Origin of the sequence: Streptomyces formicae (genome assembly GCF_002556545.1) — a bacterium.
In the GTDB taxonomy this organism is placed as follows: domain Bacteria; phylum Actinomycetota; class Actinomycetes; order Streptomycetales; family Streptomycetaceae; genus Streptomyces; species Streptomyces formicae_A.
The window spans coordinates 6,896,670-7,127,355 of record NZ_CP022685.1 but is presented as its reverse complement, the minus strand read 5'-3'; the positions used below and the strand labels follow the sequence as shown (position 1 = coordinate 7,127,355).

Genomic DNA, 230,686 nt, shown 5'->3' with positions numbered 1-230,686 from the left:
CGGAACCCCCTCCGTCGTCCCCGTCTCCGCAGCTCGTCAGCAGGGCCGCGGAGAGCCCCACCATCCCGACCACGACCGAAAGCCTGCTCGCACGCACGTCTTCACCCTTCTGTGGAACGCCGGAACTTGCCGTTCCCACGACCCCGGTGGCCGCGGCCGTCATCAGGTACCCCCAAATCAGCCGAGTACTGCCACCCCGTCCAGTTCCACCAGGGCCTGCTCGTCCCAGAGCCGGACCGCGCCGATCACCGCCATCGCCGGATAGTCACGTCCCGCCAACCGCCGCCAGACGCGGCCCAGTTCGGCCGCGCAGGCGCGGTAGTCGGCGACGTCCGTGGCGTAGACGGTGACGCGGGCCAGGTCGGCGGGGGTCCCGCCGGAGTGCCGCAGCGCGGCCAGCAGGTTGGCCAGCGCCACCTCGAACTGCTCGGGCAGGGTCGCCCCGGTGACCTTGCCCTCACCGTCGAGGGCGGTCTGCCCCGCGAGGAAGACAAGCCGCGACCCGGTGGCGACGACGGCGTGCGAGAAGCCGGTGGGCGGGGAGAGCTCGGAAGGATTGACGCGATGCAGGGACATTCACTGAACTCCTGGGTAGGAACGGCACGGACAGGGGCGCGGGGAACTGCGCGCTCAGCCGAAGCGAACCCGCAGACTGCCACGACGCTCAGCCAAGAAGTTCCTTGGCGATGATGGACCGCTGCACCTCACTGGCCCCCTCATAGATCCGAGGCGCCCGCACTTCCCGGTACAGATGCTCGAGAAGATGCCCACGCCGAAGTGCCCGCGCCCCATGCAATTGGACGGAGGCGTCGACCACATACTGCGCCGTCTCCGTGGCAAGCAACTTCGCCATGGCCGCACGCCGAGCGATACCAGGGCCCCCCGGCCCCTCCGCGTCGTACGCGGAAGCCGCCGCGTACACCATCAACCGGGCCGCCTCCGTCCGCACGGCCATCTCGGCGATCTGATGACCCACGGCCTGCAAGTCCTTCAACTTGCCCCCGAACGCGTCCCGTTCGGCGGTGTGGGCCAGCGCCGCGTCCAGCGCCGCCTGCGCCATCCCGACCGCGAAGGCGCCCACGCTCGGCCGGAACCGGTTCAGGGTCGTCATGGCCACCCGGAAGCCCCGGTCGACCTCGCCGAGCACGTCGTCGGGGCCCACCCGCACCGCGTCGAAGGCGAGCGCGCCGATCGGGTGCGGGGAGAGCATGTCGAGGGGCGTGCCGGTCAGGCCCGCGCGGTCGGCGGGGACCAGGAACGCGGTGACGCCCTGGGCTCCCGCGTCCGGTGACGTACGGGCGAAGACGGTGTAGAAGTCGGCCTCGGGGGCGTTCGAGATCCAGCACTTCTCGCCCGTCAGGCGCCAGTCACCCGAGGTGCCGTCCGGTTCGGCGGCCAGCGCGAGGGCGGCCGCGTCCGAGCCCGCGCCCGGCTCGGAGAGCGCGAAGGCGGCGACGGCGTGCCCCGTGCGGACCTGCGGCAGCCACCGCTCTCGCTGGGCGGGAGTGCCGTGGGCGTGCACCGGATGGGCGCCGAGTCCTTGCAGGGCGAGGGCGGTCTCGGCCTCCGTACAGACGTAGGCGAGGGATTCGCGCATCAGGCAGAGGTCGAGCGCGCCGGAGGTGAAGAGGCCGTCCAGCAGGCCGAGTTCGCCGAGCGCGGCCACCAGCGGGCGGTTCACATGGCCGGGATCGCCCTTCTCCGCCAACGGGCGCAGCCGCTCGGCGGCGAGCGTGCGCAGTTCCGCACATCGGGCGGTTTGGTCAGGATTGAGCGAGAATGCCGTCACCCCAGGCCCCTCCTTTATCGCGCACCGTTGACTGTCGTCACCATCACGATACGCTCGTGGAGCGAGCCCACCACAGCGCCCGACCGGCAGGCAAGGGGGCACCCCCGCCATGGCATCCATCGGCATTCCAGGGCTGACACCATCCGGACACGTCGACACGTTCGCCCGGGACCACCTCCCGCCGCGCGAGCAGTGGCCCGCCCTCGTCCACGACCGTCCTGAGCTGCACTACCCCGACCGCCTGAACTGCGGCGCCGAGCTCCTCGACCGCACCGTGGAGCGGCACGGCGCCGACCGCCCCGCCTTCCACGCGCCGTCCGGCGAGACCTGGACGTACGGACAGCTCCAGGACCACGTCGACCGCCTCGCGCACGTGCTCACCTCCGAGCTCGGCGTCCTGCCGGGACAGCGCGTGCTGCTGCGCGGGGCCACCACGCCCTGGCTCGCCGCCTGCTGGCTCGCGGTGATGAAGGCGGGCGCCGTCGCCGTCACCGTCCTGGCCCAGCAGCGCGCGCAGGAGCTGGCCACGATGTGCGAGATCGCCGAGGTGCGGCACGCGCTGTGCGACATCAGGGCGGTCGACGACCTGATCAAGGCGGGGATACCGGGGCTCAGCATCACGACGTACGCCGGTGAGGGCCCCGACGACCTCCTCGCGCGCGCCGCCCGGCAGCCCGCCTACTACGAACCGGTGGACACGGCGGCCGACGACGTCGCGCTGATCGCGTTCACCTCGGGCACCACGGGACGCCCCAAAGGGTGCATGCACTTCCACCGCGACGTGCTCGCCATCGCCGACTCCTTCGCGCGCCACATCCTGCGTCCCGGCCCCGACGACGTCTTCACGGGCAGTCCGCCGCTCGGCTTCACCTTCGGGCTCGGCGGGCTCGTGATCTTCCCGCTGCGCTTCGGCGCCTCCTCGCTACTGCTCGAACAGGCGGGCCCCAAGCAGCTGTTGCCCGCGATCGCCGAGCACGGCGTGACGGTGCTCTTCACCGCGCCGACCGCGTACCGCACGATGCTCGACCACATCGACGCCTACGACGTCTCCTCGCTGCGCCGCTGCGTCTCCGCGGGCGAGAACCTGCCCGTGGGCACCTGGCAGGCCTGGAACCAGCGCACCGGGCACCGCATCATCAACGGCATCGGCGCCACCGAGCTGCTCCACATCTTCATCTCCGCCGCCGACGAGGCGATCAGGCCCGGCACGACCGGGCTCCCCGTGCCGGGGTGGCACGCGCGCGTGGTGGACGAGTCAGGGGCACCGGTGCCCGACGGCGAACCGGGACTGCTCGCCGTGCGCGGACCGGTCGGCTGCCGCTATCTCGCCGACGCCCGCCAGCAGGTCTACGTACGGCACGGCTGGAACGTCACGGGGGACACCTACGTCCGCGACACCGACGGCTACTTCCGCTATGTCGCACGCGCCGACGACATGATCATCTCGGCCGGGTACAACATCGCGGGCCCCGAGGTGGAAGAGGCCCTGATGCGCCATCCGGACGTCGCGGAGACGGCCGTGGTGGGGCGCGCCGACGAACTGCGCGGGCAGATCGTGGTGGCGTACGTCGTGCTGCGCGCGGGGGCGGACAGGGATCCGGACCGGCTCCGTGACTTCGTGAAGGCGGAACTCGTCCCCTACAAGTGCCCGCGCGCGTTCGTCTTCCTCGACGCACTGCCGCGTACGCCCACGGGGAAGCTGCAACGGTTCCGGCTGCGGGCGGAGCCGCCGAAGGACAGTGGTGCCGCCGAAGGTCAGCGGTCGCCCGTAGAGTGATCACGTGTCCGAGCAGCACACTCCACGGTCCCTGATCGTCACCTTCTACGGCGCCTACGGCCGGGCGGCACCGGGCCCGGTGCCGGTCGCCGAGCTGGTGCGCCTCCTCGCACCGGTCGGCGTCGACGCGCCCTCGGTGCGCTCGTCGGTGTCCCGCCTCAAGCGCCGGGGGCTCCTGGTGCCCGCGCGCACGGACTCGGGCGCGGCGGGCTACGCCCTCTCGCCCGACGCCCGCCAGCTCCTGGAGGACGGCGACCGCCGCATCTACGGCACGTCCACGGACGCGCGGCGCGAGGGCGGCTGGGTCCTCGCCGTGTTCTCCGTCCCCGAGTCCGAACGGCACAAGCGGCACGTCCTGCGCTCCCGCCTCGCGGGCCTCGGCTTCGGCACGGCGGCCCCCGGCGTCTGGATCGCCCCCGCCCACCTCTACGAGGAGACCAGGCACACCCTGGAGCGTCTCCAACTCGCCGCGTACGTCGACCTGTTCCGCGGCGAGCACCTGGGCTACGCGCCGACCACGGAGGCGGTCGGCCGCTGGTGGGACCTCTCCTCCATCGCGAAGCAGCACGAGGCGTTCCTCGACCGCCACGAGCCGGTGCTCCGCTCCTGGGAACAGCGCCGCGACACTCCCCCGTCACCGCAGGAGGCGTACCGCGACTATCTGCTCGCGCTCGACTCCTGGCGCCAACTGCCGTACGCGGACCCGGGGTTGCCGCCGGAACTGCTGCCGGATGACTGGCCGGGGACCCGCTCCGCGGCGGTGTTCGCCGAGCTCGACGGGTGGCTGCGGGAGGCGGGCGCGGCCTTCGTGACGGCCGCGCCCTGAATCGTCAGCTCCCGAGCTTCAGGCGCTGTTTCGGCGCGTCCGTGCGGCCGGTCTGCGGGCGGCGGCTGCCCGCTCCGTACGGGGTGGGCCAGGGGGCGCCGGGGCCCGCGTAGCCCTGTTCGGCCGCCGCGTGCAGGGTCCAGTGGGGGTCGTAGAGGTGGGGGCGGGCCAGGGCGCACAGGTCGGCGCGGCCCGCCAGGATCAGGGAGTTGACGTCGTCCCAGGAGGAGATCGCGCCGACGGTGATCACCGGGATGCCGGCCTCGTTGCGGATCCGGTCGGCGTACGGGGTCTGGTAGGAGCGGCCGTACGCGGGGCGTTCGTCGGAGACGACCTGGCCCGTGGAGACGTCGATGGCGTCGGCGCCGTGGGCCGCGAAGGCGCGGGCGGTCGCCACCGCGTCCGCCGCCGTGGTGCCGCCTTCGGCCCAGTCGGTGGCGGAGATCCTGACCGTCATGGGCCTGTCGTGCGGCCACACCTCTCGTACCGCGTCGAAGACTTCGAGGGGGAAGCGGAGCCGGTTCTCCAGCGGGCCGCCGTAGGGGTCCGTGCGGTGGTTGGTCAGCGGGGAGAGGAAGCCGGAGAGCAAGTAGCCGTGGGCGCAGTGGAGTTCGAGGAGGTCGAAGTCCGCGTGCGCGGCGCGGCGGGCCGCCGCGACGAACTGTTCGCGGATCTCCGTCAGGCCCGCGCGGGACAGCTCGTGCGGAATCTGGCTGTCGGCGCGGTACGGGAGCGGGGACGCGGCCGACAGGGGCCAGTTGCCGTCGGGCAGCGGCTCGTCGATGCCCTCCCACATCAGTTTCGTGGAGCCCTTGCGGCCCGAGTGGCCCAGCTGCACGCCGATCGCGGTGCCGGGCGCCCGGGCGTGCGCGAAGGCGGTGATCCGCCGCCACGCCTCGGCCTGTCCGTCGGTGTAGAGCCCGGCGCAGCCCGGGGTGATCCTGCCGTGCTCGCTGACGCAGACCATCTCGGTCATCACCAGGCCCGCGCCGCCCAGCGCCCGCGCGCCCAGGTGGACGAGGTGGAAGTCGCCGGGGACGCCGTCCACCGCGGAGTACATGTCCATGGGCGAGACGACGACGCGGTTGCGCAGGGTGAGGCCGCGCAGGGTGAAGGGCGTGAACATGGGCGGCGTGCCCTCGGGACAGCCGAAGTCCCGTTCGACGGATCGGGTGAAGTCGGCGTCGCGCAGGCGGAGGTTGTCGTGCGTGACGCGGCGGCTGCGGGTCAGCAGGTTGAACGCGAACTGGCGCGGCGGCTGGTCGAGGTAGTCCGGCAGCCGCTCGAACCACTCCAGACTGGCGCGGGCCGCGCGCTGCGTGGAGGCGACGACGGGGCGGCGCTCCGCCTCGTACGCGGCGAGGGCGCTCGGGATGTCGGGCTGCTCCTGGAGGCAGGCGGCGAGGGCGAGGGCGTCCTCGACGGCGAGCTTGGTGCCGGAGCCGATGGAGAAGTGGGCGGTGTGCGCGGCGTCGCCGATGAGGACCGTATTGCCGTACGACCAGTGGGAGTTGACCACCGTACGGAAGTTGATCCAGGCGGACTTGTTGCCGCGCAGGGGTCGGCCGCCGAGCGCGTCGGCGAAGATCTTCGCGCAGCGCTCCGTCGACTCCTGCTCGTCGAGCCCGTCGAAGCCCGCCGCGTGCCAGACCTCCTCGCGCATCTCGACGATGACGGTGGACTCGTGCGGCGAGAACGGATAGCCGTGCAACTGCATGACGCCGTGCTCGGTCTCGGCGATCTCGAAGCGGAACGCGTCGAAGGCGAAGTCGGCGGCCAGCCAGATGTAGCGGCAACGGTGCGTCGTGAGGTCGGGACCGAAGGCGTCGGCGTGGGCGTCGCGGGTGGCGCTGTGCACGCCGTCGGCCGCGACCACCAGGTCGTACTGAGTGGCGAGCGTGGCCGCGGGCGGCGCCTCGGTACGGAAGCGGAGCTCGACCCCGAGGTCACGGCAGCGCGCGTGCAGGATCTCCAGGAGCCTGCGCCTGCCGAGCGCCGCGAAGCCGTGGCCGCCCGAGGTGTGCCGGGTGTCGCGGTGCACGATGTCGATGTCGTCCCAGCGCACGAACTCGTCCTGGAGCGCGGCGTGGACGACGGGGTCGGCGTGCTCGATGCCGCCGAGCGTCTCGTCGGAGAGGACGACGCCGAAGCCGAAGGTGTCGTCGGGCGCGTTGCGCTCCCAGACGGTGACCTCGCGGTCCGGGTCGAGCCGCTTGAGCAGCACGGCGGCGTAGAGGCCGCCGGGGCCGCCGCCGATCACGGCTATGCGGTGCGCCTCGGGCGGCGTGAGCGGTGTGTCTGGTCGCGCAGTTCCCCGCGCCCCTTGCGGGGCGCTCATCGGCCCTGCCACTTCGGGGGGCGCTTCTCCGTGAAAGCCGCGTGGAATTCCGCGTAGTCCTCGCCGTTCATGAGGAGGGCCTGGGTCGCCGCGTCCAGTTCGACGGCGGCGGCCAGCGGCATGTCGAGTTCGGCGGTGAGCAGCGCTTTGGTCTGGGCGTACGCGAGGGCGGGCCCGTCGGCGAGCCTGCGGGCGAGGGCGGCGGCGGCCTCCGCGGCCTTGCCCTCCTCGGTCAACTCGCTGATCAGGCCGATCCGTTCGGCCTCGGGGGCGCGGACGGGCTCGCCGAGCATCAGGAGGCGCGTCGCGTGGCCGAGGCCGACGACGCGGGGCAGCAGGTAGGCGGCGCCCATGTCGCCGCCGGAGAGGCCGACGCGGGTGAAGAGGAAGGCGAACTTCGCGGACGGGTCGGCGATCCGGAAGTCGGCGGCGAGCGCGAGGACGGCGCCCGCGCCCGCGGCGACGCCGTGCACGGCGGCGATCACCGGGAAGGGGCACTCGCGGACGGCACGGACGACCTGGCCCGTCATGCGGTTGAAGTCGAGCAGCTGGGCGGTGTCCATGGCGAGCGTCGCGCCGATGATCTCGTCGACGTCGCCGCCCGAGCAGAAGCCGCGCCCCTCGCCGCCGAGCACCAGGGCCCGCACGGACTTGTCGCGGGACAGCTCGGCGAGCAGGTCGCGCAGGTCGGCGTAGGCGCCGAAGGTGAGCGCGTTGAGCTTGTCGGGGCGGGCGAGGGTGACCGTGGCGACGCCGTCGTCGACGGCCAGGCGCAGATGCCGCCAGTCGGGGGTGCGGGTCGCGGAGCCGGTGAAGGGACTCATGAGGGTGCGGCCTCCTCGGCCTGAGGGCTGGGGGCTGGAGCTCGCTACCTTTCGAAGTTATCACTTGTTCGTGACCGCCGTCACGAGTGCGCGATACAACGGCCGCCCGCACCGCGCGAGGGAACGAATTTCCCGATATACGCGTCTTGTCACACAGAGCACGGCAGGGCCGGACGTCCCGGAAATGCCCGACCGTCGCCCCTGTCGACATAGCGCTTAAGATTCGTACGGTTGAAAGCAGGACCAGGACCGCCTGCTGCCCTGAACGGACCCGCCTTGCACGAACCTCCTTCGCCCGCCTCCTGGCGCATCGCACTGCCCCACACCACGGCAGCCGTGCCCGTCGCGCGCGCCCTGGTCCGTACGGCGCTCACCGACATCGAGTCGTCCGCCGACACCGACACCGCCGAGCTCCTCACCGCCGAGCTCGTCGCGAACGCCGTCGAGCACACCGCGGGACAGGACCCCATAGAGCTGGTGATCGAGCTGCTTCCGACCGGCTGCCAGGTCGAGGTCCACGACTCCAATCCGCTGCCGCCGGGCGATCTGACCGACCCCACGGCCGGCGAGCCGGACCCCTGGCAGGAGCACGGGCGCGGGCTGCTGCTCATCCGCACCCTGAGCTCGTCCTGCGGGCACCGGGCCACCGAGTCCGGCAAGGCCGTCTGGTTCACGCTCCCCGGGACGCACCGGCACTGACCGGCGCCTCTCCCCTGCCGAGCCGCGAGTGGCCGCGGCCGTAGAGCGCGTAGACGACGGCGCCCACCGCGACGAACACCGCGAACTGGAGCCACGTCGACCAGCCGGTGCCCCAGATCAGGTAGAGGCAGAAGGCGACGCCGAGGACCGGGCTCAGCGGGTAGAGCGGCACCCGGAAGGTGCGCCTGAGACCCGGGTTCGTCCGCCGCAGCGCTATCACCGCGATGTTCACCACGACCATGATCGCGAGCGTGCCGATGGTGGTCAGGTTGACGACCACGTCGAGCGAGGAGAAGGCGGCGGGCACGGCGACGACGGCCGCGACGATCCAGGTGTTGGCCACCGGCGTGGACGTCCTCGGCGAGACGCGTTCGAAGACGCGCGGCATCAGGCCGTCGCGGGACATCGACATCAGGATGCGGGTCTGGCCGTACATCACGGCGAGCACGACCGAGGCGATGGCGACGACCGCGCCGAAGGCGATGACGCCGCCGCCGACCGTCGACTCGGTGACCTGGTTGACGATCAGGGAGAGCGCGGCGGGCTTGTCGGCGACCGCGTCAGAGCCGATCGCGCCGATGGCGGCGAGCGCCACCGCGACGTAGAGCAGGGTCACGACCCCGATGCAGATCATGATCGCGAGCGGGATGTTGCGCCGCGGGTTCCTGACCTCCTCGCCCGCCGTGGTGACCGCGTCGAAGCCGATGAAGGAGAAGAACGCGAGCGAGGCGCCCGCGGTGACGCCGGAGACCCCCGCGCCCATGAAGGGCGCCAGGTTGCCGTCCTCGAACGCCGAGAAGGCGATCGCGAGGAAGAGCAGCAGGATGCCGATCTTCAGTACGGCCATGGCGGCCGTCGCCCCCGCGCTCTCCCTGATGCCGCGCACCAGGAGGGTGGCGGCGAGCAGGATGACGACCACGGCGGGCAGGTTCACGACGCCGCCCTCGCCGGGTCCGGCGGACAGGGCGGTGGGCAGCTCCCAGCCGGTGAGGCTGTTGAGGAGTTCGTTGAGGTACTGGCTCCAGCCCACCGCGACGGCGGAGACCGAGACGCCGTACTCCAGGAGCAGGCACCAGCCCACCAGGAACGCGGTGCGCTCACCGAGGGAGGCGTACGCGAAGGAGTACGAGCTGCCGGAGACCGGGATGGCACCGCCCAGCTCGGCGAACGAGAACGCGGTGAAGATGCAGGTCACGGCCGCGAGCACATAGGAGACCGCGACGGCGGGACCCGCCTCGGCGACCGAGTCGGAAAGCCCCACGAAGATCCCGGTGCCGACGATGGCGCCGACGCCGAAACACACGAGCTGGAAGAGCCCCATGGTGCGCTTGAGGCCGTGGCCTTCGAGGTCGGCGCCCGACTCGGCGACGAGCTGCTCGGGAGACTTGATGCGAAGCCCGGTGGGACTCGTGGGGCTCATGGGGTGGTTCTCGTTTCTGGTGGTGCTGGGGTGGTGCGGTGGGAACGGTCAGGCCAGGGTCGCGACGAGGATCGCCTTGATGGTGTGCAGCCGGTTCTCGGCCTCGTCGAAGACGACGGAGTGCGCCGACTCGAAGACCTCGTCGGTGACCTCAAGGGACTCCAGGCCGTAGGTCTCGTGGATCTCGCGCGCGACCGTGGTGCCGAGGTCGTGGAAGGCGGGCAGGCAGTGCAGGAACTTCACGTCCGCGTTCCCCGTGGCGCGCAGGACGTCCATCGTCACCGCGTACGGCGCGAGGGCGGCTATGCGCTCGGCCCACACCTGCTTGGGCTCGCCGATGGACACCCAGACGTCGGTGACGACGAAGTCGGCGCCGCGCACGCCCTCGGGGACGTCCTCGGTGAGCGTGATGCGGGCACCGCTGTCCTCGGCCAGCTCGCGGGCCTTCGCGACGATCTCGTCGGCGGGCCAGTAGGCCCGGGGCGCGACCAGGCGGACGTCCATGCCGAGCAGGGCGCCGGTGATCAGGTACGAGCTGCCCGTGTTGAAGCGGGCGTCGCCGAGGTAGGCGAAGGCGATCTCGGCGAGGGGCTTGGCGCTGTGCTCGGTCATCGTGAGGACGTCGGCGAGCATCTGGGTGGGGTGCCACTCGTCCGTCAGGCCGTTGTAGACCGGCACGCCCGCGTGGGCGGCGAGCGTCTCGACGGTCTCCTGCGCGTCCCCGCGGAACTGGATCGCGTCGAACATCCGGCCGAGCACCCGGGCGGTGTCCTTGGCGGACTCCTTGGTGCCGATGTGCGAGCCCGCCGGGTCGATGTACGTCGTCGACGCGCCCTGGTCGGCGGCGGCCACCTCGAAGGCGCAGCGCGTCCTCGTGGAGCTCTTCTCGAAGATCAGGGCGACGTTCCTGCCGCGCAGGAGCTGCGTCTCGGTCCCGGCCTTCTTCGCCGCCTTCAGCTCGGCGGCCAGGTCGAGCAGGCCGCGGAACTCGTCGGCGGTGAAGTCCAGCTCCTTGAGGAAGTGGCGGCCGGTGAGGTCTGTGGCCATGGGGCGCTCCTGGGATGCGGATACGGGGACATTGAAACTATATACGATGCTCCACATTTCTATACACGCGGGAACGGGCGCGGACCGGCGAGGGTACTGGCTACGCCCCCGGCACCGCGTCCCGCTCCACCGGACAGCTCATGCAGCGGGGACCGCCCCTGCCGCGCCCCAGCTCGCTCCCCCTGATCTCGATCACCTCGATGCCCTGCTTGCGCAGATGCGTGTTCGTCGTCGAGTTCCGCTCGTAGGCGACGACGACGCCCGGCTCCACCGCGAGGACGTTGCACCCGTCGTCCCACTGCTCGCGCTCGGCCGCGTGCACGTCCTGGGTGGCGGTCAGGACCCGGACCTCGCTCAGGCCGAGCGCTGCGGCGATCGCCCGGTGCATGTGCTCGGGCGGATGGTCGGTCACCTTCAACTCCCGCTCGCCGACGCCCGGTTCGATGGTGTACGAGCGGAGCATGCCGAGCCCCGCGTACTGCGTGAAGGTGTCGCCGTCGACCATCGTCATGACGGTGTCCAGGTGCATGAACGCGCGCCGCTTCGGCATGTCGAGCGCCACGATCGTCTTCGCCGAGCCCGCCGCGAACAGCTTGTGCGCGAGCATCTCGACGGCCTGCGGCGTGGTGCGCTCGCTCATGCCGATGAGGACCGCGCCCTTGCCGATCACCAGGACGTCGCCGCCCTCGATGGTGGAGGGGTAGTCCGCCTGCCCCTGCGACCAGATGTTGAAGCCGGCCCCCCGGAACAGCGGGTGGTGCTGGTAGATCGCCTCGAAGTGCACGGTCTCGCGCTGCCGCGCGGGCCAGCGCATCGCGTTGATCGAGACGCCGTCGTATATCCAGGCCGAGGTGTCGCGCGTGAAGAGGTGGTTGGGCAGCGGACCGAGCAGGAAGTCGTCCAGGTCCATGCAGTGGAAGCGCACGGACGTCGGCTCGGCGTTGCCCGCGAGGAACTCCCGCTTGGTCATCCCGCCGATCAGCGCCTCGGCCAGTTGGGCGGACGGCAGCGTCTCGAAGGCCATCCGCAGGTGGTCGGTGGCCAGCGGCCCGTACTCCTTCTCGTCGAAGACCCGGTCGAGGACGAGGAGCCGGGCCTCCGGCACGTCCAGGGTCTCGGTCAGCAGATCGCCGAAGAGGTGGACCTCGACGCCCCGGTCGCGCAGCACGTCCGCGAACCCGTCGTGCTCCTGGCGGGCCCTGCGCACCCACAGGACGTCGTCGAAGAGCAGGGCGTCCTTGTTGCTCGGAGTCAGACGCTTGAGCTCCAGATCGGGGCGGTGCAGGATGACGCGGCGCAGCCGCCCGGCCTCGGAGTCGACATGGAATCCCATGGAGTCCATCTTTCCCCGGCCGGACGGCCTACGCGCGGGCAATGACACACCCAAAGGCGTGCTCAGAGCCTCGGGTCCACCGGCTCCGACTCCAGGGCGAGGACCGCGAACACCGACTCGTGCACCCGCCACAGCGGCTCACCCTCCGCGAGCCGGTCCAGGGCCTCCAGGCCGAGGGCGTACTCCCGAATGGCGAGCGAGCGCTTGTGGCCGAGGAAACGGCCGCGCAGCTTCGCCAGGTTCTCCGGGCGCGTGTACTCGGGACCGTAGATGATCCGCAGGTACTCGCGGCCCCGGCACTTGATGCCGGGCTGGACGAGGCGGCCCTTGCCGTCGCGGACCAGGGCCCCGACCGGCTTGACGACCATGCCCTCGCCGCCCCTGCTGGTCATCTCCAGCCACCAGTCGACGCCCGCGCGGACGGACTCCTCGTCGCCCGTGTCGACGTACAGCCTGCGCGTGGTCCGCAACAGGCCCGTGCCGTCGTGCTCCACCATGCGGTCGATCAGCGCGAGCTGCTCGTCGTGCGGGAGACCGGCGAGGCTCCTGCCCTGGACGGCGAGGAGCTGGAACGGCGCGAGCCGCACCCCTTCGAGGCCGTCCGTCGGCCAGCAGTAGCGCCGGTAGGCGTCGGTGAACGCGGCCGCGTCGGCAGCCCGTTCGCGCTGCCCGGCGAGCAGCGCGCCGGTGTCCACACCGCGCGCCTTCGCCGCTTCCAGGGCGGCGAGCGCATCGGGGAAGACGGCTCCGGACGCGGCGCCCACCGCCGCGTACTGCGTGCGGAGCAGCCCGGACGCCTTGAGCGACCAGGGCATCAACTCGGCGTCGAGCAGCAGCCAGTCGGTGGCCAGCTCCTCCCACAGGCCCGCCTCGGTGACGGCGGCGCGCAGGCGGTCGAGTATCTCCTCGGTGACGGACCCGTCGGAGAAGAAGGGCCGTCCCGTGCGGGTGTAGAGCGAGCCGGTGGGGCCGTCCGTACCGAACCGCTCGCGGGCCGCGTCCGCGTCACGGCAGACCAGGGCCACCGCGCGCGAGCCCATGTGCTTCTCCTCGCACACGACGCGGGCGACGCCGTCAGCGGCATACGAGGCGAACGCCTCGGCCGGGTGCTCCAAGTAGCCTTCGCACTGCGACGTGGCCGTCGGCGCCATCGTCGGCGGCAGGTACGGAAGCAGCCGCGGATCGACGGCGAAGCGGCTCATGACCTCCAGAGCCGCGGCCGCGTTCTCCTCGCGCACGGCGACGCGGCCCGCGTGCCGGCTCTCCACCACCCGGCGGCCCCGCACGTCGTTCAGGTCGAGCGGGCGTCCCTCGTGCCCGCCCGGCGCCTCGGTGCCCAGCGGCCTCGACGGCTCGTACCAGACCTGTTCGGCCGGTACGTCGACGAGCTCGCGCTCCGGCCAGCGCAACGCGGTGAGCCGCCCGCCGAACACCGCGCCGGTGTCCAGGCAGATGGTGTTGTTCAGCCAGGTCGCGGTGGGCACGGGGGTGTGGCCGTAGACGACCGCGGCCTTGCCCCGGTACTCCTCCGCCCACGGGTAGCGCACCGGCAGGCCGAACTCGTCGGTCTCGCCGGTCGTGTCGCCGTACAGCGCGTGCGAGCGCACCCGGCCCGACGTACGGCCGTGGTACTTCTCGGGCAGCCCGGCGTGGCAGACGACCAGCCTTCCGCCGTCCAGGACGTAGTGCGAGACGAGCCCGTCCACGAACTCCCGCACCTGGGCCCGGAATTCGTCGCTCTCCTCCGCCAACTGCGCGGCGGTCTCGGCGAGTCCGTGGGTGTGCTGGACGCCCCGGCCCTTGAGGTACCGGCCGAGCTTGTTCTCGTGGTTGCCCGGCACGCAGAGCGCGGTGCCGTCCGCGACCATCGACATCACGCGGCGCAGCACGCCGGGGGTGTCCGGGCCCCGGTCGACGAGGTCGCCGACGAACACGGCGGTACGGCCCTCGGGGTGCGCCCCCTCCACGTAGCCGAGCTTGCCGAGCAGGGTGTCCAGTTCGGAGGCGCAGCCGTGGATGTCGCCGATGATGTCGAAGGGCCCGACGAGGTGGGTGAGGTCGTTGTACCGCTTCTCGGTGACGATCTCGGCGGCCTCGACCTCCGCCACGCCCCGCAGGACGTGCACCTTCCTGAAGCCCTCGCGCTCCAGGTTCCGCAGGGAGCGGCGCAGTTCGCGCTGGTGGCGCTGGATGACGCGGCGCGGGATGCCCGCCCGGTCCGCGCGCGCGGCGTTGCGCTCGGCGCAGACCTCCTCGGGCACGTCGAGCACGATGGCGATGGGCAGCACGTCGTGCGCCCTGGCCAGCTCGATCAGCTGCTTGCGGCTGTCGCTCTGCACGCTGGTCGCGTCGACGACGGTGCGGCGTCCCGCGGCCAGGCGCTTGCCCGCGATGTAGTGCAGCACGTCGAAGGCGTCACGGCTCGCGCCCTGGTCGTTCTCGTCGTCGGCGACGAGCCCCCGGCAGAAGTCGCTGGAGAGGACCTCGGTGGGCGCGAAGTGCCTGCGCGCGAAGGTGGACTTGCCCGATCCCGTGGCGCCGATCAGGACCACGAGGGAGAGGTCGGTGACGGGCAGCACGCGGGCCGCGCGGGCTGCTTCGGTGCCGGTACTGATGTCGTTCGTCATGCGGCCCGCACCTCCTTCTTCTTGTCGTTGCCGGGTGTCGCGTTCTTGTCCTGCCGCGTGAAGGCCGCCAGCTGGGTCGGCGGTCCCACCTCGGGGTCCTCGTCCCCGACGGGCTCGAACCGCACGTCGTACCCGTGCCGTTCGGCGACCCGGTGGGCCCAGGCGCGGAACTCCTCGCGGGTCCACTCGAAGCGGTGGTCGCCGTGCCGCGCGTGTCCGGCGGGCAGGGTCTCCCAGCGCACGTTGTACTCGACGTTCGGCGTGGTCACGAGGACGGTGCGGGGCCGCGCGGAGCCGAACACCGCGTACTCCAGGGCGGGCAGCCGCTCGATGTCGAGGTGCTCGACGACCTCGCTGAGCACGGCGGCGTCGTACCCCTTGAGCCGCTTGTCGGTGTACGCGAGCGAGCCCTGCGTCAGCGTGACGCGCTCGGCCCTGCGCTCGCCCATGCGGTCCAGCTTCAGCCGCCGCGCGGCGACGGTCAGCGCGCGCACGGACACGTCCACGCCGACGATCTCGGTGTAGCGGACGTCCTTGAGCAGTTCCTGCACCAACTGGCCCTGCCCGCAGCCCAGGTCGAGCACGCGCGAGGCGCCCGAAGCGGCCAGCTCGGCGAGGATCGCCGTGCGGCGGCGCACGGCGAGCGGCACCGGCTGTTCGTCGGTGTCGGTCTCCTCGTCGACCGCGTTGTCGATCTCCTCGACGTCCGTGTCGTCGGCCTCGGCGAGCCGCACCAGTTCGAGCCGCTCCCTCGCCTCGCGGGTCAGGGACCAACGGCGCGCCAGATAGCGGTCGGTGATGACCTTCTGCTCCGGGTGGGCCGCGAGCCAGCCCTCACCCGCGCGAAGCAGCTTGTCGACCTCGTCGGGCGAGACCCAGTAGTGCTTGGCGTCGTCGAGCACCGGGAGCAGCACGTAGAGGTGCCGCAGCGCCTCGCCCAGGGTCAGCCTGCCCTCGGGCACGTCGAGCACGAGCCGCACGTACCGCGATTCGCCCCACTCGGGGAACCGCTCGTCCAGCGGCACGGGCGTCGCCTCCACCGTCCAGCCCAGCGGCTCGAAGAGCCCCCGCACCAGCTCGGCGCCGCCGCGCGCGGGCAGCGCGGGCACCTGGATCCGCAGCGGCAGCGGCTGCGCGGCCCGCTCGGGACGCGCGGCGCACACGCCGCGCATCGCGCTGGAGAACACCGCGCTCAGCGCCACCGCGAGCAGCGAGGACGCGGCGTAGGGCCGGTCGTTCACGTACTGCGCGAGCGCCGCGTCGGGCGCACCGCCCCGGCCCTTGCCCTTGCCTTTGCCGCGCCGCACGAGCGCGACGGGATCGACCTCCAGGAGCAGCGCGGCCGTGCAGCGCTCGTCGCTCGCCTCGGGGTAGACGACGTGCGCGGTGCCGTACGACGTGGAGAACGCCTGCGCCTTCTCGGGGTGCTTGTGGAGCAGGAACCCGAGGTCGGTCGCCGGGCGTTCGGGGGTGCCGGTTGTGCTGATCGTCAGGAACACGGGGTGGGCCTCGAAAGGGAGTCTGAGCTGTGCGTACGCACCGGTCCCGCCGGTGTGGCGCACGCGCCGGTGTCACGCCGCGGTGGTCCGCGCGCGTTCCTGTGAAACGTACAGCGAAACACCGGAGGCACACTCGGGATTATTCGGGCTCGGGCCCGCGTCGGGGCGCGGCAGCGGCTCCGGGGCCGGGGCGCCGGGCAGGAGCCGCCAGCAGCGGCGCCGGGCGAGCGCGCGCAGCGCGGGATCGCCGCCGACGACCGCGGCGGATCCGGTGGCCTCCAGCATGGGCAGGTCCGAGGCGTGGTCGCCGTAGGCGACGCAGTCCTCGGGCGCGGCCCGGTGCGCGGCGGCGGCGAGACGCACGGCGTCGGCCTTCGCGCGGCCGATCATGGGCGGGCGGTTGAGCCCTCCGGTGTAGCGGCCGTGCGCGATCTCCGGCGAGGTCGACCAGACCTCGTCGGCGCCGATGTGCTCGGCGAGCGGCGCGAGGCAGGCGGCGAACGAACCGGAGACGAGCACGATCCGGTCCCCCGCGTCCCGGTGCCCGCGCAGGGCGTCGAGCGCGCAGGCGTTGAAGAGGCCGCCCTGCCGGAGCTCGGCGGCGAACCAGTCGCGCGCCAGCGCCGACACGCGCGCGGCGCCGGCCCCCGCGAAGTTCTCGAAGTACGCGAGGTTCGTGCGCTCCCTCGGTACGCCGATCTCCGTCATGGCCTTGAGCCGCTGGCGCCGCCGGTCGTACTCGTGCGGCTCGTGCCCCTCGGCGGCCAGGTAGTGGCGCAGGAAACGGAAGAGGGTGGTCGCCGTGGTCAGGGTGCCGTCGACGTCGAAGAACGCCAGCCTGGTGCGGTTCATCGGTGCTCCTCGGGGTGGTCGGGGCGAAGTGCGGGCGGGCGGCGGCCCGGTGGGGACCGGCCGCCGCCCCGCTCGGTCCGTGCGGCGCCGGACTAGGCGGGCACGCCCTTGGCGCGCAGGAGCTCGATGGTCCCCGCGATGTTCCCGGCCTCCTGGAGCTCGTCGTCGGTGACCTGCACGCCGAACTGCTTGGTCAGCGCGACGGCCAGCTCGACGAGCACGAGGGAGTCGAAGCCGAGCATGTCGTACGCGGTGTCGGCGGTGGTGCCCTCCGGCGCCTCGTACTCGGTGGTGAGGATCTCCATCAACTCGGCGGAGAGGGTGGAGGAGTGGGCAATGGTTTGCATGGTCATGACAGATAACTCGCTGTTCTGGAGTAGAGAGGAGTCGTGGTGCGTGAGGGTCAGGCGGGCGTCACGTCGGGCCAGGTCAGGGCGACCGACCCCCAGGTGAGCCCGCCGCCGAACGCGGTGAGCAGGACGCGTGAGCCCGGCGTGAGCGTGCCCTGCGACGCCGCGTGCGCCAGCGCCAGCGGGATCGAGGCGGCCGAGGTGTTGCCGACCCGGTCGAGATGGACGACGGCCCGCTCCTCGGGGATGCCGAGCTGCTTGGCGAGCGCCTTGAGGATGCGCGCGTTGGCCTGGTGGCCCACCAGGTGGTCGACCGATCCGGTGGTCCAGCCGATGCTGTCGAGCACCGAGGTGGACGACTCCGCCATCCTGGCGACCGCCGCGGCGAACACCTTCTTGCCCTGCATCGTGAAGTACCGGTCGTCGGGGTCGGGTTCACCCGGGGTGGAGCGCTGCCGGGAGCCACCGGCCGGAATGCTGATGAGGTCGCGGTGCAGGCCGTCGGAGCCCAGGTCGACGCCGAGCAGGACGCCGGGCCGACCGGAGTCCTCGGCCGCGGCGAGGACGACGGCGCCCGCCCCGTCGCCGAAGATCACCGAGGTGGTCCGGTCGGCGGGATTGATGATGGTCGAGTACGTCTCGGCCCCGATCACCAGGATGCGCTCGGCCTGTCCGGCGGTGATCTGCGCGGAGGCGGTGGCCAGGGCGTAGAGGAATCCGGAGCACACGGCCGAGATGTCGTACGCCCCGATGGGACCGAGCCCCAGGCGGGCGGCGACGTCGGGCGCGGTGGCCGGGCAGGGGTGGTCCGGCGTGGTGGTGGCGAGGACGACGGCGTCCACGGCGCCCGGTTCCGCGTCGAGTCCCGCCGACTTCAGCGCCCGGTGCCCCGCCTCGACGGCGAGGTCCCCCGTCGAGGTGCCGGGCGAGACCCGGTGGCGGGCGCGGATGCCGGTCCGCGTGGTGATCCACTCATCGGTGGTGTCGAGTTCGGCCGCGAGGTCCTCGTTGCTGATCACCCAGGGCGGGAGGTAGCTGCCGAGTCCCATGAGCGCGGCAGGTCGGTACGCCATGCGTGGCCTTCCTTTCCGGTTGCGGAGTGCGGTGGTCGGTCAGGGCAGGAGGTGGGCGACGTTGCAGGCGAGCCGCAGACCGCCGTACGTCGCCTGGATCCGCGCGGCGCGCCAGGTGCCCTGGGCGGTGGGCAGTTCGTTCGGGCGGGCCAGGGCCACGCGCAGGCGCCGGTCGTGCACGGGCGGCGCGGGGTCCTCGTCGGCCGGGGTGATGGTGGTGCCGCGCATCCAGAGGGTGTTGGACGTGGCGCGGTCGAGTCCGTCGAGCCGGTAGAGCAGGACCTGACCCAGTTGCAGGGCCGACACGAAGAGGTCGACCATCGTCGGCGCGAGCGGCGCGTCGGGGGTGGCGGGCGCGTCGGGGGTGGCGAGCGCCTCGGTGATCCGCAGTTCGGCGTCGGCCGACAGGGAGTCGGCGTCGACCGCCACGTCGAGGAGGTACTGGTGGCGTCCGTGGTGGGACGCCCCGTACGGCGCGTCGTTCCACCCGCCCGGCAGGTACTCGGGGTGGGCGTAGAAGCCCTCGGTGTAGACGGGCGCGGCGGACGCGGAGTGCTCGGCCTCGACCCGGACGGTCATCGAGCCGATGCGGCACTCCATCGTGGTCGACACGCGGTCCGTGCCCGGCAGTTCGCGGGTCGACTCGTGCAGCGCGGAGACCGGGAACCGGTCGAGGAACTCCTCGTCGGGCGTGCAGCCCGCCTTGATGCACAGCGACCGTACGACGAAGTGGCCCGACGGGGGCAGATCGTGGACGTGGGCCACGTACAGGCCGGTGAGCTGGGCCGCGAACTGCATGGCGTCGATGGTCGACAGGTGCGGGCGCTGGTGCGACTCGCCCTTGCGGGACCAGACGCCGGGGATGCGGATCCCCGCCGTGGCGTCGACGCCGCCCGGCGCCGAGGCGTCGGAGGGGCGGATGGAGATGGCGCCCAGGCTGTGCGTGACGCGCTTGAAGCCCTCGCCGAAGAAGCGTCCTTGTCGGTCGCCCAGGGCGTCGTCGACGGAGCCGAGACGGAATCTCTCCCGGGTGATGGTGGTGCCCTGCATGGTTGGTCCCCCTTTGTGTTGCCCTGATTCGGGCCCTCCCCGCCCGCGCGGGCGGGGAGGGACGTGCGTGCGTCAGTGCTCGCTGTCGCCGAGCTGCGCGGTGAAGACGCCGTGGTGGAAGTAGGCCCAGAGCTCGGCGATCAGACCGTCCTCGTCGAGGCGGAAGACCGAGATGCCCGACCAGTTGACCGGCTTGCCGTCGGTGGTGACGACGGCACCGCGCCAGTGCACGGCGGTCTGGCCGCCCGTGGTGTAGGCGTCGACGGGCGTGATGCCGAGGAACGGGTCGAACTGGGGGATCACCTTGCGCAGCCGGGCGAGGATCGCCTCACGGCCACGGATCGGCTCGCTGCCGACCGGGTCGTGGAAAAGGCCGTTCTCGGCGAAGGCTCCGGCCCAGAGGTCGGCGTCGGCGGCCTGCGAACCGGCGTAGAACTGGTGAACTGCCTTGGGCATAGCGGGAAACGTCATCGTATTTCTCTCTTTCTCAGGTGAATTCATGGATAGGCGGTGGGTAAAGGAAGGAGTCGTTCAGGAACCGATGACCTCGGCGACCAACCGGTCCGGCCGTACGAGGAGTCCCCTCGCGCCGTCCGGCACGGTGACGCGGCCGTCGGCGGCGGGCCGGGCGACCCGGCGCACCTCCCGTACCGGGGGAACCGGCAGATCGCTCTCCACCGACACGGGCTCCGTGTCGTCGAACCACAGCAGCGTGGAAGCGTCGACGCGGTCGCTCGGTGCGAGGAACGGCGTAAGCCGGCCGTCGGCGGCCCTGGTCCAGGTGGGCACGCGCGCCCCGGCGCTCAGCTCGTAGCGTGCGCCGTGCCGCTTCACGGGGTTCCCGTGGTCCGGGTAGAGCTGGCTCCAGCTCAGCGCGAGCTCGGCCAACTCCGCTCGTACGGACGGGTCGTCGACGTCCCGCGCGGCCCGCATCCGGTCGATGAGCGGGGCGAGGAACGTGGTCTGTCCGACCCGCGTCGCATAGGGCCGCCGTTCCGCCTCGTACCCCGCGAGCAGTTCCGCTTCGTCGTGCCGCAGCGCCGCGAGCAGCCTCCAGGACAGGGCGAGGGCGTCGCCGATGCCGAGGTTCAACCCCTGCCCCCCGGCAGGGGTGTTCAGGTGTGCGGCGTCCCCGGCCAGGACGACCTTGCCGCTCACCCACCGTTCGGCGACCCTCAGGTCCACGGAGTAGTGGCTCGTGCGCAGGGCCTCTGCCAGCTCCAGACGGCTGCCGAAGCCCAGCGTGTCGATCGCGTCCGCGATCCGGCGCCACGGCACCGACGCACCCCGGTCCAGGGTGAGTCCGTTGACCACGGGGCCCGCCATGAGGACCTGGTCACCGGGGATCGGCATCATCGTGACCATGCCGTTCGCCCCGACGTGCACGCCGACCTCGTCGCGGCAGACCAGTTCCCGGGGGACCCCTTCGATCAGCAGGTAGCTCGTGGAGAGGCTGCGCCCCGCCATCGTGACGCCCAGGGACTCGCGCACGGCGCTGCGCGGCCCGTCGCTGCCGACCAGGTAGGAGCAGCGGACGTCGTCGCGGCCCTCGAAGCGGACCAGGACGCCCGAGTCGCCCGAGTTCCCCGTGCCGCCCGCCTCGTGGGACAGGTAGCCGACGCCGTACTCGATCCGTGCGCCGTATCCGAGCGCGTACTTCTCGAGGAGCCCCTCCAGGATCGGCTGCGGCATGTTGCGGTAGCCGTCCAGATGGGTGTCCGTCCCCGTCATCCCGGCGGTGAAGGACCCGGTGCCCTTGAGGTGGAAGGCGAACCGTTCGAGCGGGATGCTGCGGTCGGTCACCTCGTCCAACAGGCCGAAGGAGTCGAGGAGTTCGAGCGTTGGCGCGTGCAGCACGACGGCCTTGGGGCGGTCGCCCCTGTCGATCCTGCGCTCCACGACCAGGACCTTCGCTCCGGCCCGTGAGAGCAGTCCCGCGAGGACGAGGCCGGTGGGCCCGGCGCCGACCACGACGACATCGAAGTCCTTCATGCCACCGACACCGGCTTCGGCTGCTCCTCGGCCACCGGCTCCGGCGCGGGCTCGGCCTTGGGCTCGGGTTCGGCCTTGGGTTCGGCCTTGGTGAAGAACCGGCCCAGGATGTCCGGGTTCGCGACCAGGATGATCGCGGCGCAGACGAGAACGCCGCCGAGGAGTTGCAGCGGGGTGAACCGTTCGCCGACCGCCACCCAGCCGAGCAGGGCCGCGGTGACCGGGTTCATCAGGGTGAGCGGCGCGGTCAGGGACACCGGGAGGCGCTGGACGCCGGAGAGGTAGAGGGCGAAGCCGAGCGCGCCGACCACGAACGCGGCCCAGACGAGGCCCAGGAGCTGCTTGCCGGTGAAGCTCGGCGGCGCGCCCTCGAAGACGAACGCGAGCGGCAGCAGGAAGACGGCCGCGCCGAGCAGGGTCCAGCCCGCCGTGGTGAGGCTGTGCACGCCCTCGGGACGGCCCCACTTGCGGGCGAGTACCGTGCCGATGCCCATGCTGGACGCGGAGCCGATGCCGGCGAGGACGCCGATCGCGTCGAGCGTGGCCGAACTGCGCAGCACGAGCAGCGCGACACCGACGACGCCGACGAGGCAGGCGACGTAGTGGTGCGGCCTGATCTTCTCCTTGAGGACCACCGAGGCGACCGCGATGGCCACCAGGCTCGACATGGCGTTCAGGGTGGCCGCCACACCGCCGGGCAGCCGCTGTGCCGAGATCAGCAACAGGACGGTGAACAGGCCCATGTTGAGCGTGCCGAGCACGAGCGACTTCCACCACCACGCGCCGCGCGGCAGGCCGAAGCGGATCGCGAGGAGCAGCAGCCCGGCGGGCAGCACCCGGAAGAAGCCGTCCCAGTAGGGCGTCGGCGGCAGGTAGTGGGCGGCGACGAAGAAGAGGGTGCCGCCGATGGCCGGACCGAGTCCGGTGCGGATGAGGAGGGCTGAGTTTTTCATCTGGTGAGCTCCGTGGAAGGTACGGCCAGGGGCGCGGGTCAGGCGGCGAAGGCCTCGGCGATGGCGTGGCTGTCCTCGTACATGTGGTAGCGGCTCACGCGGCCTTCGGAGACCGTGAAGTGCAGCGCGTAGTGGTTGGTGAACTTGCGTCCCGTGGCCAGCACCCCGAAGACGCACCTGGCCGTCACGACGGCGTGCTCGCCCTCGGTCACCCGCCCGGTGAGCTCGAACGACTCCGGCAGGGTGAGGACCTGTCCGAACGTGCCGAAGAACTCGGCGAGTTCACCCTTGGCGGAGCGCGCGCCGGTCCACGGGACGTTCGGCGCGCCGCTGACGCGGAAGTCCACCTCGTCGGCGAAGAGCGCGACGGTCCCTTCGACGTCTCCGGAGCCGAAGGCGGCGAAGAACGCGTCGACGACGGTGTCGGTGGCGGCGGTCGAGGCGGCCGCGCGCCCGGCGAGGACGATCGCGGTCTGCTCGGCGACCCGGGCGCCGAGGTACTCGGCGGTGGCGACGTCCGCCTTGGAGACGTCCTGGGGCGGCAGGTCGGCGGGGGTGCTGGCCGCGGCGCCGTTGAAGTACCCGAGCCGGTTGAGGTCGTTCTCCGACTCGGTGCTCGTGTGCCAGCCCGGGTGCAGGCCCAGGTTCACCCAGTTCATCTGGTGCTGGGCGCCCAGCGTCGCGAAGTAGGCGAGCGTGGAGTGCTTGTCACCGGCCTTGCACGCCGCGTTGGTGAAGCCCGCGCCCAGCTTGTCGCGCCAGGCCGCGCCCGCCCACCGCTTGCTCGTGGACTCCGCGAACACGTGGAACTTCCCGGCGGCCGAGCCCATGTACGTCGGCGAGCCGAAGATGATCGCGTCCGCGTCGTCGAGCACCTGCCACTGCTCGTCGGTGATCGTGTCGACGCGGACCAGGGTGACCTCCGCCCCGGCGTCGGTCGCACCGTCCTTGACGGCCTGCGCCAGCACGTCGGTGTGGCCGTAACCCGAGTAGTAGGCGATCGCGACGGTGGGCTTTGTGGACATGTAGACATTCCTCCGGTGAGGTTCTTGGGTTGCTGAGGCTCGTGGGGTTCGTGCGGTCGGCTCAGGCCGCGGCGGCGCGCTCGGTCTCCATGCGGAAGTCCTGGCGGCCGTAGTCGTTCCACGCCAGGTCGATCGCTTCCGCGGGGCTCATGACGGGTTCGAGACCGAAGATCCCCGCGATGGTCTCCAGGCGCTCGGGCATCGAGCCGCTGACGACGTGGTACGGAATCTCCAGCTCGTCGAGCGTCCGGAGCAGCATCGTGTCGATGGTCGCGCGGAACGCCTCGTTCATCGGGCGGTGCCCGTCGGCGGCGATGGGCAGCTCGTGCTGGAGGTGCACGTACGCGTCGTAGGTGTCCTTGACGTGCTGCTTCAGCGCGTGACCGTACTGGTCGACGACCTTGGCGAAGAACCGCATCTCCGGGGAGAGTTCGGCCACCTTGCCGCCCTCGTTGCCCGCGGTGGCGTTGGGGTTCATCCCGTGGATGACGCGGCCCGCGCCGTACAGCCACTCCTGCAACGAGGAGCCGTCGGAGATGAAGTGCTCGCCGAGCGCGGCCTCCTGGGCGACGCGGCCCGAGTGCCTGCGCAGCATCAGCTGCAGGAACTCGTGCGGCGCCACGTCCGAGAGCGCCTTGCCGGGAAAGGTCTCCGGCAGGATCTCCCGAATGGTGCGTGCCAGAGTGCGCGGTACGCCGGTGTAGTGGGCCAGCGCCATCACCGTCGATGTCTTGCCCGCGGAGTAGGTGCCGGAAATAGCGATCTTCATGCGTAGGGGCCTTTCGGCTCGGAGAATTCGGCCCGCTCGACGCGCACCCGGCGCGGCACGGGCCGAGATGCGGTGCGCTGCGGCGTACTGCGCGCACACGGTCTTCTGTCGTCCGTCGGCCGGGCGTTTCGGCGACGGCCTCGGTGGCGCAGACAGGAACTTAGGAAAGTGCGCCCGCTGGCGCGAACGATTCGACAGGCCCCCGAAACCATGGGGCATGACAGCGCATCATTTCGAGGGCGGCCGAAAAGCATCGGTGACGGCGCGGGCCCGCCCGTGGCTCGGCGCCCCGAAAACGCCGAAGGGAGGACCGTGTCTCACGGTCCTCCCCGCACCCCGCTCACCGAGCGGGTGTCCTCGATCTGTCGGCGATCCGCCTGCTCCGCCGCCTCAGGGCCGCAGCGCCCGGAGGAAGAGATCGCGCGTCTCCGCCCAGCGGTCGGTGATGTCGGCGCGGCCGTGCAGGACGTCGGAGACGTGCTGCACGCCGAAGAACGCGGACACCAGGGACCGGGCCGCGGCCCCCGGATCGACGTCCGACGCGAGCTGCCCCTTGCCGTACGCGTCGGACAGCAGGGAGCGCAGCAGCTCCGTCCAGTCCACGTACGGCGTGGGGAGTTCGGCGTCGATGTGCGGGCGCTCGATCTGCAGCCGGGCGCCGCCGCGCACCACCACGTTGTCCCGGAAGGCGAGGGCCGCGCCGTCGAGCATGGCGAGGGCCGTCTCCAGCGGCGGCAGCTCCCGCCGCTGCACCTCTTCGAGCAGCCGGGGCCAGTACGCGTAGTGGCCCTCGACGACGGCGACGGCGAGCGCCTCCTTCGTCGGGTAGTGGAAGTACACCGCCCCCTTGGTCATCTCGACCGCCTCGGCGATGTCCTTGACGGACGTGTGCCGGAAGCCCCGCGTGGCGAACAGCTCCGACGCCACGTCGAGGATGACGGCCTTGGTGCGCGCCGACCGGTCCTGCCGTGGCTCGGGGCCGCGCGCGGTGGTGATTTTCCTGGCGTTGAAGGCCACCGAGGCGGTCCCGGCGGCGTCGGCGGTGGGTCGTGGCATGAGGCGTCAGTTCTCCGGGTGCGGTCCGTATCGGCCATGGGGTCGACTCTGAGGCTTGAAAGATACCTTCCTGTAGGTATATTTTCGACCCCGCTGATCAACGGATCAAGAGACGCGCTGTTCAGAGCATTCCTGCAGCCGTCTCACGGGGTTGCTTGATCGGTGTCCGGAGGGGGGGTCTGAACCTCCGGGCGCCGACGGGGAGGGATTCGAGATGACTGTGCATGCCTTTTCCGCTGGGGAGCGGACGCATACGCATGAGGAAGCGCCGGACGGAAGACGCCCGGCGTCAGGGGGTGAACGACAGGGCGCGCACGTGCCGCGCGGGAGCACCCACGTACCGAGGAAGTGGGTGCACAAGGCCGCGGACGGCGAGGTCCTGCTCCAGGACGCGGTGCGCACCGGCGAGAACCGGTTCACCGTGGCGGCCCGGATGCCGAGGGACCACTTCCTCGGCCACCGCGGCACGGCGTCCGAGGGTGATCCCCTGCTGCTCGCCGAGGCGGTCCGCCAGACGGTGATCTACCTCTCGCACCGCTTCTACGGCATTCCCGAGGGCCACGCCTTCATCCTGTCGGCGCTGGACTTCGCGCTGGACGAGCCGCTGCCGCCCGGCGGCCCCGACGCGCCGCCGCTGGTCCTGGAGGCCGCCTGCGTCGCGGCCCCGCGCGGTCCGCGCCGCCTCGGCGCGACCATGGAGGCGGAGGTCCACTGCGAAGGCCGCCGCATCGGGCGCGCCGGAGCGCGGTGGCAGGCGGTGGACCGTCGGCAGTACGCGACGCTGCGGCTGCGGGGCGGGGGCACGACGCTCCTCCCGGAGGTGGCGAGCAGTGAGTTGACGGCTCCTCACATCCCCTACAACGACGCGGTGTTGGCGGACGTGCCGGGCGCGGAAGGCCAGTGGCAGGTGTGCCTCGACTTCGGCCACCCCGTGCTCTTCGACCACCTCAGCGACCACATACCGGGGATGGTCCTTCTGGAGGGCTTCCGGCAGGCGGCTCTGCTGACGGGGGCGGGTTCGGCGTCGGCTTCGGGTTCGGGTGCGGGTTCGGCTTCGGGTGGCATCGTCGGCGGGCCGCTCGCGGCGGCGGTCTCCTTCCACGCCTTCGGCGAACTCACGGACCCGCCCGCGCTGATCGTCCGGCAGAACGGCGAGGAGTACGCGGGCAACTCCGCCACGGAGAGCCCCGGTTCACGGGCCACGGGGCGGGAGCACCACCACTTCACCGCGGTCCAGTCCGGCCGCACCATCGCTTCTTGCACGGTGTCGGTGGCGACCCCTCTCCCCCACGGCGGCCCGGCATGCTGATCGCCGACCTCACTCCCGAAACCGCCGGGACCTCCGGGGTCTCCGGGACCTCCGCGTCCCCGGGTGACCTCGACCACGCCACCGTCGCCGCCCTCGCGGACGGCGAGCGCGGCGCGATGGACGGACGGCGCTCGCTCTCCGTGCCGCTCGCCGACGCGCTCACCCGGGCCGGGTTCCCGCGCCACTTCGTCCCCGTGGAACACGGCGGCACCGCAGGTACCTTCGGCGCCCTGCTCGACTCGGTGGCGGGCGTCGGCGAGACCTGCGCCTCGACCGCCTGGGTCGCCGCCCTCTACGCGGCGCACGGCCGCCTCGCCTCCTACCTCCCGCGCGCGGGCCGCGACGACCTGTGGCGCGATACGCCGGACACGCGCATCGCCGCGTCCGTCATCCCGCCGCGCGGCGAGGCCGTCCCCGAGCCGGACGGCTGGCGCCTGACGGGCGACTGGACGCTGGCCAGCGGCGTGGACCACGCGGAGTGGGTGCTGCTCGCCAGCCGCACGCCCGGCGAGGGCGAAGCGGGACACCGCGTCTTCGCCGTACCCCGCGAGCGGGTCTCGGTCAGCGACACCTGGAACTCCGTCGGCCTGCGCGGCACCGGCAGCAACTCGGTCTCCGTGACGGGCGAGTTCGTGCCCGCGCACCGCACGTTCACGCTCGCCGACCTGGGCCAGGTACGCCCGGGCGCGGCGCGCTGCCACCGGGTTCCGTACGCGATGGTGGCCTCTCTGATGTTCGCGGCCCCTGCCCTGGGCTCCGCGCGGGGCGCGCTGCGCGACTGGCGGGCCCGGATGATGACGAAGGTGCGGGCCGACGGACGTCCTGCCCTCACCGGTGGCGCGGCACAGCAGTTGATGGCGCGCGCCTCGGCCCAGATCCACTCCGCCCGGCTGCTGCTTCACCAGGCCGCCTGGCAGGCGGACCACGCCGAGGTGACGCCTCTCGCCGTCGCCTCGAACCGCAGGGACGCGGCGCTCGCCGTCGAGCTGTGCTCGGGCGCGGTGGACAGCCTGTGGCGGGCCATGGGCGCGAGCGGCCTCGCCGAAGGAGACCCGGTGCAGCGGCGTTGGCACGACATCGCGGCGGTGGCCTCGCACGCGGCGGTCAGCTTCGAACCGGCCGCCGAGGCGTACACGCGGGCCGCGCTAGAGGCGGAGGGCCTGGCATGACGTCGACAGCGACGCCGAGGGCGGCGGAGCCGCGCCGGGCGGCGTTCTTCGACGTGGACGAGACGCTGATCGCGACCAAGAGCATGTTCGCCTTCTGGGACCACTGGTCGGCGCGGGGCGGCGGGGGCGGGAGGCGTACGGGGGATGGCGAAGGTGCCGGGGACGGCAAGGCCGCCGGAGACGGCGAGGGCGGCAGCCGCGGGGCGTCGCCGACCGGCGACGCCCCGGTCCCTGCCGACCGCGCCGCCCTCAACCGGGCCCACTTCCGGCGCTACCGGGGCGCGCGCCCCGACGAACTGAGCGCGGCGGGACAGGAGTGGTACGCCACGTACCGCACCACCCCTTCGGCCTTCGTCACCGCGTCGCTCTCGGCCCTGCGACGACACCGGGCCGCGGGGCACGCCGTGGTCCTGGTCTCCGGTTCGGCGGACCCGATGCTCCGCCCGCTCGCCGAAGACCTAGGCGCCGAAGCGGTGCTCTGCACCGAACTGCTCGTCGGCGCCGACGGGTTGCTCACCGGCGACGTCAGGACCCCGATGATCGGCGGCGCCAAGGCCACCGCGGTCACCGCCTACCTGGCCCGGCACGGACTGTCCGCCGACGACAGCCACGCGTACGGCGACCACGCGAGCGACCTGGACATGCTGCGCGCCGTCGGCAACCCCGTCGTGGTCGGCGACGACCCGGAACTGGCCCACTGGGCGGCCCGCGAGGGCTGGCACCGGCTGCCGCGATGACCACTCCCCCGCTCGCCCGCGCCGACGGCGCGGGCGAGCTACGGGAAGAGACCCGAGAAAGAAGCCCCAGGGAGAGAAGGGAATTGACGAGTATCCAAAAAACATACCTTCAGGAAGGAATTTTACGTGAGGATGACAAGGCGGCCGGAGACACGACGACGGCGTCGCACCGGCGGAAGGAGTCACACATGGTCCAGCAGGAGAGGGCCCGGCGCACCAGAGAACGCATCCTGAACCTCACGGCCGAGAGCTTCGCGGCCCAGGGATTCACCCGCACCAACCTCAAGGACGTGGCCAAGGCGCTGGGCATGACCACCGGCGCGCTCTACGGCCACTTCACCAACAAGGAAGCGATCGCCGACGCGCTGGAGCGCGAGGCCGCCGAACACTGGGCCCTGCTGCGCGGCGCCGCCGACTCTCCCGGCCTGGCCCCCGAACAGGCCCTGGACAGCGCGGTCTTCGGCCTCGTCAGGGCCATGGCCGACCCGCGCATGCGCGCGGTCGTCAGACTGGCCGCCGAGGGCCCGCCGCGCGGGACCTCCGTGCCGAACCTGCTGGACGCCGTGGCCGAGTTCCTGCTCGCCCAGTTGCGCCGCGCCTGGCAGGACGACGCGGGCCCCGCCCGCACGTGGCGCCCCGAGCCCGTCACCCAGATCCTGCTCGGCCTCATCTGCGGCGCGGTCTTCGCCCGGCGCGGCGCCACGGAGGAGGAGTCGCAGTCGGACTGGGAGGAGGCGGCGCGCGTCCTGCTCGGCGCGCTGCGGGAAGACGGCGCCGACAGCGACCGCTCGGGCGCGGTCCCCTGCCCCCCGGACACGATCACCTATCCCTCGGGAGCAGCCAACTCCCCCTCGGACACGGTGGCCTACCCGCCGGGAGCGGCCGACTCCCTCTCGGACACGACCACCTACCCGCCGGGAGCAGCCGACTCCCTCTCGGACACGATGACCTACCCGCCGGGAACAGCCGACTCACCCTCGGACACGGCGACCTACCCGCCAGACCCGGCCAACACCTCCTCGGACACGACCACCTACCCGCCGAGCCCGGCCAACGCCCCCTCGGGAACGCTCGCCTGACCCTCGGGCACGGTCATCGTCGACCGCGCCCATCCGACCAAAAAACATACCTTTGCAAAGGTTTTTTTCTGCACCTCACGACACCTCACCACGCCCCAACACACCGCTCCACCACCCCGACTCACCACGCCTGAAAGGCCCGTCATGACCATCGCCGACTTCCGCACCACCGTCCCCAGCCACCGCCTCCGCACCCCGATGGCCCCCCGAGCCACCCCGCCCGCCTCCCGCGTCCCCGCCGTCCTCCTGGACGGCCCCGCCCTGTCCCGCACCCGGTTCATGATCTCGCCGCTCAACGAAACCCTTGCCGAGGCGGCCCGTTACGCGGGGTCCACCGCCCCGCACCTCACCCGCCACTACCGGCACCGCGCGGGCGTGCGCACCGCCCAGGCCGACGCCGTCCTCCAGGCCCTGTCGGAAGCGCTGCGCGCGACCCGGTGGCCGAAGGCCGGACTCCTCTCCCCCGCCAGACTCACCGGCATCACCTGCCCCGGCCTGGATCAGGAGCTCGGCGCCCTGCGCGGCAGGCTGCTCGACGCGGACACCGACGACGAGGACGTCACCGTCCTGCTCGACGCCCTGCGCGCGGCCTACGCGTTGTGGCTCGCCGACGACTGGCCCGGCAGACTCAGATCGCTGGAGGACGATCTCGCCTACCGCGCCCACCTGTTGATCCGGTACGGCGCCGAGCAGGTCATCGACACCCTCCACGAACAGGTCAGCTACGCCGACCAGTTGCTGTACGTCACCCCGGCCCCGGCCGTCGCGACCGGCACGGGACACGGCACGGCCGAGTTCCCGTACGCCCCGCAGCGCGCGGCCGAGGGGCTGCTCATCGTGCCCAGCTGGACGGCCGAGACCCCGGCCCTGCTCTGCGGCGGCGAACTGCCCGTACTGCGCTACCCCGCCCGCAACGGCTTCGACCTGCGCGCCGAGAGCGAGCGCTCCGCCCCACGGCCACGGGCGATCACCGCGCTGATCGGCCGGGCCCGCTCCCACGCGCTGGCCTCCATCGGCACCGGATGCAGCACCACGGAACTCGCCGACCGGCTCGGCGTGGGAGCCGCGACCGCCTCCAGCCACGCCACGGCGCTGCGCCGCGCGGGGCTGATCGTCACGGTCCGGCGCGGCAAGCGCGTGGAGCACCTGCTCACCGACTTGGGCTCCCGCCTCCTGAACGCGGGCAGCGACGCGGTCGGCTGAGCACCGGGTGGCCGCAGGCCCTGGTCAGGAGGGCTCGGTGAGAACCCACAACTCCCAGACCCCGGCGGGCCGGCACTCGTAGGCGCGGACGCCGTTCTCCATGTACCAGCGGCCGCGCTCGTGACATTGGCTCTCCTCGCCCGGAGGAAAGTCCGCCACGTGGTGCCAGCCCGGCCCGGCCGCCGGCGTGGACCGTACAGGCGCGGGCTGTACGGGCGCGGGGGCGGGCGCCGAGGCCGCGGCAGTCGCGCCGTGGCTCGCCACCAGCAACGACGCGGCCGCAGCCGCGAGGAGTACGCGTTTCATGGTTCGCATGGAAGGCATCCTTCCGCAGCTGGCGGGCCCACATGGACGGAGACCGCTCCGCCTTCCCCCGATTGGCCCAAAGGGTGAAGTGACCACCGGGCACCGGAGGGGTGAGCCCGGCGGTCACGTCCTTGGCCCGGGCCGACGAAGGCCCGGGGCCGGCGTCGCCCGCCTACGACAGCTGCGACTGGACCTGGGAGGAGATCAGCTCCAGGTGGTCCAGGTCGGCCAGGTCCAGGCACTGGAGGTAGATACGGCTCGCACCGATCTCCGCGTACTTGCCGATCTTGTCCACGACCTCGGCCGGGGAGCCCGCGAGGCCGTTGGCCTTGAGCTCGTCCACCTCGCGTCCGATGACGGCCGCGCGCCGGGCGACCTCCGCGTCGTCCTTGCCGACGCAGGCCACCAGCGCGCTGGAGTACACCAGGTCGTCCCCCTTGCGCCCGGCCTGCTCGGCGGCCGCGCGGACCCGGCCGAACTGCCGCTCACTGTCCTCCAGGGAGGCGAAGGGGATGTTGAACTCGTCGGCGAACTGGGCGGCCAGGCGCGGGGTGCGCGTCGCTCCGTGGCCGCCGATGAGGACCGGCACCTTGGTCTGCGCGGGCTTGGGCAGGGCCGGGGAATCGGTGAGCTGGTAGTGCTTGCCGTCGTGCGAGAAGGTCTTGCCGGTCTCCGTCGCCCACAGTCCGGTGACGATCTGGAGCTGCTCCTCCAGGCGGGCGAACTTCTCCTTGGGGAACGGAATGCCGTACGCCGTGTGCTCCTCCTCGAACCAGCCCGCGCCAAGACCCAGCTCGACGCGGCCGCCCGACATCTGGTCGACCTGCGCCACCTGGATGGCGAGCACGCCGGGCAGCCGGAAGGTGCCGGCCGTCATGAGCGTGCCGAGGCGGATCCGCTTGGTCTCACGGGCGAGCCCCGCCAGGGTGATCCACGCGTCCGTGGGACCCGGCAGGCCGTCGGCCGATCCCATGCGGAGGTAGTGGTCGGAGCGGAAGAAGGCGTCGAATCCGAGGTCCTCCGTTGCCTTGGCGACGGTGAGCAGGGTGTCGTAGGTGGCCCCTTGCTGGGGCTCCGTGAAAATTCGAAGATCCATGGCTCCATCCTGCACGCTCGGGCGCCCGTCAACCCCGCCGGTCCCGCCGATCCCGCGTCGCCCCGGTCGGGTGAAAATGCGTCAACACGGCGCTCGGCGACTGCCCGCCCCAGTGACCCCGCCCGACGGGAGATCGTTGGCTCGGGCGGAGCCGGACCGCCCGGCACCCGCGTCGGCGGTCGCTGCCGGGGCGTCGCTTGTGTCAACTGCCCTTCCCCCGTGGGAGGGCGAGGGCCGAGGAGGCCGTCATGTCCCAGGAAGCCGTGCCCGAGCAGGAGGCCGCGCACGATCCGTCCGTGCCTGCCCAGCAGGGCGCACCCAAGGGCCTGCTGCAGCAGATGGAGGAGTTGATGGCAGCGCTCAACGCGGATCTGACCCAGCTCGACGCCGATCTGCAGCAGTCCGCGCCGCCCGGTGCGGCGTCCCCCGACTCTCCGGACACCACGTCCACCGGCGCCGCCTCCACCGGCACCGCGCCCTCCGGCGCCCGCCCGTGGGACGCGGTGCCGGTGGAGGGGCGCGACCGCTCCTGACGGCACCGGCGCACCCCCCACGCCTCCGCGGCCCTGCCCTTCGGCGGGGTCCGCACGGAGCCGCCTCATGACGGCCCCGCCGCCGAGTCGGGCTCGGGCAGGCCCTGTTCGCGCACCGCGAGCCTGCGCAGCATCTCGATGACCCGGTCCCTCGACTCGTCGGCGGCGTCGATCGCTTCCATGCACTGCCAGTACACCCCCTCCTCGGCGGCGCCCATGGCCACCCCGACGAGCGCGATCCCCACCTCGCCCAGGAGCCTGCCGAGTCCGAGCAGGACCTCATGGGCGTCGCCCGTGTCCGTGAGGCGCGCGGCCCGTATGCCCTCCGTGCCGAGGCGCGGGGAGTCGAGCACCCCGCAGGCTCTGCCCCCTACTTCGCTCAGGCCCAGCGCCTCGCCCCGTAACTCGGGAGGGCCCGCGACCGCGAGACGGCTGCCGATCGCCTGCGCCAGCGCCTGCGACTGCCACACCTCCGCGACGATGTCGGCGGGGTCCTGACTCCGCGCCAGAGCACGCCTGTTCGCCTCGATGAGCCGCATCGCGTTCATGCGCAGCCCCCTTCCCTCGCGTACGCATCCGCCGCACGTCGCCCGAACCCCGCTGTCCACTACCCAGAGTGATACTCATCCGGGCGAAAAGCCAGGGGAAGCCGGAATTCTGTGGACAACTCATCGAGTTTGGACAAGCCATCCACTCCGGAGAGTGACGAAGATGTGGTCCGCGGGGGTCTCAGGGCTTCTCTCGGGGGCTTTCGGCCGCCGGAAAGCGCCGTTCGTTCCGGTCGATCTTGGCCGCCAGCGCGGCCAGCGCGTCGATCCCCAGGACCTCGCAGAACTGCAGCAGATACGCGAGGACATCGGCGACCTCGTCCCTCACCCGGTGCGCGGAATCGGGGTCCGCCATCACCCGCGCCGACTCCTCGGGGGTCAACCACTGGAAGATCTCGACCAGTTCGGACGCCTCCACGCTGAGCGCGGCGGCCAGGTTCTTCGGGGTGTGGTACTGCTCCCAGTCGCGGGCCGCCGCGAACTCGGCCAGCCTGCGCTGCAGCCCTGCCACGTCGTGTTCTGCCACGTCATGCTCTGGGACGTCATGTTCTGGCACGTCATGTTCTGTCACGGCTCAAGGTCTACCACCACCGCGTCACCCGCCGCGGCGGCCGCCCACACGCCGTCCCGCACCGCCCCCACCAGGCGGATGTGCCCCCGCGCACAGCAGCGGGCGGCCAGCTCGGCGAGGGCCCGCGACTGCCGCGGATCGAGGCGGCGGTCGAGGCTGTCCGCGAGGAGCGTGAGCGTCTGGTACGCCTCGGGGACCTCGGCCACCGGGTCGCCCGCGAGGACGCCGGGCCCGGTCAGGAGCACCAGCGCGAGGGCGAGGTACCTCAACTCGCCGTCGCCGAGCCGGGCGAGCGGCGTGCGCACCCCGTCGCCCCGGTCGATGAAGGCGTGCAGCGCGCCGTCCTCCGCCTCCTCGGCGAGCACGTCGGCGACGGGGCCCGCGCAGCCGGTGCGCACCGCGGAGACGAACAGTGCGTGGCGCGCCGCGCACTCCGCCCGCGTACGCCACAGGACTTCGGCGAGGTTCTCGCAGCCGCCCAGGAGACGGCCGGGGCCGACGAGTCCCGCGGGGACCGGGGCGCGCATGCGGCTGGGCCGCGGGTCGCAGGCGAACGCCGAGCGCAGCGCGACCACCACCTGTTCCGCCGCGGCGAGCACCAGGCGCTGCCCCGCGGTCTTGCCCGCGACGCGCAGCGGGACGAGCGCGGTGCCCAGCCGGTCGTCGGGCATCGGGGCGCGGGTCACGGGTGCCGGGCCCGCCGTGTGCCAGGCCGCCTGCACCATGCGGCGGCCAGGGTCGCGCAGCGCCGTCTCCAGGAGGGTGAGGCCGCCGAGGCTCAGGCGCTCGCCCACGACGCGGAGTTCGGGCTCGGCCTGGACGGCGAGTTCGAGGCGGACGGGGCCGACCGCCCCGTCGACCGTGCAGCCGATGCGGAATCCGCGGCGCTGCTGGTCGTCGGCGCGGGCCCGTTCGGGCACGCACGACACCGGGTCCGCGAAGACGTCGACGAGCTCGGCCCCCGCGCTGAGCCGCGCCAACGCCTCGTACGCACGCAGGGCGCTGGTCTTCCCGCTGCCGCTCGGCCCCGTGACGAAGGTCAGCGGGCCGAACGGGAGCACCGCGCTCCGGTGCCCGGCGAAGGCGGACAGCCGCAGCTCGGTGACCTGCGGCCGCCCGTGTCCTGCCAGTGGCTCCGCGACCGACACGGGGGAATGGACCGTCATGTCCGGAAGGTAAGCGGCGCCGGATCAGGTGAACCGTTCCGCCCAACCGACCTTCCTACGATCGAGGGATTCCCCCGCAAGAGGGCCCGGTCCGGGCGGGAAGCCGCTAAGTCGCGCCGCGTCCCGGACCTCCGCTCGGGTCTGGACCGAGGCCGGGTGTCAGTGGTGTGCGGGATCGTGCACGTCGTGGACGAACTCGTGGAACGTGTCGGTGCCCAGGACCGGGTGCTGGGAGTGGTCGGCCGCGGGGAGGCCGTCCGGGAGGGCTGGCCGCACCGGGTCGGCGTGGTGGTGTGCCGCGATGGGCGAGGGCGCTTCCTCGTCCATCGGCGTGCCGAGCAGCTGTCCCGTTTCCCCGGGCACTACGAACTCGGTGTCGGGGGCGCCGCGGGAGTCGGTGAGTCCTACGAGCAGGCGGCTGCCCGTGAGCTCCGTGAGGAGTTGGGGGTGCGGGCGGCCGTGCGCCTGCGGTTCACGTTCCTCAACCGGGGCGGGCTCAGCCCTTACTGGCTCGGGGCGTGCGATGCCGTGCTCCAGGAGATCGTCGCCTGCGACCCGGAAGAGGTGGCCTGGCACGGGTGGCTGACCGAGGCCGAGCTGCGGCGGGCTCTGCGGCAGTGGACCTTCACTCCTGACAGCCAGGAGGTCTTCGATCGGTATCTCGCCTGCCTCGCCGACCCGGATCACCGGCGTCCTCGCGGAGAGGGGCCCTGAACCCTTGTGAGGTGGGGGCGCCTGACCGCCCCACCCCACAAGGAATCGCTCAAGGACTCGCTCAAGGACTCGCTCAGGGCTGGGCAACCGCCTCCACCAGCCCCTGCACCTCCGTGCCGGGCGGCGCGAGGAGGAAGACGTTCTTGTCGACCCGGTGCATGGCGCAGCCCAGGCCGAGGACCACGCCGCTGCTGAAGTCCAGGACGCGCTTGGCCACTTCGGTCTCCGCGCCCGTCAGGTCGAGCAGGACCGGGATCTGGGCCATCACGGTCTCCGCGACCTCGCGGGCGTCCGCGAAGACGTTCACCCGCATCACCACGAACCGCCTGCGCGTCTCGGTCTCCGCGTCGGGCAGCGCGCGGTGTCCCGGCCAGGAAGGCCACTCGTTGCGGCTGCGCAGCGGTACGACCTGGGCGAGCCCTTCCCACTGTTCATCGGTGACGTCGTGGCGCTGACTACTACTCACTGACCCACTCCGTCCTGGCTCGCACTCGTTGTCTGCACCGGGCAATTCTTACGCCAAGTCACCCGTTCAGCCCAACAGCGACACGGACGGCGCCCTCGTCGGGGGTCTCCGCGAGGGTGGCTCCGGTCACTTCGCGAGCGCGTCCCGCACGTCGTCGAGGACCGTGCGCGCCGCTATGGGCCCGCCCGAACTGTTCCACGCCGAGCCGTCGACGACGACCACATGCCCCTGCTTCTCGGCCCTCGACTTCGTGAAGTTCGCCACCTTTTTCGCCTCGCCGTACGCCTTCTCGCCCGCCGCCGGTCGCCGAGGGCGGCGAGCGTCGAACCCACGTGTCCCTTGCCCTTGCCGACGACCGATGGTGCACCGTCGTCGCCGCCGCACCCCGCGAGGGTGAGGGCAAGCGCGGGTGGTCAAAGGACCGCGGTCAGGCCGTCCGCGAGGCAGCCGCGCCAACAGGCGTAGTCGTGGCCGCCGTTGTACGTGCCGAACGTCACCGGGTCGCCACGCGCGGCCAGTTGCTCGTACAGGGCGCGGCTGTAGTCGACCATCGCTCCTTCGTGGAGGCCCGCGTCGAGGTGGATCCTGAGGCGCGGGCGCGGTAGCTCGACGAAGCGCGAGACGAGCCAGGGGAGTTCGTCGGACGGCTCCAAATCCGGTACGCCGTATGGCAGTCCAGGCCGCCACCACAGTGAGGCGGACTGGGCGAGGACGGTGCCGAACCGGTCGGGCCGCAGCAGCCCCGCGTACAGCGCGGTGAGACCGCCGAGGCTCTGGCCCGCGACGACAGTGCGGGCCGGGTCGGTGGTGAGGGGCCAGCGCCCGGCCGCCCAGGGGAGCAACTCGTCGGCGAGGAAGTGGACGTAGGTGTCGCACGCGGTGAGGTCGCGCCAGCGGGTGGGGAGGTCGACGGCGTCCGGGGCGAGCACGGCCAGGGGCGGTACGGCGCCGTCGGCGATCAGGGCGTCCAGCGTGTCCTGGAAGGCGAGTTGACCGAACCAGACGTCGCCGTCGCACAGGACCACGGTGGGCGTGCCGGGGCGCGGGCCGCCCGGAGGGAGGTACGCCCACACGTCGCGTTCGGCGCCGAGCGCGCCCGCGGGCAGCCGGTGCCGTTCGACCCGGCCGCGCGCGACCGTGGCGCGGCGCTCCGCCCACGGCTGCGCGGGCGCCTCGGGCAGCGCGAAGACGGAGCTGTCGGTCTGGCCCCAACGGCTGGGCAGGCGCTCCTTGTTGAGGGGGTCATGGGCGGCGTACGACGAGAGGGAGCGGAGCCTGCTTTGCAGGAGTGCGGGGTCGGCGGGGAGTTCGCCCGGGGAGATGTCGGCCGCCATGCGGTACGCGGCACGGTGGTCGGCGCGCAGCCGGTAGGTGAGGTGCCAGACGTCCGTGCCGGGCACCCGGTCCAGCAGGGCGTCGGCGAGGTGGTCGCGGTCCACCGCGCGGTTGACGAGCAGCAGGACTTGTCGCGTGGCGCGGTGACCCCGCCACAGGAACGTGACGGCGCGGTGGGTTCCGCCCTCGGCGCCCGCACCGGCGCCGGACGCCTCATCGACACCGGCGCCCCCGTCGACGTACTCGACCAGCGGCGTCCCCCGCAGCGCGACCTCCGCCCAGAACTCCTCGACGAGGACGGCCCGTTCACGCTCGTCCGCGCCCGCGACACCGCGGGCCAGGCGTTCGACGCGTGGGCTTGCAACGCGGGTGGCCTCGACAGCGCCCGTGCCCGCGGACCGCGCCGCGGCGGCGCTCACCACCCCCGTGACGTCCGGTCCGGCGTGCATGACCACCGCCTTCTCCGATCCGAGAGGTGACAACATCAACTTAGCTTAGCCTAAGCTAACCCACGCTCTCGTCTGCCTCGCCCTGCTGCTCATGGGCATCGGCGCGTCGGCGGTCCTCGGCTCCGTGACGAGCTTCCTCTCCGTACGCACGGGGCGGGTGTGAGGAGCGAGCCCCGGAAGAGGCAGCCCCGTAAGGGGCGCGGGGAACTGCGCGAGCGGCCACGACGCACCCGCGGCGGATCACCCGGCAGCACGCCCCCTCGGCTGAAGCGCAGCGAACTCCAACGGCGCCGAGGGATCAATCGAAACGTCCAGCGGCGCAGCCTCCGCACCCGCCCGGACCAACAGGTCCCCGACCGCGGCGATCATCGCCCCGTTGTCCGTGCACAACCGCAGCGGCGGCACCCGCAACTCGATGCCCGCCGCCCCGCAGCGCTCCTCCGCGAGCGCCCGCACGCGCGAGTTCGCCGCGACGCCGCCGACCACGACCAGCGTGCCCACGCCGTGCGCGCGACAGGCCGTGACCGCCTTGCGGGTGAGCACGTCGGCGACGGCCTCCTGGAGCGCCGCCGCGCCGTCGGCGACCGGCAGCTCGCGCCCCGCCCTCGCATGGCCCTCGGCCCAGCGCGCTGCGGCCGTCTTCAGGCCCGAGAAGGAGAAGTCGTACGGGGCGTCGCGCGGCCCGGTGAGCGGGCGCGGGAAGGCCACCGCGGCCGGGTCGCCGTCCCGGGCGGCCCGGTCGACGGCAGGCCCGCCCGGATAGGGCAGCCCGAACACCCGGGCGACCTTGTCGAAGCACTCCCCCGCCGCGTCGTCCAGGGTGTCGCCGAGGTGGACGATCGGGTCGCGCGCGAGGTCGCGTACGAGAAGGAGCGAGGTGTGGCCGCCGGAGACGATCAGGACCACGCAGGGGTCGGGCAGCGGACCGTGCTCCAGGGTGTCGGCGGCGACGTGGCCCGCGAGGTGGTGCACGCCGTGCAGCGGCACGTCCAGGGCGTACGCGAGGCTCTTGGCGCCCGCGAGGCCGACCTGGAGGGCGCCGGAGAGCCCGGGTCCCGTGGTCACCGCGACCGCGCCGATGTCGGACATCCGCAGGCCCGCCTCGTCCAGGGCGCGGCGCACCACGGGGGTGAGCGCGTGGACGTGGGCGCGGGCGGCGATCTCCGGGACGACGCCGCCGTAGCGGGCGTGTTCGTCCATGCTCGACGCGACGGCGTGGCCGAGGAGCCGCCCGTCGCGGACGAGTCCCGCGCCCGTCTCGTCGCAGGACGACTCGATGCCGAGCACCACCACAGAGCCCATCGCGGATTGGCCTTTCTGCCCAGGGGCCCGCGCGGGACGGCCCGCACGGCTTATTGCAAGTAATGTGCAATAAGGGTACGCCGCCTGGTCACCAGTAGAGTGCGGCTGCGCAGTCGCCCCTCCAAAGACCGATTCCGAGGTACCCGCACGTGACCCCCGCACCACCGGCCTCCCCCGCAGACATACCCGTCACCGTCGTCGGGATCGGGGCCGACGGCTGGGCAGGGCTCCCCGCCGCCTCGCGCGCGGCGCTCGCCGACGCCGAGGTCCTGATCGGCGGCCCGCGCCAACTCGATCTGCTCCCGCCGGAGCACTGCGCGGGCGAACGCGTCGCCTGGCCCACGCCGCTGCGGCCCGCCGTGCCCGGTCTGCTCGCCGCCCACGCGGGACGCCGCGTCGCGGTCCTCGCCAGCGGCGACCCGATGTTCTACGGCATCGGGCGCGCCCTGACCGAGGTGCTCGGCCCCGACGCGCTGCGCGTCCTGCCGCACCCCTCCGCCGTCTCCCTCGCCTGCGCGCGCCTGGGCTGGCCCGTCGAGGACACCGAGGTCATCACGCTCGTCGGCCGCCCGGCCGCCAGGATCGCCGCCGCGCTGCACGACGGGCGCCGCCTCCTCGTCCTGAGCGCGAACGCGGCGACCCCCGGCGAGATCGCCGCCCTGCTGCGCGAGCGCGGCTTCGGTCCGAGCAGCCTCCGCGTACTCGAACAGCTCGGCTCCGAGCGGGAGTTGACGTACGAAGGGGTCGCCGACGCCTGGCAGCACGCGCCCGGCGACGCGCTGAACGTCGTCGCGGTCGAGTGCCGCCGCTCCCCCGACGCCCTGCGGCTCGGCGCCGTGCCGGGACTGCCCGACGCGGCGTACGAGAGCGACGGCCAGCTCACCAAGCGGTACGTGCGCGCCGCCACCCTCGCGGCCCTCGCGCCCGCGCCCGGCGAACTCCTGTGGGACGTGGGCGGCGGCTCCGGTTCGATCGCCGTGGAGTGGATGCGCGCGCACCCCTCGTGCCGCGCCCACACCGTCGAGAAGAACCCCGTACGAGCCGAGCGGATCACCCGCAACGCCGAACGGCTCGGCGTGCCGGGACTGCGCGTCGTCACCGGCGCCGCGCCCGCCGCGCTCGCCGAACTCCCCACGCCCGACGCCGTGTTCATCGGCGGCGGCCTGACCGCGCCCGGCCTGCTCGACGCGTGCTGGGCCGCGCTCCCCGTGGGCGGACGGCTCGTCGCCAACACCGTCACGCTGGAGTCCGAGGCCCTGCTCGCCGATTGGTACCGGCGGCACGGCGGCGACCTCGTGCGCCTCGCGGTCGCCCAGGCCGTCCCCGTCGGCGGCTTCACCGGATGGCGCCAGGCCATGCCGGTCACCCAGTGGTCCGTCACCAAGTCTGGAGATCAAGAACGATGACCGTGTACTTCATCGGCGCGGGACCCGGCGCCGCCGACCTGATCACGGTGCGCGGCGCCCGCACGCTCGCCGCCTGCCAGGTCTGCCTGTACGCGGGCAGCCTGGTGCCGGTCGAGCTGCTCGACGAATGCCCGGACGGGGCACGCCTGGTGGACACCGCGCAGCTCAACCTCGACGAGATCACCGGGGAGTTGGTGCGGGCCCACGAGCAGGGGCTCGACGTGGCACGGCTGCACTCCGGCGACCCTTCCGTGTTCAGCGCGGTCGCCGAGCAGATGCGGCGCCTCGACGCGGCGGGCGTGCCGTACGAAGTGGTGCCGGGGGTCCCCGCGTTCGCCGCGGCTGCCGCCGCGCTCAAGCGGGAGCTCACCGTTCCCACCGTGGGGCAGACCGTGATCCTCACGCGGATCGCGCAGCGGGCCACGGCGATGCCGGCCGGCGAGGATCTCGCCACGCTCGGGCGCAGTGGGGCGCTGCTCGTGCTGCACCTCGCCGCGGGCTACGTGGACCGGGTCGTGGAGGAGCTGCTTCCTCATTACGGTGCGGAGTGCCCTGTCGCGGTGGTGGCGCTGGCCAGTCGGCCCGATGAGGTGATCCTGCGGGGGGCTCTCGGCGACATCGCGGAGCAGGTGAAGGCTGCCGGGATCGTACGGACTGCTGTGATCATGGTGGGGCGGACGTTGGGGGCGGAGCAGTTCCGGGACAGTCATCTGTACTCGGCCGACAGGGATCGGCACGTCTGCTGAGCGGTTCCTTCGGCTGTGCTTCGGCTGCGGAGCGTGGGGGCTGGGCGCGCAGTTCCCCGCGCCCCTAAAGGGGCGCCCCCCTCTTTACGGAGTGCTGCGGCCCACGATCGTTCCTGCTCTGTCGATGCAGATCACGTCCACCGCCACCGGGGCGCCCCGCAGGACCGCCAGTGCCTCGGCGCGGGCCGTCGTCGCCACCAGGTCACCCAGGGGGACCCCCGCCGCCTCGCACAGGCGCAGGGCCTCCAGGCCCGTGTTGGCGGCGGCGATCCGCTCGGCGAGCGCCGCGGACGCGCCGCCGGTGCGGGCCAGCTCCGCGAGGAAGCCCTTGTCGACCTGGGAGCGGGCCGAGTGCAGGTCCAGGTGGCCCGCCGCCAGCTTGGAGAGTTTGGCGAAGCCGCCGCAGATGGTGAGGCGGTCCACGGGGTGACGGCGTACGTACTTCAGGACCGCGCCCGCGAAGTCGCCCATGTCCAGGAGCGCCTGCTCCGGCAGGCCGTACTCGGCGACGACCGTCTTCTCCGACGTCGAGCCCGTGCACCCGGCGACATGGGTGTACCCGGCCGCCCGCGCCACGTCCACGCCCCTGCGGATCGAGTCGATCCACGCCGAGCAGGAGTAGGGCACGACGATGCCGGTGGTGCCGAGGATCGACAGGCCGCCCAGGATGCCGAGGCGGGGGTTCCAGGTGGAGCGGGCGATCTCCTCGCCGTGGTCGACGGAGACCGTGATCTCCACGTCCCCCGTACCGCCGTGGCGGCCCGCGACCAGCGCGACGTGGTCGCGCATCAGCTGGCGCGGGACCGGGTTGACGGCCGGTTCCCCCACGTCCAGGGGAAGCCCTGGCCGGGTGACCGTGCCCACGCCGGGGCCCGCCGCGAAGACCACTCCGGAGCCCGGCGGCAGCCGCCGCACCGTGGCACGCACCAGCGCGCCGTGCGTGACGTCCGGGTCGTCGCCCGCGTCCTTGACGATGCCCGCCATGGCGTACGACGTGGTCAGCTCCTCGGCGGCCAGCGCGAAGGCGGGTGTCTGGCCCTTGGGCAGCGTGATGGTCACCGGGTCGGGGAAATCGCCGGTGAGCAGCGCCGTGTACGCGGCCGTGGTGGCCGCGGTCGCGCAGGCCCCCGTCGTCCAGCCGGGGCGCAGACCGGTGTGCTTGAGTTGGGCGCCGCGCCCACCCTTTGCCTCACTCATGAAGGAAACCGAACTCCGTGCACGTATTGATTCTGGGGGGAACGACCGAGGCCCGCCGCCTGGCGGAGCTGCTCGCGGGCGAGGCGGGGGTCCGGGTGACCAGTTCCCTCGCGGGACGGGTCGCCGCGCCCCGGCTGCCGCCCGGCGAGGTCCGCGTCGGTGGCTTCGGCGGGGTCGAGGGGCTCGCCGACTGGCTGCGCGAGCACCGCGTGGACGCGCTCATCGACGCCACCCATCCTTTCGCAGGGACGATCTCGTTCAACGCGGCGGCGGCCGCCGCACTCGCCCATGTTCCCCTGCTCGCGCTGCGCAGGCCCGGGTGGGTCGCGGGTGAGGGGGACGACTGGCGCGTGGTCGGTTCCCTGGAGGAGGCGGCGCGGGCCCTGCCCGGGCTGGGTGAGCGGGTGTTCCTCACCACGGGGCGGATGGGGCTCGCGGCGTTCTCCGGGTCCGAGCTGGCCGATCTTTGGTTCCTCGTACGTTCCGTCGACGCGCCCGAGCCGCCGTTCCCCGCGCGCATGGAGGTGCTGCTCGATCGGGGGCCGTTCTCGCTCGACGGGGAGCGGGAGCTGTTGCGTCGGCAGGGGATCGATGTCGTGGTGACGAAGGACAGTGGGGGGTCGGCCACGTCGCCGAAGCTTGTCGCTGCGCGCGAGGCGGGGGTTCCTGTGGTGGTGGTTCGGCGACCTCCTGGCCCGGAGGGGGTCGCTGTGGTCGCCTCGCCGCGGGGCGCCGTTGACTGGGTGCGTCTGGTGCGTGGTTAGGTGCGGGTCGTTGTGGGCCGGGCGCGCAGTTCCCCGCGCCCCTAGAAACACGTCCCCACGCCCCCGTGAGGGGGGTGCCCCATCAGGGGCGCGAGGAACTGCGCGATCAACCACGACGCACCCGCAGCAAAAAGGCGGCAGCGGACGCGTGGTTAGGTGCGGGTCGTTGTGAGCTGGGCGCGCAGTTCCCCGCGCCCCCAAGAACACGTCCCCACGCCTCCGTAAGGGGGGTGCCCCATCAGGGGCGCGAGGAACTGCGCGATCAACCACGACGCACCCGCAGCAAAAAGGCGGCAGCGGACGCGTGGTTAGGTGCGGGTCGTTGTGAGCTGGGCGCGCAGTTCCCCGCGCCCCCAAGAACACGTCCCCACGCCTCCGTGAGGAGGGTGCCCCTTCAGGGGCGCGGGGAACTGCGCGATCAACCACGACGCGCCCGCAGCAAAAAGGCGGCAGCGGGACTCAGGCTTCCGGATAGCGCCTCGGCGTCCACACGACCTGCTCCCCGTCCCCGCGTCGCACGACCTCCGTCTGCGAGGAGCCGACGATCAGCAGCGTCCGCATGTCGACCTCCGACGGATCCAGGTCGGCGAGGCGGACGATGCGGATGCTCTCCTCGGGACCGCCCACGTCACGGGCGAGGACCACAGGAGTGTCGGGGGCGCGATGCTCAAGGAGCAGCTCCCTCGCCTTGCCCACCTGCCAGGTCCTGCTGCGCGAGCCGGGGTTGTACAGCGCGAGCACCAGATCCGCCGAAGCCGCCGCCGCGAGCCGTTCCGCGATGACCTCCCACGGCTTGAGCCGGTCGGAGAGGGAGAGCGTGGCGTAGTCGTGGCCGAGCGGCGCACCCGCGCGGGCCGCCGCCGCGTTGGCCGCGGTGACACCGGGCAGCACCCGCACCGGGACGTCCGCGTACGCGTCCTGCGAGGCGACTTCGAGTACGGCCGTGGCCATCGCGAAGACACCGGGGTCGCCGCCGGAGACGACCGCGACGCGACGGCCCCGCTGCGCCAACTGCAGGGCGAACTCGGCGCGTTCGGACTCGACGCGGTTGTCGGAGCCGTGCCTGAGCTGTCCGGGGCGGCGCGGCACGCGGTCCAGGTAGGTGGTGTAGCCGACCAGATCGTCCGCGGCGGCGAGCGCGCCGCGCGTCTCGGGGGTCAGCCACAGGGGCCCCGCGGGTCCCGTGCCGACGACGACGACCTCGCCGCGCGCCGGGTCCGCCGAGGGCTCGGGCGCGGGTCCGCCGGTCAGCGGGGCCACCCTGCTCGGCAGCACCGCCACCGAGAAGTACGGCACCGACTCCGGGTCCACGTCGGCCAGTCGGCCGGTGCGCTCGCCCTCCATCGTGGCGCGCTCGACGTAGCGGGCCTCGTCGAGACGGCCCGCGCGGTCCAGGGCGCCGCGCACCTTGCCGAAGGTGCGGCCGAGCTTCATCACGACCGCCGAGTCCGTCGCCGCGAGGCGCGCGGCGAGCTCCTCCTCGGGGAGCGTGCCCGGCAGGATCGTGAGGACCTCCTCGGCCTCCACCAGCGGCTCCCCGAGCCGGGCCGCCGCCGCGCTGACCGAGGTCACGCCGGGGATCACCTCGGTCGGGTAGCGGTCGGCGAGGCGCTTGTGCATGTGCTGGTAGGAGCCGTAGAAGAGCGGGTCGCCCTCGGCGAGGACGGCGACCGTGCGGCCCGCGTCGAGGTGCGCGGCGAGCCGGGCCGCCGCCTCCTCGTAGAAGTCGTCGAGTGCGCCCCGGTAGCCACCGGGGTGGTCCGTGGTCTCCGTGGTGACGGGGTAGACCAGCGGCTCCTCGATGTGGTCGGCGCGGAGGTGCGCGGCCGCGATCGAGCGGGCGATGGAGCGGCCGTGCCGTGCGGAGTGGTAGGCGATCACGTCGGCGGCAGCGATGACCTCGACGGCGCGGACGGTCATCAGCGACGGGTCGCCGGGACCGAGCCCGACCCCGAAGAGCCTTCCCTGCTGGGCTTGTTGGAGCTGCTGAGGCTGCTGGCCCTGCTGCTCCTGCTGGTCCTGTGGGACCTGTTCGGTGTTCACTCCGTCTCGCTCGCAATCGCGTTGATCGCCGCCGCGGCCATCGCACTGCCGCCGCGACGACCTCGTACGACCAAGTACTCGATCCCCGAGGCGTGTTCGGCCAGCGCGTCCTTGGACTCGGCGGCGCCGACGAAGCCGACCGGTATGCCGAGCACGGCGGCCGGGCGCGGGGCGCCTTCCTCGATCATCTCCAGGAGGCGGAAGAGCGCGGTGGGCGCGTTGCCGATGGCGACGACGGAGCCCTCCAGGCGGTCGCGCCACAGTTCCAGGGCGGCGGCGCTGCGGGTGGTGCCGAGGCGCGCGGCGAGGTCGGGCACGGACGGGTCGGCGAGCGTGCAGATCACCTCGTTGTCCGCGGGGAGCCGCTTGCGGGTGACGCCGCTCGCGACCATGTTCGCGTCGCAGAGGATCGGCGCCCCGTCGTGCAGCGCCTTGCGGGCGTCGGCCACCACCTGGGGGCTGAAGGCGAGGTCGCGCACGAGGTCGACCATCCCGCAGGCGTGGATCATCCGCACCGCGACCTGGCTGACGTCGGCGGGCAGCCCCGCGAGGTCCGCCTCCGCGCGGATGGTGGCAAAGGACTCGCGGTAGATCGCCGCGCCGTCCTTCTCGTAGTCGAACACTGTGCTCTCGCTCATCTCGTGGTGGTCGTAGGGGTCGTCGTGGTGATGGGGATCGTCGTACGCCTGGTCGCGCGTGCCGTGGTGACCGCGTCGGCCACCGTGGGTCCTGTGACGGGCACGGCCGAGCCGCCGGTGCGCACGGTCACCTCGTAGCGGCCGTCCCCCGTGGCGAGGACGTCCACCCAGTCGCCGTGCGGATGTCCGCAGCGCCGCTCGCAGCCGGACCAGTGGACGGGGAGTCCGCCGTTGCCGGGCACGGCGTCGGCGCGGACGTCGGCGAGCGACTTGGCGCAGCCGGGCCGCCCGGTGCAGGCGCCGACGCCCAGCCAGGGCGATCCGGGCTCCGTGACGAACCCGGCGTCGGCCAGCACCCGCAGCCGCTCCCGCGCGGCCTCGTCGGTGAACCCGGGAACGACGAAACCGCGCCAGGGAGTGACCCGCACCTCGCCCCCCGGCGCGGGCAGCAGCGCCCTCAACTGGGCCACGCTGACCCGCCCGAGGGGCGCCTGCACCAGCACGGCGCCGTGGCGGGCGCCCGGGGGCGGGGGGCCGGAGGGCGTAGCGGCGGCCGAGCCCAGAACACCGGAAGCAGGACCGGCCCCCGAAAGGCCGGAAGCCGCAGGACCGCCCCGAGCACCGACAGCCGAGGCATCGGAGGCCGCAGGGCCGTCCGGAGCGCCCGCGGCACCCTCGGCCGGGGGCCCGGTCGGGGCGCCGAGGGCCGGAGCGACAGCCTGCGCGGCGGAAGCCGGAGCAGCAGCCGAAGCCGAAGCAGCGGGAGCCAGGCCAGCGGCCGGGCCGCCCTGCGCCGGGTCGGCGAGCCCCAGAGGGCCAGCCGCAGCGGCGGCCGGAGTAACAGCCGAGGCGGCAGAAGCCGGAGCGGCAGCCGAAGCGGCAGCAGCCGGGCCGACGAGCCTCGGGGAGCCGTCACGCGCCGCACGTTCAGCCGGCGTCACCGGGATCCCCGCCTCCTCCAGCGCCTTCGCCACCCCCACGCCCTGCCCCCCGGGCAGCTCCCGCACCCGCCAAGCCCCGTTGCCCGCCGCCCGCGCCGCCGCGAGGAACGCGGCCGCCGCGGCCAGCGCGGCGCGGGGCGCGGCGGAGGCGGGGACCCGGTGTGCCGCGTCGCCGAGCAGCAACAGTGCCGTCCCGGTCGATTCTGCGATCAAGGTCACATCCGCGCCGAGTCCCGCCACGTCACCGCGCCCGTCGTCCAGGGCGAACAGGAAGCGGCCGGAGAGTTCCGGCGTCCACTCCTGCGCGCAGAGGAGTCCGTCCAGCTCACGGGCCCACAACCGCACGTCGGCGTGGCCCAGTCCGTCGATTCCGGCCAGGGGGGACGCCACCACGTTGCGGACGCGTTCGTGCTGCTCGGAGGGGAGCAGGCCCGCGTCCGCGAGGAGCGTGGCGAGCTCGCCGCCGCAGGCATCGCCGAGGCCGCGCAGCTCGACGTTGCCGCGCGAGGTGACGCTGAGGTGACCGTCCGCGAGACGCTCGGCCGCGGTGGCCAGAGCCTCGACCTGACGGGACGTCAAGAGGCCACCGGGCAACCGGAGTCGGGCCAGCGAGCCGTCGTCGGCGCGGTGCAGTCGGAGGGCTCCGGGACAGGCGTCGCCCCGGTCACGTATGAGGGATTCGCCCTGTTGTGTGGAGGTTGCTCGGGTGGGCGGCATGGCGGCGAGCATACCCACGCGGATCCGGCGGGGTGCCTCCCGATACCGGCCGTCCGGGCAGGTGGCCGCCCGCCGCGACCTGGGCAGGACTTACTATGCAGGCGGCGGACCGCCAGGTCCGCCGACGCCAGCGACGGCGTGGGTCCACCAGGACCCGAAGGAGGAAGCCCGGTGCGAATCCGGCGCGGTCCCGCCACTGTGAGCCCCACCCGTGTGGGGTGAGCCAGGAACTCCTGCCGTCCAACACGACCACCCGGGGCGCGGACACCCCGAGGAAGGCCTGCGCCCGCATGCTTCTGCTGCTGTCGACCTCCGACACCGACCTGCTCAGCGCCCGCGCTGCGGAGGGTCCCGTCGACTACAGGTTCGCCAACCCCTCCCGCCTCGACCTGGCCGAGCTCCCCGCGCTGCTCGACGGCGCCGAGCTCGTCGTCGTACGCCTCCTCGGCGGTGTCCGCGCCTGGCAGGACGGCCTCGACCAGCTGACCGCGAGCGGCCTGCCGGTCGTCGTGCTCACCGGTGAACAGGCCCCCGACGCCCAGCTGATGGCCTCCTCCACCGTGCCGGTCGGCATCGCCGCGGAGGCCCACGCCTACCTGGCGCACGGCGGCCCCGCCAACCTGGAGCAGCTGGCCCGCTTCCTCTCCGACACCGTGCTGCTCACCGGGCACGGCTTCGAGCCGCCCGCGCCCGCCCCCTCCTGGGGCCCCCTCGAACGCACCGCCCGCGACGTGGCGGGCCCGACCGTCGCGGTGCTCTACTACCGCGCCCACCACATGAGCGGCAACACCGCGTTCGTGGACGCCCTGTGCGGCGCCATCGAGGACGCGGGCGCCCGCCCGCTGCCGCTGTACGTCGCCTCGCTGCGCGCCCCCGAACCGGAGCTCATCGAGGAGCTGCGCGCCGCCGACACCATCGTGACCACCGTCCTCGCGGCCGGCGGCACCAAGCCCGCCGAGGCGTCGGCGGGCGGCGACGACGAGTCGTGGGACGCGGGCGCCCTGACCGGCCTCGACGTGCCGATCCTCCAGGCGCTCTGCCTGACCGGGTCCCGCGCGGCCTGGGAGGAGAACGACGAGGGCGTCTCGCCGCTCGACGCCGCGAGCCAGATCGCGGTGCCGGAGTTCGACGGCCGCCTGATCACCGTGCCGTTCTCGTTCAAGGAGATCGACGAGGACGGGCTCCCGGCCTACGTGGCCGACGCCGAGCGCGCGGCGCGGGTCGCCGGTATCGCCGTACGGCACGCCCGTCTGAAGCACATTCCGGCCGCCGACAAGCGCCTGGCCCTCGTGCTCTCCGCCTACCCGACCAAGCACTCCCGCATCGGCAACGCGGTGGGCCTCGACACCCCCGCGTCCGCTGTGGCGCTCCTTCGCAGGCTCATCGGCGAGGGTTACGACTTCGGTGCCTCCGAGGAGATCCCCGGCCTCGTCTCCGGCGACGGCGACGAGCTGATCCGCGCGCTGATCGACGCGGGCGGGCACGACCAGGAGTGGCTCACCGACGAGCAGCTCGCCGCCAACCCGGTGCGCATCCCGGCCGCCGACTACAAGCGCTGGTACGCGACGCTCCCGCAGGAGCTGCGCGAGTCCGTCGAGCAGCACTGGGGTCCGCCGCCCGGCGAGATGTTCCTCGACAGGTCCCGGGTGGGCAACGGCGGCGACCCCGAGGGCGACATCGTGCTCGCCGCCCTGCGCCGCGGCAACCTGCTGATCCTCATCCAGCCGCCGCGCGGCTTCGGCGAGAACCCCATCGCGATCTACCACGACCCCGATCTGCCGCCCTCGCACCACTACTTGGCGGCGTACCGCTGGATCGCCGCGTCCTCGGCGGACGGCGGTTTCGGTGCCGACGCGATGATCCACCTCGGCAAGCACGGCAACCTGGAGTGGCTGCCGGGCAAGAACGCGGGCCTCTCCGCGGCCTGCGGCCCCGACGCCGCCCTCGGTGACCTTCCCCTCATCTACCCCTTCCTGGTCAACGACCCGGGCGAGGGCACCCAGGCCAAGCGCCGCGTGCACGCCACGCTCATCGACCACCTGGTGCCGCCGATGGCCCGCGCCGACTCCTACGGCGACATCGCGCGCCTGGAGCAGCTCCTGGACGAGTACGCCCAGATCAGCTCCATGGACCCGGCGAAGCTGCCCGCGATCCGCGCGCAGATCTGGACGCTCATCCAGGCCGCGAAGCTGGACCACGACCTCGGCCTGGAGGAGCGCCCCGGGGACGACGGCTTCGACGACTTCCTGCTGCACGTCGACGGCTGGCTCTGCGAGATCAAGGACATGCAGATCCGCGACGGCCTGCACGTCCTCGGCGCCGCCCCGGCGGGCGCCGACCGCGTCAACCTCGTCCTGGCGATCCTGCGCGCCCGCCAGATCTGGGGCGGCACGACGGCCCTGCCGGGCCTGCGGGAGGCGTTGGGCCTCGACGAGTCGGCGGCGACGCGCGTCAGCGCCGACGAGGCCGAGGACAAGGCCCGCGCCCTGGTCCAGGCGATGGACGACGCGGACTGGGACCTGTCGGCCGTCCCCGCCGACCAGGGTGAACAGGTCGCCGCCATCCTGGAGTTCGCGGCCCGCGAGGTGGTGCCCCGCCTCGCCGCCACGACAGCCGAACTGGACAACGCCGTAAGGGCGTTGGACGGCCGCTTCGTCCCCGCGGGCCCCAGCGGCTCCCCGCTGCGCGGCCTCGTCAACGTCCTGCCGACCGGGCGCAACTTCTACTCGGTCGACCCCAAGGCCGTCCCCTCGCGCCTCGCCTGGGAGACGGGCCAGGCCCTGGCCGACTCGCTGCTCGAGCGGTACAAGTCCGACAACGGCGCGTACCCCACCTCCGTGGGCCTCTCCCTGTGGGGCACCAGCGCCATGCGCACCGCGGGCGACGACGTCGCCGAGGCCCTCGCGCTGCTCGGCGTCCGTCCCGTCTGGGACGACGCGTCGCGCCGCGTGACCGGTCTGGAGGCCATTCCGTACGAGGAGTTGGGCCGCCCCCGCATCGACGTGACGCTGCGCATCTCGGGCTTCTTCCGCGACGCGTTCCCGCACACCATCGGCCTTCTCGACGACGCGGTGCGCCTCGCCGCCTCGCTCGACGAGCCCGCCGAGCGGAACCACGTGCGCGCCCACACCCAGGCCGACCTGGCCGAGCACGGAGACGAGCGGCGCGCCACCACCCGCATCTTCGGCTCGCGCCCCGGGACGTACGGCGCGGGTCTGCTCCAGCTCATCGACTCGCGCGACTGGCGCACCGACGCCGACCTCGCCGAGGTGTACACGGTGTGGGGCGGCTACGCGTACGGCCGCGGCCTCGAAGGCCGCCCGGCGCGCGACGAGATGGAGACGGCCTACAAGCGCATCGCGGTCGCGGCGAAGAACACGGACACCCGCGAGCACGACATCGCGGACTCCGATGACTACTTCCAGTACCACGGCGGCATGGTCGCCACGGTCCGCGCGCTCAAGGGCACCGCGCCCGAGGCGTACATCGGCGACTCGACGCGCCCCGAGACGGTCCGCACCCGCACCCTGGTCGAGGAGACGTCCCGCGTTTTCCGCGCCCGCGTGGTGAACCCCAAGTGGATCGAGGCGATGCGCCGCCACGGCTACAAGGGCGCCTTCGAACTCGCCGCCACCGTGGACTACTTGTTCGGGTACGACGCGACGACCGGCGTGGTCGCCGACTGGATGTACGACAAGCTCACCGAGACGTACGTCCTGGATCCGACGAACCGTCAGTTCCTCCAGGAGAACAACCCCTGGGCCCTGCACGGCATCGCCGAGCGCCTCCTGGAGGCGGAGTCGCGCGGCATGTGGGCCAAGCCCGACCCGGCGGTGCTCGAAGCGCTCCGCCAGGCCTACCTGGAGACCGAGGGCGACCTGGAGGACAAGGGCTGAGCCCGGCTCCGCCGTCGGCGGCCGCCCCTCACCGTGCCGGGCGGCCGCCGAGCCAGGCGAGGGCGGCCGCCGTCAGGGCCGTGACCCCGGTGGTCAGGGTCGGCTCGACGAGCGGCGCGAAGAAGGGCGAGTGGTTGGAGGGGATGTCCTTCTCGAAGGTGCCCGCCCGCTGCGCGGCGATCACCTCGGCGGGGTCGGCGCCGCCGAACAGCCAGTAGCAGAGCGGGATTTCGGGGTCCGTGGCGGTCGCGAAGTACCCGACGTCCTCGCTGCCGGTGACCGGGCCCGGGTCCATGATCAGGTCAGGACCGATGACGGCGCCGATCGCCGCCATGGTCTGCTCGACGGCGTCGGCGTCGTTGTTCAGGACGGGGAAGGCGTCGATCTCCGTGATCTCGGGCTCGCGCTCCGCGCCCGCGGTGGCCGCCTCGCCCTTGACGATCCGCTCGACGGCGGCGACGACCCTGGCGCGCACCTCCGGCGTATAGGTGCGGATGTTGATCTGCAGCTCGGCCTCGTCCGGGATGATGTTGTCCTTCGTGCCCGCCCGGATCGAACCGACGGTCACCACGGCCGTCTCGCCGCCCGCGATCTCCCGGGACACGATCGTCTGGAGCCGCAGCACGGTCGACGCGGCCATCACCACCGGGTCGATCGTCGTCTCGGGGCGCGAGGCGTGCCCGCCCTTGCCGAACATGCGCACGCGCAGCGCGTCCGTCGCCGCGAACGCCGGGCCCGCGTGCGCGCCGATCATCCCCGCGGGCAGCGGCGCGACGTGCTGGCCGAGGACGACGTCGGGAGTGCCGAACCGCTCGTAGAGACCGTCGTCGAGCATCCCCCGCGCGCCCTCCGCGGCCTCCTCCGCGGGCTGGAAGACGCCGAGGATCCGCCCCGACCAGTCGCCGCGCGCGTCGGCGAGCAGCCGCAACGCGCCGAGCAGGCACGTGACGTGCATGTCGTGGCCGCAGGCGTGCATCACGCCCTCGGTGCGGGAGGCGTAGGGCAGGCCGGTGCGCTCGGTCACCGGGAGCGCGTCGAAGTCGGCCCTGAGCAGGACGGTGGGGCCCTCGCCGTTGTCCAGGACGGCCACCACGCCGGTGCGGCCGACGCCGGGGGTGACCTCGTAGCCGTACGACTTCGCGCGGCGGGCGATCTCGGCGGCGGTGCGGTGCTCCTCGAAGGCCAGCTCGGGGTGCGCGTGCAGATCGCGGTAGAAATCGGCGAGGTCGTCCTTGACGGCGTCGAGGCCGCCGAGGGCGGCGGAGGTCGGGTCGGCTGCGGTCATGTGGCGCTCCTCTGCTCGTGCTGCTCCGCCACTGTACGTACGGGTCGCGCGGCGGAACCGGTGGGCGGCCCGGGACGTCCCTCCCCGTACCGCACGAAGATCACCCGGGACCGTACGGAGATCACCCGAGGGAGCGCCACCCCGACATGACCGATTTCGCCACCCGCCACCTCTACCTCGTCCGGCACGGCGAGGCCACGCCGGACGAGAGCGGCCTGACCGCGAACGGGCGGCGCCAGGCCGTGCTGCTCGGCGAGCGGCTGCGCGAGGTCCCCCTCACCGCGATCCACCACGGCCCGCTCCCCCGCGCCGAGCAGACCGCCCGCCTGATCGGCGAGCAGCTCGACCACGTCCCCCTCCACCGCGGCGAACCGGCCGGTGACTACCTGCCGTATCTGCCGACGCGCGACGAACTGCCGCCGGAGACGGCCGACGAGACACTGGAGCGGCTCGCCGGGTTCCCCGCCCGCGAGCGCGATGAGGGGCCCGGGCTCGCCCGCGCGGCCGTGGACCTGTTCACCGGACCCGTGCCCGGCGCCGAGCCGCGCCACGAACTGGTCGTCACCCACAACTTCCTGATCGCCTGGCTCGTCAGGGCCGCGCTCGACGCCCCGGCCTGGCGCTGGCTCGGCCTCAACCACGCCAACACGGCCCTGACCGCGATCCGTTACACCCCCGGCAAGCCCGCCGCGCTCCTCTTCCAGAACGACATGCGGCACCTGCCCGCGGAGCTGCGCTGGACCGGTTTCCCGCCCGAACTGCGCCCCCACGACTGACCGGCAGGCCCGGACCGTCCCGGTCAGCGGCGGACCACCCGCGCCCGCTCGCGCAGGTCGCGCAGCAGCCGCGCCTGCTCGACGACGACCGGGTCCGGCGCGGCCCCCGACCGGACGGCGGCCGCGAACGCCCGCACCGTGGCGGCCACTTGGTCGTCCGCGGGCAGCACGATCTCCTCGCTGCCGGTGCGCCGCTCGATCCGGACGCGCGGAGGGTGGTCGGCGGGCGGCGTGAAGGCGCGCTCCACGACGACGCGGCCGAGGCTGCCCCAGATCTCGTACGCGGACCGGTAGGCGTGCTCAAGTCCGAAGGTGAGCTGGGCACTCACCCCGCCCGGTGTGCTCAGCAGGGCCGCGCCCGCGGTGTCGACCGCCCGCCCCTTGCCTTCGGTGAGCGTGGCACCGAGTACGTCGAGGCCGTCGCCGAGGAAGTGCAGCGCCGCGCGCACCGGATAGACGCCGACGTCCCACAGGGCGCCGCCGCCGAGGTCGCGGCGGTGGCGGATGTCGTCGTGCGGCAGCCGGGGAACGGCGAACGCGGCGTGGAAGGCGTGCGGTTCGCCGATGGCCCCTTCCGCGACCAGCTTCGCCACGGCGGCGTGCTGGGAGTGATGGACGAACATGACGTTCTCCATCAGGGCGAGCCCTGACTCCCGGGCGAGCGCGATGAGCCGCCCGGTCTCCTCCCACGACGTGGTGAGCGGCTTCTCGGCGAGCACGTGCTTGCCCGCGCGCAGCGCCGCCTCGGTCCACCGGGCGTGCAGGGCCGCGGGCAGCGGGACGTACACCGCGTCGACGTCGTCCCGCTCCAGGAGTTCCGCGTAGCCGGTCACGGGCCGGGCGTCGTACTCCCCCGCGAGCGCCCGCGCCCGCGCGGCGTCGCGGCTGGCGACCGCCGCGACCACCGTCCCGTCCTGCGCCGCCATCGCGGGCAGCATGCGGCGGCGCGCGATGTCCGCGCAGCCGAGGATTCCTATGCGGATCTTCTTCATGAGCATCAGTCCGTGGCGGGCCGCAGCAGCACGGGCAGCTCGCGGTAGCCGTTGACGATGAAGGACGGCAGGGGCGCGAGTTCGGCGACCGGCACGGCGAGGTCCACGTGCGGGAAGCGCGCGAAGAACCCGGCGAGCGCGACCGCCGCCTCGATGCGGGCCAGCGGGGCGCCCATGCAGAAGTGCGCGCCGTGCCCGAAGCCGATGTTGTCGCGGCGGTCCGCCGTCAGGACGTCGAACACGGCGGCGTCCTCGCCGTGTTCCGCCGGGTCGAGCACGGCACCCGTGAAGGAGACGATGATCGGGTCCCCCCGCTCGATCAGGATGCCGTCGAGCTCGATGTCCTCGACGGCGAAGCGCATCGGCGAGTAGCCGCCGGGGCCGCGCGTCCCCATGGTCTCGGCGATCACATCGCCCCAGTCGGCGCGGCCCTCGCGCACGTGCGCGAGTTGGCGGCGGTCGGTGAGCAGGGCGCCGACGGCATTGGTGATCAGGGTGTTCGTCGTCTCCACGCCCGCCGCGATCAAGAGGTTCAGGGAGCCGAGGAGCTCCTGCTCGGTGAGCCCGTCGCCGTGGTCGCGCGCCGATATCAGCGCGGACGTCAGATCGTCGCCGGGCGCGGCCCGCTTGGCGGCCACGAGCTCGGCGAGCAGACCGTGGATGGCGAGCTGCGCCGTGTGCATCTCCGCGGCCGGCACCGAGGTGCTGAACAGCGTGTCCATCAGGGTGCACAGCGGCCCCTTGGTCTCCTCAGGCACTCCGAACAGCTCGCAGATCACCCGCATCGGCACCTGCTTGGCGAACGTCGAGCGCACGTCGACCGGCTGCCCCGGGGGCAGGGCCGCGAGGCCGTCGAGGAGGTCGGCGACGATCTCCTCGACGCGGGGTCTGAGTGCCTCGGCGCGCCGCGCGGTGAACGCCCCCGCGACGAGCCTGCGCAGGCGCGCGTGGTCCTCACCGTACGAGAAGAGCATGTTCTCGTTGGCCACCCACGGGTAGAGCGGCCACTCCTGGGTGATCCGCCCGTCGATGAACGCGGGCCAGTGCAGCCGGGCGTCCTTGGACACCCGCGGGTCCGTGAGCAGCCGCCTGACGTACTCGTGGCGGACGACCGCCCAGGCGATCACTCCGCCGGGCAGCTCCACCCGGACCGCCGGTTCCGCCGTCCGCAGCCGCGCGGCCTCACCGGGGAGATCGCTCCCCGAGACGTCCAGCGCGTACGGGCATACGGCCTCGACCATCGTGCACTCCGATCAGTTGGCCGTGAGGTGCCCGTCGGCACGTCACGGAAAGGGCAGGGGGCCATCGCTCACGGCTCAGCCCGGCTCGGGGACTTCGTCCTCCTCCTCGCGCCGCGCGCGGGAGAGTTCCATGGCGGCCTCGTACACCCGCGCCCCGCGCGCCGGAGCGAAGTCCAGCCTGGCGAGCACCGCCGGGGTCGCGACGGCCGACAGCAGGTACATGTAGAGGTCCGCGACCCTTTCAACCAGGTCCTCGCGGTCGTTCATGATGTTCGAGAGCAGTTGCACCCCGGTGAACGCGCCCACGGACAGCTCCGCGATGCGCACCACGTCGACGTGGTCCGGGAGCTCTCCCGCCTGCTTCGCCTGCTCGAAGATCTCCAGGGTGTGCTCGGTCCACTGCTTCATCGGCACCCGCCGGTCCAGGCCGTCCTTCGCGGAGCCCTGTTCCACGGTGAGCCGGACGCTGCCCTGCACGATCGGGTCGCCGGTGTCCTTCTTGAGCAGGTGTGCGAGCAGCAGCGCCTGGTCCACGGCGTCCTGGAGCTTCAGCTCCTGCGGCGGGGCGACCGGCAGCGCGTCGACCTGCTGGGCGAGCACGCCCTGGGCGAGCTCCTCCTTGGACGCGAAGTGGAAATAGAGGGCGCCCTTGGTCACTCCTGACTTGTGCAGGATCTGCGAGATGGTCGCGGCCTCGTACCCCACCTCGTCGAAGACCTGGGCCGCCGCGACCAGGATCGCCTGTCGCGTCCTGATCGCCCGTTCCTGCCGTGCCATCGAGCACCTCCGCGCCACGTCGTGCGGGCCGGACGGCCCGCGAACCTCTCACCGAGCCCTTCCCCGTGCCCCGGTGACGCTTGGCGGCTCCCCGAGAGAATAAAACCTACTGCCTGGTTTCCTCAATGCTCGGAGAGGTACCGTGCGGGCCTCGCGGCCGTTTCGGACCGCGAACCACTGCGGACCGACAGGACACAGGAACAGCCAGTCACCACGGGCCACTTCAGTCACGCGATGGGTGACCTCCGCGACCGCCGAAGGGCCTTTACAAAGAAACCGGCTGGTCCCTTAACTTTAGTCAGGCACCGCACAGAGCACCTCTTCATCCACCACGTTCGACACCATGTGGAGAGAACCGTGACCTTGTTGACGCGCCCTCAGGAATCCGCCGCCCCCGCTCCCGCCCCTGCCACCGCCGCGGCCGACCTGACCCGCCTGCTCTTCGAGGGCGCCGACCGGGCCACCGTCCATGAACCCTGGCAACGTCTCATATCGAGAAAGGAGTTCCGCCACCGCCCCGACCTCACGCCCGCCGAGCGGACCGCCCTGTCGTACGCCAGGCTGCGGATGCTCGACGACGCGGTCGACTCCGCCGCGGAGCTGGCCCGCGAGCCCCGGCGCCTCGCCGCCATGCACGAGTGGACCGGTGTCGTGGACGGCGGGCTCGGCACCCTCGCGGGCATCCACTACAACCTCTTCCTCGGCAGCCTCATCGACCACGACCCCGGCGCGGACCGCGACCTCGCCGACTTCACGTCGATGCGGCGCACAGGAACGTTCCTCTGCACCGAGCTGGCCCACGGGAACGACGTGGCCGCCCTGCGGACCACCGCCGAACTCGACCCCGCGACCGGCGGTTTCCTGCTGCACACCCCCACCCCGGGGGCGCGGAAGTTCATGCCCAACACCAGCGCCACCGGCGGCCCCAAGAGCGCCGTGGTGGCGGCGCGGCTCCTGGTGCGCGGCGAGGACCATGGCGTCTTCCTCTTCCTTGTCCCACTGAGCGACGAGACGGGACCGCTGCCCGGGGTCCGGGTCCGCAGGCTGCCCGAGCGCACGGGCAGCCCCGTCGACCACTGCCTGACCTCCTTCGACCGGGTCAGGCTGCCGCGCGAGGCACTGCTCGAAGGGGCCCACGGCAGGCTCGGTGCCGACGGCACGGTCACCGGCGCACTCGGCAACCCCCGCAAGCGGTTCCTGCACTCCATCAGCCGCGTCACGGTCGGCAAGCTCTGCATGAGCGGCGCCGCCGTCGGCGTCACGCGCGCCGCGCTCGCCATCGCCGTACGGTATGCCGAGCAGCGCCACATCAGCGGCCCGAGGGCCGGTGAGCGGGTGCCCCTGAACGCACACCGCAGCCATCACGGCAGGCTGGCCGAGGCGCTCGCCACGTCGTACGCGATGACCTTCCTGCACCGGGAGGTGACCGCCGCGTGGACCGGGCACGCCGAGGAGGACCGGGCGTCGGCGGAACGTCTGGTGGCCGTCGCCAAGGGCTGGATCACCTGGCAGGCGCGGGACATCACGGTGGAGTGCCGGGAGCGGTGCGGCGCCCAGGGCCTCTTCCCCGTCAACGGCCTCGCCGACTTCCCGCTCAACCTGGAGGGCGCGATCACCGCCGAGGGCGACAACCTCGTCATCTGGGTGAAGGCGGCGGCGGAGATGGTCTTCCACCACCAGTCGGAGCCGATCGCTCCTCCTGAATCCCCCCTCCCGGAACAGGAGTTGACGAGCCTGCCCTTCCTGCGCGGACTGCTCGCGCGGACCGAGGCGCTGTGGCAGGAGCGGACCCGCGCCGCGCTGCGCCGGGCCCCCAAGGGCGACCCGGTGGGCCGCTGGAACGCCGCGTCCTCCGCCGCCCTGCGGATGGTCGCGGTGCACGCGGAGCTCCGGGCCGCGGAGGCGTTCCTGTCGGCGATCGCGACCGCCGAGTCCCCCGAGGCGCGCGCCCTCCTCACGGACTTGTGCCGCCTGTTCCTCCTCAAGCGCCTCGGCGAACACACCGGCGACCTGCTGGCCGACGGCCACATCACCGCGCACCACGTCCGCGCGCTCCCCCTGACCATCGACGAGACGACCGCCGCGCTCGCGCCCCACCTGCCGACCCTGGTAGAGGCGTTCGACCTGCCCGCGGAGTACCTGGCGGACATCCCGATAGCCAACGGCGAATACGTCGAACACACCCTCCCCGACGCCCCGTGGCCCTCCCCCGCCCCCCTCCGCCCGAGCCACTCGGTGCCGCGACCGCGCAGGCCGCATACGGTGAACTTCTGAGGCGGCCCGGGCGTCAGCTCCAGGTGCCGTAGACGCCGGTCATGGCGAGGATCGTGAGGACGGGCATCGGGACGAAGAGGAGGTCGGCCCAGGTCCAGTCGGGGGCACGGAGAACGGCGGGCGTCTCGCCCGGGCGGCCCGGCCGGGGCGGTTTCGCGCGGCGCATCTGCTGGGCGCCGGCGGCGGCTTGACCCCGATCGAGGAGAGAGCGCGAGAACGCGAACACCGGGATGTCCTCACCGTGCACGGTGGTGACCGCCATGCCGTCCTCATTGTCGATACGCCGGATAGCGGCCCCAGGAATCCAGTGACGGCCCCAGAATCCGACGACCCACAGCCCGTCCACGTACACATCGACCCTGGGCCTGACCACCGCGCGCCACATGAAGCGCGTGACTGCGAGCAGGAAGGCCCCGAGGAAGGGCATCTCTCCGGGATCATTCTTGTCCCACCCTTCGGACACGCCCCAGGCACCGAACACCCCAACAGCCAGGATCACGGCAATGCCCCCGATCGGGCCGCTCTTACGCCGAGCGACCACCACCGGCTTCCCCGGACGCCGCGGAATCGCCTTCCACGTACTGATCATCCCTCGGCGCGCCCACGCAGACGCCTGCCCGTGGTGAGACCGGCCGCGAATCGAATCTCCTCCACCACCCGGTCCGCACGCGTCCGCCGCCCCAGCCATTGCGCGTAGTTGGGCTTCTCCACGGCACGGGCACGCAGCACGCGCCCGTCGTGCGCCGTGATCGTCAGCCCGCCGTAACCGGCCTCGACGGACTTGATCTCCTGAAGCGGCATCCAGTCGAGGAGGCCCAGATTGCGGACGATCAGCCTGTCTTCCGTTATCGCGAGCGATGTCGCGAAGGAATACAAGAAGCCGACGATCGCACCACCGAGGAAAAATGGGCAGGCGAGCATGTATTCAGCTGCGGGGGCACCTGTCAACCATGGCCATATGACACCTCCACTGAAGAACAGGAAAGCCAATGAAACACAGGTGGCCATGAACCTCATAGGCATGGCCACGCGCCATTTCCTGTGCGGCCCGGCTTCGGCGGACATGGTCAACACCACCTCGGTGCGTTTATCGTCGTTCCGCATCCGGCCTGTCCAAGGCCTGTGTTCACACCGTATGTGGCCCCCTGGTACAAGCGGTCCACACGCAGAGCGTGTTGTGGGATGCCGGCAGCGTGCCGCCCAGCGGGAAGGTAGCGGCCGACGCCGTTCATTTTACCGAAGTGCGTCAGCGCCTTGCCCCCGGCAGCGCCAAGCCCCAGACCAATCAGATAGCCGCGAGTGTTTCCCTTGCCCCGCTCCCAGGCATAGCCACGGTCGTGCGTGTACCAGTCGGCACCGAATTTAGCTGCGACAACGACACCTCCCGCCACCGCACAAGCTCCGATACTGCCCACCACGCACACCACGAATCCGGCACCCTCGGCGTACCCCCGCCAATGATCGCCGACATGGCTGACCACCTTGCCCCCGCTCTTGTTCCACGCCTCCCCGAACTCCCCCTTCTTGATGTTCCCCCAAAGGCTGTCCTTGCGGCGCCGTTCGGCGTCCTGACGCTTCTGCGCCTCTCGTGCGGCCGCGTCCGCCTTCGCCTTCGCTCTGGCCTTGTCGATTCCGTCGTAGAACTTGTTGCTGATGCCGCGCGACGCGTTCGCGATGCGCACCTGCTGCTTCTGGTAGGGCTTGAGGCGGCCGTACCACCGTGTGTAGCGCTTGACCGCCCTGACCACCGTCTTGACGATCTTCTTGATCGCCTTCTTGATCCGCTTGACGAAGCTCGCGAAGAACTTGCCGTCGGGGTCCGCGTGGATGACCGGGTTGTTGTTCCCGTACGTGTAGCCGTGCATCTGCTGCGGGTCGGCCGTGTCCATGATCGGGTCGACGGAGACGAAGCGGCCGAGGGACGGGTCGTATTCGCGGGCGCCCAGGTGGGTGAGGCCCGTGTTGTCCGTGGTGCCGCCGACGAAGCCCCTGGTGCCCGGCCAGTTGACGGATTGCGCGGTGCGTTGGCCGCCGAAGATGTGGCTCTTGCGGCGGGTGATGGCCTGGCCCGCGCCGAGGACGACCGCGACGGTGGCCGTGCCCAGGTGGTCGGAGAGCAGGACGCTGACCTCGCCGCCGGTCTTCACCGCGACCGTCTCGTCGCCCGCGGTGTAGTAGCGGGCGCTGGACTTGGTGCCGTCCTTGTTGAGGGTGACCTCGTTGCCGCCCGGCAGGGAGAGGGTGATGGCGTCGGCGGTCTTGGAGAGGATGCGGTTGCCGTCCGCGCTGTAGACGTACTCCGTGGTCCTGCCCGCCTCGACCACCTTGGCCAGGTGGCCCTCCGCGTCCCAGGACAGGTCCTGCGCGCGACCGCCCGCGGCACGGCTCGTGGTGTTGCCCGCCTTGTCGTAGCCGTAGGTGTCCTGGTGCTTCTCGCCGCCCGTCTCATTGCTCACGGACGTCAACTGGCGCTTGCCCGCGCCCTTCTCACCGTAGGAGTAGGTGCGCTTGAGGTCGTGCGTGGCCAGCGGGTCGCCGTCGACCTTGTGCTGGGTCTCCGTCCTGCGGTTGCCGATGGCGTCGTAGGTGAAGGAGTGCCAGTACGCGTCGGGCCCGCCGACCTTCGGCTTCTTGCCGCCCTCGCCGCCGTCTGCGTCGGGCTTGGCCGTGCAACTGTCCGTGGCCGTCCAGGCGTTGGTGATCCGGCGCAGCGCGTCGGTCGTGAAGCACTGGGTGTCCACCGAGCGCTGCTCGTCCTGGCCGGACGCGGTGACGAGCTTGTCGATGTTGCCCGCCACGTCGAAGCCGTAACGGACGTCGTCGATGCGGGCGGGTCCGGTCTCGCGGTCGGTGGTGGTGCGGATCAGGTTGCCCGTGTGCTCGTCGTACTCCTTGGTGTCCCACACGTGGCGTCCCTTGGAACCGTACTCGGTACGCAGGGCACGGCCGAAGGGGTCGTAGGTGATGTTGTTGACGAGGAGAGGCGCGGTCGGCCCCGTCTTGACCAGCTGGTCGTAGGGGAGGCCGCTGCCGTAGCGGTTGGTGACGCGTTCGGCCGCCTGGCCCGGCAGGGCGGGCTGACGGGTCCAGTCCAGGAGGCCGGTGCGGGCGTTGTAGCCGTAGGTCCACTGGTGGCTGCCCGCCAGGGCGCCCTCCCTCTCGGGGATGGTCACCTTGGTGGCGGTGGGCTGGTAGCGGTCGTCGAGAGCGGTGGTCTCGGACGTGTACTCCTGACCGCCCTCGATCCGGGTGGACTTGGCGAGCTGCCCCTTGGCGACGGTGTCCCACGTCCAGGAGGACAGCACCGTCTTGCCCTTCTTCATCGCGGTCTTGCGTCCGAGCACGTCATAGGTGGTGGACAGCGTGGTGCCGCGGGCGTCGGTCGAGGTGAGCGGGCGGTCCGCGTCGTCGTAGGTCGCGCTGGTGACGCCCCTGTCGGGGTCGTCGGTCCTGGTGACGCGGTCGCGGTGGTCGTAGGTGTACGTCCACTTCGCGCCGGTCGGGTCGGTGACCGTCCGCTGCTTGCCGGACGGCGTGTAGGTGTACCTCGTCGACTGGGTGGCGGTGCGGTCGGCGTCGGTGTACTGGATCAGTTCGGTGGTGCGGTCCTGGACGTCGGTGACCGTGGTGGTCGCGGTGTCGCCCTTGGGCGGCACGACGGTGGTGCGGTCGCCGCCGTACGAGGTGGTGGTGCGGGTGACCTCGTCCCCGTACTTCTCGCTGATCTGCGCGGTCGGGCGCCCCACGCCGTCGTACAGGGTGCGGGTGGCGTCCGGCGCCTTGGTGTCGTCGCCGGTCACCAGCTGGTCGGAGGCGTCGCCGGTGGCGTAGTACGCGTCGTACGTCTTCCACTCCAGGCCGCGCGAGTCGTACCGCTTCTCGCCGATGACCCTGCCGACCCCGTTGGCGGAGGGCGCCTGCGTCTCGCGCTCGCGCAGCAGGCCGTCGAAGAAGGCGTACTCGGTCCGGTAGGCGCCGCCGTGCCGCAGCGTCTTGGTGGTGACGACGGTCGGCTTCGTCTTCGCGACCGTATAGGCGAACTGCTTGCTCGGGGTCTCGGGGTTGGCGGCCTTCGGCCAGCCCGGCTCCCACGCCCGCGTGACCCGGCCCATGCCGTCGTAGGTGGAGTCGGTGCGCTTGCCGTTGGCGTCCACCTTCACGGTGGGCAGGCCGCGGCCGGGGTCGGACTCGGTGGTCTCGGTGTGGCCGAGGGCGTTGGTGACGACCGTCTTGGTCGGGGCGTACCCGGTGAGCGGGGTGAACGTGGTGGTGGTCTTGGCTCCCGTGGCGTCCGTGGACTCCGTGGTGCGGCCGTGCTGGTCGGTCTTGTTCCGCTCGACGGTCAGGAAGCCGGTGCCCGCCGCGTTCTGCTCGTCGGCGCGCGTGACGTCGCCCTTGGTGGGGGCGGCGCCGAGGGTGGTGGAGTCGTCGAAGTAGGTGCGCTTCTCGGAGACCAGGTCCCCCGGCAGGTTCGGCGCGGTGCCGCACGCCGTGGCGACGGTCTTCACCGAGGCCGCGAGCTCCACCAGGTTGGCCTTGGTGTTGCGGGCGTACGTCGTGGTGGAACAGGTCTCGTCACCGGCCTTGGCGGTGTCGCCGTGGTCGGACTCGGTGGCGAGCATGCCGTAGGAGTCGTAAGTCCGCTCGACCTTGGTGCGGCGCCAGGAGTCGCCCACCGCGGTGCGGGTCGTCTCCGTTCCGTTGTCGTCGGCCAGGAAGGACTGGAGCGCGGGCAGGCCCTCGCGCTTGCGGGTCGCCGTGGCCGCCGACTTCCAGGGCAGGGAGGCGGACGCCTCGATGAGCTTGCCGCCCTCGTAGGTGGCCTCGTCGCGGGTCATGCCCGCGAACACCGGGTGGTCGGTGGCCTCCACGCCCTCGGAGTCCTTGACCTTGGCGCCGGGGATCCCCCGGAAGTAGCGGGTCTCGGTGCGCAGCTTCGCGCCGTCCGTGCCCGTCCCCGTCTCCGTCCTCACGTGGCCGTAGCCGCGGAAGTCGGCGTGGGTGCGGTACTTGGCCTCGGTGAACTCGTCCTCGGTCTTCGCCCAGGCCGCGCCGCCGAGGTAGGTGTAGTCGGTCTGCTTGGCGGGGGCGCCGCCGACGTTGTCCTCCTCGCGGACCTGGGTGACCACATAGGTGTGGAACCAGTCCTTGGTGGGCTTGTAGTCGGCTCCCGGCGAGTCGGGCGAGGTCCAGTAGACGGGGTAGCAGCGCTTGGTGTTGCCCTCCTCGGCGGGCAGGCTCTTGGCCGAGCACTCGGGCGCGGAGTAGGTGACGCCGATGGTGCCGCCGGACTCGGTGTCGACGGCGTGGACGCGGTAGCGGATCAGCGGCGGGATGCCGTCGCCGGTCTTGTCGACGCGGTTGGCCAGCTGGGTGCCGCGGAAGGTGACGGCGGGCATCGTCTCGGCGGTGCCGCCGGTGTGCCCGGTGCGCTGAACGCTCTTGAGCCACAGGGCGGGTGACGAGCCGTCACCCGTGGAGGGGAAGGAGTGGGTCAGCTTCCAGGAGTCGACCTTCTGGTAGCCGGATCCGGCCCGCACCTCGGTGGTGATGCCGGTGACGCGCTTGCGGGACCAGAAGGACGGACTGTAGCGGTTCTTGCACTCGTCGCCGGACTTGCAGTGCTGGTCGAAGGGGACGTCGGGCCAGTGCTTGGCGTTGGCGGCGGTGAACTTGGTGGCCGCGCAGTCGAAGGAGGAGGTGGCCAGGCAGCGTTCGGCGGTGGTGAGGGTGACCTTTGCCGCGGGAGTGCCGGTGTACAGGTCGGTGCTGCGCAGCCCGTACTCGATCTTCTTCAGGTAGCCGCCGCGCGTGTAGGGCGTGGCCGTCGACTTGCCGGTGCTCAGGCTGACGTCGCGGCCGTAGCGGTTCTGCTCCTTGCCCCAGTAGTAGGCCATCGCGTCGCCGTGCGGGGTGACGACGTAGTCGAGGTTCCAGCGCCAGCCCTGCTGGCACCAGGAATCGGCGAAGGCGTCCTTGCGGCAGGGTTCGCCCGCGTGGTTGCCGTACACGGGCACGGTCCAGGTGGAGTCGGTTGTGGCCTTGCCCGTGCTCCAGCCGGGCAGCTTGTGGTAGCCGAAGAAGTACTGGACGCCCGCGGTGTCGGTGACCTTCCAGTACTCGCCGTCGTTGTCGCCGTTCCCCCGGGCCGCGTCCTTGACGAGTTCGACCTTGCTGCCGTCGTCGTGCTGCGGCTTCCAGGCGCCCGTGGTGTCGTCGCGTACGAGCTCGGTGGTGGAACCGCCCAGCGAAAGCACGGCGTTGTCGCCGCCCCAGCACAGGTCGCCGTTCTTGGCCTTGTTGTTGCCGCCCTTCATGTCCGCGTTGCAGGACGTGTAGCGGCGCTCGACGAAGCCGGGCTCCAGGCTCCAGCCGTCACCGACGTTGTTCGCCTGGTTGTTGGTCGCCGCCGTGCGCCCGTCGACCGAGGAGGACGAGTAGCCGAGGGAGAGCTCGGGGCCCATGTCCCCCGGCACGTCCGGGGTCTGCAGGTCGTACGACCAGGAGAACCCGCCGGAGGAGTCGCCCGCCTCCCACGAACCGGACGGCGACAGGGGCGTGGCCCGGAAGTCACCGCCACCGCCGCTCGCGCCGGACGGGGCGGCTTGCACGGCGAACAGCGAACGCGCCTTGCGGGCGGGCGCCTTGGGCGAGTCCTTCTTGGGGGACTCGCTCTCCCCCAAGTCCACCCGCGCGCTGACCATCCGCTGGTCCGCGTCATTACGGACCGACTCGACAGGAACGGCCGCGCAGTCGCCCTTTCCGGAACCGGTCAGCGCGCACTCGGGAACCCGCGCCAGCGTCAGCCGCGAGCCCCAGTCGGCTCCCAGGGCGTTGCGGAACGACGAGTAGTCGACGCCGAGTTCCGCGTCACCGCCGCCGGATTCCACGGACAGCAGCACCCCGGAGACGCCCGCCTTTTCGGTGCTCTTGCGGTCGAGCACCTCGACGGTGACCTCACCGGAGACGGAATTCTTGACCGAAGCGATGTCGACCGGCAGCGAACCGGCCGTCAATTCCTTCTTCTTCCCCGGCTTCTCCCCCGGGGCCGAGAGCTCGACCGAGCCCGATCCCGGCTCGGGCCAGGCGGCGTCGGGAACGCTCCGCCACGCCTTCTTGCCCGCCTCGTCCCCCGAGGTGGCCTTGCCGCCCTCGACCGGCGTGACGGGCACGGGCTTCGTGCTCTGCAACTCGCGCAGGGACAGCCTCGTCATCGCCAGCGTCTCGGCGGTGAGCAGTCCGCTCAGCAACGCCGTCGCCGTCAACGTGGTGACCACGCGCCGGGTGCGGCGCCTTCTCCGGTCCGAACGCGCGGGCCTGGACCCGGAGTTTATGAGGGAAGACGCACGCATTCTTCAAGAGCTCCCGCATCAAGGGCTGATGGACGCCGGAGAACCTAGCACGGCCTTTACTCATTCATGACATGGACATCGATGAAAGCAATTGCCATGACCTTTGACGGGGTCGGTTACCGACAGAAGGCCCTTGACCTGGCCGGATCTCATGAAGTAGCCGATCACGAGAATCACCGAAATCGACCCGGACACACAGCTCCTCTTGACGCGTGCTTTACTTGCCCGGATTTCCGAGGATTGAATGAAGAGGAAGACGCATGCCTTGTCGTCCGCATTCCAGATGGCGAACAGGGCTTGCGGCCCTGGTCGTTGGCGCCCTGTCGGCGGGTGTGGGGGTGACCGCCGTTTCCCCGGCCGTTGCCGACGCCCGGCCCGCGGGCAGCGAGGGAACCTCCGCCGGACCTGCCGAGGAGACCGCCGCGTCCCGGCAGGCCGCACGGAGCGGGGACCGGGTGGAGGTCGTCTCCGGGCGCACCGAGTACGCCACGGTGTACGCGAACCCCGACGGCACCTTCACCCAGGACACCGCGACCGTCCCCGTCCGAACGAAGCGCGACGGCAAGCTCGTTGACGTCGACGAGACCCTGGAGGAGCAGGCCGACGGCACGCTCGCGCCCCGCGCGGCCTCGGTAGGCGTACGGTTCTCCGGCGGCGGGAAGAAGACCCCGCTGGCCACGGTCACCCGCGACGGGCGCTCCATGAGCGTGGGCTGGCCGGGCGAGCTACCCGCGCCGAAGGTCGAAGGGGACACCGCCACGTACCCCGACGTACTCCCCGGCGTGGACGTGAAGTTGCGGGCCTCGGTCAACGGCTTCCAGCAGGTGCTCGTCGTCAAGGACGCCGAAGCGGCGCACGATCCGGCGCTCAAGTCCCTCCGCTTCGCCCTGGCGAGCGACGGCGTCGACGTGCGCGCCGACGGCGAGGGGAACCTCACCGCGCGCAACCCCGCGGGCAAGGTCGTCTTCACCGCGCCGACCCCGACCATGTGGGACTCCGCGGGGCGCCCCACCGGCGACGGCGCCAAGGTGCTGGCCCGGTCCGTCGGCGGGACGTCGCCGCGCGCCGACGAGAACCCCTTCGAGCCCCGCGAGGGCGCGGGCGAGTCCCGCATGCCGATCCGCGTGGACGGCGACGAGATGGTCCTCACCCCCGACCGGGACCTCCTGACGCACCCGGAGACGGTCTATCCCGTCTACATCGACCCCTCGGTCTCCAGCCCGCGCCTCGGCTGGACGTCCGTCTCCAAGAAGCACCCGGGCACCTCGTACTGGAACCACTCCTCGCACGTGGCCCGGGTCGGTCACGAGTCGGAGACCGGAGGCACCTGGCGGTCCTTCGTCCAGTTCAACCCTCGCTCGCTGCACGGCAAGCAGATCACCAGGTCCACGATGCGGATCAAGAACACGCACTCGTGGTCGTGCACGAAGAAGCCGGTCGAGCTGTGGCTGACCGCGGCGATCTCCTCGGCGACGACGTGGAACAAGCAGCCCGCCTGGTACGAGAAGTACGCGACCGTCAACGGGGCCAAGGGCTGGTCGAGTTCCTGCCCCGCGGGCAACCTGGAGTTCGACACCACCAAGGTCACCGCCAAGGCCGCCGCGGGCAAGTGGAACAAGCTGGCGCTCGGGCTGCGCGCCGACGAGTCGAACGTCAACGCGTGGAAGAAGTTCGACGCGCGGACCGCGGTGCTCTCCACCACGTACAACAGCACCCCGAACCTGCCGACCGCCGTCGACACCGTGCCCTCGACGATCGTCGGCGGCCGCTGCGGCGACAACGGCACCCACGTCACGCTCGGCAACACCGACGTCCAGCTGACCGCGAAGGTCTCCGACCCGGACGGCGGCACCGTCACCGCCCGGTTCCACCTGTGGCCCACCGGCAAGCACGACGCGAACCCCGGACTGATCGTCAACCGCGACGTCAAGGTCTCCAACAAGGGCGTCGCGCGCACCACCGTCTCCAAGAGCCTGCTCAAGAAGCACATCGGCGCGGCCAAGGGCAGCTACTCGTGGAAGGTGCAGGCCCGCGACGGCAAGGCGGCCTCCGACTGGCGTCCCACCCTCGGCGCCCCCGGCTGCCGCTTCGCGTTCGACCCCGACCGGCCCTCGAACCCGCCGTCGGCGACCTCCGCGCAGTTCCCCGACGGCGCGAACGGCAAGCCCGAGAAGACCGGAGACGCCCGTACGCAGGGGTCGTTCACCTTCTCCGCGGGCGGCGTCGGTGACGTGGTGAAGTACGAGTACTGGAGTGACTGGGACCCCACCGTCCGCAGCGCGTCCCCCGCCAAGGCGGGCGGCAGCGCCACCGTGAAGCTCACCCCGCCGTCGGCGGGGCCGCACCGCCTGATCGTCCGCTCCCTGGACAAGGCGAACAACCGCTCCGACACGGCCGTCTACTCCTTCTACGCCGACTCCCCCGGGCAGCCGGACGAGCCCGGCGACCTCAACGGCGACGGCAACCCCGACCTCCTCGCCCTGCGCGCGAACGGAGAGCTGGCGCTGTACCCGGGCATCGGCGACGGTCGCCCGGCCACCCCGTCGCCCGCGAGCAAGCACTCCTTCGACGGCTCCCTGATCACCCACCGGGGCGACTGGAGCGGCGACGGCTACGAGGATGTCATCGCCACCACGGGCGCCAAGGGCTCCCGGCAACTGCACATGTATCCCAACAACGGCTTCGGGTACGCCTGCACCGGTCAGGGCGAGAGCGCGCAGGACGCCGCCTGCGAGGACCAGCGCCTGGACCTCACCGTCGCCGACGAGGCCGACGACCACTTCAGGAACGCCGACCAGATCCTCGCCGTCGGCGACGTCGACGGGCCGACCGACCTGGACGGCGACGGCGAGATCGGCGAAGCGGACCTGCCCTCCTTCCCCGACCTGCTGGTCAAGGAGGGCAAGCACCTCTGGCTCTACTACGGCCACCCGTACGGCTACTTGGACGAGTACGCCGAGCCCGTCCTCATCGGCGACGGCGACTGGACGGACTACGACCTCGCCGCCCCCGGTGACGTCACGGGGAACGGCCACGTCGACCTGCTGGTCCGCAAGAGGTCCAGCGGCGAGCTCTTCCTGTCCCAGGGCACGGGGCCCGGCGGCGAAGGGTTCGGCGACGCCTCGGCGCGCACCCGCGTGGCCTCGGGCTTCGGTCCGGCCGCCGTACCGCTGCTGGCCTCCGGAGGCGACGCCGACAACGACGGCCGACCCGACCTGTGGGCCACCGCCCCCGGCACGAGCGCGGGCCTGAGGTTCCACCCCCGGCTCACCCCGACGGGCCTGGGCGCCCCGGTCACGGTCGGCGCGAGCGGCTGGAGCGGCCTGCGGTCACTGAGCTGACCGGCCGCACCGCGAGCACCACGAAGGCGCCGGTCCCCTCCGCAGGATGACTCTGCGTAACAAGGGCCCGGCGCCTTCGTTGGGCACGCCATGACCAACCTTCGCAAGATCGTCGCCGGTATCGGCGCGACCGCCGCCGCCGTCGGACTCGTCCTCGCCGCGGGGCCCACCGCCTCGGCCGACGGCAAGTGGTGCAACAACTCCGTCTGCATCGAGACGTACGACTCGGGCACCTACCTCGGCCGGGTCGAGGTGTCCGTCATCAACACCAACCAGCCCCACCGGATCTCCGCGCGCGTGTGGACCACCGACGGGTGGAGCGCCAACACCAAGGTCGAGGACGTCGACGCGTTCCGGACCTACCGCGACCAGGCGTACCCCCAGCGGCACTTCCCCGCGGGCACCCGGCTCTGCGCCGAGGGCTTCCGCGGTGGCGACAGCGTCGGGCTGCCCTGTGTGACGATCACCGACTGAGAACCCGGCCGGCCTCCTCCGACAACTCCCGCTTCAGAAGCGGGAGTTGTCGGACCAGCGCGCCAGCAGTGCCTCGTCCCCCGACACCTCGAACGCCGCGTCGGCCCGGTCCGTCCTGCCGTACAGGAGCAGGAGCAGGTCCGCGGCGGGCCCCGCGACCGTGGCGGCCGCAGGGTGTTCCCGATCGCCCGCCGCCTCCCGTACGACGCCGAACTCGTCGGGCCCCAGCCGGACGAGCCACTCCCCTGCCGAGACCACCGGGTCCATCGAGTCCGCCGAATCCGCCACGTCCGTGCGGCGGAAGCGGATCGTCTCCCCCGCGCCCCGCAAGCGGGCCACCCCGGGCGCGAAGGGCGTGGCGAAGGGCAGGTTGACCAAGAACTCGTCCACGCCGTCGGCCGCGAGGGCGGGATCGATCGTGGACGGCAGTCCGAGCGCGGCCTCCGCGTCGACGCGGTGCACCAGCGTCTCGAACAGCATGCGCCGCACCCAGAACCTGGCGTGCCTGTCCGCGCCCCACGTCCACATCGGGGCATCCAGGTCGGTGGACCCGAAGACGTCGGCCGCCTCCGCCGCGCCCGCGCGGAGCCAGCCGGGCCAGCCCTCGTCCCCCGCCGGAAGACGCAGGTCCACCTCGCGGGCGCGCGGCGGTTCCTGGACGGACTGCCGCAGCAGTACGGCGAACCAGCGCTGCACGCTTCCGGCGTGCCTGACCAGGTCGAGCAGCGTCCAGCCGGGGCAGCCGGGGACGGGTGTCGCCAGGTCCGCACCCTCGATGACCTCGGCGAACCTCGCGCTCTCCGCGGCGATCGCCGCCCGATGTGCGTCGGTGGAGATCATTCGGCCACCCCGCAGGCGCCCGCAGGAGTGTCCAGGTCCGGCTGCGCCCCGTCCAGCGCCTCCGTCAGGGCGATGAGCCGGGCGCGCAGGTCCCTGACCTCGTCGAGGTCCAGGCCCGTGGCGCCCGCGATCGCGCGGGGCACGGCGACGGCGCGCTCGCGCAGCGCGACACCCTCCCCGGTCGGGCGGACGGTGACGGAACGCTCGTCGTCGGCGCTGCGCCGACGCTCCACGTACCCCGTCGCCTCAAGGCGCTTGAGCAGCGGCGACAGCGTGCCGGAGTCGAGCCGCAGGCGTTCCCCGATCCGCTTGACGGGCAGCTCGCCGTCCTCCCAGAGCACGAGCATCACCAGGTACTGGGGGTAGGTCAGGCCGAGGTCCTTCAGCGCCGTCCGGTAGACGGCGTTGAAGGCGCGCGTGGCGGCGTGCAGGGAGAAGCAGATCTGGTGGTCGAGACGGAGGAAGTCCTCGTCCCGGACGTCGGCGTTCGGCATACGAGCAGAGTACCGTGCGCCATTGAGTTGTGCACAACTGAGTTGTGTGCTCTACTTCCCTTCGGGGCGACACGGCCCCGTACGACTGGACGAGACGAAGAGAAAAGGTGGACCCCATGGACGCGCTCTACACCGCAGTAGCGACCGCCAACGGCCGCGAGGGCCGCGCGGTCAGCTCCGACGGCCAGCTCGACCTGCCCCTCGGCTTCCCCGTCTCGATGGGCGGCAACGGCCAGGGCACCAACCCCGAGCAGCTCTTCGCCGCCGGTTACGCCGCCTGCTTCGCCAGCGCGATGGGCGCCATCGCGCGCCAGGAGAAGATCGACGTCAGCGACGTCTCGGTGACCGCCGAGGTCAGCATCGGCAAGGACACCGACGGCGGCTTCGGCCTCTCCGTGGTGATGCGGGCCGAGCTCCCCGCGCACCTGGAGGGCGAGGCGGGCCGCGAGCTCCTGGAGAAGACCCACGCGTACTGCCCCTACTCCAAGGCCACGCGCGGCAACATCCCGGTCGAGCTCGTCATCGAGTAGCCGGGACGGGGGGCAGGTCCGGATCCGGGACCGGTCCGGGGCCGGTGGGGCTTTGGGTGCGATCGGTGACCTGTCGGTGCAGGTCGCGGCCTATCGGTGGCCTGTAGGTGTGTTGTAGGCGGGCGCTGACACCTTGCAGGAACGGCGGCCGACCGGACTTCACCGGTCGGCTCTCTCCTCTCTCCTCAAGGAGCCACCACCATGAACAGCCCCGTCAGCCCCGTCAGCCCCGTCAGCCCCGTCACGATCATCGGCGCTGGACTCGGCGGGCTGACGCTCGCCCGCGTCCTGCACGTCCACGGCATCGAGGCCACGGTCTACGAGGCGGAGTCGTCCCCGTCGGCCCGCACACAGGGCGGGCTGCTCGACATCCACGACTACAACGGCCAACTCGCCTTGCAGGACGCCGACTTGATGGACGAGTTCCACGCCATCATCCTGGCGGGCCGACAGGCCCTGCGTGTTCTCGACCCGGACGGGACCGTCACTCTGGACAAGCCCGACGACGGCACGGGCGGCCGCCCCGAGGTGCCGCGCGGCGACCTGCGCCAGGTCCTGCTCGACTCGCTCCCCGCCGAGACCGTGCGCTGGGGCCACAAGGTCAGCGGCGTCCGCGCCCTCGGCGAGGGGCGCCACGAGGTGACCTTCGCCGACGGCGGCACCATCACCACGAACCTGCTGGTCGGCGCGGACGGCGCCTGGTCCAGGGTCCGGCCGCTGCTCACCGACGCCATACCCGAATACGTCGGCAAGTCGGTGGTGGAGACGTACCTCTTCGAGGCCGACACCCGTCACCCGGCCGCGGCGAAGGCGGTCGGCGGCGGCATGATGGTCGCGCCGTCCCCCGGCAAGGAGATCTTCGCCCACCGGGAGAAGGGCGACACGCTGCACGCGTACGTGGGGCTGCCCGTGCCGCAGGACTGGTTCGACGCCAACGCCATCGACTTCACCGACGCCGCCGCGCCCGCGACCCTCGCACGGATCGCTCAGGAGTTTGACGGCTGGGCGCCCGAGCTCACCGCGCTGATCGGCGAGAGCGACACCACGCCGGTCCTGCGCTCCTTGCACGCCCTGCCGTCCGGGCTCCGCTGGGAGCGGAAGCCGGGAGTCACCCTCCTCGGCGACGCCGCGCACCTCGCGGCCCCGAACGGCGAGGGCGCCAACCTGGCCATGCTCGACGGCGCCGAACTCGCCAAGGCCATCGCCGCGCACCCCGACGACATCGAGACGGCGCTCGCCGCGTACGAGCGGGACATGTTCCCGCGCGGCGCGGAGGTCGTCACGTTCGACGGCGAGGAAGCGCACGGGACCGGTTCCTCCTCGGGGCCGGGCTCCCCCGACGATCCGGCGCAGGCGCTGCTCGACCTGTTCACCGCCCCCGACCGGACTCCGTGAGCCGCGCCGACGAAGCGGGGCGCGGCGCGGCGACTAAGAGGCAAGCAAGGGCGGCGAGGGCCGCCACACCCGTCGCGAGCGCCAGGGCACCCGGCAGGGACCGGGCCGCGACCGGCCCTGCGACCGCCGCCCCCAGGGCGAACCCGGTGACCTTCAAACTGGCTCCGGTGGTGAAGATCTGGCCGCGCAGCCGCTCGGGGGCCTCCCGGTGACGGACCGCGAACAGGGCGGTGAGCTGCGGCCCTTCACCGATCCCCAGGACGCATGCGGCCACGACGAGTACGAGGGAGTGCCCCCGGCCGACCAGGGTCACGGCAAGCACCAGGGACAGCGCGGCCGCCTGGACGAGGGCGCTGGCCCAGATGACCGTGTCGGGGGCGACGGCGCGCGGGTAGCGCGCGAGTACGGCGTTGGCAGCCAGGGCGGAGACGGCGACGCAGGTGAGAAGCAGCGCGCCACGACCCGGCTCGCCGAGCGCCCGCTCCCCCAGCAGGGGGACGCACGCCACGAACACGCCCTGGGCTACGCAGGAGACGACCGAGGAGACCGTCGCCCTGGCGAGGGCGGGGCGCCCGACGATGACCCGCGCCCCGGCGACGAGCTCACCGGCCACCGAGGCGACGTGCGCGGTCCGCGTGTGACGGGGGCGCGTGTGAGGGGTTCGCTTGTGACGGGGGCGCGCGGCACGAGGGCGCACCGCACGAGCCCGCACCGCACGAAGCCGCACCGCACGAGCCCGCACCACACGAAGCCCCACCGCACGAGCCCGCACCACACGAAGCCCCACCACACGAGCCCGCACCACACGAGAGCGCGCGGCACGGGAACGCCCCGGCCGCGCGGCGGGCAGCAGCCACGCCGCCGGTGCGGCCAGGGCGATGAGCGCCACGGACACGACCACGGCCGCGGGCGCCCCCAGCGCCTCCGCCACGCCACCGGCCAACGCCGGACCGGCCAGGCTCGCCACGCCGAACGTCATCGCGTCCAGCGCGTTGGCCCGCTCCGAGCAGCCCTCGCCCGGCACGATCACGCGCGGCAACTGCGCCGTCCACCCACCGGAGAGGGCGGGCCCCAACAACCCCACCGGCACGGCGATCAGCAGAACGCCCGCGAACGGCAGCCGCCCGAGCCCCGCGAGAATCGCCCCGAGCCCGGCCGCGTACAGGACGAGGGCCCCGGCGAGCAGCCGACCCGGCCGCGAGGACCGGTCGAGGAGCACCCCGAGCGCGGGGCCGCCCACCGCGGCGGCGACCGTCACGCCCGCGAGCAGCGACGACGCCTCGACGGCCGACCCGGTCAGCGCGAACCCCGCCAGCATCAGCGCGGGCCCCGACATCTCGTCCCCGGCGCGGGCGGCGACGGCCCCGGCGAGGTACCGCCCGAGCGAGTAACGCTTCTCCATCAGCGAGACGCTACGTACGTAACTCAAAACCCCACAAGATGCGTTACATTCGCCTCGTGCCCTCCCACCCCACCGACGACTGGTCGACCCGGCACTCCGTGCTGACCACGGCCAGGCGCACCGCGGCCCTGATCAACGCCCTCACCGACGAAGGGGCCCGCCCTTCCGACGTCGCCGACGTACTCCGCGCCTACGGCGAGGCGGACCCCATCGAACTCACGCCCCACGACGTCGCCACGATGCGCACGGCCGCCGCCCACCTGCGCGAGGTCTTCACCGCGGAACACACCGACGAGGCGGCGGCCACGCTCAACGGCCTCCTGCGGGAGCACACCGGCCCCCTCCGCCTCACCTCGCACGGCGGCACCGCTCCCTGGCACCCCCACCTCGACCACGCCGACGACGCTCCCTGGGCGGAGTGGCTCCTCGCCTCCTCCTGCATGGCCCTGACGGTCCTGACCTGGGACCAGCAGCGACCGCCCGGCCGCACCTGCGCGTCCCCCACCTGCCGGAACGTCTTCATCACCCAGGGCAGCGGCCAGGAACGCCGCTACTGCTCCCGGCGCTGCGCCACCCGGGAGCGAGTGGCGGCCCACCGCCGCGCCCGCGCCGCCGAAAGACCCGACTCGCCGCACGCGTGAACGGCCCGCCGCGACGGGGCCAGCGCCTTCGAACCAGGTCACCCGCATGAATCGAGGTGCGGCGCTGCCGGATGCCCCTGTGACCGCGCCCCCTGCCGACGTCCGCGGGAACGTCCGCCTCGGCTACGGAGTTACCTGCTGTTGCGGGGAACGACGACAACGGAGCGGGCGGGGGCCCGCCGCAGAGAGAGGGTGGGAGCCGATGAGCCTTCGTCAGTTCGAGTACGCCTTGGCCGTCGCCGAGGAGGGCTCGGTGACGGCGGCGGCGGAAGTGCTGCACGTCGCCCAGCCGTCGGTGTCCCAGCAGATCCGCGGTCTTGAGCGGGAACTCGGCGTGGAGCTGTTCGCCCGCACGCCGTCCGGCCTGGTGCCCACCGCGGTGGGCCGCGCGTTCCTGCGGGAGGCGGAGGTCGCGGTGAGCGCGTCGCGGAAGGCGCGGGAGACGGCGCGGGCCGGTGCCGACGACCTGGTGGGCGAGCTGGCGGTCGCGGCGCAGGTCGGCTTCGGCGCGCGGCAGTTGCCGCGCGCGCTGGGCGCGCTGCGTCGCCGGTTCCCGCGCCTGGAGGTCACCGTCTTCGAGGAGCCGAGCTCCGCCGAACTGGATCGGCTGTGCCGCAGGGGCGCCATCGACCTCGCCCTCATGGCGGCCTGCGAACGGACCCCCATCGACGCCCACCACCTCGGCGACGAGGAGTTCGTCGTGGTCCTCTCCCCCGGGCACCGGCAGCTCGCCGCGGACCGGGTCGACCTGCGCGACCTCGAAGGGGAGCCGTGGGTGAGGTTCGACCGCGACAGCGCGCTGGACGCCGTACTCCTGGAGGTGCTGGGGGAGAACGACCTGGCCCCGACCACCGCCGCCCGCGTGTCCCAGACGGCGACGGCCGTGCGCTGGGCCACCCAGTGCCTCGGGGTGACGCTCGTCCCGGCCTCCGCCGTGCCGCACGGCCACGAGCACCTCGTACGCCCGGTGTCCCCTGCCGTGCACCGGCCCGTCATCGCCGTGGTCCGGCCGAGGCCCGGCCCGGCACAGCGGGCCCTGCTCGACCTCCTGCGCGCGGAGACCTGGTCCGAATCCGAATCCGCCCTCTTGTCGGCCACCCCGGCCACCCCGGCGTCCCTGGACTCCCCGGCCTCCCCCGCTCTCCCGCCTCAGAGTTGGGTGGCGCCTCCGTCCACGGCGAATTCGGCGCCGGTGGTGTAAGTGGCGTCGAAGGCGAGGAACGCGGCCGCCGTGGCGACCTCGTCACTGGTGCCGAAGCGCCGCATGGGATTGTCCGCGACCCGCTCGGCCTTGAACTGCTCGGCGGCCTCCGCGGTCATCGTGCTCTCCAGGACCCCCGTGTCGATGGGGCCGGGGCTGACCGCGTTGACACGAATTCCGCGCGGCAGCAGTTCGCGCGAGAGGCTGCGGGCCATCGAGCGCAGCGCCGCCTTGCCGGCCGCGTAGACGCTGGTGTCCAGCAGGCCGATGACGTTGGCGACCGAGGTGGTGAGGACGACGCCCGCGCCCGTGTTCAGCAGCGGGGCGAGCTTCTGCACGGTGAAGAAGGCGCCCTTGACGTTGACCGCGAACAGTTCGTCGTACGCCTCCTCGGTCGTCGACTCGAAGGGGGTGAGAGCGGCGATGCCCGCGTTCACGAACAGCGCGTCGACCGTGCCGAGTTCGCCCTTCACCCGCTCGGCCAACGCGTCCAGGTCGGACAGGGAGGCCACATCGCCCCGTACGGCCACCGCGTTCTCCCCGAGCCGCTCCCGCGCGGCGTCGAGCGTGGCCTGAGAACGACCGGTGATCACCACCCGGGCTCCGCCGTCCACCAGCAGCTTCGCCATGGCGAACCCCATTCCGCTGCCGCCACCCGTGATCACCGCGTTCTTACCGCTGTACTTGCCCACGTTCTCACCCATGCCAAAAACCCTCAATTCTCTTTCATAAATCGGCGATAAGCCCGAAGAAACAACTCCCCGTGTCACCTTCTGGGGAATTCACCGCCGTCCACGACGAGATTGCTCTCCGTGAGCCAGCCGGCCCGGTCGGACACGAGGAAGAGCACCGCGTTGGCGATGTCGTCGGGCCTGCCGTCGCGCCCCAGCGGCGCGGTGGGGGCATCGTCCCCGACCGCTGCCGGGGCCAGGCGCGCCCACTGCTCCCGGGTCGCTTCGCCGCCGGGTGTGGCGACCTTGCCGGGGGACACGGTGTTGACGCGGATCCCGAACGGAGCCTGTTCGAGGGCCAGTCCCTTGCTGTAGGACTCCAGCGCCGCCTTCGCCGCCACGTAGTGCAGGAACGGTGCCACCGGGGTGAGGACCGCGGCCGTCGAGACGTGCACGATCGCCCCCGAACGCCGCTCCCGCATCCCCGGCACCAGCAGCGAGTCCAGCCGCACCGACGCCAGGAAGTTGAGGTCGAGCGCGTCCTGCCACTCCTCGTCGGAAATGGCCGAAGTGCCCGCGTGGGGCGCCGCGCCACCGGCGTTGTGGACCAGGATGTCGACCCCGCCGAACCGCTCGCGCACGGCCGCGGCGACCGCCTCGGCCCCGGCCCGGGTCCGCACGTCGGCCGCTACGAAGTCAGCGCCTTCGGGAGCCGCGCTCGTCGCCGACCTGGCGGTGGTGAGCACGTCGGCGCCCGCGTCGAGGAGTTGACGTACGACGGCCGCGCCGATTCCGCGGGTACCGCCGGTGACGAGGGCGCGCTTCCCGGCAAGCTCGCGCACACCCTTTCCGACGCTCTCGCCTTTTCCACTTCTGTTTCCGAATTCAGTCATGCCACTGGCCCTCTCGATCGTGCAATGGTTAGGTCGACGGAATGAACGTCGACGTGCATCACGGTAGATCCGGCAAAGAACGAGGGGCAAAGACGAAATATCAGCAGGCGCCATAGGGAACGCCTATGGCGTGGGCGGGGCCGTGTTCTCGGCCCTCACGCCTCCAACGTCGGCAGGACCGAGAGGAGCGACAGGTTCACGTGGCGCGGACGGCTCGCCGCGAACGCGATGACCTCGGCGACGTCGGTCCCGGTGGGCAGGTCCCCGAGGGCGCCCACCGCCTCCTCGACGGCGGCGCTGATCGCCGGGTCGCCGAGGTGCTCGCGCAGTTCGGTGTCGATGGTCCCCGGCTCGATCGTGGTGACCCGTACGTGGTGCGGGCCGAGCTCGGCGCGCAGGTTCCGGGAGAAGTGGCTGACGGCGGCCTTGGTCGCGGCGTATCCGGCGAAGCCGGGCAGGACCACCTGCGCGGCCGCGGACGACACGGTGACCAGGTCCGCGAGGCCGCCGTCGGCCGCGGCCTCGATCAGGTCGGGCGTGAAGGTGGTGACGACGGAGAGGGCACCGGAGACGTTCACCTCGATCATGCGCTGCCAGTTGCCCGCGGAGCCGCGGCCGAGCAGATCGGGGAGGGCGAGGCCCGCGTTGTTGACCACCAGGTCGACGCGGCCGAAGCGCTCCCGAACGCGGTCGGCGGCCGCCGTGAGCGAGGCGGGGTCCCCGACGTCCGCCGGTACCGCGAGGGCGCGCCCGCCCGCGGCGTCGATCCGCGCCACGTGGCCGCTCAGCCGCTCGGCCCGCCGCGCCAACAGCGCGACGCGGGCGCCCTGTTCGGCCAGCAGGCGCGCGGTGGCCTCGCCGATGCCGCTGGAGGCTCCCGTCACGACGGCCACCCGACCGGCGAGGGGACGGACGGAAGAAGGGGACTGCGTCGCTGCGGTGGTCACTGTGATCTCCAAGGTCTCCGAGAGCGCGTGGTGCGGTCTCTCGCGCTCTCGACTCTGGTCGAACGTGCCGAGGCGACCCAGGGCTCCGGCTGACCCTGGGTCTGGCAGTACCAGGCTTGGCGGACACTTGAGGGATGGACTTCCGCACCGAACTGGCCTCCTTCCTCCAGTCACGCCGCGCCCGCGTTCAACCGGAGGACCTCGGCGTACGCCCCCTCAGCGGGCGGCGCCGCGTTCCCGGCCTGCGCCGCGAGGAGTTGGCAGAACGGGCCGGAGTCAGCGTCGACTACTACGTGCGGCTGGAACAGGGCCGCTCCCCCAACGTCTCCGAACAAGTACTCGACTCCATAGCCCGTACGCTGCGGCTCGACGCGTCCGAGCGGGCGCACCTGGGCCACCTGACGCGGGCGCTGCGCGGCGACTCCGGCGCGCACCCGGACCCCGTCACTCCGCAACCGGTGCGCGGCGGCGTACGCATCCTCCTGGACGCGGTCGGTGACGTACCTGCCTACGTCCTTGGCCGCAGGCTCGACGTCCTGGCCTCCAACCGCGCGGCCCGCGCCCTGTTCGTCGACTTCGACGCCCTGCCGCCCGCCCAGCGCAACCTGGCCTGGCTCCACTTCCGCCACCCCGCGATGCGCGAGCTGTACACCGACTGGGAGGAGGCCGCCCGTGACACCGTCGCGGCACTCCGCATGGACCTGGGCCGCTACCCCTGCGACGACCGCCTGTGCGCGTTGCTCGCCGAACTATCGGTCGGCAGCGCCGAGTTCCGCCACCTCTGGTCCGAACACCAGGTGCGCGAGCACGCCCATGACGTACAGCGGTTGCACCACCCCGTCGCGGGCGAACTGACCCTGAACCGCGAGACGCTCTCCCTCCCCACGGAGCCCGACCAGTCCCTGGTCACGTTCGCGGCGGAACCGGGAACGGCGTCGCAGGAGGCGCTGCGCACGCTCGTCGGGGACCTGGCCACGGCAGCAGTCCGCATGCCCTGACGGGGTTCGGAAGAACCGAACCCCCTGTCAGGGGGCGCTCCCCATGGTGGCTCTGACCTGCGATTCGTACCGTCGACGACATGAGCAACGTACTTGAGCTTGAGCGAGTCAGCCGGTCCTACGGCCGTGGTGGGCGGGCGGTGCACGCCCTGCGCGAGGTGGGGGTCGAGGTGCCGGAGCACACGCTCACGGCGGTGACGGGGCCGTCCGGCTCGGGCAAGTCGACGTTCCTGCAGTGCGCCGCGGGGCTCGACCGGCCCACGGCCGGGGTGGTGCGCCTCGGTGGCCGGGTGATCAGCGGGATGAAGGAGCGCGGGCTTTCCCGACTGCGGCGTACGCACATCGGGTTCGTCTTCCAGTCCTTCAACCTGCTGCCCGCGCTCACCGTGCAGCAGAACGTGCTGCTGCCGCTCCGACTGGACGGACGGCCCCGCGATCCGGCCCGCGCGCGGGAGTTGCTGGCGCGGGTCGGTCTGGAGGGGCGGGAGGGCGCGCGGCCCGGCCGGCTCTCGGGCGGGCAGCAGCAGCGCGTTGCCATCGCCAGGGCCCTGATCACCGAGCCCGACGTGGTCTTCGCCGACGAGCCGACCGGGTCCCTCGACCAGGAGACCGGCGCCGGGATCATGGACCTCCTCCGCGAGGCGGTGGACCGGCAGGGGGCGACCGTCGTCCTCGTCACCCACGACCCGTCGGTGACCGCTCGGGCGGACCGGGTGCTGCGGCTCGCCCACGGGCGGCTCGTCCAGGACAGCTGGGCCGGGACCGGAACCGTCGCTGCGGGCGGCGTCCCGCGCGACGCCGCCGCGGTGGCGGGCGGGGGTCCGGTCCGATGAGCGTCCTGCGTCCCACCGGGCTTGCCACCGCGGCCGTCCGCTCCCGCCCGTCCGCTCTGGCGGGCGCCTTCGCCGCGTTCGTCCTGGTCGCGACGGTGGTCACCGGGAGCGTCTCGATGACGGTCTCCGCGTCGACCGCGTCGACCGCGCTGCCGGGGGCCGATCCGGCCGTCCGCGACCAGCTCGCCGAGCTCTCCGACCTGGGCATCGGCTTCTGTGTGATGACGGTCTACCTGGCCGTCTTCGTGATCAGCCAGGTGATGGCACTGGCGGTGGCCCAGCGTCGGCGCGAGAGCGCGCTGCTGCGCGCGATCGGCGCCGAACCCGGACAGATCCGCCGCATGGTCGCGGTCGAGGCGCTCGGCACCGCGCTCGCCGCCCTGCCCGTCGGATACGGCCTCGGGGCGCTGCTCGGCCGCTTCTGGCTGCGCGGCCTGGCCACGCGCGGCATGGCCCCGGCCGACATCTCCTTCCGCGTCGGGTGGCAGCCGCTGGTCGCCGCGGGTGCGGTGCTGGTGGTCTGTTCGCAGCTCGGCGGGCTGATCGCGGGCTGGCGGGCCTCCCGTACCCGGCCGTCGGCGGCGCTCGCCGAGTCCTCCGTCCAGGGCGGTGAACGCGTGGGTGCGGTACGGGGAGTGGCGTCGCTTGTCGCCCTGGCAGGTGCGGTCGTGCTGACCGTGGTCGCGGTCGCGGGGTCGGTCGAGAACGCGTCCCAGATGATCCCGTTGGTGCTCCTCTGCCACCTGGCCGCGATCGGCCTCGCGGGGCCGTGGATCGGGCGGTGCGTGATCGCGCTGTGCGCCCGCTCGCGGCGGGCGTTCGGCGGAGTGGCCGGGGAGCTCGCGGTGGCGGGAACCCGGGCGAGGGCGCGTCGGCTGTCCGCTGCGATCACGCCGGTCGCGCTGGTCACGGCCTTCGCGGTGGCGGAGTTGACGACCATCACCGGATCCCGGACCGACTCCCCGGGAGAGAAGTGGGGCACGGCCTTCCTCACGCTCGTGGTCGTCGGTTTCGGCGGCCTCGTCGCCGCCAACACCCTGGTGATGCTGGCCCTGGAGCGGCTGCGCGAGTTCTCGCTGCTGCGCGCGGTCGGCGCGGAACGGTGGCAGGTCGTCAGGACGGTCGCGGCCGAATGCGCGATCGTCACGCTGGCCGGGGTCGGCACCGGGCTGGCCGCGGGCTGTGCGGTGATGCTCCCGATCGGTACCCGTACCGGCACGCCGCTGAGCGGGGTACCGGTGTGGGCCTGGCTCGCCGTCGCGCTGGGCGGGGCGGTGCTGGTCGGCGTCTTCTCCGGTACGCCCCTGCTGCGGATGCTGCGGGTACGGCCGATGGACGGCCTGACGCGCCGCGGCAATTGACCGCTCGCGCGCAGGACGGCCGGTGATGATGGAACCGCTCCGAAGCGGCATGCCACGCGGAGAGAGATGACCATGAACCCCTCACCCCACGGGCGACTCCCCGACCGCCCTCGCCCCCGCCTCCGCCCCCGCCCCCGCCACGTCGCGCCCACTTCCGGCGCCTTCCGCCCCGAAACGCCCGACGGCTCGGGGCAGCGGCGCCAACGCGGGCGGCGGCTGTGGTGGCTGACGCGGGCCCTGTTCCGCACGGTCCTCGGCACACCGGGAGAGGCCGCGTACGCGCTGCTCGCCCCGCTGCCCGGGCTCCTCTGCGGGGTCGTGCTGCTCGCGATCCTCGCCGCGGGTCTGCTCGGGTCGGTCGTCCTGGTCGGCCTGGTGCTGCTGATCGGCGTACCCTTCGCGGCGCGCGGCGCCGGGGCCGTACACCGCGCGCTGCTCCGCGGACTCCTGGGCGAGCGGATCCAGCCACCGCCCCCACGGCCTCGGCCGCGGCCGGGCGGCAGGCTGCTCGCGCGCGCCCGCGCCGCGCTGACCGACGCCGACGGCTGGCGCTCCGCCGCCTTCACCCTCGCCTTCCTGCCGGTCGGAGCGCTGCTCGTCCTGCTGTTCGCGACGGTCCGCCTGTACGGGCTCATCGCGCTGACCTACCCGATCTGGTGGTGGCTTGTCCCGGCGGACGACGGCCGCCGCGGTCTCGGACTCGGCTTCGGCGGCGTCCAACTGGACACCTGGCCCGCCGCGTTGCTGACCTGCCTGGCCGGTTTCCTGCCGATGGCGCTCTCCACCAGGTGCACCCGTTGGCTGCTCGACCTGGCCGTACGGCCGATGGCCCGTGCCCTGCTCGGCCCCGGCAAGCTGGACGCCCGCGTCCACGTCCTGGAGGACACCCGCGCGCTCGCGGTGCAGGACTCGGCCGCCGCCCTCCGCCGGATCGAGCGCGACCTGCACGACGGCGCCCAGTCGCGGATGATCGCGGTGGCGATGACGCTCGCGCGGGCCCGCGAGCAGCTGGCCCGGCTCCCCGGTACGGAGCCCGAGCTCGCCTCCGGACGCGAGCTGGTGGACACCGCACTCGCCGAGTCCAGGACCGTGATCGGCGAACTGCGGGAGCTCATCAGCGGCATCCACCCACCGGCGCTCAACGACGGCCTGGACGTGGCCCTGGAGACCCTGGCCGCGCGGGCGGGCATCCCGGCCACGGCGCGGACCGAGCTGCCCCTGCGCCCGCCGGAGGCGATCGAGTCGATCGCGTACTTCTGCGCGGCCGAACTGCTCGCGAACGCCACCCGCCACTCCGGAGCCACCGCGGTCCGGATCGACGCGCGCGTCGCCGCCGCGCCCGAAGGCAACGTACTCCGCCTCACCGTCCGGGACGACGGCCACGGCGGCGCGCACCAGCGCCGCCGTGGCGCGACACGGGGCGCGGGCGGAACCGGGCTCTCCGGCCTGGCCGAGCGGGTCAGTACGGTGGACGGACGACTGCTGATCGACAGCCCCGACGGCGGCCCCACCACCATCACCGTCGAACTACCCTTGCCACCACGGAACCTGACTACCCATCGGACAGGATGACGGGGCCGGGGGGACTGATGACGGGCCCGGGGGAGACTGGAGACTCCATGCCATCCGCCGCACCCCTGCGGATCGTCGTCGCCGAGGACGCGGCCGTCGTCCGCGAGGGCCTCGTGCAGCTCCTGCGCGACCGGGGCCTGGACGTGGTCGCCGCGGTCGGCGACGCCGACGCACTCGTCACCGCCGTCGAGGAACAACGCCCGGACGCCGTGGTCGCCGACATCCGGATGCCACCGACCCACCGCGACGACGGCCTGCGCGCGGCACTGGCACTCCGCGAGCGCCACCCGGACCTCGGCGTACTGCTCTTCTCCCAGTACGTCGAGACCCGCTATGCCGACCGGCTCGCGGCGGGCGGGCTCGCCGGACTCGGCTATCTCCTCAAGGAACGCGTCGTGGACATCGCCGAGTTCGTCGACGCGCTGCAGCGGGTGGCGACCGGCGGCACGGCACTGGACCCGGAAGTGGTCGCCCAACTCCTGTCCGCACGCCGCTCGGCCGCGTCCCTCTCCCCCCTCACCGAACGGGAACACGAGGTCCTGTCCGCGATGGCGGAGGGCCGCACGAACGCGGCCATCGCGGACGCGCTCGGCATCTCCCGCCGGGCGGTGGAGAAACACACGGCAGCCATCTTCGACAAGCTGGCCCTGCCCCGGACGGAGTCGCAGCACCGGCGCGTCCTGGCGGTCCTGCACTACCTCGACCGCATCGACTGAGGGCCTTCGGAGTCAGTCTCCGGGAACGGCGTGACAACCGTGACAACCCCCGCGCGCCTCAGGGGACATGGCCCGCCCCGACCTGTACGTCCGCGCACGCACCGGCCAAGATCCGTCGCGCAGCCGCCCACTAGGGTCGCAGGCATGACGACATCCCTTGCCAGCAGCGCCTTCGACTCGCTCCGCCTCGACGCCGTCTCCGACCAGGAGACGCTGCGCCGAACCTACGAATTCCCCAAGGAAGCGGCCTTCCGCAAGCAGATGACCGAACTCACCGATCAGACCCGGCGGTTGATCGGCTGTTCATCGCTGGTCCTGGTGGCCAGCGCGGACGCCGAGGGCAACTGTGACGTCTCCCCGCGCGGTGGCCCCGCCGGGTTCGTCGCCGTCCTGGACGCACGGACGGTGGCGATACCGGACGCGACCGGCAACAAGCGTCTGGACACCTTGCAGAACGTCATCGCCACCGGACGGGCGGGGCTGCTGTTCGTCGTTCCGGGGCGCACCACGACGCTCAGGGTGAACGGCCGGGCCTGCGTCTCCACCCGCCCGGATCTCCTTTCGCAGCTGACCGCCGTGGGCAAGCCGCCGGCCAGTGCGCTGGTGGTGGGGATCGAGGAGGTCTACCCGCACTGCCCCAAGTCACTGCTGCGCAGCGGGGCCTGGAAGCCGGAACAGTGGCTGCCCGCGGACGCCCAGCCCGCCTCGGCCGAGGTGACACTGGCCCAGATGCGGATGCCGGAGCTGACGATCGCCGACATCGAGCAGGCGGAAGCGGATTCGCTGAAGTACCGGTACGAGTAGAAGCACCGGTACGAGGAGAAGTACCGGTACGAGTTGGCGGCGGCCACCGGCGACAGCCCCCGTCAGGGGGTTGGCGTTGCCGGTCCGCGTCCCTATGGTGTGAGCCAAACATGAGCGCCCCTCACATTTAAGGATCACGGCGATGAACATCGCTCACCCCCCACGCCGAAGGCGTAGATCCCTCACGGTGGTTCTCCTGCTCTTCACCGCGATGACCCTGATGCTCGGCACCATGCCGAGCTCCGCGGCGCAACCCGACCCCGACTGGTGGAACCCGACCGCGCGGCCCACACCCGACGCGCAGGTCGGCGTCACGGGTGAGCCCTTCAAAGGCACCGATTCCCAGGGGAACGTACGGGGCTTCGTCGACGCCCACGACCACATCATGTCCAACGAGGGCTTCGGCGGCCGACTGCTCTGCGGCAAACCGTTCTCGGAGCAGGGCGTCGCCGACGCGCTCAAGGACTGCCCCGAGCACTACCCCGACGGCACGGGCGCCGTCTTCGACATGATCACCAAGGGGGGCGACGGCAAGCACGACCCCGACGGGTGGCCCACGTTCAAGGACTGGCCCGCCCACGACTCGCTGACCCACCAGCAGAACTACTACGCCGGAATCGAGCGGGCCTGGCGCGGCGGTCAGCGGATCCTCGTCAACGACCTGGTCACCAACGGCGTGATCTGCTCGGTCTACTTCTTCAAGGACCGCGGCTGCGACGAGATGGACGCCATCCGCCTCGAGGCGAAGAAGTCGTACGACATGCAGGCGTTCATCGACAAGATGTACGGCGGCCCGGGCAAGGGCTGGTTCCGGATCGTCACCAGCAGCGCGCAGGCCCGCGAGGTCGTCGAGCAGGGCAAGCTGGCCGTCGTCCTGGGGGTCGAGACCTCCGAGCCGTTCGGCTGCAAGCAGATCCTGGACAAGGCGCAGTGCGGCGAGGAGGACATCGACCGCGGCCTGGACGAGCTGAAGAAGCTGGGCGTGAGCAGTATGTTCCTGTGCCACAAGTTCGACAACGCGCTGTGCGGGGTGCGCTTCGACTCCGGCACGCTCGGCACGGCCATCAACGTCGGCCAGTTCCTGTCGACCGGCACCTTCTGGAAGACGGAGACCTGTCGCGGGCCGCAGCACGACAACCCCATCGGGAACGCGGTGGCGGCGGAGGCCGAGAAGCGGTTGCCGAAGGGCGTCTCCGTCCCCTCGTACGCGTCGGGCGCGCAGTGCAACGTCCGCGGCCTCACGAGCCTCGGCGAGTACGCGGTACGCGGCATGATGAAGCGTCACATGATGCTGGAACTGGACCACATGAGCGTCAAGGCCGCGGACCAGGCCTTCGAGGTCCTGGAATCCGAGGCGTATCCGGGCGTCATCTCCTCGCACAGCTGGATGGACTCGGGGTGGACCGAGCGGCTCTACAAGCTCGGCGGTTTCGCCGCCCAGTACATGAGCGTCGCGGGGCCGTTCAGCGATGAGGCCAGGAGCAAGGCCGCGCTGCGGGCGAAGTACAAGGTCGGCTACGGCTACGGCACCGACATGAACGGTCTCGGCGGCTGGCCCGCCCCGCGGGGCGGTGACGCCCCCGACCCGGTGAAGTACCCCTTCCGCAGCACGGACGGCGGCTCGGTGATCGACAAGCAGACCACCGGCGAGCGCACCTGGGACTTCAACACCGATGGCGCGGCGCACTACGGCATGGTCCCTGACTGGATCGAGGACATCCGCAACGTCGGCGGCAAGGACGTCGTGGACGACCTCTTCTCGGGTGCCGAGTCCTACCTGAACACCTGGGGCAACTCCGAGAAGCACGAGCTCGGAAAGAACCTTGCCTCGGGCGCGGCCGCCACCGCGTCCTCTTCGGAGTGGTGGAACCCGTTCGAAGGCTTCGCGCCCGGCAAGGCCGTGGACGGGGACAAGGACACGCGCTGGGCCAGCGAGTGGAAGGACGACCAGTGGCTCCAGGTCGACCTCGGCTCCGCGAAACCGGTCGAGCGCGTCACCCTCGACTGGGAGGCGGCGTACGCGAAGTCGTACCGCGTCGAGCTGTCCGAGGACGGCACGAACTGGAAGTCGGCGTGGTCCACGACTGCCGGTGACGGCGGCCTGGACACGGCACGTTTCACCCGCACGCAGGCGCGCTACGTGCGCGTCAAGGGGCTGGAGCGCGGCACCAAGTGGGGCCTCTCGCTGCGCGAGGTCGGCGTCTACGCCGACTGAGCCGCCCATGAGGTGGCGCCCGGCCCCGGCCCGTTCCCGGTCGGCGCGGCCTTGGCCTGGAAGGTCGGGAGCGTCCGCCGAGCCGGGGCGGCGGGTGTCACCGGAGCCGGTCGGTCAGATAGCTGTTGAGGACGCGCTTGCACTCGGCAATCAGCCGGGCGTCGCCCTGCGGATCAGTGCGGAAGGCCAGTTGCAGCACGCTGTCCGCGCATTCCAGCGCCACTCGGAGGGTGATTTCCAGCTCGGCGTCGTCCTGGGCTCCGGTCAGGGAGGCGGTCAGTGAACGCAGCCGGCCGGCGACCGCGGTGTTGTTGTCCAGGGACGGATCGAGGACGTGGTCCTGGCCCACCGCACCGAAGTCGACCACGCCGAACCCGGTGATCGTCCGGCGCATCGTGACGAACTCGTCGATGGTGACGTCCACGATGCCCGGGACGTCCTCGGGCTTCTCGCGTTCGAGGCGACCCTCGACCCGCGCCAGGAACGACTCCAGGTTGCGGACGGCGAGCGCGCCGATCAGCCCCTCCCGGTCGGAGAAGAACTGGTAAAGGGTGCCGATGGGCACGTCGGCCCTGCGGGCCACTTCCTTCGTGGTCACCGCGGCATAGCCGACCTCGTCCAGGAGTTGGGCGCAGGCATCGAGCAGTCGTTCGAAGCGTTCGGCGCTGCGCTTCTGGACCGGCATCCTGCGCAGCGCCCCCGCGTTGCGGTCTTGATTCACGCTTCCATCCTCCCACCCGGGAAGCTGACGCGAGCAGTGCTCATGTTTCAGGAGGGCGCCTTCGGGGGCCGGGACCGGATGGACGAGCGCTACGCCATGGCCCGCACCACCCGTGACGACCGATACCGCTACCTGCGCGACTACACACCCCACCGTCCGTGGGGCGCAGGGGCTGCTCATCCTCGGGCGCGATGCCGCTCCGGCAGCCGGGCGGCTGACCCAAGGCACCAAGGGGGACGCACCCGGACGGAATCGGGCCTCGTTCGGCCGGGCCCTCAGAAAGCTCTCAGGTCTTCTCCGAGAAGTGTCAGCCGCGAATGCCAGGCTCCGGCCGTCGACCCGTCATCGGATTGAAGGAGACGCATGCTCACGACGATGTTCCGCCGCGCCGCCGCGCCAACAGCGCTGGCCCTGTCGGCAGTCCTGGCACCCGCCGCCACCGCAGGGGCCGATGAAACCCCCGCCGACTCCCTTCGGACCGTGCCGATCCCCGACTCCGTACGCGGGCCGAAGTTCCCCTCCTTCACGCCCGACGGCGAACGGCTCGTCTTCACCGGCACCCCGCAGGGCAGCACGCGGTCCGAGATCATGACGATCCGTGAGAACGGCACCGGGCTCACCTGCCTGACCTGCGGCCTGGACACCGGCAGCGACGACGACCTGTCGCAGCCCCTGGTCTTCCCCGACGGCCGCCGCATGGTGGTCAACAGCGGCATCCCCGGCGGCGGCACCCTCGTTCTCGAATGCGAGAAGAAGATCAGCAAGTGCCGGGACCCCGAGGTGGTGCCGCTCAACTTCCCCGAACCGGGCGAGGGCCACGTGCTCCAGAAGGGCCGAGAGGTACGGATCGCCCCCGACGGCAAGCACGTCGCCTTCACCCAGATCCGCACCACCTCCACCGGAGAGCCGGGCTACCTCGCCAACGTCGGCACGCTCCGGCGGGCCGAGAACAGCTACGAGATCGATGACGCCCGAGTCGTCTCCGCGAAGGGCGAGGCCAAGTCGTTCACCCACGACGGGCGGAGCCTGGTGGTGAGCGAGTACGTCGACACCCCGGAAGCGGCCAACCCCGACGTCTTCCTGTTCGACCTGGCGACCGGTCACAAGACCCGGCTCACCTACGCCAACGACTACGACGAGGACTTGCAGTTCGCACCCGACGGCGAACGTTATGTCGTCGGCAGCGGCCGCGACTCCGACATCTTCGCCACTCTGTCGCAGCTCACCCGGCCGAACTTCATCGGCCCGGGGCTCCAGCCGGTCTTCACCACCCTGTTCAACCAGCGCCGCGAGCGGCCCGATCTGCTCGAACCGTGGCTGGTCCGCTCCGGAAGCGAGGAGAAGGGCGACCTCGGCGAGCCCTTGGCACCCGGAGCGACCGACGGCGGCTGGGACAGCCGGATGAAGAACCACTGGTCGCCCGACAGCACCAAGGTCGCCTTCTGGCAGCAGAACATGACGGACGCCGCGGAGTCGCGCATGGTCATCGCCGACGTCAGCGACCGGCCGAGTGAGCCGCTCCCGGCCCGGACCACCCCGGACCCGGACTGGGCGGCTCCCCTGAAGGACTACGTCCCGGAGACCTTCAGCCCCGCCGAGTCCCGCCCAGGACACGCGAGCGGCTCCGTCACCATCGAGGAGCACCCGCATCCGGACGACCCCGAACTGACGACCCTGAAGGTCACGTACGACGACTTCTCCGACGACGGCAAGTCCGTCATCAACGGCACCGAACAGGCCGACCACACCGCGGGCGGCGTCGTCGGCACCGTGCACTACACCGCCGGTCTGACCATGAGCGGCGCGCACGAGGGCACGCTCACCGCCGACCTCCACGCCGACCCCGGCGCGGGCGACGGCCACGAGCCCGAGCCCGGCGCCGCCAAGCTCGAGGGAAGCGTGGTCTCCGAGGTCGACGGACACCGTCTGCGGCTCCCCTGACAGCACCCCTGACCGCGTACGCGAACCGTGACGGCCGGGCGTCACAGGAGGGAATTCCCGATGCCGCCGGGATCAGAGCCGAACGTGACCGGCCTCCGTCTCGCCTACACCGCCGCCGGGCTGCTGATCGGCGGAGCATGGGCGTACGGCAGGGACGTGCCGCTGTGGGAGCACGCGCTGCGCTTGGGCGTGCTCGTGGTGGTCGTACCGCCCGTCCTGCACCTCGTGCGCCGTCGCCTCCGGCGGCGCACGACGGCTCAGCTCCTGCCCTTGCGGCCGTTGGTCGTCGCCAAGGTCACGCTCGTCGCGGCCGCGATGGTGGTGCAGCTGTTGCTCACCCCGCTGACCGCACGGGCCCCGTTCGTCACCGCGGCGGCGCTCGCGGCCGTGGTCGCCGTCGGAGGACCGAGGTGGCACCGGAACGTCCGCGACGCCGCCGGTGCCCCCTGAGCGTGACAGCGGCGCGCCCCCGCACGCCGTGAGCTCCCCGCGATCCCGCGAACATCCCACCAACACCCCACGAGCAGAGGAACCCTCGCATGGATGAGAACCCCGCAAGCCAGTGGATGTCGGCCTCGCCACAGGACCCGCTGGAAGCCAAGTTCTTCTGGACGGGCGGACCGGTCGAGGTCGCGGCGGACACCTGGTTCGCCTCGCTGGGGTCCGGTGTCACGGCCTTCGACACCCGTGACGGTCTGGTGCTCGTCGACACGGGCACCCGGCTGTTCGCCGGGGAGATGGCCGACGGGCTCCGGGCCCGGACCGACCTCCCGGTGCACACCGCGATCTACACGCACGGCCACATCGACCACGCCTTCGGTCTCGACGCCTTCCTCGTCGAAGGCCAGGCCGCACCGCACGTCGTCGCGCAGGAACGCATGGCCGAGAGGTTCGCGCGGTACGCGCGCAGCCCGCGGCACAACGCGACGGTCAACAGCCGCCAGTTCGGGGGCCGCGACGACGATCCCGCCTTCCAGGGCGAGGAGCTGCGGTTCGGCTACCCCACGCACGAACCGACGCGCTACTACCAGCACTCCCTCGAACTCGACGTCGGCGGAACGGCCTTCGAGCTGCACGCCTGCCGGGGAGAGACCGACGACCACACGTGGGTCTACTGCCCCGAGCGCCGCGTGCTCTGCACCGGCGACCTGATCATCTGGGGCGTCCCCAACGCCGGGAACCCGCAGAAGGCGCAGCGCTACCCGTGGGACTGGGCCAAGGGTCTGCGGGCCATGGCGGAGACGGGTGCGGCAACGCTCTGCCCAGGACACGGCGGGCCGGTCGTGAACGACCCCAGGCTGGTCCGGCGCATCCTCCAGGACACGGCCGCCTTCCTGGAGGAGATCGTGAACCGGACCCTGGCCGTGCTCGAAGACGGCTCGCCCCCGCACGTCGACGTCGTACGTCGGGTGAAGCTGCCGGAGTCCGCGGCGCCGTGGCTTCAACCCGTGTACGACGAGGCCGAGTTCATCGTCCGCAACGTCATCCGCTACTACGGCGGATGGTGGAGCGGACGGCCGAGCGAACTCAAGCCGTCCCCCCGCGCGGATGTCGCCGCCGAGCTGGCGGCCCTGAGCGGTGGCCCCGGCGCACTCCTCGTCCGGGCCGTCGAACTCGCGCCCCACGACATGCCCTTGGCCTGCCACCTCGCGGACTACGCCCTGGAAGCGGCCCCCGACGACCCGGCGATCGCCGAGGGGGTGGCCGCCCTCTACACCGACCGCGGCGCCCGGGAGACCAGCCTGATGGCGACGAACCTGTACAGGTCCGCGGCCGCCGGTGCGCTGAAACGCCTTTCTTCCTCATAGGCTTCGGAATTGTCTCTTTCCGTCAGCGGTACGGGTGCGGAAAGAGCCTCTCAGGAATCTCCCAGAATTCACTCCGGAACCGGTCAATCGGAGATGCCACTGTTGCCCCCGTTCTATTGATCGGCAACATATCCGGGGGCCGCTTGTGGCTGCTTTCCTCTTCAAGACCGGCACGTTCTCCTTTCGATGGCGGTGGTTGGTCACCGCCCTGTGGGCGGTGCTGCTCGTGGCGGCGGGGGTTCTCGCCTCCCGGGCGGCCGCCGCGCCGCCCAACGACTTCTCCATTCCGGGAACCGAGGCCCAGCAGGCTTATGACCTCCTGGAAGAGCGCTTCCCCGAGATAAAGGCCGACGGCGCCACGGCACGCGTCGTCTTCAAGGCCGACGACGGCAAGGTGACCGCCCCGGACCAGAAGCAGGCCGTCGACGACGCCGTGCGGGCCCTCGGCGATGCGCCGCAGGTCGAACGGGTCACCGACCCCTTCGCGACGGGCTCCGTCAGCAAGGACGGCACCACCGCCTACGCGCAGGTGTCCTACGGAGCGACGGTCGACGAGCTCACGGACACCTCGCGCGAGGCACTGACGGACGCCGTGGAGGAGGCGCGCTCCCCGGGCCTCACGGTCGAGGCCGGAGGCAACGCGGTCTCCGAGGCGGCCGCGGGCGGCCACTCCACGGAGGCCATCGGACTCGCGGTCGCCGCCGTCGTGCTCGTCATCACCTTCGGCGCGTTGATCTCGGCGGGACTGCCGCTGCTCACCGCGCTGCTCGGCGTCGGCGTCGCCACCTTCCTGATCAAGGTCCTCGCGGCGCCGCTCGAACTGAGCGGGACCACGTCCGTCCTGGCCTCCATGCTGGGCCTGGCCGTCGGCATCGACTACGCCCTGTTCGTCGTCTCCCGCTACCGCGACGAGCTGGCCCGCGGCAGGAGCCGTGAGGACGCCGCCGCGCACGCCGTGGGCACCGCCGGCTCCGCGGTCGTCTTCGCCGGTCTCACCGTGGTGATCGCCCTCGCGGCACTGCCCGTCGTCGGCATCCCCGTGCTCTCCCAGATGGGGCTCGCCGCGGCCGGAACCGTCGCGCTCGCCGTACTGATCGCCGTCACCCTGATCCCGGCCCTGCTCGGCATCGCGGGAGGCCGCATCAAGCCGTCCCGCCCCCGCCGCCGCAAGGGCCGCAAGGACGTCAAGGACGTCAAGGACGGTACGGACGGCAAGGACTGCGAGGTGTCCGAGACGACGCCGCGCCCCGGCCTGGGCGCCCGCTGGGTCCGCTTCATCACCCGGCGGCCGCTCGCCGTCCTCCTTGTCGGCGCCACCGCCCTGATCGCCGTCGCGGTACCGGCCGCCTCGCTCGAACTCGGCCTGAGCGGCGACGAGTCCAAGCCCACGTCCACGACCCAGCGCCGCGCCTACGACCTGCTCGCCGAGAGTTTCGGCCCCGGCTTCAACGGACCGCTGACCGCTGTCGTACGCGCCGACGACGGCGGTGACGTTCAGGCCGCCGCACGCGAGGCAGCCGCCCGGATGAAGGACACGGACGGGGTGGCCACGGTGACGCCACCGCGGTTCAACGACAGCAAGGACACCGCCGTACTCACCGTCGTGCCCACCACGGCGCCCGGCAGCGAGGAGACCACCGACCTCGTCCACACACTGCGCGCGCCGGAGACCGAAAGCGACGACGCCGAGGTGCTGATCGCGGGCTCGACCGCGATGAACATCGACGTCTCCCAGAAGCTCGCCGAGGCGCTGCTGCCCTACATCGCGCTCGTCGTGGGCCTCGCGTTCCTGCTCCTGATCGCCGTGTTCCGCTCGGTCCTGGTGCCGCTCAAGGCGGCGCTCGGCTTCCTGCTCTCCATCGCCGCCGGGCTCGGCGCGGTGGTCGCGGTCTTCCAATGGGGCTGGCTCGGCGCCCTGTTCGGGGTCTCCGTGCCCGGCCCGGTGATGTCCATCATGCCGATCTTCATGGTCGGCGTCGTCTTCGGTCTGGCCATGGACTACGAGGTCTTCCTGGTGACCCGGATGCGTGAGGCCTACGTCGCCGACCCCCGGCCCGTACGCGCCGTGGTGAGCGGCTTCGAGCACAGCGCGCGGGTCGTGACGGCCGCCGCGGTGATCATGATCTCGGTGTTCGCCGGATTCATGGGGTCGAGCGAACAGATGGTGAAGACCATCGGCTTCGGCCTGGCGATCGCCGTCCTCTTCGACGCGTTCGTCGTGCGGATGACCCTCGTCCCCGCGGTGCTCGTGCTGCTCGGACATCGCGCCTGGCGGCTGCCGCGCTGGCTGGACCGCTGGGTGCCGCACGTCGACGTGGAGGGCGAGAGCCTCCGGGAGAACGCACCGGCCCCGACCGACCCCGCGCCCACCGCCCCGCCCATGTCGGACGCCACCACCGTCCCTGCCGAGCCCTACGAGGTGCGCCGATGAGTCGTACGACCACGACGCGTCCGGCCGTGCGGAGCGATCCCGCGCCCCCATCGCCTACGGACGAACGGGGTTCGGGGAACGCGGACACCACGCTCAAGCCTGGCGGGAGCGCCGCGCGCCACGCGATCGAGGGCGGGCTTGCCGTCCTCGCCGCCCTCACGGCCATGTCGGGCGCGGGATACGCGGCGCTGCGCGCTCTCGGCGCCGACGGCAGCGCGCCGCTGACCCAGCTCGTCCCTGCCGTCACCAGCCTCGCCTTCGGCGGGCCGGTCGACCTGAGCGCCGACCTGACCCCGAAGGCCGGTGCCGGTGGAGGCATGCTCGACATGCTCGGCGGGGGCGGTGGTCTCAGCCTCGGGATCACCGGTCGGGTGTGGGCCGTGCCGCTGATGCTCACCTTCCTCGGCGCGGCCGTCCTCGGCTGGTGCTTCTTCCGGCCGCTGCGCCGCCGCGCGCGCCCCGCTCCCGCCCTGCTGATCGCCCGCTCCGTGGGGGCGCTCGGCGTCACCACCGTGCTCGTACCCGTCCTGGCGTCCATGGCCCACGGCTCGCTCGCCCTTCCCGAGAGCGTGTCGAAGCGGCTCGGCAGCGGCGGGGGCTCGGGCGGCGGGCTCGGCAAGCTCACCGGCGGCGAGGGAATCCCTTCCCTCGACTTCACCACGGACATCGTGCTGACCGGGTTCCTCGCGGTGCTCGAAGTGGCGCTCGTCATCGGCATCGGGTGCCTGGCCGCGCGCCGCACGTCGTTGCCGAGGCCCGTCGCTCTCAGCCGGGCGCGCCTGAAGTGGAACCCGGTCACCTCGACCCTGACGGGGATCTTCACCGCCCTGTGCACGCTCGGCCTGTTCCTCGCGCTCCTCGCGGGAGCGGCCGCGGCGACCGGCCGGGATCAGGCGGCGAAGGCGGCCGGGGCGCTGCTCCTGGCGGCACCGAATCTGCTGTCCGCCGTCCTCACCTCCGGCCTCGGCGCGTCCTGGCAGGCCGGGATGGAGCGCCGTCGGCCCGAAGGCGGCGGGATGATGGGCGGCCTCGGCGGAGCGACGGGCTCCGGGGCCGAGGGAGGGGCCAGGCAGCTCGACGTGAGCGGCAAGACCGTGGCCGGGCTCCCCCTGTGGCTGATCGGCCTGACGCTCCTGGTGTGTCTGCTCGTGTACGCGGGCTACCGCACCGCCGCGCGCACCCCGGTCCGAAGGGCACGCGAAGAAGCCAAGGCCCTGTTGGGCCGCCACGTGGAGATCGCGCTGCGCGCCGGTGTGGCCGTCGGCCTCAGCGTCCTGGTCATCGGCCTGGTCTCGCAGGCTTCGGCGGGGATCGGCTTCTCCCTCATGGGCAACGAGATGGGCGGGATGGACGCCGGGCTCGACGGCTCCGTACGACTCCCGGCGCTCGCGGCCTTCGTCCTCGCTTCCCTGGCCTGCTACGCGGGGAGCCGACTCCGCTCGGTACGGGACGGGGGGCGGCGGCTCCGGCCGCGTCCGCGGGACCGCACACAGGTTCGTGAGGTTTCCTCGAAGCCGAGCTCCGGCCGTCGGGGCTCACCCAAGGACACGACACGCCCAAGGACATGACACAGGCCGGGGATCTGTCCGGCCGAGCAGCCTGCCGGACCGGCCGGACAGATCCCCGGACACGGAACCCACGGACACGGAACCCACGGACACGGAATCCACGGACGCGGAACCCACGGACAACGGAGCGGAACGAACCAGCCATGACGCAAGCCCGCACGGCACGCTGCGGCACCTCGGCCAAGGGCCACCTGCTGGTCGTCGACGACGAGCCGACCGTGCGCGAACTCCTCCCGGCCGCCCTGTGCTACGCCGGGTTCGACGTCGACGTCGCGGCGGACGGAGAAGAGGCCCTGCGGGTGGCGGCCCACCGCCCGCCGGACCTGGTGCTCCTCGACGTGATGCTCCCGGGCATCGACGGTTTCGAGGTGATCCGACGACTGCGCGCCCTCCCCCGCGCGGCCGGCCACGGCGTCGGCGGCGACGTCCCCGTCCTGTTCGTCACCGCCCGTGAGGACCGCCAGGACCGGATCGCCGGCCTCACCCTGGGCGGCGACGACTACATCACCAAGCCCTTCGACCTGGAGGAGCTGATCGCCCGCATCCACGCGGTGCTGCGCCGCACCAAGGGCGAGCCGTCCGGGATCCTGACCGTCGGCGACCTCGAACTGGAGCCCGAGGGACACCTGGTGACCCGGGCCGGACAACCGGTGCGCCTGTCGCCCACCGAGTTCCGCCTGCTCCACTTCCTGATGGTCAACGCCGGGCTGACCATGTCCAAGCCCCAGATCCTGGAGAACGTCTGGCGCTACGACTTCGACGGCGACCCCAGCATCGTCGACACGTACATCAGCTATCTGCGCCGCAAGGTGGACCGGGCCGACCCCAAGCTCATCCACACCGTGCACGGCATCGGCTACGTACTGCGCGGGCCCCGGGCATGAGGATGCCGAGCCCTCTTCCGAGCCCTCTTCCGAACCGGCCCCGTCCGGTGCGGACCGCGCGGCGCGCCCTCGCGCGCATGTCGCTGCGCACGCGCCTTCTGTGCCTGGTGAGCACGCTGGTCGCCATCGGCCTCCTCGCAGCGGGCGCCGCCGTCAACACCGCTCTGAGCGGCTACCTGGAGGGGCGCGTCGACGCGCGCCTGCGGACCACGGCGCAGATCGCCGCCCGCATCACACCACCACCGGGCATGGACTCCCCGCAGAACGTTCGCGTGCTGAGCTCCTTCGAGGACACCACGGTGTCGTACGTGGACGACGCCGGCGTCCCCCGCAACACCTTCGACTCCACCACCGCCGCTCCCGGAGGCGGGCCGCGGCTGCCGGAACTCGACCGGGACGCCGTGCTCGACCGTGCGGGGCGGCCCTTCACCGTTCCGGCGCGCGACGACGATCACCGCTGGCGGGTCGTGGCGCTGACCAGGCCCGACCAGTCGATCGAGTCGACGGACGAACCGGTGGGCAACGGGAGCGTCCTCGTCGCGACGTCGCTGGACGAGGTGGACCGCACCGTCGAGAAGACCCGGACCGTCTCCCTGACCACCGGCGGGGTGCTGCTCGCCCTCCTGGCCGTCGTCGGCTGGTTCGCCGTCCGTTCCGGGCTGCGGCCGCTGACCCGCATCGAGGAGACCGCCGACGCCATCACGTCGGGCGACTTCTCACACCGCATCGCGGAGACGGCCGGAGCGCAGACCGAAGTGGGCCGCCTGACCACCTGCCTGAACCGGATGCTCGACCAGATCGACACCGCCTTCCGCGGCCGGGCGGAAGCCGAGTCACGGATGCGGCGCTTCTTCGCGGACGCCAGCCACGAACTGCGCACCCCGCTCGTCGGCATCAAGGGCTACACCGACCTCTACCGCATGGGAGCCTCGCGGACCCGGCCGGAGACCGACCACCTCATGACGCGCATCGGCGAGGAGTCCGAGCGCCTGACCCGCCTCGTCGGGGACATGCTCCTGCTGGCCCGCCTCGACGAGGCAGCGCGGGGCCCCGCCGTCGGGACCGGCCCGGCCCCCGCCTTCCCGCTGGAGCGCGCCCCGATGGACCTGCGCACGCTGGCCGCCGACGCACTGCACGACGTACGGGCCCTGGACGCCACCCGCCCCGTCACGCTCACCGGCCCGGACGGCGGCAGACCCGCCACCGCCCAGACCCTCGCGGACGAGGAACGCCTGCGGCAGGTCGTCACCAACCTCGTCGGCAACGCGGTCGCACACTCGCCCGCCGGTACGCCGATCCGGATCGGCGTGGGGGTGCGGGACGGACTCGCGGTCCTGGAGGTCGCCGACCGGGGACCGGGCCTCTCGCCGGAGGAACGACAACGGGTCTTCGAACGGTTCTACCGCGCCGACGCATCCCGAAGCCGCGCCTCGGGCGCCGGCGCGGGCCTCGGCCTCTCGATCGTGCACTCCCTCGTCACGGCCCACGGCGGCGACATCGAGATCGACACCGCTCCCGGCCAGGGCTGCACCTTCCGAGTCCGGCTGTCCCTCTTCGAGTAGCACCGTCCCGTCGTCGGGTCATCGCCCGCGAGGCATCCGACGTCTGTCGCGCACGCTCGACGGAACGGGGGGGGCAGCGGCCCTTGTCGGCGGGTTCGAGGATCGCGACGCATTCCACGTGGTGGGTCATCGAAATCACGTCAGCCGGGACGGGAACAAGAGCAGCGCAGGTCAAGCGATGTTTGCCCGCCCCCTGGGCGAGCCCGTGGACGCCCTGAGCGTCAAACGAGCGTTACAGCCAGCGGGGGGCGAGACCGCAGTGGCGCGTACCGCCGCCATCAGAACGGAAGGCCATCGGGCTATACCCGCAACGCCTTGTGTCAGCCTTTGGAGGGTCGGCGAAGGCGTCTTCAGGCGGCAATTGGCGAGGGGGCTTCCATGCCAGTCAATATCCGGTCCGCTACTTCCTCGGACCGGTCAGTAGAACCGCTGCAGAGTGCCCTCACGCTGGAGTTCCCGTACGTGCTCGACCGTACGGGAAGGCGTCGTCCCGCCTCTGATCAGAGCTCCGGCCTCAATATTGCGGTCCACGCCGGACTGGGTGAAGTTGGCGCTGGTGACCAGCAGGATCCGACTGTCCGCGACGGCCAGTTTTGCGTGGGTTTTGGCTCCATGTTCCACCCGCTTGTCCACGGGCCAATGCCAGATACGGATACCTGGGATCCCTCCGAACGCCGAGGCGGGCTCCGCTCCCGCGAGTGCGCTTCCCGCACCCTGCAAGGTCTCGACCACCACATCGATGGTCACGGCCCGCTCTGCAGCAGCAATCAACGCCTTGATGAGCGGCGGGTAGGGCTTCGCCGAGTACGTCATGAGCAGGAGTTCCCGTCGGGACTCCTCGATCAGTTCCACCAGGGTCAGGCTGGTCGAACGGACCGGGACCCGGTGGGAAGAGGGGCCGCTCCAGACGAGGGAGACCCGTTGCTCGGCGGTGCGCAGGGCGTGTCCCTCCGCCAGGCCCTCCAGGTAGGCAGCCGCCTCACCGGCAGGTATCCGGTCCGCGCCGGCGGCATCCACGACGGTGGCCGCCGCCTCGGCGAAGCCCGGAACGGACCGCAGGGACAAAAGTGCGGCTCGAGGCCGCCCATCGGCGATCCCCTCGGCGAGAGCTCTGAGTGCCTGCGTCCCGACGACCGCACGGGCCTGAGCCGCTGCCTGCCGGAACGTCGTATGTCTCATTTGATGTCCAGCGTGAGGACCAGGCTGGGGTCACCGATGGGCACGATGAACCGGCGGTCCAGGAAGCGGTTGCCGCGTTCGCAGGTCGTCTCCGAGACGAAGAGACACACATGGCAGGCCGCGCCGTGCAGGAAGTCCTCGTGCGGCGGGTGGGGCAGCCGTTCGGCGCACAGCGGGTCGGAGGAGCACCGCCGGGCGTCGGCGAGGGCACGGCGCACGATGCGGGTGAATGCCTCGGGTTCGGCGAGCGAGGCGAGGCCGCCGAGGGTCCCTTCCGCGTCCGGAACCGCCGTGTAGATCAGGATGCCGGTCCGCGGGTCGTCCTCCCGCCCTGCGTAGATCCGTTCGGAGAGGCTGGCGGAGGAGTAGCCGCAGTTCAGGGAGATGGCTCGGATGAGGAGGTGAGACAGAGTGTGCAGGGCGATGTACCGGGCACCGGGCCAGCTGCGCAGCGGATCGTCGTTTCCCTGGATCCGGCCGGAGTGGCGATTGCGGCGGAACTCGACGTAGGCGTCACGGTGCGCGGCAAGCTCCTCCGTTCCGGCGACGCGCTGCTCCCAGTCAGCGACCAGAGGCTCAGGCAGGCGCAGGAAGATTCCCTCGCCGCGCACCTCGCTGGCCGGTACCCAGGCTGGGGTCCGGTTCCGGGAGAGCGGTGCACGGGTGACCAGGGTCGGGTCCTCGGGGTCTGGCGCGTCGAGTCGGGTGAAGCCGACCAGGGCACGGACCTCACGGAGCCGCTCGGCCTGGACGATATGGGAGAACAGGCCGCCGAGGGCAGGGGGAACCTCGATGTCCCGCAGCGCGAAATCCTCGGTCGGGTCAGGGGTGTCGGGGGTGGTGAAGATCTCCCATTCCGGGGTGAGGAGATCGGGATACGTGGAGGTCTGGGCAGCAGCCGGCCCTGCCTCCACGGCTGCGCGGCGCTCCTGCACCGCTGCAAGGACGTCTTCTTGCGCCCACTGGTGGAGCACCTTGAACTGCGGGAGATTCCAGACCATCTGCAGCATGGGCAGCCCGGTAGCGTTCTGGAGGGTGTCCCAGAGCTTCTCCACCTCTCCCTGTAGTGCGCTGCCCTGAGTCGGCGGCACGGCAAGGACGCTGAGGGTCTGCGCGAACCACTGGTTGGAGGCGCCGATCACCAGGGGTTTCGGCCGGTGTTCGCAGCCTGCCGGGTCGAAGGTTGACAGGTGCGGGTGACGGCCACGGCAGGACGGCAGGTTGGCTTCACCTCGCGGCCCCATCGCGTCCCGGATGTTGCGTTCCTTATTGCAGTTCACACATTTGAGCTTGACGTTGGCGGCCTGGTTGCCGCCGTGGTCGAGCATCTGAAGGCGTGGATGGCTCACCGCTGCGCAACTGCCGCCGCGGTGCACGAAGGTGGCGTACGGGAAGTCGTCGAGGTGGCCGGCCTGACAGGCGAGGACGAAGCGGGCGGCCACGGCGAGCGGGGGCTTGCCCTTGCGCTTGGCGGTGCAGCCCGCGTGAAAGAAGCGGGCCTTGTCGGGGCGGCGGGGTTTGTCGTTCTCGAAGCGGAAGTTACTGGAGTCCAGAGCCCCGAGTTCGTTGCAGGCGGTGCAGCGCAACCACTGGGGGAACGGTAGGACGGGCACACCGACCTTGGCAGCGGGGCCATTGGGGTCCCGGTCCGCGCCGTCCAGCCATGGCGCCGGGCGCAACTGCGTCACCTGGTAGGGGCTGTTGGGAGCGGCGAGGAGGCTGTTGACGGCTCGCAGAAGTCGGGGTTCCTTGAGGTCAGCCCACCCCGGGACGGCGTCGTAGTTCCAGTCGTCGATGCCTCGGACCAGGACGGCAAAGTTGGGCAGGTCGACGAGGGAGCCCACGCCTCCGGTGAACATCAGATGGCTGGGGCGTACAGAACCGACCCGACGGCGGTACTGGGGCGTGTCGGTCATGCGCGCGCCTTCTTTCCGTTCGGTCCGGTCGGTCCCTGCTGCTTGTTGTCCAGGACGGTTCCGGTCTCGTCTCCGTCCGGGGTCTCCTCGGCGGAGCCGGCGTCGTCCGGGCCCTGGCCACCGGAATAACTCCATGGTGGGGCTCCGCCCACGACGTCGAAGAGTCCGCTGCCGGGGACCAGGAGGTTGATTTCGTTCTCCGTCTCGCGCATTGACTGGGAGACGGTGAGCTCGCCCCACTTCGCCCCGGTCGCCTTGTCGAGCAGACCCGTGAGCTGCTGCCGCTGCCATTTCCCTTCCTCGTAGCCGAGGCGCGAATTGCCCTGCTTGCGAGTGGTCCAGGCCTCCTTGAGGGTGTCGATGCGCTCCGCGAGGTAGTCGCGAGCTCGCTCGCCGCCCACGGTTTCGGCACGCGCGAGGAACTGCTCGGTGACCTGGCGCGCGACGGGGCCGTCGAGGTCCACGTCGTAGGCGTCCGCGTTACGTGAGTGGCCGGCGTCCGCGTTCCGGATGGCGGCGATCCAGGCGGCTGCTGTCGTGCGGTCCAGGGAGCGGCGGGCGAAGGGTGTGACCGAGAGTGCTTCGACCTCGCGGTAGAAGGTGGCGTGGTAGTGGCTGAAGGTCTCGAAGTGAGCAAGGTCGCGCGGGCGCGTCCAGTTGTAGAGGGTGACGACGAGGCCGGGCCGTTTGGCGTCGCGCCCGACGCGGGAGGACGCCTGGATGTATTCGGCGGTGTTCTTCGGCTGGCCGACCACCAGCATCAGGCCGAACCGGGAGACGTCGACGCCGACCTGGAGCATGGAGGTGGCGATGACCGCGTCCACTGCGCCGTTGCTCTCGTTGCGCAGGCCCAGCTTCGCGGGGTCGAGACGCTGCTTGTGCTGTGCGGCAGCCTTCAGTTCGTCAACGAGGGCCTGCCTGCGGACCGTGGTGTCCAGTTCCTCGTCGAAGCCGATCTCCAGGCGGGCGAGCACCTCGGTGATGTCACCCGAGGAGATTCGGGAGGTCAGTTCCTGGACGGAGAGCATGTCGGTGCGGCGCAGCAGCCGGTTGGACAGGCCCTTGCGGGTTCCGTGGACACGCACCCGGGTGGCGATGTCGTCGTCCAGGAAGCGGCGCATCCCGGCGAGTTCACGGGTGGCGTTGAAGTAACCGACCAGTGTCATATACGGGTCGGCGGGGGCACCGTGCCGGTCGAAGAGAGTCTGGCCGGCCAGGGCCAGAATCTCGGCGACGCGAATCTCGGCCTGCTTCATCCGGACACCATGTGCGCAGATGCCCAGATAACGGCGGCCGGGGGCAGCGGGGGTGACGGCGACCTGCTGGGAGAAGAAGGTGTCCTCGACGTCGACCACCCGGGGCGGGAAGATCGCCGCCCGGCGGGCGAAGACGCCGCGGATCTGGTCGGCGGCACGTTTGGTCGTCGCGGTGGAGGCCACGATCTTGGGGCCGACTGGGCGGCTGCCCCCATGGCCGTCGGGAGCGGGCCAGGTGCAGAGCTGGTCGACGGCGGCTTCGAAGAGGCCGACGGTGGTGCCCAGTGCGCCGGAGATCAGGTGCAACTCGTCCTGGATGATGAGGTCCGGCGGGCGCAGCCGGGTGACAGGGCGGCTGGCGACCGCCTCGTACTTGCCCTTCGAGTTGTGAGTCTGGCCGCAGGAGGTGCGCGCGTCGAGGTCGGCGTGGCGGTAGCCGTGGCGGGGGCAGAGCTCGGAGACTCGGCCGAAGAGCATGCCTGCGTAGCCGCGCCAGGGCAGCTGGGCGAGTTTGTCCACGGTGGCGATCAGCAGGCTCGGGGCGAGGCGGTAGATCTCCTCGTCCACGGTGAGGATGGGCAGCCCTTCGCCGGGTGAGCGCCGCTGGGAGAACGGGCAGGCGTTCTTGCCTTCCCCGTTGGCGCAGTAGAGCAGGACTCGGCGCAGGGTGTCGTCGGGGTGAAGGTCGTGCTGGGCGCTCAGTGCGGTGCCGCACCAGGGACAGGCGAGGGTCTGGAGGACCTTGGCGCCCCGGCCCGCTCCTGCTTCCTTGGCCTCGGCGATCTGCTGGGCGGCCTCTTCGTAGCGGTTGGGCGAGACGGCCCCACCGACCCAGAGCCCGATGCGGAAGGGGGTGTCGCCCCACCGTGTGTCGCCTGCCTCGTACGCCTCGCGGCGGAGCACCTCGGCGGCGCAGACCAGGGCCGCGGCACGCTGGAACTGCTGAGCTGTGAGCAGCCGCAGCGTGTACCGCATGAGAACGGCCACTCCGGCCTCGCCGCTTCTGGCGTCAGCGCCTTCGCCGAGCGTCCCTTGAAGTCTGCGGATGGCGAAGGTGAAGGCGGCCAGGCCCAGGTATGCCTCGGTCTTGCCGCCACCGGTGGGAAAGAACAGCAGGTCGACGATGGCGTCCGGTCCTGCTTCCCTCTCCGTGAGGGTGGGGACGGCGAGTGCACGAAGGTTGAGCAGCACGAAGGCCAGCTGGAACGGGCGCCAGGAGGCGGCCGCGGCGCCCTGTTCGTCGATCCGTGCCTTCGCCTGCGCGAAGCCGATGCCTTCGCGCTCGCGCAGTGCGGCGATGGCGGTGTGTCGACGCTGGAGGGCCATGGCCCGGTTGGCGAACCGGAACGCCTCGAGCGCCTCGGGGCGTTCGGGGTCGGAGAGCATATCCACGCCGAGCGTGATCCGCGCGGCCACGTCGCCGGCCTGTTCCACGGCGTCCAGCGCGGTAGCTCGCAGGCCGGGCGGCAACGTCCCGGCGTGGGCCCGCTGCTCCTCGAGCCATGCGGTGTACCCCTCGGCGAGGGGCGCCAGGGCGGCGGTCAGCCGGTCGGCGGGGAGCTCGGCGAGGGCGTCCATCGACAGTTCGAGGCCGGCCAGGTAGGTGGCGTCCTCGCCGGTGGGGGCGACGGTGGCCGGTACGTCGTGGACGGGGAGCCAGTTGGTGGTGAGCCGGTGGGCCCGTCGCTCTCCCTGGTCCACCAGCGCGTCGACGGCGACGTTACGGCCTGCGGCGTGCTTGAGCTGGTTGCGGTAGAGCAGGGTGAGGCGCTGTTCCTCGAGGTCGGCCGTGCCCTCGCCTACTGCTTCGGCACCGTCGCGCAGCGGGTCGGAGATGGGCTCGAAGACGGCCGCGGCTCCGTCGAGGGCGGTGACCTGCAGCTCGGTCTGGAACAGCCAGGCGCTGTCCTTGGACTGGGCGGGCTCGTCCTGGCCGTTGACCAGGGCGAGTTCGACCACCCGGCTCGCACCGGACCGCTCCCGCACATCGACTTCCAGGCGTACGCCTGGAGCCTCAGGGTCACTCGCGAGGAGTGGCAGTCTCTGCCGCGCGGCCCCGTCGAGCCGGACTTCCGCCTGCTCCTCGACCTGCTGACGAGCCCAGGTCGTGCGAGCTGCACCGTCCTCCGCCAGCACCTGCGTCTTGTGGTAGCGGCCCCAGCGGACACGCACGCTGACCGCGTCGGCCCCGGCCGGAACGGCGAACATCATGCCCATCGAGGAGGCCCACATCCGGCCCGCGTTCTGCGTGGTGAGCTTTTCCGGGAGGCTGTGGTCGGTGCCGTCGCCTTCACCGTCGGAATCGTCGTCGAGCTGTTCGGACGCGGCAGCGAGCGAGTTCGTCAACGTCCGCTTGGGGCCCAGCATGCCGACCAGATATCGGTCGCGCGGGCCTGCCGCCCGCGGGTCGAACTCCTCGCCGGGGCCGTCCCACGGACCGAGCAGGTCCCGGCTGATGATCTCGCCGAGCTCGTCCCGGACCTCGTAGGACGTGGCCGCCGCGAAGCGCTGCGGGACCTCGCGGACCCGTTGGAGGAGATCCTCCTCCAACGACTGCGACGACGCTCCCGTCGGCACTCCGGGTGACATGCTCGGCATCCGCGATTCCTCTCTCGGTTCCGGCCCTGCTGCGCTGCCATGGCACGTGCACACGCCCTGCAGACGTGATTCCCTCAGCACAGGCGTCTGCATGATGATCCGTCAACATCACGATGCTAATGGGCGCCACCGACATTCAGGCTGTGTCCTGCTTCGCTCCGTACTGCGCCCGGGCGAGCAGCTCGGCGATGTCGCGGTCGCCCGGTTCCCGATCCATCCCACCCCGCCCCGCCCGCCGTCCGGCCGGGGCCGAATGCCATAGCCCGTAGGGCCTCTGTCCATCACGCGCCTACCCAGCTACCGTCGGTCGTGGTGGCTTCGTCATGCACCTGCCCGGATCACCGTTGTGCCACGGGGGTGTCCATGGCTCGCAGTGCGCCGACTGTACGAACCAGAACCAGGCCGTACAACTCCCGAGGAACGCCACCGGATGGCCGACAGCAGCACAAAGAGTGGCTGGCGCTCGTCTCCATTGACGGCCCTTTCCTCCCGCTGTCGACGCTCACCTGCGTATGGCCCCGCCTCGACGCCTTGGACGAGGCGGCGCGGCGCCTGCTCCGCCAGGCCCACCGGGCCTGGCAGTCGGACCCGCAGCGAATACACGGCGACTGGATCCGACATCTCCTGGGTTCCCTACTCGGCTGGGCAGACGCGTTACACGAAGAACCGGACCTGCTTGCGCGTCTCGCCTTCCACGAATCAGGGCATCAGGAGCCACTCACCCCGTCGTTCGCTCTCACCTCCCCGGACACCCACGATCCGACCGCCCCGGAGCCGTCGGAAATCGCACTGCTCGGACTGGTCTGCGCACCGGGCACGGTCCCGACAGCCCGGCAGCCCGGCACGGCTTGGGCTGAGTCGCCGGCGGACCAGCTGGCACGCATGTGCCGTCACCACGGCACCGGCCTCGGACTGGTCGCGGCCGGCCGCTGGTGGACCCTCGTGTGGGCACCCCGCGACGCGCCCACCAGCTACGTCACCTTCGACACTGCGGACTGGGCGTCGGCCGCCGACCGCCCGGTGGTGCGGGCCTTCCTCTCGCTGCTCTGCCGACGCCGCTTCTTTTCGGTCCCGAACGACGAAACCCTCTCCCACCTGCTCTCCCACGCGGAGGACGAGACCGAGGACCTCACCGAATCCCTCGGACGGCAGGTCAAGGAAGCCGTCGACCTCCTTGTCGCCGCCATCGGCCGTACGGACCAGGAGGCGCGCGGCAGCAATCGGCCGGGCCTCGGACGCGAGCCCGCCGCCGAGGTGTACAAGGCGGCGCTCTCCACTCAGATGCGGATCCTGTTCGTGTTCTTCGCGGAGGAGCGCGGACTGCTCCCGGCGGACAACCCTCTTTACGTATCGGCCTATTCGGCAGGCGCGCTCTGTGTCGACCTCGAAGCTCAGGCCAGGGCCACGAGCGAGGAGGACCTGGAGCAGAGCCACGCGGCATGGCACCGCCTGGTCGCTCTCTTCCGCGCCGTGTACCAGGGCGTGGACCACCCGCGTCTCCAAGTGTGCGGATACGACGGCAGCCTCTTCGACCCCCGTCGCCACCCCTGGCTGGAGCCCGGTGACGGCAGCTCACCATGGCCCGTCGACGACCGGACGGTGCTGCACATGCTGCGTGCGGTGCAGTTCGTCACGGTCGGCCGCGGTCGTACGCGCGAGCGCCGCAGGACGGCCTTCGGGCAGTTGTCGATCTCTCAGATCGGGCACGTCTACGAAGGGCTCCTGGAGTACGAAGGGCGACGCGCGGCGGACCCGGTCGTCGGCCTGATCGGCAAGCCCGGCCGGGAGATCCAGGTGGAGCTGGCCGAGTTGGAGCGCCTCGCCGCGGAAGCTGCGCAGCACCCGGATGCGCCGGGCCGACTGGCCGCGGCGCTCGCGGACCGGTACAAGAAGTCGGGTCTGGGTACCCCGAAGGCGGTCGAGCGCGCACTCCGCCCTCCGGAGACCTCCGAACGCGAGGAGGCCCGGCGGAAGTTACTGGCTGGGACCAACGGAGATCTCGGTCTCGCCGAGCGCCTCCTCCCCTTCAACGGCATCATCCGCCGCGACCTGCGAGGGCTCCCCGTCGTCGTCTCGCCCGGCGGCCTGTACGTCGGCCGCTCGTCGACACGCCGGACGACCGGCGCCCATTACACCCCTGAGGAACTCGCCGCGGAGGTGGCCCGGGGCGCGCTCGAACCCTTGGTCCACTCTTACGGCCCGCTGCAGACCGCGGACCGGAACACCTGGGTCCTCAAGCCCAGCAGCGAAATCCTCCGACTCAAGATCGCGGACCTGGCCTGCGGGTCCGGGGCGTTCCTCGTCGCCGCGTGCCGGTACCTGGCGGAGATGCTGCTGAAGTCCCGCGCGCGCGGGCAGCAGGGCAAGTTCCTCCGCGAGACGACCGACGCCAACGCCGACCGGACGATACTCCGGGCACGCCGCGAGATCGCCGAGCGCTGCCTGTACGGAGTGGACATCAACCCGCTCGCCGTCGAACTCGCCAAGTTCGCTCTGTGGCTGGAGACCGTCGAACCTGGCATGCCGTTCACGTTCCTCGACGATCGACTGCTCGACGGCGACTCCCTGGTGGGACTCGCGTCGTACGCACAGCTTGAGGCCATGCACCTGCTGCCAGGGCGCCGCCGTGTGCACGACCGCTCCCCGGTCGACTTCACTGCGACGGTTCCCCAGCTCACCGGGTTCGGTGGCAATGTGGAGCGTGCCGCCCGGCTCCGCTCAAGCATTGTGGATATCCCGGGTACGTCCCTCGTCGCGCTGGAGGAGAAACGGCGGGTCCTCCGCGAAGCCAAGGAAGCGGTGGCACTGCAGGAGCGCGTCGCCAATCTCCTGGTCACCGCCTCTCTGGACCGCGCCGCGCGCGGCGGGTCCGGGTTCGACGACGCTTCCGTCTTGGCCGCCGACCACGTACGCCGATGGGGCAAGTCCGATCCGGCAGGACGCGCCGAGGTCGAACGGCAGATGGACGAGGCCACCCGCCGCGGCACACGCGGCGCGCTCGGCGCCGACGGTGACGCCTGGAAGCCCTTCCACTGGCCCTACCGTTTCCCGGAGGTGTTCCGGCAGGGCGGCTTTGACGCCGTGATCGGCAACCCTCCCTTCCTCGGCGGACAGAGGCTCACCGGATCACTGGGCAAGTCGTTCCGCGACTACTACGTCACCGGGATCGGGCGATCCGCGCGTGGGAGTGCGGATCTGGTGGCCTACTTCCTGCTGCGGGCCCACGATCTGCTGAACGAGCGTGGCCAGACGGGGCTGATCGCGACGAACACGCTGGCCCAGGGGGACACCCGGGAGGTCGGTCTGGACTGCTTGGTGGCAGATGGGGTGGAGTTGCGGCAGGCGGTGAAGAGCGCGCCGTGGCCGTCGCGGAGCGCGGTTCTCGAATACTGCGCGGTGTGGACGAGCCGGGCGGCGGTCAGTCCGGGAGGGCTACGTGTCGCGGACGGGGTCGAGGTTGCGGGGCTCACGTCGTCGCTGGATGCGGTGTCGCGGGTGACGGGAGCGGCGCATCGATTAGCGGAAAACCAGGGAATTGCCTTCATCGGTTCGTACGTGCTGGGACTGGGATTCACCATGCAGCCTCAGGCGGCCGAAGTGTTGATTGCGCAGGATGAGCGGTACCGGAAGGTGCTGTTCCCCTACCTGAACGGGCAGGACCTAAACTCGCGCCCGGACGGGTCGGCCAGTCGATGGGTCATCAATTTCCATGACTGGCGCGAGGAACGGGCCAAAGAATTCCCTGCGGCGTACGAGCAGGTCCGGCGGCTGGTAAAGCCGGAGCGGGAGAAGAGCAACCGGCCAGTCAGGAGGGAGAAGTGGTGGTGGTTCGCCGAACGCGCCAAGGGGCTCTACGCGGCAACTGAGAGGACGGACCGCACTCTCGTGATCACGCTTGTGAGTAAGGTCGTGATGCCGGTGATGGTGCCGACCGGACAGGTCTTCGCGCACAAGCTCTGCGTCTTCGCCAGCGACGACTCCGCGATGCTGGCCCTGCTGAGCAGCGCCCCGCATTACTGGTGGGCCATCAGCCGGAGTTCGACGATGAAGGCCGACCTCAACTACTCACCCTCGGACGTTTTCGAAACCCTGCCTCGCCCCGAACTCACCCCGCCCCTCCGTGAAGCGGGCCACCGCCTCGACACCCACCGTCGCGCGATCATGCCCGCCCGCGGCGGCCTCACCGCCACATACAACCTCGTCCACGACGAGAAGTGCACCGACCCCGACATCACCGAACTCCGCACCATCCACCGCACCATCGACGAGGAAGTCGCCCGCGCCTACGGCTGGCACGACCTCCTCGACCAGCCCGGCGGCCTCGACCACGGCTTCCAGGACACCCGCCAAGGCCCCCGCTACACCGTCGGCCCCGTCGCCCGCCAGGAAATCCTCGACCGCCTCCTCGAAGAGAACCAACGACGCTATGCGGTGGAGACCAACTCTCGAGACGCCGCGCCGGGCCAACTGTCCTTCGAGGAAGAGCGACAGCCAACAGCGGTTACGCGTGCGGCTCCGAAAAGGCGTCCAGCATCTGTACCGTCGCAGTCATCCCCGACCAGCTCACCAGACGGAGCCGTTCGGTGAGCCCGGCACATCAGGTGAAGGGATCGTACGGTTCGGGCCAGCCGAAGATCTCCCCGAATGCCGTGCAGACCGTGTCCATGCACTCCTGCGCGGTGGGCAGGTACCCCGTCTGGTGGGCGAGCTGGTCCTCCCAGTCCGTGACGGGTGGGGTCCGGAAGTGGTGGCGTCCGGGAGTGATGCCGGTGATGTCCCGCACCAACCTCGGGACGTCGTCCGTCACCTTGTCCAGCCGGGCGAGGGCGGCCAGATCGTAGAGGTCACGGGGTGCACGACGGTCGGCATAAGCCGCGATCTTCATGCCTGCGAAGGCATCAAGAGTGGGGACACGAAGCCGAACAGGGCCTGGGACATCGCCATAACGCAGGTCGATCTCGCGGACTTCGGTCGGCCAACGGTTCCAGTCCCCGTGGGCGGTGCCGGTGTCGATCAGCTGGATACGGAGGCGGAGTCCGTCCTCGGTGACCAGTTGGGCGGGATCGACGGATCCGACGTCCGCGAACGCGGGCTCCCAGCGGCTGCGCGGGAACTCGCGACGGAGGTGGCGCGGCAGAACGTTGTCCAGAATCCCGGCGACCACCTTCCGATCGCCGGTCAGGAGGTCGATGTCCTCGGAGGGGCAGCCGCCGGCCTCAGCCGTGGTGAGGTGGGTGCGGGCAAGTGCCGTGCCGCCGAAGAAGACGATGGGAACGTCCAGTTCGGCCAGTGCGCGCAGGACGTGGCTGATGAGGTGGTCACGGCGGATCTGGTTCTCTGCCGCGCCGTATTCGGCGGCTACACGGGTCAGGTCGTGCCGGGAAAGCATGCTCGGTCAGTCTCCTTGGACGTCGACGAGGTGGCGGGCACGATGCAGGGCGGCCGCCTTGCGCTGCGTCCGGGCCAGCTCCTCAAGTAGTTCGGCGTCGGTGCGGGGCCACAGGGCGCGAAGGGCTTCGGTGACGGCGTCCGGCGGCAAGCCGCCGAGGGTGGGCCGGGCCGCCAGGTCGAGCAGCGTCTGCTCGGGGGTGGTGATCCAGCCCTGGGTGAGTTCGGTGTCGGCGCGTTCGAGGTCGAGGGTGTCCAGGGTGCGGCGCACGAAGAGGATGCGACCGTAATCAGTTTCGAGCGGCGGCCGCTGCTTGGGTACGGCGACGACCGTCACAGCGATGGCCCGAGGAACGGCGCCGAGCACACGGGCCGCACCCACACCCATCAGCGCCGCACCACTCTCCCCGTAGTCGCACTGGGCGATGCCGAGCGCGAGCGAATGGAGATCAGGCCGCCAGGTCGGGGACCCGAGATGACGGCCGGGCACCAGCGCGTAGTAACCATGGGTGAGCTTGCGGACGGCCCCGTTGCGGACCAGACGGGCGAGCTCCGGCCGGGGCTGGACATAGATCCCGGCGGCGTCCTGGGGCCGGACCACGCGGTTGTTCCGCCGTGCAAGCTCGGCGGGAACGGCCACTGCACTGCGAGCCATAAGTAACACCTCCATTGGGTTAGAGCCAACTTTCATAATACTCACGCCGGTGATGGGTCGGCGCGCTCAGCAATCCTTCGAAGGGTGCACACCAGGCCTGTCGCCCCGCACGAGGATGTCCAGCTCCACCCATACCGTCTTGCCGATCGGGTCGCGGTCGGCGACGCCCCAGCAGGTGGCGACATTCTCGACGAGGAGGAGGCCGCGGCCGGAGGTGGACTCGGGTGCAGGGGGCGCGGGAGTCGCTTCTCGACGCGGGCGTCGGAGAGCTCGATGCGGAGGATTACGGGAGCGGGGTCGCCGGCGAGAGAGGGCGAGGTGGAAGTTGTGGCCGGGGAGTGCGGCGTGCCGTACGGCGTTGGCGGCCCAGCTCGGCGACGAGGAGGGCGGCGGCGTCCGAGGTGTCACTGCGTACGGATGCCCCCATGCGTCGAGCTGCTGCGTCTCGAGAAGCCGGGCGAGGCGGGCGCCACGGCGGGTGGAGGTGAGGGTGGCTGCGAAGTGGCGGGCCGGGGGGGCGGGTTGGGACGGGGGTGCCGGGTCGGCAATCTGCTGATTCATGTCACGCAGCGTGGCCGGACGCATGCACCGTGAACAGTAACCGGGTTGACACAGCGTGTAGCTGTCAGCTGGTCCGAGCGTTTTGCGCGGGCCGTCAGCCGTGACCCGGCGGCGAGGCAAGGGCAGGGGACGCCCCGGGGTGGCGGTCACATGACGGTTTCGGGCATGGAGTCGGAGCCGGGCAGGGAGTCGGCGGGGTTAGGACTGGGACGAGGGGATGTCCGGGGTTCTAGAGCTGGTGGGGTGGCAGGTGCGGCGCTGGCGCGAACGGACCGGCCTGTCTCAGGCAGAGCTGGGGACAGCCATCGGGTACACCGAACACCAGGTCTCGGCGGTCGAACGGGGGCAGCGCACCCCGAAGGCGGTCTTCCTAGAGAAGGCGGACGAGGCGGTGGGCGGGCGGACTCCTGCCCGGTCTCGTGGAGGAGCTCGTGGAGGTCCGGTCCCCGAAGAAGGTGCGGGACTTGAAGCGGCTGGAGCTGGATGCCCCGAGATGTGCGCGTACGCGAACCAGGTCATCCACGGCCTGCTCCAGACCGAGGAATATGCCCGCGCACTGCACCGGATGCGACGCCCGTCACTGGACGAGGAGATCATCGAGCAGTACGTGACTGCCCGGCTGTCCCGGCAGGACGTCTTCGAGCGTTGGCCCGCGCCAATCCTGAGTTTCGTCCACTAGGAGGTGACGCTGCTGCGCCCACTCAGTGGCAGGATGGCGATGCGGGCACAGCTCGAACAACTGTTGGAGGTTGGGCAGTTGAGGAACGTCGAGATCCAGGTGATACCGACGGGACGCGAGGAGTATCCCGTACTGGGCGGCAGCATCATGCTCATCGACCCGCATCACGGAGCCAAGGTGGGTCATATCGAGGCGCAGACGTTCAGCCGAGTGATCCCCGAACGAAAGAGGTACGCCGCTTGGAGGCGCAGTATGGCAGCATCCGGACACAGGCCCTGACGCCTTGGGAGTCGATGGCGTTCATCGAGAAGGTTCTGGGAGAGACATGACCATCAAGCCCTCTGCCAACGAAGGCGCCGCCGGTCTTGAGTGGTTCAAGATCAGCTACAGCACCAACGAAGGCCCCGAGTGCGTGGAGGTCGCGGACGGCACCGGCTTGGTCCATGTCCGTGACTCGAAGCGGAAGTCGGGGGCGCGGCTGGCGTCCGGGACGGCCGGGTGGACGGCGTTCGTGACGCGCGTCGGAGCCGGGACGGACTGACGTAAGCGGGACACACAGGTGGGCATGGCCTCTCCCGAGGCCATGCCCACGTTGCTGCCGCTACCCGGCCCGTCAGAACAGACTCGGCGGCTCCTCGTCAGGCACAACCGCCTGCTTCTTCGCCGCCCCGCCCTTCCCCTTCTTGTCGTGCAGGCCAGCCTCGACCTCGGCCTTGTACCGTCGTTGGTTCTCTTCGAGGAGGCGGTCGAGGATCTCTTGGCGGACGGCGGGGCCGACGGTGTAGCGGGGGCCTTGGCGGGTGGCGTGGAAGCCGTGGTCGAGGCCGCCGGGCTGGTCGAGGAGGTCGTGCCAGCCGTAGGCGCGGGCGACTTCCTCGTCGATGACACGGTGGATGGTGCGGAGTTCGGTGATGTCGGAGTCGGTGCACTTCTCGTCGTGGACGAGATTGTAGGTAGCGGTGAGGCCGCCGCGGGCGGGCATGATCGCGCTGCGGTGAGTATCGAGGCGGTTGCCTGCTTCGCGGAGGGCCGGGGTGAGTTCGGGGCGAGGCAACGTTTCGAACACATCGGTCGGCGTGTATCGCAGGTCGCCCTTCATGGTTGAGGAACGACTGATGGCCCACCAGTAGTGCGGGGCGCTACTCAGCAGAGCCAGCATCCCTGGATCAGTCGATACGAACACCACCGTGGCTTCGCTCATGACCTGCCCGGTCGGCACCGTCACCGGCATGACGACCTTGCTGACACGGGTGATCGCCAGCACCCTGTCCAAGCCCTCGACCGCCTTCTCGCGGGCACTGCCCCTGCGCGCGTAACGCCACCACAATTCACGGTAATCCCTGGCCTTGCACAGCTCCCGTTCGGGCTTTACCAGCCGCCGCACCTGCTCGTACGCCGCAGGGAATTCTTTGGCCCGTTCCTCGGACCAGTCGTGAAAGTTGATGATCCATCGGCTGGCGGAGCTGTCCGGACGCGAGTTCAGGTCCTGACCGTTCAGGTACGGGAACACCACCTGCCGGTATCGCCCGTCCCGGGCGATCAGCTCCTCTGCGGCATTCGGCTCCATCGTGAACCCGAGCCCCAGCACGTATGCGCCGATGAAGGCGATGCTCTGGTTCTCGACCAGGCGGCGTGCCGCCCCAGTGACCCGTGACGCCGCATCCAGCGACGGCGTGATCCCCGCAACCTCCACCCCGTCCGCGATACGCACCCCGCTCGCGCCGACCGCCGCCCGACTCATCCACACCGCGCAGTACTCAAGCACTGCGCTCCGTGAGGGCCACGGCGCGCTCTTCACCGCCTGCCGCAGCTCCACCTCATCCGCCACAAGCTGATCGAGCCCGACCTCTCGGGTATCCCCTTGCGCCAGAGTGTTCGTCGCGATCAGCCCCGCCTGACCGCGCTCATTCAGCAGCTCGTGCGCCCTCAGCAGGAAGTACGCCACCAGGTCGGCATTCCCACGCACGCTGCGCCCAAGCTCACCGACCAGGTATTCCCGGTAGGGCTCTCCGAATGACCCGGTTAGCTTCTTTCCACCCAAGAACGGCGGATTCCCCACCACTGCATCAAACCCACCCTGCTCCTCCCAAACCTCCGGGAAAACCAACGGCAAATGCACCGGCTCCCGGTCGAACGCCCCCTCCGGCTGCCCCGTCGCCAGCCACTCCCCCGCCAGCCGCCCCGCCTTCCGCAGCTCGGCCGCCGCCACTTCCCCCTCGCCCCCCGCATCAACCACCGCATGGGCAGCCGTAACCGCCGCGAACGACAGCTGGTTCTGCTCCTTCTCACCCCTCCCGGCCCCAGCCAGGGCCGCCCCCACCACCAGGTCCGCGAACACTCCCGCCTGCCGCGTCTTCTCCCGCACAGACTCCAGGATGGCCCGCTTCTCTTCCAACTCCTTGAGCCCTACCCCCGGGATCCCCGCCAACTTCCGCCGCTCGTCCGCGACTTCGCGCACAACCCTCCGCACCCCGCCCGTGAAGTCGATCCCATCGTGGATTCGCCGCCCCCGCGCCGGGTCCAGATGCATGGCCTCCAGCTGCTCCACCGACGTGATCCCGAGCAGCGAATCCCCCGCCACCAACCTGTCGTCCAGGAACGTGAACGGCCGCTGTGGGTCCATCGAGACCAGCCACAGCGACAGCTTGGCCATCTCGACGGCCATCGGGTTGATGTCGACGCCGTACAGGCAGTGTTCGATGACCTGCCGCCGCGCCTCGACCATCACCGGGTCGGCCTCTGCCTCGACCGCCGAGGCGGACAGCGAGCCGGCCGACTCCAGGTACGTCTTCGCCCGCACATCCCCCTCCCGGCTCCACGCCTCGACGAGCGCGCCCGCGAGATACCGGCAGGCGGCGACCAGGAATGCCGCCGAGCCCATCGCGATGTCCGCGACCTTCAGCTTCAGCAGCTCCGACGAATGCTTGGGCCGCCACTGCGTCTTGTCGGACGTCGTCAGCGGGCCATGCGCCTGCTCGTACACCAGCGGTTCAAGCGCCCCATCAGCAACCTTCTGCGCCAAAGACTTCGGCGTGTAGTGCGTACCCGTGTTCTTCCGCAGCGCGGACTCGGTGACGTACAGCGCGCCCGCGCGGATGACGACCGGCAGGTCGCGCAGGTCGCGGCGGATGATGCCGTAGAGGGGCAGCAGCCGCTCGGCGAGATCGAGGTCGCCGCCGGTCGCGGCGAGCAGCTTGCGGCGGGCGTCGCCGCGTACCGAATCACCCATCGGAGCAAGGGACTTGGCGAGCTTGCCCGCCGTGCCGATGCCGGTGGTCTTGTTGAACTCCTCCGCCAGCATCCCGGCAAGACCGGCCACGTCCGCGCTGCGAGCCGCCTTCGCCTCCAGGTCGGTGAGGAGGACCTCGGCCTCCAGGCCCGGCTTGCCGATCAGGCCGACGACCGTGTCTTCGGCCCGCCGGCCCTGGTACGAGAGCAGGCCCTCGTAGACGTAGCCGATCTGTTCGACGTCCAGGGTGCGGAAGGTCAGGCGTCGGCGTTCCCGCTTCTTCCCCGTGCCGATCCAGACGTGCTGCACGGATTGGAGCATGTGGAGCACCGTGCGGTCGTCGATCGGGAGCGGGTCGGTGGGGTCGCCCTCCCGCGTTCCGCGGCCCTCCAGCCACGGGTACGTGTCGGGGTCGAAGATCGAGCCGTCGTAGGCGTGGAGAGGGAGGGACGGGTGGTCGACTCCCCCGTAGACGGCGTTGAAGAGCGCGATCAGGCGGTGCCAGCCGGACCGGGTCTGCTCCAGGTCCTCCTCGGTGGTCTCGCGGGCGCGCTCCTCCAGGTCCGCGCAGAGACGGCTGGCCGAATAGGCCTGTACATACAACTCGTTGTCGCTGGGAAGCAGGCCCCGTTCCTCGGCGAAGAGGAGGAAGACGACGCGCATCATGATGGCGACCGCGCCCCGGTAGACCTCCTGGGCGGGCACATCGGCAAGGCCCCGGCCGCCCTTGGCGCGCTCCGCGATGTCGGCCCGGCCGATGGCCTCGACGAGGAGCTCGACGGCCTGGCGGACCTGGACGCCGAGGGCGTCGGTGACGTCCTCCTGATTGTCCAGGGACTCGCGCAGGAGCGGCAGCAGCATCTCGTCGTCAGCGACGGCGAAGAAGCGGCGGCGGCTGAGGAGCGAGAGGAAGGCGCGGACGACGACGCGTTCGGCCTGCTCGGTCCAGGCGACCGTGTCGAAGATGGCGGAAGTGGTGACGCCGCCGCGCGGCGCCCAGACCAGGGCCCACCACCGGCCGTCGGTGACCAGGCCCAGTTCGGTGCCGTGGTGACGGCAGAGGTGTGCCATGCGGTCGATGGGGGTGGCCGACCACGGTGAGTCGGGCACGCGGCGGGCGGGGTGCTGTCCGGCCGGGACGGTGAGGCCGAGGATCGCGCAGTCGGCGGCCAGGGACGCACCACCCACAGGGCCGTCACCTGCTGCATCCAGGGCCGTGGAATCCGGGTCGAGCAGCGCGAACGTGGGCGCGACGCGTTCGTCGTGCGCGGGGACGTCCACGGCGAGAGCGTCGGCCAGCGCCGATCCCTCCGTCAACGCGTCGCCCCAGCCGAGGAGTTCACCGAGGACGAAGCGGATCCACGACTGCTGGCCGACCACCGGATCGGACTGCCAAACGCCGTGCTCGTACCGCAACCGGACACGTGCTGGCTTGTCGACGGAGTCCAACTGCGGCCAGGTCTTCAGGAGGACCGGCAGGGTCAGGAAGGGGCCGGAGACGTCGACCAGACTGAGCCAGTCGAGGTGCTGCTGCCTGCCGTCGGGCGTCGGCGCCCCGGTGCGGGGACGGCCCCGGAACGTACGGGCAGAGGACGGGGTGGTGCTCACTGCACGGCCTCCCGGCGGGGAACGACGAAGACGACGGCGACGGGGAAGAGAAGGGGCTGCGGGGTGGCGTAGCGGGCGGCGATCGCCTCAGTCTCGCGCTGCTTCTCGCTCTCCAGGGCTTCCAGACGCTGCTCCCAGTTCTCGCGGTCGCGGCGCTGCTGCTCGGCCTCGTCGAAGGCCAGCTCCAACTGGCCATCCTCCTGCGGGGCTTGTCCGAGGGCGGCGCGCAGGGATGCGCGGAACCGGTCGATGTTGGCGGCGATCCGGTCGGATTCGGCGCGGCGGCGGTTCTCCAGACGGCTCTCAAGGGCGGTCTGACGGTTTCGGGCCCGCCATTCCAGGGCGGAGACCAGACCTTCGCCGAGCTGCGGCCAGGCTTCGGCGAGACGTTCCTGGACGAGTGGGGAGGCCTGGGCCGAGTCGGCGAGGGCGCTGTCGAGGAGTTCGCGGACGGTGGTGGTGCGCTCCAGGCGGGCGAAGCGGGCCGGCCCGTCGTTCGCTTCGCGTCGGATCCAGCCGCCGGCCTGGAGGACCTCCTCGTGCAGGCGTACGCCGTCCGCGCCGACCAGGACGAAGCGGCCGAAGGCGCCGACGAAGGCGGTCTCCAGCTCGGGGTGGTCGCTGACCACGGCGGTGACGCGGGCCAGGCCGGTCTGGTCCTGGTTCCAGACGGCGGCGCGCAGAAGCCGGGTGGACATGGATACCAGGGGGTGGCCGAGGTGGGCGAGGACGACGTCGTCGCGGCCCTTCACGTTCTTCGCGTCGAAGGTGACGGGCCGCTGGATCTCGGGGCGCAGCTTGTCGGCAAGACCCTGTGCGGCGCGTTCCCAGGAACCCGTGAGGGTGGGCACGCGGTAGAAGCCCTGGGCGAATTCACGTTCGTCGACAGTCGGGGTGATGGCCTGCTGGCGGGCGAGCGGGAGAGCGGTGGAGACGACGCGGGCAACCTTGGGCGGGGTGATACCGAGGGTGGCAACGGTCGCGTCGACCTGCTCCTTCAGCTTCATGGCCTGGGCCTGGACGTCACGTTCGGCGGCGACGTTGCCGCCACGGCGGGCCTTGCGGTCCGCGTACAGCTCGGCGCGTTCCACGTCGAAGTCGGCGGAGAGGTCGCCGGTCATACGGCGCTGGACCGCCTCGGCGAGGACGGCGTTGACCTTGCCGAGGTCCTCCTCCATACGAGCGACCTTCTTGGCGACGCGGGCGAGGAACTCCAAGTCAGCGTCGTAGGTGTCGGCGGTCTTCTCGTAACCGCTGCCGATGAAGTGGACGACCTCGGGGGCGGTGGTCTGGCCGTAGCGGTCGATGCGGCCGATGCGCTGTTCCAGCTTGTTGGGGTTGAAGGGGATGTCGTAGTTGACCAGGCGGTGACAGTGCCGCTGGAGGTCGATGCCCTCGCTGGCCGCGTCGGTGGCGAGCAGAATGCGCACCGGGTTCTCGGCGGGTTCGGCTTGGAAGGCGAGGCGAAGGTGCTCGCGCTCGTCAGCCTTCATGCCGCCGTGCAGGAGAGCGACCCGGTCTCCACCGAGACCGTGGTCGCGCAGGAGATTCTGGAGCCAGATCTGGGTGTCGCGGTACTCGGTGAAGATCACTACGCGTTCGTTCAGCCAGTGCTTGCCGTCTGGGAGGCAGACGGCCTTGACGTAGGAGATCAGTTCGTTCGCCTTGGAGTCGGCCTGGGCCTGGTGCCGCAGGGCCCATTCCTGCATCTGCTCCAGGAGAGCCGCCTCGTCGTTGTCCGTGCCGGGCTGGAGGGTGGTGGCGCGGGCGATCGCGTCGTCCTCCGCCTCCGCGAGGGGCTCGTCGTCGAAGTCCGCATAGTCGTCGAAGAAGGTTTCCTGCCAGTCCTCGATCTCCTCGGCGGCTTGCTGCTTCTTCGTCCGCAGGGTGTCGAGGTAGACGGCGATGGTGCGGGCGAAGGCGTCCGGGGAGGAGAACAGGCGCTTCTTGAGGAGCAGAGTGACCAGGTCGGCCGCCTTCCGGCCGCCCTTGTGACGGGTGGCGAGCTTGGCGCGGCGCAGTTGCGCGTATTCCTTGAGCAGGCCATGGATGCGGCGCTCGTCCTCGGTGTACTCGACTGGAAGGGCGAGGGTGCTGCGTTCCAGGAAGCGGCGGGTGCCGTCCGGTTCACGGATGTCGGTCTTCAGACGGCGGACGACGGTGTCCTTGACGGCGTCGGGATCCGGTTCGACACCGCGGGCGAACCGCTGGCTGTCGATGATTTCCAACAGGGCGGTGTACGACTCCTGGTAGCCATTGTGCGGGGTGGCGGAGAGGAAGAGCCGGTGTTCGAAGTGCGGGGCCAGACGGCGGATTAGCTTGGTCTGCTGGGAGTCGACAGGATAGAGCTGCTTGGGCGCGGAGGGCGCCACGTGGTGAGCCTCGTCGAGGATGAGCAGGTCGAAAGGACGCTTGGCCGGGGTCGCGGCGGGCTCGGACTCGTCCTGCGGCAGTACCTCGGCGAGCAGTCGCTGCGCCTTGGGGCCGCGCAGCCAGGGAAGACTGACGATGGCCCGCGGATAGATGTTGAAGGGGTTGGCAGCGCTGCCGTGGCTGCGGCGGACCTCAGCGCAGCGCTCAGAATCGATCACGGTGAAGTCGAGACCGAACTTCTCCTCCATCTCGTCCCGCCACTTCACGGTGAGACCGGCCGGACACACGATCATGATCTTGTGGGCGCGGTTGCGGAGGATCAGCTCCAAGGCGACCAGACCGGCCTCGATGGTCTTACCGAGGCCGACGTCGTCGGCGAGCAGCAGGTTCACTCGCGGTGCGGCGACGGCCCGTGAGACCGGCTCCAGTTGGTACGGCTCAACGGCAACGCCAGAGCGGAATGGGGCCTGGAGGGTGCGGACGTCCGCCGAGGTCACAGCGGACCAGCGAACCGCGTCCAGGAACGCGGCGAGGCGCTCGGGCGGGTCGAAACCGGTACGGGTGACATCGGGGAGCGATCCTGCGGGCAGCCTGCGGCGACCCGGTTCGACCTCCCAGATGACGGAGAGGGTGTCGTTGTAACGGCCGTCCTCGACGCTGTTGAGGGTGACGAGAGTGGCTGGTGCACCCGAGCCCGGCTGTCGCGCATCGCCATGGTCGACGTCGGCGACCACCCAGCGCTGGCCGCGCACCTCCACCAGATCGCTGATCCGTGGTACGGCCGTGGGGTCCTGAGCATCCCCACGGCGCCGTGCGGACCGCTGGGCCACTCCCGCCAGCTCGGCACTCGGCGTTGTCGGCGTCGTCATCGGTATGTCGCACTCCCTCGTAACCGCTGTGCCGTTCCGGCCCGGGCGAATCCCATGAAACAGATCAATTCAAACACGCACCGGATACGTGCCGAATATGGCGCACACACCTCCGGCCGTCGCCTCTGCGCCCCGCCAGGAGAACCAGTTGGAGCACTGGTCAGAGCACGTCGAAGGAGGTCACTCCGCTCAACTCGTGGTACGTGCCGCGCAGGGTCAGATCACCCTCGATCCTGAGGTCACGGACGTCCCGATGGGCGTCGGTGGCCCGGTTGTACTGGTGCTCCTCAAGGCGCACGTGGATCTGGCGCTGCTGACCTACCAGGTCCCCGTTCTCCTTCATCAGTCGGCCCACCACGGTGACGTCGCCGGGGCCGAAATCGGCTTCCCGCTTCAGCCTGGTCGGTCTGCCGACGATGACCACGCCACGCTCCGGCTCATTGCGGCGCAGATCCTGCGCCCCGGCGAGCAGAACAGGGGCCAGATGCCGAGGAAAGTCCGTGCGGGCGCTGTCGAAAGGCACCGGCCACCGTGGTGACCAGGCGAAACCAATGGAGAAGCCATGGCCATACGCCTGGGCGTCCCGGCCATCGTGTCCGCCCAGACCGGCCAGTGCCTCGCACAGGTCGGCGGAAATGCCCCGTCCGACGCCTTCCGTGAAAGAAACCGAGTCGTCCGCCAGGTCTGCTTCCTCGGCCGCATCGCGAGCAGCGGCGACCGCTTCGAACAGGGTTCGGGAGACCTTGCGGGCGAAAGGCTCCGGCGCGACATCGAGATCGGGACGATCCTCGAAGAGCGAGCCGTCCGAGCCGGGCTCGGGCAGCGGAACCTGCACGCTGAGGATGTAGCTGCCGGGTGAGGTCGGTCCGAACCGCGCGCCCGCCACGAACTCCTTGGCCCGCTGCGGCTTACGTCTCGGGTGCACGAGGCGGCGTTCGTCCGCGACCGTGGTACAGGCAGCAGCCATCAGCAGATCCCTGGCGCTGGTCACTGCCAGGACGCCATCCTGGACCGGGATGGTGCCCGAAGGCGTCACAGGCTTTGTCCGGATGTACTGCACGTCGAGCCCGGTCAGAGCCAGGTCCTGGTGCACGGCAGTCTCCGGCCGTCCCTCCAGATCGGCCAACGCCCGGATCAGATCAGCCATCCGGTCGGTGTAATCGGCCAGCTCGCGATCCATCGGAAGCAGCACCCGGCGGCGCTGTCCGGACCACTCCAGCTCGTAACGGCGGCTGTAGCGGACCCGGCTGCCAGGGCTCCAGCCCCTGCTGCGCAGATAACCCGCCACGTCTCGCGGGCGCAGCCGTGCCAGCTCCTGCTCTGACACTCCCCCAGCGGTCATGACGCAGGCACCTCCTCGCACGCCCGGTCGAAGAACTCGTGCAGAACTTCGGTGGTGAGGAGATTGTCGCGCGGCACAGTGACAGTCACGCTCTTCTGGCCCTGCTGGACCGGCAGTAGGTGGTTCTCGAGAGACAACCAGTACGCGGAGTGGTGCAGAGTGAGCGCCTGCTGGGCGACCTTGATGTATTCGTGCGGATGCTCCGGCACCACGACCATCACGAGATAGCAGGGAACCTGCCGACGGCCGCGCAGCCGCTTGAACTGGTCGATCGGGAGAGCAATCGAGAAGCCGGTGCCGCAGGTGGTGAACTCGCCGACCCGTCGCGACTTCACCTGCAACGCGATCTGCACATCCAGCTCCGGGTCCTCGTGGTCCCGGCCGAGGATGAGGTCCTTGCCGATGTCCGGATACGGAACGGCCACCTGAAAGCCGGCGGCCGCGGCGATCGCGGACACAAACGTCTCCCCGTACCAGCCCTGGTGGTTGTTGAGCTCCATGCGCCCCCGCGCTCCGGTCGCAGGCCACTCTCCACGCGCCTATGCCCGGGGTGACGTACCGATCACTGTCCGCGCAGATTACCCACGCCCAGATCGATCCAAAAGACGGATTCCAGCCAGCGGATTCCCGCTTCCGTCAGAGCATCGCGTTTCCGCCCTCACCCCCGTCGCTGTCGTCCACCGGGCGCCGCGCCTCGGCCAGCGCGACGACGTGGACGAACCACTCCAGTACGGCGCAAATCTCCTCCCCGCGGTCCGCAAAGACCTCCAGCGGGAAGGAGGGACGCAGATCCAGCTTCGCCTCGGCCAGATCAATGCCGTCGATCTTGTTGAGACGGGTCATCAGTTCGCGGCGCAGCGGCTCGTCGTCGAAGGGCGGACGGCGCTTCAGGTGTTGGAAGACCACCTCGACCACGCCAGTCACGGGGTAGAGCGTGACCGGCCACAGGACGCGCGGGCGCGGATCGTCGTCCACCTGGATCGCGGGATAGCAGCTGGTCTCGCTCGCCTTGCCGTAGTCACGGTAGCCACCCAGTTCCTCCCAGGCAGAAAGCGCGGCCCGTACCCCGTGGGCGGTCGCCGTCGTCTGGTTGTCGCGCAGCTGAGCCTCGAATCGGGCATCAGCCGACAGCTGTACGTGATCCGGCGAGGGTGTGGGAACGGCTAGGTCCTCGGGGTCCTTTCCGAGGAGGGTCGCCAGCTCCGTGGCTGTCAGCCGCTGGGAGCGGCGGGCCCGGCCGGCGTCGTCGAAGGAGATACCTTCGGCCTCCAGGAGATCGCGCGGATCGCCCTGGTCGTGTCCGTCGGGCCAGCGGAATCCTTCCGCGACCCGGCCGTCGGCAGTCAGCACTCGGTGGGCCCCGTACACCCCGGGCTGCGACACCAGGTAGCTGCCGACGGGCATGGCGTGCGTGCCGACGAGAGCAGCGAGTTCTCCGTATGTCGTCCAGGTGCCGGTGGGCATGGCACGCAGAGCCGCGCGCAGCTCCGTCCAGACCGGCGACTGGGCGCCGGCAGATACCAAGCCCTCGATCGGCCCGGGCCACAACTCCAGGGCGCGATCGGTCAGCTCTTCGGCGCGGGCGAGGATCTCGGCCCGGCCCCAGCGAGCCTGGGCGGCGATCTGCTGGTTCATCCGCAGGGCGCTGGCGTCGAGGATCTCCTGCTTGCGGCGGAAGGGGTGGTTGGACAGGCGGGCGTTGTCGGCCGAGAGAGTGAGGTTGCCGAGAGTGTGCACGAGTCCGTCGTGCAGCTCGCTGGGGCTCTGAGCGTCCTCGGTCTCCTCGGCGAGGAGGTCGAACCACTCCTGGGCTGGATTCTGCGGCAGGACGTGCTCCACGGTGAGCCGCGCCCTGGCGTAGTCGACCGGCTCGCTGGCCTCGTAACTCTCCTCCAGCCTGCGCAGCACCTGGAAACGCTGACCGCCGCGGCCCGTCTTGTAGAAGGCGCGGGTGCGGATCGCCTCACGGACGGTCTCGTCCCGGGGCCAGAGGCGAGGCCCGACCGTATGGCGTGACAGGTGCCGCCGTACGGCTTCGGCCAGCGGCAGGCTCTTGTCCAGCTCCTTGGGGAGCTCCATGAAGACCCGGTTGTTGCCCGTTGTGGACAGGCCGGCGAACAGGCGGCGGACCAGATAACTCTCCGCGTATGCGAGGGCCTGAGCCGCGTCGTCAGCAGATGCCTGCCCGGCATCCACGCGGTCCAGGAGGTGAAGGGCCAGCGGATAGTGGGTCAAGCCGCCCCATCGGTCGAGCCGCTCCAGCGCCAGCCGGAGGCCAGGGTCCTGCTCCCGTGCGGGTTCCAGGATGCGCATCAGCCGCTCCGCACGCTCCGCCAGCGCGGCCACTTCCTGCTCCAGAGCGGCCTCACCTCCGCGCAGGGCCTCCAGACGCTTCTTCTGGTCGCGGTAAGTCTCGCTCTGCTTGGCCCGGCTGTTGCCGCTCACCACCAGGTCCAGCCAGACGAGGAGTTCGAGATTCTCCGGGCCGAGCAGCTCCTGCATGGGCAGCCAGCGGCTGCGGTAGACGGCCTCACCGCGGGTCGGCAGGCACATGAAGACGTAGTTGCGCAGCAGGTCGCTCTGGCTAAGGCCGACACCGGTGTTGTTGATCGACTCGAAGATCCGGTAGACGTTGTCGCCCTCCGCCGCGGTGATCGCGACGATGGAGAGCTGCCCGCCCAGTACGGTCTCCACCGCCTCGGTCCACTGCTCTCCACCGCTCTCGGCGCCCTCGGCCAGCGCTCCGAGGAAGAAGCGGTAGGCGGCCCCGATGTTGCCCGGGCCGCCCGCGCGCGGAGTGCTCTCGACGCAGGCAGTGAAGGCGTCCCGGTCGGCCTGGGTCGGCAACAGCCGGTAGTGGTCGTCGCCCTCGCGGTAAGTGTTGACCAGCAAGAGGTCGTTGATACGGGCGGCCTTCTTGTCCGCGCCCTGCTCCCGGTAGTGGTCGCGTAGGGCGGTGAAGGCGAGCATCAGGGTGGTGAGCCGTTGCTGCCCGTCGACGACCAGCCAGCGCTGCATCGTCCCAGCGGCGACGCCGGTCGGGGCTAGCACCACCGAACCCAGGAAGTGCCCGGTTACCGAACGCTCCGTCAGCCGCTCCTCGACCAACTCCAGGACGTCATCCCAGAGTTGCCTCAGCTCTGCTTGCTGCCAGCTGTAAGTGCGCTGGTACAGCGGCACCTGGAACTGCATCTCGCCCTGGACGAGCTTGCTGAACGTGGTCTCCTGAGCGTGCACACGCGAACCTCTCCGACAAGGTGTGGCAAGACTGCCTCGTCATTCTCCGCCATCCGGGTACGGTGATCAGGAAAACCGACAGGCCGCACGTGCGGAGGCACTCATGGCGACGCTGGGCATCCACAAGGACTTCCTGATGGAGTTCGCCCGGCTGGAGAAACCCGTACAGAAGCGGGTCCAGGAGACCTTCGACAAGTTTGAGGAACACCGGCACGCGGGCCTTCACCTGGAGAAACTGGAGAATCCGCGCGACCCTCGGATCCGGACCATCCGCATCAACAAGTTCATGCGCGGCGTCGTCCTCGCCCCCGAGTCCGGCGACAGTTTCCTCCTGCTCAAGGTCATGCCGCACGACGACGCGATCGCCTGGGCCCTCAAGCACCGGGCGACGGTCAACTCGGCAACCCAGGGCATCGAGCTGCGCAACGACGTGGCCCTGGAGCGCGCGACCGCGGGTGTACGACAGCTCGCTGCGGAAGGCGACCGGCGCCTGTTCAAGAAGGTCGGCGACAAGGACCTCGTCCGGCTCGGCATCGACGCCGATCTGCTGCCGCTGGTCCGGCACCTCACCGACGAGGCTCATCTCGACGCCCTGCAGAAGATCCTTCCGGAGCAGCAGTACGACGTACTAGCCGGGCTCGCCGCCGGGATGACTCCGGAGGACGTCTGGCGCGAGGTGGTGGCGGTCCAGCTGGAGCACGCATCACCTTCGGCGTCCCAGGAGGTCAACGTCGTACCGGGCGGCGACCTGTCCCCGTCGCCTGCCGCCCCGGACGACCTGTCGGCCGCGATGGCCCGCTCCCAGGGACGGATCGCCCTGGTCACCGGCCCCGACGAGTTGATGGAAATCCTGGAGCGGCCGTTCGACGCCTGGCGGATTTTCCTGCACCCCAGCCAGCAGCGGGTCGCCTACCGGCCGTCGTACAAGGGGCCTGCGCGCGTTGTGGGCGGACCCGGTACGGGTAAGACCGTCGTCGCGTTGCACCGTGCTCTGCACCTGGCGCGACAGCTGCCCGCTGGCGCCACGGACGAGTCCATCCTACTGACGACGTACACACGGGACCTCGCCGCCGACCTCCGGCGCAGCCTCGAACTCCTCATCCCTGACCCAGCGTTGCGTGCGAAGATCCGAGTGGTGAACGTGGACGCACTGGCACACCAGCTCGTACGCGAGGACCGCGGCGCCCCTCTCGCCCTGGTCACCGACCACAAGGAGATCATTGCGCGCTGGGCCCGGATCGCCCGCCGGACCGGTATCGACTTCACCGATGTCTTCCTCGACCAAGAATGGCGGCAAGTCGTACTGGCCCAGGACCTGCGGACGCCCGAGGCTTACCTGAAGGCGTCACGTACCGGCCGTGGAACCGCGCTCGGGCCACTCAAGCGGGCCCAGATCTGGCGTGCGGTCGAGGCCTTCACCAAGGAACTCGTGCTGGCACAGGAATGGACGTTCCTCCAGGTCTGCGCGGAGGCGGCCCGGCTGCTCGACACGAAGGGCGGCGAGCGCCCGTATCGCCATGTGGTGATCGACGAGGCGCAGGATCTCCACCCGGCCCAGTGGAGGCTACTGCGGGCGCTGGTCGCCCCCGGACCGGACGACCTGTTCATCGCCGGCGACCCGTACCAGCGGATCTACGGCAACAAGGTCTCGCTGCGCAGTCTCGGCATCCCGGTGACCGGCCGATCCACCCGACTTCGCATCAACTACCGCACCACGCAGGAGATCCTGGCCTGGTCCACGGCGTTGCTCACCGGTGAAACGGTCGACGACATGGACGAGGGCACCGAGTCGCTGAACGGCTACCGGTCCGCCTTCCATGGCGCAGCACCCCGGACTTCGGGGGCCGAGGACAAACTTGCGGAGCTCGCCGGTCTGGTGGACCAGGTCCGCGACTGGACGCGCGCCGGTATCGCCCCGCAGGAGATCGGCATCGCGGTGCGCTACACCCAGCTCGGCAAGGAGATCAGGCAGGCGCTCGAACAATCGGGCATGCCGGCCGTGGTGCTGGGCGGCGGGTCAGCGGCCGGCGACGGAATCCGGATCGGGACGATGCACCGCATGAAAGGGCTGGAGTTCCGCTGTGTCGCGGTGGCCGGGGTCAAAGACGGCACGGTGCCGCTACGCAACGCCGTGACGGCGGAGGAGACCGACGCGCAACAGCACAGTGAGGACCTGCTCGGCGAACTGAGCCTGTTGTTCGTGGCCTGCACTCGGGCCCGAGAGGCGCTGCGGGTGTCGTGGCACGGGAAGCCGAGCCCGTTCCTTGCCGCGGTGCCGACGGAGTAATCGACTCCCGAGGGCACCAGTCGATGTCCGGCGTGGCCGCCTCTGCCATCGCCGGTCCACGCCCGCGACCACCTCGGCCACTCCGTACGATCCGAGGAGCTTGAGCTCGGCAAAGAGGTCAAGGATCTCCGAACGGCGCACACTCGCCTCACGCTCAGCTTCGGTGAGGCCAAGCTATACCGCTCGCCTGTCGCATGCCCCGTGCTGAAACCGGGCCCGCCCCGCTCGAACGTGTCCCGCCAGGACCGGGACGACAGCACGGTCGGTGCACCATGGGCTCCAAGTCGTACACCAGCATGCTGGCGGCCCGGTGCGGCACGAGCACCACGCGCATTGCGAGCGGGACGACGCCGGACAGCTCCCGGGCCGCCTTGCCCGCGACGCAGGACACCTGACAGCCCATCAAGACGAGCGTCAAATGAGCATCTCGGGCGTCGCTTCGGCGGCGGGACATCGCCACTAACGCCCTCACCACGCGTACCTGAACTCGCAAAACCGCAGGTCAGTCGTCCTTCTTCACCGGCTCAAGGATCGCGACGCACTCCACGTGGTGAGTCATAGGGAACAAATCAAACGCCCTCAAAGTCCGCACCTTGTACCCCCCTTCCCGGAAATACCCCAGATCCCGAGCCAACGCCGCCGGATCACAAGCCACATAAGCGATCCGCCGCGCGCCCAACCCCACCAGGTGACGCACCGTCTGCTTGCCCGCGCCCGCGCGGGGCGGGTCCAGGACGATCAGGTCCGCTTCCGTGATGCCCGTGCGCGGGAGGATCGATTTGACCTTGCCCTGTTCGATGCGGACGCGGTCGAACGCGGCCAGGTTGTGGCGGGCGTCCTCCACCGCGCGCTTGCCCGATTCGATGCCGAGGACCGCGCCCTTGTCGCCCACGCGGTCGGCCAGCGCGCCCGCGAAGAGGCCCACGCCGCAGTAGAGGTCGAGGGCCGTGTCGCCCTTGCGGGGGGTGAGGCCCTGCATGACGGCGAGCATCAGGGTCTCGGCCGCCTTCGGGTGGACCTGCCAGAAGCCGCCGCTGCCCACCCGGTAGGTGCGGCCGTCCGCGCGTTCGCGGACGAAGGGGCGGCCGTGCACGCGGTGGATTCCGCCGTCGTGCTCCTCCACGCGCATCACCGAGACCGGCTTGTCCAGTTCGACGATGGGCAGGCGCGCGCCCGGCTTCGGGGCGAGGATCACCTGGCGGTCCTGGGAGCCCGTCGCGGCGATCGCCTCGATCGAGGCCATGCCGGACCAGTCGCGCTCCTCGATGCCGAGTTCGGAGACGCCGGGCGCCGCGATCATGCAGTGTTCGATCGGCTCGACCTCGTGCGAGCGGTGGCGGCGCAGGCCCGCGTTGCCGTCGACGTCCACGGCGTACTGGACGCGGGTGCGCCAGGCCGGGACCTCGCCCGGAGGGAGCTTGTCGCCATCGGCCGGCATGACCGTGCCGTCCCAGCCCGCCTCCTCGGGGGTGAGGCCCGCGAGCCGCTGGAGCTGCTCGGCGATGACCTCGCCCTTGAGGCGGCGCTGGGCGCCCGGCCTGGCGTGCTGCCAGTCGCAGCCGCCGCAGCGGCCGGGGCCCGCGTAGGGGCAGGGGGCCTCGACGCGGTCCTTGGAGGGGTCGAGGATCGTGACCGCGTCGGCCCTGAGGAAGCGTGCGCCCTCCTCGCCCTCGGTCACGCGTGCGATGACCTTCTCGCCGGGCAGCGTGTGCCGTACGAAGAGGACCTGGCCCTCGGCCGTACGGGCGATGCAGTGGCCGCCGTGCGCGACGGGGCCGACCTCGACCTCGTACTCCGTGCCGACCAGCGAGACGCTCGCCTCGGATGCGGCCGCCGACGAGTTCCCCGCCTGCGATTTCTTCGGTTCTGCCTGCATGGCGGGGTGACTCCACAACGTCAAAGGGGAACGGCCGGACAACAGCCCACCAGTCTACGTGGGTGTCGTCCGGCCGCCCGACCAGAGGGAGAAGCCCGGAGGGGATAAGCCCGGAGAGGGCAAGCCCGGCGGGGATCAGCCCTTTCTGCTGGTCTCCTTCTTGTTCTGCTCCTTCGCGCGCCTCGGCTTCTCCACCGGTCCCCGCCGCACCGCACCCGGCGCGTTCCACTCCGACCGCCTGCGGGCCCGCTTCTTCGCGGCCTCGGAGGAGTCCAGCTGGTAGGGGACGGACGTCACCATCACGCCCGGCGTGAAGAGCAGGCGGCCCTTGAGGCGCAGCGCGCTCTGGTTGTGCAGCAGGTGCTCGTACCAGTGGCCGACCACGTACTCGGGGATGATCACGCTGACCACGTCGCGCGGGCTCTCGCGGCGCAGGTTCTTCACGTACTCGATGATCGGGCGCGTGATCTCGCGGTAGGGCGAGTCGAGGACCTTCAGCGGGACCGTGATACCGCGCCGCTCCCACTCCTCCTTGAGGGCCTTGGTCTCCGCCGGGTCGACGTTGATGCTGAGGGCTTCCAGCGTGTGGGAGCGCATCAGCTTGGCGTACGCGAGGGCGCGCAGCGTCGGGCGGTGGATCTTGGAGACCAGGACGATCGAGTGGACCCGCGAGGGGCGCACGCTGTCGTCGTTCGGGGTCTCCGGGGCGGCGATCTCCTCGGCCACGCGGTCGTAGTGGCGGCGGATGGCCGTCATCGTCGCGTAGAAGATGCACATGCCGAGCAGCGCGACCCAGGCACCGTGGGTGAACTTGGTGACCAGGACGACGACCAGGACGAGGCCGGTGAAGAAGGCGCCGAAGGTGTTGATCGCGCGCGAGCGGATCATGTGGCGGCGCTTGTTCGGGTCCTTCTCCTTGGCCAGGTGGCGGTTCCAGTGCCGGACCATGCCGATCTGGCTGAGGGTGAAGGAGACGAAGACGCCGACGATGTAGAGCTGGATGAGGCGGGTCGAGTCGGCGCCGTAGATGACGACGAGCAGGGCCGCGGCGCCCGCGAGAAGCACGATGCCGTTGGAGAACGCCAGGCGGTCACCGCGGGTGTGCAGCTGGCGCGGCAGGTAGCGGTCCTGGGCGAGGATCGAGCCGAGCAGCGGGAAGCCGTTGTACGCCGTGTTGGCCGCGAGGAAGAGGACCAGCGCCGTGGCGGCGGCGAGGATCATGAAGAGGAAGCTGCCGTGGCCGAAGACCGCCTCGGCGACCTGGGAGATCACCGGGTTCTGGACGTAGTCGGAGCCGAGGGGGACGCCGTTGTGGAACAGGTCCTTCCCCGGGACCTCCGCCATCCGCACCTTGGTGATCATGGCGAGCGCGATGATGCCGCAGAACATCGTGACGGCGAGGCCGCCCATGAGCGCGAGCGTCGTCGCGGCGTTCTTGGACTTCGGCTTGCGGAAGGCGGGCACGCCGTTGCTGATCGCCTCGACGCCGGTGAGGGCCGCGCAGCCGGAGGAGAAGGCCCGCAGGAGCAGGAAGACGAGGGCGAACCCCGCCAGGCCCTGGTGCTCGGGCTTGATCTCGTAGTCGGCGGTCGGCGCCCGCATGGTGTCGTCGAGGACCAGGCCGCGGAAGGCGCCCCACGCGATCATGATGAAGACGCCGGCCACGAAGACGTACGTCGGGATGGCGAAGAGCTTTCCCGACTCCTTCACGCCGCGCAGGTTCATCAGCGTGAGCAGGACGATGACCGCCACCGCGCAGAGCACCTTGTGCTCCACGACGAAGGGGACCGCGGAGCCGAGGTTCTCGATGCCCGAGGAGATCGACACGGCCACGGTCAGGACGTAGTCGACGAGCAGGGCGCTGGCGACGGTGAGTCCGGCCTTGGGGCCGAGGTTGGTGGTGGCGACCTCGTAGTCGCCACCACCGCTCGGGTACTCGCGCACGTTCTGTCGGTACGACGCCACGACGGTGAACATCAGCACCACGACCGCGACGGCGATCCACGGGCTGAAGTGGTAGGCCGACACACCCGCGATGGAGAGGACGAGAAGGACCTCTCCCGGCGCGTACGCCACGGAGGAGAGCGGGTCGGACGCGAAGACGGGGAGTGCGATGCGCTTCGGCAGGAGCGTTTCTCCGAGCCGATCACTGCGCAGTGCGCGCCCGATGAGGATCCGTTTGGGCACGTCGGTCAGTTTGGACACGCAGAGGATCGTAAGCGTTCGAATGGGCGCTCGCCCACCCACCACCCCCCAACTGCTCCGGTTATCCGTTCTGTGCGACCCTGCGCCCCTCCGACTGACCGGAAAGCGGACGTTCCGCGTACCTTTCAGGCCCCGTGTGCCGTGCCGCGGCACGGGCCTCCGCGCGGCGGATCGCGCCGGACGGCCACCAGGTGGCACGGCCCAGGAGGAGCAGCGCGGCGGGCAGGATCATGACGCGGATCACGAAGGCGTCGAGCAGGACGGCCGCCGCGAGGACGAAGCCCATCTGCTTCATCTCCAGGATGTGCAGCATCACGAAGCTCGCGAAGACGGTGACCATGACGATCGCCGCGCTGGTGACGACCTTGGCGGAGGACGCGATGCCGTCGAGGACCGCACGCCGCGTGGGCACGCCGTTCAGGGCCGCCTCGCGGATCCTGCTGACCACGAAGACCTGGTAGTCCATCGAGAGCCCGAAGAGGATCACGAAGAGGAAGAGCGGGACGCGCGAGGAGATCCCGTCGAGCGAGTCGAAGTTGAGCACGCCCTCGGCCCAGTGGCCCTGGAAGACGAGGACGAGCAGGCCCAGCGCGGAGCCGACGGAGAGCAGGTTGAGGACGGCGCTGAGCAGTCCGAGGACGACCGAGCGGAAGGCGTAGACCGTCATGGCGAAGGTCATCAGGAGCAGGAAGCCGAGCACGAGCGGCAGCTTCTCGTTCTGGTGCTCGACGTAGTCCATGCCGCGCGGCACCTCGCCGGTGACGGCCGTCTCGACGCCGGGCAGCTTGCCGACGGTGGCGGGGAGGTAGTCGTCGCGCAGGTGGGCGAGCGAGGTTTCGGCCTTCTCCGAGTACGTCGGGTGGGGGGTGTTCAGCTCCAGTGTGGTGGTCCTCCGGTCCTCTGAGGAGCGGAGGACCGGAGCAGCGGAGGAGTGCGCGAAGAGCGGGTCGGCCTCCGCGTCGCGGTCCAGCGCCGTCAGGGCCTTGCGCACGTCGGCGGCCTGCGACGCGTCGGCCCGCACCACGACCAGGTGCCGCACGCGCTGCTCCGGGAAGGCGTCGAGCAGCCTGTCGTACCCCTTCATCGCCTCGATGTCGCGCGAGAAGCTGTCCCGCGCCGGGTTCTTGAGGTTCATGTCGAGGGCGGGCAGCGCGAGCCCCACCATGGCGAGGGCCGCCAGGCACAGGGTGAGCGCGGGGCGCTTGCGGGCGGGGGCGAGCAGCGCGTTCCAGACGCGGCCCGGCTCCTTCTCGGCGTACGGCCGCACGGACTTGCCCCGCGCGAGGCGCTTGGCCCTGCGGCGCTCGGCGCGGTGGCCGAGCTTGACCAGGAGCGCGGGAAGGACCGTCACCGAGCTGACCACGGCCACGGCGACGACCAGGATGGTGCCGGTGGCGAGGGAGTCGAAGATGACGTCGCGGGCCAGGAAGAGCGCGGTGGTGGAGACGATCACGGCGAGTCCGGAGACGACGATCGCGCGGCCCGCCGTCGCGGCGGCGGCCTCCACGAGCACCTCGGAGGTGAGGCGGCCGCCCGCGCGGGCCCGCTCCTCGCGTTCGCGCTTGAGGTAGAAGAGCGTGTAGTCGACGCCGACGGCCATGCCGATGAGCAGGATCATGCTCATCCCGACGCCGGTGTCGGGCAGCAGGTGCGAGGCGAGCATCGCCAGGCCCATGGTCGCCACGATCGAGGTGATGGCGAGCAGCAGCGGTACGCCGACCATGACGACCGAGCCGAAGACCACGGCCAGCGTGATCAGCGTGATGGGCAGCGTGATCGCCTCGGAGAACTGCAGGTCCTCGTTGCGCTGGTCGTCGACGCCCTTGCTCACCGAGGCGTCGCCGGTCTCCTCGATCACCAGGTCCGGGTGGGCCTTGGCGGCCTCCTCGGTCTGGGCCTGGAGGGGCGGGACGTTCTTCTGGTCGTCCTGCTCGGAGCCGTTCAGCTCCACCTGGACCCGCAGGACGCGGCCGTCGGCGGAGGGCACGGGGGCCGCGACGGAGGCGACCTCGGGCAGCGCCTTCATCCGGGCGGTGACGTCCTTGACGGCGGCGTCGGCGGCCGCCTTGTCCAGAGGGCCCGACTCGGCGCGGATCAGCACCTGTTCGGTGGACCGCAGCTGGACGCCGCCCTCGGTCGCGAGGGCCTCGGCCCTGCCCGCCTCGCCGACGCGGAAGTCCTCCGACGTCGCGCTGTTCATCCCCGCGGCGATGCCGCCCCCGAGGCACAGCACCACGAAGACCAGCCAGCCGATGATCGCCCGCCACGGGTGCAGCGCGCTCCATCGGGCCACGCGCACCGTGACCGATCGCTTCCTCATGTTCGTCCCGCCCCTTCGTACGTCACGTACGTCCACGTACATCTCTGCCTTCATGTGTAAGTGGAGACTGACAGGTGAAGGAACAGGCCGTCAACTGTCATTCGGAGCTGCGGCGAGCCGGACGAGCGGCGGATTGACAGTGGATCCCGTCATGCGTAAGCCTTGACTGACAGGTTTCGGGACCAGCACGAAGGCGGGCCATGGGCGCCAAGAACAGCGAGGAGCTCCTCGCCTTCCTCGCGGCGGTCGGCCATGCGCAGCGCATCCGGATCATCGGCGAGCTCGCCGCGGGCCAGCTGTACGTCAGCGAACTGGCCCGGCGGCTCGGCGTGTCCCGCCCCCTGCTCTACATGCACCTCGAACGCATGGAGAAGGCCGGACTCGTCGTGGGCCGCCTGGAGCTCTCCGAGGACGGCAAGGCGCTCAAGTACTTCGAACTGGCGCCGTTCGACGTGCAGTTGAATGTGGATACGATCATCGCCGCCCTCCGGCAGGACCAGGCGGGCGACGACGAACAGCACTCTTCAAGGGGGACTTCCTAGTGGAAGACGTGATCATCCCGGTCGCCTTTTTCCTGATACTCGCCGGCGCGGTCGTCGCGGTCGCCTACTTCCAGTCGCAGCGCAACCGCGAGCGCGACCGCCAGTACGCCGAGGCCATGCACGGCTACCGCGAGGCCGTGGAACGCGCCAGGTCCGAGCAGGAAGCGAACCGTCTGCAACTCGTCGAGCTGGGCCACCGCCTCGAAAAGGTCGAGGGCCTGCTCCGCAGCGTGGACTGATCAGGGAGAGACAGATGGCAGTGCCGCAGTCCGTACTGACCTGGCAGAACGAGGAGAGCGGCGGGTTCGAGACCGCCTGGGTCGAGCTCGCGCCGAGCGGGCTGCGGGCCCGGGGGCGCGCGGTCGGCGTCGTCCCGCACCCCTACTGGCTCAGCTACGAACTCGACACCGACGAGGAGTTCGTCACCCGGCGGCTCCAGGTCACCGCCGAGGACGCCACCGGGACCAGGAGCCTGGACCTGCGCAGGGCGGACGGCGACCAGGGCGGGACCTGGACCGCGAACGGCGCGCCGCTGCCGCTCGTCGACGGCGCGCTCGACTGCGACCTCGGGCTCTGCCCGCTGACCAACACCATGCCGGTGCTCCGCCACCGGCTCCACCGGGGCGAGGGGCAGCGGGACTTCCTGATGGCCTGGGTCTCCGTCCCCGACCTCACGGTCCGCCCGTCCCGGCAGACGTACACGCACCTCGGCCGCGCCGGGGACGGCGGTGCCACGGTGCGCTACGCCTCCGGGACGTACGTGTCCGACCTGGAGTTCGACGAAACGGGTCTGGTCGTCTCCTATCCGGGGATAGCGCGCCGACTCCCCGCCCTGGACTAGGGCTCCTCAGGCCGTGTACGCGTCCGCCACGGACAGCGCCTCGTCGAGCGCGGCCAGCCCCTCGCGCGCCTCCGCCTCGCTCAGATTGCACGGCGGAACCACGTGGATGCGGTTGGCCGTGGCGAACGGCCACACGCCGCGCTTGCGGCAGGCGGCCATGACCTGGTTCACCGGCTCGGCGTCCGCGGGCGCCGCGGCGTAGGGCACGAGCATCTCGCGGCTGCCCCGGTCGCGGACCAGTTCGAGGGCCCACATGACGCCGAGGCCGCGGACCTCGCCCACCGAGGGGTGGCGTTCGGCCAGTTCGCGGAGACCGGGGCCGAGGACGTGCTCGCCGAGCCACGCCGCGTGTTCGACCATGCCCTCCGCCGCCATGGCCTCCATGGTCGCGACGGCGGCCGCGCAGGCGAGCGGATGGCCCGAGTACGTCAGGCCGCCCGGATAGGGCTTGTCGTCGAAGGTGACGGCCACGCGCTCGGAGATGAGCACGCCGCCCAGCGGCACGTACCCGGAGTTGACGCCCTTGGCGAAGGTCAACAGGTCGGGTTTCACGCCCCAGTTGTCGACCGCGAACCAGCTGCCCGTGCGCCCGAACCCCGTCATCACCTCGTCCGCGATCAGGAGGATGCCGTGCTCGTCGCAGAGCTCGCGGACGCCCGCGAGATAGCCCTCGGGCGGCACGATCACTCCCCCGGTGCCCACCACCGGCTCGATGATCAGCGCGGCGATCGTCGAGGGCCCCTCCATCACGATCGTCGACTCCAGGTGGTCAAGGGCCCGTTGGCACTCCTCCCGCTCGGTGGTGGCGTGGAAGGGCGAGCGGTAGAGGAAGGGCCCGAAGAAGTGCACGACGCCCGCGCTGCCGTTGTCGCTGGGCCAGCGGCGGGGATCACCGGTGAGGTTGATCGTGGTGGCGGTCGCGCCGTGGTACGAGCGGTAGGCGGCGAGGATCTTGGGCCGTCCCGTGGCCAACCGGGCCATGCGGACGGCGTGTTCGTTGGACTCCGCGCCGCCGTTGGTGAAGAAGACCCGGTTCAGGTCGCCGGGCGCGAGGTCGACGATCATCCGCGCCGCCGTGCCGCGCGGCTCGCTGGCGAAGCTCGGCGCGACGGTGCACAGCTGCCGGGCCTGCCGCTCGACGGCGGCGATCACGGCGGGGTGGCCGTGCCCGATGTTGAGGTTGACGAACTGCGAGGCCAGATCGAGGTAACTGCGGCCCTCGTGGTCCCAGAAGTACGACCCCTTGCCGCCCGCGACGGGCAGCGGATCGATGTGCCGCTGTGCCGACCAGGAGTGGAAGACGTGCGCGCGGTCCGCCGCCCTGATCTCCTCGGCCCGCTGCGGCGACTCGGCGGCACGCGCCGCGTCGCGGACGTGCGAAGGGTGTGTGGTCACGGTGTCCTCACTCCTGTGGCTCCGGTGGCACGAAGGGACGTGGTGCTCGCGCGGCCTTCCTCGGTGAGGAAGTAGTTGATGTCGGCGGTGATGCCTTCGAGCAGGTTCCGCGCGTCCCGGTGGCCGCGCAGCCGTCCGGCGTGGAACCTGCGGGTCCCCGGGGAGAAGGGCAGCGCGCCCGGGTCCAGGTAGCGGATCGCCCCGCCGGGTTCGCGCGCGGGCAGCACCGCCGAGCGCGCGTGTCTGCTGGCACTGAACGGGATGTCGAGGGTGCCCGCGCGGAAGGCGGCGGCGATGTCGTCGAACAGGCTGTCGCCCTGGAGCACCGGGTCGACCAGCTCGGTCACCTCGCGCTGGATCCAGTACATCTCCTCCCGCACCCGGGCCTCGTCGAGGTCCACGCAGGCCGCCGCGTCCTCGACGCCGCGCGCCGCGGTGCGGATGCCGTGCGCGTTGGCGGGGCCGTCCGGGACGCCCGCGGCCTCCTGGTTGGTCTTGTTGATGACCTTGACGGCGCCGCCGAGCCGGGCCACCAGGCCACCGTAGCGAACCAGCGCGTCGGCGGTCCCGAGGTCCTTCGGGAAGACGCCCATGAACTCGTGCAGGACCGGATAGACCTCGACGGAGGCGGGCAGATGGCGCCGCGCGAGCACCCTGATCGACCGCAGCGCGGCGACGTCCTGGTGGGCGTCGCCGCCCTGCGGATACGCGATGGAGAGGCAGCGCACCCCCTCGCGGGCCGCCGCGACGGCCTCCAGGAGGGTGACCGCGAGGCTGATGGAGGGCGGCACGAGCACCGCCGTGAGGGTGCCGAACAGCTCGCGGTCGACGATCACCCCGTCCTCGGCGAGGCGCCCGCAGGCCGCGTCCACGCGCTGCCAGGCGCGCAGCGAGCGGGCGAGCGGCACGTCCTTGGAGTACGGCAGGTTGTACGCGATGCCGCCGCCCTCGAAGGAGGAGATGCCGGAGGAGATCGCCACGGCGAACAGCACCCGGGCGTCCGGGGAGCCGTGCCTGATCTCCAGCGGCACCCGCACCGCCTCGTTCAGCTCGCGGCCGCGCCGCCAGCCGTGGGCCACCAGCGGATAGCCGTTGAGGGCCACCGGTTCGGCGTCGAGGACCCGCCGCGCGGTCCCGAACCGCCCCAGCCTCGTATAGGCGTCGATGGTCACCGAGAGGACGCCGGGGCGGGCGCCGCGCAGGGTGCGCAGGAGACCGAGCATCGGCGCGTGCCCGCCCACGCCGCAGCGCGGCTGGACGACGGTGCGCGCCTCGCGGTCCGCGGCGCGGAGGACCTGCGCCACCGCGGGCTTGCGGCTGGCGCGCAGGTACGCGACGGACTCGGCGGCGGGCGGCAGCTCGGCGCCGCCGCACGCCGTGTCCAGTTCGCCGCGCCCCACGTCGAGTTCATCGAGCCAGGACACGGTGGACTCCCCCGCCCGGCTCGCCGGGATCGGAGGCGAGCCGGGCGCCCGCCAACAGGTCGAGCAGGAGCGGGAGTTGGGTGGCATCGCGCAGGACGTGGTCGACGCCGACGGCGCGCAGCCGGCGTTCGTCGTCGTCCTCGCTCTTGTGGCTGCCGACGGAGAGGTTGCCGCCCACGATCACCGGGCAGGCGATGTGCCCCGCGGCGCGCAGTCGCGGCAGGTCGCGCAGGTCCTCCAGCGCGTGGCCGTTCAGACTGCCGATGATGACGGCCTCGGCGTCCGGGTGCGCGGCGAACGCCTCGGCGAACTCGCTCAGCGGGGTGCACACACCGAGGTTGACCACCTCGATGCCGTGCCCGCGCAGTTGCATCTCGATGAGCCGGTTGGCCACGGCGTGGGCGTCGCTCTCGGCCACGCCGAGGAGCACGGTGCGGGCGGGCGGTTCCACGGCTTCGTCCATGGTGTTCTCTCCTCAGTCGTCGAATCAGTCGTCGAACGCGGCATAGAGCTTGCGCTTGCTGACGTCGGCCAGGCGCGCCACGTCGAACTCGGTCGGGTCGGCCACGGCCAGCGAGTCGAAGACGGCGTTGACGGCGGGCACCAGGCCCCACACCTCCCGGTAGGGCGGCCAGCCGGGATGGCCCGAGCGTTCGTCGGCGGCGCGCGCGAAGACGTAGTCGCCCCAGCGGCGGCTCATCGGATGCCGGTGGTGGAAGTCGTGACAGACGGTGTCTCCGGTGAGGACCAGATAGCGCGCGGGGAAGTGGACGAGGAGCATCCGCGCCCACCAGCGGGTCCAGGCGACGAGGGCGGCAAGACCCGTCACCTCCCGTGCGGGCGCCCGCTCCCCGAGGAAGATCGCGTTGGTCAGTCCCGCGAAGTACGCCTTGCCGCGCCGGTCGGACCGGTCGGCGGCGCCGGGGGCCGGGAAGGTGTGCTTGACGCAGAGCCGGAGCGTGTTGCTCACCTGGTAGAAGAAGGTCAGCGGCAGCACCCAGGCGACCAGGACGAACGTCCAGGCGTGCAGCCAGGTCGCGAGCGCCGCGACCAGCGCGAGGAACAGGGCCGCCGCGACGCGCTCCGCCGCCGAGGCGGTGGCCGCGTACGACCGCAGGCGCGAGCGCAGGAAGCGCAGGTGGAACAGTGGCGAGACCAGCTTGCGGAGCAGCACGCGCCACATCCGGCGGCGGCTCATGCCGGGCCGCAGTTCGAGGCTGAGCAGGAAGGCCTGCACGGTGGGGTCGCGCAGCGTCATGTGGTGCACCGCGTGGTGGTCCCTGACGTGTTCGGTGCTGTACTCCTCGAAGTGCTGGATCAGGAGCAGGGCGCAGATGATCCTGCCGACGACGCGGTCGGGGCGCCTGCGGGCCCACATGTTCCGGTGCGCGCACTGGTGGAAGATCATCATCCGTAGGTTGCGCATGCCGTGCAGGGTCATCGCCCAACCGGGCAGCAGCAGGGCGAGCGCCCCGCCGCCGAGCGCGAGCGCGGTGGCGCTGAGGGCGAGCCCGCAGACCATGGAGCACAGGGCGTTGACGAGATGGACGGTGGGCGGGATCCGCAACGGGCGCTGTCCCGTGTGGGGTTTGCCGGTCAGGAGGGTCAGGGGCAGGGCGAGGAAGGCGGGCCGTACCCGCATGGAGTCACGGACTCCGCTGTCGATGGACGGCACGCTGCCCGGGCCCCCGGGAAAGGGGCCGGATTCGGCGACGTACACGGTCACGCCCCTCCGTGATCCGGTGCGGCGGCGGCCGGTCCGTCCTGGGCCGCTTCCATCGCCTCGGCCGTGGCGACGATCCCGGCGACCACGAGGTCCAACTGCTCGGGTGTGGTCGCGGGGTTGAGCAGCATCAGCTTGAGGAAGACCGGGTTCGTGCCGTCCTCGCGCGGCACGCGGGTACGGGCGAGCAGGGCGGTGCCGTCGGACATCAGGCGGCGCCGCAGGGCCCCGTTGAAGGCGTCGGCGTCGGTGTCCGTGCCCGGCAGCCAGCGGAGCAGCACCGTGCTGAGCGCGGGCGCCGCCGCGAGTTGCAGGCGCGGCTCGGCGGCGACCCTGCCCGCCGCGTGCCCGGCGAGTTCGTGGCAGCGGTCGACCAGTTCCGCCATGCCGTCCCTGCCGTGGGAGCGGAGTGTCACCGCGACCTTGAGGGCGTCGACCCTGCGGGTGGCCTGCACGGAGTCGGCGTACAGGCCGTAGTAGCCCGCCGCCTTGTCGTCGTCGGCGTTGAGCGTGGTGGTCTGCTGGGAGAGCGCGTCGAGGGAGTGGGCGTCGCGCACCAGGAAGACGCCGGTGGACGCCGGGGTCCAGCCGAACTTGTGCAGGTCCATGGTGATGGAGTCGGCGTCCGCGATCCCTTCCAGGCGCCCGCGGAGACGGGGCGAGAGCAGCATGCCGCCGCCGTACGCCGCGTCGACGTGCAGCCACACGCCGTACTTGCGGGCCACCGCGACCAGTTCGGGGAGCGGGTCGACCCAGCCCTCGTCGGTGGAGCCCGCGCAGGCGATGATCGCCACGGGCACGGTGTCGGCGGGGAGTTCGGCCAGTACGCGGTCGAGCTCGTCGGGGATCAGGCGGCCCGTGGGGTCGGCGGGCGCCCGCAGGATCGCGTCCTCGCCGATGCCGGTGATGCCCACGGCGCGGCCGATCGAGAAGTGGGTCGCGTCGGAGCAGAGGATCACGGGACGGCGCCCGAGGCCCGCGAGTCCGTCGGCGAAGGGCGTGCCGCCCGACGGAGTGGTCACCACGCTGTCGCGCGCGGCGAGGACCGCCATGAGGTTGGAGAGGGAGCCGCCCGCGGTGAGCGTGCCGCCCGAATCCGTCCCGTAGCCCGCGAGTTCGGCGAGCTCGCGCACCACGTACCGCTCCAGTTCGAGGGCGAAGGGTCCGCTCTCCCAGGCGTGCAGCGACTGGTTGAGGGTGGCGGTGACCAGTTCGGCGGCGATGGCCACGGAGGTCGGCGGGCACTGCATCCTGGCCACGGCGGCCGGATGCGTGAGGTCGACCGCCCAGTTCGCGTACGCCGCGATCAGCTCGCGGAACACCTCGTCGGGCGCCTGCGGGCGCTCGGGCAACAGGGGCCCCTCCAGCGCGCGCCGGGCGGCCTCGGCGACGGCGGGCGGGCCGCCGGGCAGCACGGGCCCCCTGCGGACGAGATGGGCGTCGCGCAGGGTGTCGATCGCCGTGTTGACCAGGGTGCGCAGGTCCTCGAGCCCTTCGGGGGTGCCCGCGGGACGGAAGACCGCTGTTCGCTGCTCGTCTGTTCGCTGCTCGTCGACCGTGGTCATGCCACGACCTCCCTCTTGTGGTGGGTGAAGCAGAAATCGGATGCGGCAGTAACGCGCCGCATCCGATTCCAGGAGGGAGGACTATCCGTGGGCTATCGGCCCGCGATGGGGACGGGCTCCTGACCGTGCTTCCGCTATCGGCCGCAGCGTCTGCCCAGGCCACGCACGTGGGCCGAGCGGCAGAGCCGGGTGACGAACCACTGCTGATGCAGCCCCGCGCCATAGAGGTCGACGAGGACCGTGTCGTCGCGGTGGCGACGGAGGACCGCCCCGACGCCGAGCAACTGGCCGAGCCTGGTGGGTGGTTCGGTCATCCGCGCCGCCCGCCGCCCCGGTGCGAGGGAGAGCAGCCGGGGGTCGTCGACGACGAGGTGCGCGACTTCCTTGTGGAGGTCGTCGGTGACGTCCTGCGCGCTCGCGTTGACCAGGACCGTGCCCCGGGCCAGCCACTCCCCCGCCACACACGTGGCGTTGGAGGCGAGCACGACCAGGTCCGCGCCGAGCAGCGCGTCACGCGCGCTGCGCATCAGGGCGAGCGCCACCTCGTCGTCACCGCCGCGCACGCCGCGCACGCTGCGCGGCGGCCGGGTCCCGCCGTCGGGGCCCGGCGCCCCGTCGTCGTAGAGCGCCACGTGACTCAGGCCCGGCAGCGCGCGGGAGAGCAGGACGAGCGAGGCGTTGTCCATGGCCTCGGCGCCGATCACGCCCGCCGTGATCACTCCGGGGGCGACGAAGGCACGGGCCGCGGCCGCGCACAGGCAGGCCCGCCAGAGCCGCACCGCGGTCGACGCGGGCAGCCGCCACTCCTGCCGGGTCACGCGGTCGTACAGGAGCAGTTCGTCCGCGGCGGCGTCGAAGCGCATCACCGATTCCTCCCCCGTGGCGCCCGACGGCATGGTCAGCGCCTCCCGTACGACATCGACCGCATCGAGGCCCCGCACGGCGCTCTCCGCTTCGCCGGTGGTCAGACGGAGTCGTGGGAAGGGGGACATGACCGCTCTCCTGCCTGCGAGGGTGCAACCAGTGACCGCCCGACCTGCTCCGCGAGTTCCCGGTCGCCGGTCTGCCTGGCCAGTTCCAGCGCCTGGCTCAGGGCGGTCCTTGCGGGGCCCGGCCTGCCCTGGCCCCTGCGCACCAGGCCGAGGCCGTGCAGGGCCCGCACCTCACAGGCCCGGTCGCCGTCGGCGCGCGCGACGCGCAGCGCCCAGTGGAAGCCGCGTTCGGCCGAGCCCAGCCTGCCGGTGCGCAGATGAAGTTGGCCGAAGAGCAGCCGTACGGGCGCCTCCGCCCTGCTGGAGCGGGCGCGGCGGCAGGCGCCGAGCGCCTTGACGAGATGGCGCCTGGCGCGTGGGTAGTCGCCCTCCGCGAGCCTGGCCCGCGCCATGGCGCACAGCACCCGCGCCTGGCCGACCTGGTCGCCCGCGCGGCACAGCGCCCGCAGGCCCGCCGCCCACTGCCGCAGGGCGGTGGCGTCGTGGCCGAGCCTGCGGTTGACGTCGCCGAGCGCGGTGAGGACGAGGCCCGCGCCTCGGTCGTCGCCGAGCGCGGTGAACAGGCCGAGGGCGGTGTCGAAGTGCGCGGCCGCCCGGTCGAGCCTGCCCTGGGCGCTGTGCAGGGAGCCCATCGAGTAGTGGCTGGCGGCGCGGCCGCGCGGGATCTCGTACTGCTCGGTGGCCCCGATCGCCGCGCTCGCGGTCTGCCGCCAGTCGGCGAAGTGGCCGCCCGCGGCGAAGAGGGTGGTGGAGGTGAGCGCCAAGTCCCAGCAGTGCTCGGGGAGTTGGTGGTCGGCCGCTTGCAGCACGGCGGCGGTCAGGCAGCGCCGCTCGCTCTCCAGCCAGGCCATCGGCCTGCGCAGCAGCCGGTCGGTGAACGCCTTGGGCAGCCGCCAGCGGGGCGCGTCGCCGTGCACGAGGAGGAAGTCGCCGCCGTACTCCTTGCGGTGCGCCTCCTCGGCGAGGGCGAGCCAGGTGCCGAGCGTCCTGAGCAGGGCGGCGCGGCGCTCCGGCTGGGGCTCCTCCTGGCGCAGCCGTTCGCGGGCGTAGGCGCGCACCAGGTCAGGAAAGCGGTAGCGGGCGCCCTGGCCCCTGGCGCCGGTGCCCGCCTCGATGAGCCGGGCGTCGACCAGGGTGTCGAGGAGGTCCTCCGCCTCCAGGAGGCTGCGGTCGCACAGGGCCGCGGCGATCCAGCCGGAGAAGTCGGGCGCGTCCAGGAGGGCCAGCCTGCGGAAGAGGGCGCGGGCGGCCGGGTCGAGTGCCTCGTACGACTCCTGGAGGCAGGCCCTGAACTGGAGTTCGCCGTGGACGAGCTCGCCGAGCAGCTGGTCCTCGTCGCCGAGCCGCTCCACCAGGCGCCCGACGGGCCAGTGCGCGCGGGCCGCGAGCCGGGCGCCCGCGATCCGCAGGGCCAGCGGCAGACCGCCGCAGCGGCGGGCCAGGGCGCCGAGCGCCGCGGGGTCGGCGGTGGCCCGCTCGGTACCGAGGATCCGGGTGAGGAACTCCTCGGACTCCTTGCGGCCGAGGACGCAGAGGTCGAGCTGATGGGCGCCGGGCAGTCCGGTGAGCCGGGAGCGGCTGGTGGCGATGACGGCGCACCTGCCGCTGCCCGGGGAGAGCCGCGTCACCTGCTGCTCGCTGACGGCGTTGTCGATGACGATGAGGACGCGGGCCGCGGCGAGCCTGCTGCGGTACAGCTCGGTGCGTTCGCGGGCGTCGTCGGGGATGACGTGCGCGGCCACGCCGAGCGCCCGCAGGAATCCGCCCATCACCTCGTGGGCGCTGCGCGCGGGGTCGCGGAAGCCGCCGAGGTCGGCGTAGAGCTGGCCGTCGCCGAAGACCTCGGACACCTCGTGCGCGGCCCGCACCGCGAGGGTGGACTTGCCCGCCCCCGCCTGGCCGCTGATGGCCATGACGCGCGGCGGCGCGGGAGCACCGTCGGCGCCTTCCTGGTCGGGCAGCAACGCGGCCCTGATCCGGGCGAGTTCGCGCGTACGGCCGACGAAGTCGTGGATGCCGCCGGGCAGTTGGCGGGGCGTGCTGACGATCTCGACGGGCCCCGGCGCCCGGTTGCCCGCGCGCTCGGCCTGCTGGGTCACGAGGTCGAGGCGGGCGTGCCCGGCGAGGATGTCGTGGTGCAGCCTGCGCAGTTCCTCGCCGGGTTCGATGCCCAGTTCGGCGGCGAAGGTGGCGCGCACCCGCTGGTACGTCTCCAGTGCCTCGGCCTGCCGCCCCGAGCGGTACAGGGCGAGCATGAGCTGGGCCTGCGGGGTCTCCCTGAAGGGCTCGGCGGCGGTCAGCGCGTGGAGTTCGCCGATGATCTCGTGGTGCCTGCCGAGCCGCAGGTCGAGCCGGATGCGCTCCTCCGTGGCGGCCATCCTGGCCTCGTCGAGCTTGGTGGCACCGGCCTGCACGATGCGGCTCGGGATGCCGGAGAGCGCGGGGCCGCGCCAGAGCGTCAGGGCCTCGCGCAGGCTGTCGGCGGCCGCCGCGGTGTGGCCCTGCCCCGCGGCCGTACGCCCCTGGGTGACCAGGCTGTCGAACCAGTGGGCGTCGATGTTGTCCTGGGGCAGCGCGAGCATGTAGCCGGGCGAGCGGGTCACGATCAGCGGCGCCTCGCCGACGGCGAGGATGCGGCGCAGCGCCGAGATGCAGATGTGGATCTGGGAGCGCGCGGTGGACGGCGGCGCGTCGTCCCAGACCGCTCTGATGAGGCGGTCGAGCGGGATGACCCGGTTGGCCTCCAGGGCGAGTGCGGCGAGGACGGTCTGCTGGCGGGAGCCGCCCAGGAGCATCGGCTCACCGCCGAGGGACGCCTCCATCGGGCCGAGCAGGCGCATCTGCATGGCGGGCCGGGGCCCTGCCGCGGGGTCCGGGGCGTCGGCGGGCGCGAGGGCGGCGTCGGTGCCGCAGGCCGAGGTGCTCATCACGCCCCCGACCGCAGTAAGCCGGAGCGGGACTCGGGCGCGGGGCGGTCCTGCGGGCCCGCTGGGTCCTGGTCCGTCGGTGGCCGTACGGGCGGCGGGGCCGCGTTGCGGCTGCTCTGGAGGAAGACGACGGCGACCAGGAGGACGAGCCCGCCGACGATCTGCACCGGGGTGACCGCCTGCCCGAGCCAGAGCCAGGCGAGTACCGCGCCGAACAGCGGTTCGAGGGAGATGTTCACCGCACCGGCCTGCGGTCCGACCCGCGCGGCCGCCCACGCGTACAGCAGGAAGGGCACGAACGTGCCGAACACCCCGACCGCGACGGCCCCCGCGAGCAGCGCGGGGTGCTCAAACAGCGCGGGCAGTCCGTGCGGCAGCTGGAAGAGCAGCCAGGCGACGGCCGCGACCGTGAAGCCGCCGGTGTTGGCGACGAGCGTGCCGACGGAGCCCGCGGCTCGCGCGCCGAGCACGGAGAAGGCGGCGACGCCCGCGCCCGCGAGCAGCCCGAGGAGGATGCCGACCGCGTCGATGTCGCCGAGCGGGGTGGTGGGCAGCTCCACGACGAGGGCCACGCTCAGGAGCGCGACGACCAGGCCGAGGACCACACGGGGACTCGGTAGCGTGCGGGTCACCAGGAGCACCCATCCCACGACGAAGGCGGGAGCGAGGTTCTGCAGCACGAGCGCCACGGCCACCGGCAGCTTGTCGATGGCCAGGAAGAGCGCGGCGTTCGACACCGCGACGGCGATGCCGAAGCCGAGCACCGCGCGCCGGTCGACGCGCTTCGCCGCCGGGGCCGCGTGCGCCGACCCCTTCGGGCGCTCCGCGCGCCTCCTCCTGCGCCGTACGGCATAGAGGGCGGCGAATCCGGCGAGGGCCACCCAGGTGCGGACCTCCACCACTTCGAGCGGGTCGGCGCCGCGCGCGAAGAGCTGGCCCGCCGTCGTGCCGCCCAGACCCCACAGGGCCGCCGCGAGCACCATCGCCGCCGGACCGGCGTGGCGGGCCCATGACGAGGGACCTAACCGATGTGTCACGGAACCCCTGCTCCGCTCGGCACCCATGTCCGTCTCTCCCTCTGTGTGGGGGCGGCGGGCCGGCTGGTTGCCCAGAGCACCACCACGAAGTAACCTACAAAAAGTTTTACCGGTTAGTCAATGGAGGGCAGGCATGAAGCGACAGGACGCACCTGGCGCACTGGAGCTGGTCAGGGAGTTCATCAACACGCGCGACCTCGAGACCCGCAGCGACGGCCTCGACTCCCCCGACGACCTGCGGACTTGGCTCGCGAGGCATGAGCTGATCGGCGCCGGGACATCGGTCGACGACGGCGCCTGGCAGACCGCTCTGGAGGTCCGCGAGGCCCTGCGCGCGCTCGCCGCCACCCACTCGGGGCGCGCGATGGACCCGGCGGCCGCGCGCACGCTGGACGCCCTCGCCGCGGACACCGTGATCCGGCTCAGGTTCCGCGACGACGGCACCTCCTACGTGGGCCCCGAGGAGCGGACCGGGGTGCGCACGGCGCTCGGCCGCATCCTGGCGCGGGTCGACGCGGCCGCCCGCGAGGGGACGTGGCCGCGTCTGAAGGTCTGTCCCGCCGAGGACTGTCTGTGGGTCTTCTACGACCACTCCAAGAACCGGTCGGGCACGTGGTGCCAGATGGCCGAGTGCGGAAACCGCGCCAAGGGCCGGGCGTTCCGCGCCCGCCGCACCACCGCGTAGGGGCGCGCCGGACGTCTACCGCGCGATCGGCGCCACCCGCGGCTCGCTCAGCGCGACGAAGTGCTCCGTGCCGAGGGCGATCGAGCGGTCCAGGCGTGCCGCGTTGAAGTAGATCTCGTCGTGGACGAGCAGCTCGGGATCGACGACCAGGTGCAGCCCCGGGTCGAAGGCGAAGGGGATGACGCAGCCGCTGACGCAGCCCGTGATCCGCTCCGCGTGTGCCCGGTCGGCCAGCGAGGCGTCGGCCCCGCCGAACAGCCGCCGCACCTTCTTGAAGTCCACCCGCCGGTCCCCCGGCACCACGGCGAGGACCGTGACGTGCTCCGTGGGGGCCTTCCTGCGCACCTGCACGACCATGCACTTGGCCGCCTGCGCCGGTTCGTGCCCGCGCAGGTCGCTGGCGCGCAGCGTCCGCCCCTCCGCCTCGTGGTCGATGACGCGGTAGTCGGCGAAGGACCCGTCGAGGACGGACATCAGCCGCCGGAAGGCCGCGGTGGGCATCTCCATCGACTTCTCGGGAATCACGGCGGGCTCCTCAGATCTCACGGCGGGAGAAGGTCAGCGCGGCGACGACGGCCGCGACGAGCCCGACGGCTCCGAAGAGCAGCCAGGGCGTGTGGCTGAGCGGGTCGGCGGCGAGCCTGCTGCCCGCGTAGTTGCCCACGCTGCCGCCGAGCGCCCACGACCCCGCGTAGATCCCGAAGAAGCTGGCGCGCGTCGAACCGCCCGCGAACGAGGCGAGGATGAGCTGCGAGGAGAAGAGGATGACGGTCTCGCCCACCGAGTAGAGGGCGACGCAGGCGAGCAGCCACCACGGCGACTGGCTGAGGGAGACCGAGCCGAACCCGACGGCCACCAGGAGATAGCCGAGCGCGGGCATCAGCCGTGCTCCGTAGCGGTCGTGGAGCCGCTTGACGAACAGGATGCTGGTGATGCCGACGACTCCGTTCGCCAGGTAGAGCACGCTGATCCAGTTGGTGTCGGCCAGCGCGTCCGAGCGCAGCGGGACCGCGACCCCCAGCTGTGTGAAGAGGAACCACCACGGGAGCATCAGCAGCCAGAAACCGACGAACCAGCGGTGGCCGAGGACGTGCGTGAAGTGCCTCAACACGCTCTGCGGCGCCTCCGGTTCACGCCCGCCGCCCGGCATCGTGATCCCGCGGACCACCAGGAGCAGCAGGACGAAGAGCAGGCCGCTGGCGACGAACGGCGCCCTCGGCCCGACCGCGAGCAGCGCGGCGGCGAGCGCGGGGCCGCCGATCACCCCGGCGTTCAGGAGGGCGTTCTCCAGGGCGAAGGCGCGGGACCTGAGGGGTTCGGGCTGGGCGGCGAGCAGCGCGCTGACCGGCGCCTCGTAGATCGCCCCCACACCGGCGAGGAACGCCGAGACGAGGAGCTGACCCGTGCCGTGGCCGAGGCCGAGCCCGAGGAAGCCGATGCCGCGCGCGAGCGCGCCGACCGCCATGACGATGCGCGGGTCGTACCGGTCGGCGAGCGGCCCCGCCACGACGGGCGTCAGCCGCGCGGCGAGCAGGAACACGGTCAGCGTGGTGCCGATCTGCACGGCGGACGCGTGGTCGACCGTGGTCAGCTTCACGGCGAGCAGCGGGAACGCCACGTACGTCGCGGCGTTCATGACGAAGAGCGTGGCCAGGCCGAGCTTCACGGGGCGCGGCAGCTCGGCGATGGCCCGGAGCCGGTCCTTCCCGCGGGCACGCCCGCTCCCGGCCCCCGCCGCCTCCTCCACCGCTGTCTCGTCCGCCGTTGTCTCGTCCGCCGCTGTCTCCTCTGATGTGGGTGGTTCCTGCACGCTCGTCATACCGTCCGCTCCACGTACCGCAGGACCGCATGGCAGATGCGGCTCTGCTCCTCCTCGTCGACGAAGTACCAGCCCGGAGTGTTGTTGATCTCGACGATCCGGTAGCCGTCCGGGCTCGGCAGGAAGTCCAGGGCCGCGATCGTGATCCCCATGAGCCGGGCCGCCCTGCGCGAGACGTCGAGCAGTTCCTCGTCCGCCTCGAAGGGCACGGACGTGGCGCCCTGCATGATGTTGGCCTTCCAGAGGCCGCCGCCGGCAGGCACGCGACGGCAGTTGAGCACCGGCTCGTCGCCGACCAGCGTGATGCGCACGTCCCCGTCCGGGTGCGGCAGATAGGGCTGGCAGACCAGGACCGGATACGTCGCGAAAAGCCGGTCGACCACGGCCCGGTCCGCCGGATCGGTGCGGACGTCGAAGACCCGCTCGACGTCCGTACCGCCGTAGCCGAAGGACGGCTTCAGGACCAGCGGCCCCCACTCGTCCAGGGCGTCGGCGACGTCCGCGAGCGAGCCGCAGGACCGGGTGGGTGCCACGGGCAGGCCCGCGGCGGCGAGCCGGTGCAGGCCCTGGAGCTTGCACTCGGCGGTGAGATAGGTGAAGGCCGGGTCGAGCACGGTGACGCCGGGGACCTCGCTGAGCAGCGCGTAGCGCTCGTGGTCGGCCTGGAAGGTCGCGGGCCGCAGTTCGGCCCGCGACACGATGACGTCGAAGTGACGGACGGGAATGCCGAGCGCGGTGGGTTCGGAGCCGCCCGGGGTGCGGGTCAGCGCGATGTCGTCGAGCGTGAACAGGACGACGTCGTGCCCGCGCTCCTTCCCCGCGTGCAGCAGCCCGACCGACTCCGTCTCCTCCCGGTCCCAGCCGAGAATTCCGATGCGCATGACGCCTCCAGATAGCGAAGTGAAGTGGGGCTCGTAAGGGGCCCCGACAAGGGCGCGGGGAACTGCGCGACCAGCCACGTCGGACCCGCAGCCGCCCCACGTCCGACGGAGCCGCTACGCGGCTGCCCCGCACCGAAGGTGCGACTCGACCTCCGCCTCCAGGCGCACGGCCTGCGCCCGGTCGAGCCCGATGGAGACGAGCTCGACGGTCCCGGTCGTCTGCGTGCTGTCGGTGGCCACGATCACCCCCACCCCCCGCTCCGCGGAGAACAGCCGCCCCGTCTCGCGCAGATGGGCGAGCAACTCCCCCAGACTCCGCGCGGGCAGCGAGTTGTGGGAGACCACGACATGCGTTCGCAGATAGTCCGCCCCGAGCAGCCTGCGCGCGATGACGTCGATGTTCGTGGCACCGCCCGCCCGCCCGTTGAACTCGGTGTAGAGCATCCGCCCTTGCTGGTCGAGTACGGCGTCGATGTTGATGAGCCCGTGGTAACCGATGCGCTGGGCGAGCAGCGCGATCTGCTGGCTGTCGGCGCACAGTTGGGCGTGGTCCGCGACCGCGAGGCCCTGCGGCGGGAAGACGTAGCCCTTCCACACCGGCTCCATGCGCATGTCGCCGTAGTTGAGCAGTACCGGCGCGGTGCGCGGCGGTATGTACAGCTCGGAGGAGAGCGTCTTGGCGTACGGGTGGTAGACCTCCACGACGATGCGCGCGCCCGCCGTGTAGCGCGGCAGGACCGGCGGCTCGGCGAGTCCCACCTCGGCGAGCGCGTCGCGCACCCGCGTCCGTTCCGTGCCCGCGATCCGCAGCACCCGGTAGGCGCCGAGGCCGACCACGTCGGGGTCGGTGGTCACCAGGACGTTGCCGTCGCCGCCGGAGTTCTGGTCCTGCTTGACGATCACCGAACCGGTACGGGGCATCAACTCCGTGACCGCGTCGATGAGTTCGGGGCCGGGGTCGCTGACGCGGCCCTCGGGCACCGGCACCCCGGCGGCGAGCGCGAGGGCGCGGAACACCGACTTGGTGTTGACCAGTTCGACCATGTTCTGCGCGAACGGCTGCGCCTCGACGTGGTCGACCCCGAGCAGCGTCTCCCAGCGGGCGACGTCCCTGTCGTGCAGATAGCAGCCGACGGACCACGCGTCCGCGCCGAGGCCGCTCGCCGCGATGCGGTCGCGCAGCTCCTCGACGAGCCCGGGGTTGCTGTCCGGGTACCAGCTCGCCGAGGTCTGGTCGCGCAGGCTCAGTACGGTGAACTCCTCCGGCAACAGGCCCAGCGTGTCGGCGAGATAGCCGAGGAAGTCCTTGTTGACGGGCCCGGGAATGACGGCGATGTCACCGCTCTCCAACGACCAGAGAAGCCGGTCGCCGATCACGTCGTAGAACGGCCGTACGTCGACGGGTATGTCCTCGGGACGCGCCACCATGGCGCGGCTGTTGGGATTGGCGAAGAGGATTTTCGGCATGCCAAGAACTCCTTTCGTGCGACGGTGGTGGCGTTCTCAGGGACGGTCCACGCTGTCGGGCCACGACTTCTCCTCGGCGACCCGCGAGATCAGCGGAATGTCACGGATGTCGTCGTGCTTGAGGACCCACATCAGGAACCGCTCGACGCCCATGCCGAACCCGGAGGTATGCATGGGGAATTCGTCCTTCATGTTCACGTACCAGGCGTAGTCGCGCTCCGGCACGTCGTGCATGGCGAGCGCCTTGCGCACGTCGCCGCTGCCGATGTGCCGCTCCCCGGAACCGACGACCTCGCCCATGCCGAACAGCAGGTCCGCGTTGTTGGCGCTGCGCTGACTGCTGTCCGAGAAGGCCTGGTAGAAGGGGTTGGAGAGGTGGTCGAAGTGGGTGACCCAGACGAATTCGCTGACCCGTTCCATGAGCAGGTGCTCCCCGCGCTTGGTCAGCGTCCGCCAGTCGCCCTCGTCGCGGATGGTGCCCTCGTCGTTCCTGAGCAGGTGGGCCGCCTCGTCGAAGGTGAGCCGCTCGAAGCCGCCGGAGTGCCCGGCCATCCGCTCCAGGTGCGCGACGTCGCCCGCCCGTTCGGCCAGCCTGGCCCCGTACTGGTCGAGCATGCTGCCCGCGAGGTGGCGCACATAGCCCTCGACGTACTCGATCAGGTCGTCGAGCCCGCCCGGGATCTCGGCCTCGCTGTGGACGTACTGGCCCAGGTGGGTGCGGTCGGGCTGCTCGCCGCGGAAGGACGGCAGGACGTTGTAGCAGCCGCCGGGCGCGAGCCTGCAGCCGTACTCCAGGAGGAACTGCATGGAGTCGGGCAGATAGGTGTCCACTCCGGAGACCGTCACCGGCACCGGCTCCGAGTCGCTGCCGAGCCCGGTCGGGCAGGTGATGGTCCGCGTCGTCATCGGCAGGTACATCGCCCGCAGGCCGCGGGAGTGGGCGTACTCCACGGTCGCCCTGAGCACCAGGTCCTCCAGATCGGCGACCAGGCCGTACCAAGGGGAGCGCAGTGCGCGGATGAAGGCGTCCGGCTCCGCGCCCCAGGTGCGCGGCGGCGCGAAGTGCCCGGCGGTCCCCATGATGCTCTTCTGCATGATCCTCACTCCTTCTGACTCATGACTTCTGGCTCACGACTTCTGGCTCATGAATTCATTCGCTGGGGCGGATGTTCTGATTGCCCCGGAAGAGGTTGCGCGGGTCGTATTTGCCTTTCACCTCGGCGAGTTGCCGGTAGCGCGGGCCGCCGTAGGTGTCCATGGCACGGGAATTCCCGTGATCCTCCTGGTAATTGACGTAGACGCCGTCGTGCCGCCAGGAGTCGAGCCGCCCGATGGTGCGCCGGGACCACGCGGCGTTGCGGTCGTCGTCGGCCGCGTCGGTCCAGTGCGCGGAGGCCGTGCAGATGTAGGGGGCGTCGCGGTTGGGGAAGGCGGATTCCGCGCCGCCCTTCGCGATGGCGCCGCGCAGGAATTCGAAGTCGATCGTGGAGAGCGGCGCGGGGATCTCCGTCGTGGCGGCGGCGAGTTCGTCCGCCGCCGCCGACATCCCGGTGAGGTAGCAGGACTTGGTGTAGTAGCGGTGCCCGTGCGGCTCGGACGTGTCGCCGAGTGCCTGGAGCGCGGCGTAGGAGAGGACTTCCTCGGCGGCCCCCGCGGGGGCGAGGGCGCCGTGCAGCGCCTCGGTGGCGGCCCGCCCCTGCCCGGGGTCGCCGAACCAGGCCGTGGAGAGGTGAAGGGCGGGGCGCCCGTCGAGCCCCTCGGGCACCCAGGCGTTCGCCACCGCCCGGCGCAGCGTGCCGACCGCGTGCAGGTCGGCGCCCTGTGCCTCGGCGAACTCCTGGTAGGCGGCGAGGACGGGGCCCGCCCGGTCCACGGGGTACACCGCGCGCCGGAGGTACACGGGCCCGACCGGACGCAGCCGCAGCGTGAAGCGGGTGACCACGCCGAAGTTCCCGCCGCCGCCGCGCAGCGCCCACAGCAGCTCGGGGTGGCTGTGCCCGGTCGCCTCGACGATGCTCCCGTCGGCCAGGACGACCTCGGCGGCCTCCAGGTGGTCGCAGGTCAGGCCCCACTTGCGGGCGAGCCAGCCGTAGCCGCCACCCAGCGCGAGCCCGCCGAGCCCGGTGTGCGAGACGACTCCGGCGGGACACGCGAGTCCGTACGGCGTGGTGGCCGCGTCCAGGTCGCCCAGGAGGCAGCCGCCCTCGGCCGTGACGAGCCCGGCGGCCGCGTCGACCCGCACCCCGCGCATCGGCGCCAGGTCGATCAGGAGCGCGCCGTCGGCGACCGAGGTGCCCGCGACGTTGTGCCCACCGCCGCGTACCGAGACGGGAAACCCCTCGGCCACCGCGTACCGCAGCGCCGCGGCGACGTCGCCGGACCGCTGGCAGCGGGCGATCAGCGCGGGCCGCCGGTCGATCGTGCCGTTCCACACCCGGCGCACCGCGTCGTACTCCGGATCGCCGGGGCCGAGCACCGCCCCGGTGAAGTCCCCGCCAAGCCTGTTCGCCACCATGCCCGCCGCCCTCGTCCGACCCTCGGCGCCTCAGCCGCCCTGTCTCCACCCAGTGCACGGAAGGGGACTATCGGGCGCCTATCAGCCCGCGATCGGACGCGGGTGAGCACACGGGTGAGTGCAAGGGAGCCATTGCGGCTTAAGCTCGTCTCTTGGCAACGCCGCACGCTGTTGCCCCGTTGTTGCCAGCAGACTGAGAGAGAAGAGTGAGCACGATGTTTTCGCAGGTCAGCGGGATGACCAGGAGTGCGGGGTAAAGGACAGGTGCACATCGTCATCATGGGCTGCGGCAGAGTCGGGTCCGCTCTCGCGCAGAACCTCGAACAACAGGGGCACACGGTCGCGGTCGTGGACCAGGACCCCACGGCCTTCCGCCGCCTCGGCTCCGGTTTCGGCGGCCGCCGGGTGACCGGCGTCGGCTTCGACCAGGACACCCTGCGCGAGGCGGGCATCGAGGAGGCGGGCGCGTTCGCCGCGGTCTCCAGCGGCGACAACTCGAACATCATCGCCGCGCGGGTCGCCCGCGAGATGTTCGGCATCGAGAACGTCGCGGCCCGCATCTACGACCCGCGCCGCGCGGAGGTCTACCAGCGCCTGGGCATCCCGACGGTCGCCACGGTCCGCTGGACCGCCGACCAGATGCTGCGCAGGCTGCTCCCGTCCGGCGCCGAGCCGCTGTGGCGCGACCCCACCGGCGGTGTGCAGCTCGCCGAGGTGCACGCGTCGACCGCGTGGATCGGACACAAGATCAGCCAGCTCCAGGAGGAGACCGGCGTACGCGTCGCCTTCCTCACCCGGCTGGGCGAGGCGGTCCTGCCGACCTCGCAGACGGTGCTTCAGGAAGGCGATCTGGTGCACGTGATGATGCGCACCGGCGACGTGGACAAGGTAGAGGCGGCGTTCGCCGAAGGCCCCGAGGAGGGCGGTCACTGATGAGGGTCGCCATTGCCGGAGCCGGTGCGGTGGGCCGTTCCATCGCCGGTGAGCTCCTGGAGAACGGCCACGAGGTCCTTCTCATCGACAAGGCACCGACCGCCATCTCGGTCGAGCGCGTCCCGCAGGCCGAGTGGCTGCTCGCCGACGCCTGCGAGATCACCTCGCTCGACGAGGCGGCGCTGCAGCGCTGCAACGTCGTGATCGCCGCGACCGGCGACGACAAGGTCAACCTCGTCGTCTCGCTGCTCGCCAAGACCGAGTACGGCGTCCCGAGGGTCGTCGCCCGCGTGAACAACCCCAAGAACGAGTGGCTCTTCAACGAGTCCTGGGGCGTCGACGTCGCGGTCTCCACGCCTCGGCTGATGTCCGCGCTCGTCGAGGAGGCGGTGAGCGTCGGCGATCTCGTCCGCCTCCTCCGCTTCAGCCACGGCGACGCGAACCTCGTCGAGCTGACGCTGCCGCCCGAGTCGGCCCTCGCGGGCACGCGGGTCGGCGACGTCCAGTGGCCCGAGGACACGTCCCTGGTCACGATCATCCGCGGCACACGGGTGCTGGCGCCGACGCCCGACGATTCCCTGGAGGCGGGCGACGAGCTCCTCTTCGTCGCGGCACAGGCCCGCGAGGAGCAGCTCGAGGATCTTCTCTCCGTGCGCCGCGAGGACGCGGTGGGCTGAGGCCCCGCCCCGTAAGGGGCGCGGGGAACTGCGCGAGCAACCACGAAAAAGCCGCAGTCGCGTCTGCTCGGTGATCCGGCAGACGCGACTGCGGCTTTTCGCGCGCTGAGCGCGCAGTTCCCCGCGCCCCTTACGGGGCGCATCCCCTAGGACCGCGCGGCCTTGCGCTCCTCCTCCGCCTCCATCTCAGCGAAGACGTCAATCGGCGGCGGCGCCTTCGCCAGGAAGACCCAGGTCAGATAGACGGCGAGCAGGAACGGCGGGATCTTCAGGGCGACCAGGACCCAGCCGAACTGCGTCGTGTCCGCCCACCAGTAGAGCGGGAAGAGGATCGCGCACTTGGCGAGCAGGATCAGGCCCCAGGCCCAACTGGCCTTCGCGTACGCCTTCTTGCGGCCCGGATTGCGGGTCCGCCAGGAGAGGTTCTCCTTGAAGACCGGGCCCAGGATCAGGCCGATCAACGGGACGCCCGCGAGGGTCGTGATGATGTAGGCAAGGGCGAGGCCCAGCGTGTAGAGCATGCCGGGCAGGTAGAAGTCCTTGGCGTTGCCGGTCATCATCGCGAAGACCACACCGAAGGCGACTCCGAAGACGCCGCTGAAGGCGTGCTTGACGGTGTCCTTCATGACCAGGCGGACCACGACGAGCACCAGGGACACCGCGAGGGCCGCGATGGCCGACATGTGCAGGTCCTTGTTGATCGTGAAGATGGTCACGAAGAGCAGGCCGGGGACGACCGTCTCCACCATGCCCCGCACGCCGCCGAATGCCTCGAAGAGCGCGGCTTCGGTCACGGCCCTGGAATCGGCTTCCTGATCCGTGGTTCCCTGGTCCGTCGGCTTGTCGAGGGACGTCACCGGCTACTCCCGTCCGAGGGGTCTGAGTTCGTACTTCGGGTTGAAGAGCACCCGGCGGCCCCTGCTCATCGAGATCCGGCCGGACGCGATCAGCTTGCGCCCCGGTTCTATCCCCACGATGGAGCGCCTGCCGAGCCACACCACGTCCAGCGCCGCCGAACCGTCGAAGAGCTCGGCCTCCAGGGCCGGGACTCCGGCGCGTGGCCGCAGGGTGACCGTGCGCAAGGTACCAGTAACCGTGACGATCTGGCGGTCGTGGCAGTCGCCGATGCGGACGCATCCCGCCGTCTCGGCGTCCTCACGCAGCTCCTCCGACTCCAGGTCCTCCTGCGAGGAGGACAGCCGGTCGAGCATGCGCCGGAAACGGCCTGCCGGCTTTTCGGAACCAGGAACAGCACTCATAACAGAAGCGTACCGGGGGACGCGGACACAGCGGCATGGGGTGCGCTCATCTGTGCTTATGCCCGCTCAGTACCCGCTTTCCACCCCGCTGAAGCAGCCGATCCGGTCACTTCTCGAAGCGGTAGCCCATCCCCGGTTCGGTGATGAAGTGCCGGGGGTGCGCGGGGTCCGTCTCCAGCTTGCGGCGCAGCTGTGCCATGTAGACGCGCAGATAGTTCGTCTCCGTGCCGTACGAGGGGCCCCAGACCTCCTGGAGCAGCTGCTTCTGGCTGACCAGGCGGCCCGTGTTGCGGACCAGGACCTCCAGGAGGTGCCACTCCGTAGGGGTCAGGCGTACGTCGCGGCCGCCCCTGTTGACCTTCTTGGCGGCCAGGTCGACGGTGAAGTCCTCGGTGTCCACCATGACGTCGTCGTCGCCGGACCCGGTGGGCTCGGCCCTGCGGACGGCGGCGCGCAGGCGGGCCAGGAGCTCGTCCATGCCGAAGGGTTTGGTGACGTAGTCGTCCGCGCCCGCGTCCAGGGCCTCGACCTTCTCGTCCGAGCTGTGCCGGGCGGAGAGGACGAGGATCGGCACGCGCGTCCAGCCGCGCAGGCCCCTGATGACCTCCACGCCGTCCATGTCGGGCAGACCGAGGTCGAGCACGATCACGTCGGGGTGGCGGGCCGCCGCGAGCTGCAGCGCCGTCGCGCCGTCGGGGGCCGCGTCCACCTCGTACTTGCGCGCCTTCAGGTTGATCACGAGGGCGCGTACGATCTGCGGCTCGTCGTCGACCACGAGCACCCGGGTCATGCGTACCTGCCTTTCCGGCTTCTGGAACTGGGCCTGGGTCACGAGACGACCTGGGCGGAGAGATCGGGGCGGACCGGCGGCCGCCCGGCCGCCGCCCGCAGGGTGAGGACCATGGTGAGGCCGCCGCCGGGGGTGTCCTCGGCGGTGAGCGTGCCGCCCATGGCCTCGACGAAGCCCCGGGCGACCGCGAGGCCCAGGCCCACGCCCGCGCCGCGCGGAGCGTCACCGTAGCGCTGGAACGGCGCGAAGATGCGGTCCTTGGCAGGATCGGGGACACCGGGCCCCCGGTCCACCACGCGGACCTCCACGCGCTCGCCCAGGGCGCTCGCGGAGACCTTCACGGGCTCGCCGTCGGGGGCGTACTTCACGGCGTTCTCGACGATGTTGGCGACCGCGCGCTCCAGGAGCCCCTTGTCCACGGCGACCATCGGCAGCGTCTCGGGGATGTCGAGTTCCGCGCTGCCGTCGGGTACGCCGCCGAGCGCCATGGGCACGACCTCGTCGAGGTCGATCTCGCGGATGAGCGGGGTGACGGTGCCGGTCTGGAGGCGGGACATGTCCAGGAGGTTGCCGACGAGGTGTTCCAGCCGGTCGGCGCCGTCCTCGATGCCCTCCAGGAGCTCGGCCTCGTCCTCCTCGGACCATTCGACGTCGTCGGAGCGCAGCGAGGACACGGCCGCCTTGATGCCCGCGAGCGGGGTGCGCAGGTCGTGGCTGACGGCGGCGAGCAGCGCGGTGCGGATGCGGTTGCCCTCGGCGAGGGTGCGGGCCTGGTCGGCCTCGGACTGCAGGCGCTTGCGGTCCAGGACGACGGCGGCCTGCGCGGCGAACGCGGCGAGCACCCGGCGGTCCTCGGCGGGCAGCACCCGGCCGGAGAGCGCGAGCGCCATGTGGTCGCCGACGGGCATGTCCACGTCGGCGTCCTCGGGGCGAACCATCGGACGGCCGTCGCCGACGCTGCCCGCGCAGGTCCAGGGATCGGTGTCCCCCGCGCGTTCCAGGAGGGCGACGGACTCCATGGCGAAGGTCTCGCGGACCCGTTCCAGGAGGGCCTCCAGGCTGGTCTCGCCGCGCAGCACGCTGCCCGCGAGGAACGAGAGTATTTCCGACTCGGCGCGCAGCCTGGCCGCCTGGTGGGTGCGCCGGGCGGCGAGGTCGACGACCGAGGCCACCGACACCGCGACGCCCACGAAGACGGCGATCGCGACGATGTTCTTGTTGTCGGAGACCGTCCACAGGTGCAGCGGCGGCGTGAAGAAGTAGTTGAGGAGCAGCGAGCCGAACGCCGCCGACGCCAGGGCGGGCAGGAGCCCGCCGAGCAGTGCCGCCGCCACGGTCAGCGTGAGGAACAGCAGCATGTCGTTGGCGAGACCGAGGTCGGCGTCGACGTTGGTGAGCAGCAGGGTCAGCAGCGCGGGGCCCCCGACACCCACCAGCCACCCCCAGATGATGCGGGAGCGGCCGAGCCGCGCGCCGCGCGCGACGGGCAGCCCGCGGCCCTTGGCCACCTCGCCGTGCGTGACGATGTGGACGTCCAGGTCGGGCCCCGACTCGCGGGCGACGGTCGCGCCGACGCCGGGCCCGAAGACGTACTGCCAGGTCTTGCGGCGCGAGGAGCCGAGGACGATCTGGGTGGCGTTGACGCCGCGCGCGAAGTCGAGGAGCGCGGCCGGTATGTCGTCGCCGATGACGTGGTGGAAGGTGCCGCCGAGGTCTTCGACGAGGGTGCGCTGGAGCGCGAGCTCCTTGGGCGACGCGGCGGTCAGGCCGTCGCTGCGGGCGATGTAGACGGCGAGGATCTCACTGCCGGAGCCCTTGGCCGCCATGCGGGACGCGCGTCTGATCAGCGTGCGGCCCTCGGGCCCGCCGGTCAGGCCGACGACGATCCGCTCGCGGGCCTGCCAGGTGGAGCGGATGTTGTGCTCGCCCCGGTATTGCTGGAGGTACTCGTCGACGCGGTCGGCGACCCAGAGCAGCGCGAGTTCGCGCAGCGCGGTGAGGTTGCCGGGCCGGAAGTAGTTGGACAGGGAGGCGTCGATGCGGTCCGGCTTGTAGATGTTGCCGTGCGCCATGCGGCGGCGCAGCGCCTGGGGCGACATGTCGACCAGCTCGATCTGGTCGGCGCGGCGCACCACCTCGTCGGGCACCGTCTCGCGCTGTCGTACGCCGGTGATGGACTCCACGACGTCACCGAGCGACTCCAGGTGCTGGATGTTCACGGTGGAGACGACGTCGATCCCGGCCTGGAGGAGCTCCTCGACGTCCTGCCAGCGCTTGGCGTTGCGCGAGCCGGGGACGTTGGTGTGGGCCAGCTCGTCGACCAGGGCGACGGCGGGGGCGCGCTCCAGGACCGCGTCCACGTCCATCTCGGTGAACGCCGTGCCCCGGTACTCCAGGTCCTTGCGGGTCACCTGCTCCAGGCCGTGCAGCATCACCTCGGTGCGCGGCCTGCCGTGGTGCTCCACGAACGCGACCACGCAGTCGGTGCCGCGCTCGACACGACGGTGTGCCTCGGAGAGCATCGCGTACGTCTTGCCGACGCCCGGTGCCGCACCGAGGTATATCCGAAGCTTGCCGCGTGCCATGGCCCCATTGTCTTCCCGAAACTGCTGTGTACGCAGCGTCGACCTTACGGCCACCAATTCCGGCATTACGGACGAGGGGGTGCGGGGGCGCGGTCCTTGACAGAACCCTGATGCGGGCGGGACAGGGCCGTGTGCCCGCGGAACAGGGGCCTTACGCGTGCAGGGCGGGGGCCGCTCCGTGCTCGACGATCTCGCCGTCGCCCAGTTCGAGGACCCGGTCGGCGAGGCCGAGGAGCGTCGCGTCGTGGGTGGCGACCAGGGCGGTGACGCCCTCGCTGCGCACGACCGCGCGGAGCAGCTCCATCACCGCGAGCCCCGTCTCCGCGTCGAGCTGCCCGGTGGGCTCGTCCGCGATCAGCAGGGCGGGCTTGTTGGCGAGGGCGCGGGCGATGGCCACCCGCTGCTGCTGCCCTCCGGAGAGCTCGCCCGGGCGCTGCTCGGCGTGGTCCGCGAGGCCGACGAGGGCGAGCAGCAGGGCGACCCGCTCCTCCCGCTCGCGCGGGTCCGTCCGGCAAAGACGCAGGGGTACGCCGACGTTCTCGGCCGCACTGAGGATCGGGATGAGCCCGAAGGACTGGAAGATGAAACCGACCCGGTCCCTGCGCAGCTCCAGGAGGCCGCTCTCGCCGAGGTCACCGAGTTCGAGGCCGTCGACGGTGATCCTGCCCGCGTCGGGGGCGTCGAGCCCGCCGACGAGGTTGAGCAGTGTGGTCTTGCCGGATCCCGAGCGCCCCTTGAGGGCGACGAGTTCGCCGCGCGGCACGCTGAAGGAGACCCCGCGCAGCGCGTGCACGGCCGAGGCCCCGCTGCCGTACGTCCGGTGGAGATCCTCCACGACGACCATGTCCCCGGCACCCACGACCACTGCACGCTCCCCTGGTACGCCCCTGGGTCCGCAGGGGCCGGGCGCCAGTATCGTCATCCGACGCCCGGCCCGACAAGGGCTGGATCAGCGGGGATTGTCCGCGTGGGTCAGGGTTTCCCAGGCCACGAAGAGGCCCTTGACGCAGTGCGGGGGCTTCCGTCAAGGAGTGACGTCAGCGCTCCCGCTCAGGGGAGCCCGGAGACTCGGGCGCGTCGGGCCACACCCCCACGTGCCCGGGTTCCGCCGTGAGCCGCACGCGCCCCCGCAGCCCGTACCGCTCCACGTACTCCGTCGGCAGCTGAAGCCGCCCGACCCTGTCCAGAACCGTGAACTCCGCGCCCTCGCCGCCCTGTTCGCGGAGCGTCTCCGTGGACGTACGGCCGTCCCGGATGCGTACGGTGCGGCGCACCTGGTCCGAGACGAGCGGGTCGTGGGTGACGACGAGGACGGTCGCGCCGAGTTCCTCGTTGGCGCGGCGCAGGGCAGCGAAGACGTCGGCGCCGCTCGCCGTGTCCAGTTCGCCGGTGGGCTCGTCGGCGAGCAGCACGCGCGGCGAGTTGGCGGTGGCCACGGCGACGGCGACGCGCTGCTGTTCGCCGCCGGAGAGCTCGGCGGGGCGCCGGTCGCGGCAGTACGCGACACCGAGTACGTCGAGGAGTTCGGCGGCCCGCTCCCGGCGCGAACGGTGGGGCACGCGCGCGTACTTCATCGGCAGCGCCACGTTCTCCAGGGCGGTCAGATAGGGCAGCAGGTTGCGCCCGGTCTGCTGCCAGACGAAGCCGACGGTGCGCCTGCGGTAACCGAGGCGCTCCCTGCGGCCCATGGCGAGCAGGTCGTGGCCCGCCACCTTCGCGCGGCCCGCCGTGGGCAGGTCGAGGCCGGAGAGGATCGACAGGAGCGTGGACTTGCCGGACCCCGACGCCCCCACCAGGGCCACGCACTCGCCGTCCCCGATGACCAGGTCGAGGCCCTGGAGCGCCTGCACCTCGACCTCGTCGGTGCGGTAGACGCGGACGAGGTTGTCGCAGACGACGAGGCCCTCGTCGGCCACGGGCCGGACCGAGGCACGGGCCCGCGCCTCCAGACCGGCCAGTTCACTCACCTCGCCCACCTCGCCCACCTCGTCCCCCTCGCTCATCTCAGTCATCCGACCTCCCGAGTCGCAGGACGGCGCCGAGTCCCCGGCGCCGCCCGAGCCAGGTCTCCACGCCCACCGCGGCGGCGACCAGGACGCACAGCCCCGCGCCGAGGGCCGCGGTGAACAGCACGTCGGTGTGCCGGGCGGGCGCGGCGGGGCCGCCGGTGAACTCCCGCAGGTCCAGGGCGGGTCCGAGCAGCGCGGGCAGCGTCAGACCGAGCACGACGCCGCCCGCGACGGCCGCGAGCACCAGCGGCAGCAGTTGCAGCAGGTGCAGGGCGGAGGTGGCGCGGCCACCGAGGCCCAGGGTGCGCAGCCGGGCCGTGGTGCGGCCGCGCGCGGGTGCGGAGAGCAGGAGTTCGAGGACGAGGGCGAGCAGCGCGAGCAGCACGGTGAGGGCGGCGCAGGCGGTGTGCGCGGTGGTCATGGCCGCGATCAGCCCGTCGTCCTCGGCCTCCGCCTGCTCCTCGGCGCGGATGCGGAGCTCTCCGGTGAGGGCGCCGGGGGCGGCGCGCGGCACCAGGGAGCGCAGCTCTTCGGTGTCGAGCCCGGACCCGTACAGCAGGAGCGCGTACGCCTCGAAGTCGGCGGCGGCGAAGCGGGTCAGGTCCCGGTTGTCGGCGAGCAGCAGACGCTCTCTGCCCTCGGCGGCGCGGCGCACGGGCCCGAGCGCGGGATCCCGCGCCACGTCGTCGGGCAGCGCCCCCACGACCCGCATCCGGACGCCCTTCCCGTGCCAGTCGAAGCGCAGCACCTCCCCGACCCGCGCCGCATCGGCCAGCACGGGAATCTCCCCCGCGGCGACGGGGGATCCGGCCCGCGCACGCGACTCGACCGGCAGGCGGACATCAGCCCGTCCGGCGCTTGAGGACGAACTCGGCGAAGCCGGTGATGACACCGACCCCGCTCCCGACGCACCGCCCCCGCCGATCCCCGCGTCCCTCAACGCCCGCCCCGCCGCCGAACTCCCCCGCGCGGCGCGCAACTCGGCACCGTCCACGCCGATCAGGGAGGCGATCCCGTAGCGGCCACCGTCCAGACTGCTCACCGGGTCGACCCGCAACTGCCGTACCGTCACCGTGTCCCGTACGCCACGCGCGCGTGCCAGGCGGTGGGCCGTCGCCGGGTCGCGTCCGGCGCCGAGGTAGGACGCGTCGGCGCCGACTTCCCACGCCACCGCGTCCCGTCTGCCCTCCGCCAGCGTCCCCGACACGAGGCCGCCGAAGACCGCACCGGCGAGCGTCACCACGAGGACGAGCAGCGCGAGGCCCTGCGCGGGCGCCTCCTTGGCGGCGCGGGACAGGGCGATGAGGGGGACGGCGCCGCGCCACCTGGCCGACCACCGTGCCACGAGGCGTACGGGCAGCGGGTAGCAGCGCACCAGCACGGCGACGGTGGCGAGCCCGAGCAGCGCGGGCACCGCGGCGAGCAGCGGATCGGGCCCCGCGACCCCTTCCGTGCCGCGCGCCCGCAGCGCGAACACGCCGCCCGCCGCCAGCACGAGCACCATGACCTCGACGACGATCCTGCGCCCAGGCCCCACCGGCCCCCGGTCCCTGAGCACCGCCTTGTCCCGCAGCGCGCCCCACGTCAGGAGGGGTGCGGGCAGCCAGCACAGCACCGCGACGGCGAGCCCGTCGCCGTACGCGGGCGCGTCCCCCGGCGCCGCCCCCGCGACCAGGCAGCCGCCCACGAACCCGAGCGGCACGACGGGCGAGATCCGCACCGCGCACTCCAGGGCGAGCCCCGCAGCCGACGCGCCCCGCGCCCGCCGCAGCCGGTCACCGTCCGCCCTGCGGCGTACGGAGAGGAGCGCGGTGACGACCACGGCGGCCGCCCCGACCACGATCAGCGAGGCCGTCGCGAACGAGATCACGACGGCGCCCTCGCGCCACTGCCGCCCGAACTCCTCGAAGGCGGCGGGCAGTTCGGTGTCGGTGTCCAGATCGGTCGCCGGATGCGTGCCGATCGTGCAGTACTTGTCGCCGTACCCTCCCGCGGCACAGGACGCCTGTCGCACGTCGGGCCCGTACTGGACCATCAGCCGCTGGAAGTCACGCTCCCCGCGCTCCCCCACGAAGCGCCCCGCCGCCCGCCCGCCGATGACGAGCCGCATGTTCCACGCCACCGTGAGTTCGGCGTCCGCCTGGCTCTGGAGCACCTCGACGCCGCGCGCCGCGACGAGCGCGGCGAAGTCGCCATCGCCGGGGCGCACCAGCGCGGGCACCTCGCTCCACAGCCGCGCCCCGCCCCCGGACCTGAAGACGCCGACGACGATGCCCACGGCGTCGACGTTCCGCAACGCGCCCGGCCCCAGCGGGACCCGCTGCCCGACCCTCAGCCCCAGCGCGTCGCGCGTACGCGCCGACACCGCCAGCTCCACGACCGCGCCGCCACGCGCACGTGGCGCCCGCCCCTCGACGTACGCCTCCCGCTTCGGCGCGTCGGACGCGTACACCGCGGACATCCGGTTCCAGCGACCCAACGACACTCCCGTGCCCGGCAGTTGGATCCGGGTCGAGTCGTGCACGATACGACCGCCGAGGCCGCTCGGCGACGCGTTCTCGATGACGTTCGCGTACGCGGCGAGATCGGCCGCGAAGTCGCTCTCCTCCCCGGCCCGCACCTCCTCCGGGTCGAACCGCGCGCTGTGCACCACCCCGGGCACGCCCCGCTGCGCCTGTTCGAGCCGCGAGGCCAGCGCGTCGCCCGCGAGCCGGTCCCACACCCCTGGCCCGCCGACGACCACGGCCACGAGCACGACGACCAGCGCGACGAGACAGCCAAGCAGCGGCCCCTCACGCCGCCAGGCACCCTTCCGCCACCAGGCACCCTTCCGCCACCCCGCCCCGCGGAGCGCCCCACGCCGGACGACGCCCCTCACACGTCCTCCCCGGCCCGCAGGACCCGCGCCAGGTCCACCCGCCCCAGGAGCCGCGCCGCCACGCTCACCACCGCGCAGATCACCAGCGCGGTGGCGCCCGCCGTCAGCGTCACCCGCACCCACGGCACCGAGGTGACGAGCCCGGGGAAGACAGGCGCGCCCGAGGCGTCCACCGTGACCACCGGCATGATCAGCGCGGCGAGCCCGGCCCCGAGCAGCGTGCCGAGCACCGCTGCCGCACCGGCGAGCCCCAGCTGTTCCGTCCACAGATACGCGGCGAGCTGCCCCTTCCGTACGCCGAGGGCCCGCAGCAGCGCGAACTCGCGTCCCCTGGACCGGGCCGAGAGCACCGTGTGCAGGGTGAACGCGATCACCGCGAAGGCGGGCGCGAGCAGCAGGCAGAGCGTGAGCGCCCCGCGCGCCCCGCGCCGCAGCGGATCGGCCGCCAACTCCGCCCGCGCGTGGGCGACATCGAGGGCCCTGCCGAGCTCGGGCCGCTCGCGCACCGCCGCCACCGCGGGACCGGTCCCCGTCCCCTTCACCCCCACCCACCAAGCGCTCTCCGCCGCCGTCAGCGACCCGCTCAGCGCCCACTGGGCCGCCATGGCACGGGAGTCGGCGAGCAACCGCGGCCGGTCCCTCGGCTCCCCCGGCACGGCCGCGATCCGCCCGACGATCCTGATACGGGCGCTGCCGCCCGTGCCGCGCCGCACGGTGACCGTGTCCCCGACGCGCACCGCACCGGAGTCGAGCAGCGCGTCGTCGGCGAGCGCGGGCGCGGGGGCGGCCTTGACGGGACGCGCCCCCGTCCCGTCCGTGCCGAGCCGCACCGCCCAGGTCGGGTACCGCAGTTCCCCGTCGGGGCCGCGCAGCACGGCGTCGAGCAGCTTTCCGGGCCCCGGCGCGTCCCGGCACAGCACGGGCCCCGGCGCCTCCCCCGAGCCCCGCCGCTCCCGCTCGGCCCCCGGGCATCCTGCGACGTACCGGTCGGGCGCGTCCTGCCGCAGATCGCGCCACCGGGCCTGCCGCGCGAGCCTCGGCACCTGGTCGACGGTGAGCCGGTAGGTCCGCCGCTCCCGCTCGCCCACCATGCTCAGTTCCACCTGCACGATGCGTACGTCACCGCGCACCGGCACCGTCAGCGGCACGGTCCGCGCGCCGCCCTCCGCGATCGGCACGGAGGACGAACGGGTCAGCCCGTCCCCGTCCTCGAAGAAGACGGTGAGCCGCACCGGCAGGGGCTTCCCGCCCCCACTGGCGGACAACCGCACCCGCAGCGGCAGTTCGCGCCCGGCCCCTCCACGGAAACCCGTCACCGCGATCCCGTGCTCGGGCACCCCCACGCCGAGCGGTGCCACGAGGTCGCGGACCGGCCGGTCCGCGAGGTCGCGCCGCAGTGAAGGAACCGGCCCGCGCGCGGTGTTGACGGCCGTGACGCTCACGGCCTCCTGGCCGATGTACGCGTCCGATGTGACCACGGGCGTCACGGCCTCGGCCCCCGGCAGCCCTTCGTAGGCGGCACGCCGCTCCCCCGGCGGCGTCCCGTCCCCCGGCTCGATCCGCACGTCCGCGCCCACCTGGAAGGCCGCCTGGTCCCGGTCGCCCCGGTCCAGAATGGCCAAGGCCGTGCTGCTGAGCGCGGCGACGGCGAGGGCCAGCGTCACGACCAGGGCGGGCCCGGCGTGCCGCGCCGCCCTCCGGCCCAACTGCCAGCCGCCGAGCGGCAGGACGAACCCCTTGCCGCGCCGCGCGAGCGGGTCCACCAGCCGGGCGGCGAGCGGCAGCAGGCGCAGCGCGAGCAGCGCGGCGGCCACCGTCATCACCACGGGTGCCAGGACGAGGACGGGATCGACGCCGTCGCCGCCGGTCACCGGCGACCGGTACTGCCGCAGTTGCAGCCAGCCGAGGACGGCGACCGCGCCGAGCGCCAGATCCGCGCCGAACCGCTGCGCCCCCGCGAACCGCCCGACCCGCAGCCGCAGTTTCGCCACCGCCCGCCGCTCCCGCACGGCCAGCACCGTGGGCAGCAGCACGGCCACGCCGTGCACCACGACGGCGATCAGCGCGGCCGTCCACCCCACACCGGTCACCGCTGACGCGGGCACGTCCCCCCGCAGCAGCCCCGCCCCCTGTAGCCCGCTGAGCAGCGGCCCGGCGAGAAACGGCGCGGCACACCCGGCGGGCACCGCGACACAGGCCCACTGCGCGGCGGTCGCGAGCCCGAGCCTGCGCGTGCCGGCCCCTCGCGCGGCCAGCAGGGCGAGCTCGGCCCTCCGGTGCTCGGCGAGCTGCCGCGCGGTCAGCACCAGCGCGGCACAGGCAAGCGCACCGAGCAGCGCGCCGGGCACGTACAACCCCGCCCGCGCCACGGCGATGGGCGCCCCGAGCCGCCCGAGCGCCCGCCGCAGCCCCCCGGACACGGTCACTTCAGACGAGCCACCGGCCGCGGATCGCTCCCGACAGCAGTCACCCCCACCGAAGGACGGCCACCGGACCGAGGTGACGGGCCCACCGGCCCCCGCCCCGGGATCGCGTGTACGCACATGCCCTCGCGACCCCGCCCCGCGAACGCCCTCGGCGCCCACGGAAACCCCCGCCGCACCCCGCCCGAACCGCGCCACGCGCTCCCGCAACGCCCCGATGTCCCCGAGCCGCACCCCCCGCGTGTCCGGCACCCCGAGCCACAGCGCCACCGAGTCCGCCCCGAGCCCCGCCTCCCGCCCGAAGGCGTCCCGCGACACGAGCACGACCGTGTCAGGCAGCCCCGACGTACTGCTCAGCGACGCCCACACGGCGGGCGCGCGCCCCCGCGTCGCGTACAGCCCGACCACGTCGAACCGCACGAGCCGATCACCGGCCCCCCGTACGGAGAACCGGCCCCCGAGCCGCACACCGAGCTCCGCGGCGAGCGCCTCGGGCAGCACGACCTCACCCCGTCGGGCCCCCGCGCCCGCCCGAGGCCACCGGCCCGCCGACAGCACGGCATGCCGCCCGACGCCCTCTACGGAGACCACGGAAACGGTCATGTCCTCGCGCGGACGCCCGTCCTGCCCGGTGACGAAGAGCTCGCTGTTGCGCGCCGCGGGCGCCCGCAGCGCCGCCCAGGTGTGATGGGGCACGCGGCCGTACGTGCGATCGAGAACGGCGCGTACGGACCGGTCCACGCCGCCACGGAGGCCCGCCTCACGGGGCACCGCGACCTCGACGACCGCGTCCCTGTCCGCGGCGAGGCGCCGCTGGATCCCGCCTTCGACGGCCCGCTCGGAGAGCGTCGCGAGGGCCGCGAGCACGGTCGCGGCGAGCAGCACGGCGAGCCCCGCCGCCCCGAGGACGAGGCCGTGGTGCCGCACCTCCCGCACCGCGGCGGGCATCCGTCGTCCCCTCACCGCACCGGTCTCCCCCCGAACGACCGGGCACAGTATGGGCGCACGCGAAGATCACCCGCAATGCCCGCGACGAGCCGACCGCTCCCGCACGGGAGAACGCCGATGGGCCGCGTCCCCCGTGGGGGACGCGGCCCATCGGCCCTGCTGGATTCCGCTTCGGCGGGTCAGCGCACCTCGGTGATCTCGGGGCCGCGCTGGAGCTGCCCCATGCCGCCGGAGAAGCGCGAGCCCTCCTGCTGCTCCTGCTGGACGCCGCCCTCGGCGACCATCTGCGCGTCGTCGGGAAGCTTCAGGACGATCGGGTCGCGCGGCGCCATCGGGCCCTCGCCGCGCACGACGACGGTGTCCCGGAAGATCTGCTCGAGCAGCCCGGCGGCCCCGGGCTGCACCGCGCCCTGGCCGGAGATCACACCGCGCAGGAACCAGCGGGGACCGTCGACGCCGATGAAGCGCACGACCTGCACGCCGCCGGTGCCGTCCGGCAGCTGCACCGGCACCTGGGCCCGCAGCTCCCAGCCGAGGGCGCCCTCGACCTCGTCGATGACACCGCCCTGCTGGGTGATGCCGGAGGCGATCTCCTCGCGGACCTCGCCCCAGATGCCCTCCTTCTTGGGGGCGGCGAAGCCCTGCAGCTGGATGGCGCTGTCCTGGAGCACGACCGTGGCCGCGACGATCGCGTCGCCCGCGACCTCGACGCGCAGCTCCATGCCCTCGACACCGGGCACGAAGAGCCCACCGAGGTCCACCCGGCCCTCGCCGGGCTCACGGACCTCGGAGATGTCCCAGGGTCCGTCGGGACGGGGCTCCGGTTCGAGCCTCACGCGCGACCGCGCGACGCCGGCGTCAGCGGAGTCATCGCCGTCCACGCCGTCGACGACCTGCTCGTCCGCGCCCGCCGCGTCCTCGGCGGCACTGTCCTTCTTGCGACGTCCGAACACGTCACTGTCCTTCCCGGTCGGATACGACCGATGCGTATCGATTCCCACCCGTTTGTCGGTCCGGACCGCTGTCCGGACCCGCGCTCTCCACCAAGCCCGCGCCCACGGCGGCATGGCCGCCGGTGGACCCGAAGCCCCCCTCGGCCCGCGCCGATGCGGGAAGCTCCGCGACCTCCTGGAAGCGCACCTTCTCGACCTGCTGGACGACCAGTTGGGCAATCCGGTCGAAGCGCTCGAACCGCACGGCCTCGCGCGGGTCGAGATTCACCACGATCACCTTGATCTCCCCACGGTACCCGGCATCCACCGTCCCCGGGGCATTCACCAGAGCGACACCGCAGCGTGCGGCGAGCCCCGAACGGGGGTGCACGAAGGCCGCGTACCCCTCAGGAAGCGCGATGGACACCCCGGTGGGCAGCACGACCCGTTCGCCGGGGGCCAGTTCACAGGATTCGGTGGTCCGCAGGTCGGCCCCGGCATCACCGGGCTTCGCGTACTCCGGCAGCGGCACTTCGGGGTCGACGCGCCTGATCAGTACGTCCAACGGGGCACGGGTCGTCACGGGTTCACCTCGAAGGCGCGGGCGCGCCGGGTCTGGTCCGGGTCGTTCATGGCGGCCTTGATCTCCTCGGGCCTGCCGTTGTCGATGAAGTGGTCGACCTTCACCTCGATGAAGAGGGCGTCGGCACGGACCGCGACGGGCCCGTCGGGGCCGCCGATCCGGCCGGTGGCGGCCGAGTAGATCTTCCGCCCGGCGACCGCCTTGACCTCGGCCTCCAGGAACAGCACGGTGCCCAGCGGCACGGGCCGTACGAAGTCGGTCTCCAGTCGTCCGGTCACGGCGATCACGCGCAGCAGCCAGTTCAGCGAGCCGAGCGTCTCGTCGAGCGCGGTCGCGAGTACGCCGCCGTGGGCGAGCCCGGGAGCACCCTGGTGCGCCTCGCGCACGGTGAACTCCGCGGTGATGCAGACGCCTTCACCGGCCCGCGCCGCGAGATGCAGTCCGTGGGCCTGCCCCGCACCACAGCCGAAACAGTGTTCGTAGTGGGCACCGATGAGCTCACCGGGAGCGGGTGCGTCGGGGTGCCGGACGGGCGCTATCGCGTCGGCCGGGGGCTTCAGGGCTGAAGATGTACCACTCACAGGCGCAGACCTTACCTCCGCGTCAGCGCTCACAGCTCACCGTGCCAAGCTTGGCTCCATGCAGCCTTACGAAGAACGCCTGACCGCGCCCCGCACGTGGTGGCTCGTCTCGGTCCTGGTGGGCGTCGCCATGGCCCTGATCGTGCTGCCGTTCGGCACGCTGCCGATGCTCGGCGGCCTGGTCGGCGGCACGGTCGTGGCCGCGGTCGTCACCAGCTCCTACGGCTCCCCGCGGATCCGCGTGGTGGCGGGCTCGCTGGTCATGGGAGAGGCGAAGATCCCGGTCTCGGCCCTGGGCGAGGCCGAGGTCCTGAACGCCGAGGAGGCGCGCGCCTGGCGCACGCACAAGGCCGACACGCGCGCCTTCATGCTGCTGCGCGCCTACATCCCCACGGCCCTGCGCATCGAGATCACCGATCCCGATGACCCGACTCCGTACGTGTACGTCTCGACGAGGCACCCCGAGGCCCTGTCGGCGGCCCTGGACGCGGTACGCCAGAGCGCCCCGTAAGGGGCGCGGGGAACTGCGCAAGGGCCGCGAAGCGGCCCGTCAGGGACGCGAGGAACTGCGCGCCGAGCCACAACGAACCCGCGGCCCGAAACCCCCTCAGCGCCCCAGCTCCTTGGGAATCTCCCCCACCCGCAGAGGATCATCCGGCCGCTCCAACGGCGGCAGCTCGGGAAGCGCATCCCACGGCACCTGGACCTTGCGCAGATCCTCCCGGATCCGCACCGCCAGGCGCTTCGTGTCCCGACGGTTCATGACCGCCCCGACCGCCGCGCCGACCATGAACGGCATGAGGTTCGGCAGGTTGCGGACGGTCCGCTTCATGATCTGCTGACGCAGCTCCCGCTTCATCTGGCCGCCGAGCGCCGCGTTGATGGTCGCGGGCTTCGCGACGTCGATGCCGCGCTCCTCCGACCAGGAGTTCAGGTACGCCGTGCTGCGCTGCTTGAGGTTGCCTTCGGGCCGTCGCCCGTACACCTCGTGCAGTTCGGCGATCAGCTTCAGTTCGATGGCGGCGACGCCGGTGATCTCGGCCGCGAGCTCGGCGGGCATCGCGGGCGGTACGGGCATCATCGCGGCGGCGCCCACGCCCGCGCCCACCGTGGAGGTGGCGTTGGCCGCACCGGCGATGAGCTTGTCCGCGAGCTGCTCGGGGCCGAGGCCCGGGAACTGCTTGCGGAGGGTCTGGAGATCGCGGACCGGGATCCGCGGGGCGTTCTCGATGAGCCGGTCGGCGAGATAGCCGATGCCGGCCTTGGCGCCGCGCCCGCCCTTGCGCACGCCTTCCTTCACCCCGTCCGTGACGGCGGCAACGCGGCCACCCAGGAAACCGTCCTTGCCTACGGTCCTGAGCGCCTTGTCGGCCGCCGTCTCGTCCGGCGCCGTCTCTAGGGCGCCCGCCGGTTCGAGCGAGGCTGCTCCGCTGGGGGAAGAGCCCCGCTCGTCGTCACGTGCGCCGTCGCCCTGGGCGCCGGCTTGGTCCGCTCCGCGCTTGCGGGAGCGGCGCTTCCTGAACGGGGTCGAGCCAGTCACGGCCGACCCCGTCTCAGTCGCAGTCGCGGCAGATCGGCTGGCCGTTCTTCTCGCGGGCCAGCTGGCTGCGGTGGTGGACCAGGAAGCAGCTCATGCAGGTGAACTCGTCCTGCTGCTTCGGGAGCACGCGCACGGCGAGCTCCTCGTTGGAAAGGTCCGCGCCGGGCAACTCGAGGCCTTCGGCGGCCTCGAACTCGTCGACGTCGACCGCCGAGGTCGACTTGTCGTTCCGTCGAGCCTTCAGCTCCTCGATGCTGTCCTCGTTGACGTCATCGTCGGTCTTGCGTGGGGTGTCGTAGTCCGTTGCCATGTCGCTCTCCCCCTCTGGGTGTCTGCGGGTGTCTCAGCGCACGTAACGCGTGAGAGGCCGGACTTGTGCCCGACCTGAGGCGGAGATTTTGCCTCACATCAAGGTCTGTTACTCAATCGACACCCAACCGCACCCCTGAAGAGGTGATCGGTTTGGATGGCGATCGGGACCGTACACGGTCCGAATGTCGCACTTCACGGGCGCCACCCCGTGTACTTCCCGTGATCAAGACCCCCGAAAACCCGGATTTTCCCGGCTTTCCGACGACTTTGGCGATCACAGAGAGTAGATGGCCGAAAATTCGCCTCTGTGATCGATCACACATGAAATCTCCGGGATCGGGTCCTGAAAATTCCGCGCAAAGCGAACATCGAGGCGCGTCCCCGGCAGCATCTCAGAGGGGCAGGGTGACACGCATCACGAGTCCGCCCCCCTCTCGCGGCTCCGCGATGATACGGCCTCCGTGGGCCCGCGCCACCGAGCGGGCGATCGACAGACCGAGACCGACGCCCTTGTCGCTGCCGGTCCGCTCGGTCCGCAGCCGCCTGAAGGGCTCGAAGAGGGTGTCGATCTCGTACGCGGGCACCACAGGACCCGTGTTCGACACCACGAGGACCGCCTGGCCGTGCTGGGCCTCCGTGGTCACCTCGACCCAGCCGTCCTCCGGCACGTTGTACCGAGCGGCGTTCTGGACGAGGTTCAGGGCGATCCGCTCCAGGAGGACGCCGTTGCCCTGGACGACCGCGAGCGCGCGCTCCCCGCGGATCTCCACGCCCTTCGCGTCCGCCTCGGCCCGCACCTGGTCGACGGCGCGGTTGGCGACCTCGGCGAGGTCGACCGGCTTGCGCTCCACGATCTGGTTGTCGCTGCGGGCGAGCAGCAGCAGGCCCTCCACGAGCTGCTCGCTGCGCTCGTTGGTCGCGAGGAGCGTCTTGCCGAGCTGCTGGAGCTCGGGGGGCGCCGCCGGATCGGAGAGGTGCACTTCCAGGAGCGTGCGGTTGATCGCGAGCGGCGTGCGCAGCTCGTGCGACGCGTTGCCGACGAACCGCTGCTGGGCGGTGAAGGCCCGCTCCAGACGGTCGAGCATCTCGTCGAAGGTGTCCGAAAGCTCCTTCAACTCGTCGTCGGGGCCGTCGAGTTCGATGCGCCGGGAGAGGTCGGTGCCCGCCACGCGGCGCGCGGTGCGCGTGATGCGGCCGAGCGGGGACAGGACGCGGCCCGCCATCGCGTACCCGAACGCGAAGGCGATCACGGCGAGCCCGAGGAGGGCGAGCAGTGAGCGGCTGAGGAGGTTGTCCAGGGCGTGCTGGCGCATCTCGTTGACGCAGTCGTTCAGCGACGAGTTGAGCTGGTCCGCCGGGATCTGGGCCCCCGCGGGCAGGTTGTGGCAGGTCTGGCTGCTCACCTTGGAGCCGCCCTCGATCCTGAACGGCAGATCACTGCCCACGTTCAGCGCCTGCGCGGCGAGCAGATAGATGATCGAGAGCAGCAGGATGCCCGCGATCAGGAACATGCCTCCGTAGAGCAGGGTGAGGCGTATGCGGATCGTGGGGCGCAGCCACGGGAAGGGCGGGTCGGCCTTCCTCGGGTCCCACGTCGGCTTGGGGGGCGCTGCCGGTGGCGCCGGGGTCGCGGCCACCGCGGATCAGATCCGGTAGCCGGAGCCCGGCACCGTCACGATGACGGCGGGCTCACCGAGCTTGCGGCGCAGGGTCATGACGGTGACCCGGACGACGTTCGTGAACGGGTCCGTGTTCTCGTCCCATGCCTTCTCCAGGAGCTGCTCCGCGGAGACGACGGCGCCCTCGCTGCGCAGCAGCACTTCGAGGACCGCGAACTCCTTGGGGGCGAGCTGGATCTCCTTGCCGTCCCGGAAGACCTCGCGGCGGTTGGGGTCGAGCTTGATCCCGGCGCGCTCCAGGACGGGCGGCAGCGGCACGCTGGTGCGCCGCCCGAGGGCACGCACGCGTGCCGTGAGCTCGCTGAACGCGAAGGGCTTGGGGAGGTAGTCGTCGGCGCCGATCTCCAGGCCCTCGACACGATCGCTGACGTCGCCCGACGCGGTGAGCATCAGGACGCGGGTCGGCATGCCGAGTTCGACGATCTTGCGGCAGACGTCGTCGCCGTGCACGAGCGGGAGGTCCCGGTCGAGCACCACGACGTCGTAGTCGTTGACCCCGATGCGCTCGAGGGCGGCCGCTCCGTCGTACACGACGTCGACGGCCATGGCCTCCCGGCGCAGTCCGGTGGCCACCGCATCGGCGAGCAGCTGCTCGTCCTCGACGACGAGTACACGCACGGCGCTGTCCTTCCTCTGTGCCCTGCGGGCAGGGCAGGTCTCTGTTTACGGGGGGTGAGGTCTCCATCCTGCCCCTTTCGGCCATAAACCGGCTGTAAGGCGTCTCCGGGCCCCGGGAATGCGGGATTTTCTCCCGCTGTTGAGGTTTCTGCGGAACGGAGCAAGGGGAGGACGGCCTTACACCCGCGATCACGCTTTGTATGTGGCACGCCACGAACTGCTTTCCGCAGGGCAGCGAGAGACGTGATCGCCCCTTCTTTGAGGCACACCCCCGTGCCATCGACCCACGACCCAGCCGAGGGGGCGCAACCATGGACGCATTCACCGCAGGTCTCCTGCAGCGCATAAAGGCCACGGAGTCCGACCTCACGAAGGCCCGTGAGACGGGAGACGACTTCCTTGCCGAGGTCGAGCAGGCGGAGCTGGAAGATCTCCACCGCCTGGCCGCCGAGCACGGAGTCGAGGTAGGCGCTCTGCAGGCCTGACCGACGCCTCAGCACCAGGCTTCAGCACCACGCGGAAGGCCCCGGCATCCGGGAAGAGATGCCGGGGCCTTTTGCGTGTCCGGTCAGTCGTGCCAGGCGCCGAGCTCCTCCAGGAGGCCCTGGAGCGTCTCGAAGAGGCCGGGCGGTGCCGCGACGGCCAGCTCCCCGGAGAGGGCCTCACCGGGGCGGCCACCCGTCAGCGCGCCCGCCTCACGGGCGACGAGGTCACCGGCCGCGAAGTCCCACGGGTTGAGTCCGCGCTCGTAGTACGCGTTGAGCCTGCCGACCGCGACGTCGCACAGGTCGATCGCGGCGGAGCCGCCGCGCCTGATGTCCCGCACCTGGGGGATCAGGTGCCGGGCCACCTCGGCCTGGCGCACCCGCCGCTCGGTGAGGTAGCCGAAGCCGGTCCCGACGAGGGCCTCGCCGAACGGCGGCGCGGGACGCACGCGCGCGGGCCTGTCGTTGACGAAGGCGCCCTCCCCGAGGACCGCGCGGTAGGTCTCGCCGCGCATCGGGGCGTGCACGACGCCGACGAGGGTCTCGCCGTCCTTGCGGGCGGCGATGGACACCGACCAGTCGGGACGCCCGTACAGGTAGTTGACCGTGCCGTCGATCGGGTCGATCACCCACTGGACCCCGCTGCTGCCCTCGGAGCTCGCGCCCTCCTCACCGAGCACGCCGTCGGCCGGCCTGCGCTCGGCGAGGAAGCCGGTGATGAGCTTCTCGGAGGCGATGTCCATCTCGGTGACGACGTCGACGGCGCTGGACTTGGTGGCGGCCACCCCCAGGTCGTCGGGGCGTCCGTCGCGCAGGAAGGTCCCCGCGCGCAGCGCGGCCTCCAGGGCGACGTCGAGGAGTTCCGCCTTGAGGGTCTCGGGAGCCTTGGAGACCTTGGGGTCCTTGGGGTCCTTGGGGTCGGTCACGTCAACGTCCTTACGCGTACGGGCTGTCGGCGCCCGCGGCCGCGGGCTTCGGTGCACGGGCCGGGCAGCAGCCCACCGGGCACAGGTCGTGGCTCGCCCCGAGCGCCCCGAGGGCGCACGGCGTGACGGTTCTGCCGTTCTCCACCGCGGCCCGTTCGAGAACCAGGTCCCTGATCGCCGCGGCGAACCGGGGGTCGGCCCCGACCGTCGCCGAGCGGCGCACCGGGAGCCCCAGCTCCGCCGCCTTGGCCTCGGCCTCGGTGTCGAGGTCGTACAGGACCTCCATGTGGTCCGAGACGAAGCCGATCGGGACCATCACGACCGCGGGCGCCCCTGCGGCGTGCCGCTCCTCCAGGTGGTCGCAGATGTCCGGCTCCAGCCACGGGATGTGCGGGGCGCCGCTGCGCGACTGGTAGACGAGCTGCCAGGGGTGCTCGACACCGGTCTCCTCGCGCACCGCGTCGGCGATCAGCCGGGCCACGTCCAGGTGCTCCTCGACGTAGGCGCCGCCGTCGCCGTGGTCCTCGACGCGGCCCGACGTGTCCGCCGCCGAGTTCGGGATCGAGTGCGTCGTGAAGGCCAGGTGCGCGCCCTCGCGTACGTCGTCGGGGAGGTCGGCGAGGGACGCCAGGACGCCGTCGATCATGGGGCGTACGAAACCGGGGTGGTTGAAGTAGTGCCGCAGCTTGTCGACCCGGGGCAGTTCGAGGCCCTCGGCCCGCAGCGTGGCGAGCGAGTCCGCGAGGTTCTCGCGGTACTGCCTGCATCCCGAGTACGAGGCGTACGCGCTGGTGGCGAGGACGAGGATGCGGCGGTGCCCGTCAGTGACCATCTCGCGCAGGGTGTCGGTCAGGTACGGCGCCCAGTTGCGGTTGCCCCAGTAGACCGGCAGGTCGAGGCCGTGGTCCGCGAAGTCCTTGCGCAGGACGTCGAGCAGGGCGCGGTTCTGGTCGTTGATCGGGCTGACCCCGCCGAACAGGAAGTAGTGCTGCCCCACCTCCTTGAGCCGCTCCTTGGGGATGCCGCGCCCGCGCGTCACGTTCTCCAGGAACGGGACGACGTCGTCGGGGCCCTCCGGGCCCCCGAACGAGAGCAGCAGCAGGGCGTCATAGGGAGTGGGATCCAGCGCATCGGACATGTATCCGATCCTGCCACCCGCCACTGACAGCGAAAAATCACGGTGCGCTCCGGCCTGTCGGAGCCGTAAGCTGTATGGGCCATCTTTACGCCTTACCGGAGCCCCTCCCCTGGAGCCGCCCCGGCGCCTCAGCGGAGTCCCACGTGCCAAGCCCCTACCGCGCCATCTTCGCCGCCCCCGGCACCAAGGGTTTCTCGGCGGCCGGCCTGCTCGGCCGGATGCCACTGTCGATGATGGGCATCGGCATCGTGACGATGGTGTCCCAACTGACCGGGCGGTACGGCCTCGCGGGCGCGCTGTCCGCCACCGTCGCGCTGTCCGCGGCCGCCATAGGGCCGCAGATCTCCCGCCTGGTGGACCGGCACGGCCAGCGTCGGATCCTCCGGCCCGCGACGCTGGTCTCCCTGGTCGCGGTCGCCGGGCTGCTGCTCTGCGCGAAGTTCGAGGCACCCGACTGGACGCTGTTCCTCTTCGCCGCCCTGGTCGGCTGTGTGCCGAGCGTGGGCTCGATGATCCGGGCCCGCTGGGCCGTGCTCTACCGCGACACCCCGCAGCTGCACACCGCGTACTCCTTCGAGTCCGTGATCGACGAGGTCTGCTTCATCTTCGGTCCGATCATCTCGATCGGCCTGTCCACCGTCTGGTTCCCCGAGGCGGGACCGCTGCTCGCCGGGGTGTTCCTCGCCGTGGGCGTCTTCTGGCTGACGTCCCAGCGGGCCACCGAGCCGGTGCCGCACTCGCGCGAACACCACACCGGCGGCTCGGCGTTGCGCTCCGGCGGACTGCGGGTGCTCGTCGCCACGTTCGTCGCGACCGGCGCGATCTTCGGGTCGATCGACGTGGTGACGGTGGCGTACGCGGAGGACCAGGGCCACAAGTCGGCGGCGAGTCTCGTGCTCGCGGTCTATGCCCTCGGTTCATGCCTTGCCGGAGCGGCCTTCGGCCTGGTCCACTTCAAGGGAGCCCCGGCACCCAGGTGGCTGCTGGGTGTCTGTGCGATGGCCGTGAGTATGATCCCGCTTCAACTGGTCGGGAACCTTCCGTTGCTGGCCGTGGCGCTCTTTGTCGCGGGCCTCTCCATCGCGCCGACGATGATCACGACGATGGCCCTCGTCGAACAGCACGTACCACGCGCGAAACTGACCGAGGGCATGACCTGGGTGAGCACCGGCCTCGCGGTCGGCGTCGCGCTCGGCTCCTCCGCGGCCGGCTGGGTCATCGACGCCGCGGGCCCGGACGCCGGGTACGGGGTTCCGGGGATATCCGGAGCCGTCGCGGTCGCGGTCGGATTCCTGGGGTATCGCCGGCTGAAGCAGCCGGTTCCGCGACGGGGAGGGACCCATGAGCACGGGAACGGGCAGGGGCACGAGCAGCGGGAAGAGCACAGCGGCGTGGCGTAACTGGGCGGGCAACGTCACCGCGCGGCCGGTCAGGGAGACCACGCCCGCATCGGTGGAGGAGCTCTCCTTGGCCCTGCGCAGGGCCAAGGAGGACGGCCTCAAGGCGAAGCCCGTCGGTTCGGGACACTCCTTCACGGCGACCGCCGCGACCGACGGCCTCTTGATACGCCCCGATCTGCTCACCGGCATCCGGAAGATCGACCGCGAAGCGGGCACGGTCACCGTGGAGGCCGGCACTCCGCTCAAGCGCCTGAACGCGGCGCTCGCCCGCGAGGGCCTATCGCTCACCAACATGGGCGACATCATGGAGCAGACCGTCTCCGGAGCCGTCAGCACCGGGACGCACGGCACGGGCCGCGAGTCGGCCTCGATCGCCGCCCAGATCAGGGCACTCGAGCTGGTCACCGCGGACGGCTCGGTGCTGACCTGTTCCGCGGCCGAGAACCCCGACGTCTTCGCGGCCGCCCGCATCGGGCTCGGCGCGCTCGGCGTCATCACCGCGATCACCTTCGCCGTGGAGCCCGTCTTCTACCTGACGGCCCGCGAGGAGCCGATGACCTTCGACAAGGTCACCGACGAGTTCGACGCGCTCTTCACCGAGAACGAGCACTTCGAGTTCTACTGGTTCCCGCACACCGGCAACTGCAACACCAAGCGCAACAACCGGAGCCCGGGCCCCGCGGCCCCGCCCGGCAGGGTGAGCGCCTTCGTCGAGGACGAGCTGCTCTCCAACGGCCTCTTCCAGGTGGTCAACTCGCTCGGCCGCGCCGTGCCCGCGGCCATCCCCGGCATCGCGAAGATCTCCAGCAAGGCGCTCTCCGCCCGCACCTACACGGACATCCCCTACAAGGTCTTCACCAGCCCTCGCCGGGTGCGCTTCATGGAGATGGAGTACGCCGTCCCGCGCGAGGCCCTCGTGGAGACCCTGCGCGAGCTCAAGGCGATGGTGGAGCGCTCGCGGCTGCGGATCAGCTTCCCCGTGGAGGTCCGCACGGCGCCCGCGGACGACATCGCGCTCTCCACGGCATCGGGCCGGGAGAGCGCGTACATCGCCGTCCACATGTACAAGGGCACGCCCTACCAGGCGTACTTCACCGCTGCCGAGCGGATCTTCACCGCGCACGAGGGGCGGCCGCACTGGGGCAAGGTGCACACGCGCGACGCGGAGTACTTCTCCAAGGCGTACCCCCGCTTCGGCGAGTTCACGGCCCTGCGCGACCGCCTCGACCCGGACCGCCTGTTCGGCAACGACTACCTGCGGCGCGTGCTGGGCGAGTGACCCCGCCTACGGCTTGGGGGTCTCTCCCTGCTGCGGGTCTCCGCCCGTGCCGGTCCCCGTGCCGCTCGACGGAGTGGGCGTCGGGGTCGGCGTGGGCGTCGGGTCCGTCTTCGAACCGTCGTCTCCGGAGCCGGTGTCCTTGTCCTTGTCGGGGTCCGTGCCGGTGCCCTTGTCCGGGTCCTCCTTGGAGCCCGATCCGGAGTCGGTGCCGTCGCCAGTTCCCTTGTTCTGGTCCTGGCCGCCGGTGCCGTTCGGGTCCTGGGTGGCGTTGCCGTCACCCTGCTGGTGGTCGGAGCCCGAGGTGCCGTCGTCCGACGGCTGCCCGGAAGGATCGGACGGCGGCGTGGACGGCTCGTCCTTCGGAGGCGTGTTGTTCCCCTTGAAGACGTTGCTGAACGTCGTCCCCGTGCCACTGCCGCTGAAGTTCTCGTCCGTGACCAGCTCGTACGTGGTGATCCCCGCCATGGTGACGCCGAAGACGACGGCCGCGGCGATCAACGGCCGCTTCCAGCTGCGGATCTGCGTACGGTGCGTGGTGCCCTCGGTGAACTCCTCCGAAGGCGTCGGTACGCCGGGGTCGGGCAGCGGAACCGGGACAGGACCCCCGACCCGCAGCACGCGCGTGGCGTCGTCGCGCGGCACCACCTGCGTGGCGTCCACGGACCCGAGGAGCTGGGTCCGCTCGGCGTCCTGGTCGTGGTCCGCGACGGGCAGCAGGGCCGTGGGGTCGGCCGCGCCCGTCACGGGCAGCACGGCCGTCGGGTCCGCCGCATCCGTGACCGGCAGCGCCGTGGTCTCATCGGCGGCGTCGGCGGCCTGGGGCCTCCCCCACGTCGTGGTCACGGGCCCGGTGGCGCCCACGGCCCCCGTATAGGCGGCCGCTCTGAACGTCCCCGGCACCTGCGCCGCGGCCTGCGCGGGAACCTGTCGCGCCTTCGGCTTGGCCTGCACCGTGACGTCACGTATCTGCTCGCCCGTGCGCTTGAAGAAATGCTGGAAGACGGTGCCGCCACAGGTCGCGATCGCGCTCACGACACCGGCGCCGAGGATCGTCCCGTAGACACCGAGGTTGGAGGCGAGCTTCGCCGCCACCACCGCGGCGATGGCACTTCCCGCCACCTGCGGCACGCTGAGATCGAGGCGCCGCTTGCCCTCCGACGCCTGCTCGTCGTTCGACTCCTTGCCGGAATCCGGCTTTTCTCGCATCTCCGACCCTTGCCTACCTTTCTCGACCGACTACACGAGAAGGGGACGTATGACCGAAGTGATTAGTTCCGTTTCCGGCTTTTCCGTGAAGTGCGCCACGCGTGCGTACGGCCCGCCGAACGGAGGGGCCCGCCAACTCCCTTCCCCCACGAGAAGTTCGGCGGCGCGGCGGTCCACCCGCGTGGCCCGAATGGAGTACTGTTGCGAGCCCTGGGTCCGGTCTCCCGCCAGGGTGCCCGGGACCTTGCCAGGACCGCCGGGTGGGGGGCTCGCTGCACAGGGTGACGAACGTCGTCACTTAGCGTTGCGAAAAGGTAACCGTGCCATAACGGCGGTCCAGGGCCCCTGCCCGACACGCCGGGCAACTCGGCAAGGTTGTGGCAGGCTGCACCCGGGCAGGCCACACTCGACTAGCGGAAGCAGCGACGCACGTGACGTCGGCAGGCACCACCCGGGAGGTCCCCATGCCCGAACTGCGTGTCGTGGCCGTCAGCAACGACGGCACACGGCTGGTGCTGAAGGCTGCGGACAGCACGGAGTACACGCTTCCGATCGACGAGCGGCTGCGTGCGGCAGTCCGCGGCGACCGGCCCCGACTCGGCCAGATCGAGATCGAGGTGGAGAGCCACCTCCGCCCGCGCGACATCCAGGCGCGGATACGTGCCGGTGCCAGCGCGGAGGAAGTCGCCTCCTTCGCCGGAATCCCCGTCGATCGCGTCCGCCGCTTCGAAGGACCCGTGCTCGCCGAGCGCGCCTTCATGGCGGAGCGTGCCAGGAAGACACCCGTGCGCCGTCCCGGCGAGAACACCGGACCCCAGCTCGGCGAGGCCGTCCAGGAGCGCCTGCTCCTTCGCGGCGCCGACAAGGACACCGTCCAGTGGGACTCCTGGCGCCGCGACGACGGGACCTGGGAGGTCCTGCTCGTCTACCGCGTCGCGACCGAGCCGCACTCCGCGAGCTGGACGTACGACCCGCCCCGGCGGCTCGTCCAGGCCGTGGACGACGAGGCGCGCTCGCTGATCGGCGAGACCGACGACATCGCCGCGCCCGAGCCCAGCTTCCCGTTCGTGCCGCGCATCGCCCGGCTGCCCAGGGACCGTCCTCTGGACCGCCCGCTGGAGCGGCCGCTCGACCGCGCCCTCGACCGGCAGCTGGACCGCCCGGGCGTTCCGGCCCCTCCGGCCGACCCGTCGGAGGAGAGCGCGGGCGCGGGTTCCGCGGTGGCCGAGCAGGAGCGTGACTCGCTGACCAGCCTCCTGGAGGCGGTGCCGAGCTTCCGGGGCGACATGGTCGTGCCGGAGCGTCCGTCGGCGGCGCCCGCCGCGGAGCTGCCTCCGCAGGAGGAACCCGAACAGGAGCCCGACGCGGAGGAGCCGCCCGCCGCGGCAGGCGCCGGTGCCGCGTACGCGGACGTGCTCATGCCCCGCTCGGTGGCCAGCCACCGGGACCGCCTGGTCGGCTCCACCGACCGCCAGGCGGAGGCCGACGGGGTGCGCCCCGGCCGTCGCGCGGCGGTGCCCAGCTGGGACGAGATCGTCTTCGGCACGCGCCGCAAGAAGCAGGAGTAGCGCGGCACGAAAAGCAGTGCCTACGGAGAGGGGGCCCACACCGTATCGGTGTGGGCCCCCTCTCCGTAGGAGTGCGGAACGCTACTGCGGGTCCGCTCCCGTCGCCACGGGGCGCTCGGGGTCGGCCGACCACTCCGACCACGAACCGACGTACAGCGCGGCCGGGATCCCCGCCACCGCGAGAGCGAGCACCTCGTGGGCGCCGGAGACGCCTGATCCGCAGTAGACGCCGATCTCCGAAGTGCCCGAGGCGCTCGAAGTGGACGAGACACCCAGCGCCTTGAAGCGGTCGGCCAGCTCGGCGGGCGACTTGAAGCGGCCGTCCGCGGTGACGTTCTCCGTGGTCGGCGCCGACACCGCGCCCGGGATGTGCCCGGCGACGCTGTCGATCGGCTCGACCTCGCCCCGGTAGCGCTCGCCCGCGCGGGCGTCCAGGAGCAGACCCGAGCGGGCCAGGGCCGCCGCGGAGTCGGCGTCCAGGAAGTCCGTGCTGTTCGGGGCCGGCACGAAGGAGCCCTCGGCCGGGGTGCCGCCCTCGCCCTCCTCCAAGGCGCCGGCCCACAGGGCGATGCCGCCGTCCAGGACGCGGACCGAGGGGTGACCCGTCCAGCGCAGCATCCACCACAGACGTGCGGCCGCCCAGTTCTGGCCAGTGTCGTACACGACGACATCCCTCTCCGGAGAGACACCCGCCGCCCGCATCACGGCACCGAAGTGGTCGAGGTCCGGCAGCGGATGCCTGCCCGCCGCACCCGCCTCACCCGTGACATCGGCCTCCAGGTCGACGAAAACAGCAGACGGGAGGTGCCCTTCCCGGTACGCGGAGCGCATGGAGCCCTCGTGCTGCCAACGGACGTCGAGCACGACGGGCGGCCGCTCGCCCGTCAGGTCGCTCGCGAGTTCGGATGCGGAGATGATGGCATTCATGGGCCCCATCCTCGCGCACGGGGTGGCCGCGCCGCCAAGGTCCGGCTACCCTGCTCCGCCGGACGTCGCCCGAACACGGGGCGTACGGAAGCCAGCACGCCCTGTACAGCAGATGGACACAGCTCGGCAATCACGCGTTCGCGGGTGAGAAACCACATTTCGGGCATCCTCGGCGGGAAGCCGACGGCGCGGCGCGGCCGGGACGCGCGGCGCGACAGGTGGTGCGAGCATCTGCGAGGGCGCGCATTCGCGCGGCGAGGGTACGCGCGTTCGGAAGCGGAGCGGCCCCCATGAGGGCCGAGGAGAGGTTGACGATGACCGAGGCACGGGCGGACGGAGCCTCCCCTGGAAGGGGCTCGTCGGAGTCCTTGGGGCAGGTTTCGCGTGACGGCGCGAGGACCGGTCGGCACGCACCCGGCACACCATGCTGGGTGAGCCTGATGGCACATGGCCTGACCGCCACCCAGGAGTTCTACGGGGCACTCTTCGGCTGGGAGTTCCGGCCGGGACCCGAGCAGCTCGGCCCCTACGTGCGGGCGCTGCTCGACGGCCACGAGGTGGCGGGCATCGGCCAGCTGCCGCCCGACCGGCACCTGCCCATCGCCTGGACGCCCTATCTGGCCAGCGACGACGTGGACGCGACGGCCGAGGCGGTACGGCACTGCGGCGGCACGGTCGGTGTGGGCCCGATCGACGCGGGCGAGGCCGGGCGGATGGCCATCGCGTCGGACCCGGCGGGCGCCGTCTTCGGCATCTGGCAGGCCGCGGGCCATCGGGGCCAGGCGGTCGCGGGCAGTCCGGGCACACCCGTGTGGAACGAACTGCTGACGCGGGAGACCGCGAGCGTCGCCACGTTCTACCGGACCGTCTTCGGCTTCGCCGAGGACCCGGTCGTCTCGGCCGACTTCGACTATCTGACGCTGCGCGTGGCGGGCCGCCCCGTGGCGTCCGTGCACGGCGCGGGCCAGGCGCTGCCGCGCGACCGGGGCCCGCACTGGATGACGTACTTCGAAGTCGCCGACGTGGACGAGGCGGTGGACCGGGTCGTCGAGCTCGGCGGCCACGTCGTCAAGCCCGCCAGGGACGGCACGCACGGCAGGACGGCCACGGTCGCCGACCCGGAGGGCGCGGTCTTCACCGTCGTACGGTCGCACCCCGCCGAATGAGTCAGGAGCGGACGGCCACCGCGTCGACCGGCAGCACGTCGGGCGAGAGAGCACCGGCGCGCGCGGTCGCCGCGGTCGTCCTGCGCCGGTGGTGACGGCGGCAGAGCACCTCGTAACCCACCTCGCCCGGCTGCTGGTTGACGTCGCCGACGACGACCTGGGCGCCTTCGACGACCATCTCGCCGCCTATGGTGCGGGCGTTGTGCGTGGCGCGGGCGCCGCACCAGCAGAGCGCCTCGACCTGGAGCACCTCGACCCGGTCGGCGAGCTCGACCAGGCGCTGCGAGCCGGGGAAGAGCTTGGAGCGGAAGTCCGTGGTGATGCCGAAGGCGAAGACGTCGAGGCCGAGGTCGTCGACGACGCGGGCGAGCTGGTCGATCTGGCCCGGGGCGAGGAACTGCGCCTCGTCCGCGATCACGTAGTCCGCGCGGCCGCCCTGGGAGAGGTGGTCGACGAGGTGGGCGTAGAAGTCGAAGTCGTCGGCCGCCTCGATCGCGTCGGTGACGAGCCCGAGCCGCGAGGACAGCTTGCCCTCGCCCGCGCGGTCGTCCCGCGTGAAGATCATCCCCTGGAGTCCCCTGGCCGAGCGGTTGTGCTCGATCTGCAGAGCCAGGGTGCTCTTTCCGCAGTCCATCGTTCCGGAGAAGAACACCAGCTCGGGCATGGGGAGTTGAGGACCTTTCGGTACGTGCGTCGTCGGAGGGCGTCGGCAGGGGGCGCCGCGGGGGCGTACGGCTAGGAGCGTACTTCGAGGAGCGGCACGAGCTGCTCGACGGGGGTCATGGAGCCGTGCATGCCGACCAGGGCGGACTCCTTGGGCTCCTTCTCCGTGGCGATGATCGCGACGTCGTCGTGGGCCGCGGCGACGATGTCGCCGATGCGGTCGTACACACGTTGATCAATGTGTGGACCGAACCAGCCCGCGGCGATCGCCTCGTCCCTGCTGGCCACCCAGAACTGCTCGCCGAGCACCTCGCGCCAGACGGTCAGGACGTCGTTCTGGGCGCCGGGCACCGCGTAGACGTGCCGGGCGCGGCCCTCTCCGCCGAGCAGGGCGACGCCCGCGCGCAGCTCCCAGTCCTCGTCGAAGTCGATGCGCGAGGCGTCGTCGAAGGGGATGTCTAGCATGCCGTGGTCGGCGGTCACGTACAGGGCGCTGCGCGGCGGCAGTTGCTCGGCGAGGCGCTGGGCGAGCCGGTCGACGTACATGAGCTGGCCGCGCCAGGCGTCGGAGTCCACTCCGAAGCGGTGGCCCTTGCCGTCCACCTCCGCGTAGTACGTGTAGACCAAGGACCGGTCCCCCGCGGCCAGTTGCGCGGCGGCGAGGTCCATGCGGTCCTCTCCGGAGAGCCTGCCCCGGAAGGATCCGCCGCTCAGGGCGATCTTGGTGAGCGGGGTGTTCTCGAAGGTCGGCGACGACACCTGCGCGGTGTGGACGCCCGCCGCGTGCGCCTGCTGGAAGACGGTGGGGTACGGCTGCCACTTGCGCGGGTCGGTCCAGGGGTTCCAGCGGAGCTGGTTCATCAGCTCCGCGGTGGCCGGATTGCGGACCGTGTAGCCGGGCAGGCCGTGCGCGCCGGGCGGCAGTCCCGTGCCGACCGAGGCGAGCGAGGTCGCGGTGGTGGCCGGGAAGCCCGCGGTGATGGGCTGCCCCGTGCCGCCGCGCGAACTCGCGATGAGCGAGGTCAGGAAGGGCGCCTCGGCCGGATGGGCCTTGAGCTGCTCCCAGCCGAGGCCGTCGATCAGGAAGACGCAGTTCCGGTCGGCCGGGGCGAGTTCGGGGATGACGGGCTGCTCGTAGCCGGGCACTCCCTGGTGGGCGATGAGCGTGGGCAGCAGATCGGCGAGCGATCCGGCGCCGTACGCGGGCACGGGGGCGGTGTCGAGGGCGAGCGGCTGTACGTCGTCCCAGGCGGGCAGGGACATCAGCGGGCGGTCTCCGCGGTCGCCTCGGACAGGGCCTGGGCGAAGGCCAGCGTCTGGCGCACGGCGTCGGGGCCGTCGCCCGCCTCGCTGACGCGCAGGCTGAGGTCGTCGGCGGTCGAGCTGCCGGTGTACCCGTGGTCCGCCTCGCAGTTGGGGTCGCCGCAGGCCGCGGGCTCCAGGTCGATGCGGGAGACGGCGCCCCAGCCGATGGTCAGGACGACCTCGCGGGGCAGCGCGCCCGGCACGTACTTCTCCGGGTTGGCGACGACGCGGCTGACGACGACCGACGAGATCCGGCCGATCTTGACCGACTCGGTGGAGGTCGTCGCGTACGGCGTCGGGGACGTGCTGTCCGCCGCCTGCTCGTCGGTGTGGCTGACGATGAAGCGCGTGCCGGTCAGGACGAGGACCGTGACGTGCCGACGCACCTCGTTCGCGTCGAACGTGGTCTCCTGGTGGACCAGATACGACCCGATGGCCTCGCCGCCGATCGCGGCCTCCACCGCCTCGGCCACGAGGGCCGGGTAGTAGCCGCTGCGCTCGATCGCCGCGCGCAGCCCCTGGGTCGTCGTACCGGTCTTTGCCATGCCCTCCATCCTACGGCCCGGCGCGGGGCGCACGGTGCCCCGTGGCGGCCCCGGTGCCCGGCGGGTGCGCTCGGGCGTCCCGCTCAGTAGCCGGGCAGGGTGCGCGGCCCGAGGTCGTCGCGGGCGGGCGGGGGCGCGAGCCGCACGGAGGCGCCGAGCACGGAGAGTCCTCGCGGGGCCACGACCACGGGCTCCAGGGAGACGCCGACCACCTCCGGGTGGTCGTCGACGAGCCGCGAGACCCGCTGGAGCAGCTCTTCGAGGGCCGGGGTGTCCACGGGGGCGGAGCCGCGCCAGCCGAACAGGAGCGGAGCGGTCCGGATGGATCTGATCAGGGAGCCCGCCTCCCGGTCGGTGACCGGGACGAGCCGGTGGGCGGTGTCGCCGAGCAGCTCGGAGGCGGCGCCCGCGAGACCGAAGGAGAGCACCGCTCCGGCCGCCGGGTCGATGACCGCGCGGACGACGGTGTCGACGCCGCGCGGGACCATCCCCTGGACGACCGGACGCAGCTCGGCGGGCTTGCCGAAGGTGTCGGTCAACTCCTGGTAGGCCCTGCGCAACTGCTCCTCGTCCGCGAGGTCGAGGCGGACGCCGCCGAGGTCGGCGCGGTGGCGCAGGTGCGGGGCCGTGGTCTTCAGGGCGACGGGATAGCCGAGCGTGCGGGCGGCCGCGGCGGCCGCGTCCGGATCGGGCGCGGGCAGGGCGCGGCGTACGCGAATGCCGTAGCGCCCGAGCAGTTCGTGGGCGTCGTCCTGGCCGAGGGTGGCGCCGCGCGGATCGTCCTCACCGGCGAGCAGCTCCCCGATCCGCTCGGCGGCCCCGCCCTCGTCGATGTCCTCGTACTCGTGCACCCGCCCGGGCTCGGCGGCATCGCGCCGCCACTGCGCGTACTTGACCGCTTCGGAGAGGGCCCGCACGGCCCGCTCGGCGGCGGGGTAGGCGGGGATGCGGTAGTCCTCCGGGTGAGTCGCTCCTGTTGTGGGCAGGCGTCCCGCACGGCGGGACGGGTGGGCACAACCCCCGTCGCGGAGTACCGGTACTGGAGCATCAGGCCGGGTACTAGTAGCAGCGGCCAACGCGGCAGCAAGCCCACCAAGCTCGACGTGAACCACGGCGACCGGCTTCGCAGAGCAGCGCGCGGCGGCGGCCCGCAACTCCGTGGCCAGGGTCTCGGGGTCGGCAGCGCCCCCGTCCTCCCGCACCCACGGAATCGCGTTGACGATCACCGCGTCACACCCGTCGTCCGACAACGCGTCGGCGAGCGCGGCCCTGAAGTCCGCGGGCGTCGCCCCGGTCGTCAGATCGCGCGGCGGCAGCGGCCGCAGCCCGTCGGCCACGCACGCGTCGTACGTGAGGAGCCCGAGCGACTCGGAGTTGCCGAGGATCGCCACGCGCGGCCCCGCGGGCAGCGGCTGGCCCGCGAGGAGCAGCCCCGCGTCGACCATCTCCGTGACCGTGTCGACGCGGATGACACCCGCCTGGCGCAGCAGCGCGGAGACGGTGGCGTGCGGCAGGCGCGTGGGCTGCACGGCGTGCCCGGTCGGCGCGATGCCGCTGTGCCGGGCGCCCTGCACCACGACGAGCGGCTTGGCGCTCGCCGAACGGCGGGCGAGGCGGGTGAACTTGCGGGGGTTGCCGATGGTCTCCAGGTACATCAGCGTGACGTCGGTGTCCGGGTCCTCGTACCAGTACTGGAGGACGTCGTTGCCCGACACGTCCGCACGGTTGCCCGAACCCACGAACGTGGAGAGGCCCGCGCCCCTCCGGTGGAGGCCGGACAGCAGGGCGATGCCGATCGCGCCGGACTGCGTGAACAGACCGATCCTGCCGCGCGCGGGTCCCTCGGGCGCGAGCGAGGCGTTGAGCCGCACCTCCGGAGAGGTGTTGATGACCCCGAAGGCGTTCGGGCCGATGATGCGCATGCCGTACGACCGTGCCTGGCGCACCAGTTCGCGCTGCCGCTCGCGCCCCTCGGCGCCGCTCTCCGCATACCCCGCGGAGATCACCACCAGGCCCTGCACGCCGCGCTCACCGCACTCGGCGACGACCCGCGGCACCCGTTCCGCGGGCACCGCAACGACCGCGAGGTCGACCGGCTCACCGGTGTCGATGTCCCGCACGGAGCGGTGGGCGGGCACCCCGTCGAGCTCGCCGTCGCCGTCGAACTCGCCGTTCACCGCGTACAGCCGACCGGCGTATCCGGCCTCCTGGAGGTTGCGCAGCACGCTGCGGCCGACCCCGCCGGGGGCGCGGCCCACGCCGACCACGGCGACCGAGCGGGGGGTCAGGAGTCGCTGCACGGACCGCGCCTCGGCACGGTGCTCGCGGGCGCGCTGCACGGCGAGCGAGCGGTCGGTCGGCTCCAGATCGAACTCCAGGCGTACGACGCCGTCCTCGAAGCTGCGCTTCTGCTGGTAGCCCGCGTCCGTGAACACCTTGATCATCTTGGTGTTGGCGGGCAGCACCTCGGCCACGAAGCGGCGGATGCCGCGCTCCCTGGCGACGGCCGCGATGTGCTCGAGGAGCGTGGAGGCCACTCCCCTGCCCTGGTGGGCGTCCTGCACGAGGAAGGCGACCTCGGCCTCGTCGGCGGGCGCGCTGGCGGCCATGCCGCGTCCGTCGATGCGGTCGTAGCGCACGGTGGCGATGAACTCGCCGCCGACGGTCGCCGCGAGCCCCACGCGGTCCACCTGGTCGTGATGGGTGAACCGGTGCACGTCCTTGGCGGAGAGGCGGGGGTAGGGCGCGAAGAACCGGTAGTACTTCGACTCGTCCGAGACCTGCTCGTAGAAGCTGACGAGACGGTCCGCGTCCTCGGCCGTGATGGGCCTGATCCGGGCGGTGCCCCCGTCGCGCAGCACCACATCGGCTTCCCAGTGGGCGGGATAGTCGTGCCGATCCGGCTGATCCGACGGGCTCTGCATGGGGCCAGGGTACGGGTCGCGCGCCCGCTGGGGCCGGGGCAGGCTAGGACAGGTCGAAAGGCGACCGGGAGCGGGACGTACGTCCGGCAGACCACCCGTGACGGCATGAGACACTGGTCTAGACAAGTGTGAAACACCTGGAAGGGCAGCAACACATGGCTGAGCGCCGCGTCAACGTCGGCTGGGCCGAGGGCCTCCACGCCCGACCCGCCTCCATCTTCGTCCGCGCGGCCACGGCCGCCGGCGTCCCCGTGACGATCGCCAAGGCCGACGGCAACCCGGTCAACGCCGCCTCGATGCTCGCGGTGCTCGGCCTGGGCGCCCAGGGCGGCGAGGAGATCGTGCTCGCCTCCGACGCCGAGGGTGCGGACGCCGCCCTCGACCGTCTGGCGAAGCTCGTCGCCGAGGGGCTCGAGGAGCTTCCGGAGACGGTCTAGGACACGTCGGACACGTTCCACGAAATACGTCGATGGGGTCGCCCGGAATTCCGGGCGACCCCATCGACGTATGTAGAGAGAATAAAAAGAGAGCCGTCCCGCTTTACCTACTTCTTGTATACGGCGCCCGTGTTAATTCCGGAGCGCCGCCGTGTTTACTGCAGGTTGCACTTCGCTCACACCGTCGCCCCGCGCCGACGGGCGCAATCGGTACGCGCCCTTCGCCCGCTCCACGTGCGCCGCGGTCAGCGACCTGGCGCGCTCCGCGTCCCCGCGGGCCACCGCGCCGACGATCGCCGCCCGCTCGGACCACGACTCCGTAGAGGCCGCCCGCGCCTCCAGGACGTACATCCAGTCGACCTTGCGCCGCAGCTGGGTGAGGAGCACGCCGATGCCGGGGCCGCCGGACGCCTGGGCGAGCGTCTCGTGGAACCAGCCCACGAGCGAGCGCAGGTCCTCCCCCTGCCCGCGCCGTGAGCGCTCCTGGCCGAGCCTGACCAGGCCGCGGAGGACCTTGAGGTGCGCCTCGGTGCGGTGCTGCGCCGCGCGCGCCGCAGCGAGCGGTTCGAGCAGCGCCCTGACCTCCAGGAGGTCGGCGGCCTCCCGCTCGGTGGGCTCGGCCACGCACGCGCCCGCGTGCCTGCGGGTCACCACGAAACCCTCGGCCTCCAGGGTGCGCAGCGCCTCGCGCACGGGCACGCGCGAGACTCCGTAGCGCCGTGCGAGGAGCTCCTCGGTGAGCCGGCCGCCCCGTTCGTGGACGCCGGAGACGATGTCGTCCCGGATGGCCGTGCAGACCGATTGCGCGGGAATGCGCATGACCCAACCTCCGCCTTAATCCCCGCGAAACGCGGTCGATTGACGCTCGCCCGTCGACTCTATTGCAGGGCGCCGGAATTTCCGACGGCGGACCGAAATCCATGGATACCTTTTAGCCAAGACCAAGGGCAAGGCCAAGGACAAGGGCCGGGAAACGGCGAATGCCCCGGCTCGGTGAGCCGGGGCATTCGGTGCGTCGTTCAGGGGGCGACGGGTCAGACGTTGACGCCGTGCCCGCGCAGGTACGCGATGGGGTCCATGTCCGAGCCGTAGTCGGCGCCGGTGCGGGCCTCGAAGTGGAGGTGGGGGCCACTGGAGTTGCCGGTGGAGCCCGAGAGGCCGATCTGCTGGCCCGGGGTGACCGTCTGGCCGACGGTGACGCCGAGGGACGACATGTGGCCGTACTGGGTGTACGTGCCGTCGTTCATCTTGATGACCACGTTGTTGCCGTAGGCGCCGCCCCAGCCGGCCTCGACGACGGTGCCGGAGCCCACCGCGTGGACCGAGGTGCCGGACGCGGCGTGGAAGTCGATGCCGGTGTGGCTGCCGGAGGACCACATGGCGCCGCCGGTCTGGTAGCCCGTGGAGACGTACGAGCCGGAGATCGGGGCGACGTAGGTGTTCAGGCGCTTGCGCTCGGCCTCGCGGGCGGCGCGCTCCTTGGCCTCGCGCTCCTCCTTGGCCTTGGCCTTCGCCTTGGCCTCGGCCTTGCGCTTCTCCTCGGCCGCCTTCTTCTTGGCGGCCTCTTCGGCCTGCTTCGCGGCAGCGGCGTCGGCGGCGGCCTGCTTCTGCGCGGCGGCCTGGGCGTCGACGCTCTCGGCGAGCGAGTCGCCCACGGAGATGGCCTGGGTGAGGCCGGTGTGCTCGACGGCGGCGTCTTCGGCGGCGAGCGCCGGAGCGGCCAGCCCTCCGATGACACCGGTGGTGGTGAGCGCGGCGACGCCAGCTACGTTCGCGGTGGTACGCGTGAGGCGGCTCGGGCGACGGTGCTTCCCGGTGGCACGGGTGAACGCCATGAAGCGGCTGATCCTTTCCTTCCTTCTCGCCTACCGGGTTAGCTGACGGGTTCGGAGCAGGAAGGTCTCCTACGAGTTCCTCGCCTGGCGGCAAGGTTCCCGATTCACCCCAGGGACGTGTGGGTCCCCGGCTCCCCTGGCTCGCGCCGTACGGGGACTCGGCGATGACTGTCCGGTGCCGCGGATGCGACGTACTGCGTGACGGACAGCCGGATCGAAGCTAAACGGACCGTCTTTCAATCGCCAAACAGAACTAGCTTTTTGTAGCGCACGCCACACGGCAGACAGGCAACCTCCATATGAATTCGGACATATGGGGACCCCGGCGGTCACTTCGGCCACCGGGGTCCCGATATGTCCTGACTGCCCCTCAGCTCGTGACGACGGTCACTTCGCCGATCCCGAGCGCCCTGACGGGCTCCTCGATCTCCTCCGCGTCGCCGACGAGGATCGTCACCAGGCGGTCCTCCGGGAAGGCGTTCACGACGGCCGCGGTGGCCTCCACGGTGCCGGTGGCGGCGAGCCGCCGGTACAGCTGCGCCTGGAAGTCGTCCGGCAGGTGCTGCTCGACCTGGTCGGCGAGCGTGGCCGCCACGGAGGCCGCCATCTCGTACTTGAGCGGGGCCACGCCCACCAGGTTCTGCACGGCCACGTCGCGCTCGGCGTCCGTGAGGCCCTCGGCGGCCAGCGTGCGCAGCACCTTCCAGAGGTCGTCGAGCGCCGGGCCCGTGGACGCCGTGTCGACCGAGCCGCTGATGGCGAGCATCGCCGCGCCGGAGCCGTCCGGCCCGGAGCGCAGCACCTGGCCGAACGCCCGTACGCCGTAGGTGTATCCCTTCTCCTCGCGCAGGACGCGGTCCAGGCGCGAGGTGAGGGTGCCGCCCAGGCAGTACGTACCGAGCACCTGGGCGGGCCAGACGCGGTCGTGCCGGTCGGCGCCGATGCGGCCGATCAGGAGCTGCGTCTGCACCGCGCCAGGGCGGTGCACGATCACGACGCGGCCGGTGTCGTCGGCGGTCACCGGAGGCACCGGACGCGCCTCCGCCGTGTCACCGGTCCAGGCGCCGACGGTGTCCGCGAGGACGGCGTCCAGGTCGGTGCCCGTGAGGTCGCCGACCACGACGAGGGTGGCCGTCGCGGGCCTGACGTGCTTCTCGTAGAAGGCCCGCACGGCCGCCGAGTCGATGGCCGAGACCGTCTCCTCGCTGCCCTGGCGCGGCCGCGACATGCGCGAGGTCGCGGGGAAGAGCTGCCGGGAGAGCTCCTTGGCGGCGCGGCGGGCCGGGTTGGCCGCCTCGTGCGGGATCTCGTCCAGGCGGTTGGCCACCAGGCGCTCGATCTCGCTGTCCGCGAAGGCCGGGGCGCGCAGCGCGTCGGCGACCAGGCCGAGCCCCTTCGAGAGCCGGGAGACCGGGACTTCGAGCGACACGCGTACGCCCGGGTGGTCGGCGTGCGCGTCGAGCGTCGCGCCACAGCGGTCGAGCTCGGCGGCGAACTCCTCGGCGGAGTGCTTGTCGGTGCCCTCGTTGAAGGCCCTCGCCATGATCGTGGCCACGCCGTCGAGGCCCGCGGGCTCGGCTTCGAGAGGCGCTTCGAGGTGGATCTCGACGGCGATCACCTGCTGGCCGGGGCGGTGGCAGCGCAGCACCGTGAGGCCGTTGGTGAGGGTGCCGCGCTCGGGGGCGGGGAAGGCCCAGGGAGTGGCGGTGCCCGCCTGGGGCTGCGGGTGGAACTGCATCGTCGCGGCCTCGGTCACTTCGCCGCCTCCTCGTCGTCTGCGTCGGCGTCGGCGCCGTCTTCGGGGGTCACCGGCTCGTACACGAGCACCGCGCGGTTGTCGGGGCGCAGGCGGGCCTTGGCGATCTCCTGGACCTCCTCGGCGGTCACATCGAGAACGCGCTGGACGGCGGTCAGGGCGAGCTGCGGGTCACCGAACAGGACGGCGTACCTGCACAGTTCGTCGGCGCGGCCCGCGACCGTGCCGAGGCGGTCGAGCCACTCGCGCTCCAACTGCGCCTGGGCGCGCTCCATCTCCTCCGGAGTGGGGCCCTCCGCGGCGAAGCGGGCGAGCTCGTCGTCGACGGCGGCCTCGATCACCGGCACCTCGACGTCGCCGGAGGTCTTCACGTCCAGCCAGCCCAGCGAGGGCGCCCCGGCGAGCCGCAGCAGGCCGAACCCGGCCGCGACCGCCGTACGGTCACGGCGCACCAGGCGGTTGTAGAGCCGCGACGACTCGCCGCTGCCGAGCACCGTGAGCGCCAGGTCCGCCGCGTCGCACGCGCGCGTGCCGTCCTCCGGCAGCCGGTAGGCGGCCATCAGGGCGCGGGCAGGGACCTCTTCCTCGACGACCTCGCGCAGCTGCTCGCCGATGCGCTCGGGCAGGGAGCCGTCGCGCGGCGGCTGCTTGCCGTCGTGCGAGGGGATCGACCCGAAGTACTTCTCGACCCAGGCGAGCGTCTGCTCCGGGTCGATGTCGCCGACTACGGAGAGGACGGCGTTGTTGGGCGCGTAGTACGTACGGAAGAAGTCGCGGGCGTCTTCCAGCGTGGCCGCGTCCAGGTCGGCCATGGAGCCGATCGGCGTGTGGTGGTACGGGTGGCCCTCCGGGTACGAGAGAGCGGTCAGCTTCTCGAACGCCGTGCCGTACGGAACGTTGTCGTAGCGCTGGCGGCGCTCGTTCTTGACGACGTCGCGCTGGTTCTCCATGGACTCTTCGTCGAGCGCGGAGAGCAGCGAGCCCATCCGGTCGGCCTCCAGCCACAGGGCCAGCTCCAGCTGGTGGGCCGGCATCGTCTCGAAGTAGTTGGTGCGCTCGAAGCTCGTGGTGCCGTTGAGCGAACCGCCCGCTCCCTGGACCAGTTCGAAGTGGCCGTTGCCGTGCACCTGCTGGGAACCCTGGAACATGAGGTGCTCGAAGAGGTGCGCGAGGCCGGTTCGCCCCTTGACCTCGTGACGGGATCCGACGTCGTACCAGAGGCAGACCGCGGCGACCGGGGTCAGGTGGTCCTCGGAGAGCACCACGCGCAGGCCGTTGGCCAGCCGGTGCTCGGTCGCTGTCAGCCCGCCGGAGCCGGCCTCGGCTGTGGCCGTGTGACCCATGGGCATGTACGTCCCTTCGATCGCTGAAACATTGCTGGTTCTGCCAGTCCTGACACTGTATGCAAGCGTGCCGACACCTGAGGAAGTTCCCGCTCCGCCCTCGGCGTAGTCGACGCGTGACGGCGCCGGAGCACGGGTCGTGGTCGGCGTTGTCAGTGGGACGGTCCACAATGGTCGGCGTCAGATCCCGCACTTGCTTGGTGAAGGAGCCGCAGCAGCGATGGCCCGCCGCAGCACGAAGACCCCGCCGCCCGAAGACTCGTACGAGGAGAAGATCCTCGACATCGACGTCGTCGACGAGATGCAGGGCTCCTTCCTCGAGTACGCGTATTCGGTCATCTACTCCCGCGCCCTGCCGGACGCCCGCGACGGCATGAAGCCGGTGCACCGCCGGATCGTCTACCAGATGAACGAGATGGGCCTGCGCCCCGACCGCGGCTACGTGAAGTGTGCCCGTGTCGTCGGCGAGGTCATGGGTAAGTTGCACCCCCATGGCGACGCGTCGATCTACGACGCGCTGGTCCGCATGGCCCAGCCCTTCTCGATGCGCCTGCCCCTGGTGGACGGCCACGGCAACTTCGGCTCGCTCGGCAACGACGACCCGCCGGCCGCCATGCGGTACACCGAGTGCAAGATGGCCGACGCCACCTCCCTGATGACGGAGTCGATCGACGAGAACACGGTCGACTTCGAGCCGAACTACGACGGCCAGGAGATGGAGCCGGTCACTCTCCCGGCGGCCTACCCGAACCTCCTGGTCAACGGCGCGTCGGGCATCGCGGTCGGCATGGCGACGAACATGCCGCCGCACAACCTCGGCGAGGTCATCGCCGCCGCCCGGCACCTGATCAAGCACCCGGGCGCCGACCTCGACACGCTGATGAAGTTCGTGCCGGGCCCCGACCTGCCCACGGGCGGCCGGATCGTCGGCCTCGGCGGCATCAAGGACGCGTACGAATCCGGCCGAGGCACCTTCAAGACCCGCGCGACGGTCTCCGTGGAGAACGTGTCGGCGCGCCGCAAGGGCCTGGTCGTCACCGAACTGCCGTTCACCGTCGGCCCGGAGAAGGTGATCTCCAAGATCAAGGACCTGGTCGGCTCCAAGAAGCTGCAGGGCATCGCCGACGTCAAGGACCTCACCGACCGTTCGCACGGCCTGCGCCTCGTCATCGAGATCAAGAACGGCTTCGTCCCCGAGGCCGTCCTGGAGCAGCTCTACAAGCTGACGCCGATGGAGGAGTCCTTCGGCATCAACAACGTGGCGCTGGTGGACGGCCAGCCGCTCACGCTCGGCCTCAAGGAGCTCCTCGAGGTCTACCTCGACCACCGCTTCGACGTGGTGCGCCGCCGCAGTGAGTTCCGCCGCGGCAAGAAGCGCGACCGGCTGCACCTGGTCGAGGGCATCCTGGTCGCCCTCCTGGACATCGACGAGGTCATCCGCCTCATCCGCTCCAGCGACAACTCCGCGCAGGCCAAGGAGCGCCTGATGGAGCGCTTCTCGCTGAGCGACATCCAGACGCAGTACATCCTGGACACGCCGCTGCGCCGACTGACCAAGTACGACCGCATCGAGCTGGAGTCCGAGCGCGACCGGCTCAACGGCGAGATCGACGAGCTGACCGGGATCCTGGAGTCGGACACCGAGCTGCGCAAGCTCGTCTCCACCGAACTGGCCGCCGTCGCCAAGAAGTTCGCCACCGACCGGCGCACGGTGCTCCTGGAGTCGGCGGGCACCCCCGTGGCCTCGGTCTCCCTCCAGGTCGCGGACGACCCGTGCCGGGTCCTCCTGTCGTCGACGGGCCTGCTCGCCCGTACGGCCAACGGCGAGCCCTTCGCGGAAGGCGACGCCAAGCGCGTCAAGCACGACGTGATCGTCTCCGCGGTCCCCGCGACGGCCCGCGGCGAGGTCGGCGCCGTCACCTCCGAGGGACGGCTGCTGCGCCTCTCCGTAGTGGACCTCCCGCAGCTTCCGGAGACGGCGGGCACGCCCAACCTCTCCGGCGGGGCGCCCGTCTCGGAGCTGCTCTCCCTGGAAGGGGACGAGAAGCTGATCTGCCTGATGACGCTCGACGAGTCCTCGCCGGGCCTCGCGCTCGGCACCGAGCAGGGCGTCGTCAAGCGCGTGGTCCCCGACTACCCGTCCAACAAGGACGAGTTGGAGGTCATCACCCTCAAGGACGGCGACCGGATCGTCGGCGCGGCCGAGCTGCGCACCGGCGAGGAGGACCTGGTCTTCATCACGGACGACGCCCAGCTGCTGCGCTACCAGGCGTCCCAGGTCCGCCCGCAGGGCCGCCCCGCGGGCGGCATGACGGGCATCAAGCTCGCCGACGGCGTGAAGGTCATCTCCTTCACCGCGGTGGACCCGGCGGTCGACGCGGTCGTGTTCACGGTGGCGGGCTCGCGCGGCACGCTCGACGACTCGGTGCAGACGACGGCGAAGCTCACGCCGTTCGACCAGTACCCCCGCAAGGGCCGCGCCACGGGCGGTGTCCGGGTGCAGCGGTTCCTGAAGGGCGAGGACTGCCTGAGCTTCGGCTGGGCGGGCCCGACGCCGCCGCACGCGGCACAGCGCAACGGCGCGCCCGCCGAGCTTCCGGAGATCGACCCGCGCCGCGACGGCTCGGGCGTCTCCCTGGCGAAGCCGGTGGCTTCGGTGGCGGGCCCGGTGTGATCAGCGGCTGGTAGCCGCTAGCTCTCGGCGTCCGGCTCCTGGACGTACCGCAGTACGCCCCACATGCCCTGCTCATCGGCGTGTGGGGCGTCCTCGCGACAGGCCTCGAGCTCCTTCTCCAGAGCCGGCACGTCGACGCCCGACCCGATGAGCACGAGCTGGGTCAGCCGCGCCTCCCCCGGGCCCCACGGCTCAGGGTAGAACCGCAGGAACCGCCCCACGGCGTGCACCTCGTACCGGTTCCTCGGGTCGGCAGGACCAAAATCGACGTACCCCTTGATGCGGTAGAGCCCTTCGGGCCTGCTGTCGAGAAGCGCCATCAAGGGGCGCGGCCCCAGGGGCACTTCGGAGACGAAGGAGAGGCTTTCGTAGGCGGTGTGCAGGTGGCCTTCGTGCCCGCAGTCACTCGCGGAGTGCGCGTTCCCGTCATGCCCGCAACCGTCATGCCCGCAGCCGTCTCCCTCGTCGCGTGTGTCCTCGCGCAGGTCCTCGAACGACAGCTGCCCGATCCGCTCCCCCACGGGCTTCCGGTCGAGGAGCATCTCCACGTCCACTCGCCCGTACGAGGCGGACACCACGGCCGCCCGGTCCGTCAGCCCTCCCACGACCCCGAGGACGCCCTCACGCTCCTCGTCGGACACCCGGTCGGCCTTGTTGACCACGACGAGATCGGCGATGCCCAGATGGCGATCGACCTCGGGGTGCCGCTCCCGGGTGGCGTCGAACTCTGCGGCGTCGACGACCTCGACGATCCCGCCGTACACGATGTGCGGGTTCTCGCTGGCGAGGAGCATCTTCACGAGCTCCTGCGGCTCCGCGAGCCCGCTCGCCTCGATGACGATGACGTCGATCCCCGCGGCGGGCCTGGCGAGCCGGTCCAGGTACTCGTCGAGTTCGCTGGCGTCGACCGCGCAGCACAGACATCCGTTGCCGAGCGAGACCGTCGAGTCCCCGAGCTGCCCCGCGACCGACATGGCGTCGATCTCGATCGAGCCGAAGTCGTTGACGATCGCCCCGATCCGGGTGCCGCCGCTGCGGTGCAGCAGATGGTTCAGCAGGGTCGTCTTTCCCGAGCCGAGGAAACCGGCGAGGACGACGACCGGGATCTGCTGCTTGTTCACGTGGGCCTCTCGTGTCGACGCTTCTGCGCGTCGCGCCGGATCTCGTCGGGCCTCGTCGGACCTCATCGAATCCCGTACGACGATGGAAGACCGTCCCAGGATATGTGCGCGGAGAGGGTCGCGGAGTGAACGATTGTTAGCGGCGCTCGCGGGGCACACATTGGGCACGGCGCCCGGATGTGCGACCACCGCTTCCTTCCGTGCGCCGCCTCTCCGCCTCCCCGCCGATCAGAGCCGCTCGGCACCCTGGGAGACGGCAAGCGCACCGCCCATCGCTCGCCGGTCCGCTCCCTGTCGACCCGCATCCCGACGACCGGCGGACGGTCGCCTATTCGGGGGGTTGACATGGCCACACTGAAATCTTGGACACGGGAGGTGGGTCCGGCCGCGACGGCGGGGCTCTCATTCGCGGCTGGAACGTTCCTGCTGCTCCGCGGCAAAGGGTGGCGCCGGTCGGCGCACCTCGAGGAACACGACCGCAGGGCCGCCGAACACGAACGCCTGGCCCAGGCCGCACAACGCAGGAACGCGGCCCTCACCGAACAGCACCGGCTCCACTTCGACCTCCTGTGCAAGGCGATGGGGGACGCCTCGCTCGCGGCGGTCCTGAACACCTACGAGGAGGAGATCCCACCTGAGCGCCAACGCCAGTTCCTCTTCGCCAACGCTCTGTACATCAACGCGCTGCATGCCCATCGGATCGGCGCCATGAGCCTGGGAGAGCTGCACGGACACCTTCGGGTGATGTGCCAGAACCCGATCTTCCGGCACTACTGGGATGCCACGCGGCACCATCGCGCCAGCCTGGACCGCTCCTCCGACGAGGCCAAAGTGGGCCGCATGATGGATCGCCTGGACCTCGAACTACAGGAAGCGGACACCGACGAGTGGTGGGTGGTGGGCGAACCTCCCGTCGAATAGGGCCGGTTGGATGACACTGGGACCGTCTCGCGGCATCTAGCGGCTAGCCTGTCGCCACCCAGCTCAGCACCCATCGCCCGAGGACAGGGATCCCTTTGAACATCGTGCGCCGCATCGGCGTGCCTCCCCGCTTGCGGGGCAGCGCAACCGGCCAGACCTGCCCCGACATCTTTGAGCTCAGCGACGGGAACTTCGCCGTCATCGGGACGGACAAGACCGAAGCGCTCAAGGGCGAACTGCCCGCTGACGCCGGATGCGCCGACTACGAGCGCATCGTCGTCGTCAGCCGAGAGACCCTCGTCCGAGCCAAGGTCGACATCCCCGAGGCCTGAGCCGCTCGACGCCCCCGCTGCACCGGACCCGGTCATTCAGCGCCCTTCACCATCACCCTTGGTGACTGTTCAGATACGCACAGCTCGACTTCATCGATCTCCACCCGCCCTCAAGGAGGCCGTCATGGCCGTCCGTCTAGGCCGAAAGCCGTACATAGCACGCAGGCTGGGCGTTCCCCCACGCCAACGAGGCAGCCTCTCCGGAGAGACCTGTCCCGACATCTTCGAGCTCAGCGACGGGAACTTCGCCGTCATAGGGACCGACGCGACCGAGACCCTGCGGCACGCCCTGCCACCGGGCCTCGTCTGCAGCCAGGACCAGCGCATCGTCGTGATCACCCGCGAGACCCTCCTGCGGGCCAGGTCCGACATCCCCGACGCGTAGCAGGTCCGGCCCGGGGCACCCCCCGGGCCGGACGTCTCCGCGATCGCGCACCCGGCCCCTCCACAGGGGCCGGGCACGTTTCCGCCCCCTGCCCACGGGAAGAATTCCGCGAACCCAGGGAGGGACTGATGGCACGTCAGCAGGCTTGGCGTACCGCACTCTCCGTCGGCGCGTGGACCGCGGCCGTCGTCGCGGGGGTCGCGCTCGTGGGCGTGGCCTCCTTAGCCGTCAGCGGCTGGCTGATACGCGGCGTGGAGGCGACCAACGGCGACCGGCGGACGGCGGAGGAGCGCAGCTCACTGGGGGACTACTTCGGCGGCGTGAGCGCGGTGTTCTCCGGCCTCGCCCTGCTACTGCTCGTCGCCACCCTCCTCTTCCAGCAGCGGGAACTGCGGATGCAGCGGCTCGAACTCTCCCTCCAGCGCGCGGAACTGATCGCCTCGCGCGACGAACTGCACCGCAGCGCGGAGGCCGACCTGCGCACGCTGCACGTCCAGCTGACGCAGATGGTCATGGACGACCCCTCCCTGGCCGCGGTGTGGAACGACTTCCGCGGGGAGCCGGATTCCGCACTCCGCCAGAACCTCTTCGCCAACCTCACCTTCAACCACTACGTACTGGCCTACAGCTGGGGCAGCTTCTCCGAGGACGACTTGATCGCCCACGCCGAGAACCTGCTCGACAGCAGCACGTTCCGGCGCTACTGGAACGCCACCAGGGCACACAAGGCGCAGCTCTCGCCCGACAGCCCCGAGGGGCGGGTGTTCCAGCTCTTCGATCAGGCCTTCGCCGACCGGCTGCAGGCGCCACCGGCTTCCCCTTGAGGCGCCGGTACGGGAGCGGGCGGCACCTCCCCCACATACCGCGCCGCAGGCCGAATGATCTTCGAATCCCGGGCCTGCTCCAGGACGTTGGCGCTCCAGCCCACCACCCGCGCCGCGGCGAACGTCGGCGTGAACATCTCGCGCGGCAGGCCGCACAGCTCCATGACGACCCCGGCGTAGAACTCCACGTTCGTGTGCAGTTCGCGCCCCGGCTTCAGCTCCGCCAGGATCGCCTCCACCTGCCGCTCCACCTCGATCGCGAACTCGACCAGGTCCCCGCCGAACCGCCCCGCGATGCCCCGCAGCATGCGCGAGCGCGGGTCCTCGGTGCGGTAGACGGGGTGGCCGAAGCCCATGATGCGGTCGCCCGCCAGGACCCGCTCCCGGATCCAGCCGTCGATGCGGTCGCGCGTGCCGATCGCGTCGAGCGTGTCGAGGGCCCGGCTCGGCGCCCCGCCGTGCAGCGGCCCGGAGAGCGCCCCGACCGCGCCCACCAGACAGGCCGCCACATCCGCACCGGTCGACGTGATGACCCGCGCCGTGAAGGTTGACGCGTTGAAGCCGTGATCAATGGTCGAGATCAAGTACTGCTCGATCGCCCGCCCCCGGGCGGCATCCGGCTCCGAACCGGTCATCATGTACAGGTAGTTGGCGGCGTACGACAGATCGTCGCGCGGCTCGACGGGTTCGAGGCCCTGCCCGAGCCGGTGGAGCGCCGTGAGCAGGGTGGGCACCACCGCGGCCGCGGCCAGGGCGTCCTCGCGCCGCCGGTCGTCGTCGATGTCGTACACGGGGCGGAAGCCCTTCGACGCCCCGAAGAGCGACAGGGCGGTGCGCAGCCCGGAGAGCGGCCCCGACAGCGCGCTGGCCCTGGCGATGGCGGGCAGCGCCTCGCGCACCTCGTCGGGCAGGTGCCGCAGCGACGCGGTCCGCGCGGCGAAGGCGGCGCTCCGCCCCGCGTCCGGCAGCTCGCCGTGGAACATCAGATGCCATACGTCCTCGAAGCTGCGGCTCTGCGCGAGCTCGACGGCCGAGTACTGGCGGTAGTGGTAGAAGCCCTCGTGTCCCCTGACGTCTCCGAGCTCTGTCTCGGTGACGACGACACCGGCGAGTCCTCGTGGGACCTCGACCGGCTCGGCGGGGGTGGCGGTGGAGCCATTGATCGGCATGTTCTTCCTCGACTTCCTCCCTGGACTTGATGTGACTGTCCATGATTGATTGAAGACCTGTCAATATTGATTGAATCAATGTGCAAGTCCAGTCGTCAGGATGCGGATACGGTGACGCCCATGACGGATCAAGGAACCCCGCGCGAGGGTCGGCGGCTCAGCACCAAGGAGGCCGCCGAACTGCTCGGCGTGAAGCCCGAGACCGTGTACGCGTACGTGAGCCGAGGCCAGCTCGGCAGCAGCCGCGGCGCCGGTTCACGGGGCAGCACCTTCGACCCCAAGGAGGTCGAGGCGCTGGCCCGCAGGAACAGACGGGAACCCGCCGCTCCGACCACCGCCAACGAACTCTCCGTACGCACCCGCATCACGTTGATCGACAAGGACCGCTACTACTACCGCGGCGTCGACGCGGCACAGCTCGCCCTGACCCACTCCTACGAAGAGGTGGCCGAGTGGCTGTGGACCGGCGTCCTGCGCCCCGGCATCGGCTTCGTCGCCCCCAAGGAGACCGTCACCACGGCCCGCCGCGCGGTCAACGCGCTGCCCGAGCACAGCGGTCCGACGGACCGGCTGCGCGTCGCCGCGATCTCCGCCGCGGCCGCCGACCCGCTCCGTTTCGACCTCTCCGAAGAGGCCGTCATCGGCACCGCGCGCTCCCTGATCCCCACGCTGGTCGCCGCGCTCCCACCGGTCCTTCCCGGCCACAAGGACGAGGGCCCGCTGGCGCGACGCCTGTGGGCGCGGCTGACCGGCCACAAGCCCGACGCCGCCTCGCTGCACGCCCTGGACACCGCCCTCGCGCTGCTCGTCGACCACGACCTCGCGGCCTCGACGCTCGCCGTCCGCGTCGCCGCCTCCGCTCGCGCCCACCCCTACGCGGCGGTCTCGGCCGGACTCGGCGTCCTGGAGGGCCCGCTGCACGGCGCGGCCAGCGGTCTGGCCCACCGCATGCTCCTCGACGTGCTCGACCGGGGCAGCGCGACCCCCGTAGTGGCCGACGAACTGCGCGCGGGACGCCGGGTCCCCGGGCTCGGCCACCGCCTCTACCCGGGCGAAGACCCGCGCGCGCAGGCGCTGTTCGGCCTCCTGAAGGAGATGCCGTCGGCCGGTCCTGCCCTCGCCGCGGCCCGCGACGTGGTGGCCACCACCGCCCGCCACACGAACCTGCACGCCAACGTCGACCTCGCCCTGGCCGTCCTCAGCGCCTCCTCGGGGATGCCCGCGGAAGCAGGCGAGACGATCTTCGCGGTGGCCCGTACGGCGGGCTGGATCGCGCACGCCCTGGAGGAGTACGACGAACGGCCGCTGCGGATGCGTCCCAGCGGCCAGTACGTGGGCGCACGTCCGCCCCAGCCCATGCCGTCCGCTTCCGATTAGCCACTGTCGTCGTCCTCTTCTTAATCACTATCATCGTCCTCTTCGCCGTCGTCCTCTTCGTGCGCTTCGTCGTCGTCCTCTTCGTGAACGGCCTGAGTCCTTCGACGAGGCGTGAACGGCCCGGGGCGGAGCGCGGGTTAGGCTCGCCTGCGTGAGTACGTGCGCCACCGCATCGCGGGACCTGAACGAGCCGCTCGCGGGGACCGCCGCCACCGCCAGGACATGGCTCCTCCTCGAACAACCCGGCCCCTGGGGTGCCAAGGCGCTGACATCCAGCCATCTCGATCCCGAGGTCGGCCGCGCCCTGGAGCGGGCCGCGGAGGGCACCGGCGTACGCGTCGCACTCATCCGCCGCCCAGGGCGGCACGCCGACTGTCACGCACCCACCCGGCACCGCGTGTACATCGCCCACACCGCACCGGGCCGCACCTGGCTGCGCGGCCAAGTGGTCGACGACCCACGGCAGTTGCTGGACCTGGACTTCACGGCCCTCGGCGCCGGTGAACACGGCGGATTCGGCACCCCGCACACCGGAGCCCCACTCGCCCTCGTCTGCACCAACGGCAAGCGCGACCGTTGCTGCGCCCTGCTCGGCAGGCCGCTGGCCGCCGAACTCGCCTCGCTCGGCGAAGAGGGCGTCTGGGAGGTCACTCACCTGGGCGGCCACCGCTTCTCCCCCACGCTGCTCGTGCTGCCGTACGGGTACGCGTACGGCAGGGCCGGTGCGGACGCTGTCAAGGAGATCCTCGCCGCGGTCCGCACCGGCCGCGTCGTCACCGAAGGGTGCAGGGGCAGCTCCGCCTGGGAGCGCCCGGGACAGGCCGCCGAACTCGCGGTGCGCACCGCGACGGGCGAGGACGCCGCGGGAGCCCTGAGCGTCGCGCACACGGACGGCACGGCCCCGCGCTGGCAGGTGACCGTCGCCCACGCCGACGGCCGCCGCTGGCGGGTCCTCGTCGCCCAGGGAGGCTCACTGCCGCCCCGCCCGGAGAGCTGCGGCGGGACCCTCGGGTCTCCGGCGCGGATGGACGTGGTGGCGGTACGGGAGATCACGCACGAGATCCCCGCCACAGTGACTACGGAGTAGCCCGCCCCCGGCCGTACCGTTCGTAACCATGAGCCCGACCTCCCCTGCGCGACGCCTCCGCCTCGGCCTGCCCCGGCGCGTGTTCTCGCAGGTCCTGCTGATGCAGCTGGCGATCGCCGCCGGGGTCGCGGTGCTCGCCACGGGGCTCTTCCTCGCGCCGCTCAGCGACCAGCTCGACGACCAGGCGATGCGTCGCGCACTCGCCATCGCGCAGACCACGGCGGCCCAGCCGGAGATCGCCGAGGATCTGGAGTCCACGGCTCCGCGGCCGGACGGCGCCGTACAGACCGCTGCCGACCGGATCCGCAGGGCCAGCGGCGCCGAGTACGTCGTGATCATGAACAAGGACGGGGTGCGCTGGTCCCACACCGACCCGGACCAGATCGGCAAGGTCGTCTCCACCGACCCCAGTGACGCGCTCGCGGGCCAGGACGTCATGGAGATCGACAACGGGACCCTGGGCCGCTCCGCCCGCGGCAAGGTGCCGCTGCGCGACGCGGAGGGGCGCATCGTGGGCGCCGTCTCCGTAGGCATCGAGTACGACAGCGTGCGCGCCCGCCTGATCCACTCCATCCCCGGGCTGCTCGCCTACGCGGGAGGGGCGCTAGCGGTCGGCGCGCTCGCCGCGTACCTGATCTCCCGAAGGGTGCAGAAGCAGACCCGCGACCTCGCCTTCTCGGACATCTCCGCGCTGCTCGCGGAGCGCGAGGCCATGCTCCACGGCATCCGCGAGGGCGTCGTCGCCCTGGACCGAGGGGGCAGGATCCGGCTGCTCAACGACGAGGCGCAGCGCCTCCTGGGCCTCGACGGCGAGGCGATCGGGAAGCCGCTGGACGAGGCCCTCGGCGAGGGACGCACGACCGACGTCCTCGCGGGGCGGGTCACCGGCACCGACCTCCTGACCGTGCGCGGTCAGCGCGTCCTCATCGCCAACCGCATGCCCACCGACGACGGCGGCGCCGTGGCCACCCTGCGCGACCGCACGGAGCTGGAACAGCTCGGCCGCGAACTCGACTCCACCCGCGGCCTCATCGACGCCCTGCGCGCCCAGGACCACGAACACGCCAACCGCATGCACACCCTCCTCGGCCTGCTCGAACTGGAGATGTACGAGGAGGCCGCCGAGTTCGTCGGCGAGGTGGCGGGCGCGCACCGGGTGACCGCCGAGCAGATCACCGAGAAGATCCGCGACCCGCTGCTCGCGGCCCTCCTGGTCGGCAAGGCCACGGTCGCGGCGGAGCGCGGCGTCGCCCTCGACGTGCCGCGCGACACCGCGCTCCCGGACCGGCTCGTCGACCCGGGCGGTCTGGTCACGATCGTCGGCAACCTCGTGGACAACGCACTCGACGCGGCCGCGGGCACCCGCCACGCACGCGTGGAGGTCGCCGTGCGCGCCGAGGGACGCTCCGTCGTCCTGCGGGTGCGTGACACCGGTCCCGGAGTGCCCGCAGAGCAGCGCGAGACGATCTTCACCGAGGGCTGGAGCACCAAGGAGCCCCCGGCGCACGGCAAGCGTGGCATCGGCCTCGCCCTGGTGCGCAGGCTCGCCGAGCGGCAGGGCGGCAGCGCCCGGGTCGGCGAGACGCCCGAGGGCGGCGCCGAGTTCACCGTCGTCCTGCCCGAAGCGCTCACCGAGCCCGAGCTCGCCACCACGGAGGAAGCACGATGATCGAGGTCCTGGTCGTGGACGACGACGTCCGGGTCGCCGACGTCAACGCCGCCTATGTCGCGAAGATCCCCGGCTTCCGAGTGGCGGCGAAGGCGCACAACGCGGCCGAGGCGCTCCGGCTCGTCGAGGACGTCCCCGTGGACCTGGTCCTGCTGGACCATTACCTGCCGGACGAGACGGGCCTCTCGGTCGTACGTACGTTGCGTGAGCGCGGCCACCAGACCGACGTGATCATGGTGACCGCGGCGCGCGACGTGGCCACGGTGCAGGCGGCGATGCGGCACGGCGCGCTCCAGTACCTGGTCAAGCCGTTCTCCTACGCGGGCCTGCGCGCCAAGCTCGACGCGTACGCGACCCTGCGCCGCACCCTGGACGGCGGCGGCGAGGCAGAACAGGCCGAGGTCGACCGGATCTTCGGCGCCCTCTCGGCGACCACGGCGCCCGACCTGCCCAAGGGGCACTCCCCCACCACGGCGGAGCTGGTGCGCAGGGCCCTGATGGCCGCTGAGGGGCCGCTCTCGGCCCAGGAGCTGGCGGACCACACCCGGCTGAGCCGTCAGACGGCACAGCGCTATCTGAAGCTCCTGGAGCGCGCGGGCCGGGTCAGGCTGAGCCTCAAGTACGGCGACACCGGCCGCCCCGAGCATCGCTACGAGTGGGCAGCGAGCGTCTAGGCACCGGCCTGCCCACCCGGAGCCGGGGTCGAGGTCTCGGTCAGGTTGATGCCGGGGAATCGTTACACCGCCCCGGCACCGGTGAGCGACCGCACCTCCGTCTCCGCGTGCTTGGCCTCGTCCGCGGGCTCGTGCGAGGTCACCGTGCCGAGCCACCCGGCGAGGAAGCCCAGCGGGATGGAGACGAGACCGGGGTTCTCCAGGGGGAAGTACTGGAAGTCCACGCCGGGGAAGAGCGCGTCGGGCCCTCCGGAGACCACGGGCGACAGCACGACCAGCGTGAGCGCGGGCACCAGTCCCCCGTACACCGACCACACCGCGCCCCGCGTGGTGAAGTTCCGCCAGAACAGCGAGTAGAGCAGCACCGGCAGGTTGGCGGACGCGGCGACCGCGAAGGCGAGGCCCACCAGGAACGCCACGTTGAGGTCGCGGGCCAGCAGCCCGAGCCCGATCGCGAGCACGCCGATCCCGGCTGCGGCGACCCGCGCCACCGCCACCTCGCTGCGCGGCTTCGCGTTCCGTCGCCGCAAGGAGGCGTACAGGTCATGGGCCACGGACGCCGACGAGGCGAGCGTGATCCCGGCGACCACGGCGAGGATCGTGGCGAAGGCGATGGCGGCGACGATCGCGAACAGAACCGTTCCCCCTGTGGAGTCCGCGCCACCACCCAGATCGAGCGCAAGCAGCGGAACTGCCGTGTTCCCCGCGGCATTCGACCCGCGCACCGCGTCGGACCCCACAATGGCGGCCGCCCCGAAGCCCAGCACGATCGTCATCAGGTAGAAGCTCCCGATGAGCCCGATCGACCAGACCACCGAGCGCCGGGCGGCCCGCGCGGTCGGCACGGTGTAGAAGCGCGAGAGGATGTGCGGCAACCCCGCGGTGCCGAGCACGAGCGCGAGCCCGAGGCTGATGAAGTCCAGCCTCGAGGTCCAGTCCCCGCCGTACCTCAGCCCGGGCGCGAGGAACCGCTCTCCCTGCCCACTGTGATCGGCGGCGGTCCGCAGCAACTGGTCGAAGTCCCCGTGGAAGCGCACCAGGACGAGCACGGTCAGCGCGATCGCCCCGCACATCAGCAGGACCGCCTTGACGATCTGGATCCAGGTGGTGGCCCTCATCCCTCCCATCGACACATAGATCACCATGAGCGCGCCGACGCCGATCACCGTCCAGGTCTGCGCCGCCCCGCTCGTCCCTCCGAGCAGCAACCCCACCAGCGAGCCCGCCCCCACCATCTGCGCCACCAGATAGAGCACGGACACGGTCACCGAGGACGTTCCCGCCGCGATCCGCACCGGACGCTCCCGCATCCGCGCGGCCACGACATCGGCGAGCGTGAACCGCCCGCAGTTGCGGACCAGTTCGGCCACCAGGAACAGCACCACGAGCCAGGCCACGAGGAAGCCCACCGAGTACAGCAGCCCGTCGTACCCGAAGAGCGCGATCAGCCCGGAGATGCCGAGGAACGAGGCGGCCGACATGTAGTCGCCCGCGATGGCAAAACCATTCTCCATGGGCGAGAAGAGCCGTCCGCCCGCGTAGAACTCCTCCGCCGAGCCGTGCCGGTTGCGGCTCACCCACGTGGTGATGGCGAGCGTGACGGCCACGAACACGCCGAACAGCAACAGCGCCAAGGTCTGGTGATCCCCGGTCATCGCTCGATCCCCTGCTCTCGTGCCACCTCACGCACGCGCTGCCGCTCCTGTTCCTGCTCCCGCTTCTGCTCGAAGACGGCCCAGCGCAGATCCAGCGCCGCACGATCCCTGCGCAGCCGCGCATGCCGGACATACGCCCAGGTCAGCAGGAACGTCGTGAAGAACTGCCCGAGCCCCGCCAGCATCGCCACATTCACCGCACCGGCGACGGGCCGCGCCATCAGCCCGGGCGCCGTCGTCGCGGTCACGACGTACGCCACGTACCAGGTGAAGAAGACCGCGACGCCCGGGATCACGAACCGCCGGTACCGACCGCGCACTTCCTGGAAGGCCTCGCTGCGCTGCACCTCCAGGTAGATGTCGGCAGGACTCGCACCGTGCCGCTCAGAGGTCACCGGGGAATGGGACGGGGACGGCGCCACGGAAGCCGGGACGCCCGTGCCGTCCAACTCTCCCCAGCCGGAGGCGAGCGCGTCGTACCAGGGATCCCTTTGATCACCGATCCGGCCCTGTCCCCCACCGCCCCGACCCGACCCGGCATCGGGCCCGTCGTGCTTCTCCACCGAACTCTCCTTGTCCGCTGCCCTGTTCGGCCGCGTGCCCAAGGATGGACAGAAGGGGAAGATCCCTGACTCTTCTCCTCGCGCTCTTCACCCCATCAGGTGAAGGGCCCTCAGATACGCACGCTCCCTGGAGGCTTGGCGAGTCCGTGCCGGTAGGCGTAGCGCACGGCCTGCGCGCGGTCCTTGAGGCCCGTCTTCGCGAAGAGATTGTTGATGTGCGTCTTCACCGTGGCGGTGGAGACGTGCAGGGCCCGGGCGATCTCGTGATTCGACATCCCCTCCGCGATCAGTACGAGCACTTCGGTCTCCCGCGCGGTGAGACCGTCCGGCGGCTCCGCGGCCACGGCGGGCCCGTCATCCGGCTCCGACAGCCGCTCCAGAAGCCGCCGTTGGATGCTCGGCGAAAGCCCCGCGTCACCCGAGAGCACGTCCTCGACGGCCCGCACGATCTCGTCCCCACCCGCGTCCTTGGTGAGATAGCCGCGCGCGCCCGCTCTCAGCGCGGGGAACAGCGAGTCGTCGTCGGCGTACGTGGTGAGCACGACGACCTGCGTCCCCGGATACTCCGCACGGATACGCCGCGTGGCCTCCGCCCCGTCGCAACGGGGCATGCGCAGGTCCATCAGCACCACGTCCGGCGCGAGTTCGGCCACGAGCCGGACGGCTTCCTCGCCGTCGCCCGCGGAACCCACGACCTCGATGCCGGGGAGCAGCCCGAGCAGCATCACGATGCCCTCGCGCACCACGGTCTGGTCGTCGGCCACGATCACCCGCGCGGGCGGCTTCGCCCCGGCGCCTCTCCCCTCGCCCACTGTCTTGCCCGCTGTCCTGTCCGCTCCGTCGTCCGCGGTCCCGGTGGCACCGTCGTTCTCTGTCATCCCGGCACCCTCAGCGTCACCACGAAGCCCTCCTCGCCCGGCCCTGCTTGCAGGGACCCGCCCAGCAGCTCGGCCCGCTCACGCATGCCCAGCAGACCGTACCCGGCTCCGGAGGCGGCGAGCTCCCCCGCAGGTCCGCCCGAATCGCTTACCTCCAGCCTCACTTCGCCCTCGCCGTACTCGAGAGACATCTGCACCTTCGCGCCCGGAGCGTGCTTGCGCACGTTCGTCAGAGCCTCCTGCGCCACCCTGCGCACCGCCTGGGACGCCTCGGCGGGCAGCGGGCGCCGCTCTCCCGTCACGGTGACCGACGCCCGGTCCGTCGTGACCAGCTCGCGCAGGAAGTCCTCGACCGGAGTCATCTCCCCGCGCAACGCGGAGAGCGCCTGTCTGGTCTCGGCGAGCCCCTCGCGGGCCATGGACCGAGCCGCCACCACACGGTCCAGGATCTGCTGCTTGGTCGCGTCCCTCTCGATCAACAGGCGGGCCGCCTCGAGGTGGACGAGCTGCGCGGAGAGGCTGTGCGCGAGCACGTCGTGGATCTCACGCGCGATGCGGGCCCGCTCGGCGAGCGCGGCCGCTTCCGCCTCAGCGACGCGCGCCGCCCGCTCCTGCGTCAGCAGCCGATGAGCACTCCCCCGCGCCTCCGCGTCGAGCCTCAAGGTGTACCCGGCCAGCACGAGGCCCACGACGGTGAGTGCCGTGGTGAGCCAGCTGTCGTCGTTGTACGCGACGAACCCGGTCATCCCCACGAGCACGCAGGGAGCACCGGCCACCAGCGGCAGCCGCTCCAGGGCGGAGATGGCCGAGCCGCACCACAGCACCAGGGCGAGGAGTCTCCAATCACCCAGCTCCGCGGCGAGCGCAGACGCCAGGAGCAGCGCCATCAGTCCCAGTGACGGCCACAGTCGATGAGCGAACGAGATGCGGAAGAACGCCCACCCGAAGAACGCGGTCGCCACGACCAGGCCCACCCCGGCCGCCAGATGCCAGCCCCGCTCCTTGTGGAACGCTTGCCACAGCAGGCTGCCGAGGATCAGCACGCGCAGGACCCGGACGAACCACAGCCGGGCGATGCTCATCCCCGCCCAGGTGAGCGCCTCCCTGGAGGGCCATCGCGTCCATCGGTCCCAGCTCACACGGGGTCCTTCCGCAGGGGTTCGTACGCCGCGTCGGCAACACCGTACGTCCGGTTTCCGGCGCCGGTCCGTTGCAGGAGCAGCCCGCTGCGGACCAGCAGCGTGGCCGCCAGCGCCAGCATCAGAGTGGCGCTGCCCTGACGCACGTCCAGTGCCGCGCCGAGCCCGAACAGACCGGCCCGCAGCCCGATCCCGACGGCCCAGACGAGCGCGGTGGCCTTGGTCCCCTTGCTCCACGCGGTGCCGTCGGCCTCGGTCCAGACGTGCGAGGTCCGCGCCCAGCCCGCGCCCATGGCCAGGCCGACGAGCAGCTCCGCGACGAGCAGCACCACGGACGCCGTCTGGTGATGGTGGTCGATCAGGTCGGGCTCGCGGACGGCCAGGAAGACGAGGACCGCCGGTATGACCCACCAGCGCCGGTCCGTGCCGATCTGCTGGGCCTTGAATTGGCGCACGATCACCAGCACCACGACGGCGCAGATCACCACAGCGTTGGTGAGCCCGGACATGTCAGCCTCCGCACGACGAGGAAGGGCGAGGCCGATCCGCGGAGGATCGACGCCTTCGACGCTACGGAAATCGCCCGGTCGGGAGATCGGCGCAGGGGTGGAACGCGGGTGGATCCGTGCGCTCCACCCATGGGTGGAGCGCACGGTACGGGCTGCGCGGAGCGGCCGGGTCGGAGTAAGTGACGCCCACGTCACGCGCCGCCGATGTCGTGCGCCGAACCCCTCACGCGCAACCCGCTCCGCTCACGCGTCGATGCGCGACCGGTCCAGCGTCGCGGCGGACTTCGTGATGAATTCCTTGCGCGGGGCGACGTCGTTGCCCATCAGCAGATCGAAGACCTGCTCGGCGGAGTCCAGCTCGCCGATGTTGATCCGGCGCAGCGTGCGGTACCGCGGGTCCATCGTCGTCTCGGCCAGCTGGTCGGCGTCCATCTCGCCCAGACCCTTGTACCGCTGGATCGAGTCCTTGTACCGCACGCCCTTGCGCTGGAACTCGAGCAGCGTCTCGCGCAGCTCGCGGTCGGAGTACGTGTAGATGTACTTGTCCTGGCCCTTCTTGGGCTGGACCAGCTCGATGCGGTGCAGGGGCGGCACGGCGGCGAAGACCCGTCCGGCCTCCACCATCGGGCGCATGTACCGCTGGAAGAGGGTGAGGAGCAGGATGCGGATGTGCGCGCCGTCGACGTCGGCGTCGACGAGCAGGATGATCTTGCCGTAGCGCGCCGCGTCGATGTCGAAGGTCCGGCCGGACCCCGCTCCTATGACCTGGATGATCGCGCCGCACTCGGCGTTCTTCAGCATGTCCGAAACGGATGCCTTCTGAACGTTGAGGATCTTGCCGCGGATCGGCAGCAGGGCCTGGAACTCGGAGTTCCGGGCCAGCTTGGCGGTGCCGAGCGCGGAGTCCCCCTCGACGATGAAGAGCTCGCTGCGCTCCACGTCGTCACTGCGGCAGTCGGCGAGCTTCGCGGGCAGCGAAGAGGACTCCAGAGCGGTCTTCCTGCGCTGGGCGTCCTTGTGCTGGCGGGCCGCGATGCGCGTACGGGCCGCGGCGACGGCCTTCTCCATCACCGCGCGGGCCTGGGCCTTCGCGTCCCGCTTGGTGGAGGTCAGGAACGCCTTGAGCTCCTTGGCGATCACGTTGGCGACGATGCGGTTGGCCGCCGAGGTGCCGAGCACCTCCTTGGTCTGGCCCTCGAACTGCGGCTCGGCGAGCCGGACCGTGACCACGGCCGTGAGGCCCTCAAGGGCGTCGTCCTTGACGATGTCGTCCTCGGCCACGCGCAGCAGCTTCTGGCTGCGCAGCACCTCGTTCATCGTCTTGGTGAGCGAGCGCTCGAAACCGGTCACGTGGGTGCCGCCCTTGGGGGTGGCGATGATGTTGACGAAGGACCTGATCGTCGCGTCGTACCCGGTGCCCCAGCGCAGCGCCACGTCCACACCGAGCTCACGGGTGACCTCGGTCGGTGTCATCTGGCCGTGCTCGTCGAGGACCGGCACCGTCTCCTTGAAGGTGCCCTGCCCGGACAGCCGCAGGACGTCGCACACGGCCTTGTCCTGGGCCAGGTACTCGCAGAACTCGCTGATGCCGCCATCGAAGCGGAAGGACTCCTCGCCCTTGGTGCCGCCCTCGCCGAGCCCGAACTCATCACGTACGACGATGGTCAGACCGGGCACCAGGAAGGCGGTCTGCCGGGCCCGCTGGTGCAGATGCTCCAGCGACAGCTTCGCGTCCTTCAGGAAGATCTGGCGGTCGGCCCAGTACCGCACCCGCGTACCGGAGCGGGTCTTGGGGATCTTCTTGACCTTGCTCAGCGTGGCCGACGAGTCGAAGGCCGCTTCGGGCCCCGGCTTGGCGAAAGCACCCGGGACACCGCGCCGGAAGCTGATCGCATGGGTGTGCCCGGCGCGGTCCACCTCGACGTCGAGGCGGGCGGAGAGCGCGTTCACCACGGAGGCGCCCACGCCGTGCAGACCGCCGGAGGCGGCGTACGACCCGCCGCCGAACTTTCCGCCCGCGTGCAGCTTGGTCATGACGACCTCGACTCCGGAGAGGCCGGTCTTGGGCTCGACATCCACGGGGATGCCTCGGCCGTTGTCCCGGACCTCCACGGAGGCGTCGTCGTGGAGGATGACCTCGATGTGGTCGCAGTATCCGCCCAGGGCCTCGTCGACGGAGTTGTCGATGATCTCCCAGAGGCAGTGCATCAGGCCGCGGCTGTCCGTCGACCCGATGTACATGCCCGGACGCTTGCGGACGGCCTCGAGTCCCTCCAGGACGAGCAGGTGCCGCGCGGTGTAGTTGGAACCGTCCCGGTCTGCTCCGGTCAGCAACGCTGTGGACGGCACGGACGTCTCGGCGGTCACGCGGTTCGCTCCTCGCTGAATTTCAAAGGGAGTCCTTTGGGGTAAGGACGCGGCTTCGGTTGCCCGTCAGAGGGTACCGATGCCTGGTAGAGCCGTTGCTACGCCACCCTCGTCTCAACTCAGACTAGTCCAGACTCGCATACATGTTCGATCCCTCAATGGAGTGAAGCGCACGTCACGTTCCCTTCGAGGCATGAACCATTTAGGCTCCGGGCACGTCCTCATCTACAAGCCGGCAAGCCAGCCGGGGAGGACCCGACCTGTACACCAGCGCGAAACCGTAAGACACGTAAGAGACGCAATACGGCACATTCGCCGCCAACCGGCAACGGACAACCTCCTCGAAAAGAAACTTCGAGGAAAAGCCACGAGCGGGAACGTTTTCGGCCTGGTTGGATGTTGACCCTGGTACGACAGCTCGTCGAGCTAGAGAAGAGGCGACGTGACTACTGTTCTGACCCCCGCGAGCCCCCTGACGGCCGCTGATCGCTGCGACCGCTGCGGCGCCCAGGCATACCTGCGCGTCGTCCTGTTGAGCGGCGGTGAACTGCTCTTCTGCGCCCACCATGGCCGCAAGTTCGAGCCGGAACTCAAGAAGATCGCCGCTGAGATACAGGATGAGACGGAGCGACTGACCGCCGTTCCCGAAAGCGCCACCGAAGAGGAACGCTGACACCTCGCATCCACGACGAGCCAGCACCGGCACACAGGCCGGCGAACGGGCGGCCGCCCCCACCAACAGGTAGGGGCGGCCGCCCGCTCTCGTTACACAGGCGCCCAGGCGCCTTCTCGGGCGTCTGGGGCCCGCTCTTCCCGGCCGGGTCCGGGCACAGGCGTCCTCAGCCGCGCCCCTGCAGCGCTCTGGCGACGCCCGAGAGCCGCGTGTACACACCGGGACTTCCGGCCCGCCCACAGCCACTCCCCCAGGACACCAGCCCGATCAGCCGTCCACGCGCGACGAGCGGCCCTCCGCTGTCCCCCTGGCAGGCGTCGCGCCGACCCTCCAGCTCGCCCGCGCACACCATGGTGGCGGCCGTGTACGTTCCGTCGGAGCTGCCCGGATACGCCTCCTCGCACACGGCGTCGGAGAGCACGTCGACGCGCGCCGAGTGGAGCGTACGGGCGTAAGTCCCCGACCCCGTGGTGTCTCCCCAGCCGTAGACCGCGGCACCCGTGCCCGCCTCGTACGCCGGATCCCCCTGCTCGGCCACGGGGATCACGTACCCCTTGGGCAACGGCTCGGCCAGGGTCAGCGCCGCCACGTCGCCGGAGTTGGTGTAGCTGTCGTACTCCGGATTGATCCAGACGTCGCGCACCGCGATCTCCGCTCCGTCGGCCGCCCGCAGGTCACTGCGGCCCGCGATGACCTTCAGGTCCTCGACCTCGCTCAGCGGCACGCCGAGCACGTCCCGGCTCATGCAGTGCGCGGCGGTCAGGACCGTTGTGCGCCCGATCACCACGCCGCCGCAGAACTGTCCCGACCGGGTACCCCCGAACCGGTCACGACTGGAGAGCGCCACGGTCCACGGACTGTCGGAAGCCCGTACCGGACCACCCCCGATGACCACGCTGTCGGCTGACGCGGGAACCGGGGAGGCCAACGGCAGCGCGGCGGCAGCGGCCATCAGGGCCAGTGCCCCCGTCCGCACTCGGGCGAAGGGACGACGCATGCGATCTCCTCACTCTGGGTTGCCATTGCGTACCCAGAGTCATCCAGTGCAGCACACCGCGCACCCGCGCGCGAAAGGCCCGAAGTCTCGTGTCGGGAGACTTCGGGCCTTTCGTGGCGTGCGTCGGCTACTGTCGCTGCCTAGTCGAGGTAGTCGCGCAGCACCTGCGAGCGCGACGGGTGCCGCAGCTTCGACATCGTCTTCGACTCGATCTGACGGATGCGCTCACGCGTCACTCCGTAGACCTTGCCGATCTCGTCGAGGGTCTTGGGCTGGCCGTCCGTGAGACCGAAGCGCATGGAGACCACGCCCGCCTCACGCTCGGACAGGGTGTCCAGGACCGAGTGCAGCTGCTCCTGGAGGAGCGTGAAGCTGACCGCGTCGGCGGGCACGACCGCTTCGGAGTCCTCGATGAGGTCACCGAACTCGCTGTCGCCGTCCTCACCCAGGGGGGTGTGGAGGGAGATGGGCTCGCGGCCGTACTTCTGGACCTCGATGACCTTCTCGGGAGTCATGTCCAGTTCCTTGGCCAGTTCCTCCGGAGTGGGCTCACGGCCCAGGTCCTGGAGCATCTGGCGCTGGACACGGGCCAGCTTGTTGATGACCTCGACCATGTGCACCGGGATACGGATGGTGCGGGCCTGGTCGGCCATGGCGCGGGTAATTGCCTGACGGATCCACCAGGTGGCATACGTGGAGAACTTGTAGCCCTTGGTGTAGTCGAACTTCTCGACCGCGCGGATCAGACCGAGGTTGCCCTCCTGGATGAGGTCCAGGAAGAGCATGCCGCGGCCGGTGTAGCGCTTGGCCAGGGAGACCACCAGGCGGAGGTTGGCCTCCAGGAGGTGGTTCTTGGCGCGGCGGCCGTCCTCGGCGATGATCTCCAGCTCGCGCTTGAGCTTCGGCGCGAGCTTGTCGGCGTTGGCGAGCTTGTCCTCGGCGAACAGGCCGGCCTCGATGCGCTTGGCGAGCTCGACCTCCTGCTCGGCGTTGAGGAGCGGAACCTTGCCGATCTGCTTCAGGTAGTCCTTGACCGGGTCGGCGGTGGCACCGGCGGCAGCGACCTGCTGCGCGGGCGCGTCGTCCTCGTCCTCGTCGGAGAGCACGAAGCCCTGGGCGCCTTCCTCGGCGGGCTCACCCTCGCCGGGCTTGCCGGTCGCGGGTGCCTCCTCGGTGGCCTCTTCGTCCAGGAGCTCGTCGGCGTCCTTCTTGGAAGCGGACTTCTTGGCTGCCGTCTTCTTGACGGCGGTCTTCTTCGCAACGGCCTTCTTGGCCGTCGCCTTCTTGGCAGCGACCTTCTTCGCGGGCGCGTCCTCGGCGGTGCCGTCCGCGGCCGGTGCCTCAGTGGCGGCGGTGGCGGTGGGCTTCGCCGTGGCGGTCTTGGCCGCGACCGTCCTGGTCGCGGTGCGCTTGGCCGGACTCTTCGCTGCGACGCTCTTGCGGGGGCGCTTGGGCTCCGCGGCACTGACCATCAGCGTCACACCCTCTTCCTCGAGGATCTGGTTGAGGCTGCGCAGAACGTTCTTCCACTGAGTGGCCGGAATCTGGTCAGCTTCGAAGGCACGACGCACGTCATCGCCGGCGATCTGCCCATCAGCCTTTCCCCGCTCGATGAGCGCCATGACAGAGACGGATTCGGCGATCTCCGGCGGGAGCGTACGGGATGTGCTGGCCGACACGAACAACCTCTCGGAACGTTGGTAAACGACTTCCGGCCCCGTCCATTGTGGACCGGAGCCGACGACCGACGGCTGGGGATTGGGCCGACGGCGCGGGCGGGGCCGGGGAGCTGCACAGCGTCGCGAACGACCGCTGTATTCCCTCCTCGGCTATCACCTCTTAGGTCATCGCGCTGCTCCTACGAGCGTTACGCCCAATCTACGTGGCCCGAGTCACACCCCGTAAGTGCTCAAAAACGGCTAGATACGGTCAGAAGCGACTGATTCACCCGCACGAATGATCCCCCGACGCCCTGTAAGGCACCCCACGATCGCGTCGCCGGATCCCCGCCGGGCCCCTGAGGAGCCCGCGGGGATCCGGCGACACCGGGTGCGGCCACGGAGCCATCGGCGGCGTACGGAACGAAGCGGCGATGCCGACGGACGTGCACGCGTCGGATCCGCCGACGCGGACGCACGGTCAGTGCTCGCGAGGGGCAGGCACTACTCGCTCCACCTCCGGGTGGACGGTCAGCAGCTGCCGCATGGCCGCCTCGGCACCGGAACCATCGCCTGCCGCGAGGGCATCGACGATGCGGGAGTGGTGCACGAGGGAGCCTTCGCTGGGACGGTCACAGCCGGTGATCGGCCCGCCGGAGACCTGGAGGGCGGCCGAGACGATGCCGGACAGGTGTTCCAGCATCCGGTTGCCCGCGAGCTGGATCAGCAGCGAGTGGAACTCCGCGTCGGCACGGGAGAAGGTGATCGAGTCACCCTGTGCCAGGGCGTGCCCCATGATCTCGACCATGTCGGCGAGGCGCTGCTGCACCTCCTCGCGACCGTGCCCGGCGGCCAGGCGGGCGGCGAGCGGCTCGATCATCCAGCGCAGCTCGCCGAGCTCGCGCCGCTGATCGTCGCGCTGCGGCCCGAAAGCCCGCCATTCGATGATGTCGGGGTCGAGCAGATTCCAGTCGCTGACAGGACGCACGCGCGTGCCGACGTTGGGCCGGGCGCTGACCAGGCCCTTGGCCTCGAGCACGCGCAGCGACTCGCGCACGACGGTGCGGGAGACCTCGAAGCGCTGGCCGATCTCCTCGGGGACGAGCGGGCGATCGGCGCCCAGGTCGCCCGAGACGATCATCTGACCCAGCTGCTGAACGAGTTGGCCGTGCAGCCCACGGCCGCGGCTACCGGCGGTTCGCCGGCCCACGCGCCCCAGGTCCTGTCCGGCGCCGTCCCAGACGGGGGCGCCGACGCGATCCCCGCCGGGGGCTTCGGCATAGGGGTATCGGTCGAGTTCGCCCGGGCCTGCGAGACCGGAGTCGGCGGAGCGGGCGGTGGTCATCATGGTGTGCGCAAGGGTACTCACGGATGAGTTGTCGGCGCTGCCCCCAACTCCCTTGAGGTCTTTGGTGAAAAGCACACGAAAGGGTGATCGCTTACCCCACCGCAATTGACGCCTTATCGGAAAGAAATGGGCGTTATCCGGGGAGTTGCGCACAGCACCGCAACGGAAGGTGCCGGACGGTCCTCAACGGACCCTGCCGCGCATCGCCGTGAGCAGATACGCGCAGAGCAGAGCGGTCAACGACAACATCAGTGCGCCACCCACGGGTTGGGCGATCATGCGCACGCCACCGGCCAGGTACCGCTCGACTCCGAACGGCCACTGCACCAGCGCGAGGTCGCGCAGCCTCGCAGGAAGCCCCGCCGCCGATCGCACAGATGGTCCCTCCAAGGCCTTCTGTACGAGGGGTACGACGACGATCGGCACCGCGAGCACGGCGGCGAGGCCCGCGGTGGTGGACCGGAAGACGCCGGCGGCGAGCACCCCCGCCCACGCGCATCCGGTCACCAAGGCCACCCAACTCGCGCTCAGCGAAAGCCAGTCAGCGGGAACCTTCGTGAGTTCTTCTCCGTATACGAGATGGAGGAGCGCGGCGTCGGAGACCACCGCGAGCAGGCACAGCAGCAGCGCCGTGGCGGCGGCGACGAGCAGCTTGGCGCCGAGCAGCCCCAGGCGGCGCGGGACGGTGCCCCGGTCCGCGGCGAGGGCGGGGTGACGGAACTCGTCGCCGAACGCGAGCGCGCCGAGCAGACCGGCACCAAGAGCCGCGGGCGGCAGGGGAAGTTCCTCGGGCCATGCGGCGATGAGGCGCGCCTGCGGCGTATGACCGGCCCTGGCCAGGAAGACGGCGATCAGGGCGGAGACGGCCACGACGGCGGCCGCGGTGAGATAGCCACTGCCGACGCCCGCGACGCGACGCAGCTCGTACCGCAGAGGCCGGAGAGGACTCCGGCCGTGACGGACCGTGATGGGAGGCGGCAGCGAGGACGCCGGGTCCTGCGGGGCGGAAGGGCCCGCGGCGACGCGCGCGTGGTCGGCGTCACCAGCGCCCTCGAGAGGGACCAGCGGGGTCAGCAGGATCTCGGTCGGGTCCGGGTCTGGGGCGGGGCCTGGGTCTGGGTCTGGGCGTGGGTCGGAGTCGTCATCCGCGGCGACGTGGAGCCGACCATCGATTCGCTCACCGGTTCGGCTACCCGTTCGACTGTCGCTGCGGTTGCCGGGCGGGTCGGCCCTGACCTCCGTGGGCAACGACGGCCCCGCGTCCCCGATCTCATCGGCGAGTTGGTGGACGAGAATGCCGTGGCGATACGCGGCCTCCCCCACATCGGCACAGCTGCTGCCGTACACGGAGAGCCTGCTGCCGTCCTCGTTGACCACTTCCACGGAGCGTCGGCTCGCGCGCGCCTCCTTGGCGAGCAGCGCGCCGAGACGGGCCGCGTGGGGGCTCTGGACGGCGACCCTGGGGCGGAGCCTGGTGCGCGCGAAGTCCGCGACCTCCTGATCGGCGACGAGCCGCCCCGCCTCCAGTGTGACGACGCGATCGGCGGTCCTGGCGGCCTCTTTGGGGTCGTCCGTGGTGAACAGGACGGTGCCGCCCTGGCGCGCATGGGCTCTCAGAACGCCGTGCAGCCATCCGCTCTCCCGGGTCGAGAGCCCATGAGCAGGCGCGTCGAGAACAAGGGTGTGCGGGTCGGTGAGGAGTGCGCAGCCCAGTCCGAGGCGTCGGTCCATGCCGCGCGAGAGCGTACCGAGACGCTGGTCCCGCAGGCTGACGAGACCGATGACCTCGAGGACGTCGTCAGCCCGCTGCACGGGCACTCCACCGGCCGCGCAGAGCATGCGCAGATGCCCGCGGACCGAGCGGGCCGGGTGCCCAGGAACCTCACCCAGGAGAACGCCGACCTCGCGGGACGGACGGGCGATACGGTGCAGTGGGCGGCCTCTGAAGTACGCGATTCCACGGCCCTGTTGGAGTTCGAGCATCAGCCGCAGCGCCGTGGTCTTGCCGGCGGCCTCGGCGCCGAGCAGCGCCGTGACACGGCCGGTGCGCGCCTCGAAGGACACGTCGTCGACGGCGGGCGGGAGCTCCTGGCGGGGATTGCTGGTCAGTCCGATGGCCTGGATCATCGCTTCTCTCGCAGGATGTGCGACCGCTCGGCGGCCGGGATCCGTCCGCCGGATCGGGGACGGACGAACCCCGTGGGTACTGCAGCAAGATAACGCGATATTTCCGGCTTTTCGGGCAGGGCGTGAGCCACTGGTGTCCGCCGAGCCGGGTAAATCGACAGGATAGGCAGGTGACAGCGAGCGCGGGCGTCAGACCTCGGGACGCAGCATCGGCGGGTTGAGCAGCGTCGCGCCACCCGCACGGAAGAGCTGCGCGGGGCGGCCGCCCTGCCGGGTGGTCGTACCGCCGGTGGGTACGAGGAAGCCCGGTGTGCCCGTCACCTTGCGGTGGAAGTTGCGGGGGTCGAGCACGACGCCCCAGACAGCCTCGTACACCCGTCGCAGCTCGCCGACGGTGAACTCCGGCGGGCAGAAGGCCGTGGCCAGCGAGGAGTACTCGATCTTGGAGCGGGCGCGCTCCACACCGTCCGCCAGGATCTGCGCGTGGTCGAAGGCGAGCGGCGCGGCCTGTTCGTCCTCCCTGCCGTAACCCCCCTGGTTGAGCAGCGCCTCCACCGGCGCCCAGCGCGCGCTGTGTGCGTCGCCGCCCGCCCGGGGCGCGGGCAGATCGGGTGCGAGGGCGAGATGGGCGACGCTGACCACTCTCATCCGCGGATCGCGCTTGGGGTCGCCGTACGTGGCGAGCTGCTCGAGGTGCGCCCCGTTGGCCTGGGCCGGTGCGCCCGGGTCGTGGGCGCAGAGGCCGGTTTCCTCGATCAGTTCGCGCGCGGCCGCGGCGGACAGGTCCTCATCAGGACGTACGAACCCGCCGGGGAGCGCCCAACGCCCTTGGAATGGCGGCTCACCGCGCCGCACGGCCAGCGCACACAGCGCGTGACGGCGCACGGTCAGCACGACCAGGTCGACGGTGACTGCGAAGGGCTCGAAGGCCGACGGGTCGTAGGGCGACATGAAGCGATCATAGTCGTCTGCCTGACGATAAACACCTCCTTGGTCAAGCCCTCCCCGGCTCGGCTCACCGTCCACGACCGGCCGCTCCACGCCCCGTCCGCCACGGGCTCACACCCCCAACTGCAGTCCATCGGCCGCCTCCTCGACCATGGCAAGTCCGAGTCGGCTCACACGCACGGAGAACGGACCGCCCGCGACGCTCAGCCCCGTTAGCCCCAGCTCCCCCAGCGGCGCACCGCGGACGGGTCTCAAGGTCACCGTGCCCGTCGGCGCGTCGGGACGGATGCCTGCCAGCGCCACGAGCAGATACACCCCGGAGGCCGCCGCAGTGGCGGCAGGACGACAGGCGGCGGGGTGGGGCAGCGGGGTCCCGCCCTCCGTACGCTGCTCCCCCGCGTACATCTCCGGCAGCCGATGACCGAACGACTCCGCGGCCGCCAGCACGCCGCGCAGGAGCGAACTCGCCTCCTTCTCGTACCCCGCCGCCGCCAGACCCGCGACGGCTACCGCCGTCTCCTGCACGCGAACCGCACCGCCCCGATGCCCGAACGGGTTGTACGCGACCTCCTTCGCCCCCAGGCTGCGCAGCCCCCAGCCCGAGTCCATGGCGGGACCGCCGAGCAGCCGGGCCAACTGTTCCGTCTGGACCTTGTCGAGCAGCCCGGGCGCCATCGCGCCCGCCCCGAGCAGACCGGTGTCCAGGAGATGGGCCGCTCCAGCGGTCAGCTGCGGCACGGGCCGCCCGTCCGCCAGGCGCGCCGCGGCGGGACGACCACCCGCACGGTCCTCCACCCAGAACTCCTCACGGAACCTGGCTCGGAGTCGTGCCGCCCACTGACGCAGCCCGGCGGCGTCCGTACGCCCGTGCGCATCGAGCAGGTCCGCACCCAGCAGGGCCGCCCTGTGCGCGTACGCCTGGACCTCACAGCGCGCCAGCCCGCCCGGGTGCGCGTCCGACAGGAACACCCCGTCGCCGACCGCGGTGCGCAACCATCGCAGGCACTTCTCAGCGGCGGGCAGCAGGTCCTCCACCTCCTGCTCGGGCAGCCCCCAGCGCCACGCCTCGGCGAGGAGCACCGGGAAGAGCAGCGTCGCCTCCGTTCCGGTGCATCCGGGTGGCAGGTGCGGCCCTGCGTCCCGAAGCGGACCCGGAATCATGCCCGCCCGGGGTCCCGGACCTCCGAGTTGGCCGCGTGCGAGGGTGCGCAACGTCCCCGCGGCGAGCCGGGTTCCCAGTGGCAGTGCCATACGGGCCGCGACCAGGGCTTCAGCCGGGGCGAGCCCGCAGCGCCAGGGCGCTCCCGCGGCCGGGTACATGTCGGTCGGGCACTCGGAGTCGCGCAGCAGCAGCGCCTGTAGGTCCTCGACGGATCGGTGGAGAAGCGGCTGGACCCTGGGGTCGTCGCCGACGGCACGTGCCCCGGCGACGGAGCGCGTCGTGCCGTGCCCCACACCTCTGATGGGCCCGGCGCCGTCGGGCCGCGCCCGCAGCTCGACGCTCCGCACGGCACCCGGCGGCAGGTCCACCTCCCAGCGCAGCAGCCCTGCCGAGGCCACGGCGTCCTCGGGCGGCGGGTTGGCGGTGACGACGCAATGGCCGTTGCCCGACGACCACCGCATGCCGGAGTCGTGGACGCTGGCGGGCAGTTCGGGACCGGCCCTGCCGGACGCCACCATGCCCACCTCGGCCAGGTCCGTGCCGAGTGACACCTCGAGGGGGAGCCTCAGGTGACGGCCTGCCGCGCTGTGCAGCGTGATCCGTTCGGTGCCGTCGGCGTATCGGATCCGCTCGACGACGACCTCCGGGTCGGGACCTCCGTCCGTCGGCAGACGCACGGTCGCCATGAAACGGGCGCTGTCGGCCGAGACCATCCGAGCCTGCACCGCCACGGGCTCGCGCCCGGCCACCCGCACGTGGAGGCGGGAGAGGACGCGACGCCCCGCGCGGTAGAAGCCCTCCAGCCCGCGGCCCGTCAACTGCCCCTGGTCGTTGGAGATCGCGAGGGCGGGCAGCGCGACACAGATCAGCGCGGTGTGCGCGGGCGGGAGCTCCACGGGACGGCGTTGCACCGCTGCGGGTGTGGGTCCGCCGGGCGGGCGCCCGGGGTTCGGCGCGGCCCGTTGGGGACCCTCTCTGCCGGAGACAGGAGACAGGGCGGGAAGAGACATGGGGCGGCTTCTTCTGCGTTGTCTGCGGCGACTGCGTCGTCTGCGCTGCGGAGGGTAGGAGTCGGTGCGGTGGCGCGACCCGGGCACGGGTACCGCCACTCAGGTGAACGGACCGACCCCGCCCCAAGTCACGCCCGCTCGGCAGGAAGCCGACCGTATGGCGCCAACTCCGGGCCCGCGCACCGGCCGAGTGGAGCAAATGTCCTATGAGCGCCACAGCGGTGACCAACCTCGCGGCCCACCTCGCCCACCACCGGACCGGCGCGTTCATCGCCCGTTCCTCGCGCCGCGCCGGATCGTGCGACGACGGTTGCGCGGCCCGGTCCCCGGACCGTTCGAGGTCCAGATGCCGCCACCTGAAACCCGGCCACCTCCGCCCGCGGCGTGCGGCAAGCGGCGTCGGCGCCGACGAGGAGGAGTGACTCCCGCGTCTTCCAAAGGCTCCTGCTCCTCTGGACACTCCAGGACATCCCCCTCCAACCACTCCTCGGCGCCGAGGAGTTCGGACGTCTGGTCGGCAGAGCCTCCCCGCAGAAGGCGCCGAATCGGCTCCGGATCGAAGTCCTCGTTGCAGGCGCGGTTCAGAAGCTGGGCGAAGAGATAGCCGGGGTCGGCGTCCAACGCCATGTCCAGAGCCTCTTGCCCCTCAACGCTGTCTCCGAGGGACCAGGCGACCCAGCCTGCGAGAGCGAGCGGCGCCGCCGCGTGCTCTCCGTAAGCCCCGACGCAGCGACGGGCCAGCGCCCTCCACAGACGCAGCGCGGCAGGGGCGGCGTCGCCTTCCATCCACGCCGCCGCCCGATCGCGTGTCGTGCGGACCTGAAGGCCGAGGATCAGTGCTGCCGCCTCGTCGTGCGCGAGCAGCTCATCGTCCCTGTTGTCCGCCTCCAGCCTGTCGGTGATGACTTCCGCGGCCGCGAGGCGCGCCATGACGCGACGGGCCAGGTCGAGGATCCCGGTGGCGATGTCGCCTCCTTCTTCGCCCAGCATCTTGGGAATGAGCGCGAGACCCGCGGCGTCCAGCGCACGCTCCTGCTCCACGGCCGCGGCGGTTCCCCACGGCACGAGCCGCGACCTGATCTCGCTCTGTGTGCTGTTCACCTGGATCCCCATGTAGGTCGCGGCCGCGGCCAGCACCGAGGTGCCGGGCCTGAGCAGGCGGATGCCCTCCGGCGGGCAGCATCGGATGTCCGGGCAGCAGTAGGTCCAGAAGCGGCCTCCCGTGATGCACACGACCTCGACCACGGGAACGTCGAGCCCCCCGCACGCCGTGCGCAGCAACTGGGCCAAGGGCCGCAGGCCGTCCACGACCCGCTTCCCCGACTCCCCGTCGGCGGGCTCCCGGCAGAGGAAGGCGACGACGCCTTCGGGCCGCGAGCCCCTTCGCTCACACCCGCCCACCAGACACCGAGCCAGCTGGTTGGCGGTGCTCGCCCAGTCCTCCGCACGCTCGGGAATGCCGAGGCGCACCCGCCCGCCGAACCGCCCCCGCTCCCCGTGCAGGGCGATGAGCACGATGCTGTTCTCGGGCTTGAACCCGAGCAAGTACGGCAGGGCGTCGGCCAGTTCGGCGGGGGTGCGCAAGGTGACCACGGGCTGGTCGATCGGCGTGCTGGGGTCGGTCGGACCGATGGCTTCGCTGTGATTCGTCATGCGCCGACTCTCCCGCGAATGACAAGATTCCGGTTGACCCTGTGGATAACTACGATCAGGGGCACGCCAAGAGTTATCCACAGCCTTGCGGGGCCGTTCGCGTAATGTCCGACCCATCGGGTTGCATGGGGGCATGAGCAACGAAGAGCTGCGCACGGCGGCGGACGCCGTACTCTCCCGCCTGGTCGGCGGCCCCTCATCCGCGTCCGGCGAGACGCCCTCGGCCAGCGGGGTCCGGCTGCGCGAGGATCAGTGGCGCGCCATCGAGGCCCTGGTGGCCGACAAGCGCAGGGCTCTGGTCGTGCAGCGCACGGGCTGGGGCAAGTCCGCCGTGTACTTCGTCGCCACCGCCCTGCTGCGCGAGCGGGGCAGCGGCCCCACCGTGATCGTCTCTCCCCTGCTCGCCCTCATGCGCAACCAGGTCGAGTCGGCAGCGCGCGCCGGAATCCACGCACGCACGATCAACTCCTCCAACACGGAAGAGTGGGAGACGATCCAGGCCGAAGTCGCCGCGGGCGAGGTCGACGTGCTGCTCGTGAGCCCCGAGCGGCTGAACAACCCGGACTTCCGCGATCAGGTCCTGCCCAAGCTCGCCGCCGCCACCGGCCTGCTCGTGGTCGACGAGGCGCACTGCATCTCCGACTGGGGCCACGACTTCCGGCCCGACTACCGCAGGCTGCGCACGATGCTCGCCGACCTGCCGCCCGACGTCCCCGTCCTGGCCACCACCGCGACGGCCAACGCCCGGGTGACGGCCGACGTGGCCGAGCAGCTCGGTACCGGCGGCGGCACCGACGCGCTCGTGCTGCGCGGCGCGCTCGACCGCGAGAGCCTGAGCCTGAACGTGCTCCAACTACCCAACGCCGCACACCGCTTGGCCTGGCTCGCCGACCACCTCGACGATCTGCCCGGCTCCGGGATCATCTATACGCTCACGGTCGCCGCCGCCGAGGAAGTGACCGCCTATCTGCGCCAGTGCGGGCACACGGTCACCTCGTACACCGGAAAGACCGAGAACGCGGACCGCCAGCAGGCCGAGGAAGACCTCCTCGCCAACCGCGTGAAGGCCCTGGTCGCCACCTCCGCCCTCGGCATGGGCTTCGACAAGCCCGACCTGGGCTTCGTCATCCACCTCGGCTCCCCTTCCTCGCCGATCGCCTACTACCAGCAGGTGGGTCGCGCCGGCCGCGGCGTCGACCACGCCGAGGTGCTGCTCCTGCCGGGCAAGGAGGACGAGGCGATCTGGAACTACTTCGCCTCACTCGCCTTCCCGCCCGAGGAGCAGGTGCGACGCACTCTGGACGTCCTGGCCCAGGCCGACCGGCCGCTGTCGCTGCCCGCCCTGGAGCCCCTGGTCGAGCTCCGCCGTTCACGGCTCGAGACGATGCTCAAGGTTCTCGACGTGGACGGCGCGGTCAAGCGTGTCAAGGGCGGCTGGATCTCCACGGGCGCGCCGTGGGTCTACGACACCGATCGCTATGCCTGGGTCGCCAAGCAGCGGCAGGCGGAGCAGCAGGCGATGCGCGAGTACGCGTCGGCACCGGGCTGCCGCATGGAGTTCCTGCGGCGCCAATTGGACGACGAAGGAGCGGCACACTGCGGGCGCTGCGACAACTGCGCGGGGGCGCGGTTCGGCGAGGAAGTGTCCCCCGCGGCCCTGGACGCGGCGAAGGGTGAGCTCGGCCGCCCCGGCGCCGACGTGGAGCCGAGGAAGATGTGGCCCACCGGTCTGGCCGCGGTCGGCGTGGATCTCAAGGGGCGCATCCCCGCGGGCGAACAGGCGGCGCCGGGGAGGGCCTTGGGGCGGCTCTCCGACATCGGCTGGGGCAACCGGCTGCGCCCCATGCTCGCCCCCCAGGCCCCGGACGGGCCGGTGCCCGACGATGTCGCGAAGGCCGTGGTGGAGGTGCTCGCGGACTGGGCGAAGGGCCCCGGCGGCTGGGCATCGGGCGCGAACGACGCGCAGGCCCGCCCGGTCGGCGTGGTGACCATGGCCTCGTACACGCGACCGCAGTTGATCCAGACGCTGGGCGCGCGGATCTCCGAGATCGGCCGACTTCCCCTGCTCGGCTCCATCGAGTACGCCGCGGGTGCCGATGCCGCACGAGTGCCGAGGAGCAACAGCGCACAGCGCCTGCGAGCCCTCCACGGGGCGCTGACGGTGCCCGACGCGCTGGCCGCCGCCCTCCAGGAAGCGAACGGACCGGTGTTCCTCGTCGATGACCTGACCGACAGCGGCTGGACCCTCGCGGTGGCCGCGCGCATGCTCCGTCGTGCCGGGGCCAAGGGGGTGTTGCCGCTGGTCCTGGCCGTACAGGGATGACGTACGCGTCGACGTAGGGCGGGCTGGGCAGGGATATAGGCGGCGCATCGGCCGATACCGGTGTGCGGTGACGATTGCTCGTTGCCGCGAGCCACCGCGACCGGAAGAATCGGAAGAGCTCCCCGCGCGGCTCCTGGCGGTCCGGTAGGGCTGTGCCGTGGTGCGCTCCCCCAGTCCGACCCCGCCCGTCGTACGGGCGCGTAGCCGAAGGGAGGACCGTGACCTTCGGATTCGCTCCGTCCGCCGCGGCATCGAAGCCGGAGTCCCCGACGTCGGCCGAGTTGTCCGCCGATTCCGCCCACCGACTGGCCCGGATGCTCGAACCCGCGGAGTGGTCTGCCGCGGGAATCCCCCTGCTGCGCAACCCGCGTGACGTCGTGAGCGGCCTCCACTCACGCCACCGACCGACCCCTCTGACCGCCATAGTGGCCGTATTGGACCCGGACGAACGCCTCAGAGCGAGCGCCTCGTTCAGTCGGCGTGCGACCGTGACGGACGGCTGGGTGTTCCGCAACGCCCTGCTCGCGCAGTTGCGTCGGATCATTCCGCACGACCTGCGGCGCCGCACCCCGGTACGTACCGCGGTGCTGCTCTACTGCCGTGACGGGGACGCGCGTTGGACCCAGGAGGACGGAGCCTGGATGTGGGGCCTCCGGGATGCCTGCACGCTGCACGGACTGCGGTGCGGCGCGTACATCACGCTGACCCGCGACGGCTGGCAGGTGCTCGGCGAGGGGCGCGGCGGTCGCCGGCCGAGCGCCGATTCACGACCCGAGTTGTTCACCGGAGCCGAACCGCCCGTGGCGCGCACCGGAGGCGCGGCCTCGGACGTGCTGCGGCGCGCGGCGGCACGCTGAGGCACCGCTCGCCGCCACCGTCCACCAGCGACGGCACCGCTGCCCGAGCGGTACCGCACGCACGGCACAGCACGGATCGGCACGTGGCCGAACCAGCCGTGCCTCGCGCGACACACGTCAGGCACCACAGGACCGGCGGCGGATCACCGCTGCCGGATGCGGACGTCAGACGCCCGCGCCCAGCATCGAGTTGATCCGCTGCGGGTCACCGCACACGATCAGCAGGGTCCCCGCCCGGGTGAGGGCCGTCGGCAGTGCGCCGAGCGCGACCTCTTCGTTGCCGCCGTTGACGGCGACGACGACCACCGGTCGGGCGGAGGCACGGTCGAGAGCGGCGGCGTCGGCGTAGAAGACGTCGTCGCCCGCGTCGTGCTGGGCCCAGTAGGCGGCCTCACCGAAGGACAGCTCGTGCGTGGCCCACGGGTGCGGTTCGCCGGTGGTGATCACCAGGACCTCTCCGGGCGCGCGCCCGGAGTCCAGGAGCAGGTCGACGGCCTCCTCTGCCGCGTCCAGCGCACCCTCGACCGAGGCCGGGATCAGCTGGACCTGCGGGACCGAGGCGGTGGCGGCACCGTCGGCGGACGCTCCGGAAGCGGAGGGGACGGAGGGAACAGAAGCGGCCGGGGCGGACGGCCCAGGCTTGGCGGCCGAATCGCGCGGCGTGCGCTGCGCGGGTGGCATCGGCCGGGCAGGACCCGGACGGCCGGGGCGCGGCGGAGCCGCGGGACGCGGGCCGGGTACAGGACGAGGGGTCGGCGCGGTACGGCTGTTGGCCGGCGTGGCGCGGGGACCCTGGGCACTCTCGTGAATCTGAGGCTCCTCGGGAATGAGAGGCATGAAGTGTTGTCTATCAAACGCCGATGCGACTCGCGTCGGCGGGTGGCACATGAGTGCGACCGGAAGTGCCGGAAAAGCGTCAGAACTCAAAGCCGAGCTGACCCTCGATTTCCGGAACTTTTCCGTCCGCCCAGCTGC

General features: G+C 71.5%; 180 protein-coding genes, 4 pseudogenes and 2 riboswitches (2 of these 186 only partly in view). Of the genes and pseudogenes, 65 read left to right on the top strand and 119 right to left on the bottom strand.

Annotation, left to right across the window (positions count from 1 at the left end; translation table 11 throughout):
- The 3 genes from KY5_RS31150 to KY5_RS31140 form a co-directional block, all read right to left on the bottom strand.
- Positions 1–97, bottom strand: partial view of a hypothetical protein gene (locus KY5_RS31150; RefSeq protein ID WP_234362937.1) — the 5' portion only. The gene continues 650 nt to the left of window position 1, outside the view; only the first 97 of its 747 coding nucleotides appear in the window; the start codon lies at positions 95–97; its stop codon lies beyond the left edge, outside the window.
- 80 nt (positions 98–177) lie between these two features.
- Positions 178–576, bottom strand: coding sequence for a RidA family protein (locus KY5_RS31145; protein WP_098245326.1), 399 nt, complete (start codon positions 574–576; stop codon positions 178–180).
- Positions 577–664: 88 nt separating this feature from the next.
- Positions 665–1,789, bottom strand: a complete 1,125-nt coding sequence (locus tag KY5_RS31140) for an acyl-CoA dehydrogenase family protein (RefSeq protein WP_098245325.1) — start codon at positions 1,787–1,789, stop codon at positions 665–667.
- 109 nt (positions 1,790–1,898) lie between these two features.
- Here KY5_RS31140 and KY5_RS31135 point away from each other — a divergent pair, with 109 nt between their 5' ends.
- Positions 1,899–3,566, top strand: a complete 1,668-nt coding sequence (locus tag KY5_RS31135; protein WP_098245324.1) for an AMP-binding protein — start codon at positions 1,899–1,901, stop codon at positions 3,564–3,566.
- Positions 3,567–3,570: 4 nt separating this feature from the next.
- Positions 3,571–4,392 carry a PaaX family transcriptional regulator C-terminal domain-containing protein gene (locus KY5_RS31130; protein WP_098245323.1) on the top strand — a complete coding sequence of 274 codons (822 nt, stop codon included), beginning with the start codon at positions 3,571–3,573 and terminating at the stop codon, positions 4,390–4,392.
- A gap of 4 nt (positions 4,393–4,396) precedes the next feature.
- Here the strand turns inward: KY5_RS31130 and KY5_RS31125 are convergent, their stop codons facing one another.
- Complete coding sequence (locus tag KY5_RS31125) at positions 4,397–6,730, bottom strand: bifunctional salicylyl-CoA 5-hydroxylase/oxidoreductase (RefSeq protein WP_098245322.1); 2,334 nt, start codon at positions 6,728–6,730, stop codon at positions 4,397–4,399.
- Positions 6,727–7,554 (bottom strand): enoyl-CoA hydratase family protein, encoded by an 828-nt coding sequence (locus tag KY5_RS31120; RefSeq protein WP_098245321.1) that lies wholly within the window; start codon positions 7,552–7,554, stop codon positions 6,727–6,729. Before KY5_RS31120 ends, KY5_RS31125 begins: the two co-directional genes overlap by 4 nt.
- A 261-nt stretch (positions 7,555–7,815) precedes the next feature.
- On the opposite strand from KY5_RS31120, the gene KY5_RS31115 reads away from it, so the two are divergent.
- A complete protein-coding gene (locus KY5_RS31115; protein WP_098247578.1) occupies positions 7,816–8,253 on the top strand; it encodes an ATP-binding protein in 438 nt (145 codons plus the stop codon).
- On the opposite strand, the gene KY5_RS31110 is transcribed toward KY5_RS31115, so the two are convergent.
- The 16 genes and pseudogenes from KY5_RS31110 to KY5_RS31040 form a co-directional block, all read right to left on the bottom strand.
- The gene (locus tag KY5_RS31110; RefSeq protein WP_098245320.1) at positions 8,225–9,673 is read right to left on the bottom strand and encodes an amino acid permease; all 1,449 of its coding nucleotides are present in this window, start codon (positions 9,671–9,673) and stop codon (positions 8,225–8,227) included. The genes KY5_RS31115 and KY5_RS31110 overlap by 29 nt on opposite strands.
- Before the next feature lie 48 nt (positions 9,674–9,721).
- On the bottom strand, positions 9,722–10,720 hold the full coding sequence (gene argF, locus KY5_RS31105; protein ID WP_098245319.1) for an ornithine carbamoyltransferase: 999 nt from the start codon (positions 10,718–10,720) through the stop codon (positions 9,722–9,724).
- A gap of 100 nt (positions 10,721–10,820) precedes the next feature.
- Complete coding sequence (locus KY5_RS31100) at positions 10,821–12,053, bottom strand: arginine deiminase (RefSeq protein ID WP_098247577.1); 1,233 nt, start codon at positions 12,051–12,053, stop codon at positions 10,821–10,823.
- A 62-nt stretch (positions 12,054–12,115) separates the two neighbouring features.
- The gene (locus KY5_RS31095) at positions 12,116–14,680 is read right to left on the bottom strand and encodes a polynucleotide kinase-phosphatase (RefSeq protein WP_098245318.1); all 2,565 of its coding nucleotides are present in this window, start codon (positions 14,678–14,680) and stop codon (positions 12,116–12,118) included.
- Entirely contained in the window at positions 14,677–16,179 is a 1,503-nt protein-coding gene (locus KY5_RS31090; protein ID WP_098247576.1) for a 3' terminal RNA ribose 2'-O-methyltransferase Hen1, read from the bottom strand. The genes KY5_RS31095 and KY5_RS31090 overlap by 4 nt, the downstream gene beginning before the upstream one ends.
- Before the next feature lie 72 nt (positions 16,180–16,251).
- Positions 16,252–17,031, bottom strand: coding sequence for an HAD family hydrolase (locus tag KY5_RS31085; RefSeq protein WP_098245317.1), 780 nt, complete (start codon positions 17,029–17,031; stop codon positions 16,252–16,254).
- Between the two features lie 92 nt (positions 17,032–17,123).
- On the bottom strand, positions 17,124–17,384 hold the full coding sequence (locus tag KY5_RS31080; protein WP_234362936.1) for an acyl carrier protein: 261 nt from the start codon (positions 17,382–17,384) through the stop codon (positions 17,124–17,126).
- A gap of 50 nt (positions 17,385–17,434) precedes the next feature.
- A complete protein-coding gene (locus tag KY5_RS31075) occupies positions 17,435–18,454 on the bottom strand; it encodes a beta-ketoacyl-ACP synthase III (RefSeq protein ID WP_098245316.1) in 1,020 nt (339 codons plus the stop codon).
- Positions 18,455–18,493: 39 nt separating this feature from the next.
- Positions 18,494–19,504 (bottom strand): AvrD family protein, encoded by a 1,011-nt coding sequence (locus tag KY5_RS31070; RefSeq protein WP_098245315.1) that lies wholly within the window; start codon positions 19,502–19,504, stop codon positions 18,494–18,496.
- Between the two features lie 72 nt (positions 19,505–19,576).
- Complete coding sequence (locus KY5_RS31065) at positions 19,577–19,960, bottom strand: nuclear transport factor 2 family protein (protein WP_159072625.1); 384 nt, start codon at positions 19,958–19,960, stop codon at positions 19,577–19,579.
- A 75-nt stretch (positions 19,961–20,035) separates the two neighbouring features.
- Entirely contained in the window at positions 20,036–21,496 is a 1,461-nt protein-coding gene (locus KY5_RS31060) for an FAD-dependent oxidoreductase (RefSeq protein WP_098245313.1), read from the bottom strand.
- A complete protein-coding gene (locus tag KY5_RS31055) occupies positions 21,493–22,449 on the bottom strand; it encodes a DMT family transporter (RefSeq protein WP_098245312.1) in 957 nt (318 codons plus the stop codon). The genes KY5_RS31060 and KY5_RS31055 overlap by 4 nt, the downstream gene beginning before the upstream one ends.
- Before the next feature lie 38 nt (positions 22,450–22,487).
- Positions 22,488–22,853 (bottom strand): annotated as a pseudogene (locus KY5_RS42705) (nuclear transport factor 2 family protein); the annotation flags it as partial.
- Between the two features lie 36 nt (positions 22,854–22,889).
- Positions 22,890–23,474: pseudogene (locus tag KY5_RS42290) on the bottom strand (flavodoxin family protein); the annotation flags it as partial.
- A gap of 61 nt (positions 23,475–23,535) precedes the next feature.
- On the bottom strand, positions 23,536–24,243 hold the full coding sequence (locus tag KY5_RS31045) for an ATP-binding protein (RefSeq protein ID WP_098245310.1): 708 nt from the start codon (positions 24,241–24,243) through the stop codon (positions 23,536–23,538).
- 390 nt (positions 24,244–24,633) lie between these two features.
- A complete protein-coding gene (locus KY5_RS31040) occupies positions 24,634–25,299 on the bottom strand; it encodes a ScbR family autoregulator-binding transcription factor (protein WP_098245309.1) in 666 nt (221 codons plus the stop codon).
- 352 nt (positions 25,300–25,651) lie between these two features.
- On the opposite strand from KY5_RS31040, the gene KY5_RS31035 reads away from it, so the two are divergent.
- The 5 genes from KY5_RS31035 (at position 25,652) to KY5_RS31015 (ending at position 30,796) form a co-directional block, all read left to right on the top strand.
- Positions 25,652–26,608 (top strand): ScbA/BarX family gamma-butyrolactone biosynthesis protein, encoded by a 957-nt coding sequence (locus KY5_RS31035; RefSeq protein WP_159072624.1) that lies wholly within the window; start codon positions 25,652–25,654, stop codon positions 26,606–26,608.
- Positions 26,557–27,777 (top strand): acyl-CoA dehydrogenase family protein, encoded by a 1,221-nt coding sequence (locus KY5_RS31030; RefSeq protein WP_234362935.1) that lies wholly within the window; start codon positions 26,557–26,559, stop codon positions 27,775–27,777. The genes KY5_RS31035 and KY5_RS31030 overlap by 52 nt, the downstream gene beginning before the upstream one ends.
- A complete protein-coding gene (locus KY5_RS31025; RefSeq protein WP_098245306.1) occupies positions 27,774–28,514 on the top strand; it encodes an HAD family hydrolase in 741 nt (246 codons plus the stop codon). The genes KY5_RS31030 and KY5_RS31025 overlap by 4 nt, the downstream gene beginning before the upstream one ends.
- Before the next feature lie 188 nt (positions 28,515–28,702).
- The gene (locus KY5_RS31020) at positions 28,703–29,593 is read left to right on the top strand and encodes a TetR/AcrR family transcriptional regulator (RefSeq protein ID WP_159072623.1); all 891 of its coding nucleotides are present in this window, start codon (positions 28,703–28,705) and stop codon (positions 29,591–29,593) included.
- A 144-nt stretch (positions 29,594–29,737) separates the two neighbouring features.
- Complete coding sequence (locus KY5_RS31015) at positions 29,738–30,796, top strand: helix-turn-helix domain-containing protein (protein WP_098245304.1); 1,059 nt, start codon at positions 29,738–29,740, stop codon at positions 30,794–30,796.
- Positions 30,797–30,820: 24 nt separating this feature from the next.
- Here KY5_RS31015 and KY5_RS31010 read toward each other — a convergent pair whose 3' ends face one another.
- Both KY5_RS31010 and KY5_RS31005 read right to left on the bottom strand, forming a co-directional pair.
- A complete protein-coding gene (locus tag KY5_RS31010; RefSeq protein WP_098245303.1) occupies positions 30,821–31,111 on the bottom strand; it encodes a hypothetical protein in 291 nt (96 codons plus the stop codon).
- 163 nt (positions 31,112–31,274) lie between these two features.
- The gene (locus tag KY5_RS31005; protein ID WP_098245302.1) at positions 31,275–32,198 is read right to left on the bottom strand and encodes an LLM class F420-dependent oxidoreductase; all 924 of its coding nucleotides are present in this window, start codon (positions 32,196–32,198) and stop codon (positions 31,275–31,277) included.
- 248 nt (positions 32,199–32,446) lie between these two features.
- On the opposite strand from KY5_RS31005, the pseudogene KY5_RS31000 reads away from it, so the two are divergent.
- Positions 32,447–32,632: pseudogene (locus KY5_RS31000) on the top strand (hypothetical protein); the annotation flags it as partial.
- A 164-nt stretch (positions 32,633–32,796) separates the two neighbouring features.
- Here the strand turns inward: KY5_RS31000 and KY5_RS30995 are convergent.
- The 3 genes from KY5_RS30995 to KY5_RS30985 all read right to left on the bottom strand — a co-directional run bounded on the left by KY5_RS30995 (position 32,797) and on the right by KY5_RS30985 (position 35,016).
- Positions 32,797–33,279, bottom strand: coding sequence for a DUF6099 family protein (locus KY5_RS30995; protein WP_098245300.1), 483 nt, complete (start codon positions 33,277–33,279; stop codon positions 32,797–32,799).
- Positions 33,280–33,460: 181 nt separating this feature from the next.
- On the bottom strand, positions 33,461–33,805 hold the full coding sequence (locus KY5_RS30990) for a nucleotide pyrophosphohydrolase (RefSeq protein WP_098245299.1): 345 nt from the start codon (positions 33,803–33,805) through the stop codon (positions 33,461–33,463).
- Positions 33,806–33,846: 41 nt separating this feature from the next.
- On the bottom strand, positions 33,847–35,016 hold the full coding sequence (locus tag KY5_RS30985) for an AAA family ATPase (RefSeq protein ID WP_098245298.1): 1,170 nt from the start codon (positions 35,014–35,016) through the stop codon (positions 33,847–33,849).
- A 186-nt stretch (positions 35,017–35,202) separates the two neighbouring features.
- Between KY5_RS30985 and KY5_RS30980 the strand changes: the two genes are divergently transcribed.
- Entirely contained in the window at positions 35,203–35,730 is a 528-nt protein-coding gene (locus tag KY5_RS30980; RefSeq protein WP_199843319.1) for an NUDIX domain-containing protein, read from the top strand.
- Positions 35,731–35,803: 73 nt separating this feature from the next.
- Here the strand turns inward: KY5_RS30980 and KY5_RS30975 are convergent, their stop codons facing one another.
- The 4 genes from KY5_RS30975 to tsaD form a co-directional block, all read right to left on the bottom strand.
- Positions 35,804–36,196, bottom strand: a complete 393-nt coding sequence (locus tag KY5_RS30975) for a cell division protein SepF (RefSeq protein WP_055547346.1) — start codon at positions 36,194–36,196, stop codon at positions 35,804–35,806.
- A 126-nt stretch (positions 36,197–36,322) separates the two neighbouring features.
- Positions 36,323–36,460 (bottom strand): hypothetical protein, encoded by a 138-nt coding sequence (locus KY5_RS42285; protein WP_199843317.1) that lies wholly within the window; start codon positions 36,458–36,460, stop codon positions 36,323–36,325.
- Positions 36,461–36,609: 149 nt separating this feature from the next.
- Positions 36,610–38,016: an enterochelin esterase gene (gene fes / locus KY5_RS30965; protein ID WP_234362934.1), complete on the bottom strand. Its 1,407-nt coding sequence runs from the start codon at positions 38,014–38,016 to the stop codon at positions 36,610–36,612.
- 204 nt (positions 38,017–38,220) lie between these two features.
- Positions 38,221–39,282 carry a tRNA (adenosine(37)-N6)-threonylcarbamoyltransferase complex transferase subunit TsaD gene (tsaD, locus tag KY5_RS30960; RefSeq protein ID WP_098245297.1) on the bottom strand — a complete coding sequence of 354 codons (1,062 nt, stop codon included), beginning with the start codon at positions 39,280–39,282 and terminating at the stop codon, positions 38,221–38,223.
- A 149-nt stretch (positions 39,283–39,431) separates the two neighbouring features.
- On the opposite strand from tsaD, the gene cbiE reads away from it, so the two are divergent.
- Together cbiE and cobM are read left to right on the top strand one after the other, a co-directional pair.
- Entirely contained in the window at positions 39,432–40,688 is a 1,257-nt protein-coding gene (gene cbiE, locus KY5_RS30955; RefSeq protein WP_098245296.1) for a precorrin-6y C5,15-methyltransferase (decarboxylating) subunit CbiE, read from the top strand.
- Positions 40,685–41,434 (top strand): precorrin-4 C(11)-methyltransferase, encoded by a 750-nt coding sequence (gene cobM / locus KY5_RS30950; protein ID WP_098245295.1) that lies wholly within the window; start codon positions 40,685–40,687, stop codon positions 41,432–41,434. The genes cbiE and cobM overlap by 4 nt, the downstream gene beginning before the upstream one ends.
- Positions 41,435–41,518: 84 nt before the next feature.
- Here cobM and KY5_RS30945 read toward each other — a convergent pair whose 3' ends face one another.
- Entirely contained in the window at positions 41,519–42,631 is a 1,113-nt protein-coding gene (locus KY5_RS30945) for a cobalt-precorrin-5B (C(1))-methyltransferase (protein WP_098245294.1), read from the bottom strand.
- Between the two features lie 17 nt (positions 42,632–42,648).
- Here KY5_RS30945 and KY5_RS30940 point away from each other — a divergent pair, with 17 nt between their 5' ends.
- Positions 42,649–43,395, top strand: coding sequence for a cobalt-precorrin-6A reductase (locus KY5_RS30940; RefSeq protein WP_098245293.1), 747 nt, complete (start codon positions 42,649–42,651; stop codon positions 43,393–43,395).
- A gap of 459 nt (positions 43,396–43,854) precedes the next feature.
- Here KY5_RS30940 and KY5_RS30935 read toward each other — a convergent pair whose 3' ends face one another.
- From KY5_RS30935 to KY5_RS30925, 3 genes are read right to left on the bottom strand one after another with little or no spacing between them, the layout of a single operon-like run.
- Positions 43,855–45,438 carry a precorrin-2 C(20)-methyltransferase gene (locus KY5_RS30935; RefSeq protein WP_267894303.1) on the bottom strand — a complete coding sequence of 528 codons (1,584 nt, stop codon included), beginning with the start codon at positions 45,436–45,438 and terminating at the stop codon, positions 43,855–43,857.
- Complete coding sequence (locus tag KY5_RS30930) at positions 45,435–46,061, bottom strand: precorrin-8X methylmutase (protein WP_098245292.1); 627 nt, start codon at positions 46,059–46,061, stop codon at positions 45,435–45,437. The genes KY5_RS30935 and KY5_RS30930 overlap by 4 nt, the downstream gene beginning before the upstream one ends.
- An 11-nt stretch (positions 46,062–46,072) precedes the next feature.
- A complete protein-coding gene (locus tag KY5_RS30925) occupies positions 46,073–47,734 on the bottom strand; it encodes a cobalamin biosynthesis protein CobG (RefSeq protein WP_234362933.1) in 1,662 nt (553 codons plus the stop codon).
- Positions 47,735–47,851: 117 nt separating this feature from the next.
- Positions 47,852–47,990: riboswitch (cobalamin riboswitch) on the top strand.
- A gap of 34 nt (positions 47,991–48,024) precedes the next feature.
- Between KY5_RS30925 and cobN the strand changes: the two genes are divergently transcribed.
- Positions 48,025–51,630: a cobaltochelatase subunit CobN gene (gene cobN, locus KY5_RS30920; protein WP_098245290.1), complete on the top strand. Its 3,606-nt coding sequence runs from the start codon at positions 48,025–48,027 to the stop codon at positions 51,628–51,630.
- A 28-nt stretch (positions 51,631–51,658) separates the two neighbouring features.
- On the opposite strand, the gene KY5_RS30915 is transcribed toward cobN, so the two are convergent.
- Positions 51,659–52,915: an amidohydrolase gene (locus KY5_RS30915; RefSeq protein WP_098245289.1), complete on the bottom strand. Its 1,257-nt coding sequence runs from the start codon at positions 52,913–52,915 to the stop codon at positions 51,659–51,661.
- A 146-nt stretch (positions 52,916–53,061) separates the two neighbouring features.
- Between KY5_RS30915 and KY5_RS30910 the strand changes: the two genes are divergently transcribed.
- Positions 53,062–53,691, top strand: coding sequence for a histidine phosphatase family protein (locus tag KY5_RS30910; protein WP_098245288.1), 630 nt, complete (start codon positions 53,062–53,064; stop codon positions 53,689–53,691).
- A 23-nt stretch (positions 53,692–53,714) separates the two neighbouring features.
- Here the strand turns inward: KY5_RS30910 and KY5_RS30905 are convergent, their stop codons facing one another.
- The 3 genes from KY5_RS30905 to KY5_RS30895 form a co-directional block, all read right to left on the bottom strand.
- The gene (locus KY5_RS30905; RefSeq protein WP_199843315.1) at positions 53,715–54,689 is read right to left on the bottom strand and encodes a Gfo/Idh/MocA family protein; all 975 of its coding nucleotides are present in this window, start codon (positions 54,687–54,689) and stop codon (positions 53,715–53,717) included.
- Positions 54,689–55,924 carry a cytochrome P450 family protein gene (locus KY5_RS30900; RefSeq protein WP_098245287.1) on the bottom strand — a complete coding sequence of 412 codons (1,236 nt, stop codon included), beginning with the start codon at positions 55,922–55,924 and terminating at the stop codon, positions 54,689–54,691. The genes KY5_RS30905 and KY5_RS30900 overlap by 1 nt, the downstream gene beginning before the upstream one ends.
- Before the next feature lie 75 nt (positions 55,925–55,999).
- A complete protein-coding gene (locus tag KY5_RS30895) occupies positions 56,000–56,701 on the bottom strand; it encodes a ScbR family autoregulator-binding transcription factor (RefSeq protein ID WP_098245286.1) in 702 nt (233 codons plus the stop codon).
- Positions 56,702–57,058: 357 nt separating this feature from the next.
- Between KY5_RS30895 and KY5_RS30890 the strand changes: the two genes are divergently transcribed.
- Complete coding sequence (locus KY5_RS30890) at positions 57,059–58,975, top strand: acyl-CoA dehydrogenase (protein WP_234362932.1); 1,917 nt, start codon at positions 57,059–57,061, stop codon at positions 58,973–58,975.
- 13 nt (positions 58,976–58,988) lie between these two features.
- Here KY5_RS30890 and KY5_RS30885 read toward each other — a convergent pair whose 3' ends face one another.
- The 3 genes from KY5_RS30885 to KY5_RS30875 are packed head-to-tail and all read right to left on the bottom strand — an operon-like array spanning position 58,989 to position 66,252.
- Positions 58,989–59,564, bottom strand: coding sequence for a hypothetical protein (locus KY5_RS30885; RefSeq protein ID WP_159072622.1), 576 nt, complete (start codon positions 59,562–59,564; stop codon positions 58,989–58,991).
- Positions 59,561–60,040, bottom strand: a complete 480-nt coding sequence (locus KY5_RS30880) for a hypothetical protein (RefSeq protein WP_159072621.1) — start codon at positions 60,038–60,040, stop codon at positions 59,561–59,563. Before KY5_RS30880 ends, KY5_RS30885 begins: the two co-directional genes overlap by 4 nt.
- A gap of 2 nt (positions 60,041–60,042) precedes the next feature.
- Positions 60,043–66,252, bottom strand: coding sequence for an RHS repeat domain-containing protein (locus KY5_RS30875; protein WP_234362931.1), 6,210 nt, complete (start codon positions 66,250–66,252; stop codon positions 60,043–60,045).
- Between the two features lie 413 nt (positions 66,253–66,665).
- Between KY5_RS30875 and KY5_RS30870 the strand changes: the two genes are divergently transcribed.
- Both KY5_RS30870 and KY5_RS30865 read left to right on the top strand, forming a co-directional pair.
- The gene (locus tag KY5_RS30870) at positions 66,666–69,668 is read left to right on the top strand and encodes an FG-GAP-like repeat-containing protein (RefSeq protein ID WP_234362930.1); all 3,003 of its coding nucleotides are present in this window, start codon (positions 66,666–66,668) and stop codon (positions 69,666–69,668) included.
- 90 nt (positions 69,669–69,758) lie between these two features.
- The gene (locus KY5_RS30865; protein WP_098245282.1) at positions 69,759–70,142 is read left to right on the top strand and encodes a hypothetical protein; all 384 of its coding nucleotides are present in this window, start codon (positions 69,759–69,761) and stop codon (positions 70,140–70,142) included.
- A gap of 33 nt (positions 70,143–70,175) precedes the next feature.
- Here KY5_RS30865 and KY5_RS30860 read toward each other — a convergent pair whose 3' ends face one another.
- Positions 70,176–70,982: a maleylpyruvate isomerase N-terminal domain-containing protein gene (locus tag KY5_RS30860; RefSeq protein ID WP_098245281.1), complete on the bottom strand. Its 807-nt coding sequence runs from the start codon at positions 70,980–70,982 to the stop codon at positions 70,176–70,178.
- Positions 70,979–71,476 (bottom strand): MarR family winged helix-turn-helix transcriptional regulator, encoded by a 498-nt coding sequence (locus KY5_RS30855; protein WP_098245280.1) that lies wholly within the window; start codon positions 71,474–71,476, stop codon positions 70,979–70,981. Before KY5_RS30855 ends, KY5_RS30860 begins: the two co-directional genes overlap by 4 nt.
- A gap of 116 nt (positions 71,477–71,592) precedes the next feature.
- On the opposite strand from KY5_RS30855, the gene KY5_RS30850 reads away from it, so the two are divergent.
- The gene (locus KY5_RS30850; RefSeq protein ID WP_098245279.1) at positions 71,593–72,006 is read left to right on the top strand and encodes an organic hydroperoxide resistance protein; all 414 of its coding nucleotides are present in this window, start codon (positions 71,593–71,595) and stop codon (positions 72,004–72,006) included.
- A gap of 201 nt (positions 72,007–72,207) precedes the next feature.
- Positions 72,208–73,401 (top strand): FAD-dependent oxidoreductase, encoded by a 1,194-nt coding sequence (locus KY5_RS30845; protein WP_098245278.1) that lies wholly within the window; start codon positions 72,208–72,210, stop codon positions 73,399–73,401.
- On the opposite strand, the gene KY5_RS42700 is transcribed toward KY5_RS30845, so the two are convergent.
- Positions 73,376–74,803: an MFS transporter gene (locus KY5_RS42700; RefSeq protein WP_098245277.1), complete on the bottom strand. Its 1,428-nt coding sequence runs from the start codon at positions 74,801–74,803 to the stop codon at positions 73,376–73,378. The two genes, KY5_RS30845 and KY5_RS42700, sit on opposite strands and share 26 nt — an antisense overlap.
- Positions 74,804–74,841: 38 nt before the next feature.
- Between KY5_RS42700 and KY5_RS30835 the strand changes: the two genes are divergently transcribed.
- Both KY5_RS30835 and KY5_RS30830 read left to right on the top strand, forming a co-directional pair.
- A complete protein-coding gene (locus KY5_RS30835) occupies positions 74,842–75,444 on the top strand; it encodes a CGNR zinc finger domain-containing protein (RefSeq protein WP_098245276.1) in 603 nt (200 codons plus the stop codon).
- Positions 75,445–75,646: 202 nt separating this feature from the next.
- Complete coding sequence (locus KY5_RS30830; RefSeq protein WP_098245275.1) at positions 75,647–76,645, top strand: LysR family transcriptional regulator; 999 nt, start codon at positions 75,647–75,649, stop codon at positions 76,643–76,645.
- Here the strand turns inward: KY5_RS30830 and KY5_RS30825 are convergent.
- The 3 genes from KY5_RS30825 to KY5_RS30815 form a co-directional block, all read right to left on the bottom strand.
- Positions 76,594–77,337, bottom strand: a complete 744-nt coding sequence (locus KY5_RS30825) for an SDR family oxidoreductase (protein ID WP_098247569.1) — start codon at positions 77,335–77,337, stop codon at positions 76,594–76,596. The two genes, KY5_RS30830 and KY5_RS30825, sit on opposite strands and share 52 nt — an antisense overlap.
- A 74-nt stretch (positions 77,338–77,411) precedes the next feature.
- Complete coding sequence (locus KY5_RS30820; RefSeq protein WP_098245274.1) at positions 77,412–78,209, bottom strand: oxidoreductase; 798 nt, start codon at positions 78,207–78,209, stop codon at positions 77,412–77,414.
- A 155-nt stretch (positions 78,210–78,364) separates the two neighbouring features.
- Positions 78,365–79,156 carry an SDR family oxidoreductase gene (locus KY5_RS30815; RefSeq protein ID WP_098245273.1) on the bottom strand — a complete coding sequence of 264 codons (792 nt, stop codon included), beginning with the start codon at positions 79,154–79,156 and terminating at the stop codon, positions 78,365–78,367.
- 134 nt (positions 79,157–79,290) lie between these two features.
- Between KY5_RS30815 and KY5_RS30810 the strand changes: the two genes are divergently transcribed.
- The 7 genes from KY5_RS30810 to KY5_RS30780 all read left to right on the top strand — a co-directional run bounded on the left by KY5_RS30810 (position 79,291) and on the right by KY5_RS30780 (position 87,655).
- On the top strand, positions 79,291–80,154 hold the full coding sequence (locus KY5_RS30810; RefSeq protein WP_098245272.1) for a helix-turn-helix domain-containing protein: 864 nt from the start codon (positions 79,291–79,293) through the stop codon (positions 80,152–80,154).
- Positions 80,155–80,234: 80 nt separating this feature from the next.
- Positions 80,235–80,987, top strand: a complete 753-nt coding sequence (locus KY5_RS30805; protein WP_098245271.1) for an ABC transporter ATP-binding protein — start codon at positions 80,235–80,237, stop codon at positions 80,985–80,987.
- Positions 80,984–82,348: an ABC transporter permease gene (locus KY5_RS30800; protein ID WP_098245270.1), complete on the top strand. Its 1,365-nt coding sequence runs from the start codon at positions 80,984–80,986 to the stop codon at positions 82,346–82,348. The genes KY5_RS30805 and KY5_RS30800 overlap by 4 nt, the downstream gene beginning before the upstream one ends.
- A 72-nt stretch (positions 82,349–82,420) precedes the next feature.
- The gene (locus KY5_RS30795; RefSeq protein ID WP_159072620.1) at positions 82,421–83,920 is read left to right on the top strand and encodes a sensor histidine kinase; all 1,500 of its coding nucleotides are present in this window, start codon (positions 82,421–82,423) and stop codon (positions 83,918–83,920) included.
- Positions 83,921–83,967: 47 nt separating this feature from the next.
- The gene (locus KY5_RS30790; RefSeq protein ID WP_324965311.1) at positions 83,968–84,636 is read left to right on the top strand and encodes a response regulator transcription factor; all 669 of its coding nucleotides are present in this window, start codon (positions 83,968–83,970) and stop codon (positions 84,634–84,636) included.
- 144 nt (positions 84,637–84,780) lie between these two features.
- Positions 84,781–85,440 carry an MSMEG_1061 family FMN-dependent PPOX-type flavoprotein gene (locus KY5_RS30785; RefSeq protein WP_098245268.1) on the top strand — a complete coding sequence of 220 codons (660 nt, stop codon included), beginning with the start codon at positions 84,781–84,783 and terminating at the stop codon, positions 85,438–85,440.
- A gap of 142 nt (positions 85,441–85,582) precedes the next feature.
- The gene (locus tag KY5_RS30780) at positions 85,583–87,655 is read left to right on the top strand and encodes a discoidin domain-containing protein (RefSeq protein WP_098245267.1); all 2,073 of its coding nucleotides are present in this window, start codon (positions 85,583–85,585) and stop codon (positions 87,653–87,655) included.
- Between the two features lie 97 nt (positions 87,656–87,752).
- Here the strand turns inward: KY5_RS30780 and KY5_RS30775 are convergent, their stop codons facing one another.
- Positions 87,753–88,376 carry a TetR/AcrR family transcriptional regulator gene (locus KY5_RS30775; RefSeq protein WP_199843313.1) on the bottom strand — a complete coding sequence of 208 codons (624 nt, stop codon included), beginning with the start codon at positions 88,374–88,376 and terminating at the stop codon, positions 87,753–87,755.
- 363 nt (positions 88,377–88,739) lie between these two features.
- Between KY5_RS30775 and KY5_RS30765 the strand changes: the two genes are divergently transcribed.
- The 7 genes from KY5_RS30765 to KY5_RS30735 all read left to right on the top strand — a co-directional run bounded on the left by KY5_RS30765 (position 88,740) and on the right by KY5_RS30735 (position 98,570).
- Positions 88,740–90,317 carry a PD40 domain-containing protein gene (locus tag KY5_RS30765; RefSeq protein ID WP_098245265.1) on the top strand — a complete coding sequence of 526 codons (1,578 nt, stop codon included), beginning with the start codon at positions 88,740–88,742 and terminating at the stop codon, positions 90,315–90,317.
- A 60-nt stretch (positions 90,318–90,377) separates the two neighbouring features.
- Positions 90,378–90,767, top strand: a complete 390-nt coding sequence (locus tag KY5_RS30760; protein WP_234362928.1) for a hypothetical protein — start codon at positions 90,378–90,380, stop codon at positions 90,765–90,767.
- Positions 90,768–90,856: 89 nt separating this feature from the next.
- On the top strand, positions 90,857–92,125 hold the full coding sequence (locus tag KY5_RS30755; protein ID WP_098245263.1) for an alkyl sulfatase dimerization domain-containing protein: 1,269 nt from the start codon (positions 90,857–90,859) through the stop codon (positions 92,123–92,125).
- A 145-nt stretch (positions 92,126–92,270) separates the two neighbouring features.
- A complete protein-coding gene (locus KY5_RS30750; protein ID WP_098245262.1) occupies positions 92,271–94,556 on the top strand; it encodes an MMPL family transporter in 2,286 nt (761 codons plus the stop codon).
- On the top strand, positions 94,553–96,124 hold the full coding sequence (locus KY5_RS30745) for a streptophobe family protein (RefSeq protein ID WP_159072619.1): 1,572 nt from the start codon (positions 94,553–94,555) through the stop codon (positions 96,122–96,124). The genes KY5_RS30750 and KY5_RS30745 overlap by 4 nt, the downstream gene beginning before the upstream one ends.
- A 143-nt stretch (positions 96,125–96,267) precedes the next feature.
- On the top strand, positions 96,268–97,008 hold the full coding sequence (locus tag KY5_RS30740) for a response regulator transcription factor (protein ID WP_098245260.1): 741 nt from the start codon (positions 96,268–96,270) through the stop codon (positions 97,006–97,008).
- A gap of 77 nt (positions 97,009–97,085) precedes the next feature.
- Entirely contained in the window at positions 97,086–98,570 is a 1,485-nt protein-coding gene (locus tag KY5_RS30735; protein WP_234362927.1) for a sensor histidine kinase, read from the top strand.
- Positions 98,571–98,987: 417 nt separating this feature from the next.
- On the opposite strand, the gene drmC is transcribed toward KY5_RS30735, so the two are convergent.
- Genes drmC through drmA form a run of 3 tightly spaced genes read right to left on the bottom strand, consistent with a single transcriptional unit; the run spans position 98,988 to position 105,519 of the window.
- Positions 98,988–99,749, bottom strand: a complete 762-nt coding sequence (gene drmC / locus KY5_RS30730; RefSeq protein ID WP_098245258.1) for a DISARM system phospholipase D-like protein DrmC — start codon at positions 99,747–99,749, stop codon at positions 98,988–98,990.
- Positions 99,746–101,665, bottom strand: coding sequence for a DUF1998 domain-containing protein (drmB, locus tag KY5_RS30725; protein WP_098245257.1), 1,920 nt, complete (start codon positions 101,663–101,665; stop codon positions 99,746–99,748). The genes drmC and drmB overlap by 4 nt, the downstream gene beginning before the upstream one ends.
- On the bottom strand, positions 101,662–105,519 hold the full coding sequence (gene drmA / locus KY5_RS30720; protein WP_234362926.1) for a DISARM system helicase DrmA: 3,858 nt from the start codon (positions 105,517–105,519) through the stop codon (positions 101,662–101,664). Before drmA ends, drmB begins: the two co-directional genes overlap by 4 nt.
- A gap of 531 nt (positions 105,520–106,050) precedes the next feature.
- On the opposite strand from drmA, the gene KY5_RS30715 reads away from it, so the two are divergent.
- A complete protein-coding gene (locus KY5_RS30715; RefSeq protein WP_159072618.1) occupies positions 106,051–110,106 on the top strand; it encodes an Eco57I restriction-modification methylase domain-containing protein in 4,056 nt (1,351 codons plus the stop codon).
- Between the two features lie 10 nt (positions 110,107–110,116).
- On the opposite strand, the gene KY5_RS30710 is transcribed toward KY5_RS30715, so the two are convergent.
- Positions 110,117–110,908 (bottom strand): nucleotidyl transferase AbiEii/AbiGii toxin family protein, encoded by a 792-nt coding sequence (locus KY5_RS30710; RefSeq protein WP_098245255.1) that lies wholly within the window; start codon positions 110,906–110,908, stop codon positions 110,117–110,119.
- 6 nt (positions 110,909–110,914) lie between these two features.
- Complete coding sequence (locus KY5_RS30705; RefSeq protein ID WP_098245254.1) at positions 110,915–111,562, bottom strand: type IV toxin-antitoxin system AbiEi family antitoxin domain-containing protein; 648 nt, start codon at positions 111,560–111,562, stop codon at positions 110,915–110,917.
- 778 nt (positions 111,563–112,340) lie between these two features.
- Here KY5_RS30705 and KY5_RS30700 point away from each other — a divergent pair.
- Both KY5_RS30700 and KY5_RS30695 read left to right on the top strand, forming a co-directional pair.
- Positions 112,341–113,081, top strand: a pseudogene (locus KY5_RS30700) (helix-turn-helix domain-containing protein).
- A 46-nt stretch (positions 113,082–113,127) separates the two neighbouring features.
- Positions 113,128–113,343, top strand: coding sequence for a DUF397 domain-containing protein (locus KY5_RS30695; RefSeq protein WP_098245253.1), 216 nt, complete (start codon positions 113,128–113,130; stop codon positions 113,341–113,343).
- Positions 113,344–113,415: 72 nt separating this feature from the next.
- On the opposite strand, the gene KY5_RS30690 is transcribed toward KY5_RS30695, so the two are convergent.
- The 5 genes from KY5_RS30690 to KY5_RS30670 form a co-directional block, all read right to left on the bottom strand.
- Entirely contained in the window at positions 113,416–117,480 is a 4,065-nt protein-coding gene (locus KY5_RS30690; protein ID WP_159072617.1) for an Eco57I restriction-modification methylase domain-containing protein, read from the bottom strand.
- Positions 117,481–117,635: 155 nt separating this feature from the next.
- Positions 117,636–120,881 carry a DISARM system SNF2-like helicase DrmD gene (gene drmD, locus KY5_RS30685; RefSeq protein WP_098245252.1) on the bottom strand — a complete coding sequence of 1,082 codons (3,246 nt, stop codon included), beginning with the start codon at positions 120,879–120,881 and terminating at the stop codon, positions 117,636–117,638.
- A gap of 160 nt (positions 120,882–121,041) precedes the next feature.
- Positions 121,042–122,223 carry a hypothetical protein gene (locus tag KY5_RS30680; RefSeq protein ID WP_098245251.1) on the bottom strand — a complete coding sequence of 394 codons (1,182 nt, stop codon included), beginning with the start codon at positions 122,221–122,223 and terminating at the stop codon, positions 121,042–121,044.
- Entirely contained in the window at positions 122,220–122,723 is a 504-nt protein-coding gene (locus KY5_RS30675; RefSeq protein ID WP_098245250.1) for a DUF4365 domain-containing protein, read from the bottom strand. Before KY5_RS30675 ends, KY5_RS30680 begins: the two co-directional genes overlap by 4 nt.
- Positions 122,724–122,859: 136 nt before the next feature.
- Positions 122,860–125,460 carry a GmrSD restriction endonuclease domain-containing protein gene (locus KY5_RS30670; protein ID WP_098245249.1) on the bottom strand — a complete coding sequence of 867 codons (2,601 nt, stop codon included), beginning with the start codon at positions 125,458–125,460 and terminating at the stop codon, positions 122,860–122,862.
- 103 nt (positions 125,461–125,563) lie between these two features.
- Between KY5_RS30670 and KY5_RS30665 the strand changes: the two genes are divergently transcribed.
- Positions 125,564–127,747 (top strand): DEAD/DEAH box helicase, encoded by a 2,184-nt coding sequence (locus KY5_RS30665; protein WP_098245248.1) that lies wholly within the window; start codon positions 125,564–125,566, stop codon positions 127,745–127,747.
- A gap of 502 nt (positions 127,748–128,249) precedes the next feature.
- On the opposite strand, the gene KY5_RS30660 is transcribed toward KY5_RS30665, so the two are convergent.
- From KY5_RS30660 to KY5_RS30650, 3 genes are all read right to left on the bottom strand, one after another.
- A complete protein-coding gene (locus KY5_RS30660) occupies positions 128,250–129,623 on the bottom strand; it encodes a class I SAM-dependent RNA methyltransferase (RefSeq protein WP_098245247.1) in 1,374 nt (457 codons plus the stop codon).
- Between the two features lie 135 nt (positions 129,624–129,758).
- On the bottom strand, positions 129,759–131,828 hold the full coding sequence (locus tag KY5_RS30655) for an APC family permease (RefSeq protein ID WP_098245246.1): 2,070 nt from the start codon (positions 131,826–131,828) through the stop codon (positions 129,759–129,761).
- Between the two features lie 61 nt (positions 131,829–131,889).
- Entirely contained in the window at positions 131,890–134,148 is a 2,259-nt protein-coding gene (locus KY5_RS30650; protein ID WP_098247564.1) for an MMPL family transporter, read from the bottom strand.
- A gap of 200 nt (positions 134,149–134,348) precedes the next feature.
- Here KY5_RS30650 and KY5_RS30645 point away from each other — a divergent pair, with 200 nt between their 5' ends.
- From KY5_RS30645 to KY5_RS30635, 3 genes are read left to right on the top strand one after another with little or no spacing between them, the layout of a single operon-like run.
- On the top strand, positions 134,349–134,690 hold the full coding sequence (locus KY5_RS30645) for an ArsR/SmtB family transcription factor (RefSeq protein WP_098245245.1): 342 nt from the start codon (positions 134,349–134,351) through the stop codon (positions 134,688–134,690).
- Positions 134,690–134,929: a hypothetical protein gene (locus KY5_RS30640; protein ID WP_055550992.1), complete on the top strand. Its 240-nt coding sequence runs from the start codon at positions 134,690–134,692 to the stop codon at positions 134,927–134,929. The genes KY5_RS30645 and KY5_RS30640 overlap by 1 nt, the downstream gene beginning before the upstream one ends.
- A gap of 14 nt (positions 134,930–134,943) precedes the next feature.
- Entirely contained in the window at positions 134,944–135,531 is a 588-nt protein-coding gene (locus KY5_RS30635) for a putative glycolipid-binding domain-containing protein (RefSeq protein ID WP_098245244.1), read from the top strand.
- Positions 135,532–135,537: 6 nt separating this feature from the next.
- Here KY5_RS30635 and KY5_RS30630 read toward each other — a convergent pair whose 3' ends face one another.
- The 8 genes from KY5_RS30630 to KY5_RS30595 form a co-directional block, all read right to left on the bottom strand.
- Entirely contained in the window at positions 135,538–136,926 is a 1,389-nt protein-coding gene (locus KY5_RS30630) for an aspartate aminotransferase family protein (RefSeq protein ID WP_098245243.1), read from the bottom strand.
- Entirely contained in the window at positions 136,923–138,350 is a 1,428-nt protein-coding gene (locus tag KY5_RS30625) for a methylaspartate mutase (RefSeq protein WP_199843310.1), read from the bottom strand. Before KY5_RS30625 ends, KY5_RS30630 begins: the two co-directional genes overlap by 4 nt.
- Entirely contained in the window at positions 138,334–138,813 is a 480-nt protein-coding gene (locus tag KY5_RS30620; RefSeq protein ID WP_098245241.1) for a cobalamin-dependent protein, read from the bottom strand. Before KY5_RS30620 ends, KY5_RS30625 begins: the two co-directional genes overlap by 17 nt.
- 24 nt (positions 138,814–138,837) lie before the next feature.
- Complete coding sequence (locus tag KY5_RS30615; protein ID WP_234362925.1) at positions 138,838–140,076, bottom strand: fatty acid desaturase; 1,239 nt, start codon at positions 140,074–140,076, stop codon at positions 138,838–138,840.
- A complete protein-coding gene (locus KY5_RS30610) occupies positions 140,073–141,638 on the bottom strand; it encodes a pyridoxal phosphate-dependent decarboxylase family protein (RefSeq protein WP_098245240.1) in 1,566 nt (521 codons plus the stop codon). Before KY5_RS30610 ends, KY5_RS30615 begins: the two co-directional genes overlap by 4 nt.
- Before the next feature lie 134 nt (positions 141,639–141,772).
- On the bottom strand, positions 141,773–142,630 hold the full coding sequence (locus KY5_RS30605; protein ID WP_098245239.1) for a hypothetical protein: 858 nt from the start codon (positions 142,628–142,630) through the stop codon (positions 141,773–141,775).
- A complete protein-coding gene (locus KY5_RS30600; RefSeq protein ID WP_098245238.1) occupies positions 142,603–145,557 on the bottom strand; it encodes an AfsR/SARP family transcriptional regulator in 2,955 nt (984 codons plus the stop codon). The genes KY5_RS30605 and KY5_RS30600 overlap by 28 nt, the downstream gene beginning before the upstream one ends.
- Positions 145,557–146,594, bottom strand: a complete 1,038-nt coding sequence (locus tag KY5_RS30595; protein WP_159072616.1) for an EamA family transporter — start codon at positions 146,592–146,594, stop codon at positions 145,557–145,559. The genes KY5_RS30600 and KY5_RS30595 overlap by 1 nt, the downstream gene beginning before the upstream one ends.
- A 133-nt stretch (positions 146,595–146,727) precedes the next feature.
- On the opposite strand from KY5_RS30595, the gene KY5_RS30590 reads away from it, so the two are divergent.
- Complete coding sequence (locus tag KY5_RS30590) at positions 146,728–147,279, top strand: CGNR zinc finger domain-containing protein (RefSeq protein ID WP_159072615.1); 552 nt, start codon at positions 146,728–146,730, stop codon at positions 147,277–147,279.
- 15 nt (positions 147,280–147,294) lie between these two features.
- Here the strand turns inward: KY5_RS30590 and KY5_RS30585 are convergent, their stop codons facing one another.
- From KY5_RS30585 to KY5_RS30560, 6 genes are all read right to left on the bottom strand, one after another.
- The gene (locus KY5_RS30585) at positions 147,295–147,804 is read right to left on the bottom strand and encodes a YbaK/EbsC family protein (protein WP_324965290.1); all 510 of its coding nucleotides are present in this window, start codon (positions 147,802–147,804) and stop codon (positions 147,295–147,297) included.
- Between the two features lie 10 nt (positions 147,805–147,814).
- On the bottom strand, positions 147,815–149,098 hold the full coding sequence (locus tag KY5_RS30580; RefSeq protein WP_098245235.1) for an MFS transporter: 1,284 nt from the start codon (positions 149,096–149,098) through the stop codon (positions 147,815–147,817).
- Positions 149,095–149,979 carry an ATP-grasp domain-containing protein gene (locus tag KY5_RS30575; RefSeq protein WP_098245234.1) on the bottom strand — a complete coding sequence of 295 codons (885 nt, stop codon included), beginning with the start codon at positions 149,977–149,979 and terminating at the stop codon, positions 149,095–149,097. The genes KY5_RS30580 and KY5_RS30575 overlap by 4 nt, the downstream gene beginning before the upstream one ends.
- 114 nt (positions 149,980–150,093) lie before the next feature.
- Entirely contained in the window at positions 150,094–151,446 is a 1,353-nt protein-coding gene (locus KY5_RS30570; RefSeq protein WP_098245233.1) for a peptide ligase PGM1-related protein, read from the bottom strand.
- 36 nt (positions 151,447–151,482) lie between these two features.
- Complete coding sequence (locus KY5_RS30565) at positions 151,483–152,541, bottom strand: amino acid--tRNA ligase-related protein (protein WP_234362924.1); 1,059 nt, start codon at positions 152,539–152,541, stop codon at positions 151,483–151,485.
- A gap of 55 nt (positions 152,542–152,596) precedes the next feature.
- Positions 152,597–153,961, bottom strand: a complete 1,365-nt coding sequence (locus tag KY5_RS30560; protein ID WP_098245232.1) for an FAD-binding oxidoreductase — start codon at positions 153,959–153,961, stop codon at positions 152,597–152,599.
- Positions 153,962–154,225: 264 nt separating this feature from the next.
- On the opposite strand from KY5_RS30560, the gene KY5_RS30555 reads away from it, so the two are divergent.
- Both KY5_RS30555 and KY5_RS30550 read left to right on the top strand, forming a co-directional pair.
- A complete protein-coding gene (locus KY5_RS30555) occupies positions 154,226–154,894 on the top strand; it encodes a potassium channel family protein (RefSeq protein ID WP_098245231.1) in 669 nt (222 codons plus the stop codon).
- Positions 154,894–155,571, top strand: coding sequence for a potassium channel family protein (locus tag KY5_RS30550; protein WP_098245230.1), 678 nt, complete (start codon positions 154,894–154,896; stop codon positions 155,569–155,571). The genes KY5_RS30555 and KY5_RS30550 overlap by 1 nt, the downstream gene beginning before the upstream one ends.
- Before the next feature lie 146 nt (positions 155,572–155,717).
- Here KY5_RS30550 and KY5_RS30545 read toward each other — a convergent pair whose 3' ends face one another.
- From KY5_RS30545 to KY5_RS30495, 11 genes are all read right to left on the bottom strand, one after another.
- Positions 155,718–156,428 carry a DUF3159 domain-containing protein gene (locus KY5_RS30545; protein WP_098245229.1) on the bottom strand — a complete coding sequence of 237 codons (711 nt, stop codon included), beginning with the start codon at positions 156,426–156,428 and terminating at the stop codon, positions 155,718–155,720.
- 3 nt (positions 156,429–156,431) lie between these two features.
- Positions 156,432–156,830 (bottom strand): OB-fold nucleic acid binding domain-containing protein, encoded by a 399-nt coding sequence (locus tag KY5_RS30540; RefSeq protein ID WP_079043742.1) that lies wholly within the window; start codon positions 156,828–156,830, stop codon positions 156,432–156,434.
- A 106-nt stretch (positions 156,831–156,936) separates the two neighbouring features.
- Positions 156,937–157,620, bottom strand: a complete 684-nt coding sequence (locus tag KY5_RS30535; protein ID WP_055551045.1) for a response regulator — start codon at positions 157,618–157,620, stop codon at positions 156,937–156,939.
- A gap of 38 nt (positions 157,621–157,658) precedes the next feature.
- Positions 157,659–160,205, bottom strand: coding sequence for a sensor histidine kinase (locus tag KY5_RS30530; RefSeq protein ID WP_098245228.1), 2,547 nt, complete (start codon positions 160,203–160,205; stop codon positions 157,659–157,661).
- Positions 160,206–160,356: 151 nt separating this feature from the next.
- Complete coding sequence (locus KY5_RS30525; RefSeq protein ID WP_098247560.1) at positions 160,357–161,049, bottom strand: ABC transporter ATP-binding protein; 693 nt, start codon at positions 161,047–161,049, stop codon at positions 160,357–160,359.
- A 193-nt stretch (positions 161,050–161,242) separates the two neighbouring features.
- The gene (locus tag KY5_RS30520; protein WP_234362923.1) at positions 161,243–162,217 is read right to left on the bottom strand and encodes an ABC transporter ATP-binding protein; all 975 of its coding nucleotides are present in this window, start codon (positions 162,215–162,217) and stop codon (positions 161,243–161,245) included.
- Entirely contained in the window at positions 162,210–165,092 is a 2,883-nt protein-coding gene (locus KY5_RS41920; protein WP_159072614.1) for a hypothetical protein, read from the bottom strand. The genes KY5_RS30520 and KY5_RS41920 overlap by 8 nt, the downstream gene beginning before the upstream one ends.
- Positions 165,089–168,478 (bottom strand): ABC transporter permease, encoded by a 3,390-nt coding sequence (locus tag KY5_RS30510; RefSeq protein WP_234362922.1) that lies wholly within the window; start codon positions 168,476–168,478, stop codon positions 165,089–165,091. Before KY5_RS30510 ends, KY5_RS41920 begins: the two co-directional genes overlap by 4 nt.
- 164 nt (positions 168,479–168,642) lie before the next feature.
- The gene (locus KY5_RS30505; protein ID WP_098245225.1) at positions 168,643–169,416 is read right to left on the bottom strand and encodes a DUF3710 domain-containing protein; all 774 of its coding nucleotides are present in this window, start codon (positions 169,414–169,416) and stop codon (positions 168,643–168,645) included.
- Between the two features lies 1 nt (position 169,417).
- Entirely contained in the window at positions 169,418–169,978 is a 561-nt protein-coding gene (gene dut, locus KY5_RS30500; RefSeq protein ID WP_098245224.1) for a dUTP diphosphatase, read from the bottom strand.
- A complete protein-coding gene (locus KY5_RS30495; RefSeq protein WP_055544886.1) occupies positions 169,975–170,559 on the bottom strand; it encodes a PaaI family thioesterase in 585 nt (194 codons plus the stop codon). Before KY5_RS30495 ends, dut begins: the two co-directional genes overlap by 4 nt.
- 58 nt (positions 170,560–170,617) lie before the next feature.
- On the opposite strand from KY5_RS30495, the gene KY5_RS30490 reads away from it, so the two are divergent.
- Positions 170,618–171,070 (top strand): DUF3093 domain-containing protein, encoded by a 453-nt coding sequence (locus tag KY5_RS30490; RefSeq protein ID WP_098245223.1) that lies wholly within the window; start codon positions 170,618–170,620, stop codon positions 171,068–171,070.
- Between the two features lie 96 nt (positions 171,071–171,166).
- Here the strand turns inward: KY5_RS30490 and KY5_RS30485 are convergent, their stop codons facing one another.
- From KY5_RS30485 to KY5_RS30470, 4 genes are all read right to left on the bottom strand, one after another.
- Entirely contained in the window at positions 171,167–172,099 is a 933-nt protein-coding gene (locus KY5_RS30485) for a hypothetical protein (RefSeq protein ID WP_098245222.1), read from the bottom strand.
- A gap of 13 nt (positions 172,100–172,112) precedes the next feature.
- Positions 172,113–172,409 carry a DUF4193 domain-containing protein gene (locus tag KY5_RS30480; protein ID WP_055544889.1) on the bottom strand — a complete coding sequence of 99 codons (297 nt, stop codon included), beginning with the start codon at positions 172,407–172,409 and terminating at the stop codon, positions 172,113–172,115.
- A 394-nt stretch (positions 172,410–172,803) separates the two neighbouring features.
- Positions 172,804–174,048, bottom strand: coding sequence for a sensor histidine kinase (locus tag KY5_RS30475; protein WP_098245221.1), 1,245 nt, complete (start codon positions 174,046–174,048; stop codon positions 172,804–172,806).
- A gap of 6 nt (positions 174,049–174,054) precedes the next feature.
- A complete protein-coding gene (locus tag KY5_RS30470) occupies positions 174,055–174,708 on the bottom strand; it encodes a response regulator transcription factor (RefSeq protein WP_055544891.1) in 654 nt (217 codons plus the stop codon).
- A 311-nt stretch (positions 174,709–175,019) separates the two neighbouring features.
- Here KY5_RS30470 and KY5_RS42275 point away from each other — a divergent pair, with 311 nt between their 5' ends.
- Entirely contained in the window at positions 175,020–175,193 is a 174-nt protein-coding gene (locus KY5_RS42275; protein ID WP_169801200.1) for a hypothetical protein, read from the top strand.
- An 83-nt stretch (positions 175,194–175,276) separates the two neighbouring features.
- On the opposite strand, the gene KY5_RS30465 is transcribed toward KY5_RS42275, so the two are convergent.
- Together KY5_RS30465 and KY5_RS30460 are read right to left on the bottom strand one after the other, a co-directional pair.
- Positions 175,277–176,119 (bottom strand): inositol monophosphatase family protein, encoded by an 843-nt coding sequence (locus KY5_RS30465; protein ID WP_098245220.1) that lies wholly within the window; start codon positions 176,117–176,119, stop codon positions 175,277–175,279.
- 10 nt (positions 176,120–176,129) lie between these two features.
- Positions 176,130–177,257 carry a ferrochelatase gene (locus KY5_RS30460; RefSeq protein ID WP_098245219.1) on the bottom strand — a complete coding sequence of 376 codons (1,128 nt, stop codon included), beginning with the start codon at positions 177,255–177,257 and terminating at the stop codon, positions 176,130–176,132.
- A gap of 143 nt (positions 177,258–177,400) precedes the next feature.
- Between KY5_RS30460 and KY5_RS30455 the strand changes: the two genes are divergently transcribed.
- Together KY5_RS30455 and KY5_RS30450 are read left to right on the top strand one after the other, a co-directional pair.
- Positions 177,401–178,657, top strand: a complete 1,257-nt coding sequence (locus tag KY5_RS30455; protein ID WP_098245218.1) for an MFS transporter — start codon at positions 177,401–177,403, stop codon at positions 178,655–178,657.
- On the top strand, positions 178,599–179,936 hold the full coding sequence (locus tag KY5_RS30450; protein WP_098245217.1) for a D-arabinono-1,4-lactone oxidase: 1,338 nt from the start codon (positions 178,599–178,601) through the stop codon (positions 179,934–179,936). The genes KY5_RS30455 and KY5_RS30450 overlap by 59 nt, the downstream gene beginning before the upstream one ends.
- Before the next feature lie 6 nt (positions 179,937–179,942).
- Here the strand turns inward: KY5_RS30450 and KY5_RS30445 are convergent, their stop codons facing one another.
- The gene (locus tag KY5_RS30445) at positions 179,943–181,142 is read right to left on the bottom strand and encodes a hypothetical protein (RefSeq protein ID WP_234362921.1); all 1,200 of its coding nucleotides are present in this window, start codon (positions 181,140–181,142) and stop codon (positions 179,943–179,945) included.
- Positions 181,143–181,606: 464 nt separating this feature from the next.
- Here KY5_RS30445 and sepH point away from each other — a divergent pair, with 464 nt between their 5' ends.
- Positions 181,607–182,710, top strand: coding sequence for a septation protein SepH (sepH, locus tag KY5_RS30440; RefSeq protein WP_098245216.1), 1,104 nt, complete (start codon positions 181,607–181,609; stop codon positions 182,708–182,710).
- 81 nt (positions 182,711–182,791) lie between these two features.
- Here sepH and KY5_RS30435 read toward each other — a convergent pair whose 3' ends face one another.
- Complete coding sequence (locus KY5_RS30435; protein ID WP_098245215.1) at positions 182,792–183,637, bottom strand: sulfurtransferase; 846 nt, start codon at positions 183,635–183,637, stop codon at positions 182,792–182,794.
- A 440-nt stretch (positions 183,638–184,077) separates the two neighbouring features.
- Between KY5_RS30435 and KY5_RS30430 the strand changes: the two genes are divergently transcribed.
- The gene (locus KY5_RS30430) at positions 184,078–184,803 is read left to right on the top strand and encodes a VOC family protein (protein ID WP_234362920.1); all 726 of its coding nucleotides are present in this window, start codon (positions 184,078–184,080) and stop codon (positions 184,801–184,803) included.
- A gap of 1 nt (position 184,804) precedes the next feature.
- Here the strand turns inward: KY5_RS30430 and KY5_RS30425 are convergent, their stop codons facing one another.
- The 4 genes from KY5_RS30425 to KY5_RS30410 form a co-directional block, all read right to left on the bottom strand.
- Positions 184,805–185,467 (bottom strand): thymidine kinase, encoded by a 663-nt coding sequence (locus KY5_RS30425; protein ID WP_098245214.1) that lies wholly within the window; start codon positions 185,465–185,467, stop codon positions 184,805–184,807.
- 71 nt (positions 185,468–185,538) lie between these two features.
- Complete coding sequence (locus tag KY5_RS30420; RefSeq protein ID WP_098245213.1) at positions 185,539–186,729, bottom strand: alkaline phosphatase family protein; 1,191 nt, start codon at positions 186,727–186,729, stop codon at positions 185,539–185,541.
- Complete coding sequence (locus tag KY5_RS30415) at positions 186,729–187,316, bottom strand: DUF5998 family protein (RefSeq protein ID WP_055544901.1); 588 nt, start codon at positions 187,314–187,316, stop codon at positions 186,729–186,731. The genes KY5_RS30420 and KY5_RS30415 overlap by 1 nt, the downstream gene beginning before the upstream one ends.
- An 83-nt stretch (positions 187,317–187,399) precedes the next feature.
- Positions 187,400–190,240 carry a bifunctional GNAT family N-acetyltransferase/acetate--CoA ligase family protein gene (locus tag KY5_RS30410; RefSeq protein ID WP_098245212.1) on the bottom strand — a complete coding sequence of 947 codons (2,841 nt, stop codon included), beginning with the start codon at positions 190,238–190,240 and terminating at the stop codon, positions 187,400–187,402.
- A 155-nt stretch (positions 190,241–190,395) separates the two neighbouring features.
- Here KY5_RS30410 and KY5_RS30400 point away from each other — a divergent pair, with 155 nt between their 5' ends.
- The gene (locus KY5_RS30400) at positions 190,396–190,677 is read left to right on the top strand and encodes an HPr family phosphocarrier protein (protein WP_030021209.1); all 282 of its coding nucleotides are present in this window, start codon (positions 190,396–190,398) and stop codon (positions 190,675–190,677) included.
- Positions 190,678–190,809: 132 nt separating this feature from the next.
- Here KY5_RS30400 and KY5_RS30395 read toward each other — a convergent pair whose 3' ends face one another.
- The 4 genes from KY5_RS30395 to KY5_RS30380 all read right to left on the bottom strand — a co-directional run bounded on the left by KY5_RS30395 (position 190,810) and on the right by KY5_RS30380 (position 195,617).
- A complete protein-coding gene (locus KY5_RS30395) occupies positions 190,810–191,496 on the bottom strand; it encodes a GntR family transcriptional regulator (RefSeq protein ID WP_098245211.1) in 687 nt (228 codons plus the stop codon).
- 215 nt (positions 191,497–191,711) lie between these two features.
- Positions 191,712–192,512: a M23 family metallopeptidase gene (locus tag KY5_RS30390; RefSeq protein WP_098245210.1), complete on the bottom strand. Its 801-nt coding sequence runs from the start codon at positions 192,510–192,512 to the stop codon at positions 191,712–191,714.
- Positions 192,513–192,524: 12 nt separating this feature from the next.
- Positions 192,525–192,686: riboswitch (cyclic di-AMP (ydaO/yuaA leader) on the bottom strand.
- Positions 192,687–192,882: 196 nt separating this feature from the next.
- Positions 192,883–194,268, bottom strand: coding sequence for a M16 family metallopeptidase (locus KY5_RS30385; RefSeq protein ID WP_098245209.1), 1,386 nt, complete (start codon positions 194,266–194,268; stop codon positions 192,883–192,885).
- Positions 194,265–195,617 (bottom strand): M16 family metallopeptidase, encoded by a 1,353-nt coding sequence (locus tag KY5_RS30380; RefSeq protein WP_098245208.1) that lies wholly within the window; start codon positions 195,615–195,617, stop codon positions 194,265–194,267. Before KY5_RS30380 ends, KY5_RS30385 begins: the two co-directional genes overlap by 4 nt.
- Positions 195,618–195,831: 214 nt before the next feature.
- On the opposite strand from KY5_RS30380, the gene KY5_RS30375 reads away from it, so the two are divergent.
- Complete coding sequence (locus KY5_RS30375; RefSeq protein WP_098245207.1) at positions 195,832–198,285, top strand: DNA gyrase/topoisomerase IV subunit A; 2,454 nt, start codon at positions 195,832–195,834, stop codon at positions 198,283–198,285.
- A 17-nt stretch (positions 198,286–198,302) separates the two neighbouring features.
- Here KY5_RS30375 and KY5_RS30370 read toward each other — a convergent pair whose 3' ends face one another.
- Positions 198,303–199,406 (bottom strand): CobW family GTP-binding protein, encoded by a 1,104-nt coding sequence (locus KY5_RS30370; protein WP_234362919.1) that lies wholly within the window; start codon positions 199,404–199,406, stop codon positions 198,303–198,305.
- 345 nt (positions 199,407–199,751) lie between these two features.
- Between KY5_RS30370 and KY5_RS30365 the strand changes: the two genes are divergently transcribed.
- The 4 genes from KY5_RS30365 to KY5_RS30350 all read left to right on the top strand — a co-directional run bounded on the left by KY5_RS30365 (position 199,752) and on the right by KY5_RS30350 (position 201,868).
- Entirely contained in the window at positions 199,752–200,327 is a 576-nt protein-coding gene (locus tag KY5_RS30365; protein WP_199843306.1) for a DUF6082 family protein, read from the top strand.
- Positions 200,328–200,422: 95 nt separating this feature from the next.
- Positions 200,423–200,659, top strand: coding sequence for a hypothetical protein (locus KY5_RS30360; protein ID WP_098245205.1), 237 nt, complete (start codon positions 200,423–200,425; stop codon positions 200,657–200,659).
- Between the two features lie 124 nt (positions 200,660–200,783).
- On the top strand, positions 200,784–201,044 hold the full coding sequence (locus tag KY5_RS30355) for a hypothetical protein (protein WP_098245204.1): 261 nt from the start codon (positions 200,784–200,786) through the stop codon (positions 201,042–201,044).
- Between the two features lie 128 nt (positions 201,045–201,172).
- Positions 201,173–201,868, top strand: coding sequence for a DUF6082 family protein (locus KY5_RS30350; protein WP_234362918.1), 696 nt, complete (start codon positions 201,173–201,175; stop codon positions 201,866–201,868).
- On the opposite strand, the gene KY5_RS30345 is transcribed toward KY5_RS30350, so the two are convergent.
- Positions 201,823–203,037, bottom strand: a complete 1,215-nt coding sequence (locus tag KY5_RS30345; protein WP_098245203.1) for a citrate synthase/methylcitrate synthase — start codon at positions 203,035–203,037, stop codon at positions 201,823–201,825. The genes KY5_RS30350 and KY5_RS30345 overlap by 46 nt on opposite strands.
- 120 nt (positions 203,038–203,157) lie before the next feature.
- On the opposite strand from KY5_RS30345, the gene KY5_RS30340 reads away from it, so the two are divergent.
- The 4 genes from KY5_RS30340 (at position 203,158) to KY5_RS30325 (ending at position 207,844) form a co-directional block, all read left to right on the top strand.
- Positions 203,158–204,414: a citrate synthase family protein gene (locus tag KY5_RS30340; protein WP_098245202.1), complete on the top strand. Its 1,257-nt coding sequence runs from the start codon at positions 203,158–203,160 to the stop codon at positions 204,412–204,414.
- A gap of 151 nt (positions 204,415–204,565) precedes the next feature.
- Positions 204,566–205,501, top strand: a complete 936-nt coding sequence (locus tag KY5_RS30335) for a sucrase ferredoxin (RefSeq protein WP_098245201.1) — start codon at positions 204,566–204,568, stop codon at positions 205,499–205,501.
- Between the two features lie 28 nt (positions 205,502–205,529).
- Positions 205,530–207,170, top strand: coding sequence for an ATP-binding protein (locus tag KY5_RS30330; RefSeq protein WP_098245200.1), 1,641 nt, complete (start codon positions 205,530–205,532; stop codon positions 207,168–207,170).
- A complete protein-coding gene (locus tag KY5_RS30325; RefSeq protein ID WP_098245199.1) occupies positions 207,167–207,844 on the top strand; it encodes a response regulator in 678 nt (225 codons plus the stop codon). The genes KY5_RS30330 and KY5_RS30325 overlap by 4 nt, the downstream gene beginning before the upstream one ends.
- 62 nt (positions 207,845–207,906) lie before the next feature.
- Here KY5_RS30325 and KY5_RS30320 read toward each other — a convergent pair whose 3' ends face one another.
- The 6 genes from KY5_RS30320 to KY5_RS30295 form a co-directional block, all read right to left on the bottom strand.
- The gene (locus KY5_RS30320) at positions 207,907–209,499 is read right to left on the bottom strand and encodes a cation acetate symporter (RefSeq protein ID WP_098245198.1); all 1,593 of its coding nucleotides are present in this window, start codon (positions 209,497–209,499) and stop codon (positions 207,907–207,909) included.
- Positions 209,496–210,062 (bottom strand): DUF485 domain-containing protein, encoded by a 567-nt coding sequence (locus tag KY5_RS30315; protein WP_098245197.1) that lies wholly within the window; start codon positions 210,060–210,062, stop codon positions 209,496–209,498. Before KY5_RS30315 ends, KY5_RS30320 begins: the two co-directional genes overlap by 4 nt.
- 110 nt (positions 210,063–210,172) lie before the next feature.
- The gene (locus KY5_RS30310) at positions 210,173–210,940 is read right to left on the bottom strand and encodes a response regulator transcription factor (protein WP_098245196.1); all 768 of its coding nucleotides are present in this window, start codon (positions 210,938–210,940) and stop codon (positions 210,173–210,175) included.
- Complete coding sequence (locus KY5_RS30305) at positions 210,937–212,079, bottom strand: sensor histidine kinase (protein WP_098245195.1); 1,143 nt, start codon at positions 212,077–212,079, stop codon at positions 210,937–210,939. The genes KY5_RS30310 and KY5_RS30305 overlap by 4 nt, the downstream gene beginning before the upstream one ends.
- Positions 212,076–212,588, bottom strand: a complete 513-nt coding sequence (locus KY5_RS30300) for a DUF1453 family protein (protein ID WP_098245194.1) — start codon at positions 212,586–212,588, stop codon at positions 212,076–212,078. Before KY5_RS30300 ends, KY5_RS30305 begins: the two co-directional genes overlap by 4 nt.
- Before the next feature lie 243 nt (positions 212,589–212,831).
- Positions 212,832–214,955 carry a DNA gyrase/topoisomerase IV subunit B gene (locus KY5_RS30295; RefSeq protein ID WP_098245193.1) on the bottom strand — a complete coding sequence of 708 codons (2,124 nt, stop codon included), beginning with the start codon at positions 214,953–214,955 and terminating at the stop codon, positions 212,832–212,834.
- 442 nt (positions 214,956–215,397) lie between these two features.
- On the opposite strand from KY5_RS30295, the gene KY5_RS30290 reads away from it, so the two are divergent.
- Positions 215,398–215,628 (top strand): DUF7455 domain-containing protein, encoded by a 231-nt coding sequence (locus KY5_RS30290; protein WP_055544920.1) that lies wholly within the window; start codon positions 215,398–215,400, stop codon positions 215,626–215,628.
- A 166-nt stretch (positions 215,629–215,794) separates the two neighbouring features.
- Here KY5_RS30290 and KY5_RS30285 read toward each other — a convergent pair whose 3' ends face one another.
- From KY5_RS30285 to KY5_RS30255, 7 genes are all read right to left on the bottom strand, one after another.
- On the bottom strand, positions 215,795–216,625 hold the full coding sequence (locus KY5_RS30285; protein ID WP_098245192.1) for a serine protease: 831 nt from the start codon (positions 216,623–216,625) through the stop codon (positions 215,795–215,797).
- A gap of 140 nt (positions 216,626–216,765) precedes the next feature.
- On the bottom strand, positions 216,766–218,310 hold the full coding sequence (locus KY5_RS30280; RefSeq protein WP_098245191.1) for an RNA polymerase sigma factor: 1,545 nt from the start codon (positions 218,308–218,310) through the stop codon (positions 216,766–216,768).
- Between the two features lie 454 nt (positions 218,311–218,764).
- Positions 218,765–219,652 (bottom strand): FadR/GntR family transcriptional regulator, encoded by an 888-nt coding sequence (locus tag KY5_RS30275; RefSeq protein WP_199843301.1) that lies wholly within the window; start codon positions 219,650–219,652, stop codon positions 218,765–218,767.
- A 162-nt stretch (positions 219,653–219,814) separates the two neighbouring features.
- Complete coding sequence (locus tag KY5_RS30270; protein WP_098245189.1) at positions 219,815–221,758, bottom strand: ATP-binding cassette domain-containing protein; 1,944 nt, start codon at positions 221,756–221,758, stop codon at positions 219,815–219,817.
- A 189-nt stretch (positions 221,759–221,947) separates the two neighbouring features.
- Positions 221,948–222,709, bottom strand: coding sequence for an NUDIX hydrolase (locus tag KY5_RS30265; protein WP_098245188.1), 762 nt, complete (start codon positions 222,707–222,709; stop codon positions 221,948–221,950).
- Positions 222,710–222,817: 108 nt separating this feature from the next.
- Positions 222,818–224,779 carry a glycogen debranching N-terminal domain-containing protein gene (locus KY5_RS30260; RefSeq protein WP_234362917.1) on the bottom strand — a complete coding sequence of 654 codons (1,962 nt, stop codon included), beginning with the start codon at positions 224,777–224,779 and terminating at the stop codon, positions 222,818–222,820.
- 366 nt (positions 224,780–225,145) lie between these two features.
- Positions 225,146–226,531 carry a DUF4192 domain-containing protein gene (locus KY5_RS30255; RefSeq protein ID WP_098245186.1) on the bottom strand — a complete coding sequence of 462 codons (1,386 nt, stop codon included), beginning with the start codon at positions 226,529–226,531 and terminating at the stop codon, positions 225,146–225,148.
- A gap of 133 nt (positions 226,532–226,664) precedes the next feature.
- On the opposite strand from KY5_RS30255, the gene KY5_RS30250 reads away from it, so the two are divergent.
- On the top strand, positions 226,665–228,854 hold the full coding sequence (locus KY5_RS30250; RefSeq protein ID WP_098245185.1) for a RecQ family ATP-dependent DNA helicase: 2,190 nt from the start codon (positions 226,665–226,667) through the stop codon (positions 228,852–228,854).
- A gap of 218 nt (positions 228,855–229,072) precedes the next feature.
- The gene (locus KY5_RS30245) at positions 229,073–229,711 is read left to right on the top strand and encodes a hypothetical protein (protein ID WP_098245184.1); all 639 of its coding nucleotides are present in this window, start codon (positions 229,073–229,075) and stop codon (positions 229,709–229,711) included.
- A gap of 165 nt (positions 229,712–229,876) precedes the next feature.
- On the opposite strand, the gene KY5_RS30240 is transcribed toward KY5_RS30245, so the two are convergent.
- On the bottom strand, positions 229,877–230,548 hold the full coding sequence (locus KY5_RS30240) for a hypothetical protein (RefSeq protein ID WP_098245183.1): 672 nt from the start codon (positions 230,546–230,548) through the stop codon (positions 229,877–229,879).
- Positions 230,549–230,627: 79 nt separating this feature from the next.
- Positions 230,628–230,686 carry the 3' end of a ribonuclease HII gene (locus KY5_RS30235; protein WP_098245182.1) on the bottom strand. 643 nt of this gene lie beyond the right edge of the window, so the window shows 59 of its 702 coding nt (coding positions 644–702); its start codon lies beyond the right edge, outside the window; it ends in the stop codon at positions 230,628–230,630.

Bases quoted from the DNA above. Each gene is read 5' to 3' on its own strand.
- KY5_RS31005 (WP_098245302.1), bottom strand. From the start codon at position 32,198: ATGGATCTTCGAATTTTCACGGAGCCCCAGCAAGGGGCCACCTACGAC.
- KY5_RS30355 (WP_098245204.1), top strand. From the start codon at position 200,784: ATGGCCGTCCGTCTAGGCCGAAAGCCGTACATAGCACGCAGGCTGGGC.
- KY5_RS31100 (WP_098247577.1), bottom strand. From the start codon at position 12,053: ATGGGATTCCATGTCGACTCCGAGGCCGGGCGGCTGCGCCGCGTCATC.
- KY5_RS30745 (WP_159072619.1), top strand. From the start codon at position 94,553: ATGAGTCGTACGACCACGACGCGTCCGGCCGTGCGGAGCGATCCCGCG.
- KY5_RS30580 (WP_098245235.1), bottom strand. From the start codon at position 149,098: ATGACGAGCGTGCAGGAACCACCCACATCAGAGGAGACAGCGGCGGAC.
- KY5_RS30680 (WP_098245251.1), bottom strand. From the start codon at position 122,223: ATGACCGCTGGGGGAGTGTCAGAGCAGGAGCTGGCACGGCTGCGCCCG.
- KY5_RS31135 (WP_098245324.1), top strand. From the start codon at position 1,899: ATGGCATCCATCGGCATTCCAGGGCTGACACCATCCGGACACGTCGAC.
- KY5_RS30550 (WP_098245230.1), top strand. From the start codon at position 154,894: ATGAGGGTCGCCATTGCCGGAGCCGGTGCGGTGGGCCGTTCCATCGCC.
- KY5_RS30755 (WP_098245263.1), top strand. From the start codon at position 90,857: ATGGATGAGAACCCCGCAAGCCAGTGGATGTCGGCCTCGCCACAGGAC.
- KY5_RS30735 (WP_234362927.1), top strand. From the start codon at position 97,086: ATGTCGCTGCGCACGCGCCTTCTGTGCCTGGTGAGCACGCTGGTCGCC.
- drmB (WP_098245257.1), bottom strand. From the start codon at position 101,665: ATGACCGACACGCCCCAGTACCGCCGTCGGGTCGGTTCTGTACGCCCC.
- KY5_RS31070 (WP_098245315.1), bottom strand. From the start codon at position 19,504: ATGCAGGGCACCACCATCACCCGGGAGAGATTCCGTCTCGGCTCCGTC.
- KY5_RS30895 (WP_098245286.1), bottom strand. From the start codon at position 56,701: ATGGCACGGCAGGAACGGGCGATCAGGACGCGACAGGCGATCCTGGTC.
- KY5_RS30820 (WP_098245274.1), bottom strand. From the start codon at position 78,209: ATGACTGAATTCGGAAACAGAAGTGGAAAAGGCGAGAGCGTCGGAAAG.
- KY5_RS42275 (WP_169801200.1), top strand. From the start codon at position 175,020: ATGGACGCATTCACCGCAGGTCTCCTGCAGCGCATAAAGGCCACGGAG.
- KY5_RS30635 (WP_098245244.1), top strand. From the start codon at position 134,944: ATGGCAGTGCCGCAGTCCGTACTGACCTGGCAGAACGAGGAGAGCGGC.
- argF (WP_098245319.1), bottom strand. From the start codon at position 10,720: ATGGCCACAGACCTCACCGGCCGCCACTTCCTCAAGGAGCTGGACTTC.
- KY5_RS30575 (WP_098245234.1), bottom strand. From the start codon at position 149,979: ATGCGCATCGGAATTCTCGGCTGGGACCGGGAGGAGACGGAGTCGGTC.
- KY5_RS30780 (WP_098245267.1), top strand. From the start codon at position 85,583: ATGAACATCGCTCACCCCCCACGCCGAAGGCGTAGATCCCTCACGGTG.
- KY5_RS30740 (WP_098245260.1), top strand. From the start codon at position 96,268: ATGACGCAAGCCCGCACGGCACGCTGCGGCACCTCGGCCAAGGGCCAC.
- KY5_RS30400 (WP_030021209.1), top strand. From the start codon at position 190,396: ATGGCTGAGCGCCGCGTCAACGTCGGCTGGGCCGAGGGCCTCCACGCC.
- KY5_RS30760 (WP_234362928.1), top strand. From the start codon at position 90,378: ATGCCGCCGGGATCAGAGCCGAACGTGACCGGCCTCCGTCTCGCCTAC.
- fes (WP_234362934.1), bottom strand. From the start codon at position 38,016: ATGTTGTCACCTCTCGGATCGGAGAAGGCGGTGGTCATGCACGCCGGA.
- KY5_RS30590 (WP_159072615.1), top strand. From the start codon at position 146,728: ATGAAGCGACAGGACGCACCTGGCGCACTGGAGCTGGTCAGGGAGTTC.
- KY5_RS30665 (WP_098245248.1), top strand. From the start codon at position 125,564: ATGGCGACGCTGGGCATCCACAAGGACTTCCTGATGGAGTTCGCCCGG.
- KY5_RS30710 (WP_098245255.1), bottom strand. From the start codon at position 110,908: ATGCTTTCCCGGCACGACCTGACCCGTGTAGCCGCCGAATACGGCGCG.
- KY5_RS30785 (WP_098245268.1), top strand. From the start codon at position 84,781: ATGACGACATCCCTTGCCAGCAGCGCCTTCGACTCGCTCCGCCTCGAC.
- KY5_RS30520 (WP_234362923.1), bottom strand. From the start codon at position 162,217: ATGACTGAGATGAGCGAGGGGGACGAGGTGGGCGAGGTGGGCGAGGTG.
- tsaD (WP_098245297.1), bottom strand. From the start codon at position 39,282: ATGGGCTCTGTGGTGGTGCTCGGCATCGAGTCGTCCTGCGACGAGACG.
- KY5_RS31145 (WP_098245326.1), bottom strand. From the start codon at position 576: ATGTCCCTGCATCGCGTCAATCCTTCCGAGCTCTCCCCGCCCACCGGC.
- KY5_RS30250 (WP_098245185.1), top strand. From the start codon at position 226,665: ATGAGCAACGAAGAGCTGCGCACGGCGGCGGACGCCGTACTCTCCCGC.
- KY5_RS30695 (WP_098245253.1), top strand. From the start codon at position 113,128: ATGACCATCAAGCCCTCTGCCAACGAAGGCGCCGCCGGTCTTGAGTGG.
- KY5_RS30390 (WP_098245210.1), bottom strand. From the start codon at position 192,512: ATGGCGTTCACCCGTGCCACCGGGAAGCACCGTCGCCCGAGCCGCCTC.
- KY5_RS30345 (WP_098245203.1), bottom strand. From the start codon at position 203,037: ATGCCGATCAATGGCTCCACCGCCACCCCCGCCGAGCCGGTCGAGGTC.
- KY5_RS30925 (WP_234362933.1), bottom strand. From the start codon at position 47,734: ATGCCGCCCACCCGAGCAACCTCCACACAACAGGGCGAATCCCTCATA.
- KY5_RS31120 (WP_098245321.1), bottom strand. From the start codon at position 7,554: ATGAGTCCCTTCACCGGCTCCGCGACCCGCACCCCCGACTGGCGGCAT.
- KY5_RS31055 (WP_098245312.1), bottom strand. From the start codon at position 22,449: ATGAAAAACTCAGCCCTCCTCATCCGCACCGGACTCGGTCCGGCCATC.
- KY5_RS30435 (WP_098245215.1), bottom strand. From the start codon at position 183,637: ATGAATGCCATCATCTCCGCATCCGAACTCGCGAGCGACCTGACGGGC.
- KY5_RS31110 (WP_098245320.1), bottom strand. From the start codon at position 9,673: ATGAGCCCCACGAGTCCCACCGGGCTTCGCATCAAGTCTCCCGAGCAG.
- KY5_RS30860 (WP_098245281.1), bottom strand. From the start codon at position 70,982: ATGATCTCCACCGACGCACATCGGGCGGCGATCGCCGCGGAGAGCGCG.
- cobN (WP_098245290.1), top strand. From the start codon at position 48,025: ATGCTTCTGCTGCTGTCGACCTCCGACACCGACCTGCTCAGCGCCCGC.
- KY5_RS30835 (WP_098245276.1), top strand. From the start codon at position 74,842: ATGCGTTACATTCGCCTCGTGCCCTCCCACCCCACCGACGACTGGTCG.
- KY5_RS30350 (WP_234362918.1), top strand. From the start codon at position 201,173: ATGGCACGTCAGCAGGCTTGGCGTACCGCACTCTCCGTCGGCGCGTGG.
- KY5_RS30850 (WP_098245279.1), top strand. From the start codon at position 71,593: ATGGACGCGCTCTACACCGCAGTAGCGACCGCCAACGGCCGCGAGGGC.
- KY5_RS30560 (WP_098245232.1), bottom strand. From the start codon at position 153,961: ATGGTGGCGAACAGGCTTGGCGGGGACTTCACCGGGGCGGTGCTCGGC.
- KY5_RS30530 (WP_098245228.1), bottom strand. From the start codon at position 160,205: ATGGCACGCGGCAAGCTTCGGATATACCTCGGTGCGGCACCGGGCGTC.
- KY5_RS30865 (WP_098245282.1), top strand. From the start codon at position 69,759: ATGACCAACCTTCGCAAGATCGTCGCCGGTATCGGCGCGACCGCCGCC.
- KY5_RS31065 (WP_159072625.1), bottom strand. From the start codon at position 19,960: ATGCCCAAGGCAGTTCACCAGTTCTACGCCGGTTCGCAGGCCGCCGAC.
- KY5_RS30535 (WP_055551045.1), bottom strand. From the start codon at position 157,620: ATGACCCGGGTGCTCGTGGTCGACGACGAGCCGCAGATCGTACGCGCC.
- KY5_RS30810 (WP_098245272.1), top strand. From the start codon at position 79,291: ATGGACTTCCGCACCGAACTGGCCTCCTTCCTCCAGTCACGCCGCGCC.
- KY5_RS31085 (WP_098245317.1), bottom strand. From the start codon at position 17,031: ATGAACCGCACCAGGCTGGCGTTCTTCGACGTCGACGGCACCCTGACC.
- KY5_RS30265 (WP_098245188.1), bottom strand. From the start codon at position 222,709: ATGTCGCCCTACGACCCGTCGGCCTTCGAGCCCTTCGCAGTCACCGTC.
- KY5_RS31080 (WP_234362936.1), bottom strand. From the start codon at position 17,384: ATGACCATGCAAACCATTGCCCACTCCTCCACCCTCTCCGCCGAGTTG.
- KY5_RS30380 (WP_098245208.1), bottom strand. From the start codon at position 195,617: ATGCCCATGGGTCACACGGCCACAGCCGAGGCCGGCTCCGGCGGGCTG.
- KY5_RS31010 (WP_098245303.1), bottom strand. From the start codon at position 31,111: ATGCGAACCATGAAACGCGTACTCCTCGCGGCTGCGGCCGCGTCGTTG.
- KY5_RS30905 (WP_199843315.1), bottom strand. From the start codon at position 54,689: ATGCTCATGAAGAAGATCCGCATAGGAATCCTCGGCTGCGCGGACATC.
- drmC (WP_098245258.1), bottom strand. From the start codon at position 99,749: ATGAGACATACGACGTTCCGGCAGGCAGCGGCTCAGGCCCGTGCGGTC.
- KY5_RS30490 (WP_098245223.1), top strand. From the start codon at position 170,618: ATGCAGCCTTACGAAGAACGCCTGACCGCGCCCCGCACGTGGTGGCTC.
- KY5_RS30420 (WP_098245213.1), bottom strand. From the start codon at position 186,729: ATGTCCCTGCCCGCCTGGGACGACGTACAGCCGCTCGCCCTCGACACC.
- KY5_RS30945 (WP_098245294.1), bottom strand. From the start codon at position 42,631: ATGAGTGAGGCAAAGGGTGGGCGCGGCGCCCAACTCAAGCACACCGGT.
- KY5_RS30445 (WP_234362921.1), bottom strand. From the start codon at position 181,142: ATGCGAGAAAAGCCGGATTCCGGCAAGGAGTCGAACGACGAGCAGGCG.
- KY5_RS30255 (WP_098245186.1), bottom strand. From the start codon at position 226,531: ATGACGAATCACAGCGAAGCCATCGGTCCGACCGACCCCAGCACGCCG.
- KY5_RS30885 (WP_159072622.1), bottom strand. From the start codon at position 59,564: ATGATCAGTACGTGGAAGGCGATTCCGCGGCGTCCGGGGAAGCCGGTG.
- KY5_RS30285 (WP_098245192.1), bottom strand. From the start codon at position 216,625: ATGCGTCGTCCCTTCGCCCGAGTGCGGACGGGGGCACTGGCCCTGATG.
- KY5_RS30300 (WP_098245194.1), bottom strand. From the start codon at position 212,588: ATGTCCGGGCTCACCAACGCTGTGGTGATCTGCGCCGTCGTGGTGCTG.
- KY5_RS42700 (WP_098245277.1), bottom strand. From the start codon at position 74,803: ATGGAGAAGCGTTACTCGCTCGGGCGGTACCTCGCCGGGGCCGTCGCC.
- KY5_RS30675 (WP_098245250.1), bottom strand. From the start codon at position 122,723: ATGGAGCTCAACAACCACCAGGGCTGGTACGGGGAGACGTTTGTGTCC.
- KY5_RS30425 (WP_098245214.1), bottom strand. From the start codon at position 185,467: ATGCCCGAGCTGGTGTTCTTCTCCGGAACGATGGACTGCGGAAAGAGC.
- KY5_RS30325 (WP_098245199.1), top strand. From the start codon at position 207,167: ATGATCGAGGTCCTGGTCGTGGACGACGACGTCCGGGTCGCCGACGTC.
- KY5_RS30600 (WP_098245238.1), bottom strand. From the start codon at position 145,557: ATGAGCACCTCGGCCTGCGGCACCGACGCCGCCCTCGCGCCCGCCGAC.
- KY5_RS30790 (WP_324965311.1), top strand. From the start codon at position 83,968: ATGCCATCCGCCGCACCCCTGCGGATCGTCGTCGCCGAGGACGCGGCC.
- KY5_RS31025 (WP_098245306.1), top strand. From the start codon at position 27,774: ATGACGTCGACAGCGACGCCGAGGGCGGCGGAGCCGCGCCGGGCGGCG.
- KY5_RS30525 (WP_098247560.1), bottom strand. From the start codon at position 161,049: ATGGTCGTCGTGGAGGATCTCCACCGGACGTACGGCAGCGGGGCCTCG.
- KY5_RS30855 (WP_098245280.1), bottom strand. From the start codon at position 71,476: ATGCCGAACGCCGACGTCCGGGACGAGGACTTCCTCCGTCTCGACCAC.
- KY5_RS30540 (WP_079043742.1), bottom strand. From the start codon at position 156,830: ATGAGTGCTGTTCCTGGTTCCGAAAAGCCGGCAGGCCGTTTCCGGCGC.
- drmA (WP_234362926.1), bottom strand. From the start codon at position 105,519: ATGCCGAGCATGTCACCCGGAGTGCCGACGGGAGCGTCGTCGCAGTCG.
- KY5_RS31020 (WP_159072623.1), top strand. From the start codon at position 28,703: ATGGTCCAGCAGGAGAGGGCCCGGCGCACCAGAGAACGCATCCTGAAC.
- KY5_RS30310 (WP_098245196.1), bottom strand. From the start codon at position 210,940: ATGACAGAGAACGACGGTGCCACCGGGACCGCGGACGACGGAGCGGAC.
- KY5_RS30320 (WP_098245198.1), bottom strand. From the start codon at position 209,499: ATGACCGGGGATCACCAGACCTTGGCGCTGTTGCTGTTCGGCGTGTTC.
- KY5_RS31040 (WP_098245309.1), bottom strand. From the start codon at position 25,299: ATGCCACGACCCACCGCCGACGCCGCCGGGACCGCCTCGGTGGCCTTC.
- KY5_RS31045 (WP_098245310.1), bottom strand. From the start codon at position 24,243: ATGAAGATCGCTATTTCCGGCACCTACTCCGCGGGCAAGACATCGACG.
- KY5_RS31015 (WP_098245304.1), top strand. From the start codon at position 29,738: ATGACCATCGCCGACTTCCGCACCACCGTCCCCAGCCACCGCCTCCGC.
- KY5_RS30650 (WP_098247564.1), bottom strand. From the start codon at position 134,148: ATGAGGAAGCGATCGGTCACGGTGCGCGTGGCCCGATGGAGCGCGCTG.
- KY5_RS30240 (WP_098245183.1), bottom strand. From the start codon at position 230,548: ATGCCTCTCATTCCCGAGGAGCCTCAGATTCACGAGAGTGCCCAGGGT.
- KY5_RS30645 (WP_098245245.1), top strand. From the start codon at position 134,349: ATGGGCGCCAAGAACAGCGAGGAGCTCCTCGCCTTCCTCGCGGCGGTC.
- KY5_RS31075 (WP_098245316.1), bottom strand. From the start codon at position 18,454: ATGGCGTACCGACCTGCCGCGCTCATGGGACTCGGCAGCTACCTCCCG.
- KY5_RS30880 (WP_159072621.1), bottom strand. From the start codon at position 60,040: ATGTCCGCCGAAGCCGGGCCGCACAGGAAATGGCGCGTGGCCATGCCT.
- KY5_RS30830 (WP_098245275.1), top strand. From the start codon at position 75,647: ATGAGCCTTCGTCAGTTCGAGTACGCCTTGGCCGTCGCCGAGGAGGGC.
- KY5_RS30415 (WP_055544901.1), bottom strand. From the start codon at position 187,316: ATGGCAAAGACCGGTACGACGACCCAGGGGCTGCGCGCGGCGATCGAG.
- KY5_RS30995 (WP_098245300.1), bottom strand. From the start codon at position 33,279: ATGAACGCGATGCGGCTCATCGAGGCGAACAGGCGTGCTCTGGCGCGG.
- KY5_RS30410 (WP_098245212.1), bottom strand. From the start codon at position 190,240: ATGCAGAGCCCGTCGGATCAGCCGGATCGGCACGACTATCCCGCCCAC.
- KY5_RS30480 (WP_055544889.1), bottom strand. From the start codon at position 172,409: ATGGCAACGGACTACGACACCCCACGCAAGACCGACGATGACGTCAAC.
- KY5_RS30365 (WP_199843306.1), top strand. From the start codon at position 199,752: ATGGCCACACTGAAATCTTGGACACGGGAGGTGGGTCCGGCCGCGACG.
- KY5_RS30565 (WP_234362924.1), bottom strand. From the start codon at position 152,541: ATGCAGAAGAGCATCATGGGGACCGCCGGGCACTTCGCGCCGCCGCGC.
- drmD (WP_098245252.1), bottom strand. From the start codon at position 120,881: ATGACGACGCCGACAACGCCGAGTGCCGAGCTGGCGGGAGTGGCCCAG.
- KY5_RS30375 (WP_098245207.1), top strand. From the start codon at position 195,832: ATGGCCCGCCGCAGCACGAAGACCCCGCCGCCCGAAGACTCGTACGAG.
- KY5_RS30660 (WP_098245247.1), bottom strand. From the start codon at position 129,623: ATGCAGGCAGAACCGAAGAAATCGCAGGCGGGGAACTCGTCGGCGGCC.
- KY5_RS30450 (WP_098245217.1), top strand. From the start codon at position 178,599: ATGAGCACGGGAACGGGCAGGGGCACGAGCAGCGGGAAGAGCACAGCG.
- KY5_RS30395 (WP_098245211.1), bottom strand. From the start codon at position 191,496: ATGCGCATTCCCGCGCAATCGGTCTGCACGGCCATCCGGGACGACATC.
- KY5_RS30915 (WP_098245289.1), bottom strand. From the start codon at position 52,915: ATGACCGCAGCCGACCCGACCTCCGCCGCCCTCGGCGGCCTCGACGCC.
- KY5_RS30900 (WP_098245287.1), bottom strand. From the start codon at position 55,924: ATGGTCGAGGCCGTATGCCCGTACGCGCTGGACGTCTCGGGGAGCGAT.
- KY5_RS31095 (WP_098245318.1), bottom strand. From the start codon at position 14,680: ATGACGAACGACATCAGTACCGGCACCGAAGCAGCCCGCGCGGCCCGC.
- sepH (WP_098245216.1), top strand. From the start codon at position 181,607: ATGCCCGAACTGCGTGTCGTGGCCGTCAGCAACGACGGCACACGGCTG.
- KY5_RS30985 (WP_098245298.1), bottom strand. From the start codon at position 35,016: ATGACGGTCCATTCCCCCGTGTCGGTCGCGGAGCCACTGGCAGGACAC.
- KY5_RS30910 (WP_098245288.1), top strand. From the start codon at position 53,062: ATGACCGATTTCGCCACCCGCCACCTCTACCTCGTCCGGCACGGCGAG.
- KY5_RS31125 (WP_098245322.1), bottom strand. From the start codon at position 6,730: ATGAGCGCCCCGCAAGGGGCGCGGGGAACTGCGCGACCAGACACACCG.
- KY5_RS31060 (WP_098245313.1), bottom strand. From the start codon at position 21,496: ATGAAGGACTTCGATGTCGTCGTGGTCGGCGCCGGGCCCACCGGCCTC.
- KY5_RS30845 (WP_098245278.1), top strand. From the start codon at position 72,208: ATGAACAGCCCCGTCAGCCCCGTCAGCCCCGTCAGCCCCGTCACGATC.
- KY5_RS30705 (WP_098245254.1), bottom strand. From the start codon at position 111,562: ATGGCTCGCAGTGCAGTGGCCGTTCCCGCCGAGCTTGCACGGCGGAAC.
- KY5_RS30570 (WP_098245233.1), bottom strand. From the start codon at position 151,446: ATGCCGAAAATCCTCTTCGCCAATCCCAACAGCCGCGCCATGGTGGCG.
- KY5_RS30795 (WP_159072620.1), top strand. From the start codon at position 82,421: ATGAACCCCTCACCCCACGGGCGACTCCCCGACCGCCCTCGCCCCCGC.
- KY5_RS30610 (WP_098245240.1), bottom strand. From the start codon at position 141,638: ATGACCACGGTCGACGAGCAGCGAACAGACGAGCAGCGAACAGCGGTC.
- KY5_RS30805 (WP_098245271.1), top strand. From the start codon at position 80,235: ATGAGCAACGTACTTGAGCTTGAGCGAGTCAGCCGGTCCTACGGCCGT.
- cobM (WP_098245295.1), top strand. From the start codon at position 40,685: ATGACCGTGTACTTCATCGGCGCGGGACCCGGCGCCGCCGACCTGATC.
- KY5_RS30340 (WP_098245202.1), top strand. From the start codon at position 203,158: ATGACGGATCAAGGAACCCCGCGCGAGGGTCGGCGGCTCAGCACCAAG.
- KY5_RS30270 (WP_098245189.1), bottom strand. From the start codon at position 221,758: ATGATCCAGGCCATCGGACTGACCAGCAATCCCCGCCAGGAGCTCCCG.
- KY5_RS30800 (WP_098245270.1), top strand. From the start codon at position 80,984: ATGAGCGTCCTGCGTCCCACCGGGCTTGCCACCGCGGCCGTCCGCTCC.
- KY5_RS30605 (WP_098245239.1), bottom strand. From the start codon at position 142,630: ATGTCCCCCTTCCCACGACTCCGTCTGACCACCGGCGAAGCGGAGAGC.
- KY5_RS30765 (WP_098245265.1), top strand. From the start codon at position 88,740: ATGCTCACGACGATGTTCCGCCGCGCCGCCGCGCCAACAGCGCTGGCC.
- KY5_RS30430 (WP_234362920.1), top strand. From the start codon at position 184,078: ATGGCACATGGCCTGACCGCCACCCAGGAGTTCTACGGGGCACTCTTC.
- KY5_RS30620 (WP_098245241.1), bottom strand. From the start codon at position 138,813: ATGGACGAAGCCGTGGAACCGCCCGCCCGCACCGTGCTCCTCGGCGTG.
- KY5_RS30460 (WP_098245219.1), bottom strand. From the start codon at position 177,257: ATGTCCGATGCGCTGGATCCCACTCCCTATGACGCCCTGCTGCTGCTC.
- KY5_RS30330 (WP_098245200.1), top strand. From the start codon at position 205,530: ATGAGCCCGACCTCCCCTGCGCGACGCCTCCGCCTCGGCCTGCCCCGG.